The sequence below is a fragment of the Paenibacillus sp. FSL R5-0341 genome (assembly GCF_037975235.1).
Classification (GTDB): Bacteria; Bacillota; Bacilli; order Paenibacillales; family Paenibacillaceae; genus Paenibacillus; species Paenibacillus amylolyticus_A.
Genome location: NZ_CP150241.1, coordinates 2,361,939 through 2,592,624 on the forward strand (window position 1 = coordinate 2,361,939; position 230,686 = coordinate 2,592,624).

General features: G+C 45.5%; 236 protein-coding genes and 1 pseudogene (1 of these 237 running past the window's edge). 218 read left to right on the forward strand and 19 right to left on the reverse strand.

Going from position 1 to position 230,686, the window contains the following annotated elements:
• From MKX75_RS10735 to MKX75_RS10760, 6 genes are all read left to right on the forward strand, one after another.
• Window positions 1-625, forward strand: the end of a protein-coding gene (locus MKX75_RS10735) for a DNA ligase (RefSeq protein WP_339169581.1). The gene continues 1,433 nt to the left of window position 1, outside the view; 625 of the gene's 2,058 nt are visible here — the last part of the coding sequence; the start codon falls outside the window, past its left edge; it ends in the stop codon at window positions 623-625.
• Window positions 622-933, forward strand: coding sequence for an EscU/YscU/HrcU family type III secretion system export apparatus switch protein (locus MKX75_RS10740; RefSeq protein ID WP_062833776.1), 312 nt, complete (start codon window positions 622-624; stop codon window positions 931-933). Before MKX75_RS10735 ends, MKX75_RS10740 begins: the two co-directional genes overlap by 4 nt.
• Entirely contained in the window at window positions 927-1,325 is a 399-nt protein-coding gene (locus MKX75_RS10745; RefSeq protein ID WP_339169583.1) for a YraN family protein, read from the forward strand. Before MKX75_RS10740 ends, MKX75_RS10745 begins: the two co-directional genes overlap by 7 nt.
• A gap of 320 nt (window positions 1,326-1,645) precedes the next feature.
• Window positions 1,646-1,807 carry a paeninodin family lasso peptide gene (locus MKX75_RS10750; protein WP_339169585.1) on the forward strand — a complete coding sequence of 54 codons (162 nt, stop codon included), beginning with the start codon at window positions 1,646-1,648 and terminating at the stop codon, window positions 1,805-1,807.
• A gap of 118 nt (window positions 1,808-1,925) precedes the next feature.
• Window positions 1,926-3,062: a carboxypeptidase-like regulatory domain-containing protein gene (locus MKX75_RS10755; RefSeq protein ID WP_339169586.1), complete on the forward strand. Its 1,137-nt coding sequence runs from the start codon at window positions 1,926-1,928 to the stop codon at window positions 3,060-3,062.
• A 283-nt stretch (window positions 3,063-3,345) separates the two neighbouring features.
• Window positions 3,346-3,897, forward strand: a complete 552-nt coding sequence (locus tag MKX75_RS10760; RefSeq protein WP_339169588.1) for a nitroreductase — start codon at window positions 3,346-3,348, stop codon at window positions 3,895-3,897.
• 156 nt (window positions 3,898-4,053) lie between these two features.
• Here the strand turns inward: MKX75_RS10760 and MKX75_RS10765 are convergent, their stop codons facing one another.
• A complete protein-coding gene (locus MKX75_RS10765; protein ID WP_339169589.1) occupies window positions 4,054-5,664 on the reverse strand; it encodes a YifB family Mg chelatase-like AAA ATPase in 1,611 nt (536 codons plus the stop codon).
• A gap of 479 nt (window positions 5,665-6,143) precedes the next feature.
• Between MKX75_RS10765 and MKX75_RS10770 the strand changes: the two genes are divergently transcribed.
• From MKX75_RS10770 to MKX75_RS11285, 104 genes are all read left to right on the forward strand, one after another.
• Entirely contained in the window at window positions 6,144-6,599 is a 456-nt protein-coding gene (locus MKX75_RS10770) for a MarR family transcriptional regulator (protein WP_145146922.1), read from the forward strand.
• Between the two features lie 243 nt (window positions 6,600-6,842).
• Entirely contained in the window at window positions 6,843-8,003 is a 1,161-nt protein-coding gene (sucC, locus tag MKX75_RS10775; RefSeq protein WP_062833782.1) for an ADP-forming succinate--CoA ligase subunit beta, read from the forward strand.
• A 63-nt stretch (window positions 8,004-8,066) separates the two neighbouring features.
• Window positions 8,067-8,996: a succinate--CoA ligase subunit alpha gene (gene sucD, locus MKX75_RS10780; protein WP_036609382.1), complete on the forward strand. Its 930-nt coding sequence runs from the start codon at window positions 8,067-8,069 to the stop codon at window positions 8,994-8,996.
• Window positions 8,997-9,239: 243 nt separating this feature from the next.
• Window positions 9,240-10,370, forward strand: coding sequence for a DNA-processing protein DprA (dprA, locus tag MKX75_RS10785; protein ID WP_339169592.1), 1,131 nt, complete (start codon window positions 9,240-9,242; stop codon window positions 10,368-10,370).
• A gap of 117 nt (window positions 10,371-10,487) precedes the next feature.
• Window positions 10,488-12,587, forward strand: coding sequence for a type I DNA topoisomerase (gene topA, locus MKX75_RS10790; protein ID WP_062833784.1), 2,100 nt, complete (start codon window positions 10,488-10,490; stop codon window positions 12,585-12,587).
• 21 nt (window positions 12,588-12,608) lie between these two features.
• Window positions 12,609-13,946, forward strand: coding sequence for an FADH(2)-oxidizing methylenetetrahydrofolate--tRNA-(uracil(54)-C(5))-methyltransferase TrmFO (trmFO, locus tag MKX75_RS10795; RefSeq protein WP_145146924.1), 1,338 nt, complete (start codon window positions 12,609-12,611; stop codon window positions 13,944-13,946).
• A 26-nt stretch (window positions 13,947-13,972) separates the two neighbouring features.
• Window positions 13,973-14,515, forward strand: coding sequence for an ATP-dependent protease subunit HslV (gene hslV, locus MKX75_RS10800; RefSeq protein ID WP_062833786.1), 543 nt, complete (start codon window positions 13,973-13,975; stop codon window positions 14,513-14,515).
• A 116-nt stretch (window positions 14,516-14,631) separates the two neighbouring features.
• A complete protein-coding gene (gene hslU / locus MKX75_RS10805) occupies window positions 14,632-16,032 on the forward strand; it encodes an ATP-dependent protease ATPase subunit HslU (protein WP_062833787.1) in 1,401 nt (466 codons plus the stop codon).
• Between the two features lie 979 nt (window positions 16,033-17,011).
• The gene (gene flgB, locus MKX75_RS10810) at window positions 17,012-17,419 is read left to right on the forward strand and encodes a flagellar basal body rod protein FlgB (RefSeq protein WP_036670359.1); all 408 of its coding nucleotides are present in this window, start codon (window positions 17,012-17,014) and stop codon (window positions 17,417-17,419) included.
• Window positions 17,420-17,425: 6 nt separating this feature from the next.
• Window positions 17,426-17,875 (forward strand): flagellar basal body rod protein FlgC, encoded by a 450-nt coding sequence (gene flgC / locus MKX75_RS10815; RefSeq protein ID WP_339169593.1) that lies wholly within the window; start codon window positions 17,426-17,428, stop codon window positions 17,873-17,875.
• Window positions 17,876-17,934: 59 nt separating this feature from the next.
• Window positions 17,935-18,246, forward strand: coding sequence for a flagellar hook-basal body complex protein FliE (gene fliE / locus MKX75_RS10820; RefSeq protein ID WP_076330665.1), 312 nt, complete (start codon window positions 17,935-17,937; stop codon window positions 18,244-18,246).
• 136 nt (window positions 18,247-18,382) lie between these two features.
• Window positions 18,383-19,966, forward strand: a complete 1,584-nt coding sequence (gene fliF / locus MKX75_RS10825; protein WP_339169595.1) for a flagellar basal-body MS-ring/collar protein FliF — start codon at window positions 18,383-18,385, stop codon at window positions 19,964-19,966.
• Between the two features lie 11 nt (window positions 19,967-19,977).
• Window positions 19,978-20,994 (forward strand): flagellar motor switch protein FliG, encoded by a 1,017-nt coding sequence (gene fliG / locus MKX75_RS10830; RefSeq protein ID WP_047842476.1) that lies wholly within the window; start codon window positions 19,978-19,980, stop codon window positions 20,992-20,994.
• Window positions 20,987-21,850 carry a FliH/SctL family protein gene (locus MKX75_RS10835; protein WP_076330666.1) on the forward strand — a complete coding sequence of 288 codons (864 nt, stop codon included), beginning with the start codon at window positions 20,987-20,989 and terminating at the stop codon, window positions 21,848-21,850. The genes fliG and MKX75_RS10835 overlap by 8 nt, the downstream gene beginning before the upstream one ends.
• Window positions 21,837-23,156, forward strand: coding sequence for a flagellar protein export ATPase FliI (gene fliI / locus MKX75_RS10840; RefSeq protein WP_036609365.1), 1,320 nt, complete (start codon window positions 21,837-21,839; stop codon window positions 23,154-23,156). Before MKX75_RS10835 ends, fliI begins: the two co-directional genes overlap by 14 nt.
• An 11-nt stretch (window positions 23,157-23,167) precedes the next feature.
• Window positions 23,168-23,620 carry a flagellar export protein FliJ gene (fliJ, locus tag MKX75_RS10845; protein ID WP_062833792.1) on the forward strand — a complete coding sequence of 151 codons (453 nt, stop codon included), beginning with the start codon at window positions 23,168-23,170 and terminating at the stop codon, window positions 23,618-23,620.
• A gap of 43 nt (window positions 23,621-23,663) precedes the next feature.
• Window positions 23,664-24,605 (forward strand): DUF4088 family protein, encoded by a 942-nt coding sequence (locus MKX75_RS10850; protein WP_062833793.1) that lies wholly within the window; start codon window positions 23,664-23,666, stop codon window positions 24,603-24,605.
• 40 nt (window positions 24,606-24,645) lie between these two features.
• Window positions 24,646-26,037 (forward strand): flagellar hook-length control protein FliK, encoded by a 1,392-nt coding sequence (locus tag MKX75_RS10855; RefSeq protein ID WP_076330667.1) that lies wholly within the window; start codon window positions 24,646-24,648, stop codon window positions 26,035-26,037.
• 19 nt (window positions 26,038-26,056) lie between these two features.
• The gene (locus MKX75_RS10860) at window positions 26,057-26,614 is read left to right on the forward strand and encodes a flagellar hook capping FlgD N-terminal domain-containing protein (RefSeq protein ID WP_076330668.1); all 558 of its coding nucleotides are present in this window, start codon (window positions 26,057-26,059) and stop codon (window positions 26,612-26,614) included.
• A complete protein-coding gene (locus MKX75_RS10865) occupies window positions 26,611-26,994 on the forward strand; it encodes a TIGR02530 family flagellar biosynthesis protein (protein ID WP_076330669.1) in 384 nt (127 codons plus the stop codon). The genes MKX75_RS10860 and MKX75_RS10865 overlap by 4 nt, the downstream gene beginning before the upstream one ends.
• 82 nt (window positions 26,995-27,076) lie before the next feature.
• Entirely contained in the window at window positions 27,077-27,892 is an 816-nt protein-coding gene (gene flgG, locus MKX75_RS10870; RefSeq protein ID WP_062833797.1) for a flagellar basal body rod protein FlgG, read from the forward strand.
• Between the two features lie 67 nt (window positions 27,893-27,959).
• Window positions 27,960-28,181: a flagellar FlbD family protein gene (locus MKX75_RS10875; RefSeq protein ID WP_024630220.1), complete on the forward strand. Its 222-nt coding sequence runs from the start codon at window positions 27,960-27,962 to the stop codon at window positions 28,179-28,181.
• Complete coding sequence (locus MKX75_RS10880; RefSeq protein WP_076330670.1) at window positions 28,181-28,642, forward strand: flagellar basal body-associated FliL family protein; 462 nt, start codon at window positions 28,181-28,183, stop codon at window positions 28,640-28,642. The genes MKX75_RS10875 and MKX75_RS10880 overlap by 1 nt, the downstream gene beginning before the upstream one ends.
• A 40-nt stretch (window positions 28,643-28,682) precedes the next feature.
• On the forward strand, window positions 28,683-29,681 hold the full coding sequence (gene fliM, locus MKX75_RS10885) for a flagellar motor switch protein FliM (protein WP_076330671.1): 999 nt from the start codon (window positions 28,683-28,685) through the stop codon (window positions 29,679-29,681).
• Window positions 29,671-30,945, forward strand: a complete 1,275-nt coding sequence (gene fliY / locus MKX75_RS10890) for a flagellar motor switch phosphatase FliY (RefSeq protein WP_076330672.1) — start codon at window positions 29,671-29,673, stop codon at window positions 30,943-30,945. The genes fliM and fliY overlap by 11 nt, the downstream gene beginning before the upstream one ends.
• Window positions 30,946-30,973: 28 nt before the next feature.
• Window positions 30,974-31,339 carry a response regulator gene (locus MKX75_RS10895; RefSeq protein ID WP_017689175.1) on the forward strand — a complete coding sequence of 122 codons (366 nt, stop codon included), beginning with the start codon at window positions 30,974-30,976 and terminating at the stop codon, window positions 31,337-31,339.
• An 11-nt stretch (window positions 31,340-31,350) separates the two neighbouring features.
• Complete coding sequence (locus MKX75_RS10900; RefSeq protein ID WP_175623671.1) at window positions 31,351-31,887, forward strand: flagellar biosynthetic protein FliO; 537 nt, start codon at window positions 31,351-31,353, stop codon at window positions 31,885-31,887.
• Complete coding sequence (fliP, locus tag MKX75_RS10905) at window positions 31,884-32,639, forward strand: flagellar type III secretion system pore protein FliP (RefSeq protein ID WP_076330674.1); 756 nt, start codon at window positions 31,884-31,886, stop codon at window positions 32,637-32,639. Before MKX75_RS10900 ends, fliP begins: the two co-directional genes overlap by 4 nt.
• A 25-nt stretch (window positions 32,640-32,664) precedes the next feature.
• Window positions 32,665-32,934: a flagellar biosynthesis protein FliQ gene (fliQ, locus tag MKX75_RS10910; protein WP_076330675.1), complete on the forward strand. Its 270-nt coding sequence runs from the start codon at window positions 32,665-32,667 to the stop codon at window positions 32,932-32,934.
• 10 nt (window positions 32,935-32,944) lie between these two features.
• Window positions 32,945-33,733 carry a flagellar biosynthetic protein FliR gene (fliR, locus tag MKX75_RS10915; protein WP_076330676.1) on the forward strand — a complete coding sequence of 263 codons (789 nt, stop codon included), beginning with the start codon at window positions 32,945-32,947 and terminating at the stop codon, window positions 33,731-33,733.
• Entirely contained in the window at window positions 33,730-34,839 is a 1,110-nt protein-coding gene (gene flhB / locus MKX75_RS10920; RefSeq protein WP_076330677.1) for a flagellar biosynthesis protein FlhB, read from the forward strand. The genes fliR and flhB overlap by 4 nt, the downstream gene beginning before the upstream one ends.
• A gap of 25 nt (window positions 34,840-34,864) precedes the next feature.
• On the forward strand, window positions 34,865-36,898 hold the full coding sequence (gene flhA, locus MKX75_RS10925; RefSeq protein WP_062833806.1) for a flagellar biosynthesis protein FlhA: 2,034 nt from the start codon (window positions 34,865-34,867) through the stop codon (window positions 36,896-36,898).
• On the forward strand, window positions 36,895-38,247 hold the full coding sequence (gene flhF / locus MKX75_RS10930) for a flagellar biosynthesis protein FlhF (RefSeq protein WP_339169601.1): 1,353 nt from the start codon (window positions 36,895-36,897) through the stop codon (window positions 38,245-38,247). The genes flhA and flhF overlap by 4 nt, the downstream gene beginning before the upstream one ends.
• On the forward strand, window positions 38,244-39,131 hold the full coding sequence (locus tag MKX75_RS10935) for a MinD/ParA family protein (protein ID WP_339169602.1): 888 nt from the start codon (window positions 38,244-38,246) through the stop codon (window positions 39,129-39,131). Before flhF ends, MKX75_RS10935 begins: the two co-directional genes overlap by 4 nt.
• Before the next feature lie 32 nt (window positions 39,132-39,163).
• Entirely contained in the window at window positions 39,164-40,606 is a 1,443-nt protein-coding gene (gene cheB, locus MKX75_RS10940) for a chemotaxis-specific protein-glutamate methyltransferase CheB (RefSeq protein WP_145146932.1), read from the forward strand.
• Between the two features lie 32 nt (window positions 40,607-40,638).
• Complete coding sequence (locus tag MKX75_RS10945) at window positions 40,639-42,711, forward strand: chemotaxis protein CheA (RefSeq protein ID WP_339169603.1); 2,073 nt, start codon at window positions 40,639-40,641, stop codon at window positions 42,709-42,711.
• Window positions 42,712-42,752: 41 nt separating this feature from the next.
• A complete protein-coding gene (locus MKX75_RS10950) occupies window positions 42,753-43,214 on the forward strand; it encodes a chemotaxis protein CheW (protein WP_062833811.1) in 462 nt (153 codons plus the stop codon).
• 10 nt (window positions 43,215-43,224) lie between these two features.
• Window positions 43,225-43,845 carry a chemotaxis protein CheC gene (locus MKX75_RS10955; RefSeq protein ID WP_139331862.1) on the forward strand — a complete coding sequence of 207 codons (621 nt, stop codon included), beginning with the start codon at window positions 43,225-43,227 and terminating at the stop codon, window positions 43,843-43,845.
• The gene (locus MKX75_RS10960) at window positions 43,838-44,335 is read left to right on the forward strand and encodes a chemotaxis protein CheD (RefSeq protein ID WP_062833813.1); all 498 of its coding nucleotides are present in this window, start codon (window positions 43,838-43,840) and stop codon (window positions 44,333-44,335) included. The genes MKX75_RS10955 and MKX75_RS10960 overlap by 8 nt, the downstream gene beginning before the upstream one ends.
• A gap of 4 nt (window positions 44,336-44,339) precedes the next feature.
• Entirely contained in the window at window positions 44,340-44,783 is a 444-nt protein-coding gene (locus MKX75_RS10965; RefSeq protein WP_062833814.1) for a hypothetical protein, read from the forward strand.
• 15 nt (window positions 44,784-44,798) lie between these two features.
• A complete protein-coding gene (locus MKX75_RS10970; RefSeq protein ID WP_017689160.1) occupies window positions 44,799-45,587 on the forward strand; it encodes a FliA/WhiG family RNA polymerase sigma factor in 789 nt (262 codons plus the stop codon).
• A gap of 61 nt (window positions 45,588-45,648) precedes the next feature.
• Entirely contained in the window at window positions 45,649-47,058 is a 1,410-nt protein-coding gene (locus tag MKX75_RS10975; protein ID WP_076330683.1) for a FapA family protein, read from the forward strand.
• A gap of 52 nt (window positions 47,059-47,110) precedes the next feature.
• Window positions 47,111-47,425 carry a hypothetical protein gene (locus tag MKX75_RS10980; protein ID WP_062833816.1) on the forward strand — a complete coding sequence of 105 codons (315 nt, stop codon included), beginning with the start codon at window positions 47,111-47,113 and terminating at the stop codon, window positions 47,423-47,425.
• Window positions 47,426-47,490: 65 nt separating this feature from the next.
• Window positions 47,491-48,075 carry a hypothetical protein gene (locus tag MKX75_RS10985; protein WP_076330684.1) on the forward strand — a complete coding sequence of 195 codons (585 nt, stop codon included), beginning with the start codon at window positions 47,491-47,493 and terminating at the stop codon, window positions 48,073-48,075.
• Window positions 48,076-48,078: 3 nt separating this feature from the next.
• Window positions 48,079-48,705, forward strand: coding sequence for an endolytic transglycosylase MltG (locus MKX75_RS10990; protein WP_076330685.1), 627 nt, complete (start codon window positions 48,079-48,081; stop codon window positions 48,703-48,705).
• 295 nt (window positions 48,706-49,000) lie between these two features.
• Window positions 49,001-49,699: a 30S ribosomal protein S2 gene (gene rpsB / locus MKX75_RS10995; protein ID WP_017689155.1), complete on the forward strand. Its 699-nt coding sequence runs from the start codon at window positions 49,001-49,003 to the stop codon at window positions 49,697-49,699.
• A gap of 115 nt (window positions 49,700-49,814) precedes the next feature.
• Complete coding sequence (gene tsf, locus MKX75_RS11000; RefSeq protein WP_062833819.1) at window positions 49,815-50,465, forward strand: translation elongation factor Ts; 651 nt, start codon at window positions 49,815-49,817, stop codon at window positions 50,463-50,465.
• A 231-nt stretch (window positions 50,466-50,696) separates the two neighbouring features.
• Window positions 50,697-51,425, forward strand: a complete 729-nt coding sequence (pyrH, locus tag MKX75_RS11005) for a UMP kinase (RefSeq protein ID WP_017689153.1) — start codon at window positions 50,697-50,699, stop codon at window positions 51,423-51,425.
• A complete protein-coding gene (frr, locus tag MKX75_RS11010; protein ID WP_062833820.1) occupies window positions 51,425-51,979 on the forward strand; it encodes a ribosome recycling factor in 555 nt (184 codons plus the stop codon). Before pyrH ends, frr begins: the two co-directional genes overlap by 1 nt.
• Window positions 51,980-52,068: 89 nt before the next feature.
• Window positions 52,069-52,836 (forward strand): isoprenyl transferase, encoded by a 768-nt coding sequence (locus MKX75_RS11015; protein ID WP_017689151.1) that lies wholly within the window; start codon window positions 52,069-52,071, stop codon window positions 52,834-52,836.
• A 16-nt stretch (window positions 52,837-52,852) separates the two neighbouring features.
• Window positions 52,853-53,647: a phosphatidate cytidylyltransferase gene (locus MKX75_RS11020; protein WP_062833821.1), complete on the forward strand. Its 795-nt coding sequence runs from the start codon at window positions 52,853-52,855 to the stop codon at window positions 53,645-53,647.
• Between the two features lie 70 nt (window positions 53,648-53,717).
• Entirely contained in the window at window positions 53,718-54,857 is a 1,140-nt protein-coding gene (locus MKX75_RS11025; RefSeq protein ID WP_339169604.1) for a 1-deoxy-D-xylulose-5-phosphate reductoisomerase, read from the forward strand.
• 113 nt (window positions 54,858-54,970) lie between these two features.
• Window positions 54,971-56,242, forward strand: coding sequence for an RIP metalloprotease RseP (rseP, locus tag MKX75_RS11030; RefSeq protein WP_062833823.1), 1,272 nt, complete (start codon window positions 54,971-54,973; stop codon window positions 56,240-56,242).
• Between the two features lie 62 nt (window positions 56,243-56,304).
• A complete protein-coding gene (proS, locus tag MKX75_RS11035; protein WP_339169605.1) occupies window positions 56,305-57,759 on the forward strand; it encodes a proline--tRNA ligase in 1,455 nt (484 codons plus the stop codon).
• Between the two features lie 344 nt (window positions 57,760-58,103).
• On the forward strand, window positions 58,104-62,423 hold the full coding sequence (locus MKX75_RS11040; RefSeq protein ID WP_339169606.1) for a PolC-type DNA polymerase III: 4,320 nt from the start codon (window positions 58,104-58,106) through the stop codon (window positions 62,421-62,423).
• 257 nt (window positions 62,424-62,680) lie between these two features.
• Window positions 62,681-63,142, forward strand: coding sequence for a ribosome maturation factor RimP (gene rimP, locus MKX75_RS11045; protein WP_062833826.1), 462 nt, complete (start codon window positions 62,681-62,683; stop codon window positions 63,140-63,142).
• Window positions 63,143-63,265: 123 nt separating this feature from the next.
• Entirely contained in the window at window positions 63,266-64,363 is a 1,098-nt protein-coding gene (nusA, locus tag MKX75_RS11050; protein ID WP_062833827.1) for a transcription termination factor NusA, read from the forward strand.
• A 25-nt stretch (window positions 64,364-64,388) separates the two neighbouring features.
• Window positions 64,389-64,694 carry a YlxR family protein gene (locus tag MKX75_RS11055; RefSeq protein ID WP_017689143.1) on the forward strand — a complete coding sequence of 102 codons (306 nt, stop codon included), beginning with the start codon at window positions 64,389-64,391 and terminating at the stop codon, window positions 64,692-64,694.
• Window positions 64,687-65,016 (forward strand): ribosomal L7Ae/L30e/S12e/Gadd45 family protein, encoded by a 330-nt coding sequence (locus MKX75_RS11060; protein ID WP_017689142.1) that lies wholly within the window; start codon window positions 64,687-64,689, stop codon window positions 65,014-65,016. The genes MKX75_RS11055 and MKX75_RS11060 overlap by 8 nt, the downstream gene beginning before the upstream one ends.
• On the forward strand, window positions 65,009-67,597 hold the full coding sequence (gene infB, locus MKX75_RS11065; RefSeq protein ID WP_076330688.1) for a translation initiation factor IF-2: 2,589 nt from the start codon (window positions 65,009-65,011) through the stop codon (window positions 67,595-67,597). The genes MKX75_RS11060 and infB overlap by 8 nt, the downstream gene beginning before the upstream one ends.
• 25 nt (window positions 67,598-67,622) lie before the next feature.
• Window positions 67,623-67,982, forward strand: a complete 360-nt coding sequence (rbfA, locus tag MKX75_RS11070) for a 30S ribosome-binding factor RbfA (protein WP_062833829.1) — start codon at window positions 67,623-67,625, stop codon at window positions 67,980-67,982.
• 19 nt (window positions 67,983-68,001) lie between these two features.
• Window positions 68,002-68,979 carry a bifunctional oligoribonuclease/PAP phosphatase NrnA gene (locus MKX75_RS11075; RefSeq protein ID WP_062833830.1) on the forward strand — a complete coding sequence of 326 codons (978 nt, stop codon included), beginning with the start codon at window positions 68,002-68,004 and terminating at the stop codon, window positions 68,977-68,979.
• Window positions 68,973-69,896 (forward strand): tRNA pseudouridine(55) synthase TruB, encoded by a 924-nt coding sequence (gene truB, locus MKX75_RS11080; protein WP_339169609.1) that lies wholly within the window; start codon window positions 68,973-68,975, stop codon window positions 69,894-69,896. The genes MKX75_RS11075 and truB overlap by 7 nt, the downstream gene beginning before the upstream one ends.
• Window positions 69,897-69,978: 82 nt before the next feature.
• Window positions 69,979-70,905, forward strand: a complete 927-nt coding sequence (locus MKX75_RS11085) for a bifunctional riboflavin kinase/FAD synthetase (RefSeq protein ID WP_139331863.1) — start codon at window positions 69,979-69,981, stop codon at window positions 70,903-70,905.
• A 158-nt stretch (window positions 70,906-71,063) separates the two neighbouring features.
• Window positions 71,064-71,333 (forward strand): 30S ribosomal protein S15, encoded by a 270-nt coding sequence (rpsO, locus tag MKX75_RS11090; RefSeq protein ID WP_056700672.1) that lies wholly within the window; start codon window positions 71,064-71,066, stop codon window positions 71,331-71,333.
• Between the two features lie 259 nt (window positions 71,334-71,592).
• The gene (pnp, locus tag MKX75_RS11095) at window positions 71,593-73,695 is read left to right on the forward strand and encodes a polyribonucleotide nucleotidyltransferase (protein ID WP_076330691.1); all 2,103 of its coding nucleotides are present in this window, start codon (window positions 71,593-71,595) and stop codon (window positions 73,693-73,695) included.
• Between the two features lie 176 nt (window positions 73,696-73,871).
• A complete protein-coding gene (locus MKX75_RS11100; RefSeq protein ID WP_339169611.1) occupies window positions 73,872-74,867 on the forward strand; it encodes a polysaccharide deacetylase family protein in 996 nt (331 codons plus the stop codon).
• 99 nt (window positions 74,868-74,966) lie between these two features.
• On the forward strand, window positions 74,967-76,250 hold the full coding sequence (locus MKX75_RS11105; protein WP_062833834.1) for a pitrilysin family protein: 1,284 nt from the start codon (window positions 74,967-74,969) through the stop codon (window positions 76,248-76,250).
• Window positions 76,210-76,656 (forward strand): dUTP diphosphatase, encoded by a 447-nt coding sequence (gene dut / locus MKX75_RS11110; protein ID WP_186333577.1) that lies wholly within the window; start codon window positions 76,210-76,212, stop codon window positions 76,654-76,656. Before MKX75_RS11105 ends, dut begins: the two co-directional genes overlap by 41 nt.
• A 157-nt stretch (window positions 76,657-76,813) precedes the next feature.
• Window positions 76,814-77,713, forward strand: a complete 900-nt coding sequence (dpsA, locus tag MKX75_RS11115) for a dipicolinate synthase subunit DpsA (protein ID WP_339169614.1) — start codon at window positions 76,814-76,816, stop codon at window positions 77,711-77,713.
• Window positions 77,710-78,306, forward strand: a complete 597-nt coding sequence (locus MKX75_RS11120) for a dipicolinate synthase subunit B (RefSeq protein WP_062833836.1) — start codon at window positions 77,710-77,712, stop codon at window positions 78,304-78,306. Before dpsA ends, MKX75_RS11120 begins: the two co-directional genes overlap by 4 nt.
• Window positions 78,307-78,684: 378 nt before the next feature.
• A complete protein-coding gene (gene dapG, locus MKX75_RS11125) occupies window positions 78,685-79,902 on the forward strand; it encodes an aspartate kinase (RefSeq protein WP_339169616.1) in 1,218 nt (405 codons plus the stop codon).
• Between the two features lie 47 nt (window positions 79,903-79,949).
• A complete protein-coding gene (gene dapA / locus MKX75_RS11130; protein ID WP_062833838.1) occupies window positions 79,950-80,828 on the forward strand; it encodes a 4-hydroxy-tetrahydrodipicolinate synthase in 879 nt (292 codons plus the stop codon).
• 479 nt (window positions 80,829-81,307) lie between these two features.
• Window positions 81,308-82,987, forward strand: a complete 1,680-nt coding sequence (locus MKX75_RS11135; protein ID WP_062833839.1) for a ribonuclease J — start codon at window positions 81,308-81,310, stop codon at window positions 82,985-82,987.
• A gap of 213 nt (window positions 82,988-83,200) precedes the next feature.
• Window positions 83,201-83,974 (forward strand): ATP-dependent Clp protease proteolytic subunit, encoded by a 774-nt coding sequence (locus tag MKX75_RS11140; protein WP_235599371.1) that lies wholly within the window; start codon window positions 83,201-83,203, stop codon window positions 83,972-83,974.
• Window positions 83,971-84,201, forward strand: a complete 231-nt coding sequence (locus tag MKX75_RS11145; RefSeq protein WP_062833840.1) for a YlzJ-like family protein — start codon at window positions 83,971-83,973, stop codon at window positions 84,199-84,201. The genes MKX75_RS11140 and MKX75_RS11145 overlap by 4 nt, the downstream gene beginning before the upstream one ends.
• Window positions 84,202-84,291: 90 nt before the next feature.
• On the forward strand, window positions 84,292-87,030 hold the full coding sequence (locus MKX75_RS11150; protein ID WP_076330693.1) for a DNA translocase FtsK: 2,739 nt from the start codon (window positions 84,292-84,294) through the stop codon (window positions 87,028-87,030).
• A 198-nt stretch (window positions 87,031-87,228) separates the two neighbouring features.
• A complete protein-coding gene (gene sleB / locus MKX75_RS11155) occupies window positions 87,229-88,059 on the forward strand; it encodes a spore cortex-lytic enzyme (protein ID WP_062833842.1) in 831 nt (276 codons plus the stop codon).
• Between the two features lie 125 nt (window positions 88,060-88,184).
• Window positions 88,185-89,465: a pitrilysin family protein gene (locus MKX75_RS11160; protein WP_339169618.1), complete on the forward strand. Its 1,281-nt coding sequence runs from the start codon at window positions 88,185-88,187 to the stop codon at window positions 89,463-89,465.
• A gap of 3 nt (window positions 89,466-89,468) precedes the next feature.
• Window positions 89,469-90,749, forward strand: coding sequence for a pitrilysin family protein (locus MKX75_RS11165; protein WP_339169619.1), 1,281 nt, complete (start codon window positions 89,469-89,471; stop codon window positions 90,747-90,749).
• A gap of 1 nt (window position 90,750) precedes the next feature.
• A complete protein-coding gene (gene fabG / locus MKX75_RS11170) occupies window positions 90,751-91,521 on the forward strand; it encodes a 3-oxoacyl-ACP reductase FabG (RefSeq protein ID WP_076326809.1) in 771 nt (256 codons plus the stop codon).
• A gap of 161 nt (window positions 91,522-91,682) precedes the next feature.
• On the forward strand, window positions 91,683-91,946 hold the full coding sequence (locus tag MKX75_RS11175) for a DUF3243 domain-containing protein (RefSeq protein WP_062833846.1): 264 nt from the start codon (window positions 91,683-91,685) through the stop codon (window positions 91,944-91,946).
• 197 nt (window positions 91,947-92,143) lie between these two features.
• Window positions 92,144-92,911 (forward strand): DUF3388 domain-containing protein, encoded by a 768-nt coding sequence (locus MKX75_RS11180; protein ID WP_062833847.1) that lies wholly within the window; start codon window positions 92,144-92,146, stop codon window positions 92,909-92,911.
• 66 nt (window positions 92,912-92,977) lie between these two features.
• Window positions 92,978-94,030: a RodZ family helix-turn-helix domain-containing protein gene (locus MKX75_RS11185; protein WP_339169621.1), complete on the forward strand. Its 1,053-nt coding sequence runs from the start codon at window positions 92,978-92,980 to the stop codon at window positions 94,028-94,030.
• A 73-nt stretch (window positions 94,031-94,103) separates the two neighbouring features.
• Entirely contained in the window at window positions 94,104-94,268 is a 165-nt protein-coding gene (locus MKX75_RS11190) for a hypothetical protein (RefSeq protein WP_167350848.1), read from the forward strand.
• A gap of 154 nt (window positions 94,269-94,422) precedes the next feature.
• Window positions 94,423-94,914 (forward strand): YajQ family cyclic di-GMP-binding protein, encoded by a 492-nt coding sequence (locus tag MKX75_RS11195; protein ID WP_017689115.1) that lies wholly within the window; start codon window positions 94,423-94,425, stop codon window positions 94,912-94,914.
• A 320-nt stretch (window positions 94,915-95,234) separates the two neighbouring features.
• Window positions 95,235-95,822: a CDP-diacylglycerol--glycerol-3-phosphate 3-phosphatidyltransferase gene (pgsA, locus tag MKX75_RS11200; RefSeq protein WP_062833849.1), complete on the forward strand. Its 588-nt coding sequence runs from the start codon at window positions 95,235-95,237 to the stop codon at window positions 95,820-95,822.
• 108 nt (window positions 95,823-95,930) lie between these two features.
• The gene (locus MKX75_RS11205; RefSeq protein ID WP_062833850.1) at window positions 95,931-97,187 is read left to right on the forward strand and encodes a competence/damage-inducible protein A; all 1,257 of its coding nucleotides are present in this window, start codon (window positions 95,931-95,933) and stop codon (window positions 97,185-97,187) included.
• A gap of 243 nt (window positions 97,188-97,430) precedes the next feature.
• Window positions 97,431-98,495, forward strand: a complete 1,065-nt coding sequence (recA, locus tag MKX75_RS11210) for a recombinase RecA (protein WP_062833851.1) — start codon at window positions 97,431-97,433, stop codon at window positions 98,493-98,495.
• A 297-nt stretch (window positions 98,496-98,792) separates the two neighbouring features.
• Window positions 98,793-99,530 (forward strand): regulatory protein RecX, encoded by a 738-nt coding sequence (locus MKX75_RS11215; protein ID WP_145146944.1) that lies wholly within the window; start codon window positions 98,793-98,795, stop codon window positions 99,528-99,530.
• 310 nt (window positions 99,531-99,840) lie between these two features.
• Entirely contained in the window at window positions 99,841-101,382 is a 1,542-nt protein-coding gene (gene rny, locus MKX75_RS11220; RefSeq protein ID WP_339169623.1) for a ribonuclease Y, read from the forward strand.
• 164 nt (window positions 101,383-101,546) lie between these two features.
• Complete coding sequence (locus MKX75_RS11225; RefSeq protein ID WP_339169624.1) at window positions 101,547-102,341, forward strand: TIGR00282 family metallophosphoesterase; 795 nt, start codon at window positions 101,547-101,549, stop codon at window positions 102,339-102,341.
• A 117-nt stretch (window positions 102,342-102,458) separates the two neighbouring features.
• Window positions 102,459-102,719 (forward strand): stage V sporulation protein S, encoded by a 261-nt coding sequence (locus MKX75_RS11230; protein ID WP_007430104.1) that lies wholly within the window; start codon window positions 102,459-102,461, stop codon window positions 102,717-102,719.
• Between the two features lie 91 nt (window positions 102,720-102,810).
• Window positions 102,811-103,794: a dipeptidase gene (locus MKX75_RS11235; protein ID WP_339170427.1), complete on the forward strand. Its 984-nt coding sequence runs from the start codon at window positions 102,811-102,813 to the stop codon at window positions 103,792-103,794.
• A 203-nt stretch (window positions 103,795-103,997) separates the two neighbouring features.
• Complete coding sequence (locus tag MKX75_RS11240) at window positions 103,998-104,570, forward strand: phosphate propanoyltransferase (RefSeq protein ID WP_339169626.1); 573 nt, start codon at window positions 103,998-104,000, stop codon at window positions 104,568-104,570.
• A 312-nt stretch (window positions 104,571-104,882) separates the two neighbouring features.
• Entirely contained in the window at window positions 104,883-106,439 is a 1,557-nt protein-coding gene (gene miaB, locus MKX75_RS11245) for a tRNA (N6-isopentenyl adenosine(37)-C2)-methylthiotransferase MiaB (protein ID WP_339169628.1), read from the forward strand.
• 268 nt (window positions 106,440-106,707) lie between these two features.
• Window positions 106,708-107,157, forward strand: coding sequence for a YlbF family regulator (locus tag MKX75_RS11250; RefSeq protein WP_062833856.1), 450 nt, complete (start codon window positions 106,708-106,710; stop codon window positions 107,155-107,157).
• Window positions 107,158-107,484: 327 nt separating this feature from the next.
• Window positions 107,485-107,889, forward strand: a complete 405-nt coding sequence (locus MKX75_RS11255; RefSeq protein WP_036609249.1) for a PaaI family thioesterase — start codon at window positions 107,485-107,487, stop codon at window positions 107,887-107,889.
• 78 nt (window positions 107,890-107,967) lie between these two features.
• On the forward strand, window positions 107,968-108,771 hold the full coding sequence (locus MKX75_RS11260; protein ID WP_062833857.1) for an NUDIX domain-containing protein: 804 nt from the start codon (window positions 107,968-107,970) through the stop codon (window positions 108,769-108,771).
• A 66-nt stretch (window positions 108,772-108,837) separates the two neighbouring features.
• Window positions 108,838-109,395 carry an isochorismatase family cysteine hydrolase gene (locus tag MKX75_RS11265; RefSeq protein WP_076331277.1) on the forward strand — a complete coding sequence of 186 codons (558 nt, stop codon included), beginning with the start codon at window positions 108,838-108,840 and terminating at the stop codon, window positions 109,393-109,395.
• A gap of 194 nt (window positions 109,396-109,589) precedes the next feature.
• Entirely contained in the window at window positions 109,590-111,044 is a 1,455-nt protein-coding gene (locus MKX75_RS11270; protein WP_062833859.1) for a nicotinate phosphoribosyltransferase, read from the forward strand.
• A 367-nt stretch (window positions 111,045-111,411) separates the two neighbouring features.
• Window positions 111,412-112,065, forward strand: coding sequence for a hypothetical protein (locus tag MKX75_RS11275; protein ID WP_076330704.1), 654 nt, complete (start codon window positions 111,412-111,414; stop codon window positions 112,063-112,065).
• Between the two features lie 111 nt (window positions 112,066-112,176).
• Entirely contained in the window at window positions 112,177-113,196 is a 1,020-nt protein-coding gene (locus MKX75_RS11280; protein WP_339169630.1) for an acryloyl-CoA reductase, read from the forward strand.
• Window positions 113,197-113,270: 74 nt separating this feature from the next.
• Window positions 113,271-113,825 carry a hypothetical protein gene (locus tag MKX75_RS11285; RefSeq protein ID WP_339169632.1) on the forward strand — a complete coding sequence of 185 codons (555 nt, stop codon included), beginning with the start codon at window positions 113,271-113,273 and terminating at the stop codon, window positions 113,823-113,825.
• A gap of 69 nt (window positions 113,826-113,894) precedes the next feature.
• Here MKX75_RS11285 and MKX75_RS11290 read toward each other — a convergent pair whose 3' ends face one another.
• Window positions 113,895-114,413 carry a MogA/MoaB family molybdenum cofactor biosynthesis protein gene (locus MKX75_RS11290; RefSeq protein ID WP_036609234.1) on the reverse strand — a complete coding sequence of 173 codons (519 nt, stop codon included), beginning with the start codon at window positions 114,411-114,413 and terminating at the stop codon, window positions 113,895-113,897.
• 169 nt (window positions 114,414-114,582) lie between these two features.
• Here MKX75_RS11290 and MKX75_RS11295 point away from each other — a divergent pair, with 169 nt between their 5' ends.
• The 8 genes from MKX75_RS11295 (at window position 114,583) to MKX75_RS11330 (ending at window position 121,404) form a co-directional block, all read left to right on the forward strand.
• Window positions 114,583-115,707 carry a GTP-binding protein gene (locus tag MKX75_RS11295; protein WP_076330708.1) on the forward strand — a complete coding sequence of 375 codons (1,125 nt, stop codon included), beginning with the start codon at window positions 114,583-114,585 and terminating at the stop codon, window positions 115,705-115,707.
• 73 nt (window positions 115,708-115,780) lie between these two features.
• Window positions 115,781-116,116, forward strand: a complete 336-nt coding sequence (locus tag MKX75_RS11300) for a four-helix bundle copper-binding protein (protein WP_062833864.1) — start codon at window positions 115,781-115,783, stop codon at window positions 116,114-116,116.
• A 118-nt stretch (window positions 116,117-116,234) separates the two neighbouring features.
• Window positions 116,235-116,369: a hypothetical protein gene (locus MKX75_RS11305; protein ID WP_303048953.1), complete on the forward strand. Its 135-nt coding sequence runs from the start codon at window positions 116,235-116,237 to the stop codon at window positions 116,367-116,369.
• Window positions 116,370-116,646: 277 nt separating this feature from the next.
• Window positions 116,647-118,377, forward strand: a complete 1,731-nt coding sequence (argS, locus tag MKX75_RS11310; protein WP_339169633.1) for an arginine--tRNA ligase — start codon at window positions 116,647-116,649, stop codon at window positions 118,375-118,377.
• Window positions 118,378-118,382: 5 nt separating this feature from the next.
• Complete coding sequence (locus MKX75_RS11315) at window positions 118,383-119,438, forward strand: ATP-binding cassette domain-containing protein (protein WP_339169634.1); 1,056 nt, start codon at window positions 118,383-118,385, stop codon at window positions 119,436-119,438.
• Window positions 119,435-120,145 (forward strand): hypothetical protein, encoded by a 711-nt coding sequence (locus tag MKX75_RS11320; RefSeq protein WP_339169635.1) that lies wholly within the window; start codon window positions 119,435-119,437, stop codon window positions 120,143-120,145. The genes MKX75_RS11315 and MKX75_RS11320 overlap by 4 nt, the downstream gene beginning before the upstream one ends.
• Window positions 120,146-120,244: 99 nt before the next feature.
• Window positions 120,245-120,790 carry a hypothetical protein gene (locus MKX75_RS11325; RefSeq protein WP_062833868.1) on the forward strand — a complete coding sequence of 182 codons (546 nt, stop codon included), beginning with the start codon at window positions 120,245-120,247 and terminating at the stop codon, window positions 120,788-120,790.
• Window positions 120,787-121,404 (forward strand): YdcF family protein, encoded by a 618-nt coding sequence (locus tag MKX75_RS11330; protein ID WP_339169636.1) that lies wholly within the window; start codon window positions 120,787-120,789, stop codon window positions 121,402-121,404. The genes MKX75_RS11325 and MKX75_RS11330 overlap by 4 nt, the downstream gene beginning before the upstream one ends.
• Window positions 121,405-121,598: 194 nt before the next feature.
• Here the strand turns inward: MKX75_RS11330 and MKX75_RS11335 are convergent, their stop codons facing one another.
• Complete coding sequence (locus MKX75_RS11335; protein WP_339169637.1) at window positions 121,599-123,689, reverse strand: ABC transporter ATP-binding protein; 2,091 nt, start codon at window positions 123,687-123,689, stop codon at window positions 121,599-121,601.
• A gap of 12 nt (window positions 123,690-123,701) precedes the next feature.
• Window positions 123,702-125,447, reverse strand: a complete 1,746-nt coding sequence (locus tag MKX75_RS11340) for an ABC transporter transmembrane domain-containing protein (RefSeq protein ID WP_145146960.1) — start codon at window positions 125,445-125,447, stop codon at window positions 123,702-123,704.
• A gap of 485 nt (window positions 125,448-125,932) precedes the next feature.
• Here MKX75_RS11340 and MKX75_RS11345 point away from each other — a divergent pair, with 485 nt between their 5' ends.
• Together MKX75_RS11345 and MKX75_RS11350 are read left to right on the forward strand one after the other, a co-directional pair.
• Window positions 125,933-126,229, forward strand: a complete 297-nt coding sequence (locus MKX75_RS11345; protein WP_017689086.1) for a HesB/YadR/YfhF family protein — start codon at window positions 125,933-125,935, stop codon at window positions 126,227-126,229.
• A 77-nt stretch (window positions 126,230-126,306) separates the two neighbouring features.
• Window positions 126,307-126,756, forward strand: coding sequence for an NUDIX domain-containing protein (locus MKX75_RS11350; RefSeq protein WP_062833872.1), 450 nt, complete (start codon window positions 126,307-126,309; stop codon window positions 126,754-126,756).
• Between the two features lie 95 nt (window positions 126,757-126,851).
• Here MKX75_RS11350 and MKX75_RS11355 read toward each other — a convergent pair whose 3' ends face one another.
• From MKX75_RS11355 to MKX75_RS11365, 3 genes are all read right to left on the reverse strand, one after another.
• A complete protein-coding gene (locus MKX75_RS11355) occupies window positions 126,852-127,364 on the reverse strand; it encodes a hypothetical protein (protein WP_062833873.1) in 513 nt (170 codons plus the stop codon).
• Between the two features lie 192 nt (window positions 127,365-127,556).
• Entirely contained in the window at window positions 127,557-128,000 is a 444-nt protein-coding gene (locus MKX75_RS11360) for a DUF441 domain-containing protein (protein ID WP_062835986.1), read from the reverse strand.
• 5 nt (window positions 128,001-128,005) lie between these two features.
• Window positions 128,006-129,004: a YpdA family putative bacillithiol disulfide reductase gene (locus tag MKX75_RS11365; RefSeq protein WP_076330716.1), complete on the reverse strand. Its 999-nt coding sequence runs from the start codon at window positions 129,002-129,004 to the stop codon at window positions 128,006-128,008.
• Between the two features lie 178 nt (window positions 129,005-129,182).
• On the opposite strand from MKX75_RS11365, the gene MKX75_RS11370 reads away from it, so the two are divergent.
• From MKX75_RS11370 to MKX75_RS11395, 6 genes are all read left to right on the forward strand, one after another.
• On the forward strand, window positions 129,183-129,776 hold the full coding sequence (locus MKX75_RS11370; protein WP_339170430.1) for a metalloregulator ArsR/SmtB family transcription factor: 594 nt from the start codon (window positions 129,183-129,185) through the stop codon (window positions 129,774-129,776).
• Window positions 129,777-130,227: 451 nt separating this feature from the next.
• Entirely contained in the window at window positions 130,228-131,337 is a 1,110-nt protein-coding gene (gene rsgA / locus MKX75_RS11375; protein WP_339169639.1) for a ribosome small subunit-dependent GTPase A, read from the forward strand.
• A 56-nt stretch (window positions 131,338-131,393) separates the two neighbouring features.
• A complete protein-coding gene (locus tag MKX75_RS11380; protein WP_062833875.1) occupies window positions 131,394-131,732 on the forward strand; it encodes a L,D-transpeptidase in 339 nt (112 codons plus the stop codon).
• A 136-nt stretch (window positions 131,733-131,868) separates the two neighbouring features.
• Complete coding sequence (locus MKX75_RS11385; RefSeq protein ID WP_076330718.1) at window positions 131,869-132,408, forward strand: GNAT family N-acetyltransferase; 540 nt, start codon at window positions 131,869-131,871, stop codon at window positions 132,406-132,408.
• Between the two features lie 169 nt (window positions 132,409-132,577).
• Complete coding sequence (locus tag MKX75_RS11390; protein WP_339169640.1) at window positions 132,578-134,053, forward strand: aldehyde dehydrogenase family protein; 1,476 nt, start codon at window positions 132,578-132,580, stop codon at window positions 134,051-134,053.
• A gap of 244 nt (window positions 134,054-134,297) precedes the next feature.
• Complete coding sequence (locus tag MKX75_RS11395; RefSeq protein ID WP_167350850.1) at window positions 134,298-134,450, forward strand: hypothetical protein; 153 nt, start codon at window positions 134,298-134,300, stop codon at window positions 134,448-134,450.
• 124 nt (window positions 134,451-134,574) lie between these two features.
• On the opposite strand, the gene MKX75_RS11400 is transcribed toward MKX75_RS11395, so the two are convergent.
• Complete coding sequence (locus tag MKX75_RS11400) at window positions 134,575-134,814, reverse strand: hypothetical protein (RefSeq protein ID WP_076330720.1); 240 nt, start codon at window positions 134,812-134,814, stop codon at window positions 134,575-134,577.
• 421 nt (window positions 134,815-135,235) lie between these two features.
• Between MKX75_RS11400 and MKX75_RS11405 the strand changes: the two genes are divergently transcribed.
• From MKX75_RS11405 to MKX75_RS11455, 11 genes are all read left to right on the forward strand, one after another.
• Window positions 135,236-135,556 carry a hypothetical protein gene (locus tag MKX75_RS11405; protein WP_062833878.1) on the forward strand — a complete coding sequence of 107 codons (321 nt, stop codon included), beginning with the start codon at window positions 135,236-135,238 and terminating at the stop codon, window positions 135,554-135,556.
• Window positions 135,557-135,608: 52 nt separating this feature from the next.
• Window positions 135,609-139,613 carry a type VII secretion protein EssC gene (gene essC, locus MKX75_RS11410; protein WP_339169642.1) on the forward strand — a complete coding sequence of 1,335 codons (4,005 nt, stop codon included), beginning with the start codon at window positions 135,609-135,611 and terminating at the stop codon, window positions 139,611-139,613.
• Window positions 139,614-139,629: 16 nt separating this feature from the next.
• Window positions 139,630-140,460 (forward strand): hypothetical protein, encoded by an 831-nt coding sequence (locus MKX75_RS11415; protein ID WP_076330722.1) that lies wholly within the window; start codon window positions 139,630-139,632, stop codon window positions 140,458-140,460.
• A gap of 6 nt (window positions 140,461-140,466) precedes the next feature.
• Complete coding sequence (locus tag MKX75_RS11420; protein ID WP_062833881.1) at window positions 140,467-141,015, forward strand: WXG100 family type VII secretion target; 549 nt, start codon at window positions 140,467-140,469, stop codon at window positions 141,013-141,015.
• Between the two features lie 186 nt (window positions 141,016-141,201).
• The gene (locus MKX75_RS11425) at window positions 141,202-141,477 is read left to right on the forward strand and encodes a WXG100 family type VII secretion target (protein ID WP_017689071.1); all 276 of its coding nucleotides are present in this window, start codon (window positions 141,202-141,204) and stop codon (window positions 141,475-141,477) included.
• A 158-nt stretch (window positions 141,478-141,635) separates the two neighbouring features.
• Entirely contained in the window at window positions 141,636-143,714 is a 2,079-nt protein-coding gene (locus tag MKX75_RS11430) for a hypothetical protein (RefSeq protein WP_339169645.1), read from the forward strand.
• A 35-nt stretch (window positions 143,715-143,749) separates the two neighbouring features.
• Window positions 143,750-144,502, forward strand: a complete 753-nt coding sequence (locus MKX75_RS11435; RefSeq protein ID WP_017689069.1) for a vWA domain-containing protein — start codon at window positions 143,750-143,752, stop codon at window positions 144,500-144,502.
• 10 nt (window positions 144,503-144,512) lie between these two features.
• On the forward strand, window positions 144,513-145,355 hold the full coding sequence (locus MKX75_RS11440; RefSeq protein ID WP_339169646.1) for a protein phosphatase 2C domain-containing protein: 843 nt from the start codon (window positions 144,513-144,515) through the stop codon (window positions 145,353-145,355).
• Window positions 145,356-145,538: 183 nt separating this feature from the next.
• Complete coding sequence (locus MKX75_RS11445) at window positions 145,539-146,345, forward strand: SDR family NAD(P)-dependent oxidoreductase (RefSeq protein ID WP_062833884.1); 807 nt, start codon at window positions 145,539-145,541, stop codon at window positions 146,343-146,345.
• A 144-nt stretch (window positions 146,346-146,489) separates the two neighbouring features.
• On the forward strand, window positions 146,490-149,009 hold the full coding sequence (gene hrpB / locus MKX75_RS11450) for an ATP-dependent helicase HrpB (RefSeq protein ID WP_339169647.1): 2,520 nt from the start codon (window positions 146,490-146,492) through the stop codon (window positions 149,007-149,009).
• A gap of 543 nt (window positions 149,010-149,552) precedes the next feature.
• Window positions 149,553-150,155, forward strand: a complete 603-nt coding sequence (locus tag MKX75_RS11455) for a general stress protein (protein WP_062833886.1) — start codon at window positions 149,553-149,555, stop codon at window positions 150,153-150,155.
• A gap of 171 nt (window positions 150,156-150,326) precedes the next feature.
• Here the strand turns inward: MKX75_RS11455 and MKX75_RS11460 are convergent, their stop codons facing one another.
• Window positions 150,327-150,728 carry a DUF202 domain-containing protein gene (locus tag MKX75_RS11460; protein WP_076330727.1) on the reverse strand — a complete coding sequence of 134 codons (402 nt, stop codon included), beginning with the start codon at window positions 150,726-150,728 and terminating at the stop codon, window positions 150,327-150,329.
• Window positions 150,729-150,792: 64 nt separating this feature from the next.
• Here MKX75_RS11460 and MKX75_RS11465 point away from each other — a divergent pair, with 64 nt between their 5' ends.
• The 7 genes from MKX75_RS11465 (at window position 150,793) to MKX75_RS11495 (ending at window position 157,060) form a co-directional block, all read left to right on the forward strand.
• Window positions 150,793-151,941 carry an acyltransferase gene (locus MKX75_RS11465; RefSeq protein WP_339169650.1) on the forward strand — a complete coding sequence of 383 codons (1,149 nt, stop codon included), beginning with the start codon at window positions 150,793-150,795 and terminating at the stop codon, window positions 151,939-151,941.
• Between the two features lie 354 nt (window positions 151,942-152,295).
• The gene (locus tag MKX75_RS11470; RefSeq protein WP_036609188.1) at window positions 152,296-152,670 is read left to right on the forward strand and encodes a helix-turn-helix transcriptional regulator; all 375 of its coding nucleotides are present in this window, start codon (window positions 152,296-152,298) and stop codon (window positions 152,668-152,670) included.
• A gap of 2 nt (window positions 152,671-152,672) precedes the next feature.
• Window positions 152,673-153,680 carry a Gfo/Idh/MocA family oxidoreductase gene (locus tag MKX75_RS11475; protein WP_062833889.1) on the forward strand — a complete coding sequence of 336 codons (1,008 nt, stop codon included), beginning with the start codon at window positions 152,673-152,675 and terminating at the stop codon, window positions 153,678-153,680.
• Window positions 153,681-153,949: 269 nt separating this feature from the next.
• A complete protein-coding gene (locus MKX75_RS11480) occupies window positions 153,950-154,390 on the forward strand; it encodes a ribonuclease (RefSeq protein WP_076330729.1) in 441 nt (146 codons plus the stop codon).
• A gap of 14 nt (window positions 154,391-154,404) precedes the next feature.
• Window positions 154,405-154,680, forward strand: coding sequence for a barstar family protein (locus MKX75_RS11485; RefSeq protein WP_076330730.1), 276 nt, complete (start codon window positions 154,405-154,407; stop codon window positions 154,678-154,680).
• Window positions 154,681-154,943: 263 nt separating this feature from the next.
• Entirely contained in the window at window positions 154,944-156,233 is a 1,290-nt protein-coding gene (locus MKX75_RS11490) for an MFS transporter (RefSeq protein ID WP_076330731.1), read from the forward strand.
• Window positions 156,234-156,367: 134 nt separating this feature from the next.
• Window positions 156,368-157,060 (forward strand): helix-turn-helix domain-containing protein, encoded by a 693-nt coding sequence (locus MKX75_RS11495; protein WP_076330732.1) that lies wholly within the window; start codon window positions 156,368-156,370, stop codon window positions 157,058-157,060.
• A gap of 186 nt (window positions 157,061-157,246) precedes the next feature.
• On the opposite strand, the gene MKX75_RS11500 is transcribed toward MKX75_RS11495, so the two are convergent.
• Window positions 157,247-157,813: a TraR/DksA C4-type zinc finger protein gene (locus MKX75_RS11500; RefSeq protein ID WP_062833894.1), complete on the reverse strand. Its 567-nt coding sequence runs from the start codon at window positions 157,811-157,813 to the stop codon at window positions 157,247-157,249.
• A 199-nt stretch (window positions 157,814-158,012) separates the two neighbouring features.
• On the opposite strand from MKX75_RS11500, the gene MKX75_RS11505 reads away from it, so the two are divergent.
• The 22 genes and pseudogenes from MKX75_RS11505 (at window position 158,013) to MKX75_RS11610 (ending at window position 173,462) form a co-directional block, all read left to right on the forward strand.
• Window positions 158,013-158,390, forward strand: coding sequence for a DivIVA domain-containing protein (locus tag MKX75_RS11505; protein WP_024630343.1), 378 nt, complete (start codon window positions 158,013-158,015; stop codon window positions 158,388-158,390).
• Between the two features lie 51 nt (window positions 158,391-158,441).
• The gene (locus MKX75_RS11510) at window positions 158,442-158,876 is read left to right on the forward strand and encodes an Rrf2 family transcriptional regulator (RefSeq protein WP_076330733.1); all 435 of its coding nucleotides are present in this window, start codon (window positions 158,442-158,444) and stop codon (window positions 158,874-158,876) included.
• A gap of 217 nt (window positions 158,877-159,093) precedes the next feature.
• Window positions 159,094-159,591: a metallophosphoesterase gene (locus MKX75_RS11515; RefSeq protein WP_076330734.1), complete on the forward strand. Its 498-nt coding sequence runs from the start codon at window positions 159,094-159,096 to the stop codon at window positions 159,589-159,591.
• 330 nt (window positions 159,592-159,921) lie between these two features.
• A complete protein-coding gene (locus MKX75_RS11520) occupies window positions 159,922-160,836 on the forward strand; it encodes a sugar phosphate isomerase/epimerase family protein (protein WP_339170433.1) in 915 nt (304 codons plus the stop codon).
• Window positions 160,833-162,005 carry a Gfo/Idh/MocA family oxidoreductase gene (locus MKX75_RS11525; protein WP_076330735.1) on the forward strand — a complete coding sequence of 391 codons (1,173 nt, stop codon included), beginning with the start codon at window positions 160,833-160,835 and terminating at the stop codon, window positions 162,003-162,005. Before MKX75_RS11520 ends, MKX75_RS11525 begins: the two co-directional genes overlap by 4 nt.
• Window positions 162,006-162,063: 58 nt before the next feature.
• Complete coding sequence (locus MKX75_RS11530; protein ID WP_339169654.1) at window positions 162,064-163,161, forward strand: Gfo/Idh/MocA family oxidoreductase; 1,098 nt, start codon at window positions 162,064-162,066, stop codon at window positions 163,159-163,161.
• A gap of 426 nt (window positions 163,162-163,587) precedes the next feature.
• Window positions 163,588-164,037 carry a hypothetical protein gene (locus tag MKX75_RS11535; RefSeq protein WP_339169655.1) on the forward strand — a complete coding sequence of 150 codons (450 nt, stop codon included), beginning with the start codon at window positions 163,588-163,590 and terminating at the stop codon, window positions 164,035-164,037.
• 225 nt (window positions 164,038-164,262) lie between these two features.
• Window positions 164,263-164,709, forward strand: coding sequence for a DinB family protein (locus MKX75_RS11540; protein WP_339169656.1), 447 nt, complete (start codon window positions 164,263-164,265; stop codon window positions 164,707-164,709).
• 195 nt (window positions 164,710-164,904) lie between these two features.
• Window positions 164,905-165,450 carry a 2'-5' RNA ligase family protein gene (locus tag MKX75_RS11545; protein WP_339169658.1) on the forward strand — a complete coding sequence of 182 codons (546 nt, stop codon included), beginning with the start codon at window positions 164,905-164,907 and terminating at the stop codon, window positions 165,448-165,450.
• 168 nt (window positions 165,451-165,618) lie between these two features.
• Window positions 165,619-165,864, forward strand: a complete 246-nt coding sequence (locus MKX75_RS11550) for a hypothetical protein (RefSeq protein ID WP_339169659.1) — start codon at window positions 165,619-165,621, stop codon at window positions 165,862-165,864.
• Window positions 165,865-165,909: 45 nt separating this feature from the next.
• Window positions 165,910-166,278: a hypothetical protein gene (locus tag MKX75_RS11555; protein ID WP_339169661.1), complete on the forward strand. Its 369-nt coding sequence runs from the start codon at window positions 165,910-165,912 to the stop codon at window positions 166,276-166,278.
• 166 nt (window positions 166,279-166,444) lie between these two features.
• Complete coding sequence (locus MKX75_RS11560; RefSeq protein WP_339169662.1) at window positions 166,445-166,750, forward strand: hypothetical protein; 306 nt, start codon at window positions 166,445-166,447, stop codon at window positions 166,748-166,750.
• Between the two features lie 174 nt (window positions 166,751-166,924).
• Entirely contained in the window at window positions 166,925-167,422 is a 498-nt protein-coding gene (locus MKX75_RS11565) for a DUF2716 domain-containing protein (protein ID WP_339169663.1), read from the forward strand.
• A 213-nt stretch (window positions 167,423-167,635) separates the two neighbouring features.
• Window positions 167,636-168,253 (forward strand): Type 1 glutamine amidotransferase-like domain-containing protein, encoded by a 618-nt coding sequence (locus MKX75_RS11570; RefSeq protein WP_339169664.1) that lies wholly within the window; start codon window positions 167,636-167,638, stop codon window positions 168,251-168,253.
• Between the two features lie 66 nt (window positions 168,254-168,319).
• Window positions 168,320-169,090, forward strand: a complete 771-nt coding sequence (locus MKX75_RS11575; protein WP_339169665.1) for a nucleotidyltransferase domain-containing protein — start codon at window positions 168,320-168,322, stop codon at window positions 169,088-169,090.
• 215 nt (window positions 169,091-169,305) lie between these two features.
• Window positions 169,306-169,959 (forward strand): lysozyme inhibitor LprI family protein, encoded by a 654-nt coding sequence (locus MKX75_RS11580; protein ID WP_145147012.1) that lies wholly within the window; start codon window positions 169,306-169,308, stop codon window positions 169,957-169,959.
• 164 nt (window positions 169,960-170,123) lie between these two features.
• Entirely contained in the window at window positions 170,124-170,546 is a 423-nt protein-coding gene (locus MKX75_RS11585) for a hypothetical protein (RefSeq protein ID WP_339169667.1), read from the forward strand.
• Between the two features lie 66 nt (window positions 170,547-170,612).
• Window positions 170,613-171,149, forward strand: coding sequence for a hypothetical protein (locus MKX75_RS11590; protein WP_339169668.1), 537 nt, complete (start codon window positions 170,613-170,615; stop codon window positions 171,147-171,149).
• A gap of 67 nt (window positions 171,150-171,216) precedes the next feature.
• Window positions 171,217-171,783 (forward strand): histidine phosphatase family protein, encoded by a 567-nt coding sequence (locus tag MKX75_RS11595; protein ID WP_339169669.1) that lies wholly within the window; start codon window positions 171,217-171,219, stop codon window positions 171,781-171,783.
• Window positions 171,783-171,950 (forward strand): annotated as a pseudogene (locus MKX75_RS11600) (DUF4180 domain-containing protein); the annotation flags it as partial. The gene MKX75_RS11595 and the pseudogene MKX75_RS11600, both read left to right, overlap by 1 nt.
• Window positions 171,951-172,097: 147 nt before the next feature.
• Window positions 172,098-172,640 carry an AAA family ATPase gene (locus tag MKX75_RS11605; protein ID WP_339169670.1) on the forward strand — a complete coding sequence of 181 codons (543 nt, stop codon included), beginning with the start codon at window positions 172,098-172,100 and terminating at the stop codon, window positions 172,638-172,640.
• 240 nt (window positions 172,641-172,880) lie between these two features.
• Complete coding sequence (locus tag MKX75_RS11610) at window positions 172,881-173,462, forward strand: HAD-IA family hydrolase (RefSeq protein ID WP_339169671.1); 582 nt, start codon at window positions 172,881-172,883, stop codon at window positions 173,460-173,462.
• Here MKX75_RS11610 and MKX75_RS11615 read toward each other — a convergent pair.
• The gene (locus MKX75_RS11615) at window positions 173,442-173,891 is read right to left on the reverse strand and encodes a DUF1569 domain-containing protein (protein ID WP_339169673.1); all 450 of its coding nucleotides are present in this window, start codon (window positions 173,889-173,891) and stop codon (window positions 173,442-173,444) included. The two genes, MKX75_RS11610 and MKX75_RS11615, sit on opposite strands and share 21 nt — an antisense overlap.
• A 907-nt stretch (window positions 173,892-174,798) precedes the next feature.
• Between MKX75_RS11615 and MKX75_RS11620 the strand changes: the two genes are divergently transcribed.
• From MKX75_RS11620 to MKX75_RS11650, 7 genes are all read left to right on the forward strand, one after another.
• Complete coding sequence (locus tag MKX75_RS11620) at window positions 174,799-175,278, forward strand: GNAT family N-acetyltransferase (RefSeq protein WP_339170436.1); 480 nt, start codon at window positions 174,799-174,801, stop codon at window positions 175,276-175,278.
• Between the two features lie 82 nt (window positions 175,279-175,360).
• Window positions 175,361-175,645 carry a hypothetical protein gene (locus tag MKX75_RS11625; RefSeq protein WP_339169674.1) on the forward strand — a complete coding sequence of 95 codons (285 nt, stop codon included), beginning with the start codon at window positions 175,361-175,363 and terminating at the stop codon, window positions 175,643-175,645.
• 37 nt (window positions 175,646-175,682) lie between these two features.
• Complete coding sequence (locus MKX75_RS11630) at window positions 175,683-176,243, forward strand: GNAT family protein (protein WP_339169675.1); 561 nt, start codon at window positions 175,683-175,685, stop codon at window positions 176,241-176,243.
• Window positions 176,244-176,296: 53 nt separating this feature from the next.
• A complete protein-coding gene (locus tag MKX75_RS11635; RefSeq protein WP_339169676.1) occupies window positions 176,297-176,827 on the forward strand; it encodes an AAA family ATPase in 531 nt (176 codons plus the stop codon).
• A 29-nt stretch (window positions 176,828-176,856) separates the two neighbouring features.
• Window positions 176,857-177,210, forward strand: coding sequence for a DUF952 domain-containing protein (locus MKX75_RS11640; RefSeq protein ID WP_339169677.1), 354 nt, complete (start codon window positions 176,857-176,859; stop codon window positions 177,208-177,210).
• 73 nt (window positions 177,211-177,283) lie between these two features.
• Window positions 177,284-177,769, forward strand: a complete 486-nt coding sequence (locus tag MKX75_RS11645) for an N-acetyltransferase family protein (protein ID WP_339169678.1) — start codon at window positions 177,284-177,286, stop codon at window positions 177,767-177,769.
• Window positions 177,770-177,792: 23 nt separating this feature from the next.
• Window positions 177,793-178,335: a GNAT family protein gene (locus tag MKX75_RS11650; RefSeq protein ID WP_145147032.1), complete on the forward strand. Its 543-nt coding sequence runs from the start codon at window positions 177,793-177,795 to the stop codon at window positions 178,333-178,335.
• 133 nt (window positions 178,336-178,468) lie between these two features.
• On the opposite strand, the gene MKX75_RS11655 is transcribed toward MKX75_RS11650, so the two are convergent.
• On the reverse strand, window positions 178,469-179,056 hold the full coding sequence (locus MKX75_RS11655; protein WP_145147034.1) for an SMI1/KNR4 family protein: 588 nt from the start codon (window positions 179,054-179,056) through the stop codon (window positions 178,469-178,471).
• A gap of 450 nt (window positions 179,057-179,506) precedes the next feature.
• Between MKX75_RS11655 and MKX75_RS11660 the strand changes: the two genes are divergently transcribed.
• The 14 genes from MKX75_RS11660 (at window position 179,507) to MKX75_RS11725 (ending at window position 190,023) form a co-directional block, all read left to right on the forward strand.
• Window positions 179,507-180,385, forward strand: coding sequence for a methyltransferase domain-containing protein (locus tag MKX75_RS11660; RefSeq protein ID WP_339169679.1), 879 nt, complete (start codon window positions 179,507-179,509; stop codon window positions 180,383-180,385).
• A gap of 34 nt (window positions 180,386-180,419) precedes the next feature.
• The gene (locus MKX75_RS11665) at window positions 180,420-180,779 is read left to right on the forward strand and encodes an NIPSNAP family protein (RefSeq protein ID WP_260986500.1); all 360 of its coding nucleotides are present in this window, start codon (window positions 180,420-180,422) and stop codon (window positions 180,777-180,779) included.
• Window positions 180,780-180,825: 46 nt separating this feature from the next.
• A complete protein-coding gene (locus MKX75_RS11670; RefSeq protein WP_339169680.1) occupies window positions 180,826-181,305 on the forward strand; it encodes a GNAT family N-acetyltransferase in 480 nt (159 codons plus the stop codon).
• A gap of 2 nt (window positions 181,306-181,307) precedes the next feature.
• The gene (locus MKX75_RS11675) at window positions 181,308-181,865 is read left to right on the forward strand and encodes a GNAT family protein (protein WP_339169681.1); all 558 of its coding nucleotides are present in this window, start codon (window positions 181,308-181,310) and stop codon (window positions 181,863-181,865) included.
• Window positions 181,866-181,869: 4 nt separating this feature from the next.
• Window positions 181,870-182,442: a hypothetical protein gene (locus MKX75_RS11680; RefSeq protein ID WP_339169682.1), complete on the forward strand. Its 573-nt coding sequence runs from the start codon at window positions 181,870-181,872 to the stop codon at window positions 182,440-182,442.
• 244 nt (window positions 182,443-182,686) lie between these two features.
• The gene (locus MKX75_RS11685; RefSeq protein ID WP_339169683.1) at window positions 182,687-183,670 is read left to right on the forward strand and encodes a serine hydrolase; all 984 of its coding nucleotides are present in this window, start codon (window positions 182,687-182,689) and stop codon (window positions 183,668-183,670) included.
• Between the two features lie 27 nt (window positions 183,671-183,697).
• Window positions 183,698-184,231, forward strand: a complete 534-nt coding sequence (locus MKX75_RS11690; protein ID WP_339169684.1) for a GNAT family N-acetyltransferase — start codon at window positions 183,698-183,700, stop codon at window positions 184,229-184,231.
• Window positions 184,228-184,863, forward strand: coding sequence for a hypothetical protein (locus MKX75_RS11695; RefSeq protein ID WP_339169686.1), 636 nt, complete (start codon window positions 184,228-184,230; stop codon window positions 184,861-184,863). The genes MKX75_RS11690 and MKX75_RS11695 overlap by 4 nt, the downstream gene beginning before the upstream one ends.
• Window positions 184,864-184,914: 51 nt before the next feature.
• Window positions 184,915-185,952, forward strand: coding sequence for an alpha/beta hydrolase (locus tag MKX75_RS11700; RefSeq protein WP_062833950.1), 1,038 nt, complete (start codon window positions 184,915-184,917; stop codon window positions 185,950-185,952).
• Between the two features lie 20 nt (window positions 185,953-185,972).
• On the forward strand, window positions 185,973-186,386 hold the full coding sequence (locus MKX75_RS11705; protein WP_339169687.1) for a hypothetical protein: 414 nt from the start codon (window positions 185,973-185,975) through the stop codon (window positions 186,384-186,386).
• A 206-nt stretch (window positions 186,387-186,592) separates the two neighbouring features.
• Window positions 186,593-187,780: a glycoside hydrolase family 5 protein gene (locus MKX75_RS11710; RefSeq protein ID WP_076330773.1), complete on the forward strand. Its 1,188-nt coding sequence runs from the start codon at window positions 186,593-186,595 to the stop codon at window positions 187,778-187,780.
• A 202-nt stretch (window positions 187,781-187,982) separates the two neighbouring features.
• Window positions 187,983-188,522, forward strand: a complete 540-nt coding sequence (locus MKX75_RS11715) for a GNAT family protein (RefSeq protein WP_339169688.1) — start codon at window positions 187,983-187,985, stop codon at window positions 188,520-188,522.
• A 264-nt stretch (window positions 188,523-188,786) separates the two neighbouring features.
• Window positions 188,787-189,581, forward strand: a complete 795-nt coding sequence (locus tag MKX75_RS11720) for an aminoglycoside phosphotransferase family protein (protein ID WP_339169689.1) — start codon at window positions 188,787-188,789, stop codon at window positions 189,579-189,581.
• 19 nt (window positions 189,582-189,600) lie between these two features.
• Window positions 189,601-190,023, forward strand: coding sequence for a DUF1801 domain-containing protein (locus tag MKX75_RS11725; RefSeq protein WP_339169690.1), 423 nt, complete (start codon window positions 189,601-189,603; stop codon window positions 190,021-190,023).
• Between the two features lie 245 nt (window positions 190,024-190,268).
• Here MKX75_RS11725 and MKX75_RS11730 read toward each other — a convergent pair whose 3' ends face one another.
• Window positions 190,269-192,545 (reverse strand): FAD-dependent oxidoreductase, encoded by a 2,277-nt coding sequence (locus tag MKX75_RS11730; protein WP_339169691.1) that lies wholly within the window; start codon window positions 192,543-192,545, stop codon window positions 190,269-190,271.
• A gap of 145 nt (window positions 192,546-192,690) precedes the next feature.
• Between MKX75_RS11730 and MKX75_RS11735 the strand changes: the two genes are divergently transcribed.
• The 14 genes from MKX75_RS11735 (at window position 192,691) to MKX75_RS11800 (ending at window position 206,758) form a co-directional block, all read left to right on the forward strand.
• Window positions 192,691-193,458, forward strand: coding sequence for a helix-turn-helix domain-containing protein (locus tag MKX75_RS11735; protein WP_339169692.1), 768 nt, complete (start codon window positions 192,691-192,693; stop codon window positions 193,456-193,458).
• A 199-nt stretch (window positions 193,459-193,657) separates the two neighbouring features.
• Window positions 193,658-195,478 carry a histidine kinase gene (locus tag MKX75_RS11740; RefSeq protein WP_062833959.1) on the forward strand — a complete coding sequence of 607 codons (1,821 nt, stop codon included), beginning with the start codon at window positions 193,658-193,660 and terminating at the stop codon, window positions 195,476-195,478.
• Between the two features lie 72 nt (window positions 195,479-195,550).
• Window positions 195,551-196,402 (forward strand): helix-turn-helix domain-containing protein, encoded by an 852-nt coding sequence (locus MKX75_RS11745; RefSeq protein WP_339169693.1) that lies wholly within the window; start codon window positions 195,551-195,553, stop codon window positions 196,400-196,402.
• A 168-nt stretch (window positions 196,403-196,570) separates the two neighbouring features.
• Window positions 196,571-197,887 carry an ABC transporter substrate-binding protein gene (locus MKX75_RS11750; protein ID WP_339169694.1) on the forward strand — a complete coding sequence of 439 codons (1,317 nt, stop codon included), beginning with the start codon at window positions 196,571-196,573 and terminating at the stop codon, window positions 197,885-197,887.
• Window positions 197,888-198,153: 266 nt separating this feature from the next.
• Complete coding sequence (locus tag MKX75_RS11755) at window positions 198,154-199,035, forward strand: sugar ABC transporter permease (protein WP_339169695.1); 882 nt, start codon at window positions 198,154-198,156, stop codon at window positions 199,033-199,035.
• 78 nt (window positions 199,036-199,113) lie between these two features.
• Window positions 199,114-199,944, forward strand: coding sequence for a carbohydrate ABC transporter permease (locus MKX75_RS11760; protein WP_062835992.1), 831 nt, complete (start codon window positions 199,114-199,116; stop codon window positions 199,942-199,944).
• A 95-nt stretch (window positions 199,945-200,039) separates the two neighbouring features.
• Window positions 200,040-200,549 carry an effector binding domain-containing protein gene (locus tag MKX75_RS11765; protein ID WP_254847808.1) on the forward strand — a complete coding sequence of 170 codons (510 nt, stop codon included), beginning with the start codon at window positions 200,040-200,042 and terminating at the stop codon, window positions 200,547-200,549.
• Between the two features lie 48 nt (window positions 200,550-200,597).
• The gene (locus MKX75_RS11770) at window positions 200,598-201,074 is read left to right on the forward strand and encodes a hypothetical protein (protein WP_076330781.1); all 477 of its coding nucleotides are present in this window, start codon (window positions 200,598-200,600) and stop codon (window positions 201,072-201,074) included.
• Between the two features lie 140 nt (window positions 201,075-201,214).
• Window positions 201,215-201,763 (forward strand): glutathione peroxidase, encoded by a 549-nt coding sequence (locus MKX75_RS11775; RefSeq protein WP_062833964.1) that lies wholly within the window; start codon window positions 201,215-201,217, stop codon window positions 201,761-201,763.
• 65 nt (window positions 201,764-201,828) lie between these two features.
• Complete coding sequence (locus tag MKX75_RS11780; RefSeq protein WP_254847809.1) at window positions 201,829-202,692, forward strand: AraC family transcriptional regulator; 864 nt, start codon at window positions 201,829-201,831, stop codon at window positions 202,690-202,692.
• Window positions 202,693-202,829: 137 nt separating this feature from the next.
• On the forward strand, window positions 202,830-203,084 hold the full coding sequence (locus tag MKX75_RS11785) for a hypothetical protein (protein ID WP_076330782.1): 255 nt from the start codon (window positions 202,830-202,832) through the stop codon (window positions 203,082-203,084).
• A gap of 150 nt (window positions 203,085-203,234) precedes the next feature.
• Window positions 203,235-203,834, forward strand: a complete 600-nt coding sequence (locus MKX75_RS11790) for a nitroreductase family protein (protein ID WP_076330783.1) — start codon at window positions 203,235-203,237, stop codon at window positions 203,832-203,834.
• Between the two features lie 215 nt (window positions 203,835-204,049).
• The gene (locus MKX75_RS11795; protein WP_339169696.1) at window positions 204,050-205,681 is read left to right on the forward strand and encodes an S-layer homology domain-containing protein; all 1,632 of its coding nucleotides are present in this window, start codon (window positions 204,050-204,052) and stop codon (window positions 205,679-205,681) included.
• 159 nt (window positions 205,682-205,840) lie between these two features.
• Window positions 205,841-206,758 carry an NAD(P)/FAD-dependent oxidoreductase gene (locus tag MKX75_RS11800; RefSeq protein WP_062833968.1) on the forward strand — a complete coding sequence of 306 codons (918 nt, stop codon included), beginning with the start codon at window positions 205,841-205,843 and terminating at the stop codon, window positions 206,756-206,758.
• Between the two features lie 263 nt (window positions 206,759-207,021).
• Here the strand turns inward: MKX75_RS11800 and MKX75_RS11805 are convergent, their stop codons facing one another.
• Window positions 207,022-208,014, reverse strand: a complete 993-nt coding sequence (locus tag MKX75_RS11805; protein ID WP_076330785.1) for a WG repeat-containing protein — start codon at window positions 208,012-208,014, stop codon at window positions 207,022-207,024.
• Between the two features lie 1,116 nt (window positions 208,015-209,130).
• On the reverse strand, window positions 209,131-209,340 hold the full coding sequence (locus MKX75_RS11810) for a hypothetical protein (RefSeq protein ID WP_339169697.1): 210 nt from the start codon (window positions 209,338-209,340) through the stop codon (window positions 209,131-209,133).
• A 243-nt stretch (window positions 209,341-209,583) separates the two neighbouring features.
• On the opposite strand from MKX75_RS11810, the gene MKX75_RS11815 reads away from it, so the two are divergent.
• The 5 genes from MKX75_RS11815 (at window position 209,584) to MKX75_RS11835 (ending at window position 212,902) form a co-directional block, all read left to right on the forward strand.
• On the forward strand, window positions 209,584-209,928 hold the full coding sequence (locus tag MKX75_RS11815) for a DUF3243 domain-containing protein (protein WP_339169698.1): 345 nt from the start codon (window positions 209,584-209,586) through the stop codon (window positions 209,926-209,928).
• A 245-nt stretch (window positions 209,929-210,173) separates the two neighbouring features.
• A complete protein-coding gene (locus MKX75_RS11820; protein ID WP_083679435.1) occupies window positions 210,174-210,740 on the forward strand; it encodes a hypothetical protein in 567 nt (188 codons plus the stop codon).
• Between the two features lie 159 nt (window positions 210,741-210,899).
• Window positions 210,900-211,757 carry a heme o synthase gene (gene cyoE, locus MKX75_RS11825; protein ID WP_062833972.1) on the forward strand — a complete coding sequence of 286 codons (858 nt, stop codon included), beginning with the start codon at window positions 210,900-210,902 and terminating at the stop codon, window positions 211,755-211,757.
• Between the two features lie 425 nt (window positions 211,758-212,182).
• Window positions 212,183-212,665 carry a tetratricopeptide repeat protein gene (locus tag MKX75_RS11830; RefSeq protein ID WP_062833973.1) on the forward strand — a complete coding sequence of 161 codons (483 nt, stop codon included), beginning with the start codon at window positions 212,183-212,185 and terminating at the stop codon, window positions 212,663-212,665.
• Window positions 212,666-212,695: 30 nt separating this feature from the next.
• Entirely contained in the window at window positions 212,696-212,902 is a 207-nt protein-coding gene (locus tag MKX75_RS11835; protein WP_062833974.1) for a hypothetical protein, read from the forward strand.
• Between the two features lie 42 nt (window positions 212,903-212,944).
• Here MKX75_RS11835 and MKX75_RS11840 read toward each other — a convergent pair whose 3' ends face one another.
• Window positions 212,945-213,820 carry a LysR family transcriptional regulator gene (locus MKX75_RS11840; RefSeq protein ID WP_339169701.1) on the reverse strand — a complete coding sequence of 292 codons (876 nt, stop codon included), beginning with the start codon at window positions 213,818-213,820 and terminating at the stop codon, window positions 212,945-212,947.
• A gap of 165 nt (window positions 213,821-213,985) precedes the next feature.
• Here MKX75_RS11840 and MKX75_RS11845 point away from each other — a divergent pair, with 165 nt between their 5' ends.
• The 4 genes from MKX75_RS11845 to MKX75_RS11860 all read left to right on the forward strand — a co-directional run bounded on the left by MKX75_RS11845 (window position 213,986) and on the right by MKX75_RS11860 (window position 221,070).
• Complete coding sequence (locus tag MKX75_RS11845) at window positions 213,986-214,933, forward strand: DMT family transporter (protein ID WP_076330789.1); 948 nt, start codon at window positions 213,986-213,988, stop codon at window positions 214,931-214,933.
• 187 nt (window positions 214,934-215,120) lie between these two features.
• Complete coding sequence (locus MKX75_RS11850) at window positions 215,121-216,152, forward strand: LacI family DNA-binding transcriptional regulator (RefSeq protein ID WP_076330790.1); 1,032 nt, start codon at window positions 215,121-215,123, stop codon at window positions 216,150-216,152.
• Between the two features lie 246 nt (window positions 216,153-216,398).
• Window positions 216,399-218,945 carry a glycoside hydrolase family 2 protein gene (locus MKX75_RS11855; protein WP_339169703.1) on the forward strand — a complete coding sequence of 849 codons (2,547 nt, stop codon included), beginning with the start codon at window positions 216,399-216,401 and terminating at the stop codon, window positions 218,943-218,945.
• Between the two features lie 214 nt (window positions 218,946-219,159).
• Window positions 219,160-221,070 (forward strand): AraC family transcriptional regulator, encoded by a 1,911-nt coding sequence (locus tag MKX75_RS11860; RefSeq protein WP_339169705.1) that lies wholly within the window; start codon window positions 219,160-219,162, stop codon window positions 221,068-221,070.
• Between the two features lie 142 nt (window positions 221,071-221,212).
• On the opposite strand, the gene MKX75_RS11865 is transcribed toward MKX75_RS11860, so the two are convergent.
• Window positions 221,213-221,884 carry a hypothetical protein gene (locus MKX75_RS11865; RefSeq protein ID WP_076330793.1) on the reverse strand — a complete coding sequence of 224 codons (672 nt, stop codon included), beginning with the start codon at window positions 221,882-221,884 and terminating at the stop codon, window positions 221,213-221,215.
• A 43-nt stretch (window positions 221,885-221,927) separates the two neighbouring features.
• Window positions 221,928-222,431 (reverse strand): hypothetical protein, encoded by a 504-nt coding sequence (locus MKX75_RS11870; RefSeq protein ID WP_076330794.1) that lies wholly within the window; start codon window positions 222,429-222,431, stop codon window positions 221,928-221,930.
• A gap of 245 nt (window positions 222,432-222,676) precedes the next feature.
• Between MKX75_RS11870 and MKX75_RS11875 the strand changes: the two genes are divergently transcribed.
• The 5 genes from MKX75_RS11875 (at window position 222,677) to MKX75_RS11895 (ending at window position 226,704) form a co-directional block, all read left to right on the forward strand.
• On the forward strand, window positions 222,677-223,354 hold the full coding sequence (locus MKX75_RS11875) for an SOS response-associated peptidase (RefSeq protein ID WP_062833981.1): 678 nt from the start codon (window positions 222,677-222,679) through the stop codon (window positions 223,352-223,354).
• 186 nt (window positions 223,355-223,540) lie between these two features.
• The gene (locus MKX75_RS11880; protein WP_076330795.1) at window positions 223,541-224,671 is read left to right on the forward strand and encodes an NADH-dependent flavin oxidoreductase; all 1,131 of its coding nucleotides are present in this window, start codon (window positions 223,541-223,543) and stop codon (window positions 224,669-224,671) included.
• Window positions 224,672-224,808: 137 nt separating this feature from the next.
• Window positions 224,809-225,576 (forward strand): DeoR/GlpR family DNA-binding transcription regulator, encoded by a 768-nt coding sequence (locus MKX75_RS11885; RefSeq protein WP_076330796.1) that lies wholly within the window; start codon window positions 224,809-224,811, stop codon window positions 225,574-225,576.
• 20 nt (window positions 225,577-225,596) lie between these two features.
• Window positions 225,597-226,055 (forward strand): OsmC family protein, encoded by a 459-nt coding sequence (locus MKX75_RS11890; RefSeq protein WP_339169709.1) that lies wholly within the window; start codon window positions 225,597-225,599, stop codon window positions 226,053-226,055.
• 58 nt (window positions 226,056-226,113) lie between these two features.
• Window positions 226,114-226,704: a DUF2062 domain-containing protein gene (locus MKX75_RS11895; RefSeq protein ID WP_076330797.1), complete on the forward strand. Its 591-nt coding sequence runs from the start codon at window positions 226,114-226,116 to the stop codon at window positions 226,702-226,704.
• Here MKX75_RS11895 and MKX75_RS11900 read toward each other — a convergent pair.
• A complete protein-coding gene (locus tag MKX75_RS11900; RefSeq protein ID WP_339169710.1) occupies window positions 226,682-227,611 on the reverse strand; it encodes an AEC family transporter in 930 nt (309 codons plus the stop codon). The two genes, MKX75_RS11895 and MKX75_RS11900, sit on opposite strands and share 23 nt — an antisense overlap.
• Before the next feature lie 214 nt (window positions 227,612-227,825).
• On the opposite strand from MKX75_RS11900, the gene MKX75_RS11905 reads away from it, so the two are divergent.
• From MKX75_RS11905 to hxlB, 3 genes are all read left to right on the forward strand, one after another.
• A complete protein-coding gene (locus MKX75_RS11905) occupies window positions 227,826-228,908 on the forward strand; it encodes a lactonase family protein (protein ID WP_339169712.1) in 1,083 nt (360 codons plus the stop codon).
• A gap of 377 nt (window positions 228,909-229,285) precedes the next feature.
• Window positions 229,286-229,918 (forward strand): 3-hexulose-6-phosphate synthase, encoded by a 633-nt coding sequence (gene hxlA / locus MKX75_RS11910; protein ID WP_036670570.1) that lies wholly within the window; start codon window positions 229,286-229,288, stop codon window positions 229,916-229,918.
• Between the two features lie 4 nt (window positions 229,919-229,922).
• Window positions 229,923-230,486, forward strand: coding sequence for a 6-phospho-3-hexuloisomerase (gene hxlB / locus MKX75_RS11915; protein WP_339169714.1), 564 nt, complete (start codon window positions 229,923-229,925; stop codon window positions 230,484-230,486).
• Window positions 230,487-230,686: the final 200 nt, after the last annotated feature.

The following is a 230,686-nucleotide window of genomic DNA, read 5'->3' on the forward strand; positions in this document are numbered from 1 at the left end:
GCTGCTCGGTGCGGAGCACGAGCAGCAGGCTGTTCACGGCGCGGCAGCGCAGCCGCGCGTGGGGGATGCGGCGAGTCCGGCAAATGCGGACACGCTGAAGGGCTTGCTGCTGCAGCTTGCCAGCAGCGACGGTGCACCGGCGGCGCTCAAGGATGCCGCCGGACAAGCGGTGCAATATCTGACAGGTCAGCAGTTATTGCTGACGACAGATCGCAGCGCTACGTTTGCACAGATGCATTGGTTTATTCCTATTACCGGACCAGATGGGGAAGAAACGGCTTCCGTTCAGATTCAATCTCGTCGTGGACCTCGCGGAGAATTGGATGCGTCTAACTGTCGTCTATGGTTCGATCTGGATATGAAAAGTCTTGGGCCTACACTGGTAGATGTACATGTGGTTAACAATATTGTCAGTTTGCGTGTATTGAATGATCGCGAAGGGATGGGGCCACTCCTGGAGAGTGGACGAGACGTAATCCATCAGGCATTGGATAAGCTGGGCTATCAATTGCTAACTTTCAAGACGGAACCGTGGCCTGCGGGCCAGGAGCCGGGCGCGGAGCGGAAAATGACGGCCTCGGACTATAGTCCTGAACGTTACAAAGGGGTGGACTTGAAAGTATGAAGGATGAGTCGCCACAACCGGATCTGCTCTCCAAAAAAGCGGTTGCCCTAAAATATGTTCCTGGAGAGAGCGAAGCGCCCGTTGTTGTAGCCAAGGGCCGCGGCAAAGTGGCAGAAGCCATTCTGGACAAAGCCAAGGAAAACGGGGTGGCTGTTCAGGAGGATGCAGCACTCGTGGAAGTGCTCTCCAAATTGGATCTGGATGAACAAATTCCAGCAGAATTATATCAATTGGTAGCAGAGGTTCTAACGTATGTCTATCGTGCAGATCGACTGGCTTCAGGACGTGAGGAAGACGAGTCATGGTAGAACATAGATCAGGCAAGGAGTCGGAACTGAGGCTTACACGACAGCAGAAGGGACGATTAGGCGAAGAAGCTGCTTGTCACTGGTTGCGAGAGAACGACTATCGAATCATTAGACAGAACTGGCGTTGCCGTAGCGGTGAGATTGATATCATTGCTTCCAGTGAGGGCCTGATTGTCTTTGTAGAAGTAAGAAGCAGAAGTGGAGCCGCTCAGTATGGTACACCTCAGGAATCGGTCGATATGCGTAAAATGCAGCAGGTGCGTTCAACCGCATCCGTTTATTTACAAATGACAGGAGAGACAGACCATCAGATCCGCTTTGATGTAATTGCGGTAATGCTTGACCGAGCAGGAGAGACGGTCTCTGTGAATCATATTATTAATGCTTTTTGAGCATTACACTCAAAGTCGTTGTCGTAATTAAAGATACGTAATGTATCATTTTTAATGTGGATCCATAGGTTATTTCAAAGTACAAGTTTAATTATGTGTTATAATTGCATTTGTTTTAGTTTTGAAATTAGTTATTATGCTAAAGCCGTAGTTCCTCTTCATACAGGAGCTGCGGCTTTTTTTGATTTAACTATGAAATCACAAAACAGAGGATAGAGCAGGATGATAAAAACATTGTATTTCAGAAATTTATAGATACAAAATGTATCGTTTGTAATAAAATAAGAAAGTTGAAATTTAAAGAGAGGTTGGTGGGATGTATGAAAGAGCTTCAGAATACTTCGAACAACACAGTAAAACAAGTATGGGAGTACCCTCGGATGGAAGTGCTGGATATCAGTGACACCATGAACGGTGGACAGGGGATTTGGCAATATGTTTGGGACGGAGAATTCTGGAAGCTTGAACTTATGGTCAGTTAATTAAAGAGGCTAAAGAGGAATGTTTGATCCATAAAAATAAATGGTGAGGTGTAGTGAGAAAATGCATAAAAGTATCAAACGGATAATTCGACTAAGTACACTATCTTTATGTTTCATTTTGTTTGGAATCATGTATTCCGGAGTTTCTTATGCAGCCGATCCGTCTAGCCAGGCAAGTGTATCAGGAAAAGTGATTGATCGTCAGGGATTACCTGTCAAGGACGCTACTGTCAAGTATTGGCTTAATTATCGTGGGGATACGTCAGAGAAAAGCGTGAAGACGGATGGGAATGGACTGTATCGTATTATAGAGTCCGTTGAAGACTATACGGACATTACTTTTGTAGTTGAAGCAGAGGGTTATGTGACTTACAGACACTATAGCTCCTACGGATTGTCTGGTGGAGAACAAATACAGCTAAATTTTTATATTTATGAACCCTCCACGATTGTGGGAACTGTCAAAGATCAGGCAGGCAGACCTGTTCCGGATGCGCGCATAAAAGTAACAAGTGTCTTTGATCGTATAGTGAAAACTGATCAGCAAGGTCGATACGCGGTTACAGGAATTGATTACGCCTATAATCCGAACACTGCAATATGGGTAGATGCCGATGATTATATGTTATATGAACAGGATCGCTTGGGTGTCCGTGAGGGGGGAACCTTAAGATTGGATGTTGTTTTGACTGAAGCAGCACACGTACGAGGAAAGGTTGTTGATGAAGCGGGTAATCCGATAAGTGGGGCTAAAGTTAATGCCGGAGGTTCGGCAACAACAGATGCTAAAGGCAATTATTTTATTAAGCGCGTGCCAACAGGAATCAGAACAATAACGGGAGAGGCAACCGGATACTTAAAATCGAGCCAAAGTGTTACCCTCGTACAAGGAGATCATAATACGTTTAATATCGTACTTAAGAAAGATGCGGACATTACGCCGCCTGTAACCAAATACAGATTAGTTCCTATAACAGATACAGTTAATGGGAAGCTATACATCAAAGGATTTACATTCAGACTACAGGCAACAGACGAAGTCAAAGGTTCGGGCGTAAAAACAACGCAATATCGAATCAATGGGGGAGAATGGAAGAACTATGAAGGACCCGTCAAGTTTTATGCCCCTGATGTCAAGGTGGTAGAGTACTATAGTACAGATGTTGCAGGTAACCAGGAGAAGTACAACAAAATGGATTTTGTTAATGGCACATTTGAAGGGAATGGCACGTTTGAAGGGGAGAGTTACGATTGATTACTCGTTGATATGATATGTGAATGTATAACATGAGAATAAAAGACGGCTCTGACTTGATGATCCCTCGTGGTGAATCAAGATTCAACAGTCGTCTTTTCTGTTACTAATGACCTTACGGTAATGACCTCTGCCGCTCCTTTGAATCTCATGAACAGAAGGGTGTATAATCAAGAATGTAATCTAACGTTCTAATCTTTTGATTTGCCATAAACGAATTGTTCCAGACCGTAAGCCATCTTTACGGGTACAGATCATAATTATAGTCAGGGAGGCACGGCCGATGAGTAAAGCTACGAAAACAACAAATGAAGTCAGGAATGCGATTCAAAACCGTCGTACGGTGAAAAAGTTTAAGAAAGAAGCTGTCCCTACACAGCAAATCATAGAGTTGCTGGATACGGCAGTTTGGGCTCCTAATCATAAATTGCGTGAACCTTGGAGATTTTTGTTGTTTACCGGAAATGGGCGCAAAAAGCTGGCTGAGGCCATTGATGCAGAAATGGGAGAAGACAACAAATTCTCAGCCAATATTACGCAAGTCCCTGCCGTTATGCTTGTTGTTCTGGAGGAAGATCCAAGACAGAATATTTGGGACGAAGACTTTGCTGCGGTAAGTGCACTAGTGCAGAACTTTATGCTTGCAGCCTGGAGTGAAGACATTGGTACGTTCTGGGTGACCAAGCCATTCCTGTACGCTCCCAAATTCCGCAAACCTCTTGGCATAGAGGCGGGTGAGAAGATTATAGGTATGATCTATATGGGATATCCTGATGTTATTCCTTCTGCCAAAGAACGCACACCAGCCAAGGACAAAGTGACTCTTTTTGAATAATGAACTATTGTAATACGTAAGCTACAGCCAAGTCCCTATCAGTTCTAGAAAATTAACGTACAAGTCCCTTTCTTCATGAAAAAATAGGGCTTGTACGTTTTTTGTCATGTTGGTATATCCGCATTGTAGCCCTGCATAAGAAATCCTTCACGCTTCTCAAAATAAATTAAGATCGAGTTGACGATACTGTATGGCTTCAGCCACATGAGCCGTCATAATTTCACCATCATGGTCCAGATCGGCAATCGTCTGTGCCATCTTGATAATGCGATCATGTGCACGCATGCTTAAGTTCAACGTTTGCAGCGTTTGCTCTAACAGTTGCTCTGCTTCTTGGGGGAGATGGATCGTTCGTCGCAAAAGCGTACCCGAAAGCTGACTATTCCAACGAACCGAACTTTGTGCATAACGTGTAGCCTGAATTTGATGAGCGTGGATCACTTTTGCCTGCATTTCTTCAGAGGAAGGGGAAGCAGCTGATTTACGCCAATCGCCTGGTGGAGGAACCTCGACCTGAAGATCAATACGATCCAGTAATGGTCCTGAAATTTTGGCTCGGTACGCGGCGACACGAGCCGGACTGCATATACAGCGCTGCTCCTCCGAATGAGCGGACAAATATCCGCAGGGACAGGGATTCATGGAACATGCGAGCATAAACTGGGCGGGAAATGTGAATGCTGCACGCGCCCGGCTAATCGTTACTGTGCGATCCTCTAACGGCTGCCTTAGTACCTCCAGCACTTGGCGCTGGAATTCAGGTAATTCATCCAGAAACAATATACCCCGGTGGGCTAGGCTCACTTCACCGGGTTTCGGGATACCTCCGCCTCCAATCAGGCCGGAGGTGGATATCGTGTGATGTGGGGAGCGAAAAGGTCTGTCTGCAATCAGGCCTTGAGGCGTTTCTTTCAACTTGCCTGCGGCACTTAATACTTTGGTGACTTCTAATGCTTCGTCTTCTGACAAAGGAGGAAGGATGGAAGGCAACCGTTTGATTAACATCGTTTTGCCCGTGCCTGGCGGTCCAACGAGCAGTATGTTATGCATGCCTGCTGCAGCAATCATAAGCGCGCGTTTTACATGATGCTGCCCCAGAACATCGCTATAGTCATCTGCGCATAATGACGTTTGTCTAGGCCTTCTGTCGGCCACCCTTTGAGTCTCATCTGTTATAGGAGTAGCGAGGTGAGCATAATTTTTTAACACGACCGGTCCTGCATTGGCTTTAATTGGCACTCCAACCGAACTCGCAGATTGATCTAATCTTTCCGGTGCGATATCTTGCAAATGGCGAATGCCAAACACTTGAATACCTCGAATCAACGACGCTTCCTCCACGTTATCCAAAGGCAGGAGCACGGACGTAAAGCCCTGTCGTTTGGCCAGATCCACCATGGATAAAATGCCGGGCACTGACCTGATCGAACCGTCCAATGCCAGTTCGCCAACCACTAATGTCCGTTCCTGTGGAGGGAGTACTAGCTGACCGCTTGTCATAAGTAAACCAATAGCTATGGCAAGATCAAAGGAAGATCCTTCCTTGCGCAGATCAGCGGGGGCCAGATTGATTGTAATCCGCTGTAACGGATACTGATATCCACAGTTTTTAATCGCTGCACGAACACGTTCAACGGCCTCACGAATGGCTGAATCTGGTAACCCGATGATGGACGTCTGTGGCAGACCATTGGATAAATCGGTTTCCACCTCGATCAGAACGCCATCAATTCCGTACAAACACGCACTGTGCAATTTTCCGTACATAACAAAGAAACACCTCACTCGATTCTTGACTCCGCATAACACGGGCCAGTCTACGAATTAAGGTGCTTCCTCAGCTTCTACTAAGCATTTTATATAAAAGGAATCATGGAGTCAACCTGTCATATCATCGCTGTAGTCATCATTCCTGATCCCTGGATTTTGTTTCTGGATAGAAATTTTTAGATATCATTGGTGAAAATGCTTTAAGTATGAACTTGCATTATAGTTATCAAATTTGGCCTGAGAAAGGGTGAATCTGTTCGAAAGGCTCTTCTATCATTGTTGTTAAATCCTGAGTATGTACTGTGGGTCATCTATCTATATTTATGTTTTACACAATCTAATTTAACATAATTAAATTGAAAGGTAAAATCATTTGTGCTCAATTATTCTGTTTTTTTTCTAATTTGTGATAAGATAGATTTATAGTTCCTTTGTAATAAGGAATAGAATGCACAATAGGCAGGTGAGAAAGACATATGCAGACGGACAGTTTGAAGTTGGATAACCAATTATGCTTTGCCATATATGCTTGTTCACGTGAGATTACGAAGATGTACCAGCCCTATCTGGAGGTGCTCGGCGTAACGTATTCCCAGTACTTGGTGTTGATGGTATTGTGGGAACGTGAGGAATGTACGGTTAAGGAGATCGGGGAGGCGCTATATCTCGACTCGGGAACGTTGACACCACTTCTCAAACGTTTGCAGTCGGCAGGACTTATTAATCGCGAACGCTCGGCTCAGGATGAACGAAAAGTATTAATTACACTAACCGACTCCGGCCGTGAGCTTCGAAATAAGGCATTGTCCATACCTGCATCCATTCAGGGAGACGCGTGTTTGAACAGCACGGAGTTTGAAGCTTTGCTGGGTCAGTTCAAAGGATTACTGGAAAAAGTCCACGAAACCAACATGAACGCAACCAAAAAATAAAATGTAGCTTTGTATCGAGGAAACCTTGGCTTTTAGCTGGGGTTTTTTCCATATATACCCAAACATTCACAATATGGGATCATACTCATATCAAAATACTGTCTATTAACCATTACTTTTTTAAGGAAAGCGTTTTAAAAACGTGTTACAATGAATTGGGTTTAAGTGAAAATAGTCAACATTTGTCTTTTGTTAGTCTACCAACCCGCCTTGTTGCAGTCACGTTGATAGGAGGATTCGAGAATGAATATCCATGAATATCAAGGAAAAGAAGTACTGAAACAGTATGGAGTCACCGTTCCAAACGGAAAGGTTGCTTATACAGTCGATGAAGCGGTTGCGGCCGCAGAGGCATTGGGCAGTCCGGTGACTGTTGTTAAAGCCCAAATTCACGCAGGTGGCCGGGGTAAAGCCGGCGGTGTAAAAGTGGCGAAGAGCACGGATGAAGTTCGTGCCTATGCTTCCGAAATTCTGGGTAAAGTATTGGTGACACACCAGACTGGACCAGAAGGTAAAGAAGTAAAACGTCTTTTGATTGAAGAAGGATGCGATATCCGCAAAGAGTATTATGTGGGTGTTGTTGTGGACCGTGCCACAGGCCGTGTAGTTATGATGGCTTCCGAAGAAGGCGGTACTGAGATTGAAGAAGTAGCTGAAGCTACACCTGAGAAAATTTTCAAAGAAATCATTGACCCAGCTATTGGATTGCAAGTGTTCCAGGCGCGTAAACTGGCTTACAGCATCCAGATTCCGAATGAACTGGTGAACAAAGCCGTTAAGTTCATGCTCGCGTTGTACACAGCTTTTGTCGAAAAAGATTGCTCTATTGCCGAGATCAATCCTCTCGTTGTTACCGGAGATGGAAACGTTATCGCGCTGGATGCGAAATTAAACTTTGACTCCAACGCCCTGTTCCGTCACAAAGATATTTTGGAACTGCGTGACCTGGATGAAGAGGATGAAAAAGAAATCGAAGCTTCCAAATACGACCTCAGCTACATAGCACTTGATGGCAACATCGGCTGTATGGTCAATGGTGCGGGACTTGCGATGGCGACGATGGACATTATTAAATACTACGGTGGAGACCCCGCCAACTTCCTTGACGTTGGGGGCGGTGCAACAACGGAGAAGGTGACTGAAGCATTTAAGATCATTTTGTCCGATGCCAAAGTAGCTGGAATCTTTGTTAACATCTTCGGTGGCATCATGCGCTGTGATGTTATCGCCAATGGTGTTGTTGAAGCGGCGAAGCAACTTGGCCTGACCAAACCGCTGGTTGTTCGTCTTGAAGGAACTAACGTGGAGCTTGGCAAACGTATTCTGGGCGAATCTGGCCTGAATATTGTTCCTGCCGATTCCATGGCCGATGGTGCACAGAAAATTGTTGCCCTCGTAAAATAAGTTCATTCCTTAGTACCGGAGCTGTCCGGGAATTGAAAAATAACCGTAAGGATGTGAAGCAACGTGAGTATTTTGATCGATAAAAATACAAAAGTCATTACGCAAGGCATTACGGGTTCAACGGGAATGTTCCACACGAAGGGCGCATTGGACTACGGAACCCAGATGGTAGGCGGAGTTACACCGGGTAAAGGCGGAACGAATGTGGATATCACGCTGGAAGACGGTACAGTAGCCAGTCTGCCGGTGTTCAACACTGTGCAGGAAGCGAAGGAAGCTACAGGCGCAACAGCGAGCGTCATTTACGTTCCTCCGGCATTTGCGGCAGATTCCATTATGGAAGCTGTTGACGCAGAGCTGGACCTTGTGATCTGTATTACAGAAGGTATTCCGGTTCTTGACATGATCAAAGTTGACCGCTTCATGGAAGGCAAAAATACCGTCCTGATCGGACCGAACTGTCCAGGTGTTATTACACCAGGCGAATGTAAAATCGGTATCATGCCTGGTTATATCCACATGGCAGGACACGTTGGCGTTGTTTCCCGTAGCGGAACACTCACGTATGAAGCCGTTCATCAACTGACGACGCGTGGCATTGGACAATCTTCTGCTGTAGGAATCGGGGGAGACCCTGTAAAAGGCTCTGAGTTCATTGATATCCTGAAACGGTTCAATGAAGATCCACAGACTCATGCGGTCATCATGATTGGTGAGATTGGTGGTACAGCTGAAGAGGATGCGGCAGATTGGGTACGTGAAAACATGACCAAACCGGTTGTAGGCTTTATCGGTGGCGTAACAGCGCCTCCAGGCAAACGGATGGGCCATGCTGGCGCTATTATCTCTGGCGGTAAAGGTACAGCCAAAGAGAAGATTGCGAAGCTGGAATCTTGCGGTATCAAAGTAGCACCAACGCCTGCTGAGATGGGCTCAACTTTGGTGAGTGTACTTGAGGAACGCGGTATTTTGAATTTGTGCACGACACATTAATTCTTTTTCGTTATAATAGAAGAAACGGCTCGGAAATGATTTATTTCTGCAGACCGACTATTATGGATACGGAAAAGGTAAGCAACCTTTTGTCCTTAAACAGGGCGAAGGGTTGCTTTTTTGCGTTTTTTTACGGGAAAAGGGAGAGAAGTTACTCCTCATCTGCGTAAACGCTTGCATTCCGTGATCACATAACACACAATATGAGGGAAGATTCTCTTCCCGCTTCGGGAGGTTTATAGTATGGAAGAACGATGGATCTTGTTTGGGTTGCATGAGATGGAGGGTATTGGCAAGAAAACAATCTCAAAACTGATGCTGGGACAACATCAATGGTCCGATCTTTTGGATTATGAGGAAGGTGACTGGACTCGTGCAGGCTTGCGCAAAGATCAGGCTGCCCGTTTGGCTAGTCAATTTAATATCGACTGGATTGAGCGTAAAAGAGAACGCGTTTACAATCAGGGGATAGAGGTTATTACTTATCTGGATCAGAATTATCCCATATTAATGAAGGAAACCGTTCAGCCTCCCTGGGTAATGTATGGTCGAGGGGATATAAGTTTGCTACACAACCCATCCATTGCGATGGTTGGAACTCGTATGCCAACCGTGTATGGCCGCAAAGTTGGTGAGAAGCTGGCAGAACAATTATGCAATGCAGGACTAACGATCGTAAGCGGGCTTGCCCGCGGTATTGATAGCGTATGTCATGAGGCCGTATTACGTGCTAAAGGAAAAACGATTGCCGTATTCGGAACCGGGATTGATAATATATATCCACCCGAAAATACAAGTCTTGCCGAGCGAATCGCGGAGACGGGGCTGCTTTTGTCGGAATATCCACCAGGTACGAGAGCGCGTCAAGGATTATTTCCGGAACGGAATCGAATCATTGCCGGTCTGACGTTGGGGACATTAGTCGTTGAGGCTGACATTCGCAGTGGTTCACTCATCACAGCAGATGCTGCTCTTGAAGCAGGCCGGGATGTATTTGCAGTTCCTGGACCCATCACATCGCCGAAGAGTCGGGGCGCTCACAATCTAATTCGTCAAGGGGCCAAATTGGTCACATGTGCAGCAGATGTTTTGGAAGAGTATCGTTTGGACTTGCCAAATGCAGAACAACTTCCTTACAATAGAGGACGTTCGGCAGAAACACCTGAGCCTTCCGGGCAAGGGATATTCGCTGAGGTTAAGCTCTCTCCAGATGAACAACGTGTGATTTATCTGTTGGAACAGGAGGAGCAATCGTTGGATCAACTGGTTGAACAGCTAGGTTGGGATTTTGGACATTTGCATTCAGTTCTGTTATCTTTAATCATAAAAAAGCAGATTAGCCAATTACCAGGCACCAAATATGCGAGGGTATGACGATGCTACAACCTATGTAGCGTGTGGAAATATATAATTAGCTGAAGTTATTAACCTATGCATAAGCTTACAGAAACAGTTACATGACAGTTTCATGACTGAGAGGAGGATGAACCTATGGCGGATGCACTCGTAATCGTGGAGTCGCCCTCAAAGGCGAAGACGATAGGCAAATATTTAGGCAGCAAGTTCATCGTGAAAGCTTCGATGGGACATGTTCGCGATTTGCCAAAGAGTCAGATCGGCGTTGAGGTGGAGAATGATTTTAATCCGAAATATATTACGATCCGCGGCAAAGGTTCAATTTTGAAAGAACTGAAAGATGCACGAAAGAAAGTGAAAAAAGTGTATCTCGCAGCTGACCCGGATCGCGAAGGCGAGGCTATCGCATGGCATTTGGCCCATGCCCTTGAACTGGACGATACGGCAGATTGCCGGGTTGTATTTAATGAAATTACAAAACAGGCGGTCAAAGATGCGTTCAAAACGCCGCGTAAAATCAATATGGATTTGGTTAACGCGCAGCAGGCAAGACGTATTCTGGACCGGCTCGTTGGATATAAAATTAGTCCATTATTATGGAAAAAAGTTAAAAAAGGTTTGTCCGCAGGCCGGGTTCAGTCCGTGGCTGTTAAAATCATTTTAGATCGTGAAAATGAAATTGATGATTTTGAGCCGGAAGAATACTGGAGCATTACCGCCAAACTGACAGCAGACGGCAATCCGTTTGAAGCCAAGTTTCATAAACTGAACGGGGCCAAAACAGAGCTGGGCAGTGAAGCGGAAGTACAAGCCATCCTGAAACAGATCGAAGGTGCAGACTTTACGATCAAGGAAGTCAAAGAGAAGGAACGGAGTCGGAACCCTTCTGCCCCGTTTACCACGAGTTCTTTGCAACAGGAAGCAGCGCGTAAATTGAATTTCAGAGCTTCCAAGACGATGTCGGTCGCCCAACAACTATATGAAGGTGTAGACCTTGGAAAAGAAGGCACAGTAGGTCTCATCACGTATATGCGTACGGACTCCACACGGATTGCGGCATCTGCACAAGAAGAAGCCAAAGAATATATCGTTGGTAAGTATGGGGAGCCATTTGCACCAGAAACACCACGAAATTATTCCAAAAAAGCTGCTAATGCTCAGGATGCGCATGAAGCAATTCGTCCAACTTCCATTCTGCGTGATCCGGATTCAATCAAGTCATTTATGAGTCGTGATCAGTTCCGGTTGTATAAACTGGTTTGGGAACGTTTTGTAGCGAGCCAGATGTCTTCGGCTATCCTGGATACACTCTCTGTAGATATTGCTGCGGGGGATACAATTTTCCGTGCAGCAGGTTCGAAGGTGCGATTCCAAGGTTTCATGAAGGTGTATGTTGAAGGAAATGACGATGGTACCACCGAAGAAGATCGTCTGCTGCCTCCGCTGAAAAGTGGAGATGTGCTTGAGAAGCAGGAGATTGAGCCAAAACAGCATTTTACACAACCACCACCACGATATACGGAGGCAAGGTTGGTTAAGACGCTTGAGGAATTGGGAATAGGGCGTCCGAGTACATATGCGCCAACACTGGAGACCATTCAGAAGCGCGGATATGTTGCGATTGAGGAAAAGAAATTCATGCCAACGGAGCTTGGCGAACTGGTCATCGAACAGATGGAAGAGTTTTTCCCGGAAATCCTGAATGTAGAGTTTACCGCGAACATGGAAGGTGATCTTGACCATGTGGAGGAAGGTTCGGAGGATTGGGTCAAAGTACTCGCTGAATTCTACGAATCTTTTGAGAAACGGCTTGAGTTTGCGGAAGAAGAAATGAAAGAAATCGAGATCGAAGACGAAGTATCGGATGAGATCTGTGAGAAGTGCGGCAAACCACTTGTTTATAAACTCGGACGTTTTGGCAAGTTTCTTGCTTGCTCTGGCTTCCCTGATTGCCGGAATACCAAACCGATTATCAAAGACATTGGCGTAACTTGTCCGAAGTGTAAGGAAGGCCATGTTGTTGAGCGTCGTAGCAAAAAGGGACGTATCTTCTACGGTTGTGACAAGTATCCTGAATGTGATTTTGTCTCATGGGACAGACCTTCAGCCAAACCATGTCCAAGTTGTGGATCGCTAATGATTGAAAAGCGGAACAAAAAGGGAGCCCGATTGCAGTGTACATCATGTGATCATCAGGAGCCGGTGGATGAACCGGATGACGAGTCAGCGGATTAGTATATATGGGGGTAAATGATTTTGAAGAATGAACAACAAGTAACCGTAATTGGTGCCGGGCTGGCAGGAACAGAAGCTGCCTGGCAGATCGCAAGTCGCGGCGTGCGCGTGAAATTATACGAGATGAGACCTGTGGTGAAAACGCCAGCTCATCATACAGATAAATTTGCAGAACTGGTGTGCAGTAACTCGCTGCGTGCGAATGGATTGACGAATGCAGTGGGTGTGTTAAAAGAAGAAATGAGAATGCTTAATTCTCTCGTATTGTCTGCGGCAGACAAGCATGCCGTTCCAGCAGGTGGAGCACTTGCTGTGGACCGGGATGGCTTCTCGGGTGAGATTACGTCTACTTTGCACCAGCATCCACTCATCGAAGTGGTGAATGAAGAACTAACTTCCCTGCCGGAAGATGGCATCGTTGTTGTTGCAACGGGTCCCCTGACTTCACCGGCACTGTCTGAGCAAATCAAGGCACTTATGGGTGAGGAATATTTCTACTTCTATGATGCAGCAGCACCGATCATTGAAAAAGATTCAATTGATATGAACAAGGTGTACCTGGCCTCCCGTTATGATAAGGGTGAAGCGGCATATCTGAACTGTCCGATGACAGAAGAAGAGTTTGATGTCTTCTATGAAGCTCTCATTACTGCTGAGGTCGCTCAATTGAAAGAGTTTGAGAAAGAAATCTACTTTGAAGGCTGTATGCCAATCGAAGTGATGATGAAACGCGGAAAACAGACGGCTCTGTTTGGTCCTATGAAACCAGTAGGTCTGGTTAACCCGCACACGGGAGAACTACCACATGCGGTTGTACAGCTTAGACAGGATAATGCAGCGGGAACGTTGTATAACCTGGTGGGCTTCCAGACACATCTGAAATGGGGAGAACAAAAACGTGTCTTCTCTCTCATACCTGGGCTTGAAAATGCAGAGTTTGTCCGTTATGGTGTAATGCACCGTAATACATTTATTAATTCTCCTAAACTGCTTCTTCCGACGTATCAGTTTAAAGAGCGTCCAAACCTGTTCTTTGCAGGTCAGATGACAGGTGTAGAAGGATATGTGGAGTCTGCTGCATCAGGGCTTATTGCCGGCATGAACGCAGCCAAAGCAGCTCTTGGACAGGAACTCGTAGTATTACCGGTAGAAACAACACTTGGCAGTATGGCTCAGTATATTACAACAGCTGACTTCAAGCACTTCCAGCCAATGAATGCAAACTTTGGTTTGTTGCCGAAGCTGGAAACGAAAATCCGTAACAAAAAGGAAAAAAATGAAGCTCTTGCACAGCGTGCCCTGGATGGTATCACCAGTTTTGCTGCGGCAGAAGGTCTAACTGTTCCGGAACGCGTATAAATTATTCGTGGGAGGAGGCTGATATCATGGATATGTCATTTCATGCTACAACGATCTGTGCTGTTCGTCATAATGGTAAAGCAGCAATCGCTGGTGATGGTCAGGTGACCATGGGCCAAAGCGTTGTGATGAAGAACACAGCCAAGAAGGTAAGACGATTGTACCGCGGACAGGTTGTTGCCGGGTTTGCCGGTTCTGTGGCGGATGCCATCACCCTGTTTGAGAAGTTCGAAGGCAAGCTGGAGGAGCACCATGGTAACCTGCAGCGGGCTGCCGTAGAGCTTGCCAAGGATTGGCGTCAGGATCGAATTTTGCGTAAGCTTGAGGCATTGTTGATTGTAATGGACAAAACAGGCATGCTGCTCATCTCAGGCGGCGGCGAAATTATTGAGCCCGATGATGACGTTATTGCTATCGGATCAGGTGGGAACTTTGCCTTATCTGCTGCGCGTGCGTTGAAACGTCATGCTGTGAACCTGGAAGCGAAGGACATTGCGCGCGAATCGCTTCAGATTGCCTCTGAGCTTTGTGTGTACACGAACAGTAATATTATTGTAGAAGAGTTATAAGCCAAAGAAATCTCCCGTAGTGGAGCATGATTCTGTAATCTGCTCCAGGACGTCTAGGGGATTCTTTGTCCTTGTGAGGTAAAATAAATTCAGCATACTGGTAGGAGGGAAGCAATATGAATACTCAAGCGCTAACACCGAGACAGATTGTTGCAGAGCTTGACAAGTATATTGTAGGTCAAAAGAAAGCCAAAAAATCGGTAGCGGTAGCGCTTCGTAATCGTTATCGGCGTAGCCTTTTGCCTGAGCACACTCAGGACGACATTGTACCTAAAAATATCCTGATGATTGGACCTACCGGTGTGGGTAAAACGGAAATCGCCCGTCGCCTTGCTAAACTGGTGGGTGCGCCATTTGTAAAAGTGGAAGCTACCAAGTTCACCGAAGTGGGTTACGTTGGACGAGACGTTGAATCAATGGTGCGTGATCTGATTGAAACATCACTGCGGATGGTGAAGCTGGAACGGACTGAAAAAGTGAAGGACAAAGCTGAAGAAGCTGCCAATGAACGAATTGTACATATTTTGGCTCCCTCACAGTCCAAGTCCAAGAATCAACGCAATCCTTTTGAGATGATCTTTGGCAATAATGGTAACAACGTTCAGGAGCAGGATGAGCCAGAACCGGATACGGGAGTTGCGGAGCGTCGGCGCAAGATCAAGTTTGATCTGTTGTCCGGCAAATTGGAGGATGACATCATTGAAATTGATGTAGAGGACACTGCTCCTAACATGATGGACATGTTTGCTGGTCAGGGTAATGATCAGATGGGCATGAACATGCAGGAGATGTTTGGTAGCCTGTTGCCTCGTCGTACGAAAAAACGTAAGCTCGCCATTAAAGAAGCGCGCAAAGTGTTGATCCAGGAAGAAGCAGGCAAATTGATTGATATGGATGATGTTACCCAGGAGTCCATTCGCCGGGCAGAGCAGACAGGTATCATTTTCATTGATGAAATCGACAAGGTAGCCAGTCAAGGACGCGGTAGCGGTCCGGATGTATCCCGTGAGGGTGTTCAACGGGACATTCTGCCTATCGTCGAAGGTTCAACGGTAATGACGAAGTATGGCCCTGTCAAAACGGATTATATTCTGTTTATGGCAGCTGGCGCATTCCACGTCGCTAAACCCTCTGATCTGATTCCCGAGCTTCAGGGACGCTTCCCGATTCGTGTGGAACTGAGCAGTCTTACACTGGAGGAGTTTGTATCCATTCTGACTGAGCCGCAAAATGCATTGACCAAGCAGTATGTTGATTTGCTGCGCACCGAAAATATTGAGATTGAGTTCTCGGATGATGCCATTCGTGAAATCGCCAAATTGGCTGAATCCGTCAATCAAAATACAGAGAATATAGGTGCCCGCCGCTTGCATACGATCTTGGAAAAGCTTTTGGAGGATTTATCCTTTGAGGCACCTGAGCTTACCCTGGAACGTATGGTGATTACTCCAGAGTATGTACGTGAGAAATTAAATGATATTGCACTTGATCGTGACTTAAGTCAGTACATCCTGTAACATAGATTTAGCAATGTAGTTGTTAAAATGATTGTATCAATGAACGGCATGCACTGGAGAGAGATCACTTACGAGATCGGCGAAGGTTATCATTCCTTTATCGAATCGCAAGATCTTCTTACCGGAAGGCATGTCGTTTATTTTTGTTTATATCTACAATATTACGATGCTATAACCGATAAAAGATGTGGGGTTGTTATAAGGACCGACAAAACCTAGGACTTGTGCCGCATGTATACCATGTTAAACCCTATCGGAGTGGTGGTTATTCTCTGTTTTTATATCCAGTGATTCCCATTACAAGAAGTTTCCTTATTCCAAGTCTGGTTATCGGTTTAGTTGCAAGAGTGGTAAATTTTGCGTAAATGCGCAAAAATAGAAATTGTAGAAAAGGTTGAAGCAAGCAATTGTTTTCTAGACATTAAAATATAAAGACCCTGCTTAATTGTTAAGAAAGTGTTGGGATGAAAAGACGTGAAATCTTAATTCGTGAAAGATAACTTGTCAATTGATTAATATACAGCTTAGTATGTATACCTACCATATAGTCTCTAAACCCTTAGTGTAACGGTAAAAAATTCTAACATTATCGAGTATGAAATATTCGGAAATCTACATAATTACGGGCGTTATACAGTCATGTCGAGACGCTAAAGGTTTTTTTTATTTTAAGAATGTTTAAGAACAATCAGGGAGAGTATTAACATACTTTTGATTTGGGCCTGAACATTTACGAAAAAATTCATAATTTGCAGAAAATACACAAAAAGGCCCGTCTTTCAGAAAAGATAGGGCTTTTTTCTTATTGTAATATATCCCAAACTCGAAGAAACTTATGTTATACGACAACATCAGAGTTAATTCTACTTAAGTCCTAGAAAACCGTGTAAAAGCGAATGTTTTTGTCGAAAAAACATAAGAATTTTCAAGGGAAAAGATTCAATCTTTTTCCATAACTTCTAAAGAGAGGAGGGAGATTGTGAATCTTTTAAACGATATTAGCTTTAAAAGATTGCAAGGTGCACTCGATGCGTCCAACATCAGACAACGAACGATTGCTGACAACATCGCGAATGCCGATACCCCGTATTTCAAGCGCTCAGACGTTTCTTTTGAAGAGATGTTGCAGGGGCAAATGAATGGAGATATGCCTGTTCTTAAAGGTAAAGTAACTGATGCAAGGCATTTTGTCATAGGTCCTTCCTCTTCCGTTCCAACGCCAGTAGTTAATATGGACCAGTCAACGTCCATGAATAACAACGAAAACAATGTCGATATAGACAGAGAAATGAGTCTTCTGGCGGAGAATCAGTTGCGTTACAACGCTTATATCCAGCAAGTGAATGAACAAATTAAAATCATGCGCGTTGGCGTGGAAGGGAGATAACCTAAATTGAACATTAGTAATAGTTTTAGTATCAGTGCATCAGCGCTGACGGCTCAACGCTTGCGGATGGACGTTATATCTTCCAACATTGCGAACGCAGAGACGACGCGCGCGAACGTATCCAATGGTGAGGCGGTTCCTTACAAACGAAAAATGGTGGTGCTTGAACCAAATAAAACGTCTTTTGGTACCATGCTACAAAATCAGATGCGAGGCAACGGTTCAGGAGATGGCGTCAGAGTCACTGAGATTCGTGAAGATCAGTCACCACTCAAGCCTGTCTACGATCCTTCTCATCCAGATGCCAACGCAGAAGGATATGTATTTATGCCTAACGTGGATATTGCGAAAGAAATGGTCGACATGATCTCAGCTTCGCGTTCCTATGAGGCAAACGTAACAGCATTGAATTCAACTAAAGCGATGATTTCTAAAGCTTTGGAGATTGGAAGATAATCTGCATTGAACTGAAAACAAGAAATATATAAACCAGTCATGAAGGGGAGGGACCATTAATGATTCAGAACAACATGTTTAGCACACAAGGGATACAGCCGCTACAGATGAAGAGCGCAACCGAAAGCAAGCCTTCTACACCAGCCGAAACCATTCAGAGCTTCGGTACATACTTACAGAACGCATTAAGCTCTGTCGCTGCACAGGAGACTCAATCGCATGAAATGTCGAATCAATTTTTAGTAGGGAATGCGAATGTGGATCAAGTGATGATCGCTTCAGAACAGGCCCTGTTAAGCCTACAACTCACCACTCAAGTCCGAAACAAAGTGGTCGAAGCATACCAGGAAATTATGCGAACGCAATTATAAAATAATCTACTTGCGCTCAGGCAATAGCGCTGATCATTACAACAAGCAGCTGCGATGCTGCTCCTGATCGTAGACCTATGGAACGGCTAGGGCTGCGTAAGGACAGACTAAGCAAAGTTTCGGATGGGGTGACAGAGTGAATGAGAGAATCGCCCAGTACAGGGATAAGGCATCCCAGTATTGGAATAGTTTTAGCAAAAAGCAAAAAGTATTATTTATATCCACCTTCCTGTTTCTGATTTTGGCTGCAGTTGTACTCACGATGCAATTGTCCAAGACCGAATATGAAGTTGCGTTCACAGACTTGAATGCAAGTGATTCAGCAGGCGTTATCAGTTATCTAGATTCATCTAGTATTCCATACAAATTAAGTTCGGATGGCAAGACGATATCCGTGCCAAGCACGAGTGTTGCGATTGCAAAAGTGAATGTCGGATCTCAAGGGATTATTCAGAATGGTTCATTGGGATATAAGTCATTCGAGGAATCATCATCCCCGATCGGGATGACGGATAAAGAGTTTGATGTAAAGTACAACAATGCTTTAAACGGAGAAGTTGAACAGTTGCTTCAGCGGATGCAAGGGATACAGGATGCCAAAGTGCTGGTCAATATGCCGAAAGATAATATCTTTGCTGGTTTAGAAGAACAGGATAAAGCATCAGCGTCGGTAGCTCTCCAATTTAAACCGGGTTATCACCCAAATCAGGCAGCGGTAGATGGATACTTTAACTTGGTTAAAACCGCAATTCCTAATCTGCCTATTGAGAACATTACGATTACCAATACGGATGAAGCAGAACTGATTCCAACTGCCCGAGGTGGTAGTGGCGGGTTGTCTTCTGAAGTTCAAGAAAACATGGCATTACAGAAAAAGTTTGAAAACGATGTTCGTAATAACGTGAAGCAATTTCTTTCTCAAATTGTAGGCGAAGACAAGGTCAATGTTTTGGTAGCCTCCAAGCTTAATTTTGACAAAGAAACACGTAAAGAAAATCTGGTCACACCCGTTGACGTAGAGAACATGAAAGGCATCGAGATCAGTGTGCAGGAGATTCAGAAGAGCTACACTGGTGCAAGCAACCCAACAGGTGGTGTTGCTGGTACAGGGCAAGAGGAAGTTCCGGGTTATCCATCAGCTGATGGAGCAGGGAATTCCACCTCGGAAGAATCATCAAGCACTATAAACTACGATGTTAATCGCATTGCCAAGGATATTATTTCCAGTCCTTATACTGTAAAAGATTTAACCATTAACGTTGCAGTTGAACCACCAAATGGAGAAACAGAATTACAGGGGCCAGTTCAGGACGCAATTGAGAACATTTTGGTTAACATTGTTCGCGCTTCATTGGCAGACTCAGGTACCGTAATAAGTGACGCCGATCTGATAAAGAAAGTTTCAGTCATGTCACAAGGGTTCCAGACTGCCTCCGCAGACAATACGGGCTTCCAGCTATCCTCAACGATGATGTGGGGCGGAGGCGCACTCATAGCAGCATTGATCGCAGCGGTTGTTATTTTGTTAGTACGCCGTCGCCGCAAACAAAACGAAGAAGAAGAAGAAGAGATTCCTCTTCCAATAGCAACAGAGTTCCCGTCCATTACGCTGGACAGTGTAACGAACGAAAGTCAGGTGCGCAAACAATTGGAGAGTTTGGCCAAGAAAAAGCCAGACGAATTCGTCAATCTGCTGCGTACATGGCTGGCTGACGAATAGAGGTGAACGCAGTGGCAAAGGCAAGCAGTCAAGGGCTGACTGGCAGACAAAAAGCAGCAATATTGTTGATTACATTAGGTCCGGAAGTTTCGGCACAGATATTCAAACATCTGCGGGATGAGGAAATCGAGCAACTCACGTTGGAGATTGCCAACGTTCGCAAAGTTGATTCTTCCGAAAAGGACATGATCATGGCCGAGTTTCACCAGATCTGTCTGGCGCAGGAATATATCTCTCAGGGCGGTATCAATTATGCGAGAGAAATCCTGGAGAAAGCTTTGGGTTCTTCCAAAGCACTTGAAGTTATTAATCGTTTAACAGCTACATTGCAGGTCAGACCGTTTGATTTTGCACGCAAAGCGGATCCCAATCAGATTTTGAACTTTATTCAGAATGAAAGTCCGCAAACAATCGCGCTGGTTCTGTCTTATCTCCAGTTCGAACAGGCTGCAGCGATTCTGTCATCGTTGCCTCAAGAGAAGCAGGCAGATGTCGCTCGCCGCGTTGCAGTTATGGATAGTACTTCGCCAGAAGTTATCTCTCAAGTGGAGCGGGTTCTGGAACAAAAGCTATCTTCTACCGTAACGCAGGATTACACGAATGCGGGTGGTATCGAATCGATCGTTCAGATTTTGAACGGAGTGGATCGTGGTACAGAGCGTACCATTTTGGACTCACTCGAAATTCAGGATCCAGAGCTTGCTGAGGAGATCAAAAAACGCATGTTTGTATTCGAAGATATCGTCAATGTGGATGATCGTTCGATTCAGCGTATTATTCGGGATATCGACAACGCAGATCTACAACTCGCACTCAAAGTGGCAAGCGAAGAAGTTCGGGATGCCGTGTTCCGGAATATGTCGAAACGGATGTCAGAGACATTCAAAGAAGAGATGGAGTTCATGGGACCTGTGCGGTTGCGTGATGTTGAGGAAGCTCAAACACGCATTGTAGGAACGATACGCAGATTGGAAGAAGCCGGTGAGATCATTATCGCACGCGGTGGAGGAGATGATATCATTGTCTAATTTGATTAAATCTTTCCAGTATGTACCTGTTGATGACCGCAAAAGACTTGAAAATCATCATCATTATGGTGGTACTGAGGAGTCTGAAACGGAGTTAAATGGTGAAAGTGCTGAAGGTTCTGAAACAGAAACGCTTCAAGCACGCGTGGACGAAGAAACACAACGTCTTACCGCAGAGATGCTGGAAGATGCCAAGGAGTTTGCAGAAAAGCAAGTACGTGAAGCTTCAGAAGAGGCAGAGCGCATGCTTCAAGAAGCCCGTGAACAGATCGATACCTGGTGGCAGGAACAAAGACAACAGGATGAACATCTGACCGAAGCACTTCGTTCACAAGGTTTCCAACAGGGTTTTGAAGAAGGCAAAGTACAGGCTGAACTGGATCTCCAGGTGCAGATCGAAAAGATGATGAAGGAAGCTCAGGAAGTGCTTCAGGAGGCTTATGTAGCAAAAGATCAGATTATTCAGGAAGCCGAACCATTTCTTGTTGATCTCGCTTGCGGGATTGCTGAGAAAGTCATTGATAAACAACTTACCATTGAACCCGATCACACCTTGGAACTGATTCGTCAGAGTTTGTCACGTAAACGGGAACAAGGCTTGATCACACTGTGTGTGGCTCCTGATCAATTTACATTTGTACAGGCAGCTCGCGAAGAACTGTCTCTGTCCATTGACTCTCAGGCAGAATTGCAGATTTTGCCTGATTCAACGGTCAAAGATAAGGGATGTGTCATCCGTTCTTCGTTCGGAAGTGTAGATGCGAGAATTGACACACAGCTTGCTGAGATAAAAAAAGAACTGGTCCGCATAGCACTTGAGGATGAGGAGCGAAAAAATCAACATGAAGGTTCTTAGTTCACAGCGATATATGGAACATTTGCGGCAATTTGATCCCGTGCGCATTAACGGCAAGGTTACTCAGGTCATTGGCCTTATGGTTGAGTCCGAAGGGCCGGATGCAAGTATCGGTGATGTATGTTACATCTACCCTGGTAAGTCGGCCAAGCCTCTCCAGGCTGAAGTCGTTGGGTTTCGAGATAACAAAGTGCTGCTTATGCCACTGGGTGAACTGCAATCCATAGGTCCTGGTTGCGATGTAGTGGGTACGGGTAAACCACTCGGTGTTCAGGTAGGCTCTGAATTGCTCGGTAAAGTCCTGGACGGACTAGGACAACCGCTAGACGGTTCCCTCCTGCCATCCAGAATGCCGATGTACTCTACATCCAATACACCTGTCAATCCAATGGATCGTCCACGTGTACTTGAAACGATGGGTGTTGGTGTAAGAGCTATTGATGGATTGTTGACCGTAGGTAAGGGACAGCGTGTAGGTATTTTTGCCGGTTCAGGTGTTGGTAAGAGTACATTGATGGGCATGATCGCCCGTAATACAGCGGCGGATGTCAATGTTATCGCACTTGTAGGTGAGCGTGGACGTGAGGTTCGCGACTTTATTGAACGGGATCTGGGTCCGGAAGGACTGGAACGCTCCGTAGTCATTGTTGCAACATCAGATCAACCTGCCCTGATTCGGATCAAGGGGGCGGTTATTGCAACCACCATTGCAGAGTATTTCCGGGACCGTGGAATGAACGTGATGCTGATGATGGACTCGGTTACCCGATATGCGATGGCACAAAGGGAAGTTGGTTTGGCCGTAGGTGAACCTCCGGCAATGAGAGGATATACTCCATCGGTATTTGCAAGTTTGCCCAAACTGCTTGAACGGGCGGGTACAGGGCCTACGGGCTCGATTACAGCCTTTTACACTGTTCTGGTTGATGGGGATGACATGAACGAACCGATCGCGGATGCGGTGAGGGGTATCTTGGATGGCCACATAGTGTTAAACCGGTCCATTGCGAATAAAGGTCATTTTCCTGCGATCGATGTGTTGGCCAGCATAAGTCGTGTCATGAAGGATATTGCCCCGGAAGAGCAGCTGGAAGCCGTCAATAATATGAAACGTTTGATGGCTGTCTACAAAGAGTCAGAAGATTTGATCAATATTGGAGCTTACCAGCGGGGATCAAATGCAGCGATAGATGAATCGATAGATCAGATTGATAGCATATGGAACTTTACAAAGCAGAAAGTCGACGAGAAAGTCACCTTAAGTGAAGTACAGGAACGTTTGATTCTTGAATTTGCAAGGAGATGAATGGGTAAACGATGAAATTTCGATATCATTTCCAGAAAGTTGTTGACCTGAAGAGTAATGAGAAAACACAGGCAGAGTGGATGTTATCCACAGCGATCGGTAAACTTCAGACGGAGGAAGAACATCTGATACAACTTCTTAATGATAGAAGTAATCTGGTCGGCATTATCCAATCTGCTACGGAAAATACAGCGTCTGTGAACAGTCTGCAGGAGATGCAGCGTTATGTACATCACCTTGACGAGTGCATTTCACGCAAAAACAGTGATGTTAAACATGCTCAGGTCAATGTGCAACGGAATCAGACCTTTCTAAACGGTAAGATGATTGACGAAAAAGTATGGCTTGGAGCGAGAGACAAGGCGAAAATCAAATTTCAGCAGGAGATGCTCCTCCGGGAACAGAACGATCTGGACGAGATGGCTACTGTACGCTTCGCTGCCAAAGCCGGACGCGCGAATTGATGTGAGCCGGACGCGAAGTTGTCTCGCGAAGGAGGAATGAACGATGGCTGTTAAAGATGATAGCGACATGGAAAAAGAGTCGGGAGGCGGTTGGGAAAAATTTCTCATGATTTCAATCCCGATTGTATTCACCGTAGTATTGCTAGGCGTATTGCTTACGCTTTTTAATGTAGATATTCGTAACAATTTATTTGAATTTGCCAACAAGATTCCGGTAGTTAAGGAATGGGTACCTGATCCTGTGCTGGACCCGGAGAAAGAGAAGCTGGAGAAGAGCGAGCAGCAAGTTGAAAGTGCTGAAGCGACAATCGAAAAGCTGAAGTCCCAAGTAACCGCCAAAGAAACAGAGCTCAAGGCAGCACAGGAAGCGACAACAACTGAAGCGAAGAAAGCGACGGACCTTCAGAAGAAGTTGGATGATGCAGAAAAAGCTGCTGAAACCGCTACGGCGGCAACACCGGAAACGGAATCTGATTATCAGAAGCAGATCAAAGATTTGGCTAAAATGTATGCTGACATGAGCCCAAGCAAAGCCGCACCGATTTTGCAAAATATGACGAATGAGGAAATGGTACTTTTGTTGAATGCCATGCAATCATCTGCTCGGACCAAGGTGCTTGAAAAGATGGACCCGAAAACAGCCGCCGATGTCACCATGATGATGAAGGATGCCAAACCGTCCGGAGATCTGGCACTGGATGCGCTGCAATCCAGATTGAAGAAAGAAACCGAAGCAACCTCAACTGCAGCAACAACGACGAGCAAAAACCTGGATAAAAACCAGCTGAGTCAAACATTTGCTTCCATGTCTGCTTCAAGTGGTGCCAAGCTTCTATTGGAAACATACAAGTTAAGTCCTGATAAAACATTGACGATCCTGAATTCAGTAGACGATGCGACACGCTCTCAATTGCTTGAAAACATGTCTTCTGAGGATTCGGTAGAAACTGCAAAGATTTTGAACAGATTAATGGGTAACAAGTAGTTCTGATTAAACTGATGGAACCGAGAGGAGGTGAAAATAAATGTCGATCGTGTATCAAATGACATCCACAGCATCTGCAAAAACCGCAGGAACTGGTCAGACGACTGGAGCACAATCAAAAGGTTCAGCTGCAGGTGCTGTTAGTGGTGAATTTCTGCAAACTCTTGCACAGTCATTATCCGGAGGATCTACAGAAGGTGATAGCTCAAGCGCTACTGGAAGCTTAACAGCTAATCCATTGGTATTTACCTTTGCCTCAAGTGAAGACGGGGAAGCGACCTCAATCACAGATATACTGAATTCGTTGTTCGCGGATTTGGAATCTCTTGACGAAGCTTTGGAAAATGATCCAACGCTACTTGCAGGCTTGCAGACTCTAATTCAACAGATGTATACACAACTAAATGATGCTTCTGGTACTAATGCAGAAGGTTCTGACGAGTCTTCGGATGGAGCTGGCAGTGCCAATACAGTACCTGCAATTGAACTCTCACAGCATCCGGCAGCAGTACGTTTTGTTTTGCAGGATATGCTTACACAATTAGTAGCTGCAATGAATGAACCAGAGAGTACTGTTGCGAAGAACGCTCCCGAATTCAAGCATCTGCTACAATCTCTGCAGAGTCAGCTTCAAGAGACTGGAGTGGATACCACTAGCAACAAAGGATGGACTGAACTGAAATCCATACTGGATACATTGGCTGCAGTTAAGGATCAGGCTGTACAAGTCGCTCCAACGACTTCACTTCAAGCGACCAAACAGGATTCAGTCGTACCACAGGTTCTTGTTGCGGCAGCGGCTAATGCTGGAATTCAGGTGAAAGGTGACACGGAGGCGACATCTGCTTCAAATGCAGGTGCAGAAGTGGATCACTCAACCATCATTACTGCAGGAGAGCTATCGTTGCGTACATCAGGTACAACAGCAGGAAAACCCGCTGAACCTGTAATGCAAACATCACAGTTTGCCAAAGAAATGACACAGTTTGTTGTCAGCAAGCTGGATATTGTACAGCAAAAGGGATTTTCTGAGGCGACCATCTCACTTCGTCCTGAGCATCTAGGGAAGCTGGATGTACAGATTATTTTGCAAAACGGGCAATTGGTTGCACGGTTTATGACAGAACATACGATGGCCAAAGACATGCTTGAACAACAAATGATGCAGCTCCGTTCTTCACTTCAAGCTCAGGGAATTCAAGTAGAACGACTTGAGGTTACGCAGAACAGCTCAATTGGATCACAGATGTATCAGGATGGAGGCCGTCAGCCGGGAAGTAACTCTCAGCAACAGCGTCGTTCACGTGAGCGTGAGGAACAATCGGATGATGCTATAGCTACAGCAGGTATTCAAGAAGAATTGCGTAATTGGCGTAGCGAGCAAGTCGAAGGAAATGAATTACAAAGAGATACGTTTAGTGCAAAGGCTTAAACAGAAATGAGGTGAGCAAATGGCTAATGAAATTGTTTCAACCAATAATACCTGGCCGAACTATTCGGCAGCTAATAAAGCAACCACTAGCGCTGCAACAAAAGAATTGGGTAAAGATCAGTTTCTAAAAATCCTGATTACCCAGCTGCAAAACCAAGACCCGATGCAGCCGATGGAGGATAAGGAATTTATCGCTCAAATGGCACAGTTCAGCTCAGTGGAACAATTGGTCAATATCTCGACTCAACTTAAAACGTTGAATCAGTCACTCGGTGCTGTATCTGGCATGATTGGTATGGAGGTAAGTTGGCTTTCTTCTAATAAAGAGGATAACGGAACTCTTCGACAGGGTATCGTGGATTCCATCATTGTAAGAGATAGCGTTCAATACGCGAAAGTGGGCAATGACGAGATTAAGCTGGATGAGATTATTCAGGTGAATTATCCAAAACAGGCAGAAGAGAATCAAACTCCGGTAGAGAACGTTCAGAATGTAACTCCTGAATCGAACGAGAGCCAGGAAGCTGAATCAGCTGCGGAAACGGGTGGTACAGAAGATAGCGGTAAGACGATATGAGTGATCGCATGACGGTTGGACAATTATATGCAGGCCCGATTACTCCGAATATGCTTCAAAGACCCAAAACGGGAGAAGCCTCGGCTGTACCCGAAAAGCCTTTTGCGAAGGTCCTGGAAGATAATCTTCTAAAGTTGAGCAATCATGCTGCCAAGCGATTGGAACAGCGTGGTATTGAACTCAAAACGGAGCAAATGGAACAGATTGGTTCTGCTTTGGACAAAGCTGCTGCCAAGGGAGCCAAAGAGTCATTGATTTTGATGCAGGATATGGCTTTTATCGTCAATGTCAAAAATCGTACAGTGGTTACCGCTATGGATAGTGAAAGCATGAAGAATAATGTGTTCACTCAGATTGATAGTGCCGTAATCATTTCTTGACCGGCTGGCCCTTCTCGGGAGCCGGAATGCCGCTGACCGACTGATGCGGTAACCAAATGAAGACTGGGAGGATTTTTAAAAAATGTTGAAATCAATGTACTCAGGCGTTTCCGGGATGCGGGGTTTTCAAACCAAACTCGACGTAATTGGTAACAATATTGCGAACGTAAACACGGTTGGCTTCAAAGGCAGTCGGGTTATGTTCAAGGATATTATGAGCCAAACTACGGCAGGGGTTACTGCCCCTGGCGATGCATCTGGTGGTGTTAATGCGAAACAAATCGGTCTTGGTGTAACAGTAGGTTCAATTGATACGCTACATCTGGCAGGTAGCCCCATGACAACGAATAATCCAACAGATCTTCGGATTAATGGAGATGGATTCTTCCTTGTACGTTTGAGTGAAGATCAAGAAGTACCTTACCTGACTCGTGCGGGGGATTTCCATGTGGATGCTGCGCGTAACCTTTTGACATCGGATGGATTGTTTGTTCTGGATAACGGTGGTGGAAATATTACTATTCCAGACGACGTTGTTTCCTTCACCATTGGTCAGGATGGAACGATTAACCAGACCATGGCAGACGGAACCATCGAAGCGGGTCCGCAGATTGGCATAGGTAAAGTTGTCAATCCGGAAGGTCTTGAGAAAATTGGGGGCAACTTGTACCGTATGACAGCGAACGCGAATCCGGATGGGGCACTTGAACCATTGACAGCGAACAGTGCTGAGGACGGAACAGGAGCAATCATTGCCGGACAGCTCGAAATGTCTAATGTGGATCTGACTGGAGAGTTTACTGAAATGATCGTAGCTCAGCGTGGATTCCAGGCGAACTCACGGATCATTACAACGTCGGATGAAATACTTCAGGAAGTTGTTAACCTGAAACGTTAATAGCTGATTGGTGATTTTTAAAATGTGGAGGAGCTTGCTCCTCCCACTCTGATCGAGGGGGCTTAGCATGATTTCGGTTACGCGGTTAAATGGTTCTCCCATGTGGTTAAATGCGCTGATGGTTGAGATTGTGGAAGAGACGCCGGACACGTATATTACTCTGGTAACTGGAAAGAGACTGATTGTGCTTGAGAAAGCCGATGAAGTTATTTCCAAAATTAAAGATTACAACCGTGAAATCGGGGTTCAGGCAGCCACTATCAAAGTGCAGCAAACGGAGGAATCCTGATGAAAAAGATGATGCCCTGGCTTGCAACGATGTTGCTGGCAATAACACTCATTGTGGTGGTTGTGTTTGTATTTATGCAAGGACAGAATGGGAATAAGAATGACACACATACTGCTGCAGCTTCTGAAGCCAAGAGGATGACTGCGGATGAGATTGTAGAAGTTTCCTCAGAGCTTGGAGAAATTAAAACCAACTTGGCTGATACAGATCATGTTGTAGTTGTCAGCTTCTCCTTCAAGTTGTCAGACAAAACAGCCAAAGAAGATTTTGAGAAAATTAAAGAAATTACAGTGAAGCCTATTATCATTCAGACATTTGCGGATACCAAGTCTGAGGAGCTGGCTACAGCGAAGGGCCGAGTACAATTTAATGAGAGATTGACTGGACTCATTAATGAAGCTTTACCTGAAGGTAAGTTGAGCAGCACTAGTTTTTCAGCTTTTGTGATGGCACCGATGTAAATGAACAGAACACGCTGTAGACCTGTAAGGGGGTGAGAACATGGTGGATGTATTATCACAAAATGAGATTGACGCCCTATTAGCAGCCCTTTCTTCTGGTGAAATGGACGCAGAAGAATTGAAGAAGGAAGAAACTCAGAAGAAAATTAGATCGTATGATTTTAAGCGGGCAGTACGTTTTTCCAAAGACCATATTCGAAGCTTGACTCGTATTCACGAAAACTTTGCACGCTTTCTCACCACTTATTTTTCAGCCCAACTGCGGACGTTCGTTCAAATCAATGTCGTTCAGGTCGAACAGTTGCCTTATGATGAGTTTATCCGTTCTATTCCTAAGATGACGATATTGAACATTTTTGAAGCGGAGCCACTACAGGGAAGAATGGTGATGGAAGTCCATCCGAACGTGGGATATGCGATGTTGGATCGCCTGCTTGGTGGAACCGGAAGTGCTCCGACCAAGATCGCATCGATGACGGAGATTGAGACGACTATCATGGAGCGGATATTCAGCCGTGCATTTGAAAGTTTGCAAGAAGCATGGAAGACTGTGTTGGATATTTCCCCAAGGATGGAAGCGCTGGAGACCAATCCGCAATTTATGCAGATTGTATCTCCCAATGAGACCATTGCTCTGATCTCGCTCAGTACCAAAATTGGTGACACGACAGGCATGATCAATCTATGTATTCCGCATGTCGTTCTTGAACCTATTATGTCACGGTTGTCAACTCATCAGTGGTTTGTTTCAGAGAAGAAAACGAGAGCGCCGGAAGAATATGAAGCTCTAAGAGAACGTGTGAACAAAGCCAAATTACCCATCGTTGCGGAATTGGGAGAATCCAGAATTTCAATTGCAGAATTTTTGGGCCTGTCCGTTGGTGATGTCATTACGTTGAACAAACCAGTTGATGAGGGACTTTCCATTAAAGTGGGTGACAAACTGAAATACATGGGCAGTCCGGGAACAATCAAAGACCGTGTGGCTGTGCAAATAGACGAGATTGTCACCGAAGGAGTTGAAGAATTTGACGAGTAAGGATTATTTATCCCAAGAAGAAATCGATGCTTTGCTCAGGCAATCGGAATCGATAAATAGCTCGGAACCTGCTGAGAAGACGGTTGATGATTTTTTGACCGAGCTGGAGCAGGATGCCTTGGGGGAGATTGGCAACATCACATTTGGTAGCGCGGCAACAGCTTTGTCCACGCTATTGGGCCTAAAAGTAGATATTACAACACCTAAGGTTTCCATCATTAGTCGAACACAGTTTGAAGAAGCTTTTCCTAAACCGCATGTTGCCGTTCATGTGAATTACGTGGATGGATTCGAAGGCATTAACTCGCTTGTTATCAAGAAGAGAGATGCTCAAGTCATCGCTGATTTGATGTTGGGTGGCGAAGGAAATCCGGCAGATGAAGAACTGAATGAAATCCATATTAGTGCCGTACAGGAAGCGATGAACCAGATGATGGGTTCCTCTGCTACTTCTATGTCCACGATCTTTAACCGTTTTGTGAATATTTCCCCACCGGGAATCGATATTCTCAATTTGGAGAGTGGTGAGGGCGTAAGTAACCTTCCAGAAGATGAGACGCTGATTCAAGTTTCATTTCGTCTGTTAATCGGGGATCTGATCGATTCCAATCTGATGCAGTTGCTTCCAGTACATTTTGCCAAAAACATGGTAGACATGCTGATTGGAGGCGCTCAGGAGTCAACTGCAAGCGCACCGGTGGCATCAACACCTGAACCTGCACCAGCAGCTGTACCAGCAACGCCACCACCCGTTGCGGAGCAACCACCCGTTCAGCACCAACAGGCTCCACAGGCTCCACAACAGCCTGCTCAGGACTACAACGGGTATGGACAAGCTCCAATGGGTATGCCGCAAGGAATGCCGCCACAGCAGCCGTATGGCATGCCGCCGCAGCAACCTTATGGTGCACCTCAACATTACGGTGGAATGCCAAATAGGAATGTTAACGTACAGCCAGTTCAATTCGCCAATTTGCAAAATGGGGCGTATGGTCAGGTAGACGAAAACAATTTGAATTTATTGATGGACATTCCCCTTAAAGTCACCGTAGAATTAGGAAGGACCCAGAAGCAAATTAAAGATATTTTGGAACTGTCACAGGGTTCGATTGTCGAACTGGATAAGTTAGCCGGTGAACCTGTCGATATTTTGGTGAATAACAAACTGATCGCCAAGGGAGAAGTTGTCGTTATTGACGAAAACTTTGGTGTTCGTGTTATAGATATCGTTAGCCAATGGGACCGAATTCAGAAATTACAATAAGCACAATTTAGGGAGGACTTGAATCAAGATGGCAAACCGAATTTTAGTCGTAGACGACGCTGCATTTATGAGAATGATGATCCGGGACATTTTGTCCAAAAATGGGTATGAGGTTGTTGGTGAGGCACAGGATGGCTCACAAGCAATTGAGAAATTTAAAGAGCTTCGTCCGGATCTGATCACAATGGATATCACGATGCCTGAGATGGATGGTATTGCAGCTTTGAAAGAAATCAAAAAGATTGATGCTAACGCAAAAGTGATTATGTGCTCTGCGATGGGTCAACAAGCGATGGTAATCGACGCTATTCAAGCAGGTGCCAAAGATTTCATCGTTAAACCTTTCCAATCTGACCGGGTTATCGAAGCAATTAGCAAGACACTGGGCGTTTAAGAGACATGATGATGGCTCAGGGTGATTTTCCAGAAGGAGCTGGCGCGGGAGCCAATTATTATTTACAGCTTGTATGGGTGATTGTTGTCCTGGCCGTCATCCTGGTCCTTATTGTTTATCTGATCCGGTTTTTAAACAAACGGAATCAGCAAATGTTCCGGGACGGCACAATTCGTACTCTGGGCGGGGTTGGACTGGGACAAAATAAGTCGCTGCAAATTATAGAAATTGGTGGGAGTGTATATCTGCTTGGTGTAGGTGAAGACATCCAGTTGATAGATAAGGTCTCGGATCCGGAAGAGGCGCAAAGAATCATTGACTCATTCGAACGAGATGCTGCTGCACAACAAGGGAATCTCTCGCCTCTCATCGCCAAACTCACAAAACGCTTCCGTAAAGATGAACCGCCGCGGGAAATGGAACTGGAGGACACAACTTCTTTTCACGAAATGTTTGAATCCAAACTTCGGCAGATGCCTAACCGTAAAGAGAAGATGGAGAAGCTCCTGGATAAAGACAATACTACAGATCGGTCGAGGGATTCATGAAGAAAAAGATTTGGTTAGCGTGTTGTTTAATGGGACTTATCAGTCTGGCATCTGTCACGGTTGCCTTTGCCGAACCGATCCCGAATATTGATATTCAAATCGGAAACGGTGACGGAGGCACACCAAGCACGAGTTCACTGTCCATTATTCTGTTAATTACGGTGCTTAGCATTGCACCAGCAATGCTTGTACTGATGACCAGTTTTACTCGAATTGTCATTGTACTCGGTTTTGTACGTACATCTCTGGGTACACAACAAATGCCGCCCAATCAGGTGCTGGTAGGTTTGGCGCTATTTCTGACACTTTTCATTATGTCGCCGACGTTGTCTTCCATAAATCAGGTAGCGCTTCAGCCCTATCTCCAGGGAGACCTTACGCAAACCGAGGCACTTGAAAAAGCAGCGGATCCCATAAAGAAATTTATGTTTACTCACACCAGAGAAAAAGATCTGTTGCTATTTATGAAGTACAATCAGACTGAACAGCCAAATACCTACCAGGATATTCCGATTACTGTTATGGTGCCGGCATATGTAATCAGTGAGTTGAAGACAGCATTCCAGATGGGGTTTATGATTTTCATTCCGTTTCTGGTGATAGACATTGTTGTCGCGAGTACACTCATGGCAATGGGGATGATGATGCTTCCGCCAGTCATGATCTCATTACCTTTCAAAATACTGCTCTTTGTCCTTGTGGACGGGTGGTATCTGGTAGTCAAGTCACTGTTGCTGAGTTTTAATACTTGATCCGGAAAGTTAAAGGAGGACGGTCATGACTTCGGAATTTATTATAGGTCTGGCCGGGAAAGCGGTATACACGTCATTGCTGGCCAGCGCACCCATGCTTATACTAGCTCTGGTTGTAGGACTTGCAATCAGTATTTTTCAGGCCACCACTCAAATACAGGAACAAACATTAGCTTTTGTGCCCAAGATTGTTGCAGTGCTTCTGGCAGTGCTTTTGTTTGGACCTTGGATCTTGAATATATTGGTCGATTTCACGTACAACATTCTCGATAATTTATACAGATACATAGGGTAGGCTTTAGCAGATGGAGACATTATTGCAAAGTTTCCCTGTCGCTCTGCTTATGTTTTGTCGAATCACATCATTTTTTGTAACTGCACCGATTTTTTCGGCTCGAAATGTACCGGCTTCAATCAAAATTGGGTTGTCTGCTTTTGTCACATTGACTGTTTATCTGATATATGGGATAAACCAGACCGTACCTACAGATCTGAGTTATATTTTGCTCATCATCAGAGAGATTTTGATTGGTTTGCTCTTGGGGTTTGTTGCGTACCTATTGATGACGGCTGTACAGACAGCAGGTGCTTTCATTGATATTCAAATCGGTTTTGGTATTGCGAACGTTTATGATCCGATGACAGGCGCTTCAGCACCGCTCACAGGTAACTTCAAATATGCTTTCGCAGTACTCTTATTTCTAACCATGAATGGTCATCATTATCTGCTGGATGCCCTCATATACAGTTATCGCTGGATCCCGTTGTCAAATGCATTTTTTCTAAGGTTGGCCGATGGGAGTATTGCTGAATTTTTGATTCGTACGTTAGGAGAATCATTCATGCTTGCTTTTCAGATGGCGGCACCAATGGTAGTTGCTTTGTTTTTGACGGATGTAGGATTAGGATTTTTGGCAAAAACGGCTCCTCAATTTAATGTGTTTGCTGTCGGAATGCCGCTTAAAGTGCTCGTCGGGCTTGCTATTTTGCTTTTGCTGGTTCCCAGCTTCGCCTTTGTATTTGGTCAATTGTTCGAAGTAATGTTCAGATCCATGGAAAAATTGCTTGGGACCATTGGGCAAAGGCCGGGATGAGTGAAACGGAGGACAAGATTCGAATGAAACTTCAACTCGACCTCCAGTTGTTTTCAGGGGAAAAGACGGAGAAAGCTACCCCGAAAAAGAGACAGGATACACGTAAAAAGGGACAAGTTGTCAAAAGCATGGAGATATCCGGTGCCTCAATCCTCTTGTTCACCTTTTTAATCATGATGGTTTTCAGTGATTTCTACAAGGAGCGTACGGTTCGACTCTTCACGGATATCTTCATCAATCGGTTGAGCATGGAAGTCACCGATGAAAATGTAATGTCGCTCATGATGCGATACGGTGTAGAAGTAATGTTGTTGCTTGCTCCTGTTCTGCTGGGTGTGGCATTAGTTGCTTTGATCGTTAACTACATGCAGGTAGGTTTTCTACTTGTAGGTGAAGGCCTGAAGCCGAAACTGGAGAAGTTGAATCCCATTAAGGGATTCAAAAATATTTTTTCTCTTCGTTCTTTAGTTGAATTTGCTAAGTCCATTTTGAAGATGACCATCATCGGCTATCTTGTGTTTAGCACGATTACAAGTTACCAGTCCGATATTGCATCGCTTTCTCATTTTTCAATGGATGCTATTTTACATTTTGCTGCTTCAATCACTTTAAGTCTTGGAGTCAAAATTGCCGTAGCTTTGTTGGTACTTGCTATATTTGATTACATGTACCAGAAGTATGATTATGAGAAGAATATCCGAATGTCCAAGCAAGATATCAAGGACGAGTATAAGAAAATGGAAGGTGACCCGCTGATCAAAGGTAAAATCCGGGAACGCCAGCGTCGTATGGCTATGCAGCGAATGATGCAGGAAGTACCGAATGCAGATGTAATCATTACGAACCCGACCCACTTTGCGGTTGCGCTAAAGTATGAAGGTTCCGAGATGGAGGCACCGCAGATTATTGCCAAAGGTCAGGATTATGTCGCTTTGCGTATAAAGGAAATTGCCAAAGAGCACGGTGTTATTACGATGGAAAACAAGCCGCTGGCACGGGCATTGTTCCAGAGAGCCGAGATTGGTGATGCCATACCGGCCGATTTGTTTCAAGCGGTAGCTGAAGTGCTGGCTTATGTATATAAACTAAAGGGCAGAACGAAATAAAAGGGGATCGGAGGCCGTACATTCATTGAAAACAAAAGATTTAGCTGTCCTTGCGGGTATTATCGGCATTGTGTTGATGATGATTCTCCCGATCCCAATCTGGTTATTGGATATGTTGCTCGTCGTCAATATTTCAATTGCACTGATGATACTCCTTGTTGCCATGAACAGCAAAGAAGCGTTGCAGTTTTCCATTTTTCCAGCTTTGCTGCTGATCACCACACTGTTCCGGCTGGCACTAAACATTTCGACAACCAAGCTAATCCTTGGTGAAGGGGATGCTGGAGCCGTTGTTGCTACCTTTGGTAGTTGGATTGCCGGAGGGCAAATTGCGATTGGATTTATCGTGTTTTTGATCTTGGTTGTCGTTCAGTTTATCGTTATTACCAAGGGTTCGGAGCGTGTAGCTGAAGTTGCTGCTCGATTTACCCTCGATGCGATGCCTGGTAAACAAATGAGTATCGATGCGGATCTGAATGCGGGTCTGATCAACGAGCAACAAGCTCGTGAGCGTCGTTCCAAAATTGAACGCGAAGCCGATTTTTATGGAGCAATGGATGGAGCAAGTAAGTTCGTAAAAGGAGATGCCATTGCAAGTATTATCATCCTCCTGATCAATCTGATTGGTGGATTCATCATCGGGATGACTGTGCATGGTCTTGATTTTGCTGAGTCACTTGCCACGTATTCCGTTTTAACTATAGGAGATGGATTGGTTAGCCAGATTCCTGCTCTTCTTATTTCAACGGCAGCAGGTCTCATCGTTACAAGAGCATCATCTGAAGGAAACTTGGCAGAGGATATTACGGGGCAACTGTTTACATATCCAATACTCATTTATATTGTAGCTTTCGTTATTGCCATGCTGGGTTTCTTCACACCTATTCATGTTATTACTACGCTTCCGTTGGCAGGCGTGCTGGCATTTGCCGCATGGCGAATGCAGAATAATTTGAATTTGAAACAGGAAGCGGAAGAACAGCTGGAAGAAGAACAGCAGATTGAAGAGGTCAGAAGTCCTGAAAGTGTAATTAACTTGCTCCAGGTTGACCCTATTGAGTTTGAATTTGGTTATGGTTTAATCCCGCTGGCTGATAATCAGCAGGGTGGGGACTTATTGGATCGAATCATTATGATTCGGAGGCAGTGTGCTCTTGAACTGGGATTGGTTGTTCCGGTCATACGGATACGAGATAATATCCAGCTCAGACCTAATGAGTATGTTATCAAAATCAAAGGTAACGTAGTAGGCGGCGGAGAACTGTTGTTGAATCACTACCTTGCCATGAGTCCAGGCTATGATGAGGAGTCCGTGACAGGTATTGAAACCACAGAGCCTGCTTTTGGACTTCCAGCACTGTGGATTGACGAAGTAACCAAAGACAGAGCGGAACTTGCAGGGTATACGGTCGTAGATCCGCCATCCGTTGTGGCGACACATCTGACGGAACTGATTAAGAAACATGCGCATGAGTTACTTGGAAGACAAGAGACGAAAGCACTTGTGGATAATCTGAGAGAGAACTATTCTGCACTGGTGGATGAACTGATCCCTTCTCTACTTTCCATTGGTGATGTGCAGAAAGTGCTTGCCAAGTTATTGCGTGAGAAAATATCTATTCGTGATATGGTTACCATCTTCGAGACACTTGCTGACTATGGTACGTATACGAAAGATCCTGATGTTCTGACTGAATACGTTAGACAATCCCTCTCACGTCAGATTACTCAGCAGTTTTCACAAAAAGGTGAGACACTTCGAGTGATTACGGTTGGACCTGGTCTTGAGAAGAAAATTGCTGAAAGTGTGCAACAATCGGATCAAGGTAGCTATCTTGCGTTAGACCCTGTATCTACACAAAGTGTGTATCAGAAGCTGAGTGAACAAGTGAACCGTTTGATTCAATCAGGTCAACAACCAGTTGTATTAACTTCTCCAACTATTCGGATGTATCTGCGTCAGGTTATTGAACGTACTATGCAGGACATTCCTGTACTTTCCTACAGCGAATTGGAGCCGAATGTTGAAATTCAAAGTATCGGGGTGGTGAACTTATGAGAGTAAAACAATACGTTGTTGAGACCATGCCCGAAGCTATGCTTCAAATTCGCAAAGACCTGGGAAGTGATGCCGTCATTCTGTCCACTAAAGAGATCAAGGTGGGCGGTGTGATGGGAATGTTCCGCAAAAAAAGGATCGAAGTTGTAGCTGCAGTGGATAAGGAAGAAAACAAGCAAACGACGAAGCCAGTACAAAATCAATTCACACCTGTACCTCGTGCATTTGTACCTGAGGCCTATCGGCAAACAGCTCGTTCGTTTGTTGCGACTTCGGATGAGTCGGCTACAACGAATATAGCTGATCAAAGTGCACAGGAAACATCTGCGGCTGCGCCGTCTATGGTTGAATTGAGTAAGCTCGGTTCAATCATAGACAGCGGCTCAGGTTCTTCGAGCACGGATCATAAACCGCGACCGCAAGGGGCGGATTTTTCGGGTTCAACAACTGCGACGAAGCAAACTGTCTCAGACCTGCAGCAGGACAAGTTGATGACTGAATTGCAGGATCTTAAACACATGGTGACCAAGCTTTCAAAGCAAGGTACTTCTGCGGATGCTGTGCCAGAGGAACTGCATACGATCCGAGAACGTTTGACAGAACAAGAGGTTTGGCCTGAAGTGTGGGAATCCTGGTTTGATTTAATACAAGCAAAATGGTCTGAGGATGGATCGAAGGAACAGGATATAGAACAAGCTGTAAAACTTGAGGTCGTGCACTTCTTGGAAGAACGTATTGACGAAGGCATTCTTCCTACCACTCGAATCGTTTATGTAGCTGGACCAACCGGTGTAGGGAAAACCACGACAATTGCGAAATTGGCGGCCGAACAAATGTTCAAAAAACAACGTAAAGTTGGATTCATTACATCTGATACGTATCGGATCTCGGCGGTAGAACAGCTTAGAACGTATGCATCTATACTCAATGTTCCACTTGAGGTGGTACAATCGCCCGGTGATACACAACGTGCCATTTCTCGATTAGAGCATTGTGACCTGATCTTTATGGACACAGCAGGTAGAAACTACAGAAATGAATTACTTGTCTCGGAACTGCAAAGTTTGCTTGCTCCTGTCGAGAATAGTGAAACCTTTTTGGTCATGAGCATGACTTCCAAAAGTGCGGATATGGTTCAGATCACAGAACATTTCAGTAAATATGGCCTGGATAAGGTGATTTTCACCAAAATGGATGAAACTGGGAGCTGCGGTCCGCTATTTAACCTGTTGCATCGTTTTCCACTCAAGCTTGCGTATGTGGCAAACGGACAAAATGTTCCAGACGATTTGTTGAAGCCGGATGCAGATTCGCTGTCTAAACAGTTGCTGGGAGAATGGACACAATGAAGGATCAGGCAGCTTCACTTCGAAGTATGGTCTCGGCGCCATTGGAAATGGAAGGCATTGAGCGAGATATCCGTTCCTCTAAAATCATTACTGTAGCTAGTGGTAAGGGAGGTGTTGGGAAATCCAATTTCACACTGAACTTTGCACTGGCATTACAGGCTTTAGGGAAAAAGGTACTGGTGTTTGATGCTGATATTGGAATGGCTAATATCGATGTTCTTATGGGTACGTCTTCATCCTATAATCTTTACCACCTGTTGTACCGACAAAAATCCATAAGGGAGATCATACAACTGGGTGCCAGCGGCTTGCCTTACATTGCTGGAGGATCAGGTATGAAAGAACTATTTTTATTGTCTGACCGTGATCTGGAGTTCTTCGCCAGTCAAGTGGAGGATATTGCTCAGGAAATGGACTATGTCATTTTCGATACAGGGGCAGGTCTTTCCAGAGAGAATATGACGTTTATCGGTGCTGCCGATGAATGCCTGATTATAACCACACCTGAACCGACTTCAATAACCGATGCTTATGCTTTAGTCAAAGTTATGCACGGCCAGGAAAATGCTACCCCCTTTCGGATGATCGTTAACCGGGTGGAAGACGAACGGGAAGCTGAACGGGTGGCAGATAAAATAGCTGGAGTGGCGAGGCGGTTTTTGCAGACGGATATTCCGCTACTTGGGTATATTTCTGAAGACGCACAGGTAGTCAAGGCAGTTAAAAGACAAATGCCCTACAGTCTGGCGTATCCCAATGCCAAAGCCTCCAAGGATATAGAGAAACTTGCTCTTCGTTATTTGGCTGTACCTGCAACTCCGGAGTCCGGAACCTTGACAGGAATCAGGGGATTTATGAATAAGTGGCTTAAACGAACAACATGATTTCTGAATAAAGGAAACAGGGGTGACACAACATGGCGGTGTATCAAGTATTGGTTGTCGATGATTCCGCTTTTATGCGTAAGATTGTTACGGATTTAATTGAAGCGGATTCGGAATTTAAGGTAACGGCAACGGCATCAAATGGTAGGGAAGCTATTCAAAAATCGCTAGAATTGAAACCGGATATTATCACAATGGACGTTGAGATGCCCGAAATGAATGGGTTGGACGCATTAAAATCAATTATGAAGGAATCCTTCGTTCCTGTGATTATGTTATCTGGTATCAATGAACAAGGCATGAAAGAAACCATTATGGCGCTTGAAGCAGGGGCATTTGACTTCATTCGCAAACCATCCATTGTACATGACCAGGATATCGCTCAAGTTGGTAAAGCCTTGGTTGAGCGCATGCGTGCTGCGATGAATGAGATCAAACGAAAAGCTGATCGTGATTTATCCATGAAAAACAGAGACATGTTGCGAGGAACGGTTGCTCCCCCAACTCAGCCAGTGCAGAAAGAAATGCCAGCCAGGGATCGAGTGGAGCCTGTGAAAAAAACGATCGAACCTGCTCAGACGGACCAACGCTCTATACGAGAGCGGACTGAAGTCTTTCAGGCTAAATCAAAGAAACCCATTGCGCCAATATCACCTTCGAAACCAGGCCGCGTAGAGAATAAAACAGAGCCTTTGCCGAAGTCAGAGCGTAATTCGGGGACAAATGCAGAAAAAGCAGTGAGGTCAGCTAATCCAGTACAGACTCCTAAGGAAATTCGACTACCTAATGCAGCTCGGGTGGCAGCTGATCAAATAGCAGCAACTTCTGCCTCTGCAAAAACCAAGGATTTAGCCAAATCTAATCCTGTTCCAAAAGGTGCAGGGGGCCCGGAAGGGTCGTTCAACAAGCTTGTGGCGATAGGTTGTTCTACGGGTGGCCCTAGGGCTCTCAAGACATTGCTCGAGCAGTTGCCTGCTGATTTGCCAGCACCGGTCATTATTGTGCAGCATATGCCGCCCAATTTCACCCGTTCTCTGGCTCAACGATTGAATACGTTCAGTCCCCTGCATGTGGTTGAAGCTGAAGAGGGTATGGTCCTGAAAAAAGGGACTGCTTATATAGCACCTGGCGGATTCCACGTGAAAGTTAACAAAACAGCGGACGGGAAGTTTATCGTGAAGCTGACTGAAGATCAACCAGTGAATGGACATAGACCTTCAGTGGATACAATGTTTGAGTCGCTTCTGCCGTTTACATCTTTACAAAGGCATCTTGTTTTGCTGACGGGAATGGGAAGTGATGGAGCACGTATGATGAAGAGATTATACGAAGCTGGAGTTACATCAACCTTTGCCGAGAATGAAGAAACATGTGTTGTATATGGTATGCCGCGTTCTGCTGTAGAGCTGCAATGCGTTCGTCATCTTCTGCCACTGCAGGAGATCGCGTCTAAACTTGTTCAAGCAGTGAAATAACGGAGTGTAACTCACGGAGGAGGTGCCTCACAATGGACATGAACCAATATTTATCCATGTTTATTGATGAGTCTAATGATCATCTGCAATCCCTTAACGAAAACATGCTTCAACTTGAAGGCAATCCGGAAGATCTGGGAATAGTTCAGGTCATTTTCCGTTCTGCTCATACCCTGAAGGGTATGGCGGCAACGATGGGCTTCGAAGATTTGGCATCACTGACACATAAAATGGAAAATGTGCTGGACCTGGTGCGTAATGAGAAGTTGAAAATGCAGGATTACATTTTTGATACCATGTTCAAGAGTCTGGATGCTTTGGAAACTATGGTTCAGGATATTACCGAAGGTGGACAAGGTAAAGCGGATGTGTCCGCTATCGTAGCTTCACTTCAGGCCATTGAAAATGGTGAAATGACAAGCGGAGATGCTCCTGCAACTGAAAAAAATAAACCGGCTAACGCTTCAATTGCTTCGGCTGTGGAGCTGGATGAATTCCAATATTCAGTGCTGGATCAGTCGATTGCTGAAGGACACCGTGTATTTTATGTAGATGTGCTTGTTAGTGAGCATAGCCAGTTAAAAGGTGTTCGGGCTTATATGGTCTTTGATATGCTCGAGCGTTCAGGTGAAGTCGTTAAGGCTTACCCATCCGTTCAGGATATTGAGCAGGAGAAGTTTGAGCGCAGTTTCTCGTTGTATTACATAACAACTAAAGAGGCGCACGAACTGGAAGAAGGCATCATGAGTATCTCTGAAATTGAGAGTGCAAAGCTGATCCAATTGGATCAGGAGACTCTTCAGCAGATGGCCAATCAGGTCGCAGCCACAGTTGAAGCGCCAACCGCACCGACTACTTTAGCTGAGGTTGCTTCACCGGATAAGAATGCTGCATCCAAAGAAGAATCGAAGACGGCACCAGCCAAAACAGCTGCGCCGAAACAAGCTGCTGCACCTTCACGTACCATTCGTGTCGATATTGAACGCCTCGATGTATTGATGAACTTGTTCAGTGAATTATTGATTGACCGTTCACGTCTGGAGCAACTGGCCAGTGAGACAGGCAACAATGATTTATCCGATACGGTAGCACATTTAAGCAGAGTGAGCACAGATTTGCAAAACATTGTATTGAAATTACGGATGGTTCCCGTAGATACCGTATTTAATCGTTTCCCGCGCATGATCCGTGATTTGGCTAAGACACTTGATAAAAAAATCGATCTGGTGATTACAGGTGCTGAGACGGAACTGGATCGTACCGTAATTGATGAGATTGGTGATCCGTTGGTGCATTTGCTGCGTAACGCGGTTGACCATGGTGTGGAATCCATTGCAGAGCGTATAGCTGCTGGTAAACCAGAGATGGGTACAGTAAACCTGCGCGCTTTCCACAGTGGAAATCACGTATTTATCGAGATTGAAGACGATGGTAAAGGAATTTATCGCGACAAGCTCCTGAAAACCGCGATCAAACGTGGAGTTGTAACCGAAGAACAAGGTGCCAAGATGAGCGATGATGAAGTGAATCAGCTGTTGTTTGCACCAGGTTTTAGTACTGCTGATATTATCTCGGATATCTCTGGCCGGGGCGTTGGCTTGGATGTAGTAAAATCGAAGATCACTTCGCTTGGCGGTAATGTAACGATTCATTCGACTCCAGGCAAAGGCACGAACTTCTCTGTTCAACTTCCGTTGACTCTTTCCATTATCGCTGCAATGCTTGTACGACTTGGTTCAGAGAAATATGCTGTTCCATTATCCTCCATTGTAGAGACAGCCATTGTACAGCGTGAACAGGTTCGCAATATTCACGGCAATAAAATGATCACGTTCCGTGAGTCACTGATTCCATACTTGTCCTTGAGCGAAGTGTTCTCCGTACCGGATTTCAATGATGCTGATGAGCAGGAAACAGAAATTGTCGTGATTCGCAAAGGTGACCGTCTTGCAGCTGTAGCTGTTGAGGAATTTATTGGACAGAGTGAGATTGTTCTCAAATCAATGGGAACGTATCTGCCTGCTATTGAAGGAATCTCTGGAGCAACCATACTCGGAGATGGACAAGTAGCCCTGATTCTTGATCCTAATGCATTTATTAAATAAGCATATAGCTAAGTCTTACATTTAATAGGGAGGTTTTTTACATGGAAGAAGAGTTGAAAGTCATCGTCTTTAAATTGGGTACCGAAGAGTATGGTATTGAGGTAGATAAAGTTCAGACGATTGAGCGCATGATGCCAATTACCCGTGTTCCCAAGACACTTTCTTTTGTCAAAGGAGTCATTAATCTACGCGGTGTTGTAATTCCGGTCATCGATCTACGCGGTCGTTTCTCCCTTCCTGAATCGGAGTATACGGATCAGACTCGTATTGTTATCGTTGGTGTAGACGACATGCAAGTTGGCTTTATCGTAGATTCTGCCAATGATGTTATTGATATCAAGAGCAGCGCGATCGATAGCCCACCAGAAGTGGTTGGCGGCGTCAAAGCGAGATATCTGCGTGGTGTGGCCAAATTGGAGGATTCACGCTTGCTGATCATGCTTAACCTGAACGAAGTATTAAATAAAAGCGAGATTGTACAGCTGGAAAGTGTTGAGGGCTAGTACCGTGGAGATGTTCAACCGATTTGAGGTATTCCAGATGGATGTGCTCAAAGAGGTCGGTAACATTGGAGCAGGCAACGCCGCAACGGCGTTGTCTCAACTCCTCAACAGACCGATTGACATGGGTGTACCTACAGTACAAATGCTCCCGTTTGAAGAAGTTGCCGAAAAAGTGGGCGGGGATGAACGCATCGTTGTTACCGTATTTCTTCGTGTAGAAGGGGAAGCACCGGGAAATCTTTTCTTTATGATGACACCAGAGGCTGCTAAAATGTTGTTGAATAGACTTGCCGGATTTGATTTGAAAGAAGGACTTGCTTTCACAGATATGGAGCAATCAGCGCTTTCTGAAATTGGAAATATTTTGGCTGGATCATATCTTTCTTCTTTGGCAGATTTCACGAAGTTGTCCATGTATCCAACCGTTCCTGGACTTGCCATTGATATGGCGGGTGCCATTCTGAGCTATGGCTTGCTGCAATTCGGCGAGATGGGTGACGATGCATTGTTGATTGACACATCTTTCTTTGAAGGTGAAGATCAGGTTGAGGGTCAATTTTTCCTGATTCCAGATCCGCCATCATTTGCAAAGATATTTGAATCGCTAGGGGTGCCACTGAGCCATGATTGAGGACAAAAGCGTCGTTAAAGTCGGTATGGCGGATTTAAACATCGCTCATCTTCCTGGCGTAATCCGTACGACTGGTCTGGGCTCGTGTGTGGGATTAACAATGTATGACCCACATTTGAAGCTGGCTGGAATGGCGCATGTCATGCTTCCTACTTCCGAGATTGCCCGTGAAGGGAAACTGAACACTGCCAAATATGCGGATACGGCGTTGCCTGAGCTTTTGGAAAAGATGATAAAATTAGGCGCTTCTCACTCACGTATCGTTTCTAAAATGGCCGGAGGCTCCCAGATGTTTGCCTTTGCTGGTGCTGGGGATACGATGCGCATTGGACCACGGAATGCAGATTCTTGTCGAGAGTGGCTGCAAAAACTCAAAATCCCCCTTCTTGCAGAAGATACGGGTGGTAATTATGGACGAACGATTGAAATGGATTGTGAAACTGGCCTTTTGACTATTCGAAGTGTACAAATGGGTGTAAAGGAACTATAAGACTATGATAGGAAACTACCGCATTAATCTTGGAGCAGGCATCGTTGGATTTATTCTTACTTTTTTTGTAGCATACAGCAGCAATGTGCTGACGACCAGTTTAATTCGCGGATTGATCGGATTCGTAGCCTGGTTTGTCCTTGCATATGGTTTACGCTGGGGATTGGGATTGTTGCTGAACCCTCAGGCCCAGGGAAATGGGTATGGTTATGATTCACCAAATGCTCAAGATCAAAGAGGTTCACAGGTGGACATTAAACTCGAAGACGATGGACAAGAGCTGAATGACTTGCTCAAGAGTGGACAGAACGCTTCATCTGGGGACGATCTTCCGCCATCTGAGACGAAAGCTCCAACGGGATTCGCCCCTTTGGATCCGCCTAAACTTGTCCGGACCAAGGATCCGGAGGAACTGGCGCAGGCCGTTCGTCACCTGACAGACAAATAAGGAGGGTGAAAGCAATTGAACGAGCGTAAAGCTTCACATTTGAACCATTCTGATCTGTGGGAAAAGTGGAAAGAACATGGAGATCTTGAAGCCAAGAAAACTTTGATTGAAAAGTATCTTCACATTGTAAATTATGTTTCCGGTCGCCTGGCAGTCGGTTTGCCTAAAAATGTTCCCAAAGATGATTTGGAGAGTAATGGCGTTATGGGATTGATTGATGCATTGGAAAAATTCGACTATGAACGTGGTCTACAATTTGAAACCTATGCATCATGGAGGGTCCGCGGAGCTATTCTTGATGGTCTGCGTCAAGGTGATTGGGTTCCGCGTTCTGTTCGGGAGAAGGCCAAGCGCATTGAAGACGCCTATCAACAGCTGGAACAAAGCTATCTCAGGTCCGTTAGTGATGAGGAAATGAGTGAGTATCTGGACGTGTCCACCAAAGATTTTCAACATATGCTTCAGGAAGTGGCGGTCATGTCACTTTGCTCGCTGGAGGACCCGATTCGTGAAGAAGAGTCTGAGACGCGTCTGTCTTTAATGGTGGATGAGAAAGCTAAAAATCCGGATTATAAAGTGAATGAGTTTTATTTAAAGGAAGCTTTGGTGCAAGGGCTGGACAAGTTGACGGTAAAAGAGCGGACAGTTGTTTCACTCTTGTATTACGAAGATCTTTCTCTTAGTGAAATCGCAGAGGTTATGTCACTTTCTCCGTCTCGTATATCCCAGTTACATTCCAAGGCAATATTACGATTACGCGGCACGTTGGACAAACAGAAAGATTTGTTGATGCGTAAAGATTAATAGAGAGAAGTAATATATTGGAGTATGGGGAGTGGAAAGTCTAAAAGGGGGAAGAACTGGAGTGACACAGCGGACTGCTTTGGAACAATGTTTAAACATTGTTTTATCGGACGACAAATGCACAGCCTACCTTGAGTTTTCCAAAGAGGAAGAAGGCTTTGCCTGCACGATCGATGAACTTGAACAATTTGTGGCGGAAAAGAGTATCAAGCAAGGTGTATTACGAGAGGCATTATTACTTTTTGTGAGTAACCCTGAAACCTATGTAAAAGATAAATACAAGATTGCCGAAGGTGTCGCTCCTATTCAGGGAACAGATGGATTCATCAAGATCCTGGTAGGGATGGATGATACGAACGAACGACGACCACTCGAATCGGAAGATGGAACTGTCGATTACAAAGAAGTGACCCGGTTAAACAATGTTCGCAGTGGTCAGATCATTGCAGAGCGAATCGCTCCTGGTGATGGCATACCAGGCAGGGCAGTAACAGGCGAGGAAATTCCTTACCGTTCCGGAAAAGAAGCTCGCTTTAAAGTCGGGAAAAACGTTGTGGTTAACCCGGACGGTTCTGCAATGTATGCTGCATTGGATGGGCTCGTTACCAAAACGGATGGTAATAAACTGAATGTATTTCCGGTTTATGAAGTCAATGGTGACGTTGACTACAATAATGGTAATATCGACTTTGTAGGCACAGTTGTCATACGAGGCAACGTACTTACCGGATTTAAAGTAAAAGCAGCAGGTGATATTCGTGTCGTCGGAGGTGTCGAAGGAGCGGACCTGGAAGCAGGTGGTTCAATCGAAATTACCGGTGGCATTATTGGTTATAACAAAGGACTGGTACAAGCAGGCCATAATGTTAAATGTACCTTTATTCAAGAAGGCAACGTGGATGCCGGTGAAGATGTTTTGGTTTCCCAAAGTATTATGCACTCTAATATTCGTGCTGGCCATGGTGTCATCTGTGCAGGTACCAAAGGTCTTATCGTTGGCGGCTCAATTCAGGCTGGTCAGAACGTCTCAGCGCGTGTTGTAGGCAACAGTATGTCCACGGTGACTGCCATTGAAGTTGGTGTGCTGCCGAAGCTGCGTAACGAACTGAATGATTTGCGCAAGGAAGTCAGAGAGCAGATGGATTCCTTGGACAAAACGAAGAAGGCTTTGACCTTGTTGGATCAGTTAGCTGCCGCTGGACAATTAAGCCCAGATAAGATGTCGATGCGAATCAAGTTGAGTGCTACGCAGAAATCGGCTCTTCGTGTGAGTGAAGAAACGAAAATGCGCATCTTTGAAATTGAAAAGGCACTTGAAGATACAAGCATGGCTCGTGTTGATATTTTGAAGGTGATTTATGGAGGCTCTAAAATAGTTATCGGCAGATACACGAAATTTATTAAAGATCCAGTCAGTCGAATTTCATTTTATTATCACGATGGCGATATTACGATGGTTCCATACGTTTAAGTACAGCATTCAGGCACATGAAGAAATCCATTCGAAACCGTGAGGTGAGCGTATGAGTTTCAAAGCAGTGGAGTTGCAGATTGCGGTACCACGAACAAGCGAGGCGGGACGTTATCAAAGTGAAGCCCAGCAGAGGCCGATTACAGATCAGAATCTCTTGGCAGAGCAAACGGCGAAAGAAGCAAACGAAGCAAGGCAAAGAAGTGAAGCAATGGACGAAACTTCACAGACTTCGGTGCGTGATGGTCATACCAATGATGGGGATCAGCAGAGCGGTTCCGATGGACAGGAAACTGCTCAGGTTCAGGAAACCGTCAAACCTGCAGAGCACCCGTACAAAGGAAAACATATTGATCTGTCTTTATAATAGATAATTGTGATGGACATGCAGTCTTGCGCACCGATGGTTGAATCAGAAGGAGAGAACCCAATTTGTCACCATGGATCATTATTGTCATCTTAGGAGCCTGCGCTATTGCCTACGCATATATCATGCCTAGGAAAAACAAGGCGCAGGAGCCAGGGCATCAACTGGTGCAGGAGATGGAATCTACGCTTGAGCATTACATGACCGAGATTGAAAATGATAATGATGCTCTCATTCAACGTGTGGCTGAGATGAAGGGAGAAGCGACAGCGGCGGATCAACGTTTGCAATCGCAACTCAAGGAATTACAGCAACGATTGGATCAGCTGGAACAGAACAACATAAACGAACCTCTTGCATCACATGTTCCACACTCAGGTAATGTACCCGTACAAGCTTCCGAAGGTTTGCAAGCACAAGCGCTCGTGAAAAGTGTGCAAGCAGAGGCGGCCCAACAGGCGTTAGAAGCAGATTTGCCGACCAGCAAAGTCGAATCTTTACCTGGGCGTGAATCGATTAAAGATCGATATGTAGAACTCTTTAATTTACATGCAGAGGGTAAGTCGATGGATGCCATATCCAAGCAGACAGGCATTCAGCGTGGTGAGGTACAGTTAATACTGCAACTGGCAGAACGGGAGGAAAGCTAAGTCATGGACAAGCGATCCTTATGGATTGGTCTGGGGAGCGGCATGATTATAGGTGCAGTTTTGCTTCAACTGGCCACAGTAGGACAAAATGCATTATCTGATAGTAACCTTGACCCTGAGCAGACTGCCAATATGACGAAAGAACAGCTGGAAACAGTCGCGAAAAGCCTGGATATGAAATTGGTAGGTTCTGAAGAAGAATTATACACAGAAGCAGAGTGGGTGGCAAAGAGAAAACAGGAGAGCAGTGAGTTGCAGGGGAATACAGCAACACCTCCTGAGACCGTAACCTCTACGGAGACACCTGCCGAGCCTGAGAAGCCACAAGATCCTGCTACAAGTGAAGTTGAAGGGCAGAAAGAAATAACTGAGCCGAAGACAACAGAACCTGCAACGCCGAGCAATCCGAAAGGTGCAACGGTATCGTTCAAAGTACGTTCAGGCAATAGTCTGGCGATCGTTGCAGCGAATCTAAAAACCGCTGGAATCGTTGATGATGCGCAAGCGTTCATAAAGGCTGGCAAAGCCGAGCGAATCAACACCAAAATCCAAGTGGGTACTTATGCGCTTGAAAAAGGCGAAAGCTTCAAATCCATTATCGCAAAAATTACAAAAGAACCGTCAAGCTGAGCATGCTCGGACAGGACGGTTTTTTGCATGTTTAATCGTATGATTTGAAAATCCAATATTAAGCAATGTTAAGTTTCAGTTGAAGTATAGAATGCTAGGTTAGAAGCAATAAGTATAGAAGTAGATTTAGTTTCAAAGAGTGTTGCATCAGGCTGTCAATTGTGCTATATTAGATAACGGTGTTAAAACACACGCATGTGCTAATTTTGTTGAGGGTGCTTTCCTTATGGAGAGTCTTGGCGAAAAATGATGCCGGCGGAGGACACAATAAAACCATACTAGGAGGTGTGTGAAGATGGCAGTAATCTCCATGAAGCAGCTTCTCGAAGCTGGGGTACACTTCGGTCACCAGACTCGTCGTTGGAACCCAAAAATGGATCGTTATATCTTCACTGAAAGAAACGGAATTTATATCATCGATTTGCAAAAAACGGTGAAAAAAGTCGAAGAGGCTTACAACTTCGTTAAAGGAATCGCAGGAGAGAATGGTAAAATTCTTTTCGTGGGTACTAAGAAACAAGCTCAAGATTCCGTTAAAGAAGAAGCTGAACGTGCTGGTCAATTCTACATTAACCAACGCTGGCTCGGCGGTACCCTGACTAACTTCCAAACTATTCAAAAACGTATTGATCGTTTGAAACAGTTGGAAGCTTGGGAAGAAGACGGTACATTCGCTGTATTGCCTAAAAAAGAAGTAATCTTGCTTCGCAAAGAAAAAGATCGTCTGGAGAAATTCTTGGGCGGTATTAAAAATATGAAAGGCCTGCCAAGCGCCCTGTTCATCATCGATCCACGCAAAGAGCGTATCGCTGTTGCGGAAGCTCGCAAATTGGGTATCCCAATTGTTGGTATCGTTGATACTAACTGCGATCCGGACGAGATCGATTATGTTATCCCAGGTAATGACGACGCGATCCGCGCTGTTAAATTGCTGACAGGTAAAATGGCTGATGCTGTAATCGAAGCTAACCAAGGCGAAGAAACTTCCGCTTAATAGATTCGAACATATGCAATAAACTAAATGAAAAGGGTGGTTGGCAGGTGGATAACCTCTCACTGCCCTTTTTTTAGAGTGTACGTACAATACTTAATTTTGGAGGGAATTTATAATGGCAGTTAATGCGAGTGCAGTAAAAGAACTTCGCGAAAGAACGGGCGCTGGTATGCTCGATTGTAAGAAAGCACTGGAAGAAGCAAACGGTGATGTAACGAAAGCAGCTGAATTGTTGCGTGAGAAAGGTCTTTCTGCAGCAGCAAGCAAAGCAGGCCGTGCAGCAACTGAAGGCGTTGTAGAATCTTACATCCACGCTGGTGGACGTATTGGTGTCCTGGTTGAAGTTAACTGTGAAACAGACTTCGTTGGTAAAACGGATCAATTTAAGGATTTCGTTAAAGATGTAGCTATGCAAATCGCTGCAGCTAATCCTAAATTCGTTACACGCGAAGAAGTTCCTACAGAAGAGCTGGAAAAAGAAAAAGAAATCTTGAAAGCTCAAGCTCTTAACGAAGGCAAACCAGAGAAAATCATTGAAAAAATGGTTGAAGGCCGTATCGGTAAATACTACGAAGAGTACTGCCTGATGGAACAAACTTTCGTTAAAGATCCAGACAAAACGATTTCCCAATTGCTGAACGAAAAAATCAGCCAAATCGGTGAAAATATCTCCATCCGTCGTTTCGTTCGTTACGAACTGGGTGAAGGTCTTGAGAAAAAAGTTGACAACTTCGTAGAAGAAGTAATGTCCCAAGTAAACAAATAAGACGGTTTTATAAACCGGCAAGCAGGATTGATTTTCGAAGATATAAGAATGATGAAACTTCGAAGCGTAAACTCCCTTATATCCCAGGAAAACAGTGCCTCACCGGTTAAACGTTTTTCCTAAAAGAGCGGAACACAACTGTGTTCCTTTCTTTTTAAGCAGGAGGCCATGCGCGAGAAGTTTTGTTGGTTGAACACCGAGCGTGTTCAATTCAAAGTGGAGGGTGAATAATTGGAACAGCCAGTATTTAAACGTGTTGTCTTAAAGGTCAGCGGAGAGTCCCTTTCCGGTCAAAACGGCTACGGTATTGATGCAGACACGATCTCATCGATTGCCCAACAGGTAAAAGAGGTTGTTGCACTTGGTGTTCAAGTTGCTATTGTATGTGGCGGCGGAAACATCTGGCGTGGAATTGCCGGTAGCGAAAACGGCATCGATCGTGCAACTGCAGATTATATGGGTATGCTGGCGACAGTAATGAACTCGTTAGCACTCCAGGATGCATTGGAACAGATTGAAGTACCTACGCGTGTACAGACATCAATTGCAATGCAACAGATTGCAGAGCCTTATATTCGTCGTAGAGCTATTCGTCATCTGGAGAAAGGCCGGGTCGTTATTTTTGCAGCAGGCACAGGTAACCCGTTCTTTTCCACTGATACAACAGCAGCACTGCGCGCAGCGGAGATTGAAGCAGAAGTTATCTTGATGGCCAAAAACAAAGTCGATGGTGTATACTCAGCAGATCCGTTTAAGGACAGTACAGCTGTGAAATTTGATCAGTTGACTTACATGGATATTCTTAACAAAGACCTTGGTGTAATGGATTCGACGGCATCCTCGCTTTGTAAGGACAACAACATCCCGTTGATCGTATTTGCCATTACAGAACAAGGTAACATCAAGCGTGTTGTTCTGGGTGAACGTATCGGAACAATCGTTAAAGGGAGTGTAGATTAATGCCACAAGCGGTTAAACAACATGCCGAAGAGCGTATGGAAAAAGCAATTCAAGCATTGCGTCGTGACCTGGCTACTTTGCGTGCAGGCCGTGCAACTCCAGCTCTTCTGGACCGAATTCAGGTAGAGTATTATGGGGCTATGACGCCATTGAATCAACTCGCTAATATCAGTACTCCGGATTCCCGTACACTGATGATTCAGCCTTGGGACAAATCTTCCATGGGTGATATCGAGCGTGCCATCATGAAATCGGATCTGGGACTTACCCCAGCGAATGATGGTAGCATGATCCGTTTGTCTATTCCGGCATTGACGGAAGAACGCAGAGCGGAACTTGTGAAGTTGACGAAGAAGTTCGGTGAAGAAGGTAAAGTAGCGATTCGTAACATTCGCCGTGATGCGAATGATGACATTAAGAAAATGGAGAAGTCAGACATTTCCGAGGATGAATCCCGGAGACATCAGGACGATATCCAAAAATCGACCGACAAGTATATTGCTGAAGTCGATAAGGTACTCGCTGCCAAAGAAAAAGAAATCATGGAAGTGTAAGACAAGCGCAGCCCCTCCAATACGGTGGGGTTTTGTCTCTTTTTCCAAGCTTCAGATGAAGAAACTTCAGGGATTTTGGAGGAACAGGAATGATCAAACGGGTTCGGTCGTGGTGGAATGGGGCTGACAAGCAGGAAACGCTGACTATATCCGAGGACAATATCCCGCAGCACGTCGCCATCATCATGGACGGCAATGGACGATGGGCCAAACGTTTGGGACTCCCGCGTATAGCCGGGCACCAAAATGGCATGAAGGCGGTCAAACGTGCAACCATCGCGGCGGATGAACTGGGCATCAAATATCTGACGATGTACGCTTTTTCGACAGAAAACTGGACGCGTCCAAAAGAAGAAGTGGATTTTCTGATGCGACTTCCGCAAGAATTTCTGGCTATAGAGCTGGATGAACTTATAGAAAAAAATGTGCGCATTCGCATGATGGGCCAAGAGGAACATTTACCTTCTCATACCATCAATGCCTTGCGGGAAGCCATTCGTCTTACGGAACATAATACAGGTCTCGTTTTGAACTTTGCAATGAACTACGGAAGTCGTCGCGAAATGACGGACTGTGTTAAACAGATCGCTCTGCAGGTGAAATCGGGGGAACTATCGGCAGAGGACATAACACCTGAACTCATTGATAGGCATATGCTGACGGTTGACATGCCCGATCCGGATCTGCTGATCCGGACGAGTGGAGAGTTGAGATTAAGCAACTTTATGCTTTGGCAGCTTGCATATAGTGAATTATGGTTTACGGATATATACTGGCCCGAATTTGGCAAAAAGCATTTGCTTGAAGCAGTAGCCGAATATCAGCGCAGAACAAGGCGTTACGGCGGTTTGAAATAGATGGAGGATGAAGCCGTTGAAACAGCGATTAACGACAGGAATCATAGCAGGTGTGTTGTTTTTAGGTTTTTGCATGCTGGGCGGACCCTGGTACCATGGTTTGGTATTGCTTATGGCTCTCATCGGTTATTATGAATTTGTTAAAATGACCGGGGTGATGCCTTTTTCAGGTGTGGCCCTGATTGGATATGCTGGTGTGTTTGCCATTGTATTTCCTTGGGAAATGCTTTGGGAGGCAAGACCGCTATCCTTATTTCAGGTCATCTGGATTGTAATGCTTGTACTGATGACAGCTTCAGTTGTCACCAAGAATAAGGTTCCCGTAAATACAGTAGCCATGCTTTTCCTCGGCGTGCTGTATATAGGGATCGGTTTCTATTACATTGCAGAATCCAGACATCTGCATCATGGATTGTTCTGGACGTTCCTGTTGCTGGGCTCCATATGGGCCAGTGATGCAGGGGCTTATTTTGTAGGGAAACTCATTGGTAAAAACAAACTCTGGCCTTCCATCAGTCCAAACAAGACTATAGAGGGTGCACTGGGTGGCATCGTGATTGCAATTGTCACTTCGGTTGTTTTTGCATTAGTGTCAGATGGTCTGCTTTCCTGGCAGAGAGCGATCGTGATCGGAATTGCCTGTGCAGTCGTAGGTCAGATGGGTGACTTGATCCAGTCTGCATACAAACGTGTATATAATATCAAGGATTCAGGTAGTCTTCTCCCAGGGCATGGAGGCATTCTTGATCGGTGCGACAGCTGGATTGTTGTGTTTCCATTCGTACATATACTAATGCTACTGCCCTACTAAAGAAGAACATGAGCCTGAGATAACAGCCTTGTTCGCCGTAGGCATTGGATAATTAAAGATGAGGTGCAGCATGAAAAAAATTGCGATTCTCGGGTCGACCGGTTCCATCGGAACCCAGACACTAGATGTAGTAGACATGCATCCGGAACTCTTTCAAGTGGAGGGACTGGCTGCCGGAGGCAATACAGACTTGCTGATCGAACAAACCAAACGTTACCGACCGAAGAAAGTATCGGTGGGTTCCAAAGAATTGGCTGAGAAGGTAGCTCCACATTTGCCTGCAGGAACGCAACTATTTTACGGCAACGAAGGACTCGTAGAAGTTGCGGCAGGAACCGATGCGCATACGGTTGTTACAGCGGTGGTGGGCAGTGTTGGATTGGAGTCAACGCTTGCTGCCATAGATGCAGGCAAACAGATCGGACTGGCCAACAAGGAGACATTGGTTACAGCGGGGCATATCGTCACGACAAGAGCCGCTGCCAAAGGAGTCTCTTTACTGCCCGTTGATAGTGAGCACTCTGCTATATTCCAATGCTTAAATGGTGAAAACAGAGATCGCCTGACAGGCATAACGCTCACCGCTTCAGGTGGATCATTCCGTGATCTTACCCGTGAACAGTTGAAGAACGTGACTATAGAGGATGCACTTAAGCATCCGAATTGGTCAATGGGCTCCAAAATCACGATAGACTCGGCAACGATGGTAAACAAGGGGCTTGAGGTCATTGAAGCACATTGGTTATTTGGTCTTCGATATGATCAGATTAATGTATTGCTTCACCCGGAGAGCGTTATTCATTCCTATGTGGAATTTGATGACACCAGCATCATCGCTCAACTGGGGAATCCGGATATGCGAGTTCCCATTCAATATGCACTGACTTACCCTGATCGCTTACCATCACCAGCACAGCGTCTGTCTCTTGCTCAAGCTGGGAAATTACATTTCCGTGAGATGGATATGGAACGTTTCCCGTGTTTAAGAATGGCGTATGAGTGTGGTAAAATGGGAGGAACCGCAACAACGGCGTTTAATGCAGCCAACGAGGTTGCTGTAGCCCGTTTCTTGCGTAAAGAGATTTCATTCCTTAAAATAGAAGATATTATTGCTTCTGTGCTGGAAGCACACCACAATGTGGACGAGCCTGATCTGCAGGAGATCGCCCGATGTGATCAGGAGAGTCGTAAGCTTGCGTCCAGTCTGTGATCTCTTTTTTCATAACAAAATGGAAGAAGTGATTCTCTTGTGCGGCATCAGAGAATAATGATAATCTAGAGGGACAGACTGCGGTATGTGCCGTGAAGGAGGATGGATAGGGATTGGAAACCATACAAGTGGTATTTCTAACGGTGCTCATGTTCTTTGTCATCGTGACGGTTCATGAATGGGGGCATTATTACTTTGCCAAACGCGCCGGTATTCTTGTACGGGAATTTGCGATCGGTTTTGGTCCCAAATTGTTCTCATATAAAAGAAACGAGACCCAGTTTACATTGCGTTTGTTGCCTTTTGGTGGGTATGCACGGATGGCAGGGGAAGATCCAGAACTGGTAGAGATCCAGGAAGGACAGACCATTGCGGTAAGATCTGCAGATGACCAGGTGAAGATGATCTATCTGGACCAGCTGGATAACCGAAAAAATGTAATACGTGGTGAAGTCATCTCCATTGATATGGAGAGAGCCCTGAAGCTTCAACTCGATGTAGATGGAGAGATTCAGGAGTATCGTATACATCCCCAAGCGATGTTGGTAAGTCGTGGTAAACAAACGCAGATTGCACCGAAAGATCGTCAATTCGGTAGCAAAACCGTTGGACAGCGTGCATTGGCTATTTTTGCGGGACCGTTGATGAACTTTATCTTGGCTTTTGTGCTGTTTGCTGTATATGCGCAGATGGCGGGAGTTCCAGTGGAGAATCCGAAGAATCTTGAAATTGGTGAAGTGCTTGAAGGTGGGGCAGCCGATCAGGCGAACCTGCAAAAGGGTGATATTATCGAAACCATCAATGGTACTGCTATTGGTACGGATTCACAAAAAATGGTGACGATGATTGCCGATTCCAAGGATAAGCCGATGGAATGGACGCTGCGCCGAGGGAATGAAACGTTTAATATAACGATTACTCCACGTGCTGTAGAAGGACAAGAGGGCGGAAAAGTGGGAATCGTACCTACATTACCGACTCGATCTGTTGGGTTTGTAGAGACCTTTACGGTATCAGGTGTAGCTATGGTTGATACAACCAAAGTGATTTTTGAAGGGTTCAAACATCTGATCAATCAATTCAACATGGACGATATTGGTGGGCCGGTTCGTACGTTTGAAGTGACAGGGCAAATTGCTAAACAAGGAATTGAACAGTTAACGAGATGGGCAGCCATTTTGAGTCTGTACCTTGGGATTTTCAACCTGTTACCAATACCAGCACTGGACGGAAGCCGTCTGGTATTTTTGGGAATCGAAGCGCTGCGCGGCAGACCTGTTGATCCAAACCGCGAAGGCATGGTGCATTTCATTGGATTTGCGATGCTGTTTGTATTGATGCTGGCAGTAACTTACAATGATATATTACGTTTAATTAACGGATAATTACGGTTGGACTACGCTCTGGACTTTCAGAGATAGTCGTTATGGGAGGACGCTGGAGTCTTATGTCAAAGGAAAATGATAAACAGTTCGTGACTGAAATCACACCACAGGGTGAGGATTTCTCACGCTGGTATATTGATGTTATCAAAAAAGCTGATCTCATGGACTATGCACCCGTACGCGGTTGTATTGTGTTCAAACCAGACGGTTTTGAGATCTGGGAACACATCAAGGATGAGTTGGATCGTCGTTTCCGGGAAACCGGTCATCGCAATGCATATTTCCCGATGTTCATTCCTGAGAGCTTCTTTCAAAAGGAAAAAGAGCACGTGGAAGGCTTTAACCCTGAATTACCGTGGGTTACAGAAGCTGGGGGAGAGAAGCTGGAAGAACGTCTGGCAATCCGTCCTACATCCGAGACGATTATTGGTCACATGTATTCCAAGTGGATTCAGTCTTATCGGGATCTTCCGGTACTGATCAACCAGTGGGCCAACGTAGTTCGTTGGGAAAAAAGAACGTTGCCGTTCCTTCGCACAAGTGAATTCCTGTGGCAGGAAGGTCACACTGCGCATGAGACAGAAGAAGAAGCACGTGAAGAAACGATGAAAATGCTGGAGATTTATCGTGAAGTGGTTGAGGAGTATTTGGCTATTCCTGTAATTGTAGGTCAGAAAACCAAATCCGAGAAATTTGCGGGTGCGGTGGATACGTACTCAATCGAAGCCATGATGAAGGATGGACGTGCTGTACAAGCAGGTACATCACACTACATGGGAACGAACTTTGCAAAAGCATTTGAAATCCAGTATCTTAGCCGGAACAATGTCCTGGAACTGGCTTACACCACCTCATGGGGAGTAAGCACACGGTTGATTGGTGCATTGATTATGGTTCACGGAGATGACCGTGGTCTCGTACTTCCTCCTAAAGTAGCACCTACGCAAGTGGTCATGATTCCAATTGGACCTCCGAAAACACGTGATGCTGTTGTGGGACGCGCAGATGAGTTGTTCACTGAGTTGAAAAAAGCTGGAGTTCGTGTGAAAATGGATGATCGCAGCGATGTTCGCCCAGGTTGGAAATTCAATGAATACGAGATGCGCGGTGTTCCGATTCGTCTGGAGATTGGTCCACGTGATATGGAAAATGGCGTTTGTGTGCTCGTATCACGCATCACAGGTGAGAAAAAAGTGGTAGAACAAGCGAACCTGGTAGAAGAAATCCAGTCTATGCTGACACAGATCCAGGTAGATATGCTGGAACGTGCCCGCACATTTATGTCGGATAACTTCTATTCCGTGGATACACTGGATGAAATGAAAGAACAGATGGAAAATAAACGCGGGTTTACACTGGCTGGATGGTGTGGTTCAGAAGCTTGCGAAGATAAAGTAAGAGAAGTTACAGGTGCAACAAGCCGGAACATTCCGTTCCAGCCTGCGGAAGAAAAGCATACGTGCCTAGCTTGTGGTGAACAGGCAGAACACACGGTTGTGTTTGCAAGAGCGTATTAAGTCAGGATAACCTGGCTATATACTTTGAACTAAACATTTACATGAGAACGTAGAGAACAGAAATAGCCTGAAGAAGCGGAGCGTTCGCCTTTATCCCCGGATTTTCCCCTTTGTAAAAGGGAATCAAAAAATCTGGGGATAACAGCGATCGGAAGGTTGTTCTGTTATCGGAGTGGTAAGTGTAAATATCTTTTTGTTCAATTTATATAATGGCACGTACGGACTGTAAGGGTAATGAATGGAGAGCTTCTGTCGGATAAAATGAGTCGGTGCGAGTTCGGATCGGTGACATTTTTGAATGCAGGGGCTTTTCATGTTTTAAAGGGGGTACAAGGAGGAACACGATGAGCGGATTCGAGGAGAAGAGAAAACGGTTTGAGTTGTTGATGAAGCAGGCAGAGCTACCGGCTGGTCTGTTAGAGCCCTATTTTTTGGATGGATGGATTGAACAAGTAGAGACCAATCGGAGTAATCGGGAGTGGAATATTCTAATTGCGAAGGATACGTTGGTACCCGCTCCAATCTATCGCACTTTTTGTCTGCATATTCAGGAGAAGATGAATCACATCGCCAAAATTTCATTTGGCTTCAAATATACGGACAAGGTACAGAATGGCGATATCGTCAGTGAATATTGGAATCTGTTTCTGGAGTGGGTTACCCGTGAGATTCCATCTGTAAATGGTTGGATGAACCGGACAACTTTTGAATGTGAAGAGGATCTCCTACAACTGACAATGAGTGATGCAACGTCGATGGAATTGGCTCGTAAGAAACAGATTGATCAGGCTATTACGAAATTCTATGACAAGTATTTTCATTTACCGCTCCGCATCAAGATGCAAGTGGGCGAAGTGGCCAACAATAAAGAGGCGATGGAGCAGTTCCAGGCCAAAAAACGTGTTGAGGAACTTGAGGTCATCGAGAAGATGATGAGTGAAGTCGACACAGAAATCCCGGTCGATGAGGAACAGGGCGATGTGCGTTTGCAAATGGGTTATGATATCAAGGAGCCGGCAGTGCCTATGCAGGAGATCCAGGATGAAGAGAAAAAGGTTACGCTTCAAGGTTCGGTGTTTGGTCTGGATCGTAAAGAACTGCGAAACGGAAATACACTGTTTACATTCTATCTAACTGACTTCACGGACTCCATGCAAATGAAGATGTTTGCCAAAACAAAAGAGGATGTTAAAATTCTCAGTTTGCTGGCTAACGGTAAATGGGTAAAAGTGCGTGGCCGTGTAGAATATGACCGGTTTATGCAAATTCCTGAACTCGCCATGATTCCTTCGGATCTGATTGAAGTCAAAGCACCGCCATCTCGCAAAGACAATGCACCAGAGAAACGGGTGGAGTTCCATTTGCACTCTACGATGAGTACGATGGATGCTGTAACTTCGATCGACAAATATGTGAAAATGGCAGCTGAGTGGGGACATAAGGCGATTGCTGTCAGTGATCATGGTGGTGTACAGGTATATCCCGAGGCTTCCAAGGCTGCTAAGAAAAACGGGATTAAAATGATCTACGGCCTTGAGGCCAATGTGGTGAATGACTCCGTTGCGGTCGTCATGGCTCCACAGCCGTTGGATCTCCAAACAGCGACATACATCGTATTTGATATCGAGACCACGGGTTTGTCGGTAACACAGAATAAAATCATTGAGATTGCAGCAGTGAAGATGCAAGAAGGTAAAGAAATCGACCGTTTTGCGACGTTTGTTAATCCGCATGAACGCATTCCCTACAACATTCAGCAATTGACTAATATTAATGATGACATGGTGAAAGACGCACCTGAGCTGGAGCCTGTTATCCGTGATTTTGTGCAGTTTGCTGGTGATGGTGTACTTGTTGCGCATAATGCACGTTTTGATATGGGCTTTATCCAAGCTTCCCTGAAACAAATTGGATTGCCTGAGCTACCTAACCCTGTCCTTGACACGTTGGAACTGGCGCGATTGTTATTTCCAAAAAATAAAAACCACCGTCTGAATACGATGGCGGATAAATATAAGGTCGGACTCGAAAGCCATCACCGGGCCATTGATGATACGGTTGCACTCGCAGGTATACTGATCGGATTATTAAATGATGCTGCCCAGATGAAAGGATTGACGAGACTCGATCGCTTGAACGATTATGTCGGTGTCGACTTGTCGAATACAAGACCTTTCCATTGCGGAATCTACGCACTGAATGATATCGGCAAGAAAAACCTATATAAACTGGTATCTCTCTCTCATACGGAACATTTCAAGCGGGTACCGTGCATTCCCAAATCGAAACTGATCAATTTGCGTGAAGGCCTCGTTATTATATCGGGTTGTGAAAAAGGTGAATTCTTCGAAGCGGTGCTTAACAAGTCGCTTGAAGAAGCGGAAGAGATCGCCGAGTTCTATGACATACTGGAAATCCAACCACTTACAATGTATATGCATCTGGTGGATAAAGGTTTGGTGGCTACTCCTGAAGAGATCAAGACAGCAATCCGTAAAGTCATTGATATCGGGACGAAGCTGTCTAAACCAGTTATTGCCACAGGTAATGTTCATTACTTGGAACCTCGGGACAAACTATATCGGGATATCACCATTCACGGAATTACAGGATTTAGTCCACTGAAGGATCAACGTAAACCGGATGCACATCTTAGAACGACAGAGGAAATGCTGGAAGAGTTCAAGTTCCTAGGTCAAGACAAAGCTTACGAAGTCGTCGTTACCAATACAATTGAATTGTCTGACCGATTTGAGGAAATTAAGTTGTTCCCGGACAAACTGTTTACTCCGATTCTGGAGGGTGCGGACGATGAAATCCGTAATACTTGCTATGACACAGCCAAGTCTATCTATGGCGAGGAATTACCGGAAGTGATCGTGGCACGACTGGAGAAAGAACTGATACCAATTATTAAATACGGTTTCTCTGCCAACTATCTGATCTCGGAACGATTGGTTAAAAAATCGAATCAGGATGGGTATCTCGTAGGTTCGCGGGGATCGGTTGGTTCCTCTGTTGTTGCTACATTCCTGGGTATATCCGAAGTTAATCCATTGCCTGCTCATTATATTTGTGTGAATTCGGAATGCAAACACAGCGAGTGGTTCTTGGATGGTAGTGTTCGGAGTGGATTTGACCTTCCCGAGAAAGAATGTCCGGATTGTGGTAATACACTTAAAGGAGAAGGCCAAGATATCCCGTTTGAGACTTTCCTTGGATTCAAAGGAGATAAAGTTCCCGATATTGACTTGAACTTCTCGGGTGATTATCAGCCTCATGCTCATAACTATACGAAAGTATTGTTTAGTGAAAAGAGCGTTTTCCGTGCGGGGACCATTGGTACGGTGGCTGAGAAAACCGCATTTGGTTTTGCCAAAAAGTATGAAGAAGAACATCACAAGAAATGGCGCGGAGCTGAGTTGAATCGTTTGGCTTCTGGGTGCACTGGGGTGAAACGGAGTACTGGACAGCATCCCGGCGGTATTGTCGTTGTGCCTGATTATATTGAGGTCGAAGACGTTACACCTGTTCAGTTCCCAGCTGATGACGTTAATGCGGAGTGGAAAACAACACACTTTGATTATCATGCTTTTGAAGAAAACTTGCTGAAACTTGATATTCTGGGGCACGATGATCCGACTATGATGCGGATGCTACAGGATTTGACAGGAATTGACCCGACGACCATTCCGATGAATGATCCCAAAGTCATGAGTATGTTTAACTCAACCGAAGCTTTGGGCGTTACACCGGAACAGATTCGGTCACCAGTAGCAACATTTGGCGTGCCGGAGATGGGAACGAAGTTCGTACGTCAAATGCTTGTCGAATCCCAGCCGACGTCTTTTGCCGATTTACTGCAAATTTCCGGTTTGTCCCATGGTACAGGGGTATGGCTTGGAAACGCTCAGGATTTGATTAAAAACGGAACATGCAACATTAAGACGGTAATCGGTTGTCGGGATGACATCATGTTGTTCCTGATCTATAAAACGGGAATGGACGCAAGTCTGGCCTTTAAGATTACTGAGAGTGTTCGTAAGGGACGTGGTTTGCCACAGGAATGGATTGACGAGATGAAGAATTGTAAAGTGCCTCAATGGTACATTGATTCTTGTCTCAAAATCCAGTACATGTTCCCGAAGGCTCACGCGGCCGCTTATGTTATTTCGGCAGTACGTACAGCATTCTTCAAGCTATATCATCCGATTGAATATTACGCTACCTACTTTACGGTTCGGGCGGATGAGATCGATATCGAACTGATGTGTCAGGGATATGACGCAATTTACCGAAAAATTACGGAGATCGAGCAATTAGGTTTCCAGGCACCGCCGAAAGAGAAAAACATGCTACCTGTCCTTGAAATGGGTCTGGAAATGGCAGCACGCGGATTCTCGCTGAAACCTATTGACTTATATCGTTCGGAAGCGACGAAGTTCATCGTTGACGGAAAAACACTAATCCCTCCATTTTCAGCTTTGGCAGGAATTGGGGATAATGCTGCTCGCAATATTGCTGCAGCTAGAGATCATGGTGAATTCCTGTCGGTGGAAGATTTCCAGCAGAAATCGAAAGCGAGTAAGACAATTGTTGAACTCCTGTCGAATATGGGATGTTTCCGAGGCTTGCCAGAGAGCAACCAGCTTTCCTTGTTCTAGGATCAGATTTGAATTCGGGAACAGGCATTAATCGGGGATACGTAATTTTTTCTTCATTAGTAAGTAATCTGCCTGAATGATCGCTTACTTGTCACTATTACCAGACTATGTTATAATTTTTGAAGTGAACGAGATAGTACGAATTTCTAAAGAGTGGGGAAACCCACTCTTTAGTCTTTGGTATACAAGAATCTTGGGTATTTAATAATCTGCCAGTGCTATTTTGCTGGTGTAACCTAAGTTGGAGGTTATTGGTTTTGAGCACAACGAACATTAAATCTACCGTGGAAGAAATGATCCAACCCTACTTGAACGAACAAGGCTTCGAGCTGGTTGACATCGAATACGTCAAAGAAGGCAGCAACTGGTTTTTACGGGTGTATGTCGACAAAGAGGGTGGCATCGACATCGACGATTGCGTCTTGATCAGCGAAAAGCTGAGCGCCAAGCTGGATGAGAACGATCCGATTCCAACCATCTATTTCCTTGAAGTGTCTTCTCCCGGTGCGGAGCGTCCATTGAAAAAACCTGAGGACGTTACCAAAGCCGTAGGCAAAAATGTTTTTGTAACAACCTACGAGCCGGTGAACGGATTGAAGGAATTTGAAGGTAAGCTGTTATCCTTTGATGACGGGGAACTCGTGATCGAAGCAGGTAAGAAACAGCATGCTATTTCTTATGATAAGGTTGCCAGTGCGCGCCTAGCTATTTTGTTTTAAGTGCCTTGTTCACTTTATTAATGAAAAAGACACATCTCACGATAACGGCAAGGTGCTCATGAGTTCAGAGCCTTTCGCCGTTTTACGTATGAGATGCCATGTTTGAAAGGGGGATCAACATTCATGAGTATGGATTTTATTGAAGCAATGAATGAATTGGAACGGGAAAAAGGGATCAGCAAGGATGTGCTGTTTGAAGCGATCGAGGCTGCACTAATTTCCAGCTACAAGCGGAATTTCAACACGGCCCAGAATGTGCGTGTTGACATGAACCGTAATACGGGAGTTATTCGGGTGTATGCCCGTAAATTGATCGTGGAAGAAGTCCTGGATTCACGTACCGAAATTTCATTGCCTGCTGCACGAGAAATCAACCCACACTTCCAGCTGGAAGATATTGCGGAGATTGAAGTTACGCCGCGTGATTTCGGACGTATCGCCGCACAGACTGCCAAACAGGTAGTGACCCAGCGGATTCGTGAAGCCGAACGCGGCCTGATCTACAACGCTTTCGTAGATAAGGAAGAAGATATCGTTACGGGAGTGGTGCAGCGTCAGGATTTGCGCAATATCTACATCGATCTGGGCAAAATCGAAGCGGCTTTACCGCTGACCGAATTGATGCCGAACGAGAAGTTTGTTCATGGTGACCGTATTAAAGCGTATATCACCAAGGTCGAGAATACGACCAAAGGGCCGCAAATCATTTTGTCCCGTACCCATCCGGGCCTCTTGAAACGTCTCTTTGAACTGGAAGTGCCTGAGATCTTTGACGGTGTAGTTGAGATTCGCTCCGTCGCTCGCGAAGCAGGGTTCCGCTCCAAGATTGCCGTACATTCCCGCAACGAGGAAGTTGATCCAGTTGGATCTTGTGTAGGTCCTAAGGGAATGCGCGTGCAGACCATTGTGGGTGAGCTGCGCGGTGAAAAAATCGACATCGTTCGTTTCTCCGATCAGGTAGACGAATATGTAGCTAATGCACTGAGTCCTTCCAAAGTATTGGAAGTTCATGTATTTGAGGAAGAAAAGATGGCTCGGGTTATCGTTCCGGACTATCAACTTTCGCTCGCTATTGGTATTAAAGGCCAAAATGCCAGATTGGCAGCCAAATTGACCGGCTGGAAAATCGACATTAAGAGCGAGAGCCAGGCGGAACAGGAATTCGGCAGAGAAAAAGATTCTTCTTCTGAAATGCATCAGGATTCCGTCTCCGTCGACTAAAGTAAAGTACGGGGGGCGCTGACGTATGAAACCAAAAAAAGTGCCGCTGCGCAAATGTGTGGCATGCCAAGAAATGATGCCCAAAAAGCAGCTGATCCGCATCGTTAAAACGCCAGAGGATGAAGTGCTGATCGATTTGACTGGCAAAAAATCCGGACGTGGTGCCTATTTATGCGGCAAAGAGTCCTGTTTTAAACTCGCACTCAAAAACCGGGCTTTGGATCGGGCGTTAAAAGGCAAAGTTTCACCTGAAATTTACGAGCAATTAGCAGCTGACTTCATTGCGGTTGAGGATGAATTCAAAGCAGCACAGGAGCGTGAACATGACTAATATTAAAACGCTGTCTTATCTGGGACTCTCTATGCGTGCAGGTAAACTTGTAACAGGTGAAGAAATTGTACTTAAAGCGATCCGTTCTTCCGAAGCTAAAATGGTTATTGTTGCGGGTGACGCCTCAGCCAATACACAAAAGAAATTTCGCGATAAATGTGGAACTTATAAGGTTCCTCTGTTAATCGGATTTGACCGGGATAGTCTGGGTTCAAGTATCGGTAAAGACACGCGTGTTGTTCTTGCAGTAACGGATCGAGGGTTTGCAAAAATGATCTCCAAGCAAGTCGGTATAATGTCGGAGGTGGAGTATATTGAGTAAACAGGAAAACAAGGATAAATTGCGAGTTTATGAATATGCGAAGTCCCTTAATATGAGTAGTAAAGAAATTATAACCATTCTTAAAAAGCTGGAAATTCCCGTAAACAATCATATGAGCGTCATGGAGAATGGTTCAGTCGGTAAGGTGGAACAATTTTTTAAAGATATAAAATCCACTGCGGCTTCGAAACAAGGCAACGATGCAAAACCAGTTGCTACTTCGGCAGTACGCAGTGACAAACCAGTGGACAGCAACAAGCCGGCCGGCGGAGTGAACACGCCGATTAGCAGTAACCCATCCGGTAGTCCCGTACAAACAAAAATACAACAGGAAAAGCAGGTAGGTATGAACAATAGACCAAATTCCAACAATAACAATGGCACCCAAAGACCCAGCGGCCAAGACAGCCGCAACAGAACGAACTCTTCCCAAGGCTCAAGCCAAGGAGGACAATCAACTAACCGTCCAAGACCAGCTCAAGGTGGACAAAGCAGTACTGCATCCCGTCCGCAAGGATCGGGTCAACGTCCGAATAACAGCGGTGGCGGTCAAGTAAGAACTTCAGGACCTAACAGCGGTGGTAATACAGGTACTGGCGGCAACCGTAGTGGTGGCCAAGGTCAGAGCCAAGGACAAGGTCAAGGCCAACGTAGAAGCGGTCCAGGTGGTACTACTGGCAACAACAATGGTGGTAACCGTTCGAACAGCGGTGGCGGTGGACGTCGTTATGATGACAACCGTGGCGGCAACTTCCGTGGTAACCGTGGTGGCAAAAACAACCGCAACAGAAATCAACAACAGTACCAACAACGTGAGAAAATTGATAACACACCGAAGAAAATCATCGTTCGTGGTGATATGACTGTTGGTGAAACAGCGAAGTTGCTCCATAAGGATGCTTCTGAAGTTATCAAAAAGCTCATCGCTATGGGCGTTATGGCAACAATCAACCAAGAGCTTGATATCGAAACGATCCTTCTGCTTTCAGGTGAATTCGGTGTTGAGGTTGAAGTGAAGATTGTGCTTGAAGATGACCGTTTCGAAACACTGGAAGAGAATGATGATGCTGCTGACTTGCAGGCTCGTCCACCAGTAGTTACGATCATGGGTCACGTTGACCATGGTAAAACGACTTTGCTTGATGCCATTCGTTCCACGAATGTAACAGGCGGCGAAGCAGGCGGAATTACGCAACATATCGGTGCATACCAAGTTGAAATCAACAACAAAAAAATTACGTTCCTGGATACTCCAGGTCATGAAGCGTTTACAGCGATGCGTGCACGTGGAGCACAGGTTACGGATATTACCATTATTGTCGTAGCTGCTGATGACGGTGTTATGCCACAAACAGTTGAGGCCATTAACCATGCCAAAGCTGCTGGGCTTCCGATTATCGTGGCTGTCAATAAAATCGACAAACCGGGTGCTGATCCGGATAAAGTAAAACAAGAATTAACTAATTATGAACTCGTTCCGGAAGAGTGGGGCGGAGATACCATCTTTGTTAACGTGTCAGCGAAGCAAAGAATGGGTCTGGAAGGTCTGCTTGAAATGATTCTGCTCGTAGCAGAAGTGAACGAATACAAAGCGAACCCGGACAAACGTGCCCGTGGTACAGTGATTGAAGCCGAGCTGGATAAAGGACGTGGCCCAGTTGCCCGTATCCTCGTACAGCACGGTACATTGAAAGTCGGAGATGCTTTCGTAGCAGGTAACTGCTTCGGTCGTGTCCGTGCGATGGTCAATGACAAAGGTCGCCGTCTGAAAGAAGCTGGACCTTCAACACCTGTAGAAATCACAGGTTTGACTGAAGTTCCAGGTGCGGGAGATCCATTCATGGTGTTTGAAGATGAGCGCAAAGCGCGTTCCATCGCTGACAAACGTGCGATTACGCAACGTGAATCCGATCTGGGTACACATACTCGTGTAACGTTGGATGATCTGTTCCAGCACATCAAAGATGGCGAGATCAAAGATCTGAACGTAATTATCAAAGGTGACGTACAAGGTTCGGTTGAAGCATTGAAAGGTTCCCTTGCGAAGATCGAAGTTGAAGGTGTGCGCGTGAAGATCATTCATAGCGGCGCTGGTGCAATCACTGAGTCCGACATCATTTTGGCTGCAGCATCCAATGCCATCGTGATTGGTTTCAACGTTCGTCCTGATAATCAGGCGAAAGCAACTGCAGATCAAGAGCAAGTAGACATTCGTCTGCATCGCGTAATCTACAGTGTTATCGAAGAAATTGAACAAGCGATGAAAGGAATGCTTGATCCGATCTACAAAGAAAAAGTTATCGGTCATGCTGAAGTTCGTAGCACGTTCTCCATCAGTAAAGTGGGTACCATCGCTGGTTGTATGGTTACCTCGGGTAAAATTACGCGTTCTGCGGAAGCACGCCTGATTCGTGATGGCATCGTCCTTTACGAAGGTAAGCTGGATTCCCTGAAACGTTACAAAGATGATGCCAAAGAAGTAGCCCAAGGCTACGAGTGCGGTATCACACTGGATAAATACAATGATCTCAAAGAGGGCGACGTTATCGAAGCCTTCATTATGGAGACAGTACAACGATAAGCAAGGAAGCATGAGGTGAACAACAATGGCTAAGATTCGTACAGGTAGAGTGGGCGAGCAGATCAAGAAAGAATTGAGTCTGCTTATCCAGTCTGAACTGAAAGATCCACGTATCGGCTTTATTACCGTAACGGGAGTCGAAGTGACAGGAGACTTGTCGCAAGCCAAAGTTTATCTGAGTGTCTTCGGTGAACAGGAACAAAAAGATAACTCGCTCAAAGCATTGGCAAAAGCAAATGGATTTTTGCGTTCCGAGCTGGGCAAACGTATTCGATTCCGTCATGTTCCCGAGTTGATATTCAAGATCGACGAATCAATCGCCTATGGCAGCCGAATTGAGAAGCTGCTTGGCGATATTGGTTCCGACAAGAACGAATCCCAGTAACAGAATAGAGGAGACGGCAATGCACACTTATGAACAGGCGCTCCAGGCCGGAAAGCAATTTCTGCTGGAGCATGATGATTACCTGGTCGTGTCGCATGTACAGCCGGACGGTGACGCAGTCAGCTCGACGGTAACGGTGGGCTGGCTGCTGTCATGTCTGGGCAAGACATTCACGATGATTAATGAAGGTGAAATTCCACAACGCATGCAATTTTTGTGGGAAGCCGGCAACATTGTGAACATGACCGAACAACCACCGCAGCGAAAATATAAAGCGGTTATCTGTGTGGATTGTGCAGACTTTGCCAGAGTAGGCTTGACGCGTCATTATTTCGAAGAAGATGCTGTTATTTTGAATATTGATCATCACCCTACGAATGACGCTTATGGTACAGTCAACATTATTAAGTCAGATGCTGCTGCAACGGCTGAAATTTTGTTCGATTTTCTTAACCTGTTCCAAGTAGCATGGGATAAAGATGTTGCAACTGCAGTCTATACAGGATTGCTTACGGATACAGGCGGGTTTCGCTATGCCAATACCAGTCCAAATGTAATGACAACGGCCTCCAGATTGCTTGAACATGGCGTGGATGGACCCTATCTCGCCCAGACCTTGTTGGAGCAGGTGACTCTTCCACAAGTTCGGATTTTGAATCAAGCACTATCAAGCCTGAAGATGACAGATGATGGCAAGATAGCCTGGGTTGTAATTACACCAGATGATATGGTCGCTTGCGGAGCAGCTAATGAAGATCTTGAAGGGGTAGTGAACTATCCGCGCAACATTCAGGGCGTGGAGGTTGGTATCTTTTTCAAAGTGATCAACGAGAGTGCCGTCAAGGTTTCTCTGCGTTCGGCTGGCAAGATTGATGTTGCTGCATTAGCACAGACCTTTGGTGGAGGCGGGCATGTTCTCGCAGCCGGATGTCGTCTGGAAGGTAGACTTGAAGATATTGTCGCAAAAGTACTGAAGCAGGTGAATGCACAATGGTAAAGCCATTTGAAGGTATACTTCCGGTATATAAACCAGCGGGATTTACTTCTCATGATGTTGTAGCCAAAATGCGTCGCATTCTCAAGATGAAGCGCATTGGGCATACTGGCACACTAGACCCACAAGTTACAGGCGTTCTGCCACTCTGTCTTGGACGGGCGACACGCGTGGTGGAATACATGCAGGAGCTTCCGAAGGAATATCTGGCTACGCTCAGATTGGGATTGTCTACTGACACAGAGGATATGACAGGGGAAGTCATTGAGCGGTCTGAGACAACTGTGGAAGTAACACAGGAACAGGTTCAACAGGTGCTTGAGCAGTTTCTGGGTACGATCTCTCAAGTGCCACCCATGTATTCTGCGGTAAAGGTAGACGGCAAACGTCTCTATGAGCTTGCTCGTGAAGGGAAAACGGTGGAGCGTAAGAGCCGTGAGGTCACAATCTATGAGCTTGAGCTTACAGGGATTGAGACTCATGGTGAGACGACCGATATATCCTTCCGGGCCTTGTGTTCAAAAGGTACCTATATTCGGACGTTGTGTGTAGACATTGGCCGACAACTTGGATATCCATCGACCATGGTTCGACTTGAGCGTACAATATCAGCAGGTATATCTGCAGATCATTGTCTTCGTCTTGAAGAAGTGGAACAACTTATGGCCGATGGGACTTTGGCGGAGGCGCTGATTCCTGTTGACGAGGCTATTGCTTCAATTCCAGCCCACAAGGTTGGGGAAGAACAGGCCAAAGGAGCACTTCAAGGTCAGAAACTGTCTGCACGTCTTCTGGAACCGCCCGTGGAGCAACCTGGTTTGCTGAGGTTGTATGCTCAAGACGGTACGTTTCTGGGGATATTTGAACGGGATGAGCTAAAACCAACGGTGAGGGCAGTTAAAGTCTTTTTGCCGGAATAAAGAGGTCTCGGGCTTGGAGTTGTGGTGATGCTCAAGTCTGGCCTATCAAGTGAAATGCAGGTGAATGATTGTGAAAACCGTAATGCTAACCTATCCGCAGACGTTACATTCGACTGAGCTGAGCACACTGCCCCAAGTGCTCGCGATTGGTCAATTTGACGGACTGCATCTCGGACATGCAAGTGTCATTTTATCAGCTGTCCGCATTGCACGGGAAACGGGCATGCAGGCAGCGGTCATGACCTTTCATCCACATCCGAAGGAAGTTATGCGCAAAGGGGATTACGAGGGTTATTTAACTCCCTTGAGAGATAAAGAAGACATCTTGGCAGGAATGGGCGTTGATGTGCTCTATGTGGTGGAGTTCAATGAAGACTTCTCCCGGTTGACGCCGCAACAATTCGTACATGACCTGTTGATTCCTCTTCAGACAAGAACAGCGGTGGTTGGTTTTGACTTCCGTTTCGGTCACAAGGGTGCAGGAGATGAGCAGCTTCTTCGTACATTGGGAGAAGGAGACATGACGGTGGAGACCGTTCCTCCTTTCCTGTTAAATGGTGAAAAAGTGAGCAGTTCTCTCATTCGTGGTCTGTTGAAGCGCGGGGAGATGGATGAGGCCAGTCAGTGGCTTGGCCGACCTTACAGCATCAGAGGAACCGTCATTCACGGGGAGAAGCGTGGACGAACCATTGGATTTCCGACAGCCAACCTTGAACTCACGGATCATTACGTTACACCATCGAAGGGTGTCTACGCTGTTCGTGTGCAGCATGGTGAACAGGAACTGCATGGCGTAATGAATCTTGGCGTGAAACCTACGTTTCACGAAAACGGGATGAAACCTACGTTTGAAGTGCACCTGCTTGATTTTGATGGACACTTGTATGACCAGGAACTAAAGGTTGAGCTCGTTCACTATATTCGTGCAGAACGCAAGTTTGACTCGATTGATGCATTAATTAGCCAGATTCGTGAAGATGCATTGACTGCCGGCCGCCTGTTATCTTAAGGTTCTGGATTAAATGCATGTTTACATTTACTTTAACTAGGCAATTATGATATACTGTACTACGTTGTCGATTGAGACAACATTAACCTTGGCTTGGTTGCTTGCTCTCACCGGCGGTGACGAGGCTAATGGCGATTATATTGAAGGAGGTGAACAGGATGGCATTGACTCAAGAACGTAAACAACAACTGATCGACGAGCACAAAACTCATGAGTCCGATACAGGATCTCCAGAGGTGCAAGTTGCTATCCTTACGGAAAACATCAGAAGTTTGACAGACCACTTGCGTACGCATAAGAAAGACCACCACTCACGTCGTGGACTTTTGAAAATGGTAGGTCAACGTCGTAAGCTTTTGGCTTACGTGAAAAACAAAGATGTTAAACGTTACAGCGCGCTGATCGAAAAACTCGGATTGCGTCGTTAATTATCGTACATGTTTTCAAAACCAACCTGGCTGTTATCCGTCATTCTTTTGTCTAAAAGGACAAGCGGAACCTACAGCCGGGTTGTTTTGTAGATGAACATGTTGCCATATATTTGTAGATGGGGCTCCGTGAGGAGCTTTTGTTGTGCAGGTTAGCATGTTGCAAGATCTATACATAGCTAATGAATGCAGGACAAGCAGGAAATACTGTGAGAATGCAGAATCCATTGAATTAGGAACGAATAAAAGGAGGGGTTTCATGGAACAGCGTGTTGATATGCAGCTTGGTGGAAGAAAGCTTACGCTTGAGACCGGGCGTTTGGCCAAGCAGGCTAATGCTGCCGTTAAGGTAACATACGGGGATACCGTTGTATTGTGTACCGTGACAGCATCAAGCGAGCCGAAAGATCTGGACTTTTTCCCACTAACGGTAAACTATGAAGAAAGATTGTACGCCGTAGGTAAAATCCCCGGTGGATTTATTAAACGTGAAGGCAGACCTAGTGAGAAAGCTATTCTCTCAAGCCGTCTGACAGACCGTCCAATTCGTCCATTGTTCCCGGAAGGCTTCCGGAATGATGTACAAGTTCTGAATATCGTTATGAGTGTGGACCAGGATTGCGAACCACAAATCGCTGCAATGATCGGTACATCTGCTGCACTGAGCATCTCGGATGTTCCATTTAGCGGACCGATTGGTGGCGTGAAAGTTGGACGTATCGATGGCGAGTTCATCATTAATCCAACGATTGCACAGCTCGAAGTAAGTGAGCTTGAGCTGGTAGTTGCAGGAACCAAGGATGCCATCATGATGGTAGAGGCTGAAGCAAACGAATTACCGGAAGAAGTAATGCTTGAAGCAATCATGTTTGGACATGATGAGATCAAAAACATTGTTGCGGTAATCGAACAACTCGTGCAAGTGGCTGGTAAAGAAAAAATGGCTGTTAAATTGCATGCCGTTAACGCTGAAGTCAACAGCAGTGTGCGTGATTTCGCAAGTGCTCGTCTGGTTGAAGCCGTTAAAATTGCCGAGAAGCATGCTCGTCAAGATGCGATCGATGTAGTGAATGACGAAACGGTTGCTCACTTCGAAGAGAAATATATTGAGAGTCCTGAATTGCTCAAAGACGTGAAGGAAGTTCTGCACGATATCGTTAAAGAAGAAGTGCGCCGTCTGATCACGCATGATAAAGTTCGTCCGGATGGACGTGGACTTGCTGAGATTCGTCCAATTGAATGTGATACTTCCCTGTTGCCACGTACGCACGGTTCAGGTTTGTTCACACGTGGTCAAACGCAAGCACTTAGCATCTGTACACTTGGTGCACTGGGCGATGTTCAGATTTTGGACGGAATCAGCCTTGAAGAAACGAAACGTTTCATGCATCATTATAACTTCCCACCATTCAGCGTAGGTGAAGCTCGTCCATTGCGTGCGCCAGGCCGTCGTGAAATCGGACATGGTGCTCTGGGTGAGCGTGCTCTTTCCAAAGTCATCCCTTCCGAAACAGATTTCCCATACACGATTCGTTTGGTATCTGAAGTTCTGGAATCCAACGGTTCAACTTCCCAGGCAAGTATCTGTGCCAGCACTTTGGCGATGATGGATGCAGGTGTACCTATCAAAGCTCCAGTTGCGGGTGTAGCTATGGGTCTGATCAAAGACGGAGATCATGTATCCATTCTGAGTGATATTCAAGGTATGGAAGATCACCTGGGTGACATGGACTTCAAAGTAGCCGGAACACCTGAAGGTGTAACTGCAATTCAAATGGACATCAAAATTGATGGTATCGATCGTCAAATTTTGTCTGAAGCCTTGGCTCAAGCCAAAGAAGGTCGTTTGCACATCTTGAGCAAAATGACTGAAGTGATGAATACTCCACGTGAGCAGTTATCACAATATGCGCCTAAAATTACAACGATGCATATCAATCCGGACAAGATCCGTGATGTGATCGGTGCAGGTGGTAAAATTATCAATAAAATCATCGAAGAAACCGGTGTTAAAATTGATATTGAACAGGATGGACGTGTCTTTATCGCTTCTTCCAACCAGGATATGAATGATAAAGCCAAATCGATCATCGAAGGTATTGTGCGTGAAGTACTGGTAGGCGAGATTTATGTCGGTAAAGTAAAACGCGTTGAGAAATTCGGTGCATTCGTTGAAGTTCTTCCGAACAAAGAAGGCCTGGTACACATCTCACAACTGTCAACAGAACGTGTTGCCAAAGTGGAAGATGTTGTAGCCATTGGTGATTCCATTACGGTAAAAGTTACGGAAATTGACCCACAAGGTCGTATTAACTTGTCCCGCAAAGCAGTTTTGACTGCTGAAGCTCCGGCTCAATCCTAGGATACCGAAGCGACAGGTTATAAATTGGATATATTGAATGAAGAGACAGAATGTGAATTTCTGGCTCTTTTTTTAACGTTTAAATACGTAAAGCAAGGATGGAATCATGGCTTTCTATTCATATTTTCGCCCTTGTCCTCATATGATGGGGACAAAGACGGCGGGAGGATGGAGCTGTGGGAAACCAATCCAAAAAACTGGCGGCTGTTCTGGCGGGTGTGACTGCGGTCATATTGATCGGACAAGTTGGCAGTGTACGTACATACATTACGGAGATCCGTGATGGGCCAGGTACGCAAAATGCTTTTGACATGTTCAAGGAAGCAACGGGAGAAGATGCGCTGTTGTCGGCGATTCGGGATAAAGCGGCTGAAACGAAAATTGCTCCGGTGAATGCCCGAGTGGATCGGGTATGGAAAGCCATCCCTGGTTATAATGGCATCGAGATTGATGTGGAAGCGACATACCGTAAGGCGCTAAGTGGAACGTTGAATACTAAAATTGCTTATGTCTACCGTCAGATTGAGCCGGAGATTCAGCTTAAAGATTTGGGAGCACATCCGATCTATCGGGGGAATGCAAGCAAGCCGATGGTTTCTTTTATGATTAATGTGGCTTGGGGGAACGAATATATTATACCGATGCTGGATACGCTCGATGCCGCGAAAGTGAAGGCCACGTTTTTTCTGGATGGAAGCTGGTTAAGTAAAAACGTTGAGCTGGCCAAGGAAATTCAGAAGCGTGGACATGAGTTGTCCAATCATGCGTATTCTCACCCTAACATGAGTCGATTGAGCGCAGAACGGGCCAAGCTGGAAATTAGTAAAACCCAGGATCTGCTGCATAAAACACTTGGTGTGGATAATCGTTGGTTTGCTCCGCCTTCCGGTGACTTTAATCAAAAGACCGTAGATATTGCTTCTTCCATGGGACTGCAAACCGTATTATGGACAGTAGATACGGTGGATTGGCGTAAACCAAGCTCAGATGCCGTTGTTGCCAAAATTGCGAAAAATACCGAGGCCGGCACGTTAATTCTAATGCACCCCACAGCTGCTTCTTCCGGAGCTCTAAAGGGTATGATTCAGTCCATACGGGCCAAAGGTCTGGTGCTCGGAACCGTAAGTGAGACGTTGTCTTCGGAACGTGTAATTGCGCCTGCGGTTGAGTGAACGTTGTTTTTTTGTTAATATCAAAAAGTTGGAACCAAATGTCGATTTCAATTGGAAGATTGAGATCAAGGCAATTATAGAGATGTAGGAGGGCCAACCATGAAAAAAATTCAGCTGGGCAATGGCCTCAGAGTTGTCATGGAACAGATACCGACCTGCCGTTCTGTGTCTTTCGGAATATGGGTCAAGACAGGTTCGCGCAATGAGCAACCTGCAAGTAACGGAGTATCACATTTTATTGAACACATGCTGTTCAAAGGAACGGATCGTTATGATGCGAAGGCAATTGCGGAGCAGTTCGATGCGATCGGTGGTAACGTGAATGCGTTCACTTCCAAAGAATACACATGTTATTATGCTAAAGTGTTGGATGAACATTTGCCGATTGCGGTGGATGTGTTGTCCGATATGTTTTTCCGCTCCAAAATGGATGATGGTGAATTGATCAAGGAGAAAAACGTCATTCTGGAAGAAATCTCGATGTATGAAGATACGCCCGATGATATGGTTCATGATCTGATGGCCTTGGCCGCCTATGGTGAGCATCCGCTCGCATACCCTATCCTGGGTACAGAAGAACGTCTTAAAGCGATGGATTCCAGCCATCTGCGTGCATATATGAAGGAGCACTACACGATTGAGAACACGGTCATTAGTATCGCGGGTAATATTGATGACAGTGTAATCGATCTGATGGAGAAGCATTTTGGTGCTTTTGATGTAAATGGAGTAACGGAAGCAGTTACGATGCCGGCATTCCAAAGCGGACAGCTCTTTCACAAAAAGAAAACGGAACAGAATCATATCTGTATCTCGTTCCCGGGCTGTAAAATCGGAGATCCACTTCAATTCGCTATGGTTGTTCTGAATAACGCCATTGGTGGAGGCATGAGCTCCAGACTATTTCAGGAAATTCGTGAGAAACGGGGTCTTGCGTACTCCGTGTATTCCTATCATAGCTCTCATGCGGACAGTGGACTTTTCACGATATACGCGGGTACAGCACCGAAACAGACAAAAGAAGTGCTTGACCTGACCAAAGAGGTTCTGCGCGACTTGGCTGTAAACGGCTTGTCCGAAGATGAACTGCGTAAAGGAAAAGAACAGCTGAAGGGCAGCCTGATTCTTAGCTTGGAAAGCACAGGCAGTCGCATGAATCGTCTCGGTAAAAACGAGCTGATGCTGGGAAGACATCATACGCTGGATGAGATGATCACCAAGATTGAGCAAGTGACGATGGACGATATTAACGCGGTACTTGATCTGATGTTTGCTGAGCCGTTTGCACTTGCTATGGTTGGCGCTTCAGATAAGACGATTGCTGGATTGAGAAGGGATGATTTTGTTGCATTACGTTCAAATACAGAAACTGCCGGGCAATGAAGATATTAAGTTGCCACAAAAAATGTCGGAGCTGGCATCCGGCTTTGATGTAGTAGCTGCACTTCAGGAGGAAGTTGTCCTGCAACCGGGTCAGCGTACGCTTATTCCAACTGGACTTGCGATGGCAATGCCAGCTGGACTGGAAGCACAGATCCGTCCTCGGAGCGGACTGGCTTTCAAACATGGAATTACCTGCCTCAACACACCGGGTACTATCGACGCGGATTATCGCGGAGAAGTTAAAGTGCTGTTGATTAATCTGGGTCAGGAACCGTTCACGATTGTACGGGGAGAGCGCATCGCACAGATCGTCTTCCAGACCGTGCCTACGGTTGAATTGACGGAAGTAAATGAACTTTCGGAAACGGTACGTGGCGAAGGCGGATTCGGTCATACGGGGAAATAATAAGCGTAAATATACCCATTCTTTAGAGTCGTCCCTGACAGGGGCGGCTCTTTTTTGCATTCGAGAAAGGGACGTTAGGATGCAATTATTGTTTTCACCCCGCTGTGGGCCCCTGCATACGATAAGGCATACATGTGGTGAAAGGAGTGACGTCCCGATGCTGACCGGAGTCCGGATTGTAGTCCTGGGCGGAGATGCGCGGCAGCTTGAAGTCATTCAAAAGTGCGCTGAGTTGGATGCAACGGTAAGTGTAGTGGGTTTCGATAAAATGCAGCGTTCCATTCCGGGTATCGAACACCAGGAACTGGAGGACGAAGTGTTTGCTTCGGCAGATGTACTGGTACTGCCTGTCGTCGGTTGCGATGATCAGGGAAAAGTAAGTACTTCGTTCAGTGACACGCCAATCTATTTGAAAAAGGAACATGTTGCAGCATTGCCGGAGCATTGCATTGTGTTCACAGGTATGGCGAAGCCGTTCCTGCGTGAACTTTGTCTAGATAACGGGCTGAGACTTGTTGAAGTACTTGATCGTGATGATATTGCACTTTACAACTCTATTCCAACAGCTGAGGGAGCCATCGCCATAGCTATTCGGGAGACGGACTTTACAATTCATGGTTCGGAATGCATCGTGCTTGGCATCGGTCGAACAGGGTTCACAATGGCCAAAACACTGCAGGGACTTGGAGCAAATGTACGGGTGGGGATCAGGCGGGAAGAGGATGTTGCCCGCGCGACTATAATGGGCTGGAAGCCTTTTATGACAACGGATTTGGCCGCTCAAACCGGGGAAGTTGACTTGCTTTTTAATACGATACCGACTATGATAATCACAGCACAAATCCTGTCCAGAATGCCGCAAAAGGCTGTCATTATCGACCTCGCATCCGCTCCTGGCGGCTGTGATTTCAGGTATGCCGACAAACGCGGTATCAAAGCGCTACTTGCGCCTGGCCTCCCCGGCATTGTTGCTCCCAAAACGGCTGGCGGCATTATTGCCGACGCATTGATCCGTTTGCTTTTGGAAGAACAGAACGCACGGGAGGTTAAATCATGAACTGGCAGGGAAAAACGGTAGGTTATGCAATTACGGGTTCTCATTGTACGTTTGAAGAGGTTATGCCGGTAATTAGCCGCTTCGTGGCTGAAGGTGCCAACGTCATTCCGATTATTTCCAATTCGGTACTGACGACGGATACACGCTTCGGTACGGCGCAAAATTGGCAAAAACAGTTGAAAGATATAACAGGTAATGATATCATTTCTACAATTGTTGAAGCGGAGCCATTAGGGCCTTCCAAGCTGCTTGATGTGCTGGTTATAGCTCCATGCACAGGGAATACAACAAGCAAGCTGGCTAATGCGATGACCGACAGTCCAGTGCTGATGGCAGCCAAAGCACAGATGCGTAATCAGCGTCCGCTCGTGCTCGCCATTTCCACGAATGACGGTCTGGGCTTGAATGCTGCGAATATCGCCAAATTGCTCGTGGCCAAATACTTGTATTTTGTGCCATTTGGGCAGGACGATCCAGTGAAAAAACCAAACTCGTTAGTCGCCAAAATGGAATTGATTCCAGAGGCTTGCTGGAGTGCTCTTGAGGGCAAACAGCTTCAGCCGATGATTGTGGAGCGTTCTTCACAGGCTTGATGGAACAATGATTCGGTGACAACGTTTATGCGCTTGGAGAAATGAAGAAGGGTTCGAGAGACAAAGAAAATCATAGGGGACGGTATGCTGGCTTGAACAGCTGCTTGTGTCCACGTTCCTGTCTATAAGGGCATTCCTGCTTGCCGACAGTAAAGGTTAAGCAAGCGGGAGAGGTCTATTGTGAATGTATGCGTCATGATCTCGATAACTACCGCGACCTTTGATTTGCGATTGTCCCCGACAATCACAAAAATAAGGAGCGGCATGGAATGCCGTATAAATTGCTGAAATTATCGCATCAGAACGCTCCCTAGGGTGATCCATTTGTTGATTTGACCCGTGTCCAGTCTTCTTGCGTACACAAATGGAGGAATAAAGATGCGTATCATGGTACAGAAATTCGGAGGCACGTCTCTCTCCACTGTTCAGGCGAGAGAGCATGTGCTCCGTCACGTTAAACGTGAACTTGAGGCAGGATTGAGTCTGGTCATCGTGGTGTCTGCGATGGGTCGTCGCGGCGAGCCATATGCAACCGATACGTTGCTGGACTGGGCTGGACAGAACGGAAACGCACTATCCGCACGCGAAAAGGATTTACTGCTGTGCTGTGGTGAAATCATATCTGCGACGACTTTGAGCAGTTTACTCGAACATGAAGGCATTCCAACTACAGTGCTGACCGGTGCACAAGCAGGTTTTGTGACGGACGACAATTTCGGGAATGCCCGGATATTGGATGTCCGTCCTGTTCGTGTGTTGGAGCAGCTTCAGCTTGGCCGGGTGGTTATTGTAACCGGATTCCAAGGTCAGACGGAGAACGGAGACTTCACGACACTGGGTCGTGGGGGAAGTGATACGTCTGCAACAGCTCTCGGTGCAGCATTACGTGCTGAAATGGTGGATATCTACACAGATGTGAACGGGATTCTTACTGCCGATCCACGGATTGTGGAGGATGCGCGTCCACTGACTGTTGTGAGTTATGCAGAGATCTGTAACATGGCTCACCACGGGGCCAAGGTTATCCATCCACGTGCGGTTGAGATTGCAATGCAATCCCAGATACCTGTACGGGTAAGATCTACTTTTGCAGACACGGAAGGAACGCTGGTTACGCATCCGGAAGGATTCCAGGATGTGCAGACAGGCATTGTTGACCGCTATGTAACAGGTATCGCCTATGTGAGCAATGTAACGCAAATTACCGTGGATGTACCTGGCGGTGCAGATCGATTGCAACTAAAAGTATTCAAAACCATGGCTGAGAATTCGATCAGCGTTGATTTTATTAATGTTACCCCCTCGGGAGTTGTCTATACGGTTTTTGACAGTGATTCCGAGAAAGCCATACATGTATTACAGGAGATAGGTCTCAAGCCACAAAGCCTGTCCGGTTGTGCCAAAGTTTCCGTCATTGGCGGAGGCATTAATGGTGTACCTGGAATTATGGCTCGTATCGTTGAGTCGTTGACACTGGCAGACATTCAGATCCTGCAATCGGCAGATTCGAATACAACGATCTGGGTGCTCGTAAAAAAAGAAGATATGGTTCAGGCCCTGAGGGCACTTCACGCCTCATTCGAACTTCATTTGTAAACAACTGAAGTTAGAGGAGCCAAACCTGTTTTGAAGGAGGAATCGAATTGGACTTTGGAAGATTGATTACAGCAATGGTCACTCCGTTCAATGAACAAGGAGAGATTCATTGGGAGGAAACGGCACGTCTAATCGACTATCTGATTGTGGATCAAAAGTCGGAGACGCTCGTGGTTTCCGGAACAACAGGGGAGTCTCCAACACTTAGTGATACTGAGAAAGTTCAATTATTCGAATTTGCAGTGAAACATGCGGCCGGTCGGTGCAAAATTATAGCCGGAACGGGAAGCAACAACACCGCGCATTCCATCCATTTGACACAGGAAGCTGAACGTGCCGGAGTGGATGGCATATTGCTGGTTGTTCCGTATTACAACAAACCGAGTCAAGAAGGTTTGTTCAAACATTTTGAAGCAATTGCGAACTCAACCAAGCTGCCTGTTATGCTCTACAACGTGCCTGGACGTACAGTAACCAGTCTGTCAGCCGCTACAACACTTCGTCTGGCTCAGATTCCTAACATCGTAGCCACGAAGGAATGTGCGTCTATGGAGCAGGTTACGCTGATTGCAGCAAGTGCTCCGGAGAATTTCAGAGTCTATTCCGGTGATGATGCTTCAGGCTTGCCAGCGATTGCAGTTGGTGCTCATGGGATTGTCAGCGTGGCGAGTCATGTCGTAGGGGCAGAAATGAAGAAAATGATCGATGCCTTCTATGGTGGTGCGCCTGTTCAAGCTGCTCAGATTCATCAGCAGCTCTTCCCGGTGTTTAAAGGTCTGTTTGAGTGTCCACAGCCTCTACCAAACCCAGTAGCGGTGAAATATGCGCTGACATTGCGTGGTTTGAACGTTGGCTCTGTACGCTTGCCCCTTATTCCGCCAACGGAAGAGGAGCAGGTCTACATCAAAGGTCTGCTTAATTTGTAATCATTTAGGTTGCATATGGAACTATTTTATTAATCATGAGAATTTCCATCAGAGCAGTAAAAGAACCGCTCCTCTTATTCGAGGTTGCGGTTCTTTTTTTGACGAGTAATGTGAGGTTTCTTTTTCATTGCTAAGGGGAAACCTACAGGTTAACGAGAGAGTGACTTGTTTTTTTTGTTTTTAATCATGTATAATGATGTCAAGTGACTGGGTGCGGTATTTTTTTGAAATTGAAAGCGACATCGTTTCGTGGTGTAGCTTTGCGGTGAAAAAGGAAGGAACGGCTAAGAGGAAATATCTCAAATCCAACTTGTTGGTGTAAGGGAATAACTTCGAAGAACTTCTTCCAGATATCGTGAATAAAGGTGTTCTTTTGCATTCATCCCGATAGGTGGGTATGTAATGTATGGACTACTTTTCTTAACTTACAATAAATAATAAGGTACGACGTCCAACTACCATAGGAGGTTTAGATTCATTTGTCTAAGAAAAATAATAACGATAAACTGATGATTTTTGCATTGGGCGGCGTAGGCGAGATTGGTAAAAATATGTACGTCATCCAATACGCTAACGACATTGTAGTCGTAGATGCTGGTCTTAAATTCCCTGAAGAAGATATGCTTGGTATTGATATTGTCATTCCTGACATTTCTTACCTGACTGAGAACCGTGACAAAGTAAGAGGAATCATTCTTACTCACGGACATGAGGATCACATTGGTGGTCTGCCATATGTTCTCAAACATCTGAATGTTCCTGTATATGGAACAAGACTTACACTTGGACTTGTAGAGAACAAGTTGAAAGAAGCGAACTTGCTGGGTGAAACGAAACGTATTCTGATTGATGCGGATTCCGAGATTCAACTTGGAACTGCATTGAAAGCATCGTTCTTCGCTACTAACCATAGTATTCCGGATTCCGTTGGTGTATGTGTCGAAACACCAGAAGGTGCAGTTGTTCACACAGGTGACTTCAAATTTGACCACACTCCAGTCAATGGTCAATATGCAGATCTTCAGCGTATGGCACAGATCGGAACGAATGGCGTACTTGCTTTGTTGTCCGATAGTACGAATGCTGAGAAACCTGGATTCACACCATCGGAGAAAAATGTGGGTATTGTTTTGGAAGATATCTTCCGTAAAGCAAGCCAACGCGTTGTTGTAGCTACATTTGCTTCCAACGTACACCGTATCCAACAGGTGATCAACGCAGCAGAAGTAACTGGACGTAAAGTTGCAGTTATCGGACGCAGCATGGTCAACGTGGTTGGTATTGCTTCGGAACTAGGTTACCTTGAGATTCCGGATGGCATGATCATTGAACCCGAAGAAGTAGGCAAGATGGCTGCTGATCGTGTCGTGATTCTCTGCACAGGAAGCCAAGGCGAGCCAATGTCAGCACTGACACGTATGGCTCGTTCCACGCACCGTAAAGTGGACATCCTGCCAGGAGACACCGTTATTATCGCAGCAACACCGGTTCCAGGTAATGAAAAATATGTAGGCCGTACGATTGATGAACTGTTCCGTCTGGGCGCTAACGTGCATTACAGCGGTGCTAACAGTGGTGTTCACGTATCTGGTCACGGTAGCCAGGAAGAGCTCAAACTGATGCTTAACCTGATGAAACCGAAATTCTTCTTGCCAATTCACGGTGAATTCCGTATGCAGCGTCGCCACGCGGTTCTTGCTGAATCTGTAGGGGTAGAACCTGAAAACATTTTTATCACGGATATCGGTGAAGTGATTGAAATTCAAGGTGGAGCAGCACGTAGAGCTGGTAAAGTTACTGCAGGTAACGTGTTGATCGACGGCTTGGGTGTAGGCGATGTGGGTAACATTGTACTTCGTGACCGCAAATTGCTGTCACAAGATGGTATCCTTGTTGTTGTGGTAACATTGAGCAAACAGGATGGAAAAATTGTTTCCGGTCCTGACATCATCTCTCGCGGATTTGTGTATGTACGCGAATCGGAAGGGCTACTGGATGAGGCCAACCGGATCGTTAGCAGCACATTGCAGAAGTTGATGAGTGAGAACGTTAACGAGTGGGCTTCACTCAAAACGAATGTTAAAGATGCACTGGGACGCTTCCTGTATGAGCAAACTCGTCGTAGACCGATGATTTTGCCAATCATTATGGAAGTTTAAAATAGCTAAAACAAAAACATATATTCAGGCACACAGTCGCCCCTTCTCTACGAGTAATATTGGACGGTTCCTCGTAGAGAAGGGGCTTTTTTTGCGTTTTTCTGGGAGAACGCCAATATGTGAAGCAATTTGATGTGTCGGGTATAAGGCGGTTGGAAAAATCCCCATACTAAGGAAATACATTAAATGTTTCTGGGGAAGGGGATTAATGAAATGAATGAACGTATGAATGGCAAGCAGGCGTCAAGATCCAATCAGCCGGAGGTTGAAGCACCGGAGATCCCGTTACAAGAGGACAAGGATATCTCTCCCGTGACGGAGACTATTCAGCAATTTGGGCAGACACAGTCGCCAGCAGGTGAATCCAACATTTTTTGTATGACGATTATCGGGCAGGTGGAAGGGCATCTAATTCTGCCACCACAAAATAAAACAACAAAGTATGAGCATATCATTCCACAGTTAGTGGCTGCAGAACAGAATCAGCGTATTGAAGGTATTCTGATCATTCTGAACACAGTAGGTGGAGACGTAGAGGCGGGTCTGGCCATTGCAGAGATGATTGCTTCCCTGAGCAAACCTACGGTAACTGTAGTCATTGGTGGAGGGCATAGCATTGGAGTACCGATTGCAGTAGCTTCAACGTATTCCCTGATTGCCGGGAGTGCAACGATGACGATCCATCCGATCCGTATGAACGGCCTTGTCATTGGTGTACCTCAGACGTTTGAGTATATGGAGAAAATGCAGGAACGAGTCGTTCGATTCGTAACTTCTCATTCGAATATCTCTGAAGAAATGTTCAAAGAACTGATGTTTAAGACCGGTGAGTTGAATCGGGATATTGGTACAGCTGTAGGAAGCGCAGATGCAGTGAAATATGGATTGATGGATGCAGTGGGCGGGATTGGGCAGGCTATTGCTCAATTAAATCAGCTCATAGGAGACAAGAGACAGACCCTGCAGGCGGGAGGTTATACCCAATGACACTATACACCGTGATGCCTCCTGAACAACTCTGGTCGGGGATGTGGAAAGAGGTCGAAGATACGAGGGAGATCAAGATGAATGGTTTGTTAATGCAGGTGAGGCCTGTGAATGACAATGAAGCCGTTATTGTGCGATTACTGGATTGTCCGCTTGAAGCCTATCTCAATCCTGCCAATATGCCGGGTTCGACCATTCCGCTTTCAGGTAACTTGGGATCAACATAACGCGACGAATTCAGACAAATTGAGCAGAAAAAGAACATATGTACGGATTATATTTGTATGGTATAATATTCTTCTGGGGGTGACCTGATTTTGGCCAGAAGAAAAAAGAGGAAAAAAAAGGGCGCTGGTTTTAGCGGCGTTTTAAAATATGAAATTTACGGGATTGTGCTTATTACCCTTGCTGTCATTGCATTATCGGGTGAAGCCACCGTTGGACGTTCGCTTTCCAAGATGTTCGGACTGATGCTTGGTAAGTTTTATTTTGCGATTCCACTTGTTGGTATTTATTATGGTCTCATGGTGATGATTCACCGGAAATGGCCGAGTGGCTGGACCACGCGCAAGACAGGACTGGTATTGCTGGTCTTTGCCTTAACCCTGATGAGCACCGTCTCTGCAATGCACCAGAAGCTCATTCCGGTGGGTGCGCTTGAGCCTGGTGCTGTGATCACACAGGTACATAATGATATGCAAACTGAGTTGCTAACCCCTGCTGCGCCAGGTGAGAGGGACTCCATGCTTAACAAGGATATCAGCGGTGGGTATCTCGGAGCTGGGCAATTTGCCCTGTTTCTGTGGCTGTTCGGAAGCCTTGGGGCAAGACTCATCATGATTGTCATGTTTGTTATTAGTTTTATGCTGATTACGAACCTGTCTTATGTGGATCTGATCCGAATATTCCGTACAAAGATTTGGGATGCCGGGAGTTCGATGTACAAGAAGCTGGAGTCGAGGCCCTCTGCACGCTCTACTTCAACTTCTGATGCCAGGAAGAAAGGGAACGCTCGTAAAGTGGTACCTGTCCCTGTTGAAGATGATGAAGACGAGTATGAGGATGAATTAGAGGAACAGCATCTGCCTAAACGAAAAGCGCCAATATTCTTCCAACTGTTTGGAAAATGGGGAGCTGATCGGGAACAGGCGAAATCAGGACGTGAAATCGATCAGGCGGATTCGGCAGAAACAGAACAGATTGTATACCGCGCCGAACAAGATCACCGTCCAGATGCTTGGCAGGATGCAACCGAAGACGTAGCGAATAAATCCGCTTCATCACATGTTCCCGTTCAAGCTAAACCTAACTCAGCGCCGATCATTCGAGACTTTTTCGAGCACGTCAGAGCAGAAGATTCAAGTATTGAAGATGATCTGGATGATGCTTATCCGTTCCCGGATGATCTCACCGATACCAACGCTGTTCAAGAGGGCGAGGATGCCATTAAAATAACGGATGAACTGGTAGAGACAGAGTGGGCTGCATCCGATGCGGGAACGGGCGTGCCGAATGCTGTGGATGACATTCAGAGTGGAGAAGAAGTGCCGAATGCTGATACGTCGGTAACAGATAGTCCAACTTCTGAGGGGCAGGACGTACAACCAATCAAACCACCGCCTCCGCCACCGAAGCCGTACAAGCTGCCTTCATTCCGTCTCCTTGCCAAGCCGAACAATGGGGGCAAAGCGGGTGACCAGAAGGATTACATGCAGACAGCGCGCAAACTGGAAGCCACACTGGAAAGCTTCGGTGTTCGCGCCAAAGTACTTGAAGTGGTTCGAGGACCTGCTGTTACAAGGTATGAAATTCAGCCTGATATTGGTGTTAAAGTCAGCAGGATTGTCAGTCTTACTGATGATATCGCATTGGCTCTGGCCGCAAAAGATATCCGTATGGAAGCGCCGATTCCCGGGAAGTCCGCAATAGGTATCGAGGTACCTAATGGCGAGGTGTCGGTTGTAACGATGCGTGAAGTAATGGAGACAGCAACGTTCCAGGATGCAGAATCCAAAGTGACCATTGCATTTGGCCGAGATATCTCTGGACAGACGATTATTGGTAACTTGGCTCGTATGCCCCATCTGCTGGTCGCAGGTGCTACAGGTTCCGGTAAGTCGGTATGTATTAACGGCATCATTACCAGCATCTTGTACAAAGCAAAGCCGGATGAAGTGAAGTTCCTGATGGTCGATCCCAAGATGGTTGAGTTGAACGTATATAACGGAATTCCACATCTGATGGCACCAGTAGTAACTGATCCTAAACGAGCGTCACTTGCGCTCAAAAAGATTGTGGTTGAGATGGAGAAACGATATGAACTGTTCTCCAAATCAGGCACGCGTAACGTCGAGGGTTACAATAACCTGATGAAAGATAATCCTGCGGCTGTTCTGCCTTATATCGTTGTCATTGTGGATGAGCTTGCAGATCTGATGATGGTTGCAGCCGGAGATGTGGAGGATGCCATTGCACGACTTGCTCAGATGGCTCGTGCAGCCGGAATCCATCTAATTATTGCCACACAACGTCCATCTGTTGACGTTATTACCGGGGTAATCAAGGCTAACATTCCATCGCGGATTGCCTTCGGCGTATCCTCCCAAGTCGATTCCCGAACGATTCTGGATATGGGTGGGGCTGAGAAGTTGTTGGGTCGTGGAGACATGTTGTTCATGCCAATGGGCGCATCAAAACCGGTTCGTGTACAAGGTGCATTTATGAGCGATGAAGAAGTTGAGAATATTGTAAACTACGTACGTGGTCAAGGTGAAGCGCAGTATGATGAATCCATTGTACCTGAAGTGGATGATTCCATTCAGGCAGCAGATGAAGTACAGGATGAGTTATATGAGCAAGCTGTACAGATTATTTTGGAGGCAAAACAGGCTTCAGTCTCCCTGTTGCAACGTCGTATGCGGGTTGGTTACACACGTGCAGCGCGTTTAATTGACTCCATGGAAGCCCGGGGTGTAATCGGTCCTTACGAGGGCAGCAAACCGAGGGAAGTACTGGTTTCACTTGAACAGTATCAGCAGAATAAAATAAGTTCGTAGTGTAACATGTAACATGGTTACAATGAATCGTTTAAGCCCTCAACCTTATTGGTTGAGGGCTTTTTGCTTGCCCATCGGACTGAACTTTTGCCATCTACTCCAAAGATCGGATGTTTTGGTGCATAGGAAGCAAGCAGGCTTGTCATAATAACCTTAGCGATTCTGTTAATCCCACAAGAGAAAGGTAGAGCACAGTCTATGCGAAAAATGAACCTATGGCTTTTCACTGCTATTTTGCTGATATCCGCATTGGGAATTCGTTATTTGCTTCCTGGGAATGCAGCAACTGAAAGTTCAGCCGAGCGTACACCGCAGGTAGAAGAAAAGGCCTTACCTACGTTTAGCAGCAATACAGTGAAATATGGAAGTTACGGTCAGGATGTATACGAGCTTCAGGGTCGTCTGAAGTACTTGGGATTTTACAATGGTAAAATCGACAGTAATTTTGGCAGCAGCACGCTGAAATCGGTCAAATGGTTTCAATCCGAGTTTGGCATGAAGGCAGATGGTGTGGTTGGAGCTGCAACCAAGCTCAAGCTGTACAATGCGTCAACCAAATGGTCGCCAACAGAACCGCCACTTCACAAGGAATCCTCAGGTGGGGGTGAGGGCAGCGGCAGCAACACAGCAGACAAAGAGCAGGATAATATGGGGTCTGCCAATGCACTCGGTCTCTCGGAGAATGAACTCAAAATTATGGCTAACGCTGTCTATGGCGAGGCCCGGGGGGAACCGTTCGAAGGTCAAGTCGCAGTAGCAGCAGTAATTCTGAATCGCGTAAATTCACCAAGTTTTCCAAGTACGCCTTCTGGCGTAATCTTTCAGCCTGGTGCATTTACGGCTGTAGCGGACGGACAGATATACCTGGAACCGAACGCACAAGCCAAAAAGGCAGTTGAACAAGCATTGAATGGCTGGGACCCGTCAGGCGGATGCCTCTATTATTTTAATCCGAAGACAGCAACATCCAAATGGATCTGGACCCGTCCACAGGTGAAAACAATCGGGCAGCATATTTTTTGTATGTGATGATGTTGGAAGCAACCAGAAGGCTTGACTTCGGTTGCTTCTTGCCTTTTGATTGGGTTAAAATGGTTGTTACGTTTAAGCTTCACGATTGCACGATAAATGACGCCGTAAAGGGGTTTTGACATTTGAATACATCAGGATTCGAACGAGGTAGCAAGAGAGAGTTTCGTATACATGTGCTTCCGACCAAACGTTTCAAAACGTTCGCGATATCGCTATATGCAGGAGTTCCTTTGCGGGAAGATACGGTAACCAAAGTAGCCCTGACACCTTTTGTTCTAGGGCGCGGCACCGAGTCTTATCCGGAAACAACGCAATTCCGTGAACAACTGGAACATCTGTATGGAGCGGGTTTTGGTTTTGACGTGTATAAACGTGGGGATTACCAGATCGTACAGTTCCGGATGGATACCATTAATGATTCCTTCGTTGGAGGGGATGAGCAGTTACTGAATCGTTCATTTGCCTTCCTTGGAGAGGTTCTTACCCGACCTGCACAGGAGAATGGACATTTCAGAACGTCTTATGTACAAGCAGAGCGAGAGACTGTACGTAAAAAGCTGGAGTCCATCGTGAATGATAAAATGCGCTATGCTGCTGAACGCAGTATTGAGGAAATGTGCAAGAACGAGCCGTACCGTCTTCACCCACTGGGTGAGCGCAAGGATCTTCCCGGGATTGAGCCTGACACACTGACTGCCTCTTATCAAGAGTGGCTACAGCAGGCGAGCATGGATCTGTATGTGGTGGGGGATACGACACTGGAGGAGGTTGAGAACCTCGTTCAGCGTCATTTCAATGTGGATCGAACGTCCTCCTCCGATTATCAGACACAGGCAGCGGTTCGAGGGGATAAGGAAGTAGAGACTGTAGTTGAGAGACTGAAGGTGGGTCAGGGAAAACTTAATATGGGACTACGCACATCGATTACTTATGGAGATCCTCAGTATGCAGCAGCGCTAATGTACAACGGGATTCTCGGCGGATATCCTCATTCCAAGCTGTTTGTGAATGTTCGTGAAAAAGAAAGCCTGGCGTATTACGCGTCTTCCCGATATGACGGACACAAAGGTATTGCAACGATTCAATCCGGGATTGAAATCCCCAACTATGAGAAGGCTGTCACGATCATCAAGCAGCAGCTGGAAGAAATGAAAAGCGGTACAATCAGTGATCTGGAAATGTCCCAGACCAAAGCGATGATCCGTAATCTGCTTAAGGAAATGCAGGATTCTGCCTTTGAAATGATAGCGTATGACTTCAATCGGCAGTTGTCTGGCAAAGAGAGAACGGCTGAAGAACTGTTGACTCAGGTAGAACACATTAGCAAGGAAGATGTTCGTGAGGCGGCAGAACAATTCCGTCTGGATACGATTTATTTCTTGCGGGACGAGAAGGAGGAATAATCGGTGGAGAGCATTCGGTATGAGCATTTGCAGGAGACACTATATTACGAAGTGATGGATAACGGACTGCATGTCTATATTTTGCCTAAACCGGGATTCCAGAAAACGTATGCGACGTTTGCAACCAAGTATGGATCGGTGGATAATCATTTTCAGGTTGAAGGACAGGAAGAAGTGAAGGTTCCGGATGGGATTGCGCATTTTCTGGAGCATAAAATGTTCGAAGAACCAACGGGCGATATTTTTGCGACGTTTGCGTCTCACGGTGCCTCAGCTAACGCGTTTACGAGCTTTGATCAGACGGTTTATTTGTTTTCAGCGACCGAATATGTGAATGAAAATATACAAACATTAGTCGACTTTGTGCAAAATCCTTACTTCACGGATCAAAATGTGGAAAAGGAAAAAGGCATTATTGGACAGGAAATTAACATGTATGCTGATAATCCGGATTGGCGTGTTTATTTTGGACTGATCGAAGCCATGTATCAGAAACATCCGGTGCATATCGATATCGCAGGAACGGTGGAATCCATCAGTACGATCACGAAGGAAACGCTGTATTCCTGCTATAACTCCTTCTATCACCCGAGCAATATGCTCTTGTTTGTCGTGGGAGGTGTCGATCCCCAGGAAGTCATTGATATGGTTCGTTCGAACCAGGAACAGAAGGACTATAAGCCACAGGGCAGTATCCAACGCTTCTTCGAACAGGAACCTGAGCAGGTAGGAGAAGCCAGACGGGAAGCGAAACTGGCGGTTTCCTTGCCCAAATGTTTATTTGGATTCAAGGAGACAGACGTTGGACTCACTGGAGAAGAACTGTTACGGCGAGATACGACAACGCAGTTGATGATGGATCTTCTGTTCGGCTCAAGCACGAGGTTATTTCAGAAGCTCTACGATGAAGACCTGATATCGGACAGCTTTGGACATGAGTATAACAGTTCGCCGCAATACGCGTTTTCAGCCATTGGTGGGGATACGAAAGACCCGGACCAACTGCTGGCGCGTATACGTGAAGAAGTGAATGCTATTGTGCAAAAAGGGTTTGATTCTACGGATTTTGAACGTTCACGCAAAAAGAAAATAGGCGGATATTTGCGTATGCTCAATTCTCCGGAGAACATTGCACATGAATTTACACGTCAGCAATTCCGTGGGGGTGATTTCTTCAATATGCTCCCGCTCTATGAATCGATTACACTGGAAGATGTAAATCGCAGACTGAGAGAGCATATTCGTTGGGATCAACTGGCCGTATCGCTAGTCGTGAGTCCTTGATATGGAGAGGGGAACAGGACAATTGAAGGCAATTGGGGAAATGACTGTATTGGTTACTGGAGCAAGCGGTGGCATCGGAGCGGCTATCGCAGAACGTTTCGCCAGAGTCGGAATGAATGTTGTTATACACTATATGAAATCGCATGAAGCAGCGAATGAAGCCGCCAGGCGGTGCATGGAACAAGGCAGTGGAAAAATCATGACCGTGTCTGCGGATCTTCGCAGCCGGGAACAGATTGAGCGCATGCGTGAGAAGCTGGAGTCGCACAATCTCATGCCAGATATCCTTGTGAACAACGCAGGAATCTCGCACTATGGGATGTTGGCTGATGTTACAGAGGAGATCTGGGATGAAGTGATGGCGATTAACCTGAAAGGCACGTTTATGTGTACACAGGAAATGATGCCGCACATGATCTCCCAAAGGTATGGCCGAATCATTAATGTATCGTCAATCTGGGGACTGTCTGGTGCTTCTTGTGAGGTGCTGTATTCCACAACCAAGGGTGGGGTGAATGCATTCACCAAAGCGCTTGCGAAAGAACTCGCACCTTCCGGAGTAACCGTAAATGCCGTTGCTCCTGGCGCCGTTCAGACATCCATGCTGAACCATCTGGATCAGAGTGAACTGAAGATGCTGGAAGAGGAAATTCCGGCAGGAAGACTTGCTCAACCTGATGAAATCTCATCACTGGTTTATTTTCTGGCCCTCCCTGAGTCAGGTTATATCAATGGGCAGATCATCAGTCCAAATGGCGGATGGCTAACGTAAACCAGCAAGAGAACTTGTCTGGCTGTGACGGAACAGGTGAAGATTGCCGAGAAGCAACCGTATTCGGATTATTTTCAAAATGCTCGTATATAAAATGTCTCGAAAGCACATATTACAACTGTTGATTTTAAATCTCATGCGACAGCTAAGGAGGATTTATCATGTCAACAGAAAAAACAGTGCTCTCCAGTTTTGACACATGGAAGAAGTTCCTGGGTGACCGCGTACTGCAAGCAGAGAAGATGGGGATGAGTGAAGATACCATCAACAAACTTGCGTATGAAATCGGTGACTTCCTCGATGAGAAAGTCGATCCGGCGAATCATTCCAACCGGGCATTGAAAGAACTATGGGATGTCGGCGATGCAGATGAGCGTCGTACGATTGCGTGCCTGATGGTCAAATTGGCCAAACAAAACGCATAAGATTTCAGATGAAGAGCTCCCGCAAGGGGGCTTTTCTCTAATGATTACAAACGGATTACAGAGCTGTTCTTGTAATTCATTTTCATTTTATATATCATTAACGTGACCCATTTTTAGAAGATGTCTCAGATTGTTGTCCAGTGGACACGTTCTGTTGCTGTCGAATAATGTGGAATAATGCATTACGGGGTGTTGAAATGGAATCTAAACAATGGTACATGGAATATAAAATACATAAGAACAGACCTGGTTTGTTAGGCGATATTGCCTCTATGCTGGGGATGCTTGAAGTAAATATATTGACCATTAACGGTGTAGAAGGCAAAACCCGAGGTATGCTACTTGAATCGGATGATGATGAGAAGATTCGTTTGCTTGGTGAAATGCTTGCCAAAGTAAACAGCATCACCGTATCGGCTTTGCGTCAACCTAAATTGGTGGATATTCTGGCCGTACGTCATGGCAGATACATTGACCGTGACTCGGATGATCGCAAGACATTTCGTTTTACACGAGATGAACTTGGGTTACTTGTGGACTTTTTGGGTGAAGTATTTAAGAGGGAAGGTAATCAGGTCATCGGCTTGCGCGGAATGCCTCGTGTTGGCAAGACGGAGTCCATTATTGCGGGTAGCGTATGTGCAATGAAGCGTTGGACGTTTGTTTCCTCCACACTTCTTCGTCAGACCATAAGGAGCCAGCTCTCCGAGGACGAATTGAACCCAAACAATGTGTTCATTATCGACGGTATTGTTAGCACCATCCGCTCCAGTGAGCGGCATTACAACCTGTTGCAGGATATTATGACCATGCCTAGCACCAAAGTTATTGAACATCCGGATATTTTTGTACAGGAATCTGAATATGATTTTAATGATTTTGATATTATTATTGAACTTCGCAACAATCCGAATGAAGAAATTATTTATGATACGTTTACGGCTAGCTACACCGATGAATTGTAAGGAACCGTACGGAATCATGGAATAGATTAGCAACAACTCATGAGATAAACATAAGGAGGAGATGGCATGTCTGAACTGGGTCAGCAGTTAAGAGAGGCCCGGCTGCAAAAAGGGATGAGTCTTGACGATGTACAGGAAATGACAAAAATTCGCAAGAGGTATCTGGAGGCCATAGAAGCAGGAGACTACAAAGTGCTGCCGGGCAGCTTCTATGTGCGTGCTTTCATTAAAACCTATGCGGAGACCGTGGGACTGAACCCTGATGAGCTGCTGGAGGGACACAAAAAAGACGTACCGGCAGAAGAGGCGGAAGCAACGATGGAACCGGTTATTCAGAAGCGTTCCAGCCGTCCGGTTGAGCGTAGTAATCGATGGATGTCAGTTGCACTGATGTGGACATTCCCGATTCTGATTGTTGTTTTATTGTATGCTTACGTTGTGTTGAATAAGGATGATCCTGAGGATAACCAAGGGCTGGACTCGGTCAAAATTACAGACAGTCAGCAGCAGCCTGAGGATAAACCGGATCAACCTGCAGACAACGGACAGGCGTCTAACCCTCCTGCGACGGATTCAGGCACTGATGAGGGTACTGGTGAAGGTGACACTGGTGGTAACGGTGGTGGTGCGGACACTGAAGGACAGACGGATGGTCAAACTGATGGCCAAACAGACGGACAGACGGGTGAAGATCAGGAAGAACCGACAGACAATTCACCTTCTACTGTAACGGTTGCAGAAGATGGGAAATCCGGGAATATTACGAACTTCAAAGTCAACGGAAGTGCAGGTAAGCCTGTTACGGTTACGATCAAAGCAACAGGTCATAGCTGGCTGGAAGTGTACAAGGGCGAGAACTCCAGCGGAGAGAAGTTGGAATATGGTAATACAGCCGAAGGCGACAGCTTTACCTTTGAGCTGGATAGTGCAGGTATGTATATTAAGTCCGGTTACGCTGCAGCGACCACGATTGAGGTTGGTGGGCAAGTTGTAACGGATGGCAAGGCGACCAATCGGATCCGTCTGCAGCTTGGTGAAGACAGTGGCAGTACTGCTTCTTCTACAGGTGTTGAAAATGGATCTACGGACGGTACAGAGGGTACCACTGACAGCGAATAACCGAGTCAACTGCAGGAGACAATAACGTTGTCTTAACTTGCAGTTAACTTTTGGTGAAGTGAGGTGGGTGGCTATGACAGTCAGCTGGATCGTAACGGGTTTAGGCATCATTGTCAGCCTCCTGGGTTATTACCTGACTCCAAGTGCTTGGGGTTACGGAATATTGGGTTTTGGACTTGCACATGTGCTTTTGGGTGTGCTCGATATGTTCAGACAGCCCAACCGCAGCCGCTATTAGTTGGAAGCTGGACCAGCAAGCATTTTTGGCAACCACCTCAAGTGGAAGCCAAAAATGCTTTTTTCTTTGTACAAAATGCCTTGAAATTAGACTTTTGCTTAAGGTATCCTCTATAATGTTACAGAACATACGATTAACTGAAAGGGTGACTGGTTTGAGTTCAGAAAATTCATTTGATATCGTGTCCAAAATGGACTTGCAAGAACTGACAAATGCCGTTACACAAACCGAGAAGGAAATTGGCACTCGTTATGACTTCAAGGGCAGCAAGAGCAGTCTGAAACTGGATAAGGATGCGTTAACGATCGTATCTGATGATGAGACCAAACTCAAGGCTGTCATTGATGTGCTGCAATCCAAAATGGCAAAGCGTGGTCTACCATTGAAAAACATTGATTATGCCAAAGTAGAGCCAGCGTCTTCTGGTACAGTCCGCCAGCGTTTGAATTTCAAACAGGGGATTGATCAGGACATCGCCAAGAAAATCAATATTCTTATTCGGGACTCCAAGATGAAAGTGAAGAGTCAGATTCAGGGAGACCAGCTGCGGGTAACTGGTAAGAGTAAAAATGATTTGCAAGCAGTAATGCAGCTGTTAAACGGTGCTAACCTGCCTCTGGATTTGCAATATACAAATTTCAAGTAATATGGCCTTTTTGTAGCAAAAGTGTTTTTTGACACGCTATTGGGCGTATATTATACTAAGTGTGCATTGCTGGCAGTCATGCATCAAGTCCAGTCCTCATCGTTTGCTGACTTTGTGAAAAGCAGTACATCTTCTGGAAGTCACCGGAACGTTTAAAGCGGTTTTGCTTTTGAGCGGTTGACTTTATTTTTTGCGTTTCTACATAGTGGGATCATGTTAATTTGGATTGACATTGAAACTGTACATTTCATGTTCCGGATGATGATAACGGGATTATGATGAATGTTTGGAGTAATGGAGGATATGAGGGAGGGCGTCTTGTGAATTTACCCAACCGGATTACGCTTGCACGAATTTGCTTAATCCCTTTTTTGATGGTGTTCCTGCTCGTGGATTTTCCATTTTATCCAGAGCCGCTTCAGCTTGGAAGTTTTTCGCTTCCGTATAATCAACTGATTGCTGCTGTTATTTTTATCATCGCCGCAAGCACAGATGGAATTGACGGATACCTTGCGCGGAAAAATAACATGGTTACCAATCTGGGAAAATTGCTTGATCCACTCGCAGACAAGCTGTTGGTCACTGCAGTATTGATCTCGCTTGTGGAGATGGGCAAGCTGGATTCCTGGATTGCAGTTGTTATTATTAGTCGTGAGTTTGCAGTTACCGGCTTGCGTCAAATTGCATTGCTGGATGGTTCGGTTGTCGCCGCCAGTGCATGGGGCAAGCTGAAAACGGTAGTGCAGATTGTGGCGATTGTGCTGTTGCTGTTAAACAATTTCCCGTTTTCGTACACGGGTATTCACGTCGATATTATCGCGGTATGGGCTGCAGCGCTTATTACCATCTGGTCGGGTATCGATTACTTTATCAAAAACAAAAACCTGCTTCATTTAACAAAAGCATAATGGTTTGCTGTTAAAATGGGTAATCAAGAAGGAAGCATTGGGTCAAGGGCAATAGGAATTTATCCTATTGCCCTTTGATCACTCACCACGTGTACAGGAGGATGCTCAATGAAGGCAGAAATCATTGCAGTTGGCACAGAGCTACTGCTTGGACAAATCGTCAATACCAATGCCAGATACCTATCCCGTGAATTGGCTGCGATGGGGATCGATGTATATTTCCAAACGGTGGTTGGGGACAACCTGAATCGGCTCAGTGAAGCCATTCGCATTGCGCAGGGTCGTGCAGACGTTATTTTATTTTCCGGCGGCATTGGGCCTACCCAAGATGATCTGACCAAGGATGCGCTTGCAGCTGTTCTTAATCGGAAATTGCATATCGATCGAATGGCTATGGACAAAATCGAGAGCTTTTTCAGAGATCGTAATGTGGATATGACAGAGAATAACCGACGTCAGGCGATCGTTATTGATGGTGGCACACCTCTGGCTAATGAAACGGGCCTTGCGGCAGGAAATGCGATCTCTGACAATGATAAATATTATGTTGTGATGCCTGGACCACCTAAAGAGCTGATTCCAATGTTTGAACAAGAAGTCAAGCCTTGGCTGTTCCAGCATGTACTTACAGAAGAGATGCCGATCTACTCCCGAATGCTCAAATTCGCAGGTATTGGTGAATCTGCTCTGGAGGATCGACTTCTGGACCTGATTGACGCGCAGACAGACCCTACGATTGCTCCTTACGCGAGCGAAGGCGAAGTTACAGTACGTGTCTCCACCAAGGCCGCGAGTGAGGGAGAGGCGAAGCTGAAGCTGGATGCGATGGAAGTCCAGATTCGGGAACGTTTGACAGAACATCTCTACGCGAACGAGGATGTGCCTATAGAGTACACCATTGTAACTATGATGTCTGACATGGGTCTGACGCTTAGCGCAGCGGAGAGCTGTACAGGAGGGCTTGTCATGCAAAGTCTGACTTCTGTACCCGGAAGTGCTTCGATGCTTAAAGGCGGAATTGTGTGTTACTCCAATGAAATTAAAGAAAAGCTGCTGAATGTGCCTCATGATTACCTGGAAGGTGAAGATGCGCCTGGCGCGGTAAGTCCAGAGGTTGCTAAAGTGCTTGCTGAGCAGATCCGCATGATTGGTGATGCTGATTTTGGCCTGGCCGTTACCGGTGTGGCTGGACCGGGATATTCGGAACGCAAGCCACCTGGACTTGTCTTCATCGCTCTTGCTGAACGTGGAAAAGAGACGGAAATTCATGAGCTGCGCATCAATGGTAATCGTGAGACGGTTCGCATTCGTTCAGCTAAAGCGATTCTCTATCGCTTATGGCAAAAACTTGTGGCAATGGATTGATTAGTTAACCACATGGATTGCATTTGCAGTTCCAAGCAAGTATAATTAAGGAAGACGGAAGAACCGTAGAATTAGGCTTTACAGCCTTGTTTACGGTTCTTTTTTCTGTTTAATGGAAAGTTTCTTTGAGGAAGAGGCGCCTCGGCCTTTACAAAAAAAACGAATGTATGTTCGAAAAAAAGCTTGGCAAACGTGTTAAAACAAGGTATCATTATCTTATAAACAGTAAAGGGTGTGAGCTTATTGTCAGACCGTCGTGCCGCGCTTGATATGGCGCTCCGTCAAATAGAGAAGCAATTTGGTAAAGGATCCATCATGAAACTGGGTGAGTCCACTCATATGAACGTGGAAATTATTCCCAGTGGTTCCTTGGCTTTGGATATTGCATTAGGAACAGGCGGCTTGCCTAAAGGCCGTATTGTTGAAATATATGGACCTGAATCTTCAGGTAAAACAACTGTTGCATTGCATGCGATTGCTGAAGTACAACGTGTTGGTGGACAAGCAGCATTTATCGATGCCGAGCATGCTCTTGATCCTCAATATGCAAGCAAATTGGGTGTTAACATTGACGAATTGCTTCTATCTCAGCCAGATACGGGTGAGCAAGGGCTGGAAATTGCAGAAGCTCTTGTACGCAGTGGTGCAGTAGATATCGTGGTTATTGACTCCGTAGCTGCATTGGTTCCAAAAGCAGAGATTGAAGGCGAAATGGGTGATTCACACGTCGGTTTGCAAGCGCGTTTGATGTCTCAGGCGCTACGTAAATTGTCTGGTGCAATCAGCAAATCCAAAACAATTGCAATCTTCATCAACCAGCTTCGTGAGAAAGTCGGCGTTATGTTTGGTAACCCGGAAACAACACCTGGTGGTCGTGCTCTGAAGTTTTATTCCACAGTACGTCTGGATGTACGTCGTATTGAGAGTATCAAATCAGGCAATGACATGATTGGTAACCGTACTCGTATTAAAGTTGTGAAAAACAAAGTAGCACCTCCGTTTAAACAAGCGGAAGTGGATATCATGTACGGTGAGGGTATCTCGAGAGAAGGCAGTATCATTGACATTGGTACAGAGCTGGACATCGTTAATAAAAGTGGTGCATGGTACTCATACGAAGGCGAGCGTTTAGGACAAGGACGTGAGAACGCGAAGCAGTTCATGAAAGAGCATAAAGACATTGCTGAAATCATTGAACAAAAAATTCGTGTAGCTAGTAACTTGACTACTGCAGTTCCTGCGCCAACTAGTGAAGAGCAACAAAAAGAAGCAGAAGAAGAACAAGAACTGTTTGAAATCAACGAGTAATCCTCCCAAACCCTCCCTTGTGGGGAGGGCCCGGAGGGAGTTGCCCTCTGGACTCCGTAAACTTGCCTGATTGAGTTTGGCTCGATCTGGATAAGGAATTATGGTGGGAGTGCTCTCGCTGTCCAACAGCCCCTGTCCTAGTGGACAGGGGCTGTTGGCACGCTGACTGTCAGAGGTGACTGTGGAGATAAAGGCCGGGCTGAGTTCCCGGCCTTTTGTGTTAGCGTCCGCTGTTTTCTTGTTAAGATGTGCTTAGTATAGTTAGCATGAAAATGTGTTATGAAAGGGGAGACCTGAATGGATCAACATGACGAGGATTTATATGAAGAAGCAGAACGGGATGGCCTCTCCCAATTTCCAGACAACGAAGAACTTACCATTACACGGGTAGAACGCACGAAGAGCAGGCAAGCTCGTTATCGAATTACTTTTGGCATCCACTCCATTACGGTTCTTGAAGATGTGATGATTAAATACAGGATGACGCAAGGCAATACGTTTATGAAGAAGGATCTGGAGGAAATCATCGTAGCGGACGAGCGACAGCGGACGTATGCACAGTCTCTGCGCTTTCTGGAGCATAAGCCGCGTACACGTCATGAATTAAGTCAGAAACTTCGTCAGAAGGAGTTTGCTGCGCCTTTGATTGAAGAGGCGCTGGATCGGCTTGAGCGAGAGAACCTGGTGGATGACGATCTATTTGCGAAGGAATGGACAAGACAGCGTATGGAGGGCAAGCGGAAGGGAAAACTGTGGATAAGGCAAGAGCTGCGTCAAAAGGGCATTGCCAATGATCTCATTGTTGAAGCACTCGAAGGTGTAAGTGCGGATGCGGAATTTGAGACTGCTTTGAGCGCAGGACGCAAAAAATGGAATCAGGTCAAAGGGGACGTCAAAGAGAAGAAACATAAAACGCTTCCCTTCCTGATGAGACGTGGTTTTTCAATGGATATGGTGCGCCGGGTCGTGAATTGTTTAATTGAAGAAGATGAGGCTGTGGACCCTGAAGATGACGAAGCGTTGTTATGGGATTAGCAGACTGGAGTCTCTATACTGCATTCTCTTGACAATTTCTTTCGTCAAATACTAAAATGGACATGAGTCTGTAAGAAATGGACAACCCTTTTTCCTTCCAAAAAAGCGGTTTCGGTTTCTTAAGATTTATACCATTCTTAATTATGGGTTCGCTGGAAACAGTGAATAGTACGTGGAAACATGTACATGTGAAATGAAAATCGGCGGGGGATCGCCGTGAGTATTCGTTATTCCCAAAAATATGTAAGGTTTGAAAACTGCAAATTAACCCAAGGAATGCCTTGGAGGAACCAACGAGGAGGTGAACAGTATGGAACCTGCAATCATGATCGCTCTCGTTGTGGCCGCGCTAATCATTGGGTTCGGAGTAGGATATTTTATTCGCAAATCTCTTGCAGAGGCTAAAATCTCTAGTGCGGAACAAGCTGCCGTACAAATCGTGGAGAACGCGAAGAAAGAGGCAGAAGCACTGAAGAAAGAAACGGTGCTGGAAGCGAAGGATGAAATCCATCGCATTCGTGCTGAAGCTGAAAAAGACACTCGTGAACGTCGGAACGAAATTCAACGACAAGAAAGACGATTGTTGCAAAAAGAAGAGTCGCTGGATAAAAAATTGGAATCACTCGAACGTAAAGAAGAGCAAGTGGCTAACAAAGAGAAACGAATTGATGAGACACAGCAGCAGATCGAAATGATCTACAAAAACCAGGTGACGGAACTGGAACGTATATCTAACCTCACTATGGAAGACGCACGCAGTATCATACTGTCCAACGTAGAACAGGAAGTTCGTCATGAGACGGCTCAAATGATCAAGGACATTGAACAACAAGCGAAGGAAGAAGCGGACAAAAAGTCCCGCGAGATTATTACACTCGCCATCCAACGTTGTGCGGCTGACCACGTAGCGGAAACAACGGTATCTGTTGTTACCCTGCCAAATGAAGAAATGAAAGGCCGGATTATCGGTCGTGAAGGACGTAACATCCGTGCGCTTGAAACCCTTACAGGGATTGACCTCATTATCGATGATACGCCAGAAGCTGTTATTCTGTCGGGCTTTGACCCGATTCGCCGTGAGATCGCCCGTACTGCCCTGGAGAAACTGGTGGCTGATGGACGTATTCACCCGGCACGGATTGAAGAGATGGTTGAGAAATCCCGCAAAGAAGTGGATGAGCGCATCCGTGAATACGGTGAGCAAGCTACCTTTGAAGTGGGCGTGCATGGTCTGCATCCGGATCTGATCAAAATTTTGGGCCGGTTGAAGTTCCGTACAAGTTACGGTCAGAACGTCTTGAAACATTCCATGGAAGTCGCTTATCTGGCTGGACTGATGGCTGGCGAACTCGGAGAAGACGTAACTCTGGCAAGACGTGCAGGTCTATTGCATGACATCGGTAAAGCGCTGGATCACGAAGTGGAAGGATCACACGTCGAAATTGGCGTGGAACTGGCGAAGAAATACAAAGAACATCCGGTTGTAATCAACAGTATCGCGTCCCATCACGGAGATTGTGAAGCGACTTCGGTCATTGCCATGTTGGTTGGCGCAGCAGATGCGCTCTCCGCAGCAAGACCAGGCGCACGCCGCGAAACGCTGGAAACGTATATCAAACGACTGGAGAAGCTGGAAGAGATTTCGGAATCCTTCGAAGGTGTCGAGAAATCGTATGCCATTCAGGCCGGACGCGAAGTTCGCGTTATGGTACAGCCTGAGAAGATCGATGATGCTGAAGCCTTCCGCTTAGCCCGTGACATTACGAAGATGATTGAGAATGAACTCGACTATCCGGGTCACATCAAAGTCACCGTCATCCGGGAAACACGTGCGGTTGAATACGCAAAATAGAGCATTACGGAAAAGTGGCCGCAGTAGTGGGCCACTTTTCCTGTTGATAGCCTGTTAAAAGGCTTTTTGTACGAACTACACATTATGTAGCATGAGATAGAGTCCTGCAAAGGTTCAACATTTGAAGTAAAAGGACTTTGCAGGAATTGAGGAGGCAGTAATCAATGAAAGTTTTGTTTATTGGTGACATTGTAGGCAACGTGGGACGTAAAGCATTAAAGGAAAATTTACCGTACCTGAAATCGAAATATAAACCGCATGTGGTCATTGTAAATGGTGAAAATGCGGCAGCAGGTCGCGGAATTACCGGTGCGATCGCTAATGAGTTTTTCAACTGGGGTGTACATGGTATTACACTTGGTAATCATACCTGGGATAATAAGGATATTTTTGATTTTATAGATGATGAGCCGCGCATGATTCGTCCAGCGAACTTCCCACCAGGAACACCAGGACGAGGATACACAGTAGTCAAAGGTGAGGGCAAAGAGCTAGCCATTGTCAATCTGCAAGGAAGAACGTTCCTGCCTGCTCTGGATTGTCCATTCCGTGTGGCTGATGAGATTGTAGATGAGCTACGCCAGGATTATAAATGTATTCTGGTGGATATGCATGCCGAAGCGACGTCAGAGAAGATTGCCATGGGATGGCATCTGGATGGACGTGCGTCATTCGTTGTAGGGACACATACGCATGTACAGAGTAACGATGATCGGATTTTGCCTGGAGGAACGGCTTACTTGACGGATGCGGGCATGGTAGGGCCGCGTGACGGCATATTGGGCATGGAGCGTGAGGCCGTGCTGCGCAAGTTCTACACCCAGCTGCCCGTACGTTTCGTTGTGGATGATGGCAAATGGCATTTCCATGGTGTCTTAGTAGAAATTGATGAAGCTACAGGGGCGGCAACACGCATCGAAAAAATTCGTCTGATGGAGGACGAGTGGCGCATGGAATAGGGGTATTGCCCCATTTTGCAGGGAAACCCGTCTAAAAAGAAGGAATTTTTTTGCCTCCCGCGAATAACATCTAGTAAGTGGAAACAAACTTTCAACATTCCCAGGGAGGTACTTACCATGGATGTATTAAAAGTTTCAGCAAAGTCCAATCCTAATTCTGTAGCCGGCGCTCTTGCAGGGGTTCTTCGTGAACGTGGAAATGCTGAACTGCAGGCAATTGGAGCGGGAGCACTGAACCAAGCCATTAAAGCGGTAGCGATAGCCCGGGGATTTGTAGCACCAAGCGGAGTTGACCTGATTTGTATTCCAGCTTTTACAGACATTGTGATCGACGGCGAGGACCGAACGGCCATTAAGCTGATTGTGGAGCCCAGATAATACATGCAGTATGCATTGAACCTGTTTACGATGTAGACAGGTTTTTTTGCGTTTTTCTGCAACAAAATATGGAGGAGGGTTTAAGATGTCCATGTCTGATCGGCGTGTAGCTGATTTTCACTGTGATGCACTGAGCAAAATATTGATGCAGCCAGCTCTTTCGTTCGAAGATTCTCCACAACTGGATGTAAATTTGAAACGCTTGAAAGAGGGTAAAGTCGGATTACAGGCATTCGCCATCTATTTACCTGAAGTACTAGGCAGAGGCAAGTTTGAACATGTGATGGGGCAGTTGGAGATCTATCGTAAGCGCGTAGAAAGGAGTCAGGAGCGACTTGGCGGCACACAGACGTTGTTATGGCGCGAACAGGTGGCTCAGGTGGGGCAAACAGAGGATCCGTGGGGATTAATCACACTGGAGGGCGTGGACGGTCTGGAGGGCAACCTGTTCTATCTGGAGTTATGTTATCAGATGGGTGTTCGAATCATTGGACTTACGTGGAATTATGCCAATTGGGCGGCTGACGGAGTAATGGAGAAGCGTGGAGCAGGTCTGACCGAGAAGGGGAAGGAACTGGTACGCCGGTGTAATGAAATCGGGATGCTGTTAGATGTGTCACATCTAACGGAGAAAGGGTTCTGGGAACTGACTGACTTGAGCAAGCGTCCTTTTATCGCCTCCCACTCCAACAGCTATAGCGTATGTCCCCATGTGCGTAATCTGAAAGATGATCAGATTCAGGCCATCATTGCCCGCGAAGGGCGGATCGGACTGACGTTTGTCCCTTGGTTTGTTAAGCAGGAGGGTGACGTACGTATAGAAGACTTGTTACCTCATATCGAGCAGATTTGTTCTCTGGGTGGGCAGCATCATCTGATGATGGGCTCCGATTTTGATGGGATTTCAACATATATTCAGAGACTTGAACACTCAGGACACTATCCAAGAGTGACGGAGATCCTGCTCAAGCATTATGATGAACATTTGGTGCGTGGCTGGTTGTGGGGGAATGCGACGAGTTATCTGGGGGAACACTTGCCAGAGAATAATCTGAAAATGAAGGGGCTTCCGTGAAATAGTGAAGTGGGCTCTGGGACCGACCCAATGGGTGGAATGAAGCTCGTTTTCCAAATAAAGGCGGGAAATGATGGTGAAATATGTGTATTTCATGAATTTTCACCAGTTCGTTTTCATTTCACTCCAAAAAGGGGTATAATACCATTGGATTGTTAAGAGCCTGAGTACAGGCCATAGATAAACAAGGAGTGAAATTTACGATGAGTAAAACAGTACCTGTGGGCGTATCTGCCCGTCACATTCATGTATCCCAAGAGCACGTTGAAATTTTGTTTGGTAAAGGTTATGAACTGACTGAATTTAAAGCTCTGTCTCAGCCTGGCCAATACGCTGCTAACGAAACTGTAGCGGTAATTGGTTCGAAAGGACAGTTTGATAAAGTGCGTATCCTTGGACCTGTTCGTCCTGAAACGCAACTGGAGATCTCCATGACAGATTCATTTGCCATTGGTGTTAAAGCACCTGTACGCGAGTCCGGAAGCATTGAAGGCACACCGGGAATCACGATCAAAGGTCCTGCTGGCGAAGTAACAATTGATAAAGGTGTTATCGTTGCTGCTCGTCACATTCACTTCCATACTTCGGATGCTGCTAAATGGGGTATCCAGGACAAACAATTGCTGAAAGTTCGCTTGAGTGGAGATCGTGGTCTGGTACTGGAAAATGTACTGGCTCGTGTATCCGATTCTTTCGCACTGGACATGCATATTGATACAGATGAAGCTAACGCTGCTGGCGCTCGTAATGGCGACACTGCTGAAATCATCGACTAATAAACATGAACAGCCTTCAGCCACGAATTACGCGGTCTGAATAACGTATAAACCTGAGCACAGCCAACAGGGGCCGGTTAATTCCAGCCCTGATGGCAAGGCTCAGGTTTTTGTGTTTTCTGAACGTTCTTCTGAGCATGGCATGTTTCGGATTAGACGAAGGGACATGCGGTTTGGATGTGGAACTACAGCCCAATTCATGCTATAATTTGCTGTAATGCTCTTTTGCTGTTCCAAGCAAGAACTTCATGTGGAACAGGGATGAATGAACGAATTTTTATTAATAGAGGCTGTAAGGAGTGACCGAAGGAAATGGCTAAAGACTCAAAAAAGGATTACTCCCAATATTTTGATTTCTCCGATGCCAAAGTAATTTCGCAAGATGAATTCAGCAAAAAGATAAGAATCCGGGGCCGTGAGATTAACATCAAATCGGAACCCAATCATCGTCAGGAGAAACAGCGGGGCAAGGAAGACGTCCAGGTGCTTTACGAAAATGCCGTTCCCGATGAACTGAAAAACATAGGGAAAGGCAAACATTATATTGTATATACGTATGGTTGTCAGATGAACGAGCATGACTCGGAGACCATCAAAGGTCTGCTTGAGTCTATGGGATATCAGGCCACAGAAGATCGCAAAGAGGCTGATATTATTCTGCTCAATACGTGTGCTATACGGGAAAATGCGGAAGATAAGGTGTTTGGTGAGCTTGGTCACCTGAAAACGCTAAAACTCGAACGTCCGGGATTGTTACTTGGCGTGTGCGGGTGTATGTCCCAGGAGGAAGGCGTCGTCAACCGGATCATGCAGAAGCATGGATTTGTGGATATGATCTTCGGTACACATAATGTGCACCGGTTGCCACATCTGATCCAGGAAGCGCTGTTCAGCAAAGAAATGGTTGTTGAGGTATGGTCCAAGGAAGGCGACATCATTGAGAACCTGCCGAAGAAACGGGAAGGTATGCGCGGCTGGGTGAACATCATGTATGGCTGCGACAAGTTCTGTACATATTGCATCGTTCCGTTCACACGGGGCAAAGAACGCAGCCGTCGTCCGGAAGATGTCATTGCCGAAGTACGGGATTTGGCACGCCAGGGCTTTAAAGAAATCACCCTGCTTGGTCAAAATGTGAATGCGTACGGCAAAGACTTCACCGACCTGAACTACAGCTTTGGCGACTTGATGGATGCCATCCGACAAATTGATATTCCGCGTGTACGCTTTACAACCAGTCACCCACGTGACTTTGATGATCGCTTGATTGAAGTGCTAGCCAAGGGCGGAAACCTGGTGGAGCATATCCACCTTCCGGTGCAGTCTGGCAGTTCGGAAGTACTCAAGCGTATGAGCCGCAAGTATAGCCGGGAACACTATCTGAACCTGGCTGGCAAAATTAAAACGGCCATTCCGGAAGTTGTGTTGACAACGGACATTATTGTTGGTTTTCCTGGGGAAACGGAAGAACAATTTGAAGATACACTTTCCCTTGTCCGTGAAGTAGGGTATGATTTTGCCTATACCTTCATCTATTCCCCGCGTGAAGGTACGCCTGCTGCGGTGATGGAGGATAACGTACCGATGGAAGTGAAGAAGGAACGTTTGAAACGTTTGAATGAAACCATCAACGAATACAGCCACCGAAGCAATGAAGAGCAACGCGGCAAAATCGTTGAAGTGCTCGTTGAAGGCGAGAGCAAACGGAATTCCGAAGTTCTGGCAGGACGTACGCGCAGCAACAAGCTTGTGCATTTTGAAGGACCCAAAGAATTGATCGGTACTTTCGTACAAGTGGAAATCACCGATCCGATGACTTTTTATATTCGTGGCAACCTGCTCTCCGAGCCGGTAGCTGCCAATCAGTAATTAGTAATACACACACCAATAAGATGAATGATTTTTGCACTTAGCGGGGTTACGCCGAGCGTAGCGAAGGTGACGGAATCGATTCTGTAGAAGCGAAGCGTTCGCCTTTGTCTCCGAATTTTAACCTTGAACAATCTCAATCGAAAAAATTCGGAGACAACAGCGATCAAAAGAACGATCCGACACCGTAGCGGTCACTGAGCAGTCAACTGAGCTAGGGCAACATGAATATTCATCTTATATCATCTCATAGAATGGAGCGATTTCAGTGGCGCAGGAAGAAGTGCAGTACAACCATTATGGAATGCCTACCTACGATACGCGCAATCTGGTCATACGCGACGACATTATGGGAAAAGCCAAAGAATTGGCTGATATGCTCGGAACGAGTGAGGAAGTTAGACAGTTTCAACAGGCTGAAACCAAAATTCGTGATCATGAGCGCATCCAGCAGTTGATTGCAACCATCAAGAAGAAACAAAAAGAGATCGTTGCTTTTGAAAGCTTCAAAAATGTGGAGATGGTCAGCAAAATTGAACAGGAAATTGAAGATCTGCAAGGCGAACTGGACAGCATTCCATTGGTTACGGAATTCCAGCAAAGCCAGAGCGATATCAACTACTTGCTTCAGCTGGTGATCTCTGTAATCCGGGATACGGTTTCTGAAAAAGTAAACGTGGAGGCTGGAACGGATTCACCTCCGACCAGTTGTGGTTAAATGACGGAAGGGTGCGGACGCTGTCCGCGCCTTTTTTGATGATTATAGAATTATAAGTTTTCAGCGTAGCTGAAGGATTCGATAATCGCAAGAAAAGCAACTGCTAAAGCACGAATGTGGCATCATCGATAAGGCTTCGATCAGAAGCATTTCTTACATTGCATAACTGTTAAGGTGGAGTGGCTATCGCCAAGTACTCGGAATATAATTCCTAGCAAAGCTCCACACTGTGGGGTTATTTTGTGTGGCGCAGCTGATTTTTAATGATAAAGGCACATGACATCAAGAGAGCTTGATACGTACAGTGCAATAAAGGAGAAATGAATAATGAGTATTTTGGACAAAATGGTGGAAGACGGAGACGGACGATTTTGGGGATTTCTCGGCTGTCGTTATATTAAAGGAGACGGCAAAGAAGTACAGATCGCGTTGACAGCAGGCGAACATCATACCAACTCCATGGGGATTATTCATGGGGGTGTATTGACTTCACTGATGGATCAGGCGATGGGGATGGTTGCAACAGCAGCAATGGAAGTGGACGGCTGTGTGACAACGAATCTGAACGTACATTTTCTCGCACCAATGAAACAAGGGGAATTAACGGTGACAGCTACAGTTCTGCATCAGGCTGGACGCAGTGTTACAACTCAATCGGAGGTTCGTGATGCATCGGGCACGTTGGGATGCATGGCTACGGCGACATTCCGTATAGCACGTCCAAGAACGTAACGTAGGAATCCCGCAGTTGACAAAAAATATTATTATGTCATAATGAAATTATCAAAATGAAAATAGTCGGTGGTGCCCATGAGCGAAAACTACGAACACTTCAATGCAGAGAGCGACGAACAGGCAGCACGTGCCTATAGTTCCAAGAAATATCGTACACCCGATGGTGTTCCTGCGGATATCGTTATGTTCACCTTGACCAAGCGGGAGCGCAAGACGGTGACGAAGACACTTCCTATACGGGAACTGAAAGTGATGCTGATCAAGCGCAAAGGCTGGCCTTTTGCTGGTAGATGGGCGTTACCGGGTGGATTCTGTCAGGAGAACGAGTCCATCTACGGTGCAGCTAAGCGTGAATTGATGGAAGAGACAGGTGTGGACGGTGGACATCTGGAGTACTTGAATGTATACAGTCAGCCGGGTCGTGACCCGAGGGGCTGGATCATCTCTCATGCATTTTTCGCACTGGTGGAAGAATGGATGCTGGATCAACGCCAAGCGGCAGATGATGCTGAGGATGTTGGGTTGTTCACGATTCAGGAGGCGCTACAAGAACTGGAGCTGGCCTTTGATCACAGAACAATCATCGAAGATGCTTATCGACGTATTCAACAGCAGATGCTGGAAACGACGATTGCTCGTCAGTTCCTGCCACGTGATTTTACATTAAGTGAATTATATCAGGTTATTCAAAGTGTAGTACCGGATTTTGAAGAACCAAACTTCATTCGCAAGATTACGTCTACCCGCAGTCGCAAAGGCATTGTGGAAGAAGTACGGGATGAAGAAGGTAACCTGGTGAGTTCCAACCAGTACTCACAGCGTCCGGCGCAGCTATATCGTTTTACAGAACTCGTACCACGCCTATCCATCTATACGTAATAATGTGTAGGTGTGTCAATCTGATTGAATCAGGATCAACCATTTCTGAGCAAGGGAGTGTTGATGATGAAAGCACTGATTGTCATTGATTTCACGAAGGATTTTGTGACAGGTTCTTTGCCTGTAGGTCAGCCAGCAGTAGAGATCGACGAGACGATTGCAGCTGTAACCGAGGCCTATTGTAAGAACAAACATGAGGTAATCATGGCTGTGGATCTACACGAAGAGAATGATCCGTATCATCCGGAGACTGCGCTTTTCCCACCTCATAACATCCGAAATACAGAGGGAAGACAGCTCTACGGTCGTCTTGCCCAAGTGATGGAGGAACGAAAAACCGATATTCGGTGGATGGATAAGACGAGATACAGCGCATTCTGTGGGACAGATTTGGAACTCAGACTGCGTGCACGTGGCATTACAGATATTGCACTCATTGGGGTATGTACAGATATTTGTGTATTGCATACGGCAGTGGATGCTTACAATAAAGGTTTTCATATTACGGTATATGAAGATGCTGTTGCCAGCTTCAATCCGACAGGACATGAGTGGGCACTTGAACATTTTCGTTCCAGCCTAGGTGCTTCGGTGGTTAAGGCAAGCGAGACGGTCCTGGCGTGATTTAATCCATAATCATGTCTGGTTGACCTAATGTTAGGAACCGGATGAATGTGGTGAATGATGTATAGAATTGTACGGGAGACTTGTTTGTGAATACGGATGAACAGAATCATGAAGAATAAGTCTCCATATGTTAACCCGTGTTCACAGGTTAAATCTGCGAGCACGAGCGGAAGTCAGAGAGGATGAGACAAATGCAGACGACTAGCCTGGCTTTACATACGGATAAATATCAAATCAATATGATGTACGCCCATTGGGTGAATGGTACACACAAGCGGAAGGCCGTATTTGAAGCCTATTTCCGTAAGCTTCCTTTTGGCAACGGATATGCGGTATTTGCCGGATTGGAACGAATTGTGAACTATATCAGCCAGCTTCGTTTTACGATGGACGACATCAAATTTTTATCCAAACAAGAGGAAAATTACGATCCGGTCTTTCTGGAAGAGTTGCTCCAGTTCTCATTTCAGGGGACAATTCATTCGATGAAGGAAGGTGCAATTGTTTTCCCTGACGAACCGCTCATTCGGGTAGAAGGCTCCATTATGGAGACACAATTGGTGGAGACGGCGATACTTAACTTCATGAATTATCAGACGTTGATCGCAACCAAGGCTTCGCGGATCAAACAGGTAGCACAGCAGGATACCTTACTTGAATTCGGTACACGGCGTGCACAGGAAGCGGATGCTGCCATCTGGGGCGCACGTGCTTCATATGTGGCAGGATTCCATGCAACGTCCAATATGCTGGCCGGAGAGCGCTTCGGGATACCAACAGCAGGTACACATGCCCATTCCTGGGTACAGAGCTTTATGAGCGAGCAGGAAGCGTTTGATGTGTATGCCAAAGTGTTGCCTGATCAGGTCACGCTGCTGGTCGATACCTTTGACACGTTAAACAGTGGTGTACCTCACGCCATCAAGACAGCCAAGAAGCTGGAGAGCCAAGGCAAAAAGATGAATGCGATTCGTCTGGATAGTGGTGACCTTGCGTACTTGTCGATTCAGGCACGTCAGATGCTGGATGAGGCTGGCTTGGATTATGTGAAAATTGTAGCATCCAATGATTTGGATGAGAATACGATTTTCAACCTGAAGGCTCAAGGAGCGCGGATTGATACATGGGGAGTCGGCACACAACTGATTACCGCCTCTGACCAACCATCTTTGGGTGGGGTATACAAATTGGTGGAGCGTGAAGTGGACGGTGCTATGCTGCCTACGATCAAAATATCTGCCAATCCTGAAAAAGTGTCCACGCCAGGTAAAAAGGAAGTGTTCCGGATCATTGATCCGAAGCATGGCAAGGCGATTGCAGATTATATCTGCTATCCAGAGGAAGAACAGCCGCTACAGGGCGGACCGCTCAAGCTGTTCAACCCGCTACACCCTTATCTGAAAAAGACCGTTACCCGCTACGAAGCGGTAAATATGCTGGAGCCGATCTTTGTGAACGGACGCAAGGTGTATGAGCTGCCTAATTTGGATGAGATTCGGGCGTACCATAAGGAACAGATGAACCTCTTCTGGCCTGAATACCAACGGAAGCTCAACCCCGAGATCTATCGTGTGAACATTAGCCCTGCGGCATGGAATATGAAGCAGAAGCTCATTGCGGAACATGTGAAGTCCACAGAGGAATGATCTACACATAAGAATTACAGAGAGGCATAACCAGTGAAGAATACTGGCTTATGCCTTTTTAGTATGATCCAGATGATGCGGATCAGAAATGTAAGAAATCTCATGGACAGAATGCCTATGTGGCAGGCTATACTGGAAGTTGGCTTATTCAGTTCAAGAGGTTGCTGTTCAAAAAAGTACTTTTTGAACACGCATTTAGAGGGGAAATGCAGTAATTATTTCTCGGGAAAGCGCAGGAGACGCCAAATCTTGCATCTTTCGGAGTGTTGCTTCGACATATTAGGGCAGCTCCTTCCGTACCGATTGAATATCTGGCATTGTTTCAATCCCATAGTTGCCGGGGATGAGAGTAAGAGGAGGTGCAGACATGAGATGGATATTAGGACTGGTCTGGATCGCTTTTATTGCCTATGCAGTGTTGTTGGCACCGGGGCAGTCACCTGGAAGTGATCCTATATTCAAAGAACTAATCACACTGCAAAGCAAGGAGCCTTGGCTGCTTACTGTATTTTCGTGGTTAGGTATTTTCCCGGCAGTGTATGCTTGTATGCTGTTAAGAATATCTGTGAAAGAACGAAGTGGCCGTATACCCGCTTGGCCTTTTGTCTTGCTTTCTTTTGGACTAGGTGCTTTTGCCCTGCTTCCTTATTATGCGTGGTCATCATCTGCGAATAGAACATCGGGATACGAAAGCTTACATTTTGGTCGTCAGCGGGAGTCGGGAATTGGACGGGTAGCAGCCCATAAGCTGACGCATGTAGTCCTTCTGCTCTTAACGCTGGGGACAGCATTCTATGCCGTGACGCAAGGTCATCCGGATGTATTTATGGACGCGTTCAATCAATCTTCCTTTGTACATATCATGACGATTGATTTTGTACTGCTGAGTTTACTTTCCATGATTGCGATATGCAGGGATACTAAAGTGAGTCGACGTTCACCAGCATGGGCAGTGACAGGCATTATCCCCATTGTGGGTCCACTAATCTATCTGTTGACGTTAAGGAGAGACAGAGCTTGATCATTAACATGAGGAAGAATCCATAGGTAAAGGTAGCCGTTAAACCTGAATGCGAACAATTCATTTGCTTAATGGAAAAATATACAAAATTGAAAGAAGGAGTGGCTATCAATGAAAAACCAATTTAACGCATATGTTGTCCGTAAAGAAGAACAGGGCGGAGTGAAAGCTGCTATAGAGCAACTGAAGAAGGAGGATCTGCCAAATGGAGATGTAACGGTACAGGTGCAGTATTCCAGTGTCAATTATAAAGACGGACTCGCTACCCTTGAAAAGGGAGGTGTCGTTCGTGAATACCCGATGGTACCAGGCATTGATCTGGCAGGAACAGTTGAGGAATCGGTAAGCGGACGTTTTGCACCGGGAGATCGAGTAATCAGTACAGGATTTGAACCAGGCGTATCCCATTACGGAGGGTACAGCGAGTATGCTCGACTGCGCAGTGAATGGCTGGTGCCTCTGCCACCGGGTCTTAGTGAGAAAGAAGCCATGGCGATTGGAACCGCAGGATTTACCGCTGCACTTTCGGTAGATGCGCTGTTACAGGCTGGAGTGACACCGGAGATGGGCAAGGTTCTGGTTACGGGTGCAACAGGTGGCGTTGGCAGTATGGCAGTTGCGATTCTGGCGAAGCTTGGTTTCAAAGTAATAGCCAGCACAGGCAAGAAGGAGCAGGAGGAGCCATTGCTTCGAAACTTGGGGGCTTCAGAGGTAATTACTCGTGAAGAAGCCGATGCTCCAGCTAAAGGAGCCATGGGGAAACAGTTATGGGCGGGAGTTGTTGATCCAACAGGAGGCCCGGCACTCGCGGAGCGATTGAAACAGATCCAATACGGAGGTGCGGTTGCGGTATCTGGTTTAACTGGAGGCACAGCTTTTGAATCGACGGTACTTCCATTTATATTGCGTGGTATCCAGCTTATTGGTATAGACTCTGTATTTTGTCCGATGGAACGGCGGGAACGATTGTGGAAACTGCTTGGCGGAGAATGGAAACCGGAGCGCGCGTTGGAACTGGGAATCCGTGAAATTTCCTTAGACCAGTTGCCTCATACGCTGGAGACGATACTCCAAGGTGGTGCAGTAGGTCGTACCGTGGTCCATACGATATCAGATCTGCCATCCGCATAAGATTCTAAGTCCTTAGACATGCTAATTCTACCTGAATGGGTCACAGTACACGTGGCTGGAAAGGAAGGATTGGCATGTGGTTTGGTAGAGAAGACCGAATTCTGGTTGGAAGAATAATCAAGTCGGTACTTGTAAGTGTAATGTTGATCACAACTGTCTGGTCCCTGGTGGCTTGTTCAGCATCATCCATTGAACAGGAGCGAAAGCTCTATACGCGCGAAGCGACGAATGAAGGAAATATGCGAGCACAGAGTCAAGGACACGGATTAAACGGTGCATTGGTGAATGAGATCAGTAAGAGTTTTGAAGCAAAGGGCATCCAGCTGATGAATAACATGTCTGCCGATGACGATCATGGTGGGATCTCTTATATGTACTTGTTGAATGGAAGCGGCAGACACATCGTGAAAGTCCATATTTTCGGTAGTAAGGCAGCACGGGTTGCTGGGATGAAACAAATGTACAGTGAGAATGGTGATGAGGCTGTCTTGGAGAATGTGCTTGGCCGAACAACGATTCGCAGCAAAGGTTACGTTTCACTGGTGTATACGGCTTCTGGTGGGGAAAAGGACGAGTATGAGCCGGATGTTCTGCAGGTGTTTCAACATGTGCTGGAGCAATTAAGGTAAGAGGAGAGCACCAAGCTTTCAATTCGTATCGTACAGCTGAAAATAAACCCGAAAAACCCGTCTGATTTTTCAGACGGGTTTATATATTTCACGCATGACATGCCGTAGCTCAGGCAAAATGAGTTTTTCCATAGCCAATTTGACAGCTCCTTTGGAGCCTGGCATGGAGAAGACGGCTGTGCGTCCAATCGTTCCGGCGACGGCTCTGCTCAGGATGGCAGCGGAACCGATATCCTCGGTGTAACTCAGAAAACGGAAGATTTCACCGAAGCCCGGCAGTTCCTTGTCGAGCAGTGAGGACACCGCTTCGTAGGTTGTATCTCGAGGGGCAATCCCTGTTCCGCCACTGAGCAGCACGGCTTCGATATCATCACGAACGGCTGCATCTTGCAGGATGCTTCGAATGTTCTCCGTTTCATCTGGCGTAATGATGTATTCAACAATCTGATAACCTGCTTCATTCAGAAGCTGATGCATGAGCTGGCCGCTGGTATCGGTGTCTTTGGTGCGCGTGTCCGATACCGTTACAATCATGCACGATACCGTGTCCGGAGCTTCCTGGCGATGTTGTTCCACTGAATTGGTCATGAAACTTCCTCCTTCAATCAACATGTCCTCATAGCATAGACCATCCGTTAGAATCAGGCAATGTACTGGGGAAGAGTTGAACGTTATTGCACAACGAATGCAGGTGGTGTACACTCGCTAGATATAGATAGACTAGGTTACAAGAGGATAATTAGAGAGGTGTTTAAGCATGAACGAAACGATTTTAAAAGAAAAATCCATACCTGTATATATACTGTCAGGCTTTTTGGGAAGTGGCAAAACAACACTGCTTGTTCAGTTGATCGAACATTGGCAACAGCAGGGATTGCGTCCCGCAGTAGTGATGAATGAGTTGGGCGAAGTTAATCTGGATGGTCAGATTGTGGATTCCACCGTTCCGATGACAGAGATGTTAGGTGGATGTATCTGTTGTACCGTACGTGGCGACTTGGGATTGCAGCTTGCTGAACTTGTACAGGAGGAATCCCCTGATGTGATCATCATAGAAGCAACGGGTGCGGCAAATCCAATGGAAATTTTGGATGCGGTCACCGAGACTTCACTCTACATGCGATTGGAATTGAAAAGCCTCATTACCGTTGTGGATGCAGCGCATCTATCTGGATTGTACCAGGAGCAGAAGGGGCAGACCTTCAAATTGATGCAGGAGCAGATTCGTTGTGCGTCTGTGCTTCTCTTGAACAAAACAGATCGGGTGAGTGCACAGGAACTGCAAGATTTGGAGCAGCTTTTGGCAAAATGGAATGGCTTCGCACCTGTAATACCTACGGTCAAATGTGCGGTGGAGATGGATCTGTTGCTTCGCAGCGGGGCAGACGTGCACGTCCATGATTCAGCCTCTGAAGCAGGTCAGCATGCTCACCAAGAGCATCATGTTCATACGGAAGCCTGTGGCGTACATGGATGCAGTCATGGACATGAACATACACATCATACAGTCCAAGGCGATGCTACGAATACTGACGGATCTCATAGCCATAGCCATGTCCATGAACACGCTCATGAGCATCCCGCTCCTCATGCATCACACGAACATGTCATGGTGTATACGCATTATTTCAGTCATCCGGTGAATAGCGAAGCATTTGAACAGTTTGTATCAGCTTTGCCACGAGACGTGTATCGAGCGAAAGGTATTTTATCGTTTAGTGACACGGCGAGCCGCTTCTGGTTCCAGTATGCTTACCGTGAATCGGATTATATGAAGATCACACCTCAGGGAGATGTCCCTAATGTTGCTGTGTTCATAGGTGAACATTTTGACCAAACTGTCATTCGTGACCAATTAATGGAATTGGAAGCGATAAAGTAGGCTAGATGATTCAATGTTCCTCCGTACTGGGTATTAAGAAGCATAGCAAACTTTGCCTGGGAGGTAACTTTAAATGACACAACAACAATATCAACAATGTATCGATGCTTGCCTGGAGTGCATGAATGCTTGCAACGTATGTTACATATCGAGTCTGAAAGAATATGATCTGGCGATGCTGCGTGATTGCATTCGTTTGAATCGGGAATGTGCGGAGATTTGCAGTTTTGCTGCACAAGCGATGACGCGTGGAAGTGATTTCATTGCCGAAATATGCGAATTGTGTGTGAAAGCTTGTGAAGCTTGCGCCGCAGAGTGTGGTAAACACCAGCATGATCACTGTCAAGCATGTGCAGAGGCTTGCCGCAGATGTGCAGAAGCTTGCCGCTTGATGGCAGCAGTAGCGTAAATATCATTTCTCTGGAATATATAATTAAACGGATAATATGTTGGTCCCCTAAGGGAAGCAGCGAACACAGGCATCTGAGACGGTGTGCCTATGTGTTGCCTTCAGTAGGGGATTTTTAATGCGGGTTGCCAAGTCTGATCGTGGTATGTATAATGATGGCAATGAATTGAAACGAAGAATATCGATGATCGGGAGAGTAGCCAGATCCATACATGACAGCGAGCCGGGAGAGGTGGAAGCCGGTATGACATGACCTGAGTGAACCGCACCCGTGAGATGGTTATCCGAAAAGATGTACGTATCCCGATTGGGATAGGCCATATCTGTCTGAGGGTAATCCGGCTTGCGACCGTTATACGCATCGAGCGGAACAGGTTTTACTGGTATGCATCTTGATGCATATCAGGAGTAGCTGTTCACCTAGAGTGGTACCGCGGGAACTGTTAATTCAGCTCTCGTCTCTTATGTAGAGACGAGAGCTTTTTTGTGTTTATTTTCAGCTAATAATGAATGGATTAGGAGTGTTCAACATGTTGATGAAGCAGGCTGCGTCCGATATTGCCCCTTTAACGGGATTGAATGAAAAAGAGGTTATGAGATTACTGGAGGTCCCACCGCAGGCGGAAATGGGTGATGCAGCATTCCCTTGTTTTACTTTAGCGAAGTCATTAAAGAAAGCACCGGCAGTCATTGCAACTGAGCTCGCAACGGGATTGCAGGTATCTGGAATTGAAGCGACTCCCGCCGGTCCGTATGTAAATATCCGTTTTAACCGGGAGAAGCTCGCGCCGAATCTGCTGAAAGAACTGGGGAATGGGGCATTTGGTAAGCTTCAGCTTGGTCAAGGTTCACGTGTTGTGATTGATATGTCTTCCCCTAACATCGCGAAACCCTTCGGAATTGGACATTTGCGTTCTACTGTAATCGGTGCAGCATTGTATCGGTTGTACAACGAAGCGGGTTATACCTCTGTGAGTGTGAATCATCTGGGAGACTGGGGAACCCAGTTTGGCAAGCAGATCGCAGCATACAAACGGTGGGGCAATGATGAAGCGTTGCAGGCAGACCCGATCCGCACGTCCCTTGAGCTGTATGTACGTTTCCACGATGAGGCGGAGAACGATCCTTCTCTGGAGATTGAGGCACGGGACTGGTTCCGCAAGCTGGAGCAAAGGGACGAGGAAGCACAACGGTTATGGGCGTTCTTTGTAGAAGTGAGCATGAAGGAATTCAACCGGATGTATGAACGTCTGAACGTACAATTTGACCATACGCTGGGGGAAAGCTTTTACAATGACAAGATGGGCGCGGTGGTTGAAGAACTCAAGGCGAAAGGTTTACTTGAAGAGAGTGATGGAGCACTTGTGGTACGTCTGGAGGATGAGAACATGCCCCCGTGCCTGATTATCAAAAAAGACGGAACAACAATCTATCCTACACGGGATTTGGCTACGGCGGTTTATCGTCATGAGGTGATGAAGGCAGATCGGTTGTTATACGTGGTTGGAGGGGAGCAGAAGTTACATTTCCGGCAGGTATTTGCGGTCCTATCCCGGATGGGGCATGAATGGTCTGCGAAGTGTGAACATATCCCGTTTGGCTTAATGCGTTTTGAGGGACGAAAAATGTCTACCCGCCGGGGTAAAGTCGTCTTTTTGCAGGAAGTGTTGGATGAGGCAGTTGCTCGTGCCTTGCAGATTATTCAGGAGAAAAACCCGAATCTGGAGAACCCTCAGAAGGTGGCTGAGGCTGTTGGTGTCGGTGCCATTATCTTCGGTGATCTGCGTAATAATCGGTTAAATGATGTGGACTTCTCCCTGGAGGATGCGGTGAGTTTTGAAGGGGAGACCGGACCTTATGTGCAATACACGCATGCCCGGATTCAAAGTGTACTGGCAAAGGCAGAAGAGGCGATCCGTATGGAAAATGAAAACCATCTGACTAACGGCACGATTGCAGATGATGTAAATAAAACAGGGACCACTTCATCCAGCATCGGAGATACCTCATGGGCCTTGCTGAAACTGCTCGGTGAATATCCCGAGTATCTGGAAAAAGCCATTCATCGGAATGAGCCTTCGGTCATTGCCAAATATACGATAGATGTCGCTCAAGCGTTCAACCGCTTCTATCACGCTGAACGGATTGCAGATGCGCCATCTGAGGTAAGATCTTTCCGGGTAGCCTTGGCCGAACGGACTGCCGAACGCCTTGCATACAGTCTGTATTTGCTTGGTGTGCAGGCTCCGGAACGGATGTGATCCCAATGACATGGAGTACACGTGGTCTTTTCAAGAAGTCCGATCAAGCTACACCAGACTCATCAGGTCGAGGTATATTGCTTCAACAAGTGAGCAAGCGATTAGGTACTGCTCAGGTGCTGAATCAAATTAATCTAGAGGTGAAGCAGGGCGAATGTGCTGTGCTTGTGGGCAGAAACGGTTCTGGCAAAAGCACGTTGCTACGTATATTGGGGGGCAGTTTGTTACCTGATACAGGATCGATCCAGCGCACAATGAAGGGTTCTGATGGGTATGCAGTAGATGGCCTGCCACGGTTACCTTTCACCTCTGGAGAGTACTTGTGGGACATGGGACGGATTCGGGGCATCCGCCCCGAAATACTCCGTGAGCGGATTAGAGAACTTAGTGAACTTTTATATCTGGATACCGCGATCGATCAGAAGTTACCCTTATTATCGAAGGGCACACTGCAAAAAGTAAATTTGATTCAGGCCCTGTTACCTGGACCGGGTGGTCTTTTGTTGCTGGATGAACCTTTATCAGGCTTGGATATTCCAGCTCAAGAGGCAGTTGTATCCTTATTGGGACAATGGAAGGATGAAGGAACATCCATCGTTACAGCTTGCCATGAACCGTTGCTTATTGAATGTTTGGCAGACCAGGTGATTGTGTTGAAGAAAGGTCGTGTGCTCCGCTACTGGAGTCGTGAGGATGTATTACAAGCTGACGAACCCGTTGTACGTATTCAAAGTCTGACGGAAGCTGGAGAGGATCTGGCCAACAATCCATCCGTTGTACAACAACCGGGAGTACTGTCTTTAGTTCGTAATACGAGCTCGGAGAAATCCAAATCTTGGTTGTGGGATTGGAAAGTATCTCAGAAATCAACAGATGATGTTCTTAGAATGATTCTGGCATCCGGAGGTTCGGTTGTGTCTGTACAACAGGAAGAAAGTCAATTACATATGGAAAGTCTGCTGGAAGGCCAACATCCAGCTGTATGTTCGAGTCGTGGGGTCGTCCCAGAATCAATGGGGTTAACCCCTCCCATGGACGCTGAGGGGAGAAAGGTCCAATGATCTATCTGACCCGATATTTGTTAAGGCATCACATCCGTTCACAGAAATATTTTGCACCAGTTATCTTTTATATCATCACCATGCTGCTGATCTATTCCTACAAACCTAATCCTATTGCAGACAGTTACAGTGTCACGGCTATGCTCTTATTTCTGGCAGCTGCTTGGCTCGGAGTAATGGTGATGAATACGGAACCTGCGAGGCAGTATCAACTGCTTGTCCTTCATGCAGGAAGCAGGCGTAAGGTTGTAACAAGTCAACTCATCTGTGCCTGGATCATGCAATTCATGCTCACCGCAATCACTGTGCTGTATCCCGTGTTCGCGGGAATGTTCGAGAGACAACCCACGGGTGAGGAGTGGATGATGACTTGGTTAGGACATCTGGGATTATCGCTACTGGGATTGGGCATCAGTGTATTTTTTCAAAAATCATACATTCCTTTACTTAGTCGTAGTATGCCGGCCCTCATTATTGTACTATTACTATCATTTATCCAGGTTTCCTTAAGTGAACGTCTGCCTGAATCGTTACAATGGCTTGGGCGTATTCTGCCACCAGCCTTTTATCAGGTTCGTGAGATGATGTTATTCGATGAATCAAAAATGAGCTCCTTTGTTTCGGTTACGCTATGGACTGTGCTCTATGCATCGGGGTTATTAATTATCCATGTGTGGCTGTCCGGAAGAAGAGATCTACGGAGTTAGAAGTCGCGCTTCCCCATAACTTGAATGTTGCTCTTGGTTTGGTTAGGATAGAGGGACATGGAATGGATAACATTGTACGGTTGAAGGGGGCGCTCGCATATGCAAAATACAGACATCCAGAATGGTGACATGCTGGACAGCGAACACTCCAGGGAATTGTTTGCCTATTACGGATTGGCCGTGTACTACGGTCAGGCGCTTGAACAGCAGCTGGTCAATCTGATTTTATTAATGAAAATGTCTCAGGGCAAGGCCGTGTCTGAAGAGGATCTGGAAGATCTGTACGAACGAAAAATGAGCAGTTCACTAGGGCAGCTCATTCATGAGGTACGCCATCATTTTACCTTTTCTGAGGAAGAGACTCACCAATTGAATGAATTGTGGCAGCAACGTAACCGAATCGTACATCATTATTTCAAGGAACGAATCCATGAGACATTCAGTCCGGAAGGACGATCACGCATGATTAAGGAATTGGAGGATTTCAAAGACCGTGCACAGGAGCTGGAGATCAGTCTTCAGCAATATACGGGTGCCTGGATTGCTGAGCTTGGTCTGGATGCTGAATCCGCAGCAGCTTTGCAAACGCTGGAACGTATGCATGCGGAGAGCATGCACGCAAGGGCTTTGGAAGAGAATGAATGAAAAGCAAACGCAAAATGAAACACTGGATTGTAATTACGGCTCTGGCTGTAGTATTGGTCGGAATTCTATGGACTGTGGTTACGGTAGCACGTATATTGGCATATACGGATGAGGATTCGTCCAGGATATCGGATGCAGCGATCATTCTGGGTGCGGCCGTGGAGGGGGATAACCCTTCACCTGTATTTCGTGAACGTATTGAACACGGGATTGAATTATACCGTCAGGGCACCGTTCATAATCTAATTTTTACAGGCGGGTCAAGTGGTGATGGAGAACATACGGAAGCTGAAGTAGGTCAGAAGTATGCCATTGCACAAGGAGTAGATCCAGCGGACATTCGCGTAGAGACCGAATCTCGAATCACCGAGGAGAATCTGAGCAATTCAATTCCAATAGGTGAACAGGCCGGTTATCACACGTATACGATTGTGAGTGATCCTTTACATATGAAAAGGGCCATGAAGCTGGCTGCTGGATTGGGTATGGATGCCGTACCATCTCCGACACGTACTACGGCTTATCGAACCTGGCGCAGCAAGTTTCCTTTTCTCGCAAGAGAGACCGTGATGTACATGGGATATACGATCAAAGGATGGATAGACAATCCGTAGCAGCCGTGAGGTTGTGCGCGGATTGTTTTTTTGTTCGAGCTAAATAAACAGTATCGGAGCATAGCCCAGATAAAAATAAAAAACCGATCTACACCGCAAACCCCTAAGGTAGCCGTGTAGATCGGTTTTTGTGTTGCCTGTTGAGTGCATATCATTTCTGATTAGTTAGTACAAGAATTTCTGTATTAACTATGTTATGCATTGCCTCCGGCAAAGGAGGTTGAGGTTGGAATGATCTCGCCCGACCGATTCTCGCTGCTTGCACCCGCTGCTGCTTGCGCACCTTGCTGAAGCTGATACATCTTATAATAGCGGCCTTTAAGCTCCATCAGGTCATCATGTGCACCTTGCTCAACGATACGCCCGCGATGCAGAACCAGAATTTGATCTGCCGAACGAATGGTGGACAGACGGTGAGCAATGATGAAGGTGGTGCGTCCTTTTTTGAGGACTTCGAGTGCGTTCTGAATCAATGCTTCCGTTTCCGTATCAATATTAGCAGTCGCTTCATCCAGAATGAGGATGGCTGGATCAAACGCCAGTGCACGAGCAAAGGAGATCAACTGACGCTGTCCAGCAGACAATGTGCTTCCTTTTTCGATGACAGGTTCGTCAAAGCCTTGAGGCAAATGAGCCAGGATACGTTCAGCGCCTACATCACGCAGCGCCTGTTCAATTCGCTCACGGGAGATCTTCTCATCGCCGAGACTGACGTTGGAAGCAATAGTGCCTGTGAACAGATACGGGTCCTGCAATACAATCCCCATATGCTCGCGAATCCACTGTTTGGGCAGATCCTTGACGTTCTGACCGTCGATCGTGATCTTGCCTTTTTGCGGATCATAGAACCGGAACAGCAGGTTGATGATCGAGCTTTTACCGGAACCGGTATGACCGACCAGAGCGACCGTCTGACCTTGGGATGCTTTAAACGAAATATTGTTGAGTACGAAATCCTTCTTATAGGCAAAGGATACATCGTCAAATACAACATTCCCTTTGTATCTTGGCATAGAGCCATCGGTTACGGCTTCTCCCTTTTCATCCATCAGCTCAAAGACGCGACCAGCGGATACGAGAGAGGAGTCCAGGTTGGCAAGCTGATTCACCATGCCGGTAATCGGCTGGAACAAGCGGCCCAGGACATCGACGAAAGCATACAGAACACCCAGTGAGATAATACTTGTGCCATCCAACACGCTGGAACCGAAGTACCACAGGACCACCGCAAAGGCGATATTCCGCAATACGTTAACCAGGTTGTGTGAGGTGAAGGCATTCAGGTTAAGCATTTTGTTCTGGTGTTTCATATAGTCATCATTCAGATCTTCGAATTCCTGTTTGGTTTGTTTCTGATGGCGGAATACTCGGATAATGGACATACCCTGAATGGACTCGTTAATAATTGCATTGATCTCACTCAGTCGTGATCGAATAATTGTATTGTAGCGAGTGGCGAATTTGCGATAGAGCACAATCCACGCAATGAGCATCGGCACGACGAATAATGAGATCAAGCCGAGGCGAACATCGAGCAGGAAGAGTGCGACATACACACCAGTAATTGTGATGATCCCTGAGAAAAAGTTCGAAAGAACGGCAACGAACAGATCCTTGACGGCTTCTGTATCGTTCGTGACTCGAGATACAACTTTACCTGCGGGCAGATTATCAAAAAAGTGCACCGGCAGTCGCTGAATATGGGCATATACATCGTTACGCAGTCTTTGAATAACCTTATTGGCTGAAGACTGCAGCCAGAATGTTTTACCGAACTCCATAATGACCGAGATCACGAGGAAGATCATGTAGTACATAATTAATTGATAGATGCTGGGCATCTCCGGTTTGTAAAAAGCAAAGAGTTCACCAGCGGACAGGGGCGCTGCCGCATATTGGCCGGTCACTTCGCCTGCGCGTGTAACCGTAAGGGTTCCATCCGCATAGACGCGGTCCCCGTCAGGTGCACTTACCGGTTCATTTACAAAATAAAAACTTCTACCGGCTTGTAATACTCGCACTTCAGAACCTTTGTTTTCATCCGGTTCGAACAAGCCTTCGCGTTTGTAGTTCTTACCGTTATAGACTGCGGCTTCATCCGAAGCTGTCGTCTCATAGAAAGGCTGCTCAATCGCGAGCAAATGATTGTCGATCATGGATTTGGCGATGAACGGCCCGGCGAGCTCGGCCGCAACACCAATGGTAAGCATAATTAATGCAGCGATAAATGTTCCTTTGGCTTTTAAGGCGTAATCAAGCAGCCTTTTGCCTGTATTAGACTTCAATGAATTGACCTCCTACGTGGACAGATTGGACTCGACCTGTTGCCGTTCATACTGTTCACGGTACCATCCGTTCATGGCTAACAGTTCCTGGTGAGTGCCTTCTTCCGTAATTTTCCCGTGCTCCAGTACGATGATTCGGTCAGCATGTTCGATAGCGGACAGGCGATGAGTCGAGATCAGCGTAGTTTTACCCGAGCGTTTGTTGCGAATATTTTCAATGATTTTAGCTTCCGTACGTGCATCGACAGCAGACAAGGCATCATCCAGAATCAGAATATCAGGGTTAGCGATAAAGGCACGCGCCAGCGATACCCGCTGTTTCTGTCCACCGGACAGAGAGATTCCTTTTTCACCAACGAGTGTATCCAGTCCATCGGACAAGGTTCCCAGATCTCCGTCAAAAGCGGCGGTACGAATGGCTTCCATAATCACTTCATCACTGGCACCAGGCTTACCAAATTGAATGTTCTGACGAACCGATTTGGAGAACAGGACTTGTTCCTGGGGTACATACCCGATCCAGCTGTGCAAGTCATCTTTGGCGATATCCTGAATGGGATGACCCGAGATGCTTAATGTGCCCGAACCAGCAGGGTATTCGTGAAGCAGTTGTTTGAGCAAAGTAGACTTGCCGCTACCCGTACGACCGACAACACCCAATGTTTGACCACGTCGTAGCGAAAAGCTGATATGACTGAGATTGTCGACAGTGGAGCTAGGGTAACGGAAGGTAACATCCTGCATCGCAATTTCTTCCGGATTCGTAACATGAGCAGGTTGCTCCACATCTTGTACAGCAGGTTCTACGGATAAAGTTTCATTGACCCGATCAAGTGAAGCGCTACCGCGCTGCATCAGGTTAATCAATTCGCCGATGGCGAACATGGGCCAGATCATCATCCCCAGGTACATATTGAACGATACGAGATCTCCCAAGGTAATTTCATTATGGAATACAAGATATATGCCGTAGGCAAGTGCAATCACATAACTGAGTCCAACGAAGAGTCGGATGGTTGGTTCGAACAGGGCATCCATTCTGGCAACGGCCAGGTTTTTGCGATATACATCTTCGGTCACATCGGCGAACCGTTTCTCGTCCAGACGTTCCTGCACATAGGCGCGCACGACACGAATACCGGCGATGGATTCCAACACTTGGTCATTCATATCTCCGAATGCATCCTGTGCCAGAGTGTAACGTTGATGTACAGCTTTACCATAGATCATCATGGCAATGGCGATAAAAGGTAAAGGCAGGATTGCCGCCAGGGTCAGTTTCCAGCTGACCAGGAAGCCCATTGCGAACAATACAGTGGCCAGAAAGGCCGTAGAGTCTGTTAAGGTCAGCATGCCAAAGCCTGCTGTAGTAGCAATGGAACGAAGGTCATTGGTGGCCCGAGCCATCAGATCTCCCGTTCTGTTTTTCTCAAAAAAGGGAGGAGTCATCCGTAACAAGTGGTCCATGAAGCGTGAACGAAGTAACCGCTCCACCAGATTGGCACCACCAAACAGTTTATGCATCCAAACGTATGTAACCAGATAGATAATGATGACCGTTCCCAGAATAAGCAAGATATAACGGGTAAGTGAGGCGCCTGTAATGGAACCACGCACAATCTCGTCGATGGCATTACCAAGAAGACGAGGAGGCAGCAGTTCAGCAACGCCCACCAGAATAAGCAAGATGACACCGGTCAGGTATCGTTTGCGTTCCAGCCGGAAGAACCAGGCCAGGTTTTTAAGTACAGAGAACACGTGTTATCCCTTCCTTTCAATGTCCGTGAAATGCAGATTCTGTTCATGTATGCCGAAATGTACCCACAAAAAAAGACATACCGCACGCAGGCGGTATGTCTTCATATGTCATACGGCAGCATGGCTCGGAGAACAGAGCCGCTACCATACATAAGTTCGATTGTGAGTAAACATCACAGAGGTTCTAATGAAAGAACGTCTTGTCATGCCGACTTATGAACAGAATAATGATTTCGGGTGTGCTCCGGTATTTAATTGTGTGCTGAATTGACCTATCATATGTTTGTTAAACACCGTAATCACCCTTTCTTTTTTTGGAAATAAATGCAATGTAGACCTCGTATGTTTGCATCTTAACACCGGCTTTTACAATCTGTCAAACATTTTTCACAACTTATTTTGTCTTTATGTGGTTACTCGGGTTTGTATTCAGGTCCTTGTAGCGATATGATGGAACATATATATACAGAAGGAGCTGACACCAAATGAGTACCATACATGTATCCGATCAAGCTGCTCGCTGGTACAAGGAAGAACTGAATTTGAACGAGGGAGACAGCATCCGATTTTTTGCCCGTTATAGCTCTGGCGGAGGTCTTCATCCTGGATTTTCGCTCGGCATTGCTGTGGAGAAACCAAGACATCCTGCGGATCAAACCGAAGTGTCGGGGATTCAATTCTTTATGGAAGATCACGATTATTGGTATCTGAAAGGGCACCAACTGCATGTGGATATCGTTGATGAAGGTCAGGATATCGAATATCGTTATACTGAAATATAATGTCTTGATGTATTCTGCAAAGCAATAGATGAATCACAGGTCGCCACCGGCTTCCGAGTAGGAGGAGGGGATAAGCAGTGAATCTGCCAGCCCGAGATTTGGCCCAGTATATCGCAAAACGCTCTCATATTGTTGTAAAAGCGGCGGTGCGGGCTGAGAACGAACAAGGTGAATTGCTGCTGATTCAGCACGCTGAGCATGGTTATTGGCGTATGCCAGCCGGTGAGATGCGTCCAGGTGAAGCCATTGAGGATGCTGCACACCGGGAGTTATGGGAAGAGACAGGTTGGACGACCAATACCATGACACTGGAAGGTCTGTATTCGGGGCCTGATCTTCGGTATCTGCATGCGAGCGGAGATGAAGAGTATTATGTCATTGCCTTGTTCCGGACACAGATCATTCAGGATGACCTTGTGGAATCGCGTGTAAATAGTGATGCGGGTCTGAAGTTTTTTGCGCTGGAGTCGTTACCACCTCTGAATGAGATTAGCCGAATTCTGTTAGCGCAGGATATTGCGGAATAAAATAAGTGTTGACGCAAAAATGACCTCGGTATCCACAATAAAGTGGGTACTGAGGTCATTTTTTGTTTTCGGATTTCCGTGCACTCCGTGATGAATTACACCTGATCCAGTGGTTCATCATCCATTGCAAAATCAAAATCATCAATATCAAATACCTGTACAGGTGATTCAGACTCAATAATACGTGCAATCAGTTCAACCTGATCGGTGAGAATCGGGATACTCAGGCGCTGAGATGTCAGCAGCAGTTCGGTCTCAATGGGATCGAAATACTCTCCGTACTGTGCCGTATCTACAGCATTGATAATGGCAATGGATACTTGGTCACCAAATAGAATGGAAGGGCTTTTTGCCCATGGAACAAGTAATGCACGCTCTATTTTTTTCTTATTCAGTGGTTCCTCGAAATAAGAAATCATTTCATTGATTTTGGATTTCACATGCTGGTCATCTGCCGGGTTATCCATCATGGGATCAGGACTGGTCTGGAATTCATATAGCTCAAGGATGGTGGTATAAGGAACAATATATTCAACAGGCGCGGGCGGCGCTAGCAATTGACCGTAAATGGCCACCATCACGGCTTCTGTAATAAACTGACGTGACATGGTTCCTTAATCCTCCTGCGCCATTAATAGTTGCAAAGTGAATCTATAATTTCCTGCAACAGCATAACCACAATATCGATTATTCTGTTGTAGACTCATGTACATAATTTGCATGAATAGAAGTATATCACACAACGGTGGGAAATACAGCCAATCTGCAGAGCATGTCAGGTCACACCCTCACAACCCGGATCAGGATTTGCCCAGTAACAACGACAATATTCCCGCCGCGATCAATGGCCCCACAGGAACACCCTTGAACAGAGCAACGCCGAGTACCGTTCCGATTAACAGCCCGGCAACGACAGTTGGTTGTGTACCCATCAGCGTAGCGCCTCGTCCACCGAGATATGCCACTAGTAATCCTACGCCAATGGCGAGCAGTGATTTCCAGTGCAGGAAAGACTCGCCGATGGTCTGCAGACTCATTTTGCCACTAGCAAGAGGTGCCATCACGCCAATGGTCAGAATGATAATTCCCAGTGTAAGTCCGTATTTTTCGAGCCATGGAAATGCCTGATTCAGGTTCAGAACTCGTAGCAACAACAGAAATACCATCGCTACGGTCACCGGTGTGTTGCTGCTGATAATCCCGAGGGCCGCAAATCCGAGCAACAGCAGGGAGGTCATGTCCATGGTCTTCATTTCCCTTCAGTCTGTCCACGTTGTCTGCTAACGATATGTTCCGCAATGTACCTACCATGCCAGCGTCCGGATTCAATAAAGACTTCATTGGCATTACGCCCAGAAGCGATGACTCCGCCCACGTATATACCAGGTACGCTGCTTTCCATCGTTTGCGCATCATATACGGGTTTATCCATATCATCGGACATCTCTACACCTACGGAAGCGAGCAGATGGCGATCCGGGCGGAAACCGGTCATGGCCAGAACAAAGTCGTTATCCAGTTCGCTAGTGGAACCATCCGTGTGTATCAGACGAATCGAATCATCCAATATTTCATTCACGCGTGATTCCAGATGAAGCGTGATACGGCCTTTTGTCACCATGCTTTCGAATAGCGGACGTACCCATGGTTTGATGTGTTCAGACAGACCACTGCCGCGATAAACCATATCAATATGTGCTCCGACACGAACCAGTTCCATGGCCGCGTCCACCGCGGAGTTGCTTCCACCAATAATGGCAACACGCGTACGGGTATAAGGGTGGGCTTCCCGGAAATAGTGGGTTACTTTATCTTTGTCTTCTCCAGGAATGCCCAGATAGTTAGGATGGTCAAAATAACCGGTAGCTACAACTACATTGCGTCCAACATGTACGATGGCCTCCCCGCGTCGATTGAGCGTATGTACCTCAAACGTGCCATCATCCTTGCGTTTGATCTCACGGGCTTCCTCATAGTTATGAACACGCAGGCCAAAATGTTCGGCTACCCTGCGATAATAGGCGAGTGCTTCATAACGAAACGGTTTATCATTAGGTGTGCTGAACGGAACGTTTCCGATCTCAAGCAGCTCGGCTGTGCTGAAAAACTGCATATGGGTTGGATACAGATAAATAGATTGGACGATATTGTATTTCTCAACAATCACAGCGGACAGTCCCAGCCGCTCGCATTCAATGGCAGCAGACAGACCGCATGGGCCTCCGCCGATAATAATGACATCTTCCATGTTCTTAATCCTCCTTATTTCAAGCAATATAATCCTACCGTAAATAACGGGCTAATGCCAGTTCAAGCGTGAGTTTAACCCAGACAGGCTTCCTTGAATCCAAAGGAGTTGACGTGGAGAGAGGAAAAGATTAATATCAAATTAGATATTTATATAATTGAAAGTGAGATGAACGATGATGCAGCTGGAGAAAATTGTAGCTTATCATAAAGCGTTAGCTGACCCGACCCGGCTGCGCATGCTGCTGCTGTTGGCCCAGGGTGAACTGCACGGACAGGCCCTTGCCGAGCGGCTCAATCTGTCACAGCCAACCGTGACACATCATGCTTCCAAGCTGAGAGAGGCGGCGCTGATCAAGGAACGACGGGAGAAAAACACCGTGTATTTCACACTCAATCCTTCGTTTATCCGTGAAAATGCACAGGCTTCGGTTGATTTTATCTTCAAGCGAGAGGAGGTTACGGATATGAGTGATGTGAACGAAACATTGAAAGCGTCGGTCATGAGAAATTTTTTCTCCAAAGATGGACGACTGCGTCAGATTCCGGCTCAATATAAGAAAAAACTGATTGTACTTGGTCATCTGGTAGAGCAGCTTGAATTCGGTTGGAAGTATACGGAAAAAGAAATCAATACATTTATAAAGCAATACCATGAAGACTTTGCCACGATTCGTCGGGAATTTATCATGCATCAGTTCATGTACCGGGAAGAGGAGATCTATGAATTGAATCCGAAGGAAATGTGGACGCGCTGGGATCAGGTCAAATAAAGTAGACGGGTAAAATATAGTTTGGGCTTGACAACTGCAAAGCTCAGTGTGTAACATAATGGATAATTCTACAAGGGAGGCGATTGTTTATGACAAACTTAAATGCTGTATACGTTAATTTGAATATGAACAGCGTCTCCGGAACGGATCAATGCATGTAATTTTGCGTTAAATGGGTAGCAATACCCATTGTAACGTGAAGTATCGTAACATGCTCAGATGAAGCCACGGGTGAAGCACCCGTGGCTTTTTTGTTTGCCGATAAAAGGGTGTTCCTGAATTATTTATAGCGGATAGTTAAGTATATGTCCGGTATAACGATGAAGGGGTAGCTCTGTGGTTCGGCTAACTACTTATTGCCGCGGGTGTATTCTTACCCGTGGTTTTTTTGTTTTGATCTGAACACCGGAGATGATGGTTCACTCGGCTTGCACGAAGTAAACAACTTATTTTGGGAGGAATTTTTATTTTAGATATCCATATTAAGAAGTACGGCTGGTCTGCAAAGTGGCAGGAACTGTGGCAAGAGACAGGGATGGAAGAGCAGGAGAAAAAGCCAGCCAGAATTATCGCAGACCATGGACATCTGCAACGTCTGATTACAGAAGAGGGCGAATGCTGGGGAAGAATTTCGGGCCGAATGCGTCATGATAGTCTGGAGACCAGCTTGGCACCAGCGGTTGGAGATTGGGTGGCCATTACAGGTCAGGCAGGTGAAGAAGCGATTATTCACAATCTGGTGCCACGTCAGAGCCGGGTCTCGAGACAAGCCGCAGGTCCGGTGACCAAGGAACAATTAATCGCCGCCAACGTCGATACACTGCTGATCGTGGCAGCACTTAATCATGATTTCAACCTTAGACGGCTCGAAAGATACGTGCTGATGGCATGGAATGGTGGGGTAAGACCAGTCATTGTCCTGAGCAAAAGTGATCTGTGCAACAATGTGGAGGAACAGATCCGAAGTGTAGAAGGAGTAGCTCCAGGCGTTGAAGTGCTCGCGATATCCGCTGTGGAGGACCAAGGCAAATCGTTACTGGAAAGATATTTGCAACCAGGGTTGACTGTTGCGCTCACAGGATCTTCTGGCAGTGGCAAGTCTACGCTGGTGAACTGGATGATGGGTGAGGATGTACAGCTTACACAATCCGTCCGTGAGGGAGACAGCCGTGGGAGACATACAACAACACACCGGGAGATGTTTGTACTCCCACAGGGAGCTGTATTGATCGATACTCCAGGCATGCGTGAGCTTAATCTCTGGGATGAAGGCAGTGATGGATTGTCCCATGCGTTTGGAGAAATTGAAGAACTTGCCGCCACGTGCAGATTTCTGGATTGCAGTCATACAAGGGAAGCTGGATGTGCAGTGAAAGAGGCCATACAAGATGGTACATTGGATGAAAAACGGCTGAGCAATTATCTGAAGATGCAGAAAGAATTGCAATATCAACAACGTAAAGAAGAAGTGGCAACGAGAAGGCGTACAGCCTCCAGCAAACCGGCCAGTAGTCGCAAACCCAAGCACTCCCGTAGTGTGAAAGAGTGGGAGGAAGCCTGAAATCAGGCGGGCATCATCTGCTATCTTGCATAAGATAGGTCAGGAGGGATGTCATTATGCCAGATTATAGGATCATTGTCGATCTGTCTGACCATATGTTATATCTTCTGGATGGCAATCAGGTGATCAAGGGCTATCCTGTGGCAACCGGAAAGATGCTCACACAGACTCCGAGCGGGGAGTTCACTATTATTAACAAACAATCTAATCCAGGAGGGCCATTTGGCGTGTTGTGGATGGGACTGTCTGCACCCCATTATGGCATACACGGAACCAATGAGCCTTGGTCCATTGGCAAATCCGTCTCCCATGGTTGTATACGCATGTACAACTCGGATGTACTGGATCTGTCTTCCAAGGTATCTGTAGGCACGAGGGTAACGATCCGGCCGTAGGGCCGGATTTTACTTTATAAGGTTAAAAGTAGCCGTTTAGTAAATAAGTTCATAATGGATCAATTTGGAATTATAGAAAGAAGAACATATAATATGGTGAAAATACGGCAGTTACGAGAGAAAGCGAGTGATAGCCATGCAGATCAGGCAGGCGCGTGAAGGGGATGCGGAGGGAATAGCCCATGTACATACGGAGAGTTGGAAAACAACGTATCGCGGAATTGTGCCCGATGATTTTTTGGATCATTTGACTACAGAATCAAGATTGTCCCAGTGGGAAAAGCATATTCGCTCTGGCGAAAAGGATCAGATCTTGGTAGTAGCTGAACAGCCTGATGGGAACATTGTCGGATTTGCTTGTGGGGGTAAGGAGCGTGAAGGCAAATTAGCTTATGATGGAGAGCTGTACGCCATATATTTGCTGAAGGAAGTTCAACAAACGGGCATAGGTCAGCGACTGTCTACACATGTGGTTAATCATCTTCGAACCCTTAATATGAAAAGTTTGATCATATGGGCCTTGGAACGTAATTCAGCTTGCCGCTTCTATGAGAAGATGGGAGGTACTCCAGTCCATACACAGTCCATCCGCATCGCTGGTCAAGATCTGATCGAAGTTGGCTACGGATGGGAAGACTTGAACTTCTTTGGAGAGAAGAGCCTGCCGGACAGATGAAAGACACGCAGGGGGCGGCAAAATACTGTGGATTGTGTTGTCTCCTTAAGCTTCAGGGAATGGAAGGTTGTTTCATGTCTACACGTTTGCGTAATTCTGAACAAGGTTAATGATGTATTACACTGTTATGCAGGTGTGACATTTAATCTTGAGCAGGAGGCGTATTCCAATGACTTTAATGGACATCGAACATACAACATGGACGAAACAATATATTAACGGCCAATGGGTAGAGGGCTCCGGCGAGAAAACAATGGAGAATATCAATCCTTATACGGGAGAAGTTATTGCCACGTGGCGGTCTTCCAACAAAGAAGACATTGATAAAGCTTATGAATCAGCTCAGAAAAATTCGATAGAATGGGCGAAGTCTTTACCCGCTGAGAAGGAAGAGGTACTGCGTAAAGTTTCTTCCCTGATGGCAGAGCGGAAAGAGGAGATCATTCAACTGCTGATCACGGAATCCGGGAGTACGCGTATCAAATCGGAGGCGGAGTTCGCAGCTGCCAAACGCATTGTGGATGAAGCAGCATCTTTTCCTTATCGTATGAAGGGTGAGATTATCCCGTCTAATACTCCTGGCAAAGAGAACCGTGTGGTTCGGGAGCCCAAGGGAGTGATTGGTGTCATCGGACCATGGAATTTCCCTTTGCATCTATGCCTGCGATCCGTAGCTCCGGCGATTGCTCTTGGCAATGGCGTGGTTATTAAACCAGCATCGGACACTCCGATTACAGCAGGCTGGCTTATTGCCGATTTGTTTGAACAGGCGGGACTGCCTGAGGGCGTGCTCAATGTCGTTGCTGGAAGTGGCAGCGAGATCGGTGATTACTTTGTTGCTCATCCGGTTCCAAAAGTGATTTCATTTACGGGTTCCACAGAAGTTGGAAAGGGGATCGGTAAATTGGCTGGTGAACATTTGAAAGAAACGGCACTGGAGCTGGGCGGTAATAACGCCATGGTTGTGCTAGAAGATGCGGACATTGAACGTGCTGCCGAAGCGGCGGTCTTTGGCAAGTTTCTGCATCAGGGACAGATCTGCATGGCTCTGAATCGGTTCATTGTGCATGCCGATATTTACGACAAATTCGTCGATTCATTTGTAGCCAAAACGAAGAATGTGCAGGCAGGTGATCCAGCGGATGCCAAAACACTCGTGGGTCCTCTCATTCGGGAAAAAGAGGTTGAACGATTGCTGGAACTTGTGAACAAAACCAAGGCCGAAGGTGCACGGTTATTACTCGGGGGGACCAGTAAAGGCAGTGTGCTTTCTCCTACTGTACTTGCGGATGTCCAACCTGAACAGGATATTGTGCAGCAGGAATTGTTTGGCCCAGTGGCAGTAATCATGAAGGCGCAGGATGAGCATGAAGCTGTACGTTTGGCGAATGATACCCCGTATGGACTTAGTGGTTCCGTATTCACCAAAGATCTGAATCGAGGATACCAGCTTGCCCAGCGTATTGAGTCTGGTATGGTGCATGTGAATGATCAGTCTGTGAACGATGAAGCACATGTGATGTTTGGCGGTGAGAAAGCATCGGGAATTGGACGCTTCGGCGGTGATTGGGCAATTGAGAAGTTTACACGTACGCGTTGGATCAGTATTCAGCACCAGTATCGGGATTATCCGGGAGTATTATAAGTCGAAAAAGAGTGAATTAACAGGGTCACTTTTGGATGATTGCAACGGGTTACCGATAGATCGACAAATCATGCGAAAGTCCGTCTCCAGCTTGGTGGGACGGGCTTTTGCACAATTGTACACCTCATAAAAATCCTGTTTCCCATCAGAGTAAAAAAGCTGTTTGGGGCTATCTCTATCTGGTTATTTATGGATACACGGAAGAACCGATCCGTAAATCCAATGGCAAAGGGGCCTGAAATTCATGTCCATTGACCGCTTTATTCTGAGGAAGCTGAATACCTGTCAGGAAGAACATACACGTGCCAATTTGGTTCGGCTGTTTGTCATTCGTATTCGTAAAGCCGAGATTGCGGAAGAACATGATGCCGCCTATGTCCTAAGCAAACTGAATTGAGTGATAACTGATATTAATCCGCGATCCGCTGTTAATGTGTATACGACTCAAAAAAAGGAAGCTTGTCTATAACGACAGCTTCCTTTTTCATGTCTTGTAATGAACGCAACTTAATGGACTTCTTTTAATATAACGATAGAGCAAGGGAGTCATTTTCACTGCGACTGTGGAGAATAGCTTCTCCATTGACAATCTCAATACTAATTAAAGAATGCAGACATTTTTGGAGAGCGCGTTTACCGTTGCTAATTTTATGCTCCAGAGCACTGCTAAGCAATCTTAATGTCTTCTGCATAGGTTGTTTGTTTTCTTGATTAAAATATACAGGGATTGATTTGTTTTGAAAAGTTATTAGGGTTCTCACTTGAAATCACCTCACGGTTGTTATTTCATACAGGTAATATTAAATTCCAATGCTTAAAATTACCTTAAAATCAGCTTATGAAAACATAAAGGTGGGTAATGTTTGAAAAGTGTTCACAATTAGATTGTGGGCGAAGGAATAAAAGTCCTGAAAAACGGAACTTAATTACCATTTAAATGGAACAGAAATAAAAAGTTTCGCATCCTCGCAAGTTTTAAAGGCATAACTGCCACGAAAGTTCTGAGTCGAATGTACGATATTTTAATATATACGTGGGTCATATGTAACGAAATTACAGGTGACACATTGCAAACAGGGTGTTTATGTAAGAAAATAGGGTTGATATAACGATTCATTCTCTTTTTTTTGATTTAATGTGACATTAGGACAATTTACATATGAGACCATGGGAGGGATTCAGATGATTCTAACCGTGTATTCCGGCCGCGAGGAAGGCGAATGGTTCGACATCGAGGTTCCGGACGAATGCACCATTGAACATTTGAAGACATTACTCGGCGTTCGAATTTTTGGACAGGCACCGGGAGATGGCATTCAGTACATCCTTGAGGCCAAGTTTCCGGAAGGACTGTGGTTCTCTCCGCAGAACGCGCAGCAGTTAATGGAAACGGGGCTGCGGCAAGGCAGTTGCGTACGTGTCCAGCGGGCTTTTTCAACGACTTCGGAAGAGGCGCCTGTATATGGAAGACGTTCATTGTTTCAGCAGGACAGCAACGAATAGGGCTTTTGAACGTATACATTCTATTGAACGAACTAAAGGAGGTCTTCTCTTCGTGAATGTGTTATATCAGCGTTCTCCAAGAATGACACCGGTTCTCAAGGAAGAGGGACTCGAAATACTCAGGCCTCCAACAGAACCGAGCAAACCCACGTTTTCCATGATATCCATTATTGTGCCGATCATGATGACCATGGTCAGCATTGGTTTCTACGTATATATCAACATGACCGGTAAAATGGGCAACAGCAATTATATGATGTTTCAAATGATGACGGTCATGATGATGCTTACTTCTTACACCATTCCATTCTTCGTGTATCTGAGCAACAAGAAATCATATCGCAAAAAATTGGAAGAACGCAAAACTATGTACCTTGCTCAACTCGACAAACACCGGGAAGAACTGAAGGAAGCGCAGGCGGAGCAAGTAAAGAGTCTGTACGAAATTCATGGTGATCCAGGTGTGTGTCTTCAAGTGGTGAAGAATCGGAACAGTTCCTTATGGGAACGTTCACCAGAGGATGATGATTTCCTACAGGTGCGCATTGGCACGGGAGAGATTCCATTCCGAATTAAACTTCAGGTTCCGCGGATTGACGGCTACGAAAAGGATGAGCTAATTGAAGCGGCCCATGAACTTGCGGCTGAATTCCAGACGGTACCGGATGCTTCCATTACATTGCCTTTGTTCCAATCGAAGGTTATGGGTTTGGTAGGTGATCGGGAGGAAGTGCTCGCTTCCCTGCGAGTCATCATCTCACAGCTGACAGTGCGGCATTCACCGGATGAACTCAAGCTTGCTGCATTTTATGAAGAAAAGGACAGCAAGGAATGGGATTGGCTTCGCTGGATGCCCCATATCTGGGATGAAGACCAGGGACAACGCTATATGGCCGACAGGCACAGCGGTGCGCATCAATTGGCGGACAGCTTGTTTTCCGTGTTGAACCGGCGCCGTAACAATAAGGAAGACCGTTACAAGAAAAGCGTGCAAACGCCTTGTTACGTTGTGATTCTCTCCGATACGCAATTAATTGAAGAAGAACCGTTGCTTCCGCTACTGCTGGAGTCGGCTCACGAGATTGATGTATGCACCATTATACTAGCTAATCGCAAAGAGTCTTTACCGATGCATTGTCAGTTGATTATGGACGCCTCCAAAGGCAAAGGTGTGTATATCAAAAAAACGGAAGATGCAGATGTTATTCAACAAACGTACAAGCCTGATGTGATCTCAAAAGAGATGGCAGAGGCGCTTTCCCGTTATATGTCACCGATCCGGTTGAAGCGTTCATCTGCTTCGGATATCCCGCAAGTGCTCCCGTTATTCGATATGCTGAGCACATCACGTGTGGAGGATCTGGACGTGGTTTCAAGATGGGGACAGACGAGATATCCTGACACGCTGCCTGTGCCAATGGGTGTAAGAGCTGGCGGTAAGAAAATTGCGATAAATCTGCATGATAAAATTGAACGTCAGGGTCATGGTCCTCACGGTCTGATTGCAGGTACAACCGGTTCAGGTAAAAGTGAGGTCATCCAGTCCATCGTAGCCTCGCTGGCTGCTGAATTCCACCCCCATGATCTGGCCTTCATGCTGATTGACTATAAGGGTGGCGGAATGTCCAACACATTTGTCGATCTGCCTCATGTGGTAGGTACAATCACCAATCTGGATGGAAATCTGATTGAGCGGGCGAATATCTCACTTCGTGCCGAATTGGTCAGAAGGCAAAAGATATTAAATGATGCGGGAAACCTCCAGCACATTGATGAATATTACAAGATTCTGCGTTCCAGACATGAACAGCCACTGCCGCATCTGGTCATTATCATTGACGAGTTTGCTCAATTGAAGCGGGACCAGCCAGAGTTCATGGATGAATTGATCAGTATCGCGGCTATTGGCCGGACACTTGGGGTTCATCTAATTCTGGCAACCCAGAAGCCAGCCGGCGTTGTGGACGATAAAATATGGAGTAACTCCCGTTTCCGAATCTGCCTTCGCGTACAGAGTGAGGGAGACAGCAGGGACATGATCAAGATTCCGAATGCTGCCTGGATTACGAAGCCTGGGCGTGGATACTTCCAAGTCGGCAGTGATGAAGTATTTGAAGAAATGCAATTCGCCTGGAGTGGTGCGCCTTATAACCAGCAGGAGGATGCAACGACCGTTTTACCTGTTATGGAAGTGCGCTTGAACGGTAAGCGGGAGCCTCTCTTAACCGGAGAGCGCCGAGCTGTTCTCAAAGGTGAAGATGTTCCGAAACAGCTTCAGGTGTTTATTGACTATGTTGCGCAGTCTGCAGCGGATGCGGGTATCCGTCGTTTGCCAGGACCATGGTTACCACCTTTACCAGAGACACTGGAATGGGAAAGTCTTCCGGAATGGCAGGAAGAAGAGCATTACGATTTGTTGCTTGATGGCGGGGCGAGTGGTCTGAAACCACTGGTTGGTTTGTTGGATGATCTCCCTAATCAGCGTCAGCAGCCGCTTGCATTGCCTATGGATCAAGGCCATCTGGTTGTGTACGGGATGCCAGGACTCGGAAAAACAACATTTGTCCAGACCTTGCTGATGTCCCTGGCGCGTTCACACAGAACTGAGCCTTGGCATGGTTACATTATCGATATGGGTCGCATGATGAAGGACTTTGCAGCACTTCCTCAGATCGGTGGCGTGATGATGGCTGAAGAGGAAGACCGGATCAAGCGGTTATTCCGCTATATTCTCAAGCTGTCGGCGCAACGCAAGGATATCATCTCGGAGGCGGGGGTTAAAACGATTTCGGCCTATCGCCGGACAGCTCATGCAGCAGTCCCGCAGGTTGTGGTGGTTATCGATGGTTATCTTTCGTTTCGCAATGCCTATCCGGAAGAAAATGAGCTTTTGGAGACGATTCTGCGTGAAGGCGGCAGTCTAGGCATCACATTCGTGCTTACTGCGAATCGGGTAACAGATGTATTTGAGAAATTCAGAAGTAATATTCCCAATGCGGTTTCATTTGAATTATCTGATCCAAGTGATTATTATTATGCCGTGGGAAGACCTTCAAAGGCACCAAGCCAACTTCCACCAGGAAGAGGTCTGGTCAAAGGGCAGGTACCTCCGTTGATGTTCCAGGCGGCATTACCTTCTTCCGGGGCAGATGAGGGCAAACGCTCATCGGCATTGCGCCGTACAATCGCTGAGATTCGCCAAGGCTGGACAGGGGAAGAAGCGCCGCAGATTGCTCCGCTTCCGGAAGAGATCAAACTCAAGGATCTGCTCATTCGGACAGGATCATATGGTCAGGCTTGGGATACATCGTCTGTAACGGTCCCTGTGGGATTACTTACGGATGATCTGGAACCATTCCAGCTTAATCTGCGTGAAGGTCCGCATTTCATGGTAACAAGTCCGATGGAAGGCGGCAAAACGACATTTTTGCTGACATGGATGTTGTCACTGGCTTATCATGCTTCTCCGGAAGATGTGCAAATATACACGGTAGATATGCGTTATGGCTCAGGTGGACTGGGGGAAATCAGCAGTTTGCCCCATGTCCGTGGACACGTATCGCGAGAAGAACAGCTTGCACCTGTGATTCAACAGTTGTACGATGAAGTTCTGAAAAGAGGCGAGATTTCCGGTGGACCGGAACTTGTGCTCGTCATCGATGATGCGGACACCTTGTCCAAGCAGCTAAACGATTTTAATGTAAAAGATCAATTGGGAGCGATTGTTCGTCAAGGAAGGGATCGAGGTGTACACGTGATTCTGTCCGGGGTTCCGGCAGACTTCCCGACCTTCGGTTCTGACTGGGTAACGGATGTGAAGGCTTCCCAGAGCGGAATGCTCTTCGGGACTTTAGACCCTAACGATCTCTCGTTCTTCCGTATACCTTATTCGGAATCCGGAGGTAGTTCAGGTGGGCTGAAGGTACTGCCTCCGGGTCAAGGTTATTATGTAAAACGTAAATATTCCAGGGTTAAAGGTGCAGTTCCATGTGATGACAGCTGGAAAATGACCGATTGGATTTCTGAAATTCGTGACCGATGGCATGTTGTAGTTTGAGGGGAGGTGGCTCATAATGTTGACGGTTCATGATTCTAAGCAAAAGGTAGTCACGTTACAAACAAAAGAACTTTTTTTCCTAGCCGGCATTCTCGGTTCAGACCGACTGCTTGGTGTGGAAGATCCGTTTCGCGGCTATATGGCGGAGGATATCGCGATGGAGTGGGAGCGCGTCAAGGCCTCCCTGCTTGACAAAGGATATCTGATTCAGGATCAGGAGACGGATGAGCTGATCATGACACCGACCGTTTTCTCCAGGGTAGCCATTGCCGGACTGTCCGACAGAGCTTGTTGGATTCGCTACACGATCAACGGCAAGTCGTATGAGAGTTATGTACACTGCACGGATGAGCGGGTCGTTGAAGTCTCCCGTGTTGCGGACGTACCGGATTCGTTCCGGCTCAGCGATCTGGGAAGTGTTCGTGAAGCCATTGATGTTCTGATCGAGCGGATGAAATGGAGCGGCCATTCTCCTGCGGAGAAACCGGCATTAATGTGCTCCAAGAAAAAGTTCTATGATGTTATGAATGAGCTGGAAAACAGCGAGGTACAGACGGTAGCTGATGAACTCGCTCAGGAGACAAGTGATCCTGAGGGTTCACTTGCGCTGGCACGCTGTCTGGTGGGTAAGGAGTCAGATGGGGAGCTTCGGTTGCTTGTGTGGAATGAAGAGGGATGGAAGTCGCAGTCGGCAGCATTTGCTGCAAGTGCGGTATCCAACTGGCTGTTCCGGATGAGCACTGCCGCTTCAGATGATTGGCTTGTTGCAGCACTGACGACTAGAGAACAGTTTCACGAGATGCTGCTGGACTGGCTTAAACAGCCTGCAGGGGAAGAGGAAAGGTGATGGTAAATGCGCATTCGTGTGGAACCGGATGTGCTTCGGGCACTGAGCAGGCAGATTCAGTATGCAGCGGAGCAAATACAGCAAAAGATGACAGTGTTGGATCAGGCGATTCATTCGCTGGAGTGGGAGGTTGAATCCCGTGCAGCGGTGATGAATGAATGGAATCACAGTAAACGACTGGGCGAGGATGCGCTTCGTCGATTGATGGACTTAAGCGTACAGCTGGGACGTAAAGCGTTGTTATTCCAGCAGGCAGACATGGAGTATCGTTCCGTGCTGAGTCATGTGAACACGGCCTATGGTAATGCGGTCAATATGCTGAATGTTCTTCAGAATAACCGTACAGGAGAAATCATGCCTGCACATTCTGCAACTGTAGCTGTAGTATCCGATCCCCTTTCCGCAATGGCGGCCGTATATCGTGTACAGGATGCCGCTCCGCCTGATGGCTCCCCGGCTACACTGGTACAGGCCATGCAGCCTGAGCCTGTAGCATGGAGATTCACAGACCCTTCCTTTCGGGGAAGAAGAGGAACCGAGCCTGTCGTTTCCTGAACAGGGTGAATAAAAAGGACAGCAGAAAGTGAATATATTTTTGTAAATAGGCTGTTAGGAGAAGTTTCAAGTGCTGAAAATGGGGTAAATAGGATTAGGTCCTTCGGCTTTTGTCCGATCGATCCTGGTATAGTACAATTTGAACAAGTAAAAATTTAATTGCACAAACCAAGGAGGAATTTACCAATGGCAGGACGTATTTTAGTTACCCCAGAGCAGCTTGATCAGGTTTCCAACCAATTTAAACAAAGCGGTGAGCAAAGTCAGCAAATCGTATCTACATTGACTCAATCCATCACAAGCATGGAAGGACAATGGGAAGGTATGACAAAGCAACGCTTCTTCCAAGAGTTCCAAGAAGCTAGCAAACAAATGCAATCGTTCGTTCAAACGCTGAACAGCATCAGCGCTGAACTTACAGCTATTGCTAACAAATTCCGTACAGCTGACCAAGCTCGTTAATCTGCTTTACATAGATCAGGCCGATGTGAAGTCTGAATTCGTCCTGAGTTATAGGTGGGTAGCAAGCTGAAGATGTACAACTACAGCAAAAACCGGGCGTTTTCACAACACCCGGTTTTTGCTGCAACTATGACACTAGGACAGAGAGAGGGATAAGCATGTCTTTTCAACCAAATCCCGGGGATGAAGTGGTGATTAACGACATTGCCTATACGATTGGGCAACATCCGGCTGCGCCGGGTCTGGCTTATGCCCAAGCCGGAAGGCAGGGGATTGTTTATCAGTTGATACCCCGAAATGGTTCCATTCATGGGGCCAAAGCACTAAAAGTATTTTTTCCTAAATTCCGTATTCCGGCTATGGTATATCAGTCTGAGCATATGGAGTCCTATAGTGAACTGCCAGGTTTGCAGGTATGCAAGCGTGATGTGCTCACTCCGGAAAGAAACGGAGCGCTCATTGGAAAACATCCAGATCTGTTATATGCGGTGTTGATGCCATGGGTGCAGGGTCAGACCTGGTTCGATGTGATTAGCGATCAGAGACAGCTGACGGCAGAGGAGAGCCTGAAGCTGGCCAGAGCGCTTGCCGGAACAGGTTCGGCTATGGAGCAACGTGGACTGGCTCATTGCGATATGTCCGCTCCCAATGTAATGATTCCGTTTTTTTCCGAAGTGGAGAACCTGGGGAAGACGTCTGCGGTTGAACTGGTGGATGTCGAGCAAATGTACGGTTCCAAGATGGATCGTCCGGATGCCCTGCTTGCCGGGTCACCCGGTTATGCGGCCCATCGAACAGTGCACAGTGGTTTGTGGAGTTCATATGCCGACCGATTTGCCGGAGCCGTTATTATTGCTGAAATGTTAAGCTGGTCGGACCCTGTGATTGTAGAGAAAGCCTGGGGCGAAAGCTATTTTGATCAACATGAAATGCAAACGGTGAGTGAACGGTATTTTGCGATGCGGGAATCGCTTGAGAAGCGTTGGGGCTCCAAATTGTCTGAGCTGTTTATTCGCGCCTGGGAGAGTCACGATCTGAGCAGTTGTCCGACGTTTGGGGAGTGGTATGTTGCACTGGCTGCGGTAGACGTGCATCAGGCTAATGCGGTTGCTGCTGCGACATCGGAAGAAGAAGGCGCGAATCAGCCGGAAGTTATTAATGCGAATCTGAACAAGAGCTCAGAACCTGCAAGTGAAACGTTGAATGCTCAAAACGAGAATAATTCCCAAACGCAGCACTCTCCTGATCAGGAAGCGGTTGTGAACCGTCTGTTCCTGCAAGCAAGAGCCCTGGAGGACGAAGATAAACCGGCGGCAGCACTGGAAGTGTACCGCTCGTTGTATCATTTCATTCCTCATAACAGTGCGATGCAGATGGAAGTTGAAGCTGCAATCAAGGAACTGGATGCCAAGCTCAATCCAAAAGAAGACACAAACAAGCCAGTACCTGTGCCATTCTACAGATCCAAAAAGTTCATGATCTCCTCTGCTGTACTTATTGTATTGCTGGCAGGTGGTGTGCCAACGGTCAAAATACTCGCCGATCAGGCAGAGGCGAAGCAGCAAGAACAGCAGGAAGCCACGCGACTGGCAGAGGTCAAGGCTGCGGAAGAGGCCGAAGCTGCGAAGGCGGCTGCGCTCAAACAGCAGGAAGAGCAAGAGAAGCAAAAGGCCGCAGAAGCTGCGAAACTTGATGCAGAGGAAAAGAAAAAGCTTGCTGAAGCCAAACAGAAGGAAGCGGAAGCAAAGAAAAAAGAAGAAGAACGCAAGGCATTACAGGCCAAGTACGACAAACAGGCGAAATATGAGGCCTATCTAGTGAAGCAGGAACAGCAGAAGAAAGAAGCTGCCAAGAGAGCGCAGCAGGAGAAGTACGATAAACAGGCAAAATATGAAGCTTACCTGGTTTGGAAAAAAGAGAATGATGCCAAGCTTGCAAAACAGGAAGCGGAGCGTAAAGCGGCAGCGGAAGTTAAACGTCAGCAGGAGATTGCTCAGAAAGCTGCGCTTAAGAAAAAACGTGCCCAGAATGTGGTCACGCTGATTGCTCATTACAATAAAACGTATAATGCACAAAAAGGCAGAAAGATTGAAAATGCGGAAGCGTATGCCCGTGATTTCAAAAATCTATATAATACCGATGCTGCTTATTTCAAAGGGGTCGGCAAAGTGGCCGCTCGAATGAGTGCCATTAACAAATTCCTGAGCAACACCAGTTATACGTTGCCCAACTTATAAAATAACACGTGAACGATGGAGGTGACTCACCCAAGATGAACTACACGATTCAAGCATCGCAGCGTACACCTGCACTGATTATCTATTTAATTGATATTAGCGCCTCCATGAACATGGTTCTGGAAAATCGTCGGCGGATTGACGTCGTCTATGATGCTTTATCTCTCGCGATCCGCCAAATGGTATTTCGGTCCACCAAGGGAAATCGACTGACACCTCGCTATCGGATAGCCATATTAGCTTACAGCGATGATGTATATGACTTGTTGAACGGAATCAAAGGGATTGACGAGATCGCTGCAGTTGGTTCTTTGCCTGACCTGACGCCGAGACGGTTTTCGGATTCTGCGAAGGCTTTCCTACAAGCTGAGAAGATACTACAGGCCGAAATTCCGAATATGCAGGATTGTCCTGCGCCACTCGTATGCCACATGACGGATGGGGTAGCCACAGGTGAAGATCCTGAGCCTATTGCGAAAAGAATCATGGGCATGAGTGTGCCGGACGGCAATGTACTGGTGGAGAATATCTTTATATCCGATCATCTGCTGGAAGGACCGATTGCTGAACCTAGAAGATGGAAAGGGATCTCTTCGGAAACGAATCTGCAGGATGAGCATGGAGAAAAGCTGCGTAATATGTCATCCGTCCTGCCCGAAAGTTATCGGGAGATGCTTGTTGAGGCTGATTATTTGCTTGCACCCGGTGCACTCATGATGCTGCCAGGTACCTGTGCAGAATTGGTATCGATCGGGTTCCAGATGTCCGCTGCTACGCCTGTGAGATAGGAGGGGAATCATGAGAGCAATGCGTTTGGCAACATTGTCTGCTGGAGATAAGGGGGGCCATGCCGAGCAACGGCATGGCAACTTTCGCTATGTGAGTGTACAGACTGATGAACAGCCACTAACCCGCTACCAGGGCACATTCAAATGCAGGTATGGTTATGGCAGAGCGGCAGAGACTGTACATCAAGGAGATACTGGACAAGACTTTGCTGCGGTCCGCATGAATGGGAATGTCTGCAATTTTGTATTATGTGATGGGGTAGGCATGAGTTATCTGGGAGACTTTGCAGCACGTTTTCTGGGGAATGCTTTGTTAGACTGGCTGGAAACGACGCAACACCCGACGGAAGAGGGCGTTGAGCGTCTTCTTCATGATCTGACCCTTCCTGCATCGGAGCAACTGGAGAAATTAGAACCACTGGATAGTTCCCCTCTGTTGCTGCGTGAAGTGTTGATGGAGAAGCGAAGCCGGGGCAGTCAGGCCATGTATGTGTGTGGACGGATTGAGCTTACGGGAGGCGGCCGCAAAAGCCGTGTGTGGCTTGCGTGGCAAGGAGATTCACGTATTCGCCTCTGGCGTAATAACCAGGAACAGTCTGACATGTTCCAGGCACATTGCAAGACGAATGAGCGTTGGTCTACACTTGAAGGACCTGTCGGTGGTAAGCCGCACATCTGCGAGATGAAAGGGTCCGCAGGCGATTCATTGCGTCTTCAGTTATACACGGATGGATTAAATGATCTGGATGCCATCCAGGCCTATGTGCCCGATGAACACATTCAGGTACTACTCGATGCTACACATACCGGCGGTCTTGAAGATGATGCCGCTTTCATTGAGCTAGAATGGTGAGTGCCCGTTATAAAGTTGTGGACCGATCCTGATGTTGCTGTGACATTGGCGTAGATCAATGGTGAAAAAACTTGCTGGTGTTGATTTAAAAGACACTCTTTTTGGGTAATCTTGTGAAGAATTGGCTTTGAGCTTGAACGTACATTCTTACATAATTGCTAAAATGAAGGAGTGGAATGGATAATGACACAACATAACGGCAAGTCACGTTTCCAAGGCAAGGTTGCGATTATTACCGGAGCAGGCTCCGGAATTGGGAAGGCTACTGCGGTCAAGCTGGCTAAAGAGGGTGCAAAAGTAGCACTGTTTGATCTGGTGAATGATCGAATCTCGGAAACGGAAGCAGAGATTAATGCGCTGCACCCCGGTGTGGCGAGAGCATTCGATGTAGACATTTCCGACCCGGCGCGTGTGGAAAAGGCAGTGCTCGAAACCGTGGAATTGTTCGGTGGTTTGGATATTGTTTTTGCCAATGCAGGTATTAACGGAGTATCGGCACCCATTGAGGAAATTCAGGTTGAAGAGTGGCAACAGATTATTACTACGAACCTGAACGGTACGTTTTTCACCGTTAAATATGCATTACCTCATTTGAAAAAACGGGGTGGCGGCAGCATTATCATCACGAGTTCCATCAATGGCAATCAACGTTTCTCAAGCTTTGGCATGTCGGCGTACAGCACGTCCAAGGCAGGGCAGGTTGCATTTGCGAAGATGGCTGCGCTTGAGCTGGCGAAGTTCAAGATACGTGTAAACGTGATTTGCCCAGGGGCGATTGCGACGAATATCGATCAAAGTACGGTCAAAACGGATGATTTGCAGCAGATCATTATTCCGATGGAGTTCCCGGAAGGTCAGCAGCCACTTGCGGACGGTCCGGGTCAGCCGGAACATGTTGCCGATCTGGTAAGCTTCCTCGCATCGTCCGAATCCAGACATATCACTGGAGCAGAGATCGTGATTGATGGTGCCGAATCATTGCTCAGCTAAGTGAGCATTCTGGATAAATTCATTTTTGCTGAAATAAGTGTGTTTGCGATAGTCGTTCCTCTGGGACGGCTTTTTTTGTTATAATGCTAACATTCGAATAGTGATGCTGAAGAGCAGTGAGGTACATACATTAGGAGCGATCATATGCATATAGAGTTACCGATACAAGAAATTATTCCGGAGTTAAAGCAGTTATTTCGGGATCAAGATACAGGTGTGTTAATTGCAGAACCGGGTGCGGGAAAAACGACTGTTGTACCGCTGGCTTTGCTGGAGGAACCGTGGGTTGCGGGACGGAAAATCATTATGCTGGAACCCCGAAGGCTGGCCGCGCGTTCGGCCGCATCGAGACTGGCGGCTACGCTAGGGGAAAAGGCGGGTCAGACTGTAGGATATCGTGTACGCATGGATACCCGGGTGAGTCAGGGGACACGCATTGAAGTTGTGACGGAAGGGGTGTTGACCCGGATGTTGCAGCAGGACCAGGGTCTTGAGGATACGGCGATGATTATATTCGATGAATTCCATGAACGTCATCTACATGGGGACTTGGGCTTGGCTCTGGCATTGGAATCGCGAGCGATGTTACGTCCAGATCTGAAACTGCTGGTCATGTCGGCGACCCTTGATCCTGTTCCCGTCTGTGCCTTGCTTGGTGAGGGTACAAGAGCAATTCACTGTCCGGGACGCACGTTTCCGGTGGAAACACGATATGTGCCAAGACCGGCAGCCATGCAGCTGGAACAATTCACGGCTCATACGGTGAACAAGGCATTAGCTGAACAGGAGGGAGACGTGCTTGTTTTTCTTCCCGGCGCAAGAGAGATACATCGTACAGAGCGTGAGTTATTAAACGGTTCTCTACCAGCACATGTGAAGGTTCATTCTCTGTATGGGAGTTTGCCAGTGGAACAACAGGATGAGGTCATACGCCCGGCGGCTGAGGGCTGGCGGAAAGTGGTATTATCTACGTCCATTGCGGAATCCAGTCTTACGCTGGCTGGCGTTAAAGTTGTGGTGGATGCGGGGCTGAGTCGAGCATCGGCATTCTCGCCGCGTACGGGCATGAGCCGGCTTGTCACCCTGCCGGTGTCCAAGGCATCAGCCGATCAGCGGCGGGGTCGTGCGGGGCGAATCGCCCCAGGTGTGTGTTACCGGCTATGGAGCGAAGAGGTTCATGGGGGACTGCCTGAGGCAGCTCGCCCGGAGATCACCTCCGCGGATCTCGCGCCGCTGGCGCTTGAGCTTGCCGTTTGGGGTGTCCAGTCCCCAGCAGAGCTGCAATGGCTGGACACCCCGCCTGACGCCGCCTACGGCCAGGCACAGGCGCTGCTGCGCCAGCTGGGCGGCCTGGACGACGCAGGCCGCATCACGCCCTTCGGGCGGCGGATGAACACGCTTGGCGTGCATCCGCGACTGGCCAGCATGCTGCTCCGCGCGGCGGAGCTTGGGCTGGCCAGCTACGCCAGCATGCTGGCGGCACTGCTGCAGGAGCCTGCCGGCCTCCGCAGCAGTGGCAGTGCAGGCGCGGGCACAGACCTCCGCCCGCGCGTGGAAGCGCTGCTGACCGCGGACAGCAGCGGCATGCCGCAAGCGGCAGCGGCTGCCCTAGACGGCGCGGCCGTGCGGCGCATGCTCCAGGAGAGCCGCCAGCTGCGCTCGGCGCTCGGGCCGGCGGCCGATCCGGTGCGGCCGGATGAGGACAGCTGCGGATTGCTGCTGTCCTTTGCCTATCCGGACCGGATCGGGCAACGCCGGGAGGACGGCCGCTATCTGCTGAGCAGCGGCCGCGGTGTACGGCTCGCAGCGACAGAATCGCTGAGCCGTTCAGCGTATCTGGTCGCAGCTGAGGCAGACGACCAGGGCGCAGATGCGCGCATCCTGCTGGCTGCGCCGTTGCAGGAGCAGACATTGTTGCAGGCAGGTCAGCACTTGCTGCACAATGAAGTGCAAGTGGCCTGGGATTCCAATACCCGCAGCGTGCGCGCACACAAGAGACTTCGTATTGGAGCCCTTGTGATTAAAGAGAGCAGTATTGCACAGCCGCCTGAAGATCAGGTGCTGGAAGCACTGATAACGGGAATACGAATGGAAGGGCTCGATTGTCTGCCCTGGACAAAAACATCCAGACAACTTGCGGACAGGCTGCGGTTCCTGCATCTTCATCTACCCGAGTGGCCTGACCTGATCGAAGATGATCTGACTGAAGAGTTGGCAGAACATCTTACGCCTTATCTGACAGGCATGCGATCGGCAGCCGATCTGAAGAGATTATCGATGCATGATGTATTGCTCGGCGGACTGAGCTGGAATCAGCGACAACAACTGGACGATGAAGCGCCGACGCATATACAGGTGCCAAGTGGTTCCCGAATTCCCGTAGACTACAGCCGACCGGAGGACCCTACGCTGGCGGTGAGACTACAGGAGATGTTTGGACAACAGGAGACACCACGTATTGGTGGTGGGCGAGTTCCGTTGACCATCCACTTGTTATCACCGGCGCAGCGGCCTGTACAGGTTACACGAGACTTGGCCAATTTCTGGCGAGAGACGTACTTTGACGTCAAAAAAGATCTGAAAGGTCGTTATCCGAAGCACTACTGGCCGGATAATCCACTTGAAGCGGTCGCCACAAATCGGGCCAAACCACGGGGGAAATAGATGAATTATTTCGTTTTTTCAGATATCAATTATGTGGTTTCCCAAGGGAGCTTCATCAGCACAGACTCTGCTGAACAGCGGGAGCGCTAACGAACCTGTGACGTCTTATTCAGCGATTTGAAGCGTCCTTAGAAATCTAAGGAATCTGAAACACGCTATATTCGAAAAACCAGCCGTTTACACCGGGGTTGTCAGGTGATTTTGTTAAATAACGTGTCTCATGTTTCTTACACAATAAACTGAAGACCCAAAGGCTAAATAAGACGTCCTCGGTTCCTTAGAAAATCGTCTGGATAATTCACCAGGATCAGCCAGCCTGTACTTCAAGATGTTCTGGACGCCGACGTACTTCCACGTAAGAGTATGTCTGACAACGTATCACGTGCCTGAGTTTGAATGCCCACCCTGATGGGCATGAAAAGGAATGAACCTCAGCAATTAATTGCTATCCACACATATTATATTGACCCTGCAAGCGTTTGAAAGAAAACAAGGCGGGTAATAACATAGCGAACCACTCAATAAGATGAGGAGGGATTCACTATGCAGAAGAAAATCGTAGGTGTGTTTAATACAGAACGTGAAGCATCGCAGGCTATCGAGGGTCTGAAAGCACAAGGATTCACTTCAGACGAAATCTCCGTTGTTACACAGGATCGGGATGAATTGAAGGCGATTCGGGAAGAGACGGGTACGAAAGCCCCTGAAGGCGTGGCTGCGGGTGCAGCAACAGGTGGTGTACTTGGTGGCGTGGCTGGCCTGCTCGCAGGTATCGGTGCACTGGCCATACCCGGCATAGGACCAATTCTGGCCGCAGGCCCTATCGCAGCAGCATTTACCGGTGCAGCTGTGGGTGCAGGAGCTGGCGGATTGGTGGGTGGACTGGTTGGTCTCGGTATTCCGGAAGAGGATGCCAAACAGTATGAGGAGTATGTACAGAATGGCAAAATCCTGTTGCTCGTAGACTCCACGGATCGGGACACGGATGTGTATGATGTGTTCAGCAGCAACAGCCAGTATAATCGGGACAGAGCCCAAGTCCATGGTGGAGATGTGGCTGCCGAACGTCCGGACCTGGATATGGAAGAACGCAGATTGGAAGCCCAAACCAAGGCAGCGCGGTTCGGTAACAATACATTTCTCTAATCGTTATACCGATTCGGTGGATATGTAATAGAACTCAATGACATAATACCTGCAAATGGAATGACATATATGATCCACCAGATGGTCATTAGCCGGTTTCCTTAAGGGAAGCCGGCTTTTGTCCCTGTCTGACATTGGGCATCAATAATGGCGGATGGTGTTTTTACCCAGTCAGGCAGGGAATAACAATACATAGAGCAATACAGCCAAAGCGAGTCCAATCACCAGTAGCATCATGGTCAGAAAACGAATTAATCCGGTTGACGCCTGATACGTTTGCTCATTGATTTGTGTACGCTTCCGATGATAGGCTGTTGCCGAACACACAATGATGGATATGCCGCCAATCAGGGAAGTGATACCTGTAATAATGGCGGCAATATGTGCAAGACGATCATACGCTGAGGAGTTAAAGCCAAATCCGGCAGCAAGAAAGCCGATGCCCGCCATGGCAATGCCGGTGCGAACCCAGGCTAGAAAGGTTCGTTCGTTAGCCAGATGCTGCTGAACATATTTGGAGTCGATCGTGGCGATGTCCTTGTCAGCTAAAGAAATATGAATCCCCCCGTTCATCAGATATACGGCTTCATTTTCATTATATCTCTTATCGTAAGACCTAGAAAGGACGGTTGAATGTATGTCTCGCAGAGAACGAATTACAGAAATCGAGAGCTTAAGGGGACTGGCCTTTGCAGCGGTGGTTCTTCAGCATTCCATCGCACACTACTCTCTGGTACCGGAAACGAAACTGGAGGATGGCGTGTTATTGGCTATACTGCTGATGCTCTCCAAATTTGCAGTTCCTTTGTTCATCTTTATAACAGGGTTGGTACTTTTTTATAATACGGGGGACAAGCTGCATTACGGCAAGTTTATGAGAAAAAGAGTAACTGACGTCATCGTACCTTATCTCATCTGGTCACTCATTTACTTTACACTTGCACCGCGAGGCTGGACGGGATTTGGATGGAATGACATTCCAGACTTAGGCTTGAAGCTGATTACTGGCAAAACAACTTCACACTTTTGGTACATTATTATGCTGATTCAGTTTTATCTGTTATTTCCGCTCTTCTTGCGAGCCATTCGTTATGTATATAACCGCTACGAAGCCAAGGGGCGTATGATCGCTCTGCTTATTTCGGGCGTAGTGTATCTAGTTCTCGCAGATCAATTAGGCAACATTGCCAAATTCATGGGCTGGCTGAATATTCCGGTACTGACAGATGCGTTTACAACGTATGCAGACCGCAATTTCCTCTATTTCTTTATTTATTTTGTACTTGGTGCGGCCGCGGGCTTATCCGTCCAGTACTGGAATGAATGGATTCATCGGTTACGCTGGGTATATTGGACGGTGTTTATCGTGCTGGGGCTTCGGTTTACATATCTATTAATGCTGGAGTTTCAGAAGCCGGAGGGAATCAAAATTACATTCTACACGGTCAGCCTGATCCGGCCTGATATGGCGCTCTTTCTGATTGCTTCGATCATGGTCATGTACCAGCTGGCCGGCAAACTGCATAACCTTAGGGTTACACGATTGCTGGGATGGATTGGTGGTGTATCGTATGGCGGATATCTGATGCATATGTTGATGCTGCGGTATAGCTACATTCCAGATGAGCTGTTTTATGTTTCGATGGGCTGGAACCCTGTCGTCCGAATGATCATTACCTGGTTGTTGGCTCTAACATTATCCTGTGTACTGACATGGCTTATCTCTCGCGTAAGCTGGGGCAAATGGATTGTGGGAACCGTACCGAAATCTATCCGCAATAAATGAATCCAGCAATATATGAAAAAATCATAATAGATGACCACAGCCGCACAGGAGTGTACGGGCGTTCGGAAGTATAGACAAATTGAACCGTATCGATCTAAATCCAACCTTGATTGAAGCAGCTAAAGGTATTATGAATTTGATTCTTTTGAATAAAAATTAAAATTTCATTACATGAAAAATTCACAATAGAAAACCTTTTTCCGTGCTTCCCTCAGGTTAACGCGTATTCACACGATTTCTTGCTCTCCCTCCTTGAAGATGGATAAAGGGGAGGCAAAGCGGAGAAAGATGGCAGAACCCGAACATAAGTTTTATAATACTAGATATATAGGTTCTGACAGGAGGGGAATGAACGTGGCTTTTATGATTGCACAGCGGGCATTTATTAAGCTGTATCTGATTACGATGGTTGAACAGCACAGGGGGTATGGTTACGAGATGCTGGAGGCGATGAAGCAGGAATTCAAAGACTACGGTTATGTACCACCCCAGAGCGAGGTATATCGGGCACTGCATGAATTGGTACAGCAAGGTGTTTTTTATCGCACGAAGAAGCTGAAGGGTAACGATCCGAAGGTCGATTTTCAGGAAATCGTTTTATATCATTTTACGGATGATGGTGCGGAGAAAGCCGAATTATACAAGAAACAGGTCAAAACAGATCTGGATCGTTGTTTAGGCATGTTACACAAGGCAGAAGAGGACAATTACGGTACGAAAGGAAGATGAGCATGAATAGACAGTTACAGTGGGGTGTACTCGGTACGTCAACCATTGCCAAAAATGCAGTCATTCCGGCGATCCAGCAGTCCGAACGTGGTGAGGTGCTGGCGATTGCCAGCCGTAGCAAGGAAAAGGCGGAAACCCTTGCCGAAGAACTCGGCATTGCCAGATCGTATGGAAGTTACGAAGAACTCATCGCTGATCCGGACATCGAAGCCGTCTATATTCCTTTGCCTAACCATATGCACAAAGAATGGACCATCAAAGCTGCGCAGGCTGGAAAACACGTGTTGTGCGAGAAACCAGCAGCCCTGAATGCAGATGAATCCGCAGAAATGATAGAGGCATGTCAGCAGCATGGCGTTCTTTTTGCAGAAGCGATAATGTATCGATATCATCCCAAGCACAGACGTGTGCAAGAGATTATAGCCAGTGGAGAGATTGGCATCGTCAGAGCTATCCATGGCAACTTTACCTGTAATACTGCTGATGATAAGGAGAATGTAAGGTTCAAAAGAGAGATGGGCGGCGGATCATTATTCGATCTAGGCGTTTATCCAATCTCGGCAGCCCGGATGTATCTGGGACAGGAACCGGAAGCAGTGACGGTACACGCGCTATTCTCGGACGAGCATGATGGCGTCGATATGATGGCATCGGGACTAATAGAATTTCCGAATTCGGTAGCGTTAACTTTTGACTGTGGCATGTGGGCTTCAGGACGAGCGGAGATGGAGATTCTCGGGACGGAAGGGCGAATTGAACTGCCAAAAGTATTTGGCTGGGAGAACAGTGATATTCCGCCTCAGATTATTGTGCACACGGATTCGGTCAGTCGTGAGGAACGTGTATCGGTATCGAATTCCTATGTGCTTCAGGTAGAGACGTTCGCAGCGGCTGCACTTGAAGGAGAGGCTTTGCCTTTCAGTCCGGAAAATACCATTCAGAACATGCGTGTCATTGATGCGTGCCTGGAATCGGCGCGAACTCGTCAACGTGTGCAGCTGATCGAATAGTTTAGGTCAAGTCAGTTAAACATACTAGAAAATGCAGACTCCATCTTCAGGGATGAGAGTCTTTTTTTTCTGTCTTAAAATGTAACAATTATAATATTTTACAATTAAAACATCTTGATTTGATATTTCTACCAAATTGATGTGATATAAATAGTCATGAGATGACTTGTTTACTATAATCTAGCAGAACGTACAGCAAGACAGTTGCAGCTAGCAAAACGCATATCGTGGCAACGTTCATCTACTATGAGGATCGGGAGGCAGGATTGATGAAAAAATTACTATCAACCGCACTACTGGCTTTGTTGTTAACGTTCGTTTTCCTCGCAGGTTCACAGTTCACCCCAGCCCCACAGCAGAAGGCATCTGCTGCAACATGTACCATTATCAATACGTTTACGGGGGTAGCAAACTATCTGAGTGCAAACGGAACGTTGCCATGTAACTTTATTACCAAATCACAGGCAACAGGACTCGGCTGGGTAGCTTCAAAAGGAAATTTGGCTGTCGTCGCTCCTGGGAAAAGCATCGGCGGAGACACATTCGGCAATCGGGAGGGGCTTCTGCCAGCAGCGAGCGGACGGACATGGCGCGAAGCGGATATCAACTATACTTCCGGCTTCCGTAATTCGGATCGGATTGTGTATTCCAATGATGGACTCATCTACAAAACGACAGATCATTATGCATCATTTACACGCTTAAAATAGAGGAAGGGGCAGTCATGAATATTGTGATTCTGGATGGAGTAGACTTTGCGAGTAGTGCTGAACTTCATCTGCAATTAAAGGATAAGCTAGCTCTGCCGGATTTTTATGGCGGTAATCTCGATGCATTGTGGGATTGCCTGACGAGTACGATTGAACTTCCACTTGAGTTGAAATGGACCAACTACCGAATCAGCGAAGAACGCCTGGGAAATGAAGCAGACCGGGTACGTGATTTAATGTTGGAGGTACAGGCTGAGCAGTCTGGATTTCATTTAAGTGTTGAGAAGTAGGCAGAAAATGAAGGCAGTTCAAATACGATCAGCCCAACCTAACAGACCACATATGGTCTGTTTTTTTGTGTTATAGGGGATTGTTCAAAAAGGTTGTTCAAAATGTCTTTGATGTTGATTACGAATCAACTGAAAGAAGAGCGAGTTTTTTACTTTACGTACTTGTCGTTAAAATTATTTTCACGGAGGTATTGATTTCTGCATAATGTACGTTAAAATAAAATTAACATGAAAAATATTTTAACGTTAGGGAGTGGGAAGACATGATCGATAGCACAGCTGTTGGCAAGCAAGGCATAGGGGAATTAATACGAATCAGGCCCTATATGCAATTTATGCTCAGTAGAGTTGTATCCAGATTTGGTGATTCCATTGATTCGATTGCATACAGCTGGATGGTGTACATTCTGACCGGTTCGAAAGTGTTGATGGGTACGTTGCTGGCGGTGAATTTCTTACCTAATATCCTTCTGGGTCTGTTCGCCGGTGCTTTGGTTGATCGCATGTCTCCCAAAAAAGTGATTGTGATCACCAATACGGGTCGCGGGTTATTCGTGGGTATTACAGCTCTGTTGTTCGGGTTGGGCCAACTCGAAGTGTGGCATTTATTTGTCATCACGATTCTGAATTCTTTGCTGGAATGCTTCACTACTCCTGCGGAAGTGTCCAGTGTCCCCAGATTGCTTCCCCAATCGATGCTACTCTCCGGTAACGCCATGTCGTCTTCCGCAACCAGAGTGGCCGAACTCGCAGGACTTGCAGTGGCGGGTGCACTCATTGCTTCAATAGGTATTGCCTGGACGATCCTGATTGATGCTGGGTTGTTTGCGCTAAGTGCTTTAATTATGAGCCGAGTAGGCTACCCTAGAGTATCAACATCTGCTAACAATGATAATAAAACATCAACTGAAATGCATTCTCTTCAATCCGAAAAAAGTAGTATATTCTCCGAAATGGCAGAAGCCTTTCATTTTCTCCGTAAACACGCCTTATTATTAATCGTCTCCATCCTGTTTGCTTTCGTTAATTTCTGCCTGATGCCGTTTAATGTTCTCCGTACACCGTATGTCATTGAAACGCTGCATGCTGGCGCTTGGGGATTAAGTCTGCTCAGTGGGCTGATGGTGGGAGGCATGTTGCTTAGTGGTGTGTGGTTAACGCAAAGGGGAGCAAATTACCGTAAAAGTGTGCTGGTCATCAGTGGTATTGTCATGCTAGGTCTCAGTTATGCCATGACGGCACTCCCGGCTTATATGACGACCTTCCAACTGCCGGTTGCGGCGGCCTTTTGTCTACTGATGGGAATGGGGATTCCTCTGGCTACAACACCGCTGGCTACCTATCTTATGGAAGTGACGCCTTCCGAGATGCTTGGCAGAGTGTATGCCCTCCAGAGTATGCTTGTCTTGAGTGTCGCACCACTTGGGAGCCTGGTTTCGGGAGCACTTGCAGATTGGATGACCATGCCTGTTCTGTTTATCGTCTTCGGTATTATGCTTGCCATGTCAGCAGGTATGCTGTTATTTAGCAAAAGTTTTCGAACTGCCCTGTAAAGTACATTCAGAGGCGATCATTTTCCGGTTTTATACAGCATGTCATCTCCGTCTTGTTTTGACCGAAGCCCTGACACAGCGGTATAATAGAGACATCGATGGGCAACAGGTACCCCGGAAATGAGGATACAGGGATGCAGCACAAAGTTCTATCCACAATTGAAGAAATTAAAATCTACTCCGATCCGTATCGGATACAGATTATGAATATGTTTAACAAACAGGGCAGACCATCCACAGTCAAAGAGATCGCCGATCAGATGGGTGAGGTACCAGCCAAAGTGCATTATCATGTGAAAAAGTTGGAGAAAATCGGTCTGCTCACCATCGTTTCCACGCGGGAGATTAATGGGATTATTGCAAAATACTACGAACCGTTTACCGGAGAGATCCATCTTCGTCACGAAGATGAAGACAAGGAAAACTCACCATTGAAACAGGTATTTCGCTCTGAAACGCTCAAACTGTTAAATGAGATGTTTGAACAAAGTCGTCAGCGATTCATGCATCAGGCGGAAAACGAAGATCGGATGTTTCTCTCGGACATCACGCTCTATGCAAACCGTGAGGAAGTAGAGCAATTATATAAGAACATCATAAAGCTCTGTGAACCCTATACAACAAAAGAGAATCAGCAAGGGGAGCATGAGGTCTTTCAGTTATTCTCTGCCCTCTCTAAACCGTTAGAGAAAATACCTGTGTCTAAGACAGATGCAAAAGAGAAAAAGAAAGCTACGACCGGTAAGGGCAAATCAACTTCGAAAACGTCCCGATCTGTTTCTAAACGGCAGGAATCTGCATCACCGGGTAGTGAGTCGGAAGAATAACGGGCGGAATAGTGTTCAGCGTTATCGCTGGAAACATGCAACGGCAAACATGGCAGACCACATTCGAGAAAACTAGAAAAAGCCGCCATTGGCGGCTTTTAATGCGTGATAAGACAGGATAACGGTGGTGTATCCTATTGAATCAGTTTTAATTTTGACGCATAACCGTTACAGTCTATAACCACATTACATGTTCTCATCGTAGTCCTTTACATCACGTTTGGCTGCAGTAGCGGGGGAGTTGGATGTACCATATTCTTCGACCGCTTCCCAGGCATCTGCATTGTCGAACTTGCCGGCGTTACGTTGTCTTCCTTCTCCAGCGCCACTTGGAGGCATGGTCATGACCTCTTCTTCAACGGGCCGATCGTTGCTGATCTCCCGGTTAGGCGTGTCATCAATACAGTATGCAGTATATGGGATAGCCTCAAGTCGTTCGAAGGGAATATCTTCTCCGCACGTTACACAAGTTCCGTATGTACCTTGTTCCATACGTTCCAATGCGTCGTTCACTTGATTGAATTCGTCTGTTAATGTATCGTCGATCGCCAAATCACGGCTGCGTTCAAATGTTTCCGTACCGGCATCTGCAGGGTGATTATCGTATGAGGACAGCTCACCGGTTGAATCTTTCAGCGACTGGGCCGGAGCACCGTCTTCCATGCTGGATTCAAAATGACGCTGCAAATTTTCGCGTTGCTCCAAAAGGGCGTTTTTCAGTTCTTGACGTTGATCTTTGGTTAAAGTACTCATAAGGACATGCTCCTTTCCCGTTGTGGGGTGTATGTGTCCTTACCCGAATCGGATGAAAAGCAATCATTTTCGTGAGGAATAGGGTCGTATCATTTTATATCTGACGGATTATGTGTTATAAAAAATAGAGAGAGAAAATGCCGTATGTTTTTCACTGGAAAAATGAACCACGGCTTGGCTTATAATGGAGGTTGTCAATATGGATGAACATATGAAACGAAGATTGGATAAACAAAGACAATTGTTCAAACAATTGGGTGTACAGCTAGATGCATTATCGATTCATGAAAAACAATTTAATTATAAACTTCGTGGTTATGATCCGGATGAGGTAGACGCCTATCTTGACCTGGTCATCAAAGATTACGAACGTTTCTATGCCAATATTGCAGATCTGATGGACAAATGGCAAGAGCAGCAGTTAACGATCCGCGATCTTAAGTCATCCGCGAAACCGGTGGAAGATCCGACCAAGATTGATCGCAAACAGCTGGATGATATTGTGAAACAACTGGAATACAGTGTGCGACAACTCAAGATCAGAGCACGTCCCGAACAGGATCTGTTCTCTGAATGATGTCAGCATGTCTAGGATGATCTTTAAAATGTTCAAAAAAGGTGGTTAATCATGAGTACTCATTTTTCGGTCAGTGTGCATTGTTTGTTGTTATTGTCACTCAGCGCGCCTGAACGAATCACGTCTGCACATATTGCAGGTAGCGTGAATACCAACCCTGTGGTCGTGAGACGGATTCTGGGCGGGCTGAAAAAGGCAGGATTGGTGAATTCCTCTCCTGGAACAAGAGGCTTCTATCTGGCGAAGCCATCAAGTGAAATTACATTAGCGATGATCTATCAGGCAGCCAAGGATGAAGGTCCACTGTTTCCGATTCACGGCAATTGTAACCCGGATTGTGAGGTGGGCTTGCATATAGACAGCCTGCTAACCAATCTGTATCAGGTTGCCGAGGCCAAGGTGGAGCAGTTCTTTGCATCCATTACGCTCGAAGATATGGAACGATCCAGTTCCCAGATGTTAGCTGTCCCATCGCAGACAGAGTAGATTGCAACAAAGAAAAAAGTGAATGTTCAAAAAGGGTGGTTTTCAGTACCGAGCAGATGGGATGAAGCTAGAAATGGAGTAGCGGAGCGTAGGAAACTACGTGAGCAACGGACATTTCGGCTGAATTCCATATTCGATGCTGCGATGCCGTTAGGCATCCTTCGTAATCAAAAGCGGACTTTTTGAACGACCTCTTAAAGGAAAGGTGGGTTGTTATATGAAAATTGTTGTCATCTCCGACACGCATTGTTCACGAAAATCACGCAAGTTACCAACTCAACTCCTTGATGTATTGCCGAGTGCAGATCTCATTCTTCATGCCGGTGACTGGTCGGATTGGAGTGTACATCCATTACTTAGTGAGTATGCACCAGTTGAAGGAGTAGCAGGTAATACGGACCCGTCCGAAATCGCTGAAAAACTGGGATATTCCCGTATTGTTGAAGTGGAAGGACTTCGTCTGGGTCTTGTGCACGGCCATCTAGGGTCGAAGGGTACAGAGCAGAATGCAATTCATACCTTTGCAGGCCAACATGTGGATGCTGTGATCTACGGACACTCACACATTCCGGTGATGCATACCGTGGACAATACACTGGTATTTAATCCTGGGTCGCCTACGGATCGGCGTTTTCAGAAGCAATATTCATTCGGCATCATGACGATAGATCAGGGGAAAATAAAGGCTGAACACGTGTTCTTTGACCGGGATTAGAGAGAGAGGCACGGGTTGCAAATTGTACGAGTACAAGAACCAGCTACTGAAATTGCGCCTGGATAACTGATAGGGCCCTTTTTCCTCAAACATCCTATATAAAATTATTGTACAAGGCATCTTTGAACAGAATTGAATCTGTTCCAAGGATGTCTTTTTTGATTTGAGAACATATCATCCTCTTGGGAAGTTATCTCTGAATGGGGAATGTGCCCTGTTCGTTATCTGTCATTCATCTGTTGGCGTTTCCCTCTATGGCGACGTTCAGTGGAGTGATACAATGCCTTTACGACATAAAATGAATACGTTTACATAAGGAGATGGATCATGATGAAACTGTCTGTATTCACCGTGGCAACCCCTGATCTGAATGCAGAAGAATTGGCATTGGCAGCGGCAGCAGCAGGGATCGATGGAATTGAGTGGAGATTCCACGGCATTCCTGAAGATGCGATATCCGAGGAGCCTTCTTACTGGAGAAATAATCGATGTTCGGTAGATCCGAGCCGCTGGCAGGAACAGATTCCAGTTTTCGGTGAAGCTGCAGTAGGGCAAGGTAGAACATCCATTGCATTGGTGCCGTATCTGAACTGTGGAGATTTGTCTGCAACCGAGCAGGCGTTTCAGGCTGCGGCTGGATTAGGAGCATCAATGATGCGTGTGGGTGTTCCGGGATATGATCGCAAGACCAACTATCCTGAATTGTATCGTAAAGCCGTTCAATACCTGAGTGAAGTACAGGAGCTGGCTAAACAGTACAACATCAAGGCCCTCGTAGAAACGCATCATCAGACCATTGCACCAACGGCATCGCTGGCCTATCGACTTGTGCAATCGCTGGACCCGCAGCATGTGGGTGTATTATACGATCCAGGCAATATGGTGCATGAAGGATATGAGAATCACCGGATGGGACTTGAGTTGCTAGGTCCGTATCTGGCTCATGTGCATGTGAAGAATGCCGGGTGGTTTGAAGCAGAAGCGAATGATTCGCAAGAGGCTAATGTGACTGAGAAGAGCAGCGGAGTGGCTCTGAATACAACCTGGAAATGTCACTGGACTCCTTTGACTGAAGGCATGGTCGATTGGGTACAGATGGTACGGGATCTTCGTGCCGTCGGGTATGACGGATATTACGGAATAGAGGACTTTAGTGGTGCCTTGGAATCCAAGGCGATGTTACAGCATTTTGCAGACGTTTTCGCCGAAATTGAGCGTCGTGTGGACGAGGAGGAGCAGTCATGAGTATCGTGCGAGTAGCGGTGATTGGTATAGGAAACATGGGAGCAGCACATGCCAGAACGTTGGTTGCCGGAGAGGTACCCGGTGCAGAGCTGGTCGCCGTATGTGATGTAAGAAGAGAGATGGAGAGCTGGGTATCCAGTCATCTTCCAGCAACGGTAACCTATTGGCAGGATGCTGAGCAGATGATGGCTTCGGGTACGATTGATGCAGTCATTATTGCAACGCCGCACTATGATCATCCGGAACAGGCCATTCAGGCGTTCCAGCATGGCTTGCATGTCATGATCGAGAAGCCAGCCGGCGTGTATACGAAGCAGGTACGCAAGATGAATGAAGCGGCCGCAGCGAGCGGTAAAGTCTTTTCCATGATGTACAACCAGCGGACCAACCCACTCTACATTAAACTGAGAGATTTAATTGCTTCGGGGGAACTGGGAGAGGTACGGCGTACCAACTGGATTATTACAAACTGGTACCGATCCCAGAGTTACTATGATTCCGGCGGCTGGCGGGCAACTTGGGCAGGTGAAGGCGGCGGTGTGCTGATTAACCAGGACCCGCATCAACTGGACTTGTGGCAGTGGACCATTGGCATGATGCCGGTACGCATGCGTGCTTTCTGTTCGTTTGGCAAGTATCGGAACATTGAAGTGGAAGATGATGTAACCGCTTATGTGGAGTATGAAAATGGAGCAACAGGTGTCTTTGTAACGACTACTGGCGAAGCACCAGGTACGAACCGATTCGAGGTCAACGGAGACCGAGGTAAAATCGTGATCGAAGACGGAAAACTTACGTTCTGGCGACTTCGGGAATCTGAACCTGAATTCAATCAGCGGTTTACCGGAGGTTTTGGACAGCCAGAATGTTGGAAATGTGAAATCCCGATTACAGGTGTTGAAACGGGGCACCCGGGTCTGATTCGCAACTGGGTTGATGCGATTCGTACAGGCGCACCACTCATTGCTCCCGGTGAGGATGGTATACACGGATTAACATTGTCGAACGCGATGCTGCTGTCTACTTGGACGGATAATTGGGTCGATCTGCCGATCGATGAGGATCTGTTCTACGAGCATCTGCAGGAACGCATTGCTGGTTCAACGACGAAGAAAGACAAGGCATTCAGTGGCAGTCAACCTGCTGATCTGAGTCAGACGTTTAAATAAAGAAGATATATAAGACGAATTCATTTTATTGAAAATTTTATAATGGGGATGGGATGACATGGCTAAAGACGGGATGTTCTATGCACCAAAAAGTGTAACAAAAGAGGTCGTATGTGGTCCGGGTGAGTTCACGATTGCTGCTGTTGCGCTGGATCATGGGCATGTCTACGGCATGGTTGGGGGATTGTTGGAGGCCGGGGCTACCCTCAAATGGGTATATGATCCGGACCCGGCGAAGGTAGAGGCATTTCGGAAGCAGTTCCCACAGGCTCAAGTCGCAGCATCCGAAGCGGAAGTACTAGCAGATGATGAGGTGTTATTGGTGGCAAGTGCAGCAATCACTTCAGATCGTGCACCGCTGGGTATGAGAGTATTGGCCGCAGGCAAGGATTATTTTACAGACAAAGCCCCGTTCACCACGCTGGAGCAATTAAAGCTTGCACGAGAAGAAGTGATGCGAACAGGCAAGAAGTACATGGTGTATTACAGTGAACGACTGCATGTAGAAAGTGCGATCTATGCGGGGCAGCTCATTGAACAAGGGGCAATCGGCAAAGTAGTGCAAGTTATGGGTACAGGCCCGCATCGATTGAATGCGGGTGGACGACCGGAATGGTTCTTCAAGCATGAGCAGTATGGCGGCATTCTCTGTGATATCGGGAGTCACCAGATCGAACAATTTCTGACCTTTGCATCATGTACGGACGCTGAGGTTGGGTTCAGTCGTGTGCATAACTTCAATCACCCACAGTTCCCGGAACTGGAAGACTTCGGCGAAGCTTCGCTGATCGGGGACAACGGAGCTTCCGGTTACTTCCGAGTGGACTGGTTCACACCGGATGGTCTGGGCACATGGGGCGATGGGCGTACAGTAATTCTGGGAACGGACGGTTATATCGAGCTGCGGAAGTATATTGATGTTGCGAGAGAACCGGAAGGTGATCAGGTCTATCTGGTAAACCATGAAGGCGAGTTTCGCTACAGTGTGAAGGGCAAAGTCGGTTATCCGTTCTTCGGTCAGCTCATTCGTGACTGTCTGGATCGAACCGAGACAGCCATGACGCAGGAACATGCCTTCAAAGCGGCAGAACTCTGTCTGATTGCACAGCATAAAGCGATGAGCGAGCGTGTGGTCTGGAGTAGCGTGGCGAAGTAAATATTTTCGTGAAGGAGCGCAAGGGGAGAAAAGTTTGATCACTGAAGGTTATAGGCGATTCTTCTATTGTTGAGTGTGGAAAGAGCAGCCCAGGTGTGAACTGCATCCTACGTGTTAGTTATATAGCTAACATATAGGACAGTTTACTCGGGCTGCTTTTTTGAGTACGTTCGTGACTTCGCAGATGAATTAATATGGGTTATATTATATGTAGATATTCGTTAAAAAGAGAGGTATTTTCGAAGTTCGTAGATATCATGTTATACGACAATTCGGGAAAGTTGGTGAAGAACCATTTATCAGATATTTCAAAAGGAGTTTCAAAATGCGATATTTGAAGATGACGTTTATCTTCGTCCAGTCATCACCAAAGAGACCGGTGAAGACTTAATCGTTGAGTTCCATGTTTTTTTATATTTTACCGATTTGATCATTCAAAAATGGGAAGTTGAATTTAAACAAGTTAGAGATTATAAAATTACTTTAGATTTTATTGAAGATATAGAACTGGAGACTAATCATCCATTATTACTCGAATATCTTGAACCAACGACTGAATTATATTTCAAAGGGGTATCAAATGAAGTTTTTAAAGTCATTGGAGAACTATTAATTGAACATCAAAAAGTGACAGACAAATGGATTGAATTTCAACATTTTATGAATGGATCACTTGAATGGCTCCTAAACCAACAACAGGGACTTCTGGCCAAAGGACCAGAGACAATTATTAAAACATACAAGGAAGTGCTAGAAAGGAATCATCTTAATCCAAACATACTACAACTCAAATCAGATCATGAAGAATTAAAAGTAGCAATATTAGGAAAGTCATTTGTCATATGTAAGGACTTAGGATTCAAGAAAATTTTGTAGTGTAATCGTGGTAGTCCGAAGCGTCGTATAACAATATATTCACGCAGTGTGGCATTCGCCCCCTTGGTCTGACTGGAGATTTAGCAGGAAGCGCATGCAGTCAGACAACCCTGCAAACCTAAGTCTTCGACCCACTCCCTGCCGTCGTTTAAGGCTTTCGGGTTCGTGAATACAAGAACGTTATAGGAAATCCATGTAAAGTCAACTCAGGAGGGATTAAAGAAGATGAACAAGAAACTATTAGATCAGTTTGAAAATTTCAATGAATTTGTAAAATCAATTGATGATATGACTTGGCAAAAGCTGATCTCTCCTGGAAAATGGACTGTGAAGGAAGTCGTGGCCCATCTATGGAATTGGGATACGTATACTTTGAATACGATGCTCCCACACATAAAAGATCAAGTGAGACTTCCAGAGTTCGTCGATCATGATACTCATAATGTAAAAGCGATAGAGAAGGCAAAGGAATTTACAGACAGAGAAAGTATGATTAAAACCTTTATCGAAACTCGAACTCATTTAGTCAACCAATTCCATAAGGTAGATCATTCAGAAATTCGATTTTTTATAGGAAATGATAAACGGCCTTATACCTATGAAAGATATCTGAAAATATTCGTACATCATGATGAACATCATAAGAAACAAATAGAAAACCTATTAGGGTGAGGTGATTCATAGAAGACATGGACATCCTATAACATCATATTCACGCAGCGGGCAAACGCCCTTGGTCCGGCGTTTGCCGGACACTCGACATGCGTCAAGTCGCGAATACAGGAACGTTAGATGAAATCATTGCAGAATGTAAAAACTCTTATTAGTATTTATTGAATACATACAGTAGAAAGTAGGGATTTAATTTTGTATGGAGTAGTTCTTTATTTTGATTCACAAACAGAAAGGATTATTAAAACGCTTTGGAAGGAATTAAGTGATAATGGTATATCTAACTACGCATATGAGATTGAGAATAGAAAACCACATATAACACTAGCGGATTATTCAGAGCTAAAGGTATCTGAGTATAAAGGTTTGTTTGATTGTTATTATAAATCGGTTCCAAGAATGTATCTTAGCTACAATACATTAGGAAGTTTTATGAACAGCGGAGCTTTGTTTTTATCTCCGAATCCGACAAAGGAACTTATAGACTTTCACTCTAATTATCATAACCACTTCAAGAAATATAATGCTTTTTCCAATATGATGTATCACCCTGAAAGATGGATACCCCATTGTACGATTGCCAACCACTTAGACGATCAAAAACTTTTAGAAGCATTACATTTCACTACAAAAAGATTAGAGAGTATGCAGACTGAAGTACAAGAAATATCATTGATCAAAATCATACATCAGAATAATAAAAGAGTGATTGAAACAGTAATTAGTAAGGCACTTTTATAAGACATTTGTAAGATAATCGGTGCAGGCAATGATATCATCTAACATATTATTCACGCTGCGGGCATGCGCTCTTGGTCCGGCATACGCCGGACACCCGACATGCGTCGGGTCGTGAATACAGGAATGTTATCCGAAAGATACTGTAAATATAACTAGGGGGAAGATGCGATGAAGATAGAAGAAAAGTTGATTGAAAGATTTAATTCATTAATCCATTCAGGTCAAAGAGTACTATCTACTAGATCATACAATGAATTTGGTGATGATCAAGTAGATCAAGAATTAGCAGTACAATGGCTTTCAAGTACTGAGAATTTAATCCAAAGATTATTTGGATTAAATAGTGTGCATTTAAAACGGATTGAGAGCATTGTTGGACCTCATACATATTTATCTTATGATCCGTCTTCATAGATACTTGGAGTTCTTAAATCGGCTAAAGAGGATTATGAATTTGGTATGATGCTAGATTTAAAAAAAATCATCGAAGCAGAAATCTTTGATGATTTCTTGGAACAAGCAGAATACTTGTTGAATAATGGATATTTTCAACCGGCAGCGGTAATTACAGGTTGTGTACTTGAGGATGCTTTAAGAAAGTTATGTTTGAAAGCTGAAATAGAAATAGGTGATAGACCTAAATTAGATAAGATGAACGCTGATCTAGCCAAGAATGAAATTTATAATAAACTAACTCAAAAACAAATTACTGCTTGGGCTGACTTGAGAAATAAAGCAACTCACGGTCATTGGGATACTTTTAATCAAGATGATGTAAAATTCTTCATTCAAGGATTGCGTTCATTTATGATTAATAACTTTGATTGATTAGACGAAGAAGTCAGTATCCATCGGATAATATTCACGCTGCGGACATGCGTCCTGGGTCCGCCATTCGCCGGACACTCGACATGCGTCGAGTCGTTAATACAGGAACGTTATAGGGAATCAGCGGGGACCCTTAATAAAACTTGAAGAAGGTATAAAACAAATTATGGAGCAAATTAGTAAAGATGATTGGTACGCTTATCGCAGATATCCAGAGCCAGACGGAACAAGCTATTTACAGAAAGATTTAATGACTAAAGAGCAAGTTGAAAAATTATTTGATTTTTGTCAGATTCTCGAAGCCGTTATATACGATGTGGGTTGGGGTTTCTTGATCCAGTACTACGGATATGCATTGCTATATGAAATTAACAATAAGAGTGGATGGTTTGATTGTTCCGATCTAGAAGAATATAAGGAATATATAGAGGCTTATCGAAATGACATGAAGAGAAGTGAAGAGAGGAATTAATCTGAAATTTGAAGAGATAAGTAAGAGTGAGCGAATTCGATGAAGATACTGATATCCTATAACATAATATTCACAACTCAGCATACGCCCTTGATCCGGCATACGCTGAGTTGTGAATACAGAAACGTTATATGCAATAGGCCGGAAAATAATAATATATGAGGGTGTGATTCCATGAAGAATTGGATGGAGATCGATTCTTCTCTTGACTATCAATTATGGGAGAGAGTATGTAAAGACTTTAATTTTAAACCCAGTATTCATAAGGAAGAATGGCCAAGTTTTACTCCGCCTAGTCCCTTTATTGTTTATAATATTGCTCATCTATATGGACCAAATTTCGAGAAGTTATATAGTGATTTAGAGACATGTATAACAAAGGCTATGATTGAGTCCTCTGATGAAGATGATTATTTGTATGTGCTTGATTGGCAGCATGAATCATATTTGTTTAACCCACGGCTTGATAGCCCCAAGAATGAGCTGAATGAATGGCCGATCCCTTTATATCCCAATGGGGACTACTACTTTTTTATTGAGAAGGATTTTTCATGGGGGTATTTAGGTCACCCATGGGAGAAATCAATTTGTATTTTTGGAGAAGAACTATTAAGAGCTATAGAAACAAATAAACCAAAGCTATTTAATCAGGAATTAAGAAGAAATACTTGAAGGAGTATTCGAAGAAGCGGCCTACTATATATAACATAATATTCACGCTGTTGCTCTTTATGGAACCTTGGTCTGCGGGATGGATTTCGAGGAGGGATTTCAGCAGACAACCCCTTCCGGGTTCATGAATACTGGAACGTTAGATGAAATCAGGGGAATGCTTAATTAAATTATAAAGATTAGATAAACTATTAGTTAAGGACGGGGATGTCAATGAGTAGCTTGTTACTAACCTCTTGTGGTTTTTATACTGAAGATATTAAAAATCAATTTCTGGATTTTATTGATGGAGATATTTCTCAATTAAAAGTCTCAATTATTACAACAGCATCCCCTAGAAAAGAAACTAATAGATATGCACAAAGAGCAATGCAAGAGTTTAAGGACATGGGATTTCAGCATATCAATTTTGTAGATATAGAATTTGATGACCCGCAAATTCTCTTACATAGAGATGTTATATATATCAATGGTGGGAATCCATTTACATTATTGTATTACGCGAAGAAAAGCGGTGCGGATGAAATTATTAAAACACTGGCCGCACAGCATGTAATTATAGTTGGAGTAAGTGCAGGAACGTTATTACTGGGGCCGAATATTAACATTGTCGATTTCTTTACTCCACAGATGAACACCATGAATTTAACGGATTTTAAGGCATTAGGTGTAACCGACAAGCTTATTTTTCCTCACTATGATCGAGAGGACATATTTAAAGATGATACTAATAAAACAATTGAAGAGAGAATAGTAGAATTTGAATGTAGTGAGAACTGTAAGGTGACAAGGCTTAAAGATGAAGAATATATCTCAATTTTAATAAACTAAGCACATTGAAAGTCGTAAATTCATTATATATAGCTCGAAGAAGCTCATATTTTAGGAGGAGTCTATATGATATTAGAAAAAGTTATAAATAGAATTGCAATACAAAGTGAATATAAGGATTTGGTTGATAAGTATATAGATCAGTTACTTAACGAATTTAAAGGTAAGATTCATAGCATTTATATGTGTGGCTCGATTCCCAAAGGAACAGCTCAACCTTTTAAGTCAGATGCAGACTTTACTATTGTATGTGCAAATCCCGAAGATATTGATTACGAAAGATTGTCAATGATTAAAGATAGGCTTTTGGAAGAATATCCATTCGTCACTAAGATGGATACGATCATTTGCTCGATTGATGATGTATTAAGTAGACCGAATGATTGGGGTTTTTGGATTAAGATCATTTGTGTTTGCATACATGGTGAGGACATTGGTGAAAAAGTACCCCCGATCATAATTTCTCCAGAATTCATTTTAGACTTAAATACAGATACCAAGGAGGAAGTAGATCGTGTACATCGTTCACTTTCTAATGTTAGTGATCACTCAATGAAAACTAGATATATTAAAGGTTACTCTAAGAGATTAATTCGTGCATTATACTCTTTGGTATTAGAAGATTCAGGGGTATGGGAAGATGAAATCATTAAGATGAAGAATGCCATATTAAACTATTGCAATATTGACTCCGCTTTAGTTGAGTATTTATATGCTTGTTACTTGGATAGCAGCAATGTACTTGTTGAAGAGTTTTTGAGAATTGCAGATGAAGTATATCGCTATTTTGAGAACGCTTTACATACAATGGCTGCTTCCAGAAATTCATTTGACTAACAATATATTAACAATCGTAGTCACTCTGAGAAGCGAGTGAACACTTCCAGCCCCTAGAGCCTAAAGGCTCCTCGGTCCGCCGAAGGGGAATGGCAGGGAAGAGAATCAGCGGACGCATCCGTACCGACTTAACCGCATCTCGGCCGCTCCCATTGGTCGCTCAGTGGGACGTTGTAGATACAGTAACTTTATGCGCCATTAAAGGAGATTAATTTATGAAAGGGAAGATACTCTTATTATTTTTTATCACGATAGTGTTTTCATCCTGCCAAAATAGTAGTCAATTGACTACCTTGAACAGCGAAACTAAATCAATAATGAATTCTGAACTGCCTCCTGATGTATTGAGTACAGGTAATCGAACAGAATTGAAAGAAATAACTGAAGGTCAATCAGATCCTTCTATCAATCAAGTGTTATCCATGAGTATTGGGAACTATGATTTGACTGGAGATCTTTATGATGAAATGCTTCGAAATCCTATAGATCATGATTATGAAGTGGAATTTAATGAATTTCAAAATTCCAAAGAGATTATTACAACATTGGAATGGGGGGCGTTGGAAAGCAAATATACAGAGATTTGGGATAAAGAGTTGAAACAAATCTATAAAAAACTTCTTTCTAAGTTGGATGAAGAACCAAGAGAAGCACTAATTGAATCTCAGAAAGAATGGCTACAGTATCACTCAAGGGAATCAAAATTTGTAGAGAAGACATTTATTAATAATGGTTACCTAGGATCACAAGGATCGGTAAGCCTAGGCAAGGTTATAAGGGAGAGAATTAGGGAAAGAACAATGCAATTATTTGAATATCGATATTTGTTAGATGCTGAAGTTGAGTTTTTATACCAAAGTAAAAAATAGAGTTGGAATCTGGATCAAAGGTTTTTAGGTGATGCTTCGAATTCAGTAATGGTACATTACAATGTATTCAAGCTGTGGGATGGATTACGAAGAGGAAATTCAGCAGACAACCCTTTGGGTTTATGAATACAGGAACGTTATCGTAGATCAGCAACCATAGTGCGATGAAACGAACGAAAGAGAATTACTGGAAGACCTATAGAAATTGGCGTGATGAAAACAAAAGCGATTATCATGATACTTTTATGGGAAAGTTATATGATGAATTTATAAGTCTTGAAGAGCGTGCCATATACCTGAAATATAGTTTTAATACAACAGAAGCAGTGGTATTTTGCTCGATTAATATCTTTTACATAGAAGAGCAAATAGGAAATTATGATATAGAGTTCTTTTTGAACGGTGAGATAGCTGATGATTATCTGGATTTTGGAGACGTGTTACTTAAAGATAGGATTACCAAGGTGAAGCATAACTTGAAGGTTGCAAGAAGGGCTCTGAAACTAGGATTTGAAACATCAGACATTTCTAAAATTACGGAAGTCCCACTTGAGTATTTAGAAATATTAAAAAAGAAATATAGTTGAATGTTAGACGAAACTCTTGAAATTCGAAAAAACATCCAGTGATTTACACCAGGAGGCTGAGGAACAATGGGAATTAAAAAGCCTAAGATCATTGCTATTGCAGCAGTATCAGGGGGAGGGAAAACCACTATTACGACACGTCTAACCCAAGTGCTAAATAATTCGACGACCTTATATTTTGATGAGTATGATTTAGAAGGACCCGACGATGTTGTTAACTGGGTTGAGCGAGGCGCTGATTGTAATGAGTGGAACCTAGAGCCACTAATTTCTGATTTGACAAATCTTATTTCTTCAGAAGGAACGGAATTCATATTGTTGGATTATCCATTTGCAAGGTTACACGACAAATTGAAAAATATTGATCTGACTATTTTCATAGATACACCTCTTGATATAGCAATGGCAAGAAGAATATTAAGAGATTTTAGAGACAAGAATGCAGAATCTATTTTAGATGATTTAAGTCTTTATTTATCAGGCGGGAGAAGTGGATATGAAAGTATGTTGAAGACGATAAAACCGAATTCGGATCTGATTATTGATGGTCTGCTACCTATTGAGGAAATAGTTAACATCATATGTGATAAGATAAAGAGCTGATATCCAGCGCGAACGTTGTTAGTCACAGTAATATCATACGGTAGCATTCCAAGGAGGATCATATCATATGAAGGCCACCATCTATATGGTTAGGCATGCTGAATCACCATACGATGAAGGAAGCGAAATTACTAGAGGACTCACCACGAAGGGCAAGAGGGATGTTGAGAAAGTTACTGAAATACTTAAAGTAGAAGGAATAGATGTTATTATATCCAGCCCGTATAACCGGGCAATCCTTAGTGTTGAGGGATTGGCACAATACTTTGAATTAGATATCAAAACATATGAAGATCTAAGGGAAAGGTTTTTTGCTGAAGAAATTATTGATAACACTGAGTTAATGTCAGTTATTAGAGATAAATTTAATGATTTTGATTATTTTTTACCAGGTGGGGAGTCTAATGCTGATTGTCAGAATAGATCGATATCAGTGCTTAAAAATATATTAAAAGAACACGCTGGGAAGAAAATAGCTATTGGTACACATGGACTTGTAATGACTTTGATGATGAATTATTTTGATTCAAGTTATGGTTTGAATTTTTTAGATCAATTAAAGAAACCAGATATATATAAATTACGTTTTGAAAATTTTGAATTAATAGATGTAATAAGACTGTGGAATGAATAGTCCTTCAAAAGTTCATTAACTACCAAACCAAGATCGCAATCATTGGTGATTTTTCGTATTATTCGAGTAAGAGCCTTAAGGATTTCATATATGAAAGCAATAATGGAAAAGATATATTCTTCCTGCCTGATGAAGATCAGGCTATTGAGAAACTGAGCAAGGCTTAAGCGAATTCACTTGATGTATTCTGAAAGCGTTCTATAATGACATTCCTGCCTATTTCGATGCTCATTTCTATAGAGCAGTATCAAATCAATGTATTTCACAGTGATACTTTTATTAAATATTACCTCAGTAAAAGGAAGATGATTACGATGGAAAAAGGCAAAATTATATTTTTGAACGGTGTAACCAGTTCTGGTAAAACTTCAATCGTAGAAGCAATGCAAGACTACTCTGATCCATTTTTCTACGTTGTGGCTAATGATCTTTTTGAAAATACAATCGGAGATAAACATCTCCAGACGGATTACTGGAAGTATCTTAGTGAAGCCATCATTATGATGTATCACACGGCAAAGTTATTTTCGGATAGCGGGAAGCATGTTCTGATCGATGGCATACTTGTCGAGAGACCTGAGCTCACGCCACATTATGAACAAGTCAAAAACATTTTTGACGGATATCCATTAGATATCGTTGAGTTGTATTGTCCTATGGACATTTGTCGTCAGCGGAATATCGAACGTGGGGATCGAAGAGAAGATCAATCCGATGAGCAAAATAAAATCATGGCATCCAACATTCACTATAGTTATTCGGTTGATACGAGTGTGAATACACCGGAAGAGTGTGCAGAAATGATTATTACTTTCCTATTCAAATCACGTCATGAAACATTGGATACTAACAAATAATACTCAACGAAGCTGGGGCATCCAATAACATGGTATTCCAGCTTTTTAACTATCTGAGAGGGGTAAAAAAGATTAGCACGCTAGAGTGATCTTTGCGGAAGCTTCTCACGAAATACAAAACAAGCCCCTAAACTTTCCCCATAATATCTGATAGCAATATTATGTTATTGGAAGTCTTTTTAAAAAATGAGGACGTAAAGTGAAGTGTTGAAATAGGTTAGAATTTCGGGAGATGATAAAATGAAAGGCAGGCCACAAATTGTTTTAGATATCGCAGGTATTTTGTTAAGTAACATGTCAGTTACTTGCTGGGAAGATATGGCTCAGGAATTTAATCTATCCGCAGATACATTGAAAGAGCATTTCAAAGGCATTAAAAGAGGGCTTTGGATGGGAAGTATGAAAGAAGAACAGTTTTGGGAATGGTTAATCGAGACGTATCCTACAGTACCACTAAACAGAGCTAAGGAAATAATATTAAATGCAATAATTCCGTTACCGGCTTCTCAATATCTTGAAGGATGGAGTAAACTTGCTGATATTCATCTACTAAGCAATCATTGCAAGGAATGGATAGAGCCGAATATGAGTAGTATTAACAAATTTGCGAAAAGTGTAACGATCTCTAATCAAGTTGGTTTATGCAAACCTGATATTGAGATATACAAACTTGTTGACTCCTTTTTGCCTGTTGGAGAAGAGGTTTTATTTATAGATGATCAAGAGAAAAATTTGAAATCTGCGAAAGCTCTTGGGTGGACTACAATACTTGCAGATGAACATTGTAATTGGATAAACGAACTACACTCCAAATTGCTTTAGATGATGATCTAAATGTTTATAGATGCCTATACCCCATTGCTCAGGTGTTAATTTTCCGAAGAAAGGGTGAGGGTGAGTGGAGCATTTTTCTGGACCACCACGTTGGAAAGTTGCAATCTTTTGTTTCAGTTCCTCTTTCTCTACCATAAACTCTCTGTTGTCTTCTATGATAATTGTTGGGATGGTCGACATATTATGAGGTAATGGCTTTTCATTATAAAACATCGATTTGGCAAATCTCCCAACGAACCTCCCCAGCAATCCTCTAGGTGGAAAAGCGTTCCCCATGGGAATATCTTGGAATGCCGAGCAGTGAGCCAGCATTTGAGCAGCCTGCATGCTACCCCATTCAGGTTTGGTATTCGCACGGAGTCGATCAATACGCTTCACGATTTCTACAGCATGGGTTTTATTAAAGATACTTTTCATAAGAACACTCCAATCATCCATCTTTTTTGATTTCACTTTTCCATAGCGATTAGAGGTTTCGGAAGTTGAAATCGAGAATATGACAGTATGGGTATTTTAACCAATTTAAATCGATTTAACAATGATTAGATTTTTTGTTTCTCCAGTTTGAAGTAATAAAAGTATAGATACAAGACAGAAGTTAGTTGTCTAACCTTTTTAGACAGTGCTGGAATGACTCCTCATTTGAGCGACTTGGAACATTTCTAGCCAGAGACGTACATTCTCTCATCAGAGATAATTATGAATTGGATTTGCCGCTTATGAACCTGTTTGATCCCAAAGCTGATGAGCACGATCTTGTTCCTGACCATTTGAAGAAATTGGTCGAACATGTTCTTAGTGTACCGGGTACAGGAAAATCAACCTTAATTCATGGAGATTAGGGGCCACATAATGTACTTATCTCCAATGATTCGATGCATATTATTGATTGGGAATGGGCAGCATGGGGCCATCCCTTGTATGATGTTGCGTGGGTCATATGGTTTGTGAATCTTTACTATCCGCACTTCGCTAAGGAACTGTCAGAAGTTTTCTTGAACGCGTATAAAGAACATTCAGATCTTCCAATAACAAACGATTTAATCAAGGCTTATTCAACATCCAAAGTGATACATATAATAAATCGAATCAAGTACGCAAATACAGATGTAAAGGACGAGTGGCTACGGAGGTTGGAGTGGACTTTACAGACTCGTTTTGTATAAAACGTGTAAGATAGCCCGTGTCGCAAGAGGTTTGCACAACAACGTGAAAGGAGTGATGTCGTATGAGAAACAATATGAATATGAGTAGAAGAAATGGAGTTGCCAGAGGTGTTTTTGTCTAGCGCAGAGGACCCAAGGAAGGGTTCCGAGGGATTCCTCTGCGTAATTTTCACGAGGAGGAATTTCAAACTATGATTCATTTAAAACCTGTATCGGTGGATAATTGGTATGCATGTACTCAACTGAATGTAACTGAAGAACAGAAAAAAAGTTTTCCCGCTCCGGTTGTATATTGGATTGCTGAATCCAAAGTAGTGACCGATTTTCAACCTATGGCCATCTATTATGATTCGGATCTGGTTGGATTTGCTGTGTACTCAGATCAGCCGGATCATGAGGATAACTACTGGCTTCTTGCTCTAATGGTAGATACAAAATATCAGGGCAGAGGTTATGGAAAAGAATCATTGAGGCAGTTGATTGATCTAATGAAAGAATCGCTAAAATGTAAACGTATCATGATTGGACACAGGCCGGAAAATGGTATCGCAGGGAATCTGTATGAATCACTTGGTTTTCACAGAGTAAGTGAGGAACTAATCGATGGCGAAGTCGTTCGGCTTCTAAGTTATAAGTAGAGCCAAAACACACGCGATTTGGATCGTAGGGAGGTTGATTGTCCTGAAGCATTTACACATTGTTTTCTCATTACTATTTATCATGTTAGGAATTGTTATTATTACGATCTCGAACATAATTGAAGAGGTGATTCCAAAATTAGGGTACGCGGCATTTCAGTCAGCGGCAGCTGGCAGTTATACTCCGAGTGATTATCAAGTAAATCTTGAACTGAATTATTGGATTGGAGCGATATGTATTTTGGGTGGAGTTATCTGTTTATTAGCTAGAATGAATTGGGTTCAGAATTCCATCCGTGAAATGAATATAAGAAACAGAGCGTTTGATGAAACTCAAAATTATGATGATACAAGAGAACAGAAGTAGTATATGATATAACATAAAAAGGAAGGGGCAGATATACATGATTACATTTCAATACTTTGAACCGGAAGATTTTGATCAACTGATCGAATGGAGTGGGGATGAAGCGTTTCTGCTCCAGTGGGCCGGGCCTCAGTTTCATTATCCACTTTCCAGGGAACAACTATCTGATTATTTGGATGGTGCGAATGATAAGAACACTTCGAATAAGTTCATATATAAAGTGGTGGATGAATCCACTCAGGAGATTGTGGGCCATATTGCTCTGGGTGGTATCGATCGATATAATCGTTCAGGGCGCATTGGTAAGGTGCTCCTTGGCAAACCATATCAGGGTAAAGGATATGGGAAGCAAATGATCGATGAAGCACTTCGAATTGGATTCGAAGAGGAAAAGTTACACCGGATCAGTCTGGGCGTATTTGATTTTAATGTCTCAGCCATCCGATGTTATGAAAAAGCGGGTTTCGTGCAAGAAGGACTTATTCGCGATGCCAGAAGATATGAAGATACATTCTGGAATCTAATCGAGATGAGCATTTTGGAAGATGAATGGAAAAAAACGTTACTTAATGTAGAAGGAGCATACCCTTGGAAGTAAAATCTCGACTCCATGGTTGTGCTCTTTTGTAACATTCAGATTGGAGTGATGAAATGATCATCATGATTAACGGAGCATTTGGTTCCGGAAAAACTTCGGCAGCAGAAGCGCTTCAGCCTTTGGTTTCCAACAGTATGATCTACGATCCAGAAGAAATTGGTTATATGCTCAGAAAACTTCTACCGGAGAATTGTAGAGAGGAAAGGGAACGGACGGATGATTTTCAAGATATTGAACTATGGAGAATTCTAACCGTAAAGACGGCTAAAGAAGTAAAGCAAAAATACAACAAACACTTAATCATCCCCATGACCATCTATAAAGAGGAAAACTTTCATTACATTTATAGCGGGTTAAAAGAGATCGATCAGGACATTCATCATTTTTGCCTAACGGCCACAGAAGAGACGATTTATCATCGTTTGGCTAAACGCGGAGATGAATATGGAGGCTGGCAGTATCAACAAGCACCAAAGTGTGTTGAGGCTTTCAAGGATGAACAATTTCAAACCCACATCGCTACAGACCATCTGGAGACCAGTGAAATCATAGATATCATATTGACGAAAGTCCTATCCAATTAATTACCATTCGTTTTTAATAGGAGGGGTTTATGATGATGATTGTACATGTACTCTTAAGAAAAGAATGGGAAGCCGCGTTGATCAATGGGGTATACAGAGCAGCATCCTTAGAAAAAGAAGGTTTCATTCATTGCTCACCTGTAGATAAGATTGTAGCTGTGGCTAATTATAATTACCATGGGACAAAGGGGTTAGTATTACTAGGCTTGGATGCATCTAAAATAAAATCCAAAGTTGTATGGGAAGATCTGTATAATGAAGGCAGGGAATATCCTCATATTTACGATGAGTTAAATCTAGACGCGGTAATTCATACATATGATTTTGAGCCTAATGAAGAAGGGAGATTTTCGCTACCTGCTGATTTAGAGAAAATACAGTGAGTTCGAAGTTCATAGATAGACGCTGATATCGTTGAATAAATGAATAGAAGAGGATGGATGGTCATTGACGATAGTGACTTTTGAAGAAGTAACCGAGCAGCACCTCCCTGAAATTAGAGCTATTTATAACTACTATGTATTGAACACAACCATTTCGTTTCATACGGAGGAATTAGATCTTGATCAGATTAAAACCTCTGTCATGAACAAGGATACCCGATATAAAACTTACGTAATTCTTGAAAACAATCAAATGATGGGCTATGTACTGATCACCCAATATAAGAGTAAACAGGCATATGATATTTGCGGAGAAGTCACCATATATCTGAAGCCCGACATTTTGGGAAAAGGCTTGGGGAAACAAGCATTAAGTTTTATTGAGATGGTTGCAAAAGAACAAGGATTCCATACGTTAATTGCGACGATTTGCATGGAGAATACCAGAAGCAAATCATTATTCGAGAGAAATGGATATGAGCAATGTGCTCTATTTAAAGAGATCGGATATAAATTTGATAGAAAACTGGATATTGGAAGTTTCCAAAAGATATTGTAATTGGATTGTTGGGGGGGTTAACGATGTCTCGTATTTATGGAGAAAGAATTGTGTTAAGAGAATACCAGGATTCTGATGTGGATTACATCAAACAATGGGTGAATGATCCGGAAATCACAGGGACTTTATCAGATAATTTTTTGTATCCTCATTCGAGATATGAGACGGAATCCTTTTTCAGAACAATGGTTGAAGGCAAGTCTTCAAATAAAAGTTTTATTATCGGGTTGAAAGACTCGTTAGAATATATAGGTCAGATTGATCTGTACAAAATTGATTGGAAAAACCGCTTTGCATCTTTAGCAATTGTAATAGGAAGAAAAGAATTTCTAGGTAAAGGTTATGGGAGTGAAGCCATTCGTATACTACAGAAGTTTGTCTTCGAAGAGCTGAATTTAAATAGATTAGAACTTGAAGTGTATGAGTACAATGAGATTGCTTACAAGTGTTATTTAAAATGTGGCTTTAAAGAAGAGGGAAGATATAGAAAGAAGATATATAAAAAGGGGAAATACTGGGATGGTGTTTGCATGAGTATCTTAAAAACTGAATATGAGCAGTCATAGTCTCAGAAGGCATCCGTGATATAAAAGATCAATTTGAGAGGAAACAACTTTATTGTAAAAGAGACAGCGAAAAAGCTGCCCCTTTTATTCATCTAAGCCAATCTATGTTTAACTTTAAACAAACCTACCGAAGTTACTCTTCTTCGTTTAGAAAAACAAAACCACTGTCAATAAGCCCCTGTAAATACTCGTCAAAGCTGTTTGCAATCACTACGTATTCGTCAGGGTCGTGCAAAAAGCGAACGATTTGACCACGTACACCTTCATCAGTAGGGTTAAAATCAATATAAAGTCTGGATGTTCCACCATTGTTCATACAGTCTGAAAAATGAATATATTTCCCTGGAAGAAGCCCCTCACGATTGATCTTAGAGTCAACGGCATCCTCTTCATCTTCGTATTCTAAAAGATAAGAGACGTCTTCTTCATTTTTTGAACTTTCGAGCATTTGTTGGGTAGAGAGTAAATAATATGGATATCTACCTTCTTCAACATCTGAGCCAAGAATACAAACCGTAATTTCTCTATCTCCGTACTTCCTCCAATATGTACCATCAATATTTTCAAGTAAACCGATGAGTGATTCTGGACAATTTGGATATTTTGATCGTAATGTATTTATATCTTCTTTTGTAGCACTGCTCGCTGTATTCAGTTCCTCAAGTTCTTCTGGTGATAATGCTGCTCTTAATCCATTTAAAAATTTGTTCACCAAATCCATTATGTTGACCTCCCAATCATAAAATATAAAGCAAATATACGCAGATAAAGTAAAGGTACTGCGTTGGTGTGAAAAATCTTTCCCCTACAATATGTTATGTATACTATGATCAGTTTATCATTTTTCTCTAGTTTATTGGCAACTACAAGGTTTAATTTTAGGTCTGGTGATAAAGGTGCATGGGATTAACTGCTAAGGTTGGATAGACCCTCCCATGCTTTCGTAGTACAATTATGTAAGTAATTGGAATGGTTAGTCTTATAGTGACGATATAGAGGAGCGGAATACATTGTCATTACATATGTTGCACGGCAATTTAATACATATGATAGGCATTTTATGAGGGTTCTGCTCACTAGCTCATCAACCAGGATATGAGTGAGTGAAAATCTCCTATAATTTTTGATTATTTATGAATACGATTACACCATATGGGGGAGGGAGTTCACTTTGTCTGATTACTATTGGGATGACCAAATCGAATATCTGAAGAATACGCGATGGCTTTACTATAACGATGATTATCTTAAGTTTTTGGTTCAACGTGTATGGAAGATTGAAAAGTCGGTAGATATTATCGACTATGGATGTGGTTTTGGCTATCTTGGCCTGAAGCTACTTCCTTTATTACCCGAAGGATCAACCTATACCGGATTGGACAAAGGAAAAGAATTGATTAAGCAGGCCCAAGATATTTTCTCAAAGACCTCTTTTCAAACGACTTTTATAGTAGATGACATTGAAACGGTGCAAGTGGAACGCCAATACGATATTGCTATGAGTCATGCCTTCTTATTACATATGACGGAGCCTGTCACTATTATTCAGAAGATGATCGACAGTGTAGTAGATGAGGGTAGAATCATATGCTTTGAACCTCATTGGATCGCTAATATGTCAAACTTTGAATTGCATGGACTTGAACAATCGAAGATTATTCAGCTTGATGTTCTCCAAAAATTGTTCGAGGAGGATACCAAGCGGAGTGGTAAAGACGGAAATATGGGAATGAAAATCCCAATTCTGCTTAGTCAACTTGGCGTGAGAAATGTAGAATGCCGGATGAGTGACAAGGTTAACTTCTTAGATCAACACATGGCAGATTCGGATAAGGAAAAGCTTTTTCATGCATTAAAAGAAGAAGGACTGGGACAAGAACCGAATGCAAGAAATGAAGTAGTTGCTCAACTGATTGAAAGAGGACTGAATCCAGAAGAAGCGAATCGACAATATGAGGCAGAGAGTGTTTTTACTAAGAATTTCAGTGAGAACTCATGGCTAACCTATGCTCCTAATATGAAAATTACATCGGGAATCGTTACGAGATAGGTGAACTGTTTCTATTACACATAAGGAGGCACACATGATGATATATCGGAGAAAAACCTATATTATTGCGACTTCTTTTGTAGAAGAGTTCAACGCTCTATTTAATGATATTTTGCTACCATCTCAATTGAAATACGGATCAAGACTTATTGGGAGATGGCACACACCAATCGATGATGAAACCAGTGAAATTTTTGCGATGTGGGAATACGATACCCTTGAACAATACGAAGAGATTGAGAAAAAGATAAAATCAGATACAGAACACGTAAAGCGAGTTCAAGCCCGTTTTGACCAAATCGGAAAACATCGGTATAAAGAAGTATTTCGTGACGAGATTAGGCAAGCGTTTTTCAGATCGACAGTAGATCGCGAACAAACGATCTTGAAGTGAAATGAATGAAGAAGGAGTTGAGGGAAAGATGGAGACAGAACGACTTATGTTTCGGAAATATACCAAAAATGATTTTGATTTACTTTTTGAGATGACAAGTGAGCCGAATATGATGAAGTTTATAAGACATGGAGGACCCTGGACGAAGGAAGAAACCATGCAAAGTCTCGAAAAGTTCATCAACTGGAATAAAGACGATAAGGGGCTGTTCCTCGCGATCAATAAAGAGAATAACAAGTTAATTGGAACCTCTGGACTCATTCCTCAAATCATTGAAGGCACGGATGAGCTTGAGGTCGGTTACTGGGTTGTAGAGCAATACTGGGGAATGGGTTACGGATACGAACAAGCAAAAGCATGGAAAGAATACGGTATGGATCATTTGAAACAGAGTCGATTAATATCGTTAATTCAACATGGCAATGTGGGCTCTATGAAAGTCGCGCAAAAGAATGGCATGAAACACGAGAAGGATGTAGACATCATAGGGAAAAATGTAGCAGTTTACTCGATTGAGGTGAAGTGAATATGACTCCATTTCCTGAGTTAGAAACCAAAAGATTGCTGTTAAGAGAGATTAGACAGAGTGATTCCCAAAACATATTTCATATTTTTTCTTCAGATGAAGTTACAAGATTCTACGATGTAGAAAGTTTTACGAATACGAAACAAGCAGAAGATCTCATACAAAGATGGAATGAACGATTCGAAAATGGTCAGGTCATTCGCTGGGGAATTGCTTTGAAGTCGGACGGTAGAGTTATTGGAACATGCGGATTTCATGGTTGGTTGAAAGAACATCATAAAGCTGTGCTGGGATATGAGTTAGCACCTGAGTTTTGGCGACAGGGTTATATGACCGAGGTTGCTCAGAAAATCGTTGAATACGGATTTAACAACCTTGAATTAAACAGGATTGAAGCCTTTGTAGAGCCGGAGAACACGGGATCAAGAGAATTGCTTAAGAAAATTGGCTTTAGTGAAGAAGGCATATTAAAAGAAAATTATTATTGGAAAGATCGATTTGTTGATAATGTCCTCTATGCATTTTTGAAGAAAGATTATAAGCCCAACGGATCAAGCTAACAGAATGATGAATGAAGATAACGTTTTTCCAGGAGAGTGTATGAGAATTCGAATTATTGGATCTTGCGGGAGTGGGAAATCAACATTGGCCAAAGAATTGTCTGATAAATACGGCATTCCTTACTATGAATTAGACAATCTCATATGGGACAGAAGCGCTGAAAATTTGAGATATCCTGAAAGTGTTAGGGATGAGTCCGTCCTATCTATTGTTCATTCAGATGCCTGGATCATAGAAGGAGTACAGTACAAAGATTGGACTTTAAAATCCATACAAGAAGCGGATTTGATTTTTGTATTGAATCCAAATGTTTTCATCAGAGATTATCGAATTATAAAGAGGTTTGTATTATCTAGAATGGGCTTGCAATCTTGGAATTACAAGCAGTCCTTCAAGAACTTATGCCAGATGATTGTGAAGTGGAACCATCAATATAATATAGTTGCAGCTATAGATTTGATTAACGAAAACAGCAAAACAGCAATGATCACTAAAAATAAAAAACAAGTTATACAGATGATTGAACATCATTTGGAAGTGGTTGCGAGTGAGAGTGAAAAAGAACGATACAGGTAATCAAGGATTGTCGAAAGAGGAGATACCGTGGTAGATAAGCATGTTGTTTATTAGTGAGAATAGAACCAATTCAGATGATGAAGTGATATACAGGTTAGAAATAAAATGAGAAATCCTAAAAGTGTATACGATTACATGAGTTGGTTTTCTAAGTGAGGGGGCTTAAACATTGAGTCATAGATGAATATCCTGATGGAATCATTCAATATTTTTTGAAGAAAAGATTATAGGACGAGTACCTAAAATGTTACTGGACTTAACGAAAGATGAATTTTATGGAGAAACAAAAGGATGGCGGAAAGTATACGAGCCACCAAGGGAGGTATCTAGTATCTATATCACTGAATTTAATGATCTCGAGAGAGAGATAAAAAGAAATAAAGCGGAGAGCTGCATGATATACCGTGAAAATTCAATCCAATTTGAGTATTATAGAAATCGAAAAACGAAAGAAAAACAACACAAAGTGAATTCAATTACAAAGAGTGTTCTTTCTGCATTGATTGGTATTGCTATTCAGCGGGGCTACATTGAGCATGAAGATATTCCAATTGTGAATTATTTTAACGATCTGGATGATAGCAAAAAGGGGATTACGATTAAGCATCTATTAACGATGTCCTCGGGCCTGCATTATCCAGGGAATGAAGCGATGATTCCATCTAAGAATTGGACAAGATTTGTTCTTGAGCAGCCTGTTGAATTCGAACCTGGAATTCAAATGAAATATAGTTGCGGGAGTTCGCATATACTTAGCGCCATAATGCAGAAAGCGACTGGTATGAACACTTCGGAATTTGCAGAAAAGAACTTATTTGCACCTTTAGATATTAACGATTTCCATTGGTATCAGGATACACAAGGGATTGCCATAGGTGGTTTTGGTTTGCGAATGAAAATTGAAGATATGCTAAAGTTTGGAATGTTATACGCTCAGAATGGGAGGTGGAATTCTAAACAACTCATCTCTGCTGACTGGATTGCTAGAAGTGTAAGTCCTTCTCTTACTTCCGAAACCTTATATAGCTACCACTGGCGCATAATGAAAAATATCAAGGAAGAAGACGCTAAAAATAAAACGTTTTATGCTATGGGTATGGGCGGTGGACGAGGGCAATATATCTTTGTTAACCAAAAGCGAGGATTGGTTGCGGTATTCACAACGATTATATCCGATGATAACTTGTTACCACTTCACTGGTTTAAAAATTATATTCTGAAAGAATAGTTGTTGAAGGGAGAGATAGCAACGACCATGATAACGTATAGAACGTTGACTCTTGAAGATGTGAACCAGTTGCAGGAAATAGATCGTTCGGAACATATTGATCTCATTTATGAAATGAGAGAGAACGGATTGGTTGAGCTAGAACAAAATCATGAGTGCTCAAACTGGGATGCAAAGCTTTTGGATGAGATTCAAAATCGATATGTCTATGAACTAGAACAAGGCGGCATGGCGTATGGCGCTTTCGCTAAAGATCGATTAATTGGGTTCGGGGTGCTGGCACATCAATACAGAGGAAGAGAATGTAATCAATTACAAATTGACTTGATGTATGTCTCTCAGGCGTACAGAAGACAAGGTATTGGAAAACGTATTCTGAACCAATTAAGTGAAGAGGCCAAGAAACGTGGAGCGCGATATCTGTATATTTCCTCCACAGAGACGAGATCGGTGGTATCCTTTTACAGAAGCCAGGGCAGTCAGATTGCAAGCGAGATTGATCAGGAGCTCTACGACAAAGAGCCGAAAGATATACACATGATAAAGGAGCTGAGCACATGACAACGGTTGGCATACTCGGAACCATTCATAATCCAGAACTCAGGGAGCGATATCATTGTTCCCTTTCCCTTTACAAGGATGTGATTCGTGAGTTTAAGCCAGATATTATTTGCGGTGAAGTCCATCCACAGAGCTGGTTGAGGTATCTGAAGGACAAAAATGATAGAGGATACTGGGGAGAGCCGGCCAGTGAGTATTGGGAGTTAGTATTCCCTTTGTGCGAGGCGCAGAACATCACATTTGTCCCTATCGATTGGTTTGAATTAGATGTGTGGAATGCTTTTGATCCATTCAACGGCTATTCAAGCGAGGAACGCAAAGAACTTGAACAACGGGATGATCACTGGTTTGCGGAACAAATGGAGACGTATAGGTTCGGCGAGATTCCTTTTAATTCAAATGAGTTCGATAGCGTAACCAAACAAAAATATGAATGGTTGTATCAGGTAAACCCGAAGGCCCAGAACTTTCGCTGGGTTGTGCGTAATCAGATTATGATTCAAAGAGTCAAAAATACAGTTGAAGCTCATCCTGAAAAAAGAATCCTTTGTATTATTGGAGCAGATCACAATTACATCTTCCAGGAAGACCTGCTGAAAGAACAAGTTGAATTGTTGTATCCATTACGGTAAAGGAACCGTTGCTAGAATTGCAAATGAAACTTGATATTTAAGGAGCGTCACATGCGCAAAAAAGTACGTAAGATACTCAAGTACAGCATATTTAGTATTATTTTAATGGTTGTAGTAGCTCTGATATTTCCTACATGGACACCTAAAATTAAAGGTGAAAACAGCATTAGCATGTTAGAGCAGGTCGAAATTAACGGAGCAGGACATGAAGTCATGATCAGGGGTGCTGATCGGAGTAACCCAATCCTGATTTTTGTGCATGGTGGGCCTGGATGCTCTGAGATTCCTTATGTTAGGAAGTATCAACAGGACCTTGAGCAACACTTCACTGTGGTGCATTACGATCAACGTGGGAGTGGAAAGTCCTATCACTTTTCTGAAGATTACTCGAATCTGACAACAGATGTATTAGTAGATGATTTGTTAGCGTTAAGGAATTATGTAACTGAGGAGTTAGGTCAAGAGAAGGTTATATTAATCGGTCATTCATTTGGTACATACATCGGGATGAAAGCTGCGGCTAAAGCACCCACTCAGTTTCACGCTTATATAGGCATTGGACAGATGGCGAACACACTTCAGAGCGAACTGGAAAGTTTGGAGTACACGTACGAGCAAGCGAAACAAGCCCGTAATGCAGAGGACGTTAAAAAACTGGAGCTAATTCGTAGCTCGATCGAGCAAGGAAAGGAACTTACGCCTAGAATTTTGTTGCAAAAGTACGGTGGTGCAGCCAGGCTCATCCATGAGAATAGAGATTATATCTTAGGATTCCTGTTTAATCCCGAATACAATGGGATGGATATGATTCGCTTTTATTCAGGGATGTTCAGTTCACAAGACATCTTACTGAAGGAAGCATTTGATCAAAATTTACCTGATATTGTTGATCATCTGGAGATTCCTACTTATTTTGTGATGGGTAAATATGATTATATGACTACTGCGAATGCTGCACGTGATTATTTTGATGTGTTGGATGCACCGATCAAAGATTTCATTGTATTCAATGAGTCTGCGCATTACCCACAGTTTGAGGAGAAAGAAAAATTCGTACACTGGTTACAAGAGTTATTTTTAAAAGACTAGAGAGGAGCGAGATCCTATTGTTGAGCCCATTTATTGAGCTTGAAGAAGAGAGTGATGAGAGTTACCGATGCTATGTTCTGCAAAATGCAGTGCAAATATTTAAACATTCCATACAGGATGAGGATTTAAACGATGTCCGAATATATGTGTCCACGAATACACAATTAGATTTGATTGCTAATAAAATAGAAGACTATGTTAAATGGTTTTCAACTTGTGAGATTGTCTTTCGAGAATACTATGAGAACGAACTTCATCAAAAGGTACATAAGGGCTGGTTTAATGAGATTGAAGTGTACCGTGTAGATATAATATTTAACAGTATATCCGATTACGGCGCAACAATATCGTGCGGAGACAATATCTTGCAAGATCACATCATGATTGTTGATTTTAATAGAGAACAAATTCAAGCAATCCACTTAAATGGATAGATGGAGTAATTTGTAATAATAAGTGAAAATAAACACGAAATATATCGCTTTATTTTCCATATATGTGTTATTATGTTGATGGTAGACGAAAAATTCATTTGTTTGATCGATAGGAAGGGAGGCACGGGTCTCGAATCATTCAATCTGTATTGATAGATTAACTGTACTGCTTGTTAAAAAATAATAGAATAAGCGGAGGTATGGGTATGTTCAAAAAATGGAAGAAGTTTGGCATCAGCAGCTTGGCACTAGTATTACTGGCTGCGGCGGCCTTTACTGGATGGAGCACTAAAGCATCAGCAGCGGACGCTTCACAAATCGTGTCTGAGATGGGTGCAGGATGGAATCTGGGCAACCAGTTGGAAGCAGCGGTGAACGGTACACCGAATGAGACAGCTTGGGGCAATCCTACGGTAACTCCAGAGTTAATCAAAAAAGTGAAAGCTGCTGGCTTCAAGTCCATTCGTATTCCCGTTTCCTATTTGAATAACATTGGAAGCGCTCCCAACTATACAATCAATGCGGCATGGCTGAATCGAATTCAGCAAGTCGTGGATTATGCGTACAATGAAGGTCTGTATGTCATCATCAATATTCATGGCGATGGATACAATTCCGTCCAAGGTGGATGGCTGCTCGTGAATGGTGGCAATCAGACTGCCATTAAGGAAAAGTATAAAAAGGTGTGGCAACAGATTGCCACCAAGTTCAGCAACTACAATGACCGTCTGATTTTTGAATCCATGAACGAAGTATTCGATGGCAACTATGGTAATCCGAACTCGGCGTATTACGCCAACCTGAATGCCTACAATCAGATTTTTGTGGATACAGTTCGTCAAACTGGAGGAAACAACAATGCCAGATGGTTGCTGATTCCGGGCTGGAATACCAATATTGACTTCACCGTTGGTAATTATGGCTTTGTTCTCCCAACAGATAATTTCAGATCCTCGGCAATTCCTAGTTCGCAGAAGAGAATCATGATCTCGGCACACTATTACTCTCCGTGGGATTTCGCTGGTGAGGAAAACGGTAATATCACGCAGTGGGGTGCAACAGCTACGAATCCTGCCAAAAAGTCTACGTGGGGACAAGAGGATTATCTGGAATCACAGTTCAAGTCCATGTACGATAAATTTGTGACTCAAGGCTATCCTGTGGTAATTGGTGAATTCGGTTCGATTGATAAAACGTCGTATGATTCAACCAACAACGTATATCGTGCTGCATATGCAAAAGCAGTTACAGCAAAAGCCAAAAAATACAAAATGGTTCCTGTGTATTGGGACAACGGACATAACGGTCAACATGGATTCGCTTTGTTTAACCGTTCAAATAATACCGTGACGCAGCAAAACATCATTAATGCGATCATGCAAGGTCTTCAATAATTTCCTGTCTTTCTGTATCCGTGAAAAAGGCGTGTTCCTGCAAAAGGGACATGTCTTTTTTGTGCTACGGGAGGTGAAAATGAGCAACATTTACCAATACATTTTACATAAGCCATATACAGAATTCATTAAATCCCACACTACCTTTTATATACTTAATTTGCTTGATATAGCGGACTAAAAGGACTAGGTGGTAGACAGAATGTTAACAAAACGTGATTTGCAGGAATGCCATTCACTGTACAGCTTAATGATGGACCCCGCAGTGTCTCCTTACGTTCGTTATGCATGCCAATCGTATGAAGAATATCTATTCCTGACCAAACAATTGATGGCCGAAGAAGAGCAAAAGACGGCGATATCCCGAACCATTTTGAATGAAGCAGGGCAACCTATTGGTACGATTGATCTGTATCATATCGAGCATCAAACTGGTTTTTTAGCCACATGGATTGGATCACCGTATTTTGGGAATGGTTACAGCCAAAGAGCGAAATCAGCCTTTTTCGTGGAGTTGTTTCTGGAACATGACATTAAAACGGTATTTATGAAGATTCGTAAGCAAAATATAAGGTCCAGAAAAGCGGTAGAAAAACTTCCATATGTGAAGTTAGCCAATGATGTGTATCCAGATGTATATCAATTCATCAATGCCAAGGAGCAGCTCTATGATCTGTATCATGTAGAACGGTCAGCCTTTTTCGAAAATAGTATGGATCTGCACCATGTAGTAGCTACGTAACCTGTTCAGAGAGCGTACAACAGCGCCGTCAGTGATGACGACGCTATTTGCTATGATGAAATAGGATAGATTCGGATTCGTTGATGTAAATGCAGGAATATGGAATAGAGAACCGAAAGACATTAAGTAGATAGAGCTGATGTAACATTATGTACGGAGAATAAAAGGAGGCGTGACATGAATAATATCAACAAGATTTGTTATAAGGAAAATCGTAATCATGCCCATACCAAAGAAGTTTAGCTTTATTTAGGAGGGATTAGATTGTCCGAACAGGAGGAAGAATTTACGGGAGGTAATGTGAATCAGGTGGTCAGAATAGGCGAGACGGTTCGCCGGCATGCCAAACCAAATCCATATGTGCATGAACTGCTTTTACATCTCGAAAAAGTTGGTTATCACCATGCTCCTCGATTTCTGGGAATAGACGAACAGGGGAGAGAAGTACTTTCTTACCTTGAAGGAATCGTTCCAGGCAATGACTACCCTGAGATCGAAGAGTATATGTGGTCAGACGCATCTTTGATCGAAATCGCTAAACTGTTGAGAAGTTACCATGATGCGACTGTTGGATTCACACCAACAGCAGAGTCAATAAACAGATATCCATGCATAACAGAAGATGAAGTTGTATGTCATAACGATTTTGCGCCGTATAATATGGTGTACAAGGGAGGATGTCCTCAAGGAATTATTGATTTTGATATGGCAGGTCCGGGTCCGCGAATGTGGGATATCGCCTATACCTTGTATACATCCGTTCCCCTCGCAGATTTTTCACCAAAGATGGATGGAAAAGGTGTTGTACCTTACACTAGCCATGCGCACGGAACTGTTCGAAAAGAACGCATTGCATTATTCATGACTACGTACGGGCTGAGTGTGCCAGCAGATTTGAAGCAATGGGTCGTATCCCGTATCCGTTTTATGTGTAAAACACTGACTGATCGTGCGGCTGCGGGGGAACTCGCTTTTATAAAAATGATAGAAGAAGGTCATCTCGCACACTATGAGAAAGAGCTTATCTTTCTGGAAAAGCATTTCGATGACTGGACCTAATGAAGGAGTGATTGGTTCAATGTACAAACTCAAAACAACCATAACAGACCAAAGTGTCATAGAATTTATTGAGCTGATCGAGAATCCCAAAAAACGTGAGGACGCCTATCAATTATTGGATATCTTCACGGAGACGACAGGTTATGATGCAAAAATGTGGGGACCGAGTATTATTGGATTCGGTGCATATCATTACAAATATGAATCGGGTCACGAAGGGGATGCACCTCTCGTGGGCTTCTCGCCACGAAAGGCCAAGATTAGTTTATATTTTGCGACAGGGGATAGCGAGCGAGAAGATCTATTAAAGAACTTTGGAAAACATACAACAGGCAAAGCATGTGTATACATCAACAAGATAGCAGACATCGATGTGGATGTGTTGAAAGCGCTAATTGTACAGTCTGTCCGGTTTCTCAAAGAAACCTATCCGGATCAATAGAATAACTCGACAAGCTATCTACACACACTGAATAATTTGAGAAAGAGACCGCGTCTCTCCGCCATAGCATATGTGATTAATGTTCAAACAGGCTGTCTTGCATGTTAAGACAACCTGTTTTCTTTGCTTACTGATCTCATCCATAAGCGGGGACTTATTTGTATATAACCTGTGTGTTCCGTACTGAAAACATCTATCGTATATGTTGACCAGTGCCCAGGATCAGCTATCAAAAAAAGGATACGCTAAAATTCCTCATACCGTGTAGATTCCCCGTACACCCGAACCTCAATCAACTCGGCGTATCTGCTGCCATTGGTGGCATCAATGCTCACCCTAAGCGCCTGTACATCCACAGGTGTGTTCAGGGAATGAATGACTTTTCTTCTGCGGTTTTCCGTTACATTTACAATTTCGATCCATTCCCCAGCCCCACTCAATACTTCCACCCGATAATCGCGCACAAGTTCAGGCATGACGCGGAATGTTGTGCGATGGTGATGCAAATTAACCAGGTCCTCGTTCACATCATCGTTGAACGTCAAGTGCAGCTCAGCCAAGGTCTGTGGCTCTGCCCATGTCAGTTGTATCCATTCGGGCTTGCCAGACTGCATCGGCTGGGACATCCACTGCTGTGGTCCACCGTAAGGGCGATGATAACCGTTGATCGTGTTGTCCGCTGAATAGGCCGTAATCTCAGAGAGCGCTCGACAGCAGAATGGTTGACGCGCCAATCCCTGCATGGACCACAAGACAACAGGTTGATCCGTGGCATGATCCTCCAGATTTTTGGACACGTGATTTTCTTCTGTTCTGAAGAAGATCAGCACCCCGCTGTGTGCTTCCGTGGAATGGTAGAGGGTGATGGCTGCATTCGCCTTGATGATGATAAAAGCATTCTGCGGTTCTTCCGGTCGCCATTCGAGCGGAAGCTTCACCCACTGGGCGGTTCCCGCCGTCACGTTAACGGTCGCCGTAACTTGTAACGAATGCGGGACGTAGTTCTCCTTACGCCCCGTATCCCACAGCTCTACCGTCAGCGCGGTATCGCTGGATGCATCCAGCAGCAGCTCCAGACCGCTGAGCACTGGATGCACAGGCAGCAGCAGGGCAACATCCGTACCCAGCGGGTACGTCTCGCCAGGCTGCTCCAGAGCGATGCCCGTCAGCGTGCTGGAGGCTGTAGCCTTGGCACGCCGGGCCAGATCCAGCTCATCGTGGCTGCGCACCCCGATGATGGAAGCGTCCTGCCGCAGCAACGTCTGCTGCAGCAACGCAAGATGCCTCGCGTGCAGCTCGCGCGGCGACACCCCCATGGCCGCGCAGAGCGCCGCGCCCGTACCCGCGGCTTCGCCGATGACCGCGCATGTTGCCATGACGCGGGTCGTGCCGAAGGCGACATGCGATGCACTGATGTCGCGTCCGGCCATGAGCATATTCCGCACATTCGCGGAATACAACGAGCGGAACGGCACGTGATAGACGCCATCGGCATGCATATGCTTCGAGCCGCTCGCTTCGGCGTACATGCCCTGCGGGGGATGCAGGTCAATGGACCAGCCGCCAAAGGCAACGGCATCCGGGAACTCCCGCTGGCTGATAATATCGTTCTGGGTGAGCACATAGTCACCCTTGAAGCGGCGGTACTCCCTTTTGCCAGGCAGCGAACCGATCCACTCCAAAGTCATATGGTCTGCATCGAACTTGCCGGAGTTCTTGATATAGTCCCAGATCCCGTAGATCACGGACCACAGCTCATCACGGATCAGCTCATTGTCATGAACGGTGTCATGCTCACCGCCCCATTCGATCCACCAGTAATGACAACCGGAATCCCCGCTGCGAATGACCCGGCGGATCGGAATGCTCGTCTGCGTGATATCCTTGGCAAAAGAAGGCGGGATATAACGGACAGGTGCACCCGTATCCTTGGTATAAAAGAGGAGTGTACTGCCTAGCGTGATCTGATCGGCCACCTCAGGCGCCCATTCTTCACCATATTCGCTGCGGGCTTCCCGTCCGAGTGCAAACTTGGCACCTGCCAGAAAGCCAACCAGTCCATCGCCCGTACAGTCCAGATAGATCTGACTCTCGAATCGAATTTTGCGTTCAGAGCCCATCATCCATCCGGTAACGGAGGTAATCATGCGCTCATCTCCATCCCCGGTGGCCTCGACTTCGTGGACATCGGTATTCAGGTACAGAGTGATGTTGGATTCAGCTCGAACGGCTTCCAGAATGACCAAGTCCCAGAGATAAGGATTGCCCTCCGGATTACGATACTGATTCTCTACAAACAGTTCCCCCATGATGCCCGTCTCGCGGGCATAGCGGTTAATCCCGTGGGCGGTAGCGCCGCATACCCACACGCGTACTTCGCTGCTGGAATTGCCGCCGAGCACGGGTCGATTTTGCACCAACGCGACTTGTTGGCCCAGTCGTGCCGCAGATATAGCCGCGCATACGCCAGAAAGCCCACCCCCGATGACGGTGATATCCGGTTTAACGAGTTCGTGTTTCATAAGAACACCTCTCTCATTGAATGTAAAGGAGCCTAAGCTCTTATTTCATATCTATAATTTCATATTAGTTCTATATATTTACTTTTCAAATACACTATATTATCATCGAGTATATACTTTATTTCACAGCAAAGGCAGGTGTGTCATGGACCTCCTTAATCACATCTACTGGAAGAAGAAAGCTGCATTTGCGCTGGCAGAAGATATCTACGACGCTTGGGTGGTCTTTGCCGTTGAAGAGGGCGTATTCCGTTACGACATTGGGGGGCAGACCGGAGAGGCGGGTTTCGCTGATCTGGTGTTGTGTCCACCCCACGTGCCTTTTCGCAGAGTGACGATAACCCCGCTGACGTTTCACTATATGCAGTTCAGTTATGACGCCGCAGAGGATGAGTGCCTTCTACCGTCAATCGGTAAATCACAGATTAATGATACGAAGCGGTTAAATTCAACGTATGCTTATCTGCGTCAGGCGAGTGAGGACAACGATGCAGTTACAACAGGATGGAAGACCCATCTAATGATGGATTTGTGGCAATTGTATCAATGGGAGCAGAGACAGAGCAGTCTGATGGAACGAAAGTTCACGGAAGATGCTCTCATGGCTGAAGCGGCATTTTTGTTGGAGGAGTGGGCAGGAGAGGCGGTCAGTCTCCGAGCATTGGCCGAGCGCCTGGCTTTGAGTCCAGTTCAGTTCACCCGAAGATTCCGGGAGGCTTTTCAAGAAACACCGTCCGATTATCTGAAAGCGATCCGTCTCAAAAAGGCAAAAGCCTTGCTGGCAGATAGCCGTCTCACCCTTACGCAGATAGCCGAGAGATGTGGGTATGAGAACGGATTTTATCTGAGCCGCGTATTCTCATCCACCATAGGAATCAGTCCCTCGGAGTATCGGAGAAGACATCAAGTATGAGGTGAAGCGTCTCGTCCATCTAGCCTTCCATCCATCCATTCATTCCTTTCTTTTTTACACCAATAGAACATATCTGTGCATTTCACACGAAAGCAGGGAACGAATATGCCAAATCCATGCAAATCATTCGCCCCCGGCTGTAAATGGCAGGCAGGTGCTATAATGGGGTCATTAATTGTAGGGGAGCGAGCGCAAAGGAATGAAGAAGCCAAACTGGAAGAGTTGGTTGCCACAGCGGCTCAGGTACCGTCTGTTCGGTGCATTTGTGTTGTTAATTCTCTTGCCGTTCAGTGCATTGAATGTCTACAATTATCAGCAGATTGAATCCTTGGTCGAGCAGAAAATCAGTGAACAGAGTCATGAGCAGCTGGTGCAGATGTACCGCTCTCTGGAGGATCAGATGAGTATCGCCTTCAAAACGCTCATTTTTCTGGAACAGGATTCTGCGGTAAGAAGTGTGCTCACCTCCCCGGACAATCGTACTCCGCTTGAGAACAAGGCGCTGGTGGAAGAGAAGTTCAAGATGATCAATAACAGTTTCTTTCTATATAATCCTTCGGTGTACTTTACTTTGCTGGATTTTCATGATAGCGTTTACACTTCGTATTTGCCGAAAAAAGCACTGGCGTATGGCCCCTATCTGGAGCAATTCCGCGAGCGTCTTGGAGAAATAACCATCCCAAAAGGGGGTGCAGATGCGCCCCCGCTTCAACCGGAAGAACTTTTCTATCGCTGGGATGCACGGGATACCAACCATGTGCTCAAGGAGTTATCCTCCAGCCCGTACCTGTTGTCGCTGTATGCCTACATGAAAGATAGCGGCGGCAAGCGCTACGGACTGGCTCGGATCAGCATTGATTACTCTTACTGGTTCCAAACGATGCTGAAGGATTCACAGAGTAACCGGGAGTACTTTCTGATTACAGGTAGCGGGGAGACCATCGCACGTTCATCCAAAACAGCTACGCTTTCCCCGGAAGTTACTCGTGAAATAGCTCTTCATCCGGCACAGGCGTATCTAACTGATCCAGCTTCGGATACGCTGATTAACTACGTGTACATTGAATCACTGGATTGGTATATGGTGAATCGCATTCCACTTTCCATTTTGTTTACAGAGATATCTGAGCTTAAGCAACGTTACTTTCTGACCTTTTTTGGTTTCACAGGCGCATTTGTGCTGATGGCTTTTATGATTTCGGCAACGTTCACACGCCCTTTGTCGCATCTGCAGAAACAGATGAAGGAGGTTGTCCGCAAAAACCTCAAGATTCGTATTCCTGAGGGCCACAGCCGTGGAGAAGTACTGGAACTGACACGTACGTTTAATACGATGCTGGATGATGCCAATCAGATGATCAATAGGCTCAAGACGGAGGAGCGCCAGAAGGAAGCGGTACATTTTCATATGCTCTTGGCTCAGATGAATCCGCACTTTCTCCTGAACACGTTGAATACAATGAAATGGAGTGCGATCCGCAGCGGAAATGAAGAAATCTCCGAGATGTGTGTTTCCCTGGGAAAATTGCTGGAGGTCAGCTTGAATTCACAGGTCGAATTGGTATACCTGAAGGATGAGATCGAGCTGGTTCAAGCCTACCTTCATATCCAGCGGATTCGTTACCGCGACAGCTTCGAGGTGACTTGTGAATTTGACGATAAGCTGGAGTACGCACTGGTGCCCAAGCTGAGCTTGCAGCCACTGGTCGAGAATGCCATTCACCACGGTGTCGGACCACAGGAACAGCTTGGTCAGATCCGTATCAGCATATATAGGCAAGACACAGGAACACTGATGCTGGAGGTGGCAGACAACGGAATCGGAATGGAGGAATCCCGGCGTCAGCAGGTTACCCGGACGCGTCCGGGGATCGGTCTATCCAATCTCAGGGAACGATTGCGGTTATTGTTCAAAGGTCAAAGTAAACTTGAAATAATGGATAATCAACCAGGGACATTAGTGAGGTTCAGCATTCCTTTTTTGTTGTCGACGCCTTACGTACAGAAGCGGTCTGACTAGAGACGTGTCTGAAAACTCGCGCTTCGGAGGTTTCAGACACGTCCCGGACGACTAGAGAGGGGAATCCTGAACATGTGGAAGGTATTGCTTGTAGAAGATGAGGTATTTGTACGGGAGTCGGTGCGAGAGATTATTTCCTGGGAAGAGCTGGGCTTCACGGTCATCGGAGAATCCGGTAATGGGACCGAAGCGCTGGCGATGATCATACAGGACACACCGGATCTGGTGCTGACCGATATTGTCATGCCGGGAATGGACGGTCTGGAATTACTCAAACAGACCCGTCAGGCCGGGCTGAAGACCAAATTTGTGATGCTCACCTGTATGGGGGAGTTCGAATATGTGCGCCGTGCGATGGAATACGGGGCTTCGAATTATATTCTGAAGCTGTCCATGAGTGTGAATTCGCTGCGTGATACACTCCGTAAAGTTAGTGCGGAACTGGGAGCTTCGGCTGAAGTTCGAACGGAGGCAGACCAGCATGAAGTGCCATCTCCATCTCCGTTAATTACATCATCGCCTGCTTCGCCTAATTCTCTGACGGTCTCTTCAGCGCCCCCACCTGAGACGGACCTTCCGTTCACACCTGTTCGTGAGCCGAATGTGAAGCATCCGGAGATTAGTAAAATTATTGAGTACATTGGACAGCATTACGACCAGGACATTACCGTCAAATCCATGTCACGATATGTGATGATGGGCGAGAATTATGTGAGTGCTTTGTTCAAGAAGAAAACCGGTCATACCCTCATTCACTACTTGCACGGGGTACGGATGGAGAAAGCGGCTGAATACTTGCGCGAGACGGATCTTCCTGTACAGGAGATTGGTTACCGGGTAGGGTTCGGAAGTGATAATTATTTCATCAAAATATTCAAGCGTTGGACCGGTTGCACGCCCAGCCAGTATCGCCATCGCTCGTGACTCACAGGATGAGTAGAAGGAATATGTGTATTGAGTGCTCAGGCAAGCACAAGTAATTCCGTATTTTTGTTCAATCCGAATCATGGATATGTATCTTATGAACCCAGCAAGGTCCCTGCTACGATGTAACGGAAGGTACACTTCAATTCAGGGAGGTCATGTGACCAGATGAGAATCAAAAAAGGATTAACGGGATTAATCGTAGGTGCGCTGATGCTGGGCTTGCTTGCCGGCTGTGTAGGTAAAAATGAAACGAACGGTGGAGATAACGGAGGTGGAGCGGCAGGGGGAAAAGTGAAGCTCACCATGTGGGGCGCGGTACCGCCCGAGAATGGTCCACAGGAAGTGGTGGATACCTGGAATGCGGAGCATCCTGATATTCAGGTGGAATATGTGCGGTTTGTGAATGACGATGATGGCAACCTGAAGCTGGATACGGCGCTGTCCACGGGGCAGAACGTTGATCTATATGTCAACTACACCCTCACGAATCTGGATAAACGTATCAAGGGCGGGACAGCACTGGATCTGGGCGAGTTCACTGATTACAACATTGATGAGAAAATGGGTGAAGATGCGGCTTCCTGGAAAGTGGATGGCAAATATTACGGGATGCCGACCAAGAAAAATGCTGCCTTCTTCGCTTTAAATATGAAAGCGCTTGATCAGGCCGGACTGAGTGTACCAACAGCCTGGACATGGGATGAAGCCCGTGAATATGCACTCAAACTGAAGACGGCTGGTTTCAAATACGGATTGGTGCAGCATACCGCTTCCTATGTAGATCCGCTTGATTCCGTTCTGGTGAAGAACGGTTATGTTAAGGCAGACGGCACTTCCAACCTCGATGATCCGCTCGTCACCAAATGGTTGGAGACGTTGAACGGAATGATGAAGGAGGATGCAACGACGCCACCACTTGGTGAGCAGCTGACTTCCAAAATGCCGGTGGAGAACATGTTCCTTGCCGGTGAGTCTGCCATGATCAACATTGGCGAATGGCTGATCCGCACATCGAACAACATGACCGAGTTCCCTCGGGATTGGAAAATCGCCTTTGCCCCTGTACCTAGACTGGCTGAACAGGAAGCAGATATGGTGAAGAGCGGGGGGCTGGGTGACTTTATCGCCATCAATTCCAAGTCGAAAAACAAAGAAGCTGCATGGGAGTTCCTGAAATGGTACGCCGATGGGGGTATGATGCCAATGGCAGCAGGGGGACGTCTGCCTTCCTCGAATGCGGTCGATCAACAGACTGCTATTGATCATCTGCTCGGTGATTATGCCGATTCTTATGATAAAGAGTCACTGGAATTTGTGTTGTATGGTGACGAGACACCTACGTTTGTCCGCAGCATTGCACAAGAGGTGGTCGATCTGCGTGCACAGGAGTATGAAAAGTTCTTCCTTGGTAACCAGACTGCAGAAATTACGGTACAGAACATGGTCAAACGCCATAATGACTGGCTGAAGCAGAATCAATAGAATGCAAAAGCGATGAGTCCAAAGGCCGTCCCCAATGGGACGGTTTTTCTATATAAGCAATAGAACAATAGAGCATTAGATGTATGGCATTAGCTAGGGCTTTCCGGGCTAAAGGAAATAGAACAATTCCATGTTGCTTCCCTCCCGAAAGGCACTGCAGAAATACATATATCTGTGATATCAGGTACAGGGTTATGTTCCTTAAATGTTAGAGGACATCTTGTTATGCTTAATTCCAGAACAGATGTTAAGGAGTGGGGGAGCATATGCATAAATCCTGGATGAAACGGCAGAGCAGGCTCGGGTATCTGTTTATTGGGCCCAATATGATTGGCGTGCTGTTGTTTTTTATTATACCGGCTGTCTATTCGTTCTATCTCATGTTCACCGATTACAAATTCATGAGCCCGGAGACGAATTTCGTCGGACTGGACAATATCCGCAGAATGTTGAATGATGATCTGTTTGTGGTGGCGCTGCGAAATACATTTGTCTTTTTATTAGCAGTTCCTGTATCGATGGGGTTGGCATTTATCGTGGCTGTAGCGCTGAACAAGTCCGTGTACTGGCAAAAAACGCTGCGTGCCCTCTATTTCATGCCCTATATCACCAGCGGTGTTGCCATCGCCTTTGTCTGGATGCTGCTGTTCCAGCCAACGTCGGGACCGATTAACGGTTTCTTGCGCGGGATCGGTATTACAAATCCACCAGGCTGGTTATCGACAACGGAGTGGTCCATGTACGCGATTGATATCATCTGGATCTGGTTCATGCTGGGTTACAACATGATTATTTATCTGGCCGCTTTGCAGGAAATCCCGGAGGAATTGGTTGAGGCTGCACGGATTGATGGAGCCCGTCCCTGGCAGACGATACGCCAAGTAATCTGGCCGCTTGTAAGCCCGACTACCTTTTTGCTGCTGATTACAGGGCTGATTATGACCATCAAGAACTTTGGTATCATTCAGGCGATTACCCAGGGTGGGCCAGGGAACAGCACAACCGTGCTGTCGCTCTTTATTTATCAAAATGCCTTCCGATATTACGAGATGGGATACGCTGCTGCCATTAGCTGGGCACTCTTTGCCATCATCATGATCTTCACTGTATTGCAGTGGCTCGGTCAGAAACGTTGGGTTCACTATTAAGGAGGGGAGGGAATCGTTATGGAGAAACGAATTGCCACGAACGCGAAGCCCACAGCTCCGCAATCACCTAAAGTCCGCATGGAGTCCTTGACGCAGATTCGGAGAATCATACTTACACTTCTGATGGCCGGTTTTGCCTTACTGATGATTATGCCGTTCATCTGGATGATCAGCACGTCGTTCAAATCTCCTGCGGACGTATTCACCTATCCCATCCAGTGGATACCCTCCAGCCTGAACTGGGAGCACCACATTAAGGTCTGGAGCGGAGCGGATACCTTTGCGACGTATTATCTGAACTCGTTGAAAATATCGCTAATTAGCACGGTCGGAGCTGTATTTCTCTCGGCTTTTGCAGCGTATGGCTTCGCACGGATTCAATTCAAAGGCCGGGAGACGCTGTTCCTGATCTATCTCTCGATGATGATGGTGCCACCTCAGGTGCTCTTTGTACCGAAATTCCTGATGTTTGAGTGGGTTGGCATATATAATACGCATTGGGCTTTGATCCTGCCTGGAATGTTCACGATCTTTGGGGTGTTTATGCTGCGACAGTTCTTCCTGTCGGTGCCTTCGGAAATCTCGGAAGCGGCGTTCATAGACGGTGCTGGACACCTGCGTATATTCTTCAGGCTGATACTGCCCCTGGCGAAGCCTGCGCTGGCTACGCTGGCGATCATCGATTTCTCCTGGCACTGGAATGATTATGAGAACGCGCTCGTGTTCCTGATCGACAAAGACCTGTACACCGTGCCGCTCGGACTGCAGAACTTTATTCTGGAGAACAATGTGGACTATAACGGCATGATGGCCGCTGCCACGGCAGGCATTATTCCGATGATTATCGTCTTCCTGGTGGGACAGCATTACATTATCCAGGGCGTGGCCGGAAGTGCCGTGAAGGGTTAAAGCTGCTATCACTGTGATCCTATAATATTACCCTTTTGCTGAACGAGGAGATTTTCGCGGCAGAAGGGTTTTCTGTTGAAAGGGAGAATTAATCCATGATCAGAGTTTATCCATTGGAGGAGATTTTTATGGAAATGAAAGTCATCACTTTGCCTGCTTTTCACATTGTAGGATACTCAATCGAAGCGACCATAGAAGAGTTCGAATCGGGGCTGGGCAAGAGCCACTATCATAAGCTTGTTGAGAGGAAAGATGAAATTCAATATCGGAAAAATGACAACGTCATGTTGATGCAGATGTACCCGATCAATGAAGATTTCAACGCAAAGACTGATAAATTTACACATCTATTGGGATATGAAGTAACTAGTTTGGAGAATGTCCCATCCGAGATGATAAGTCATGACGTCCCTGACAGCCAATATGTGACGTGCACGCATCGAGGAGTTGAGTCAGAGATTGGTGATACATACGATTATGTCTATAGACAGTGGATCTGTGAGAATGGACATGAACCCAAAGATTATGATTTTGAAATTTGGGATGAGCGTTATCAACCGGAAAGTGCCAGCAATGAGATTGATATATATGTAGCTTTGCAGTGATTTTATCGGGATTCATGGGACACTTTTAAATGAAGGAAGAGGATGTTGTTGAAGCTGAGTATAGTCATATTTATTGTTTTTGTATTGTGTGGTATTTCCTCGTTCTTTCTAACCTTTTTTCCTAGTTGGATCTTTTTAAATTTGATTGGAGTAGTAGTTGGAGTATTTGCACTTGGTATGGGGTTGTTTCATGGCATGAAGCAAATAATAAACATCGTAAAACGAATATCTTTCAAGTGCTGTTGCATTATTTTTGGTATCAGCTTGATATTACTTTTTGCTCCTAAGACAGTGTCGGGTATCCAGGATATAGATCCTTATCTCTCCAAAGATTACGAAACAATAACAGGTAAACCGAACTACATAGGGTCCATGGGCAGGAAATGGAGGGAACAAACCATCGAAATAAATCAAATGGAATTGATTAACACTCGGGATATCGCCTGGGAAAATCGAGTTAAAACACTGGAAATAAAGTATCTGCCCAGAACCAAATATGTTATGAGTATTAGAGCAGTTGAATAATAGATATATTTTCAAATATCTCAGTGTCTAATCTGAACCATCAATATCTTTCGCGATACAATAGTTCAAACTTCGTATATAATTATCAATGATATATGATTCTATATGACTACATAACTATCGCGAGGTGCACTAGACTTATGCCAACCATCTATGACTTTACCGTAACCAGAACCAGTGGAGAGCGTTTCCCGCTCTATCAATATGAAGGAAAACCTGTGCTCATCGTAAACACGGCAAGCAAATGTAAATATACGCACCAGTTCGATGACATGCAGAAGCTGTATGACCAGTACAAGGATCAAGGGCTTCAGATTATTGGTTTCCCGTGCAACCAGTTTGCAGAGCAGGAGCCCGGAAGCAGTTCGGAAGCAGAATCCTTTTGCCAGATTAACTATGGTGTGAAATTTCCGATGTTCTCGAAACTGGATGTGAATGGAGAAGCGGCGCACCCGCTCTACGACTTTTTGAAAAGATCTGGGCCTTTTGCTGGCTTTGATGAAACAGATATACAGGCAAAACTATTGAAATTGATGGTAGCCGATAAAGCACCAGAATGGTTACATGGCGATGCGATCAAATGGAATTTCACGAAATTCCTGATTGATGCAGAGGGTCGTGTGGTCAGACGCTTCGAACCGATCGACTCCATCGACGAGATTCAAGAAAGTATTAAACAGCTTCTATAATTTCACTTTCATATATCCTATAGGGGCATGACTGGAGTCATTTCCCTCTCCCGAACAGGAGGTGCATGAATGTGCCGAGTATGATGCAATTTAGTGCTCCACTAGAGTATAGCTACCGTTCCACTAGCACGTACAATCCGGGCAAGTCAGATGGATTCCATTCACATCCACACTATGAAATTTATTATTTTCATGCTGGAGAATGTATCTATATTATAGGAGACCGGGTATACAATCTGGAGCCGGGTGATCTGGTGCTGATGCATGGCTTGACTCTTCATCGACCGCATCCGAAACCCGGCAGTGCTTATGAGCGAAGTACACTGCATTTTGATCCTTCTGCCATTCGCAGCAGCCTGCATGCGGACCGCATGGTTGAGGTGCTAAAGCCATTTGAAGAACTCAGAAATTGCCGAGTCAATCTGACGGGAGAGACCCGTTCTGAATTCGAAGCATTGTTGCATGATCTTCATCAACTGTCTCAAAGTCACACCAGTTACAGGCAGGAGCGCATGAATGTGCGGCTGTGTGATCTGTTGTATTTTATAGCAGAGATCTGCCAGGGAGATGTAGAAGAACACCTTCCTTCATCAGAGAGGGAGCGGCATGTGCAGCACATTATCCGTTATGTGGATACGCACTATATGAAGGATATTGGTCTGGATGATTTGGCACTGGAATTACATCTGTCGAAGCCATATCTGGCAGGCATGTTCAAGGAAATGACAGGGCTGACGATATTCAAATATCTGTATGACCGTCGCATCAATCAGGCGAAGCTGTTGTTTCAGTTCCAGCCGGAAATCACCGTGACAGAAGCGAGTCGATTGTCCGGTTTCAAACGCCTTTCGCATTTTAGCCGGATGTTCAAACAAAGTGTGGGATGTTCGCCTGATCTGTATCGTTCCCAATTGCATCGCCAAACATAGAAGTCTTCTGTGAGCTGACCAGCTTGTCTGGTTGGCTTTTTTTGTTGATTTTCTTTCAGGAAATGCACATCACCTTGTTTAGAGGACAGGCAGAACAGGTAAAGAAAGGGTAATGAAACCAGAGGAGGCGATCATGAATGAAAGAGCGCACACCGGATCAGAATAACAGCGATACCCGTCAGGAACGATCCCATGACAATCCCGAACAATATGAGACGGAGCACGAAAGTTTGCTTGACCGACATGAAGAAGAACAGACTGTAGATCCAATTCCGATGGAAGATCTGAATATGGAGGCTCAGGAAGAGAAGAATAAAGATCAGACGAAAAGCAACTCGTCTACCGAAGAGAAATACCGGGCGGATTATCGCAAAAAGGCGAGCGAAGGGTAATTACAATTGCTGTTTTGAGCAAAGAGGTTGAAGTATTTTTCGGTGAATGTATATTTAGTGAAAATAAATTAGTTTGTTGACTAATGTATGTTACTATATTATAGTTACTATGTTGGCAATGAAAAACACCATTTTGGGAGGCGAATAAGAATGACTACTTTTTTTGATGCGTTGAAAAACAGAAGATCTTATTATGGAATCAGCAAGGAATCTACAATTTCGGATGCTAAAATCCAGGAAATCGTAGAAGAAGCGGTGAAATATACACCAACTTCCTTCAACTCACAAACATCCCGTGCCGTTGTATTGCTCGGTGAACAACATGATAAATTGTGGAATCACACAGAAGAAATTTTGCGTGAAGTGGTAGGTAATGAAGAAGCCTTCAAATCCACAGCTGAGAAAATGACCGGATTCCGCAGTGGATATGGTACGGTTCTCTTCTTCGAAGACAACAATGTGATTGCACAGCTTCAACAGAATTTTGCAGCATATGCAGATAACTTCCCGATCTGGGCTAACCAATCCAACGGTATGTTGCAACTGGTAATCTGGACTGCTCTGGAACAAGAAGGTCTGGGTGCATCTTTACAGCACTACAATCCGTTGATTGACGAGAAGGTTAAACAAGAATGGAACATTCCTGAGAACTGGAGATTGATCGCTCAGATGCCATTTGGTAAACCAACAGCAGCACCGGGTGAGAAAGAATTCCAACCGATTGAAGAGCGCGTAAAAGTACACAAATAAATCAATTTCATAATACCTTTAGCTGCTTCAATCAAGGCTAGATATAGATCAAAATGTTTCAATTTGTCTATATCTAGTTACATAAATTCATTTCAATGAGTTATGAAATTGCTTTAAGTAAGCTTCGCATTTCCCAACATTTAACCACATACGGCCTCGCTTCAATTTGATACGATGATAGTTGATCGTAATCCAATGAAGCGAGGCTTTTTGATGTGAATAATAGATTAAAAGACATAACGAACCAACGTTTATGGAAAATTGCTTTATGCGGGATATTAGCTCTTGGATCGGTGGCTGGATACAGTTCTCCCGTTCAGGCTGCAAGCGTACATCAACAGTTTCAGGATACGCGTACCAGTTATGCCAAGGATGCCATTACACATTTGGTGGACAAAGGCATTGCTGCCGGTACGTCAGAGACTACGTTTGAACCGAAGAAAGCCGTTACTCGTGCAGAATTTGCGACATTTGCGGTGAGATTGCTAGGTTTGAAGCCGGTTAAAAATAATATTAATCCCTATCAGGATATAAGCATGAATGCTTGGTATTACGGTAACGTTGCGGCCATGACAAATCTTTTTATTTTGGAGGGTAAGGGTCAGGGAACGTTCCAGCCTAATGCTTCCATTACGCGTGAAGAAGCGGCTGCTTTACTTGTTCGAATGTTAAAACAACAACCCGTAGAGACATCACTCTTGTCTTCAACCTATTTTGACGCAGCTGATATCTCGGACTGGGCACGCCCTTATGTGCAGACGGTATATCAGCTTGAACTGATGAAGGGAAGCGGGGGCGTATTCCGACCACATGATCAGGTAACGCGCGAAGAAGCAGCCGTCATGCTCGATGCCATTTTACAAAAGAAAACATGGTCAGAGCAGTTACAACGTGGGGATGAGCTCGGCGTTCAGCTGGGGTGGCAATATAACTCCACTACAGCTGAATTCAAGAAACAAGTGGAGCAGTCTGAAGTGAATACGCTGGTCCCGCGCTGGTTTTTCCTGAACAGCAGTATGAAAGTAACAGATCACGCCGACCCGGCATTGATCTCCTGGGCATCCGCCACAGACAGGCAGCTATGGCCATTGCTTGGTAATCGTTCCGATTCGGCACTCACCCATCAGATGTTATCCAGTTCGGTCAACCGAGCGGCAGTGATCTCACAGGTAGCCTCCTATGTCAAAACCTATAAATTGGACGGCATCAACGTCGACTTCGAGAATGTTGATCCTGCGGATCGTGAAGGGTTAACGGCATTTGTCACCTCCTTGACGGCTGCGTTGCACGCACTGGGTGCAGTAGTGTCTGTGGATGTATCGCCAGACCTCGGTACAGATTGGACGGATGCATTTGACTATGCCAAACTGGGTGCTGTATCGGATTATATGGTGCTGATGGGATACGAGGAACACTGGAACGGTGATCCGAAAGCAGGATCAGTGGCGTCTCTTCCATGGGTGGAAAAGGCATTGGATACTATGCTCTCTGAAGTAGTACGTGCCAAAACGATTTTGGCCCTGCCGCTATATACACGGGACTGGTCTTCAGTGAATCCGGCAACCAGCTCTTGGGACATTACACTGGCAGAACAGGGAACGCGTGCACATGCCACGGGATCTGTAAGACGATGGGATGCAAGTCTGGTTCAATATATTATTGGGTACAACAGTAACGGTATGCCAAGATATATATGGGCAGAGGAAAGCCGTTCGTTATCAGCTAAAGTGTTGATGAGTGAGCAACGGCAAATTGCTGGACTGGCATACTGGTATATGGGCGGCGAAACAGCCGATGTATGGAACGCCATTTCGAATGCATCACGTTTTGAATCCTATAACTTCTAAATATTGATGAATCTGATAGACTCAAACGAACCGTGATTCCAGCGGATGGTTTGGGTCTGTTTATTTTGGTATAAGATAAGCAATAAGAGGACGCGTTAAGTTTGACAGAACGGTTTAATGTATAGAAGGACAAAATATATGTTCAGGAGGAGAAGGAGCATGCGAGAGGTTGATTGCATAATCGTAGGTGGAGGGCTCGCAGGGCTTCAGGCAGCCATTCAGCTTGGACGTTATTCGGCCCATCAGGTGTTGGTGATCGATGCGGGAGAGGGCAGATCGACGTTGTGTCGGACGTATCATAATATTCTTGGGTTCCCCGATGGGGTGTCCGGTGAAGAACTCCGTGCCCGAGGCAGGTTGCAGGCAGAACGAACCGGTGTATCTTTTGAGAAAGACCGAATCGTTAAAGCGGGCCGTCAGGGTGAGCAGATTCAATTATTCGGTACTTCAGGATCTGAATATAGAAGTAAAACCGTGCTATTAGCAACGGGGCTTTCAGATAGAGTTCCGGACATTCCAGGATTAACCCCTACGCTTGGCCGAACAGTCTATGTCTGCCCTGATTGCGACGGCTATGAGATCCAGGATCAACGTACAGTCTTGTTGGGATCTGGTGAAGCAGGTGCCAATATGGCGATGATTTTAATTCAACGTACGAATGATCTGTTATATATCAATCATGAGCAGGCCCCCATATCTGCAGAGCTTCATCGTAGCATGAAAGAGGCGGGCGTTCGTTATCTGGAAGCAGCGGTTCAGGAAGTACAGCAGATTGAGGATGGACATATCACTGGTGTTCTGACCGAAGATGGACAGATCTTTGAGTCGGAGCGTGGTTTTATCGCTTTTGGAGGCAATCGGGTGCACTATGAATTGGCAGAGCAGCTGGGAGCTGTAATCGCAGATAATAAACATGTAGAAGCCGATCCGCGCAGCTTACAGGCAGCGACGAATGTATGGATTGCCGGAGATCTGGGTTTACATGCAGAGCAAGCAACGGTTGCGATGGGTGAGGGTTCCATTGCCGCGATCTGGATTCATAAGGCGTTACAGCAGATGACAAAGGATTCACTTTGAAATTCAATTTTTAAAAGATGATTGAAGTATGTTTTATAAAAATATGTTCAGTGCAACCAAATTAGATGAGCGTAATATCCTCCATACCAAGGACATCAGTGGATCGTTCTTGAACCTGTATTAAAACGATGACGGTTTTGAGTTGTCATTGAACGAAGATGCAAGCCAATGAATGATTTCGGTATTTATAGAGAAGCTCTCTAGTCTGTGGAACAATAAAGTCCATCCCCAATGGGATGGACTTTATTGTTTATAAAATTTTTTTACTCGTCATACTCCCACTTCAGAATGTCGGTAGCCTCTTTGATTATTTTTCCTTTTTTGTTGATGTAATAGGCCTTTCCGTTTTTATAAACAATAGCTCGGCCATTATGAAAACCGACTACATCACTATAAATTGCGGGAATGACCATTTTACCCTTTTTGTCAATGAATCCGCCTTTTCCATTGTGTAGATATACAGCAGCTAACCCTTCCGTATAAAAAGAGGTTAAAGCATACTTAGGCTTCACAACAACTTTTCCCTTTTCATTAATGAAACCCCAATTCTTTCCGACCCTCACTCCGACCAATCCCTCATGAAATCCAGCATCGTCAATTTCGTCAAACTGCGGTTTAATTAAGTAGGCTCCTTTTTTATTGATGAACCCGTACTTTCCGTTGGCGCTCACTCGAGCTGCCCCTTTTGCGTTAAATGGTTTGGCTGTCTGAAATTTAGCTGGAATGATGATTTTCTGGTTTTTATCAACATAGCCATAAGTCCCTTGGCTACTTTGGTAAACATATAGCTTCTGATTGTGAGGATCATCGGTATAGATTTTTAGGATATAAGGTTCTACAGATCCAACGATAAATTCGATGGTAAACTCGTTGAACACACCGCCACCGACTTCTTTTACTGAGAAATTCATCAAGTATTTTCCAGGTTTCACCTTTTCAGCGAATTTAACGGTATACGAAAATGCACCACCTTCGCCCGGCAGCAATTTTAGTATCGCTGGCGTTCCTGTGATAAAAACCATGTTAGCTCCAGCGTCACCCCAACCGGACAAATAAGCTCGGGGGAGTAAATACATTGTTTCGTTGGTGTTATTCGTATAATGAGAGGGAACCTTGAGCTTCTTCGTTTCGCCCGGTTTTATTTTAATCGTTTGGATGACTCCTTTGCTCGCGGAAACTTGAGTAGGAATGTACAATACAGATAATAGAATGGTAAAAATAGAAAGCAGTAGTGCTAATTTTAATTTAATTCTCACGCTTAACCCTCCAGTTGTTTCTCTTTAATTTTAATATTTGTCACTTTTAACTTATAAATGAACAAACCCGCTTCCAGTAGAGGTAGTCCTTATCCAGGGGGGGTAACCTAAATATTTACAAACCACAAAAGATTTGTCTAACCAATGACATGTTTACTTTCCAAAACCTGTCGTAGCACATATAAATTCGTATATAGTTGCTTCAATGGCCAAAGAATTCCGTGGTTAAGAGGTTGAGTGCGTCTTATGTAATCTTGATTCATTCTAACAATTCCAATAAGGAAAAAGTCAGAACTATACCGATTTTTACGATCGGGTTGTACCTTCGCTTCATGAAAGTTGTGGTTTGACAGACTCATGGTATATATCTGCTCCCCTGTTATGGACCCTTATACCGCAGTGGGGCATCTTATCAGTGCATTCCAAACGAAACGAATTATTCGAATTTTATTACTTTTCGGTGCATCGATGTTCCCACTGGAAACGAATAACAATGCTACGTCATATGCGAAGCCTTATCTCGTAGAAATCTTCTTAGGCTGGTCAAAAATTGGATACCTATCAATTTCGCACAACCATTTTATGGACTCTTTAGGGTGAAATCTTGCATCGCACTTTCAAATTTTTTTTTCTCCTTTTTACAGAAGGACAACGTGTTATGCATAGTAGATCTGAAAAACCGATTTCGATATGTATGTCTACAAGTGCATCCCAAACGGGGCTTAAACTTCATATAACTTTGAAGAATTACCTAAATACTTAATTTCTACTGGAATTTTATGTATCCGTTTTTGCTCATTTATTGTTCTAACCTTACAACATTTCATACAAATAGAAAACAAAAAACTATTAAACATCAATTATATAACATCAATTCCCTAAGATATAAGAATAACTGATTTTATCGAAAGTTAATCCCAAGAGTATTCAAATTTAGACCCCAGTTGCAAACTGCTAGTATAGAGTGCTCGAGTTTTGATGAGAACCTTGAAATATAATACGGATACTTCAGTGTAAGCTTTTATTGATGAAGCCAACTCAAAAAGTCCTCTCAAGCCATGCATGGGGCAGGAGGACTTTTTGAGCTATCTTTTGATATGGAGAAAAGAATCACACTTATTTACCGGATGAATCCGTTGACTTGGAAGAAGGCGTCTTGTCATTCGAATCATGTGAGAAATCTTTGCGAATGTTTTCTACGATATCGCCAACGACACCTTCAATCATATCGGTTGGCCCGGGATTCTGCTTGTCTGGGTGGATAACCGTGTTCACGCCTGGTTCAAGTTCATCATTTGTTTTCTCATGTTTGGCTTTGTCGCTCATGGGAAATCCCTCCTTGTTCCGTAATGTTCAGGTGTTTCTTAACATATCCAAACACCATTACGTATATGTAAACGATTAACCACTGGAACTCATTTGAAACGTGATGCTCGAAGATCAGGACACTTACAGGATAGAAATGGACTGATTAATCTTGGGCAAGCCGTTTATATTATAGATAACAAGCTATTGTTACACATGTTGCATAAATCCAATGAACGATTACTTTCAAGGAGGTAATTTCATATGAGTGAACAAAATCATGTCATCCATAAAGATGGCCAAGTTTCTACTGACAAGGTGGACAATGCAATTGAGAAGATTGCGCCAGAAGAAAGAGAACAGATCTTACAGAACTTTGATGCATTCAAAGCATACCTGAGTAAGCGAATCGCCATGGGAGAATCCATTGGACTCAGCGAGGAACAGATGGCCAAAATCGCCGAAAAAGTAGCAGATTATCTGGCAGCTCGGGAAGAACCTCGTAATCGTGAAGAAAAACTGCTTCAGGAGCTGTGGAATGTCGGTAAGGAAGATGAACGCCACATGCTGGCTCATATGCTCGTTCGATTGGCACAAAGCTCTCATTAAGAGTAGCAAGTAAAAAGCCCTGAATGGCGATGCCTTCAAGGGTTCTTTGCCGTTCACGAAGACGATAGACAGAAGTGATGACGCGCGTTGTAACTATTTTTAATCTGGCTGATACTTTTACAGTTCCTATTGCAAGTATGATAGGAAAAGAAAGAACGTTGGAATCGATAGTTCACATGAGCGTTTGAGAAGCAAGACTTCCGGTTAAGGAATAGTAACGTTCATATTAAGGAGAGATGTTACCTATGAAGAACGCGACAAAACAATGGAAACTACGAATGATCGGTGCAGTTGTTGCTTTACTTGGTATGATTGTGCTGACTACATATTTGCTTACCCCTGCGAATGCTCAAGGTAGTACGGAAGCGCAACAACCTTCTGCGAAAGAAGCTCAAGCTGCAAACTCCGAGATGTTTACAGCCTATGTAGAAGGCTTGCACCAAGAGAATGGCAAGTTGTATATGACAGTGGACAAAATTGGCTGGTACCAAGGTGAAGAAGCCGATGCGGTTTTTGCACAGCGTAATCCAGAAGCTGGTATAGATGGTGCTCCAGATGGTTACTATATTGTTAATGACAGCAAAGAGCAGGAACAGGTTGAAGTTAGTGCCAATGCTGAAGTGTTGATGCAGTTGTATGATCGGGATGGTACGATGCAGGGCGCAGACATCCAGTGGAATGAACCTGTGACATTATCCAAGTTTGAAACGTTGTATGAGAATACCCGTATTCTTGATCTGTCCGTATTCCCGTATCATCTGACGGTGCAGGACGGAAAAGTTACTAAAATTGTGCAACAATACATTCCATAAATAATGAGATGAAATTGATCAGTCAAGCATTCCTCCTGTTCATTGGAACGGTGAGGGATGCTTTTTGGTTATGACAAATTCATGAAAGCGATTGTAATTAATGGTAGGTACATGTATCATTATTGGAATGGCGTTTTTACATAGTTCAGGAGGAGCCTCATGCTTAAAGACATGATTGCATTAACCAAACCCGGACTTCTAAGGCTAAATGTGTTTGCGGTGGCGGTAGGATTCTGGGTAGCTTCAAAATGGGATATCAACTGGTTATCTCTGCTCATGGTCGTGATTGGATCAACTTTGGTTATTGCTTCAGCTTGTGTGATCAACAATTATTGGGATCGTGAATTGGACCAAAAGATGGAGCGCACCAAAAAAAGGATGGATTACATCAACCATCTGAAGCCAGGGTTTGTACTTGGCTATGGCATTATCCTCGGTGTTGTGGGACTAGCAGTACTGTATCTTCTGGTGAATCCGTTATCAGGTTGGATGGCTTTACTCGGATGGTTCGCTTACATCGTGATATACACGATGTGGTTGAAACGCAGTTCGACGTGGAGCACGTCACTGGGTGGAATTGCAGGAGCGATGCCGCCTGTCATCGGTTATACGGCTGTAACAAATGAAATTGATGCAGGTGCCTGGTTGCTTTTTGCGCTTTTGTTCCTGTGGCAACCACCACACTTCTGGTCATTGGGTATTCGCCGGGTGGAGGAGTATCGTGCTGCCGGTTTCCCGTTGTTGCCTGTGGTTAAAGGGGTGAAACGCACCAAGCTTCAGATGATTCCTTATGTTTTTCTGCTACTTCCTGCCGTATTCCTGTTGTATTACTACGACTATGTTGGTCTGGTATTTCTGATTGTATCTCTGATCGGTGGACTGATCTGGTTCGTGCATACACTTAGCGGACTGAAGACACAGGATGATGAGAAGTGGGCAAAAGTGAACTTTCTGATCTCGGTTAATTATCTCATGCTCGTATTTATTGTCATGGTCGCGAATACGGTATGGTCATAATTAGACGATGAACAGATCGTTTTCAGAGAGATTTCAGCTTATGCTATATAAATTGAACTAAACATTTACACAAAACGGAGAGGGCAGAAAAAACCTGAAGAAGCGAAAGCGTTCGCCTAAAAGCTTTCTGAAAGAAAGCTGCATCGAAAGCATACGCTTATCCCCGGATTTTCACCTTTGTTAAAATGATTCGAAAAATCCGGGGATAACAGCGATCGGAAGGTTGTTCTGTCATCGAAGTGTCCAGTGGAAATATGCTTTAGTCCATTTTTTATAACAAGCTGCATCGAATGAAAAAACACACTATGGAATAGCGTTGACAACCTTGGGTTGTTACAACATATTCTCTGGTGTGTTTTTTTTGGTATAATAAAACAATTGAATCATATATGTGGGAATTATAATGCAAGATGGGAAGTGACACCATGAGTAATTTGGAACAGGCTGTGCGATGGAGACAAGAAGGCAAGGTGCATGAAGCGATTGAGCTTCTGCAAGAAATAACGATGCAGGAACCCGAGAATGCGAATGTCTGGTATCAGCTGGCTTGGGCACATGATTCGCTTGGATTGGAGCGGGAAGCTGTCCCGCATTATGAGAAGGCACTGAGTCTTGGGCTTTCTGGTGAGGACAGGGCAGGCGCGATACTCGGACTGGGCAGTACATATCGTACGCTTGGACAGTATGAGCAGGCCAAGGCTTGGTTTGAAACGGGCATGAAAGAGTTCCCGACGTACCGGGAATTTGAGGTATTCTATGCCATGGTGCTCTACAATCTGGGTGAACATGCAGAGGCGATGCAAAGACTACTCGTGCAACTCGCCGATACATCAAGTGACAAGAGAATCCATGACTATAACCGAGCGATCCGTTTCTACGCAGATCAGCTGGATCGGGTGTGGGAATAGATCCAATACACCGAAAAGGGAGATGGATGAATGAACTCCAATCAAGAACTGAAACAGGTAAATGAAAGATTGGATCAAATTGAGCGGAAATTGGATAATCTGGGAGGCAGTCAGCAGAACAAACGCTCACCTGGCGTGCGCTTTCTGATTGGTTTTGGCATCACGATTGCGGTTATATCTGTTCTGCTGCTGACCCTCGGTGTTATACAATTTGTGAGTAACGTGAGTAACGGATAGGAGAAATCGATCATAACGACACAATTAGTCCGATCTCCCAATTTACATGGCTAGGGCAAGCCACTGTCGCACCTCTTCAATGAAGCGCAGCGTAGCTGGCGATAGATTGCCCAAAGATGGGCAGGCCATGCCAATCGTACGATAAGGATCTCCAGTGAGTGGCACGAGCGCAAGCGAATCGGTATGATTTTGAAGTACCATTTCCGGAAGTAGACTGATGCCGAGGCCGTTGCGGACCATCGCCATGATGGCTTGATCTTCGGCTACTTCATAGACGACATTGAGCTTGGCTGCATGCTGCCGGATCAGTCGTTCAATCTCGTTATCTCCGCCCCATTTAGGCAGAATAAAGGGTTGCTCCAGTAGAATATCAAATGAAACAGACTCCTCTGAGGCGAGAGGATGATCCAGAGGCAGGATGCACATCATCCTGTCTTTTTGCAATGGGATGGTCTCAAAAGGCGATGAATCGCCGAGGGACAGAAATCCGAGATCGATGGCGCCTCCGGCCAGCCAGCCTTCAATCTCAGCATAATCGCCTTCCCACAGTTTGATCTCAATTCCTGGGTGACGCAGGCGAAATTGTTTCAGAATACCAGGCAGCCACTGTGTGGATACACTGGCGAATGTACCAATACGCACCGTACCAATCTCCGCGCCGCGAATGAGGGAGATTTCCTGGTTCATCAGTTCCGTCCAGCGTAGAATCTCACGGGTATATCCCAGAATACGTTCACCTTCAGCGGTAACACGCACACCGGAGCGGCCGCGATGGAGCAGTGAGAAACCACATTCTGTCTCCAGACTGGCGATGGCATGGCTGACTGCGGATTGGGTGATATTCAGCGCTTCTGCTGCTCTGGTAAGACTGCCATATTCGACAACGGTATTCAAAATTTCGTATTTGATCAGTGACATGAATGGTTCCGTTCCTTCCGATTTCAAATGCATGAATTTATTTCATATAATCTATTATAAATATTCATTTTTATAATGCAAAGAGATCGTTTATACTTGCCAAGGCGAGTTAGTTTGACGCACGATCTCACAGCTCAGAATACATAGAATGAAGGTTGAAGCAAGATGAATGGTGTACAGGTAAATCAAGGTCAGGCAACAAGAAGAGCGGACATACAGATGCTGCTCGCAACGGTCATATGGGGATCATCCTATCTGTTTATGAAATCGGGCCTGGAGTCCATGCAAGAATTGAATCTAGTCGCATTTCGTTTCGGAATTGCTTTTATTGCGGCAGGGCTTCTTTTTCATCGGCGGTTGTTTAACATGGATCGTAGAACACTTGTGGCAGGCGCCATTATGGGGACAGCTTTATTCGCTGCATTTGTATTCATCACCTACGGTGTGCAACGAACAACGACATCCCAAGCGGGATTTCTGATAAGTTTGGCCGTTATTTTTGTACCCATCCTGACGACAATCCAGCATCGTCGTATGCCGGACAAACGATTGACGCTCAGTATCCTGGTTGCCGTTACCGGGCTTGGGCTGCTGACGCTTCAACATGAGCTGAGTCTGCACACGGGAGATATTCTGTGCATTCTTGCAGCACTCGTGTATGCGATCTATATAATGATTGCTGGCAAGTACACACCGAAGCATGATCCGCTAACATTGGGAACGGTGCAATTAGGTGTTGCGGCGATGTGGGGAATAGCGGCTACATTCATGCTGGAAACGCCACGTATGCCCGATACGGCTGAATCTTGGGCAGCCATTCTCGGGTTAGGTGTGTTGTGTAGCGGATTGGGGTATATTTTGCAGACGCTCGCGCAGCGTCATGCTTCACCCACGAGAACGAGTCTGATTTTTTCACTCGAACCACTGTTTGCAGCAGCCTTTGCATTTACCTTTCAAGGGGAGTCGCTAACGTTGCAAGGATATGTCGGAGCAGCGCTGATGTTGGTCGGTGTTCTAATTACAGAGATCAAGCTTCCACAGCCTATCTTCTGGCGTAGAAAACGTCCGGCTTTACAGTCGGAACTTGGCGATCAGGGAGCACCGGGCGTATAAGTAAGGGACAAAGGTCCTTTCGTCATCTTCTATGGAAGGTGAGGAGAGGGTCTTTTTTGTTATGTCGAATACCTTGTGTAACAGCTAAATGACTACCTAACAAAATCAGAATAACCTAACCTTGTTTTGTTGATTTTTGTTTTTTATGCTACACTGAATGGAAAATCAGGAAAAACGGGTGAGTAGGATGGCCAAAAGAGTAACGATGCAGCAAATTGCGGATGCTGCGGGGGTGTCCAAATTCGCAGTCTCGCGTGCGTTGACGGGCAAGCCTGGTGTAAGTGAACATACACGCGAGATGATTGTCAGAACGGCGGGGCAGCTCGGGTATTTCAGAACCGAACCGAAGCGTTATCCGGGTGAGACACCGATGTCAGCAGAGATGAAACCAGAAGCAGAGCGGCAAGGCACTGTATTGATTTTGTTTCCTAACATTCGTTCTCAGAATCGATCTTCCTTGTACTGGGGGCCTGTGTTCGATGGCATTTCGGATAGGCTGAATGAGAAGGGATTGGATATTTTAACGTTAACAGAACCCTCTTCAGATCGGATGTTCTCGGTTCTTAATCCAGAAGCGATCAGCGGAGTCATTACCGTGGGCACGATCTCGATATCGGTATTGCTGGAGATATACAGGCTGCGTATTCCGCTTGTGATGGTGGACCATGAAGACCCCGCCATATACGCAGACTCGGTTTTTACGGACAATATGAAATGTATGAAAGAATTGGTTCTCATGCTCGTAGGAAAAGGGTACAGAAGGTTCCAGTTTGCCGGGCAACTGCCTGATGCAGCAAGCTTTCGAGAACGCTGGCTTGCATATCGTACGGTGCTGGAAGAGAAGCAGTTGGAGGGGGATCAGCAAGAAGACTTACTGGGACCAGAGTATGAGCAGATCCGGAGATCTATTGCTGAAATGAAGCTTGAGGATATCCCTGAAGTGATTGTATGTGCGAATGATCATACGGCTGTTATTGTCCTTCAGGCACTTCGAAGCCGAGGTATTCAGGTACCTGAACGCTGTGCCGTAACCGGGTTTGACAATACGCAGACAGATGAGCCTATTCTCGCTTCGGTGCATATTAACAAAGAGAACCTGGGCACGAGAGCGGTAGATCAGCTGTTGTGGCGAATCGAACATCTGGATGAACCTTATGAACGCAAGCTGATCTATTCGGAATTGATTATTCGAGATGAATATAACGCCAGTATACAGTAATGAGGTATGCACTCATGGGATCATTTTAACGACGACATACAGGTAAATAAACTCAGATGAGAGACATGGAGAGGTTGGAGCTTCATGTCTTTTTGATATGTAGAAACCATTTAACAAATTAAATCACAAAACAGATTGACGACGAGAAGCATATCGTGTTAATTTTGTTTTGTAAGTTATTTATTTTTATGCTAACAAAACCTAACAGAATATTGGTTAACAACTCTAACAACAATGGAGGCTGTCATGAGCACAATACAATCACATGTTTTTCAGAATTGGACGTTCAAGGCTTGCGAAGATCAAGAGTGGATGCCGGCTCAGGTGCCAGGCTGTGTGCATACAGATTTGCTGAAGCTGGGCAAGATTCCAGATCCTTTTTATGAAACGAACGAGAAGGAAGTACAATGGATTGATAAGATAGATTGGGAATATCAGACGGAATTTGATGTGGCTGAAGGGTTGTTCTCGCAGGAACATCTGGAACTGGTGTTTGATGGTCTGGATACATATGCGGATGTGTATGTGAATGATGTGCATGTGTTATCAGCAGATAATATGTTTCGGGTATGGAAGGCAGATGTGAAGACCGTATTGAAGGGGAACGGCAACATTCTCCGAATACGTTTTCGGTCTCCGATTCAGGAAGATCTGCCGAAGCTGGAGAAGCTCGGCTATGCATTGCCAGCATCCAATGATCAGTCCGATGTCGGCGGACTTGGCGATAAGAGAGTAAGTATTTTTGCCCGTAAAGCTCCATATCACTATGGCTGGGACTGGGGTCCGCGCTTTGTAACCAGTGGGATCTGGCGTGAAGCACGTCTTGAAGGTTGGACACAGGTACGAATCAATGATGTGTATATCCAGCAAAATGAAGTGAGCGCTACCTCAGCTTCATTAACGGCTGTTGTGGAAGTCGAGACATCACAAGCGGTAGATACGGTCATTCGTATCGGCGCAGATGGTCAGAGATGGGAAAGGTCCGTATCACTACAGCCCGGAATTCAGACGGTGGAAATTCCAATCTCCATTAATGAACCGAAATTATGGTGGAGCCGTGGACTCGGTGATCCGCATCTGTACACCTTCCTTGCAGAAGTGCTTCAAGGTGAGCGAGCTGTGGCTGAATCTACAGTGAAGACAGGACTTCGTTCTATTCGCTTGGTACGTGAGAAAGATGCAGCGGGAGCATCCTTTTACTTTGAACTAAACGGTGTTGCGGTCTTTGCCAAAGGGGCCAACCATATTCCGAATGATAGCTTCATCACCGAAATTACTCGTGAACGTTATCGACATGAGATTGTATCTGCTGCCGAGTCCAATATGAACATGCTTCGTGTGTGGGGTGGCGGGATCTATGAGCAAGATGACTTCTATGAACTGTGTGATGAATACGGCATCCTGGTATGGCAAGACTTCATGTTTGCATGTAGCATGTACCCGGGAGACGAAGCATTCCTGAACAGTGTGAGACATGAAGCCATTGATAACGTGAAACGTCTGCGCAATCATCCAAGTATTGCACTTTGGTGTGGAAATAACGAGATTGATTCGGCTTGGGCTCACTATGTTGAGAATGGTGGCTGGGGCTGGAAGAAGGAATTTACTGTCGAGCAGCGTGAAAGCATCTGGGCCGATTATGAAGCCATCTTCCATGATCTGCTGCCAGAAGTGGTTGAAGCGTATGCTCCAGGTGTAGATTACTGGCCTTCTTCACCGCTTGTATCACTGTCAGGGGATGAGAAGCAGCATGCTCACCCGTCCACGGCCGAAGGCGATATTCACTACTGGGGTGTGTGGCACAATGTAGAACCGTTTGAAAACTATAACGTGCATGTAGGTCGTTTCATGAGTGAATACGGATTCCAGTCTTTCCCGGAGTACAAGTCAGTTCGGACTTATGCAGAAGAAGAGGATCTGGCTCTGGAATCGGAAGTCATGCTTGCGCATCAGAAGAACGGGGCAGGTAATCGTCTGATCAAACAGTACATGGATATGTACATGCATGAATCGAAAGATTTCCCATCGTTCCTGTATATGAGCCAGGTACTTCAGGCGGAAGCGATGAAGACAGCGATTGAAGCGCACCGTCGCCGCAAACCATTCTGTATGGGCACGCTTTACTGGCAAATGAATGACTGTTGGCCGGTGGCTTCATGGGCCGGTATGGACTACCTTGGTCGCTGGAAAGCATTGCAGTATTATGCGAAACGTAGCTTCAGTGATGTATTGGTATCCGTAGACGGAACCAAGGAAGATACAACGGATATTTATGTCATCTCGGATCAGCTTGAGCCAGTGAAGGGTCAATTGCAGGTACGACTGATTGGATTCGATGGCACGGTGTACCGTGCAGAAGAGCATGAAGTAACAGTGGCTTCCAACTCGGGTCAACAGGTATTGTCCCTGAGCCAGGCTGAATGGCTCGAAGGACATGACGCAGCAACAACGCTGCTCCGCCTGGATCTGAAGCAGAATGGAGCAGCGGACATTGTGCAGGAGCATTATTTTGCACCGTCCAAAGATATTGCATTGCAGCCTGTACAAATTAAAGTAACTGAGGTTACTGAAAATGATGGCAAATATCTTCAACTGGAAAGTGATGTGCTTGCCAAACAGGTATGGATTTCCTCCGAAGCGGAAGGCGTATTCTCGGACAATTTCTTCGACCTCATTCCCGGTATTCCGGTGAAAGTGCAGTTCACTTCCAGAGAAGGGCTGCAATCTGCCGATGCGGTTTCCAATACAGGACTCATTCAAGTTCGTTCCATGGCTGACTTTATCAAACTATAATAAGGCGTAACATTAGAACGGTTGAGATCTCTCTATGAGGGATTTCGACCTTTTTTATGTTGGAGCACCGAAAACAAACTAAACCAAATCAGAAGTGGACTTCAAAGACAGCTTCAATGTTGCTATAATTGATAATCATTATCAATTATAGGTGGTTTTTTAGTCACAATGCCAGAGTGTTGTGGTGTTTGATTGCTTAGGAAAGGGAGACTATATGGGAATTCAGAATGACATCAAGCTATGGGATCAGGTTCAGGTTCGCGTGCTTGATGTCCGTCTAATATCACTGGCAACAAACGAGTTCATGCGAAATTATGTGTTACCGACCAGTGCATTTGTGTATGTTCAAGGCAGGGGACAGGTGTGGCTGGACGAAGAGGTGTGGTCTACAAGCCAGTTCTTGCTACTTCACGGGGGAAAAGGAAGACGTCTGACACTTGAAGCGACCGGGGCTACGGAGGTACATCTGATTTTGTACAAATCAACGTTACCCTCCAATGTGCTGGTGGAGTACCGAATGATGCTGAACCAGCGTAATCCGTTTGAGGAGTCCTGGGCGACAGCGCCGGATCATGCACTTGAGCTACGTGAGCTTGTGCGGAATATATATGAATGCTGGTCAGGGCAGGAGCAAGTGGGCAAAATTCAGGTCAAAGTGTACTTCTTTCAACTGGTACAGCTTGTATTGCTACAACGGAATCGCATGCTTAACGAAGTTCAGCAGCCTTCGCTTACCGATCAGGTATTGCGATATATCAAAGCTCATTACCGGGAAGCCATCTCGCTTGATTCACTTGCCCAGTCCTTGAGCTACAGTCCGCAATATTTATCACGCAAATTCAAGGAACAGACGGGATGTACACCGACAGAATATGTGATTCGGTTACGAATGGGTGAGGCAAGAAGTCTGCTTGCATCCACGGAAGCTTCATTACAGGAGATTGCTGCGTATGTGGGCTATATGGACCCGTTCTATTTCAATCGTATATTCAAAAAAGAGACTGGGATCACACCGGGACAATATCGGATGAAGCAGCAGGCAAACTCGAAATCAGTTTCGAAAAGTGCATCAAATGCAACAAATGAATCCATTGTAACAGAGAGAAAGGAACGTTATCCTTTAATTGATGATGATAATCATTATCAATATGAGGGAGATGAGGAAATCAACATGTTTAACCATTTTAAATCAGCGATAGTATCTCTTGCGCTTGTACTCACATTGAGTGCTTGTGGAACAGCCCAGCAGGGGGCAGAAACATCCGAAGTTGCGGCTGAACCCGAACAACCGGCAGTCGTGGAAACCCAAATGGTGAATACGACCTTTGGTGAGGTAGAAATTCCTGCACATCCGGAGCGAGTTGCTGCCATAGATTATCTGGGAACGGTGCTTGCTCTTGGTGTCAAACCGATTGGTGGAGGCCAATTTCTAATGAACAGTCCTTATCTGGAAGGTCACATGGATGGTCTTGAAACGATAGGGGATTCCGTTGAACAATTGATGGAGCTGGAGCCGGATCTCATTATTACATTGAATCCGGACAAGGCCGCTTATGAGAAATACAGCAAGATTGCTCCAACCGTTTCGATCGCATCCATCACTTTCCCAACACTGAAGGACGAAGTAAACTATTTCGGTAAAGTCCTTGGCAGAGAAGCGGAAGCAGAGAAGTGGCTGGCTGATTTCGATGAGGAGATTGCCAAAATTAAGCAGGAGGTGCAGAGTGTTGTTCCAGCTGACGCTACATTCTCCGTTATGCAGGAATATGATCGCCAAGTCTTCATTTTTGGTAATCAGTCGGGCCGGGGAGGACGTAACATCTACGAATTGCTTGGATTGCAAGCACCAAAGAACATTCCATCCGAGTTGATGCAGGGCGCTTATCATGAATTCTCCATAGAACTGCTCTCAAAATATGCCGGAGATTACATTGTGCTGACCAGTAACTCTCAGCTGAAAGAGCTTCAGGCTGATCCAATCTGGGGTTCATTGCCTGCTATCAAAAATGGAAAAGTGTACATATGGACGGAAGAACAATCTTGGTTCCGTGACCCTATCGCCTTGTTGAAACAGACACAGGATCTGGCTGAATGGATTGTTGGACTTAATACACCGTCTAAGTAAGAAACTTCAAAAAAAACCGTGCCGCCCAGTTTGCTGAGCAGCACGGTTTTCATATTTTTTATGTAGGACTGAACAGTAGAAGGGGACTAGCTGTCTGTACGGAGAAGAAATAGCGGTGTGATTGCCGTATAAAAGATATTGGTTATTGTTTCTTTTGTTCGTTTTGAATTTCTTGCAGATCCTCCAGTTGCAGTGTGAGGTCATTCTCGGGGTTTGCGCTCACGATGACTTCCGATTGTGATTGTTGCTGACCTGGCTGGTTCGACTTGGCGGCAGGTTTGATTACGTAGAGACTTTGAACGGAGTTGAGCAAGCTGGCAGGGGTGTCTTCATACGTTTCCAGGAAAAGCACATAGTCTTTGGTAGGAATCAGCTTGAGGTTGTCATCATTAATAATCTCGGTGTTACCTAATTGTCCGCCAAGTTGCTTCACTTCAATGTGTTCCCCGGCAGTGTAACCGCCCTTATAGGATTCAGCGACCTGAATCGTGTGGATCGTATAGATTTTGTCAAAAGAAGACGGCTCTCCGCCCGGATCGGACGCTGGCTTTAACTCGTTTTCATTCGCAGCATTGGTAGCTTGTACGATATCGTTTAAAGCTTCCACTCGAGTCTCAACCACACTGCCTTTCACAATGGTATTGGCTCTCTCGGACAGGTCGCCAATGCTGGTATAACTCGGGTAATCTTCAGAAGCAATGATGGTCAAGGGTGCATCGGACGGGGACGCGGTAGGTGTAACAGAAGAGCAACCAACAGCAGATAGAATGAAAATGGAAGAGAGAAGAATCGTTAATACTCGTTTTTTGGTCATGGACAGGAATCCTCCTTGGATTTTGGAATGAGTTCGTAGCGGATTAGTACTTGGATCTTACGTTGTTGATATCAAAAGTTTGGGGTTGGGTCATGGAATTGCGGTTGCGGGAGTAAGACATAATGGAAGGACTGCTTGTTGTCGGGTTGTCACCTAGCCATACGGAGTGTCCGAGTTCGTGGACGAATACGCTTTGAATGAAGTTGGATAAGTTGGTCGCGTCAGGGGTGATCGTGGATGCATTGAGTTCGATGCGGAAGCTTACAACTTGACTGCCGGATACGGAGGCGTAGTTGACACCATATGCTGTGTTATTGAAGTTTCCTGCGGTGATGGTGTTCGGAGAGTTACTTGTTTTGGTGAATTGAACTTTGGCACCTGCATTGTTCCAGTTGGCAAGGGAAGCGTCCATAGGGGTCTGCCATGCGGAGGCGTAATTATACGTGCGAATGGGGATGGTGGTGCTGGGATAACCGTAGGTTAGAAAGGTTGCCGCGTAGATGGTACTGCCGAACATAGCAATCGCCGAGAACAACATGATGCTCATTAAAAACTTCCTTTTCATACTTAAAACATCCAATAAATGTATTTTATTCTCTATTATAGTAACAACTAATAGTTGGATTGAAATGAGTCGGAGGTCGTTGTTTTTGTCGTGAAAAACATGAAATATATCTTGATCAGACTATAATGGTGTCAAAATAAGTCATTTTCTGTTCGATGTGCATGCATAATTTCCCTAAAGTTACAAACAATACATCCAACTTACACAGGGAAAGGTAGTGCTTGAGCATGTGCAACCGTTTTTCATTGGCAGCCGATCTGGACGAAGTCAGAGATCATTTCAAGATTCAGCGAGTGATGTATTATTACAAAAACCGATACAATATCAGCCCAACGCAGCATACACCGATCATTTTGCATCAGGATGGTGAGCGTGTATTGGATGAGTTCCGGTGGGGCTTCATTCCATTCTGGGGCCGCGATGCGGTTAACGCGAATCTCATGACCGTGCATGAAAACCCCTCCTATTACAAACTGGTAGAGACCAAGCGCTGCGTTATTCCTTGCAACGGACTGTATTATTGGCGGCAAGAGGGCAAAAAAAGTTATGCGGTTCGTGTTGTTATGCCAGATCGTGGCTTGTTTGGCATTGCTGGTTTATATGAAGTATGGAAAGACACACGGAAAGAACCGCTTCGGACCTGCACGATGCTTATGACAGGCGCGAACATGGTTACACGCGAATTTGGCAGCAAAATGCCAGCCATTCTCTCCGAAGAAGAGATCAACACCTGGCTTGATCCTGCCAATACACGAGTGACTCAGTTACTGCCGCTGATCAAATCCTATAACAGTACAGAGATGAATCTGTATCCCGTAACACCGATGGTTGCCAATGACGAACACGACTGTTTCGAATGCGTGGAAGAGATGGATCAGAAGCTGGCCTACATTCGGAGTTTCTGAAAATCTTTTGAATAGAGTGAAGAAGATGAGGGGGCCGAGAGTCTGAAGACACTCTGCTCTTTTTTTCCTTTCTGAAAATGAAGAGTTGCAATTGCGGTGAAACGTAACTATAATCATTACAGTAAGTGAACGCATATATTCATATATCTATTAAAAGAGATATTTATAATCAGGAGGGAACCACGAATGAATCCAAAGTTTAACCAGATGTTCGAACAAGTTTCACTACCGACTGGCATTACACTGAAAAACCGTATCGTGCTCGCTCCGATGACTCATATGTCCTCAAATGCTGATGGTACTATTTCCGATGCTGAACTTGCTTATTATGCACGTCGCACCGGTGGTGCCGGCATGTCGATTACGGCTGTAGGGCATGTAACAGAAACTGGGATTGGTTTCCCGGCTCAGTTTGGCGTCTATGATGACCGCTTCATTCCTGGTCTGAAGAAACTGGCTGATACCATTAAACAACAGGGCTCTGTAGCCGTATTGCAAATTTTCCATGCGGGCCGTCTGACTCCGGAACAAGCTGTACCTGCGGGTCAAGTGGTTGCTCCTAGTGCAGTTGCGAGTGAGCGTCCAGGATCTCCTGAACCAAGAGAATTGACGGATGCTGAGATTACTTCCATTATCAAAGACTTTGGTGAAGCGACACGTCGTGCAATCGAAGCCGGATTTGATGGTGTTGAGATTCACGGTGCGAACGGTTATCTGATCCAGCAATTCTTCTCCCCGCATTCCAACCGACGTGAAGATCGTTGGGGCGGAAGTGTAGAGAAACGTCTGACATTCCCGCTTGCTGTAGTGGACGAGATTGAGAAAGTTGTTGCCGAACATACGAAACTGCCGTTCATCATTGGCTATCGCTTCTCCCCGGAAGAACCGGAAACACCGGGACTCACGATGGAAGAAACGTACCTACTAGTGGATGCGCTGAAAGATAAAAACCTGGATTACCTTCATGTCTCTGTGAACGAGTTTTGGTCCAAACCAAGACGTGGCGAAGCAGATACGCGTTCAAGAATCGAATTTATTCTGGATCGTGTGAACGGCAAATTGCCTGTGATCGGGGTGGGTGCGATTCATACAGCTGCTGAGGCTGCTGAAGCGCTTCAAACGGGAGTACCATTGCTTGCCATTGGACGTGAGTTGATTATCGAACCGGATTGGGTTGAGAAAATCGAGAGCGGACGGGAAGAGGATATTGAAACGATCCTGACCAAGTCCGATCAGGAACGTCTGGTTATTCCTGACGGATTGTGGAATGCAATCATCCACACGCCGGGCTGGTTCCCTATGGCAGAAGATAAATAAGATACACTTCAGAACTGGAATGGAGGGGGCGAAAGCTCCCTCTTTTTGCACGTGGTCCAAATTCTCCTAGTGATCGCACTGTGGTATGATGGAGGAACAGGATCAACTGGATAATCAACGGTTTGGAGTGAAGGAATATGCTCGTAGCTGAACGGTATGAGAAAATAGTGGAATGGGTGGATACGCAAGGCAGCATGCGTGTGACCGAACTTAGTGAGCGCTGCGGGGTGACGGAAGAGACGATTCGTCGTGATCTGGACAAGCTTGAACAGGCGGGCAGGCTAAGACGGTCCCATGGCGGGGCGGTCAGCGTGAAATACAAGGAAGAGTTACAGTCGGAGATTCCGTATCCGGAACGAGCTGTAGCCCATGCAGAAGAGAAACGCAGAATTGCAAGCGAAGCGGTGAAAATGGTGGAATCCGGCGACCGGATCGCCCTGGATGCAAGTACAACGGCGTGGTATATGGCGGCAGGATTGCCGAACATTCCATTGACGGTATTAACCAACTCGATTAAGGTCGCCGCAGAGCTGAGTAACAAGGAGCAGATTCGTGTGATTGCCACAGGTGGGCAACTGGCTTCGAAATCACTGTCTTTTGTAGGACCGCTGGCGGAACGTTCGCTGGATGCTTACCATGTGGATAAAGTATTTCTGTCTTGCAAAGGTGTGCATTTGACCAAAGGTATCAGTGAATCCAATGAATTGCAGGCCTTGGTGAAGCAAAAGATGATCCATATTGCGGATGAGGTCATTTTACTTGCAGATTCCAGCAAGTTTAACATCCAGGCCTTTACCAGAGTTGCTGAGATGAGCAGTGTGGGGAAAGTGATTACAGATCAGGGTGTAGACGAAGAGCAGGTTAGCGCATTGATCGAACAAAATATTACGTGTATACGTGTGTAAATCAGAAAGGAATGAATGTCATGAAACATCCTTTTCATCTGAAAGCGGTATGGAATGGTGGACGTAACAGTGAGGGAACCATTGATGCAGGTGGATTAAAAACAGTCATATCGATTCCGCAGGAGATGGGCGGACCCGGTACGGGAACCAACCCGGACGAGATGCTGCTGGGTGCAGCCTCCACTTGTTACTTGATCACGCTGGCAGCGATGCTGGAGCGTTCAGATATTACGCCGGATGAGTTGACGCTGGAGTCGGAAGCGACGGTAGATGTTACGAATAACGTGTTTACGTACGAACGGATCGTACATAGACCCCGGATCGTGCTCAGCGCAGATGCCTCCGAGGCGGATCTAACCAAAGCCGAGCGCTTGGCACACAAGGCTGAATCATCCTGCATGATCTCCCGAGCGGTGGCAGGTAATGTCGAGATGCAGACACAGCCAGTCATTGTTACCACTGGAGCTAGCGCGGTGTGATATACTAAAGAATAGACGATTCAAGTCGTCATTTGTGCAAAATAAGGAGAAGTTCGGTATGAACACACAGAAGCGCAAGACTAACCGCTGGGTACGTTTAACACGTGCGATGAAGCTGAATTTTCTCAAATTGTTACGTGCTCCCGGAGGTGCCCATAAAGTATCTACCGGATTTGCCATAGGGTTCGGACTGGAACTGATCGTGATCTCGACCGCATCCCTGATATATCTCGTATTCTATCCCATTGTGCGACTGTCTGGGGGTTCGATGCCAGCAGCGATTGTTGGTAACGTGATTGGAAAACTTACGTTTCTGCCTATCATTCTGATGCCGCTCGCGAAGCAGATTGGTTCCTGGATTCTGCCTGCTCACAGCATGGGACAGGGACTGGTACACGAGAGTGCATTCATGGAGCTGTTTCGTGGTAACTGGTCGGCGGTGAGTGAACTGTTGCTAGGAGGATTGGATATTCTGGCAGGTATGTCTGTGTTCGGTGTCATTTTGGGTGTGATTTCGTACTTTGTCGTGAAATTCTTCTACGTCAGAGCACTCAACCGGCGTTATGAACGCCGGCTGGAGAAACGCCGACAAGCGGATCTGGCGTCGGTATCGCCTCCGGTATTAATCAGGAAGCCATCACAATCATAATCGGCAGCATCAACATGGATGCAGCGGTGGTCCACAGGATGCAACGGGATACAAACTGCGGAGAAGCATTGAACTGTTCAGCCAAAATAACGGCGTTCACTGCGGTCGGCATCGATGCGAGGATCAGCAGCACACTGAACAACGTACCCTCGACCTGTAGCGCGGTCAGAATTAGCCAGGAGAGGATCGGTGCAGCTGCGAGACGGACTACAAGCCCGGTCCAGAAGGCTCGGCTGACATTGGGCAGCCAAGGTGCTGTAGCACCTTTTGGTCTGAGCATCTGTGCTCCCAGAATGGCGAGAACGACAGGAGAATAGCCCGCAGCCAGCATGGATATCCCTCCATCGAGTGCGTCAGGCAGACTCAGATTGGACGCGCTCAGCGCAATGGCGATGCCAGCAGCATAGATGGATGGCATGCGGAAAACGGATAGAATCGCATCTTTCACCGTGAATTCGGATCTCGCGGCAAAAAAGATACCTACCGTATTGACAATGATCATCTGTCCAATGACGTAGACGGAAGCCTTGTCCAGTCCAAGCTGACCAAAGGCAAGCAGTACTAGCGGGAGCCCGTAGTTCACGCAGTTCGTAAACGTGGAGACGAGGGTGAGACCCGCTTTTTCGCTTGCACCCAGACGGAAAACCCGGCTTAACAACTCGGCGAGTGCCCAGAGGGCAATCAGATTAATAATGGAGAACCAGAACGTGATGGTGACGTCTGTCCAGGTAATCTCGGCATGCAGCAATGTATTGAAGATGAGCGCAGGGCTCAAAATATAAAGGGAAAAGGTCGAGAGCGACCGGGTATCCCAATTCTTGAAGCGTTTTAACAGAATACCTCCGATCACGGGAAGTGATATCGGCAGGAATACATGGTATAACGTGAGTAAAAATGAGTGAAGCAATGCAGTTCAGTCCCTTCTGGATGAAAAACCTATCTTATCATAGCAGAAGATGCACCTCATATGAATGGATTTCAGTATGATCGTGTGCATTCCACCCGTTGTTTAACCGATGATTTTACGGATGTGCAGCGACAGCGGATTGCTATTTTGATATGGCAGATTTATTATAGAAGAGGTGCAACAAGATTACATACACATAGAGGAGGAAACTGTAATGAGTGAATCAAAACGCTTGCTCGTACTTGCTGGCTCTTATGCCGAAACGGAAAATGAGGGCATTTATGCATATGAATTGAATGAGGATACAGGCAGCTTGTCCAAACTTGACGGCATCGCTGGTGTGAAAAACCCAACGTTTGTCAACGTGGATGCTGAGGGTAACAAACTGTATGCGATTGGTGAAACAGCGTCAGCTGAAGGCAACAAAATGTCTGAAGCTGTAGCTCTGAGCATTGATCCTTCTACAGGAAAATTAACGTTGCTGAACCGGAATGACTCCATTTCAGCTCCACCATGTCATATCCAGCGTGATCCTTCCGGAAAATACTTGATCCTCTCCAGCTACCACGGTGGTCTGGTAGGTCTGCAAGCCTTGACGGATAACGGTGAAGTTGGAGCGCTTCTGGACGAGAAGAAACATGAAGGCCAAGGTGCGCATCCTGAGCGTCAGGACAAGCCACATGTTCACTCCGCATTCTTCAGCCCGGATGGTAAATACATGATGGTACAGGATCTGGGCGCAGATAACATCGCGATCTATTCCATTGATGCAGACAAAAATGAACTTGTGCTGCACAGTGAAACCAAAACGCATCCGGGAGCTGGCCCACGTCACTTGGCGTTCCACCCGAATGGTCAATTCGCATATGTCATCAATGAAGTGGATTCTTCCATTACTTCGTTCAAATATGATGCAGCAGCGGGCACGTTGACTGAATTGTCTACAGTATCTACACTGCCTGATGGATATGATGGCAAAGAGAATACAACAGCTGAAATCACTGTTTCCAATGATGGACGTTATGTATATGGTTCTAACCGTGGACATGACAGCATCGTTGTATTTGCAGTAGATGCAGACAAAGGTCACCTGACACTGGTTGAACATGTATCTGCGGAAGGTGAGCACCCGCGTCACTTTGCTCTGACACCTAACGGCAAATTGCTGATCGCAGCTAACCGCGATACAAACAACCTCGTGACATTCACGGTAGATCAGGAGAGCGGACGTCTGAAATACACAGGTCACAGCACAGGTGTATCCAAGCCGGTATGCGTGAAACCAGTATATCTGTAAAATGATAAATTTCTAAACCAGCCCTGGCTGGATTGAAAATGATAACGATAAAGACCCTGCCATGTGGCGGGGTCTTTTTATATTGAATATGTAATGGGATGATTAGGCTGCTGCTCTGCTGTAAGCGGGCGGATTGGAATAAAGGATTAATTCTATATTTGATTCACCTAACAACTAACAATTATCAATAGTATCGTCCAAGTAACTACCCCACTTCAAAGTGCGTACTTCCTGAATGGATAGTCAGGGTCTACAATGAGTGAGTAGCCAAAACAAACACTGCATGCATCTGAACAGACAAATTGGTGCAGGCTAAATATCTGATTATTATTTTTACAGGAACGAATCATACTTGAATAACAAAGGAGAAATAAATGATGAAATTGCAATTGGCACTTGACTTGGTAAACATCCCTGAAGGTATCGCACTGGTTAAAGAGGTTGAACAATATATTGATATCGTTGAGATTGGTACTCCAATCGTAATTAATGAAGGTTTACACGCCGTAAAAGCGATGAAAGAAGCATTCCCTAATCTGCAAGTTCTTGCAGACCTTAAAATTATGGACGCTGGTGGTTATGAAATCATGAAAGCAGCTGAGGCTGGTGCGGATCTGATCACTGTGCTTGGGGCAACCAATGACAGTACGATCAAAGGTGCAGTAGCAGAAGCGAAGAAACAAAACAAACAAGTTCTTGTGGACATGATCAACGTGCCTAACCTGGAACAACGTGCTCGTGAAATTGATGCGCTTGGCGTAGATTACATCTGTGTACACACAGGTTATGACCTGCAAGCTGAAGGACAAAGCCCGTTCGAAGATCTGCAAACGATAAAAGCTGCTGTGAAAAATGCCAAAACGGCTGTCGCTGGTGGAATCAAGCTGGAAACATTGCCAGAAGTAATCAAAGCACAACCGGATCTGGTTATTGTAGGCGGCGGTATCACAGGACAAGCAGACAAAGCCGCAGTTGCAGCTGAAATGCAACGTCTTGTTAAACAAGGGTAAGCAGATGAGCAAAACACAGTACGCAGCTGACATCTTGAAGGAGCTGGAACGTACGCTTAGCCAGATCGACGATGCAGAAATGCAAGGGATGGCTGAACACATTTTGGCTGCGGAACAGATTTTTGTGGCTGGAGCAGGTCGGTCAGGTCTTATGGGAAAGGCTTTTGCCATGAGATTGATGCAGATGGGGCTTCGTGTATATGTGGTGGGTGAGACTGTTACACCTGGGATCAGCTCGAAGGACTTTCTCTTGTTATGCTCAGGCTCAGGAGAAACAGGTAGCCTCGTAGCGATGGCTCAGAAAGCTAGTTCGGCAGGTGCGCCTGTCGGTCTGATTACGATCAAGCCAGAGTCCACGATAGGGCAATTGGCGACTACGGTAGTGCGCCTTCCGGCTTCAGCCAAAGAGGACACGGCAACTTCCGGAGCGGATGTAACCATTCAGCCGATGGGCTCGCTGTTCGAACAGGGACTGTTGATTGGCATGGATGCACTCATCCTTACGATGATGGAAATGAAGGGTATGACCGGAGCGGATATGTTTGGCCGCCACGCGAACCTGGAATAGCGATTAGATGAAAGAAAGACCGGAATCCTTTGATTGCAAAGGGTTCTGGTCTTTTCTGCGATGCAAAGTCATTCATCTGTATAGATTTTATTCGTGATTTTCACTTAAACTTTGCATCCCGACCAGGCTGTAGTAGAATTAATAGATAGCTGTATCGAATGAATGTACTTATTACATCATGCATGGAGCGGAAAGCTTAC

What these genes read in the sequence shown, in the direction of transcription:
- MKX75_RS11435 (WP_017689069.1), top strand. Translation starts at nt 143,750, where the DNA reads ATGAACTACACGATTCAAGCATCGCAGCGTACACCTGCACTGATTATC.
- sleB (WP_062833842.1), top strand. Translation starts at nt 87,229, where the DNA reads ATGCGAAAAATGAACCTATGGCTTTTCACTGCTATTTTGCTGATATCC.
- MKX75_RS11590 (WP_339169668.1), top strand. Translation starts at nt 170,613, where the DNA reads ATGGGAATTAAAAAGCCTAAGATCATTGCTATTGCAGCAGTATCAGGG.
- MKX75_RS11610 (WP_339169671.1), top strand. Translation starts at nt 172,881, where the DNA reads ATGAAAGGCAGGCCACAAATTGTTTTAGATATCGCAGGTATTTTGTTA.
- MKX75_RS11530 (WP_339169654.1), top strand. Translation starts at nt 162,064, where the DNA reads ATGGCTAAAGACGGGATGTTCTATGCACCAAAAAGTGTAACAAAAGAG.
- MKX75_RS11550 (WP_339169659.1), top strand. Translation starts at nt 165,619, where the DNA reads ATGAAGATAGAAGAAAAGTTGATTGAAAGATTTAATTCATTAATCCAT.
- MKX75_RS11685 (WP_339169683.1), top strand. Translation starts at nt 182,687, where the DNA reads ATGTTACTGGACTTAACGAAAGATGAATTTTATGGAGAAACAAAAGGA.
- MKX75_RS11740 (WP_062833959.1), top strand. Translation starts at nt 193,658, where the DNA reads ATGAAGAAGCCAAACTGGAAGAGTTGGTTGCCACAGCGGCTCAGGTAC.
- proS (WP_339169605.1), top strand. Translation starts at nt 56,305, where the DNA reads ATGTCAAAGGAAAATGATAAACAGTTCGTGACTGAAATCACACCACAG.
- MKX75_RS11510 (WP_076330733.1), top strand. Translation starts at nt 158,442, where the DNA reads ATGAGTACTCATTTTTCGGTCAGTGTGCATTGTTTGTTGTTATTGTCA.
- MKX75_RS11290 (WP_036609234.1), bottom strand. Translation starts at nt 114,413, where the DNA reads ATGACCAATTCAGTGGAACAACATCGCCAGGAAGCTCCGGACACGGTA.
- MKX75_RS11675 (WP_339169681.1), top strand. Translation starts at nt 181,308, where the DNA reads ATGACTCCATTTCCTGAGTTAGAAACCAAAAGATTGCTGTTAAGAGAG.
- dapG (WP_339169616.1), top strand. Translation starts at nt 78,685, where the DNA reads ATGCGTATCATGGTACAGAAATTCGGAGGCACGTCTCTCTCCACTGTT.
- MKX75_RS11775 (WP_062833964.1), top strand. Translation starts at nt 201,215, where the DNA reads ATGCCAACCATCTATGACTTTACCGTAACCAGAACCAGTGGAGAGCGT.
- MKX75_RS11750 (WP_339169694.1), top strand. Translation starts at nt 196,571, where the DNA reads ATGAGAATCAAAAAAGGATTAACGGGATTAATCGTAGGTGCGCTGATG.
- pnp (WP_076330691.1), top strand. Translation starts at nt 71,593, where the DNA reads ATGGAACAGCGTGTTGATATGCAGCTTGGTGGAAGAAAGCTTACGCTT.
- rpsO (WP_056700672.1), top strand. Translation starts at nt 71,064, where the DNA reads ATGGCATTGACTCAAGAACGTAAACAACAACTGATCGACGAGCACAAA.
- dpsA (WP_339169614.1), top strand. Translation starts at nt 76,814, where the DNA reads ATGCTGACCGGAGTCCGGATTGTAGTCCTGGGCGGAGATGCGCGGCAG.
- MKX75_RS11390 (WP_339169640.1), top strand. Translation starts at nt 132,578, where the DNA reads ATGACTTTAATGGACATCGAACATACAACATGGACGAAACAATATATT.
- fliR (WP_076330676.1), top strand. Translation starts at nt 32,945, where the DNA reads ATGGAGACATTATTGCAAAGTTTCCCTGTCGCTCTGCTTATGTTTTGT.
- MKX75_RS11625 (WP_339169674.1), top strand. Translation starts at nt 175,361, where the DNA reads ATGTTAGGAATTGTTATTATTACGATCTCGAACATAATTGAAGAGGTG.
- MKX75_RS11230 (WP_007430104.1), top strand. Translation starts at nt 102,459, where the DNA reads ATGGATGTATTAAAAGTTTCAGCAAAGTCCAATCCTAATTCTGTAGCC.
- MKX75_RS11215 (WP_145146944.1), top strand. Translation starts at nt 98,793, where the DNA reads ATGGATCAACATGACGAGGATTTATATGAAGAAGCAGAACGGGATGGC.
- MKX75_RS11270 (WP_062833859.1), top strand. Translation starts at nt 109,590, where the DNA reads ATGCAGACGACTAGCCTGGCTTTACATACGGATAAATATCAAATCAAT.
- MKX75_RS11855 (WP_339169703.1), top strand. Translation starts at nt 216,399, where the DNA reads ATGAGCACAATACAATCACATGTTTTTCAGAATTGGACGTTCAAGGCT.
- MKX75_RS11330 (WP_339169636.1), top strand. Translation starts at nt 120,787, where the DNA reads ATGAAAAGCAAACGCAAAATGAAACACTGGATTGTAATTACGGCTCTG.
- rny (WP_339169623.1), top strand. Translation starts at nt 99,841, where the DNA reads ATGGAACCTGCAATCATGATCGCTCTCGTTGTGGCCGCGCTAATCATT.
- MKX75_RS11830 (WP_062833973.1), top strand. Translation starts at nt 212,183, where the DNA reads ATGAGTAATTTGGAACAGGCTGTGCGATGGAGACAAGAAGGCAAGGTG.
- MKX75_RS11890 (WP_339169709.1), top strand. Translation starts at nt 225,597, where the DNA reads ATGAAACATCCTTTTCATCTGAAAGCGGTATGGAATGGTGGACGTAAC.
- fliP (WP_076330674.1), top strand. Translation starts at nt 31,884, where the DNA reads ATGAAGAAAAAGATTTGGTTAGCGTGTTGTTTAATGGGACTTATCAGT.
- MKX75_RS10740 (WP_062833776.1), top strand. Translation starts at nt 622, where the DNA reads ATGAAGGATGAGTCGCCACAACCGGATCTGCTCTCCAAAAAAGCGGTT.
- MKX75_RS11055 (WP_017689143.1), top strand. Translation starts at nt 64,389, where the DNA reads ATGAAACCAAAAAAAGTGCCGCTGCGCAAATGTGTGGCATGCCAAGAA.
- fabG (WP_076326809.1), top strand. Translation starts at nt 90,751, where the DNA reads ATGGAGAGGGGAACAGGACAATTGAAGGCAATTGGGGAAATGACTGTA.
- MKX75_RS11515 (WP_076330734.1), top strand. Translation starts at nt 159,094, where the DNA reads ATGAAAATTGTTGTCATCTCCGACACGCATTGTTCACGAAAATCACGC.
- fliE (WP_076330665.1), top strand. Translation starts at nt 17,935, where the DNA reads ATGATTCAGAACAACATGTTTAGCACACAAGGGATACAGCCGCTACAG.
- MKX75_RS11495 (WP_076330732.1), top strand. Translation starts at nt 156,368, where the DNA reads ATGCAGCACAAAGTTCTATCCACAATTGAAGAAATTAAAATCTACTCC.
- MKX75_RS10765 (WP_339169589.1), bottom strand. Translation starts at nt 5,664, where the DNA reads ATGTACGGAAAATTGCACAGTGCGTGTTTGTACGGAATTGATGGCGTT.
- MKX75_RS10760 (WP_339169588.1), top strand. Translation starts at nt 3,346, where the DNA reads ATGAGTAAAGCTACGAAAACAACAAATGAAGTCAGGAATGCGATTCAA.
- MKX75_RS11405 (WP_062833878.1), top strand. Translation starts at nt 135,236, where the DNA reads ATGATTCTAACCGTGTATTCCGGCCGCGAGGAAGGCGAATGGTTCGAC.
- MKX75_RS11895 (WP_076330797.1), top strand. Translation starts at nt 226,114, where the DNA reads ATGAACACACAGAAGCGCAAGACTAACCGCTGGGTACGTTTAACACGT.
- MKX75_RS10865 (WP_076330669.1), top strand. Translation starts at nt 26,611, where the DNA reads ATGAGTGATCGCATGACGGTTGGACAATTATATGCAGGCCCGATTACT.
- MKX75_RS11810 (WP_339169697.1), bottom strand. Translation starts at nt 209,340, where the DNA reads ATGAGCGACAAAGCCAAACATGAGAAAACAAATGATGAACTTGAACCA.
- MKX75_RS11325 (WP_062833868.1), top strand. Translation starts at nt 120,245, where the DNA reads ATGCAAAATACAGACATCCAGAATGGTGACATGCTGGACAGCGAACAC.
- MKX75_RS11760 (WP_062835992.1), top strand. Translation starts at nt 199,114, where the DNA reads ATGGAGTCCTTGACGCAGATTCGGAGAATCATACTTACACTTCTGATG.
- MKX75_RS11670 (WP_339169680.1), top strand. Translation starts at nt 180,826, where the DNA reads ATGTTTCGGAAATATACCAAAAATGATTTTGATTTACTTTTTGAGATG.
- MKX75_RS11505 (WP_024630343.1), top strand. Translation starts at nt 158,013, where the DNA reads ATGGATGAACATATGAAACGAAGATTGGATAAACAAAGACAATTGTTC.
- MKX75_RS11630 (WP_339169675.1), top strand. Translation starts at nt 175,683, where the DNA reads ATGATTACATTTCAATACTTTGAACCGGAAGATTTTGATCAACTGATC.
- MKX75_RS11650 (WP_145147032.1), top strand. Translation starts at nt 177,793, where the DNA reads ATGTCTCGTATTTATGGAGAAAGAATTGTGTTAAGAGAATACCAGGAT.
- MKX75_RS11615 (WP_339169673.1), bottom strand. Translation starts at nt 173,891, where the DNA reads ATGAAAAGTATCTTTAATAAAACCCATGCTGTAGAAATCGTGAAGCGT.
- MKX75_RS11385 (WP_076330718.1), top strand. Translation starts at nt 131,869, where the DNA reads ATGCAGATCAGGCAGGCGCGTGAAGGGGATGCGGAGGGAATAGCCCAT.
- MKX75_RS11560 (WP_339169662.1), top strand. Translation starts at nt 166,445, where the DNA reads ATGGAGCAAATTAGTAAAGATGATTGGTACGCTTATCGCAGATATCCA.
- MKX75_RS10980 (WP_062833816.1), top strand. Translation starts at nt 47,111, where the DNA reads ATGAGTTTCAAAGCAGTGGAGTTGCAGATTGCGGTACCACGAACAAGC.
- MKX75_RS11870 (WP_076330794.1), bottom strand. Translation starts at nt 222,431, where the DNA reads ATGAGCATCATGTTGTTCTCGGCGATTGCTATGTTCGGCAGTACCATC.
- MKX75_RS11555 (WP_339169661.1), top strand. Translation starts at nt 165,910, where the DNA reads ATGATGCTAGATTTAAAAAAAATCATCGAAGCAGAAATCTTTGATGAT.
- MKX75_RS11680 (WP_339169682.1), top strand. Translation starts at nt 181,870, where the DNA reads ATGATGAATGAAGATAACGTTTTTCCAGGAGAGTGTATGAGAATTCGA.
- MKX75_RS11475 (WP_062833889.1), top strand. Translation starts at nt 152,673, where the DNA reads ATGAATAGACAGTTACAGTGGGGTGTACTCGGTACGTCAACCATTGCC.
- MKX75_RS11570 (WP_339169664.1), top strand. Translation starts at nt 167,636, where the DNA reads ATGAGTAGCTTGTTACTAACCTCTTGTGGTTTTTATACTGAAGATATT.
- MKX75_RS11040 (WP_339169606.1), top strand. Translation starts at nt 58,104, where the DNA reads ATGAGCGGATTCGAGGAGAAGAGAAAACGGTTTGAGTTGTTGATGAAG.
- fliQ (WP_076330675.1), top strand. Translation starts at nt 32,665, where the DNA reads ATGACTTCGGAATTTATTATAGGTCTGGCCGGGAAAGCGGTATACACG.
- MKX75_RS11745 (WP_339169693.1), top strand. Translation starts at nt 195,551, where the DNA reads ATGTGGAAGGTATTGCTTGTAGAAGATGAGGTATTTGTACGGGAGTCG.
- MKX75_RS11575 (WP_339169665.1), top strand. Translation starts at nt 168,320, where the DNA reads ATGATATTAGAAAAAGTTATAAATAGAATTGCAATACAAAGTGAATAT.
- MKX75_RS11840 (WP_339169701.1), bottom strand. Translation starts at nt 213,820, where the DNA reads ATGTCACTGATCAAATACGAAATTTTGAATACCGTTGTCGAATATGGC.
- MKX75_RS10855 (WP_076330667.1), top strand. Translation starts at nt 24,646, where the DNA reads ATGTCGATCGTGTATCAAATGACATCCACAGCATCTGCAAAAACCGCA.
- MKX75_RS11425 (WP_017689071.1), top strand. Translation starts at nt 141,202, where the DNA reads ATGGCAGGACGTATTTTAGTTACCCCAGAGCAGCTTGATCAGGTTTCC.
- MKX75_RS11315 (WP_339169634.1), top strand. Translation starts at nt 118,383, where the DNA reads ATGACATGGAGTACACGTGGTCTTTTCAAGAAGTCCGATCAAGCTACA.
- MKX75_RS11905 (WP_339169712.1), top strand. Translation starts at nt 227,826, where the DNA reads ATGAGTGAATCAAAACGCTTGCTCGTACTTGCTGGCTCTTATGCCGAA.
- topA (WP_062833784.1), top strand. Translation starts at nt 10,488, where the DNA reads ATGGCGGATGCACTCGTAATCGTGGAGTCGCCCTCAAAGGCGAAGACG.
- MKX75_RS11695 (WP_339169686.1), top strand. Translation starts at nt 184,228, where the DNA reads ATGACAACGGTTGGCATACTCGGAACCATTCATAATCCAGAACTCAGG.
- MKX75_RS11635 (WP_339169676.1), top strand. Translation starts at nt 176,297, where the DNA reads ATGATCATCATGATTAACGGAGCATTTGGTTCCGGAAAAACTTCGGCA.
- MKX75_RS10950 (WP_062833811.1), top strand. Translation starts at nt 42,753, where the DNA reads ATGGAAGAAGAGTTGAAAGTCATCGTCTTTAAATTGGGTACCGAAGAG.
- MKX75_RS11430 (WP_339169645.1), top strand. Translation starts at nt 141,636, where the DNA reads ATGTCTTTTCAACCAAATCCCGGGGATGAAGTGGTGATTAACGACATT.
- MKX75_RS10875 (WP_024630220.1), top strand. Translation starts at nt 27,960, where the DNA reads ATGATTTCGGTTACGCGGTTAAATGGTTCTCCCATGTGGTTAAATGCG.
- MKX75_RS11595 (WP_339169669.1), top strand. Translation starts at nt 171,217, where the DNA reads ATGAAGGCCACCATCTATATGGTTAGGCATGCTGAATCACCATACGAT.
- MKX75_RS11815 (WP_339169698.1), top strand. Translation starts at nt 209,584, where the DNA reads ATGAGTGAACAAAATCATGTCATCCATAAAGATGGCCAAGTTTCTACT.
- MKX75_RS11395 (WP_167350850.1), top strand. Translation starts at nt 134,298, where the DNA reads ATGTCCATTGACCGCTTTATTCTGAGGAAGCTGAATACCTGTCAGGAA.
- MKX75_RS11015 (WP_017689151.1), top strand. Translation starts at nt 52,069, where the DNA reads ATGATCAAACGGGTTCGGTCGTGGTGGAATGGGGCTGACAAGCAGGAA.
- MKX75_RS11025 (WP_339169604.1), top strand. Translation starts at nt 53,718, where the DNA reads ATGAAAAAAATTGCGATTCTCGGGTCGACCGGTTCCATCGGAACCCAG.
- MKX75_RS11185 (WP_339169621.1), top strand. Translation starts at nt 92,978, where the DNA reads ATGTCTGAACTGGGTCAGCAGTTAAGAGAGGCCCGGCTGCAAAAAGGG.
- truB (WP_339169609.1), top strand. Translation starts at nt 68,973, where the DNA reads ATGGTAAAGCCATTTGAAGGTATACTTCCGGTATATAAACCAGCGGGA.
- MKX75_RS11885 (WP_076330796.1), top strand. Translation starts at nt 224,809, where the DNA reads ATGCTCGTAGCTGAACGGTATGAGAAAATAGTGGAATGGGTGGATACG.
- MKX75_RS11415 (WP_076330722.1), top strand. Translation starts at nt 139,630, where the DNA reads ATGTTGACGGTTCATGATTCTAAGCAAAAGGTAGTCACGTTACAAACA.
- MKX75_RS11345 (WP_017689086.1), top strand. Translation starts at nt 125,933, where the DNA reads ATGAGTACCATACATGTATCCGATCAAGCTGCTCGCTGGTACAAGGAA.
- cheB (WP_145146932.1), top strand. Translation starts at nt 39,164, where the DNA reads ATGGCGGTGTATCAAGTATTGGTTGTCGATGATTCCGCTTTTATGCGT.
- hrpB (WP_339169647.1), top strand. Translation starts at nt 146,490, where the DNA reads ATGCATATAGAGTTACCGATACAAGAAATTATTCCGGAGTTAAAGCAG.
- MKX75_RS11305 (WP_303048953.1), top strand. Translation starts at nt 116,235, where the DNA reads ATGCGGGTTGCCAAGTCTGATCGTGGTATGTATAATGATGGCAATGAA.
- hslV (WP_062833786.1), top strand. Translation starts at nt 13,973, where the DNA reads ATGGATATGTCATTTCATGCTACAACGATCTGTGCTGTTCGTCATAAT.
- MKX75_RS10745 (WP_339169583.1), top strand. Translation starts at nt 927, where the DNA reads ATGGTAGAACATAGATCAGGCAAGGAGTCGGAACTGAGGCTTACACGA.
- MKX75_RS11690 (WP_339169684.1), top strand. Translation starts at nt 183,698, where the DNA reads ATGATAACGTATAGAACGTTGACTCTTGAAGATGTGAACCAGTTGCAG.
- MKX75_RS10945 (WP_339169603.1), top strand. Translation starts at nt 40,639, where the DNA reads ATGGACATGAACCAATATTTATCCATGTTTATTGATGAGTCTAATGAT.
- MKX75_RS11725 (WP_339169690.1), top strand. Translation starts at nt 189,601, where the DNA reads ATGTACAAACTCAAAACAACCATAACAGACCAAAGTGTCATAGAATTT.
- MKX75_RS11525 (WP_076330735.1), top strand. Translation starts at nt 160,833, where the DNA reads ATGAGTATCGTGCGAGTAGCGGTGATTGGTATAGGAAACATGGGAGCA.
- MKX75_RS11260 (WP_062833857.1), top strand. Translation starts at nt 107,968, where the DNA reads ATGAGCGAAAACTACGAACACTTCAATGCAGAGAGCGACGAACAGGCA.
- MKX75_RS10965 (WP_062833814.1), top strand. Translation starts at nt 44,340, where the DNA reads ATGATAGGAAACTACCGCATTAATCTTGGAGCAGGCATCGTTGGATTT.
- MKX75_RS11780 (WP_254847809.1), top strand. Translation starts at nt 201,829, where the DNA reads ATGAATGTGCCGAGTATGATGCAATTTAGTGCTCCACTAGAGTATAGC.
- MKX75_RS11240 (WP_339169626.1), top strand. Translation starts at nt 103,998, where the DNA reads ATGAGTAAAACAGTACCTGTGGGCGTATCTGCCCGTCACATTCATGTA.
- MKX75_RS11765 (WP_254847808.1), top strand. Translation starts at nt 200,040, where the DNA reads ATGATCAGAGTTTATCCATTGGAGGAGATTTTTATGGAAATGAAAGTC.
- MKX75_RS11180 (WP_062833847.1), top strand. Translation starts at nt 92,144, where the DNA reads ATGGAATCTAAACAATGGTACATGGAATATAAAATACATAAGAACAGA.
- MKX75_RS10935 (WP_339169602.1), top strand. Translation starts at nt 38,244, where the DNA reads ATGAAGGATCAGGCAGCTTCACTTCGAAGTATGGTCTCGGCGCCATTG.
- MKX75_RS11420 (WP_062833881.1), top strand. Translation starts at nt 140,467, where the DNA reads ATGCGCATTCGTGTGGAACCGGATGTGCTTCGGGCACTGAGCAGGCAG.
- fliM (WP_076330671.1), top strand. Translation starts at nt 28,683, where the DNA reads ATGGTGGATGTATTATCACAAAATGAGATTGACGCCCTATTAGCAGCC.
- frr (WP_062833820.1), top strand. Translation starts at nt 51,425, where the DNA reads ATGCCACAAGCGGTTAAACAACATGCCGAAGAGCGTATGGAAAAAGCA.
- MKX75_RS11490 (WP_076330731.1), top strand. Translation starts at nt 154,944, where the DNA reads ATGATCGATAGCACAGCTGTTGGCAAGCAAGGCATAGGGGAATTAATA.
- MKX75_RS11500 (WP_062833894.1), bottom strand. Translation starts at nt 157,813, where the DNA reads ATGAGTACTTTAACCAAAGATCAACGTCAAGAACTGAAAAACGCCCTT.
- MKX75_RS11875 (WP_062833981.1), top strand. Translation starts at nt 222,677, where the DNA reads ATGTGCAACCGTTTTTCATTGGCAGCCGATCTGGACGAAGTCAGAGAT.
- MKX75_RS10900 (WP_175623671.1), top strand. Translation starts at nt 31,351, where the DNA reads ATGGCTCAGGGTGATTTTCCAGAAGGAGCTGGCGCGGGAGCCAATTAT.
- MKX75_RS11295 (WP_076330708.1), top strand. Translation starts at nt 114,583, where the DNA reads ATGAACGAAACGATTTTAAAAGAAAAATCCATACCTGTATATATACTG.
- MKX75_RS11285 (WP_339169632.1), top strand. Translation starts at nt 113,271, where the DNA reads ATGTGGTTTGGTAGAGAAGACCGAATTCTGGTTGGAAGAATAATCAAG.
- fliJ (WP_062833792.1), top strand. Translation starts at nt 23,168, where the DNA reads ATGAAATTTCGATATCATTTCCAGAAAGTTGTTGACCTGAAGAGTAAT.
- MKX75_RS11480 (WP_076330729.1), top strand. Translation starts at nt 153,950, where the DNA reads ATGAAAAAATTACTATCAACCGCACTACTGGCTTTGTTGTTAACGTTC.
- MKX75_RS11585 (WP_339169667.1), top strand. Translation starts at nt 170,124, where the DNA reads ATGAAACGAACGAAAGAGAATTACTGGAAGACCTATAGAAATTGGCGT.
- MKX75_RS11455 (WP_062833886.1), top strand. Translation starts at nt 149,553, where the DNA reads ATGCAGAAGAAAATCGTAGGTGTGTTTAATACAGAACGTGAAGCATCG.
- hxlA (WP_036670570.1), top strand. Translation starts at nt 229,286, where the DNA reads ATGAAATTGCAATTGGCACTTGACTTGGTAAACATCCCTGAAGGTATC.
- sucC (WP_062833782.1), top strand. Translation starts at nt 6,843, where the DNA reads ATGAATATCCATGAATATCAAGGAAAAGAAGTACTGAAACAGTATGGA.
- MKX75_RS11140 (WP_235599371.1), top strand. Translation starts at nt 83,201, where the DNA reads ATGAATGAACGTATGAATGGCAAGCAGGCGTCAAGATCCAATCAGCCG.
- nusA (WP_062833827.1), top strand. Translation starts at nt 63,266, where the DNA reads ATGAGTATGGATTTTATTGAAGCAATGAATGAATTGGAACGGGAAAAA.
- tsf (WP_062833819.1), top strand. Translation starts at nt 49,815, where the DNA reads ATGGCAGTTAATGCGAGTGCAGTAAAAGAACTTCGCGAAAGAACGGGC.
- MKX75_RS11060 (WP_017689142.1), top strand. Translation starts at nt 64,687, where the DNA reads ATGACTAATATTAAAACGCTGTCTTATCTGGGACTCTCTATGCGTGCA.
- MKX75_RS11360 (WP_062835986.1), bottom strand. Translation starts at nt 128,000, where the DNA reads ATGGACATGACCTCCCTGCTGTTGCTCGGATTTGCGGCCCTCGGGATT.
- MKX75_RS11880 (WP_076330795.1), top strand. Translation starts at nt 223,541, where the DNA reads ATGAATCCAAAGTTTAACCAGATGTTCGAACAAGTTTCACTACCGACT.
- MKX75_RS11860 (WP_339169705.1), top strand. Translation starts at nt 219,160, where the DNA reads ATGGGAATTCAGAATGACATCAAGCTATGGGATCAGGTTCAGGTTCGC.
- MKX75_RS11800 (WP_062833968.1), top strand. Translation starts at nt 205,841, where the DNA reads ATGCGAGAGGTTGATTGCATAATCGTAGGTGGAGGGCTCGCAGGGCTT.
- MKX75_RS11355 (WP_062833873.1), bottom strand. Translation starts at nt 127,364, where the DNA reads ATGTCACGTCAGTTTATTACAGAAGCCGTGATGGTGGCCATTTACGGT.
- MKX75_RS11605 (WP_339169670.1), top strand. Translation starts at nt 172,098, where the DNA reads ATGGAAAAAGGCAAAATTATATTTTTGAACGGTGTAACCAGTTCTGGT.
- MKX75_RS11565 (WP_339169663.1), top strand. Translation starts at nt 166,925, where the DNA reads ATGAAGAATTGGATGGAGATCGATTCTTCTCTTGACTATCAATTATGG.
- MKX75_RS10750 (WP_339169585.1), top strand. Translation starts at nt 1,646, where the DNA reads ATGAAAGAGCTTCAGAATACTTCGAACAACACAGTAAAACAAGTATGG.
- fliI (WP_036609365.1), top strand. Translation starts at nt 21,837, where the DNA reads ATGAAGGTTCTTAGTTCACAGCGATATATGGAACATTTGCGGCAATTT.
- miaB (WP_339169628.1), top strand. Translation starts at nt 104,883, where the DNA reads ATGGCTAAAGACTCAAAAAAGGATTACTCCCAATATTTTGATTTCTCC.
- MKX75_RS11225 (WP_339169624.1), top strand. Translation starts at nt 101,547, where the DNA reads ATGAAAGTTTTGTTTATTGGTGACATTGTAGGCAACGTGGGACGTAAA.
- MKX75_RS11835 (WP_062833974.1), top strand. Translation starts at nt 212,696, where the DNA reads ATGAACTCCAATCAAGAACTGAAACAGGTAAATGAAAGATTGGATCAA.
- MKX75_RS11655 (WP_145147034.1), bottom strand. Translation starts at nt 179,056, where the DNA reads ATGGATTTGGTGAACAAATTTTTAAATGGATTAAGAGCAGCATTATCA.
- MKX75_RS11300 (WP_062833864.1), top strand. Translation starts at nt 115,781, where the DNA reads ATGACACAACAACAATATCAACAATGTATCGATGCTTGCCTGGAGTGC.
- MKX75_RS11790 (WP_076330783.1), top strand. Translation starts at nt 203,235, where the DNA reads ATGACTACTTTTTTTGATGCGTTGAAAAACAGAAGATCTTATTATGGA.
- hslU (WP_062833787.1), top strand. Translation starts at nt 14,632, where the DNA reads ATGAATACTCAAGCGCTAACACCGAGACAGATTGTTGCAGAGCTTGAC.
- hxlB (WP_339169714.1), top strand. Translation starts at nt 229,923, where the DNA reads ATGAGCAAAACACAGTACGCAGCTGACATCTTGAAGGAGCTGGAACGT.
- MKX75_RS11465 (WP_339169650.1), top strand. Translation starts at nt 150,793, where the DNA reads ATGTCTCGCAGAGAACGAATTACAGAAATCGAGAGCTTAAGGGGACTG.
- MKX75_RS11700 (WP_062833950.1), top strand. Translation starts at nt 184,915, where the DNA reads ATGCGCAAAAAAGTACGTAAGATACTCAAGTACAGCATATTTAGTATT.
- rpsB (WP_017689155.1), top strand. Translation starts at nt 49,001, where the DNA reads ATGGCAGTAATCTCCATGAAGCAGCTTCTCGAAGCTGGGGTACACTTC.
- MKX75_RS11380 (WP_062833875.1), top strand. Translation starts at nt 131,394, where the DNA reads ATGCCAGATTATAGGATCATTGTCGATCTGTCTGACCATATGTTATAT.
- MKX75_RS11785 (WP_076330782.1), top strand. Translation starts at nt 202,830, where the DNA reads ATGAAAGAGCGCACACCGGATCAGAATAACAGCGATACCCGTCAGGAA.
- dprA (WP_339169592.1), top strand. Translation starts at nt 9,240, where the DNA reads ATGGAAGAACGATGGATCTTGTTTGGGTTGCATGAGATGGAGGGTATT.
- MKX75_RS11710 (WP_076330773.1), top strand. Translation starts at nt 186,593, where the DNA reads ATGTTCAAAAAATGGAAGAAGTTTGGCATCAGCAGCTTGGCACTAGTA.
- MKX75_RS11255 (WP_036609249.1), top strand. Translation starts at nt 107,485, where the DNA reads ATGAGTATTTTGGACAAAATGGTGGAAGACGGAGACGGACGATTTTGG.
- MKX75_RS11440 (WP_339169646.1), top strand. Translation starts at nt 144,513, where the DNA reads ATGAGAGCAATGCGTTTGGCAACATTGTCTGCTGGAGATAAGGGGGGC.
- MKX75_RS11120 (WP_062833836.1), top strand. Translation starts at nt 77,710, where the DNA reads ATGAACTGGCAGGGAAAAACGGTAGGTTATGCAATTACGGGTTCTCAT.
- MKX75_RS11460 (WP_076330727.1), bottom strand. Translation starts at nt 150,728, where the DNA reads ATGAACGGGGGGATTCATATTTCTTTAGCTGACAAGGACATCGCCACG.
- MKX75_RS11640 (WP_339169677.1), top strand. Translation starts at nt 176,857, where the DNA reads ATGATGATGATTGTACATGTACTCTTAAGAAAAGAATGGGAAGCCGCG.
- MKX75_RS11275 (WP_076330704.1), top strand. Translation starts at nt 111,412, where the DNA reads ATGAGATGGATATTAGGACTGGTCTGGATCGCTTTTATTGCCTATGCA.
- argS (WP_339169633.1), top strand. Translation starts at nt 116,647, where the DNA reads ATGTTGATGAAGCAGGCTGCGTCCGATATTGCCCCTTTAACGGGATTG.
- MKX75_RS10895 (WP_017689175.1), top strand. Translation starts at nt 30,974, where the DNA reads ATGGCAAACCGAATTTTAGTCGTAGACGACGCTGCATTTATGAGAATG.
- MKX75_RS11145 (WP_062833840.1), top strand. Translation starts at nt 83,971, where the DNA reads ATGACACTATACACCGTGATGCCTCCTGAACAACTCTGGTCGGGGATG.
- MKX75_RS11730 (WP_339169691.1), bottom strand. Translation starts at nt 192,545, where the DNA reads ATGAAACACGAACTCGTTAAACCGGATATCACCGTCATCGGGGGTGGG.
- MKX75_RS11205 (WP_062833850.1), top strand. Translation starts at nt 95,931, where the DNA reads ATGAAGGCAGAAATCATTGCAGTTGGCACAGAGCTACTGCTTGGACAA.
- MKX75_RS11190 (WP_167350848.1), top strand. Translation starts at nt 94,104, where the DNA reads ATGACAGTCAGCTGGATCGTAACGGGTTTAGGCATCATTGTCAGCCTC.
- MKX75_RS11665 (WP_260986500.1), top strand. Translation starts at nt 180,420, where the DNA reads ATGATGATATATCGGAGAAAAACCTATATTATTGCGACTTCTTTTGTA.
- cyoE (WP_062833972.1), top strand. Translation starts at nt 210,900, where the DNA reads ATGCTTAAAGACATGATTGCATTAACCAAACCCGGACTTCTAAGGCTA.
- MKX75_RS10880 (WP_076330670.1), top strand. Translation starts at nt 28,181, where the DNA reads ATGAAAAAGATGATGCCCTGGCTTGCAACGATGTTGCTGGCAATAACA.
- MKX75_RS11540 (WP_339169656.1), top strand. Translation starts at nt 164,263, where the DNA reads ATGAACAAGAAACTATTAGATCAGTTTGAAAATTTCAATGAATTTGTA.
- MKX75_RS10850 (WP_062833793.1), top strand. Translation starts at nt 23,664, where the DNA reads ATGGCTGTTAAAGATGATAGCGACATGGAAAAAGAGTCGGGAGGCGGT.
- MKX75_RS11485 (WP_076330730.1), top strand. Translation starts at nt 154,405, where the DNA reads ATGAATATTGTGATTCTGGATGGAGTAGACTTTGCGAGTAGTGCTGAA.
- rbfA (WP_062833829.1), top strand. Translation starts at nt 67,623, where the DNA reads ATGGCTAAGATTCGTACAGGTAGAGTGGGCGAGCAGATCAAGAAAGAA.
- MKX75_RS11520 (WP_339170433.1), top strand. Translation starts at nt 159,922, where the DNA reads ATGAAACTGTCTGTATTCACCGTGGCAACCCCTGATCTGAATGCAGAA.
- MKX75_RS11580 (WP_145147012.1), top strand. Translation starts at nt 169,306, where the DNA reads ATGAAAGGGAAGATACTCTTATTATTTTTTATCACGATAGTGTTTTCA.
- MKX75_RS11105 (WP_062833834.1), top strand. Translation starts at nt 74,967, where the DNA reads ATGAAAAAAATTCAGCTGGGCAATGGCCTCAGAGTTGTCATGGAACAG.
- MKX75_RS11865 (WP_076330793.1), bottom strand. Translation starts at nt 221,884, where the DNA reads ATGACCAAAAAACGAGTATTAACGATTCTTCTCTCTTCCATTTTCATT.
- MKX75_RS10990 (WP_076330685.1), top strand. Translation starts at nt 48,079, where the DNA reads ATGGACAAGCGATCCTTATGGATTGGTCTGGGGAGCGGCATGATTATA.
- MKX75_RS10770 (WP_145146922.1), top strand. Translation starts at nt 6,144, where the DNA reads ATGCAGACGGACAGTTTGAAGTTGGATAACCAATTATGCTTTGCCATA.
- MKX75_RS11320 (WP_339169635.1), top strand. Translation starts at nt 119,435, where the DNA reads ATGATCTATCTGACCCGATATTTGTTAAGGCATCACATCCGTTCACAG.
- flgG (WP_062833797.1), top strand. Translation starts at nt 27,077, where the DNA reads ATGTTGAAATCAATGTACTCAGGCGTTTCCGGGATGCGGGGTTTTCAA.
- MKX75_RS11265 (WP_076331277.1), top strand. Translation starts at nt 108,838, where the DNA reads ATGAAAGCACTGATTGTCATTGATTTCACGAAGGATTTTGTGACAGGT.
- MKX75_RS11445 (WP_062833884.1), top strand. Translation starts at nt 145,539, where the DNA reads ATGACACAACATAACGGCAAGTCACGTTTCCAAGGCAAGGTTGCGATT.
- MKX75_RS11755 (WP_339169695.1), top strand. Translation starts at nt 198,154, where the DNA reads ATGCATAAATCCTGGATGAAACGGCAGAGCAGGCTCGGGTATCTGTTT.
- MKX75_RS11235 (WP_339170427.1), top strand. Translation starts at nt 102,811, where the DNA reads ATGTCTGATCGGCGTGTAGCTGATTTTCACTGTGATGCACTGAGCAAA.
- MKX75_RS11820 (WP_083679435.1), top strand. Translation starts at nt 210,174, where the DNA reads ATGAAGAACGCGACAAAACAATGGAAACTACGAATGATCGGTGCAGTT.
- MKX75_RS11075 (WP_062833830.1), top strand. Translation starts at nt 68,002, where the DNA reads ATGCACACTTATGAACAGGCGCTCCAGGCCGGAAAGCAATTTCTGCTG.
- MKX75_RS10955 (WP_139331862.1), top strand. Translation starts at nt 43,225, where the DNA reads ATGTTCAACCGATTTGAGGTATTCCAGATGGATGTGCTCAAAGAGGTC.
- MKX75_RS10860 (WP_076330668.1), top strand. Translation starts at nt 26,057, where the DNA reads ATGGCTAATGAAATTGTTTCAACCAATAATACCTGGCCGAACTATTCG.
- MKX75_RS11715 (WP_339169688.1), top strand. Translation starts at nt 187,983, where the DNA reads ATGTTAACAAAACGTGATTTGCAGGAATGCCATTCACTGTACAGCTTA.
- MKX75_RS11370 (WP_339170430.1), top strand. Translation starts at nt 129,183, where the DNA reads ATGCAGCTGGAGAAAATTGTAGCTTATCATAAAGCGTTAGCTGACCCG.
- MKX75_RS11735 (WP_339169692.1), top strand. Translation starts at nt 192,691, where the DNA reads ATGGACCTCCTTAATCACATCTACTGGAAGAAGAAAGCTGCATTTGCG.
- MKX75_RS10960 (WP_062833813.1), top strand. Translation starts at nt 43,838, where the DNA reads ATGATTGAGGACAAAAGCGTCGTTAAAGTCGGTATGGCGGATTTAAAC.
- flhF (WP_339169601.1), top strand. Translation starts at nt 36,895, where the DNA reads ATGAGAGTAAAACAATACGTTGTTGAGACCATGCCCGAAGCTATGCTT.
- MKX75_RS11085 (WP_139331863.1), top strand. Translation starts at nt 69,979, where the DNA reads ATGCTAACCTATCCGCAGACGTTACATTCGACTGAGCTGAGCACACTG.
- MKX75_RS11365 (WP_076330716.1), bottom strand. Translation starts at nt 129,004, where the DNA reads ATGGAAGATGTCATTATTATCGGCGGAGGCCCATGCGGTCTGTCTGCT.
- MKX75_RS11850 (WP_076330790.1), top strand. Translation starts at nt 215,121, where the DNA reads ATGGCCAAAAGAGTAACGATGCAGCAAATTGCGGATGCTGCGGGGGTG.
- MKX75_RS11845 (WP_076330789.1), top strand. Translation starts at nt 213,986, where the DNA reads ATGAATGGTGTACAGGTAAATCAAGGTCAGGCAACAAGAAGAGCGGAC.
- flhB (WP_076330677.1), top strand. Translation starts at nt 33,730, where the DNA reads ATGAGTGAAACGGAGGACAAGATTCGAATGAAACTTCAACTCGACCTC.
- MKX75_RS11280 (WP_339169630.1), top strand. Translation starts at nt 112,177, where the DNA reads ATGAAAAACCAATTTAACGCATATGTTGTCCGTAAAGAAGAACAGGGC.
- MKX75_RS11175 (WP_062833846.1), top strand. Translation starts at nt 91,683, where the DNA reads ATGTCAACAGAAAAAACAGTGCTCTCCAGTTTTGACACATGGAAGAAG.